Annotated in this window: 207 protein-coding genes, 1 tRNA gene, 1 pseudogene and 1 riboswitch (1 of these 210 cut by a window edge); of the genes and pseudogenes, 114 read left to right on the top strand and 95 right to left on the bottom strand. The window is 55.9% G+C overall.

Going from position 1 to position 230,686, the window contains the following annotated elements; translation table 11 throughout:
• The 5 genes from pal to pnuC form a co-directional block, all read left to right on the top strand.
• Nucleotides 1-265 carry the 3' portion of a peptidoglycan-associated lipoprotein Pal gene (gene pal, locus FOY96_RS15345; protein ID WP_003858578.1) on the top strand. It extends 257 nt beyond the left edge of the window, so only the last 265 of its 522 coding nucleotides appear in the window; its start codon lies beyond the left edge, outside the window; it ends in the stop codon at nt 263-265.
• 9 nt (nt 266-274) lie between these two features.
• A complete protein-coding gene (gene cpoB, locus FOY96_RS15340; RefSeq protein ID WP_029740420.1) occupies nt 275-1,069 on the top strand; it encodes a cell division protein CpoB in 795 nt (264 codons plus the stop codon).
• Between the two features lie 161 nt (nt 1,070-1,230).
• Nucleotides 1,231-1,306, top strand: a tRNA-Lys gene (locus FOY96_RS15335).
• Nucleotides 1,307-1,528: 222 nt separating this feature from the next.
• A complete protein-coding gene (nadA, locus tag FOY96_RS15330; protein ID WP_069303829.1) occupies nt 1,529-2,572 on the top strand; it encodes a quinolinate synthase NadA in 1,044 nt (347 codons plus the stop codon).
• A gap of 21 nt (nt 2,573-2,593) precedes the next feature.
• Complete coding sequence (gene pnuC / locus FOY96_RS15325) at nt 2,594-3,313, top strand: nicotinamide riboside transporter PnuC (protein WP_143347377.1); 720 nt, start codon at nt 2,594-2,596, stop codon at nt 3,311-3,313.
• On the opposite strand, the gene zitB is transcribed toward pnuC, so the two are convergent.
• Both zitB and FOY96_RS15315 read right to left on the bottom strand, forming a co-directional pair.
• Nucleotides 3,310-4,248 carry a CDF family zinc transporter ZitB gene (gene zitB / locus FOY96_RS15320; protein ID WP_033144958.1) on the bottom strand — a complete coding sequence of 313 codons (939 nt, stop codon included), beginning with the start codon at nt 4,246-4,248 and terminating at the stop codon, nt 3,310-3,312. The two genes, pnuC and zitB, sit on opposite strands and share 4 nt — an antisense overlap.
• Before the next feature lie 105 nt (nt 4,249-4,353).
• Nucleotides 4,354-4,734 carry a protein YbgS gene (locus FOY96_RS15315; protein WP_032661161.1) on the bottom strand — a complete coding sequence of 127 codons (381 nt, stop codon included), beginning with the start codon at nt 4,732-4,734 and terminating at the stop codon, nt 4,354-4,356.
• A 304-nt stretch (nt 4,735-5,038) separates the two neighbouring features.
• On the opposite strand from FOY96_RS15315, the gene aroG reads away from it, so the two are divergent.
• A complete protein-coding gene (aroG, locus tag FOY96_RS15310; protein WP_024908788.1) occupies nt 5,039-6,091 on the top strand; it encodes a 3-deoxy-7-phosphoheptulonate synthase AroG in 1,053 nt (350 codons plus the stop codon).
• Between the two features lie 61 nt (nt 6,092-6,152).
• Here aroG and gpmA read toward each other — a convergent pair whose 3' ends face one another.
• The 7 genes from gpmA to modE all read right to left on the bottom strand — a co-directional run bounded on the left by gpmA (nt 6,153) and on the right by modE (nt 13,901).
• The gene (gpmA, locus tag FOY96_RS15305; RefSeq protein WP_023310804.1) at nt 6,153-6,905 is read right to left on the bottom strand and encodes a 2,3-diphosphoglycerate-dependent phosphoglycerate mutase; all 753 of its coding nucleotides are present in this window, start codon (nt 6,903-6,905) and stop codon (nt 6,153-6,155) included.
• 206 nt (nt 6,906-7,111) lie between these two features.
• On the bottom strand, nt 7,112-8,152 hold the full coding sequence (gene galM, locus FOY96_RS15300; protein WP_143347376.1) for a galactose-1-epimerase: 1,041 nt from the start codon (nt 8,150-8,152) through the stop codon (nt 7,112-7,114).
• Complete coding sequence (galK, locus tag FOY96_RS15295; RefSeq protein WP_029739550.1) at nt 8,146-9,294, bottom strand: galactokinase; 1,149 nt, start codon at nt 9,292-9,294, stop codon at nt 8,146-8,148. The genes galM and galK overlap by 7 nt, the downstream gene beginning before the upstream one ends.
• A gap of 4 nt (nt 9,295-9,298) precedes the next feature.
• Nucleotides 9,299-10,345 (bottom strand): galactose-1-phosphate uridylyltransferase, encoded by a 1,047-nt coding sequence (galT, locus tag FOY96_RS15290; protein ID WP_143347375.1) that lies wholly within the window; start codon nt 10,343-10,345, stop codon nt 9,299-9,301.
• A 9-nt stretch (nt 10,346-10,354) separates the two neighbouring features.
• Nucleotides 10,355-11,371 (bottom strand): UDP-glucose 4-epimerase GalE, encoded by a 1,017-nt coding sequence (gene galE, locus FOY96_RS15285; protein WP_143347374.1) that lies wholly within the window; start codon nt 11,369-11,371, stop codon nt 10,355-10,357.
• 201 nt (nt 11,372-11,572) lie between these two features.
• On the bottom strand, nt 11,573-13,045 hold the full coding sequence (gene modF, locus FOY96_RS15280; protein WP_143347373.1) for a molybdate ABC transporter ATP-binding protein ModF: 1,473 nt from the start codon (nt 13,043-13,045) through the stop codon (nt 11,573-11,575).
• 67 nt (nt 13,046-13,112) lie between these two features.
• Entirely contained in the window at nt 13,113-13,901 is a 789-nt protein-coding gene (modE, locus tag FOY96_RS15275; protein WP_094934372.1) for a molybdenum-dependent transcriptional regulator, read from the bottom strand.
• Between the two features lie 127 nt (nt 13,902-14,028).
• Here modE and FOY96_RS15270 point away from each other — a divergent pair, with 127 nt between their 5' ends.
• From FOY96_RS15270 to modC, 4 genes are all read left to right on the top strand, one after another.
• Nucleotides 14,029-14,178 (top strand): AcrZ family multidrug efflux pump-associated protein, encoded by a 150-nt coding sequence (locus tag FOY96_RS15270; RefSeq protein ID WP_023310811.1) that lies wholly within the window; start codon nt 14,029-14,031, stop codon nt 14,176-14,178.
• A gap of 178 nt (nt 14,179-14,356) precedes the next feature.
• Nucleotides 14,357-15,130: a molybdate ABC transporter substrate-binding protein gene (gene modA / locus FOY96_RS15265; protein ID WP_087822196.1), complete on the top strand. Its 774-nt coding sequence runs from the start codon at nt 14,357-14,359 to the stop codon at nt 15,128-15,130.
• Nucleotides 15,130-15,819, top strand: coding sequence for a molybdate ABC transporter permease subunit (modB, locus tag FOY96_RS15260; RefSeq protein ID WP_033144966.1), 690 nt, complete (start codon nt 15,130-15,132; stop codon nt 15,817-15,819). Before modA ends, modB begins: the two co-directional genes overlap by 1 nt.
• 2 nt (nt 15,820-15,821) lie before the next feature.
• Complete coding sequence (modC, locus tag FOY96_RS15255; RefSeq protein WP_029742082.1) at nt 15,822-16,880, top strand: molybdenum ABC transporter ATP-binding protein ModC; 1,059 nt, start codon at nt 15,822-15,824, stop codon at nt 16,878-16,880.
• Here the strand turns inward: modC and FOY96_RS15250 are convergent, their stop codons facing one another.
• Complete coding sequence (locus FOY96_RS15250) at nt 16,881-17,699, bottom strand: pyridoxal phosphatase (RefSeq protein WP_143347372.1); 819 nt, start codon at nt 17,697-17,699, stop codon at nt 16,881-16,883.
• A gap of 140 nt (nt 17,700-17,839) precedes the next feature.
• On the opposite strand from FOY96_RS15250, the gene pgl reads away from it, so the two are divergent.
• Entirely contained in the window at nt 17,840-18,835 is a 996-nt protein-coding gene (gene pgl / locus FOY96_RS15245; protein ID WP_023292974.1) for a 6-phosphogluconolactonase, read from the top strand.
• A gap of 77 nt (nt 18,836-18,912) precedes the next feature.
• Here pgl and FOY96_RS15240 read toward each other — a convergent pair whose 3' ends face one another.
• Complete coding sequence (locus FOY96_RS15240) at nt 18,913-20,196, bottom strand: putative acyl-CoA thioester hydrolase (RefSeq protein ID WP_143347371.1); 1,284 nt, start codon at nt 20,194-20,196, stop codon at nt 18,913-18,915.
• Nucleotides 20,197-20,422: 226 nt separating this feature from the next.
• Here FOY96_RS15240 and hutI point away from each other — a divergent pair, with 226 nt between their 5' ends.
• The 5 genes from hutI (at nt 20,423) to hutH (ending at nt 26,668) form a co-directional block, all read left to right on the top strand.
• The gene (gene hutI / locus FOY96_RS15235; protein ID WP_143347370.1) at nt 20,423-21,646 is read left to right on the top strand and encodes an imidazolonepropionase; all 1,224 of its coding nucleotides are present in this window, start codon (nt 20,423-20,425) and stop codon (nt 21,644-21,646) included.
• The gene (hutG, locus tag FOY96_RS15230) at nt 21,643-22,581 is read left to right on the top strand and encodes a formimidoylglutamase (protein ID WP_143347369.1); all 939 of its coding nucleotides are present in this window, start codon (nt 21,643-21,645) and stop codon (nt 22,579-22,581) included. Before hutI ends, hutG begins: the two co-directional genes overlap by 4 nt.
• Before the next feature lie 19 nt (nt 22,582-22,600).
• Entirely contained in the window at nt 22,601-23,335 is a 735-nt protein-coding gene (locus FOY96_RS15225; RefSeq protein WP_023310841.1) for a histidine utilization repressor, read from the top strand.
• Between the two features lie 127 nt (nt 23,336-23,462).
• The gene (gene hutU / locus FOY96_RS15220; RefSeq protein WP_143347368.1) at nt 23,463-25,148 is read left to right on the top strand and encodes a urocanate hydratase; all 1,686 of its coding nucleotides are present in this window, start codon (nt 23,463-23,465) and stop codon (nt 25,146-25,148) included.
• The gene (hutH, locus tag FOY96_RS15215) at nt 25,148-26,668 is read left to right on the top strand and encodes a histidine ammonia-lyase (protein ID WP_143347367.1); all 1,521 of its coding nucleotides are present in this window, start codon (nt 25,148-25,150) and stop codon (nt 26,666-26,668) included. Before hutU ends, hutH begins: the two co-directional genes overlap by 1 nt.
• A gap of 98 nt (nt 26,669-26,766) precedes the next feature.
• On the opposite strand, the gene FOY96_RS15210 is transcribed toward hutH, so the two are convergent.
• Together FOY96_RS15210 and bioA are read right to left on the bottom strand one after the other, a co-directional pair.
• Entirely contained in the window at nt 26,767-27,243 is a 477-nt protein-coding gene (locus tag FOY96_RS15210; RefSeq protein WP_008501131.1) for a kinase inhibitor, read from the bottom strand.
• A 48-nt stretch (nt 27,244-27,291) separates the two neighbouring features.
• Nucleotides 27,292-28,581 carry an adenosylmethionine--8-amino-7-oxononanoate transaminase gene (gene bioA, locus FOY96_RS15205; protein WP_415270590.1) on the bottom strand — a complete coding sequence of 430 codons (1,290 nt, stop codon included), beginning with the start codon at nt 28,579-28,581 and terminating at the stop codon, nt 27,292-27,294.
• A gap of 86 nt (nt 28,582-28,667) precedes the next feature.
• Between bioA and bioB the strand changes: the two genes are divergently transcribed.
• Genes bioB through bioD form a run of 4 tightly spaced genes read left to right on the top strand, consistent with a single transcriptional unit; the run spans nt 28,668 to nt 32,295 of the window.
• The gene (bioB, locus tag FOY96_RS15200; RefSeq protein WP_033144975.1) at nt 28,668-29,708 is read left to right on the top strand and encodes a biotin synthase BioB; all 1,041 of its coding nucleotides are present in this window, start codon (nt 28,668-28,670) and stop codon (nt 29,706-29,708) included.
• Nucleotides 29,705-30,862: an 8-amino-7-oxononanoate synthase gene (gene bioF / locus FOY96_RS15195; RefSeq protein WP_143347365.1), complete on the top strand. Its 1,158-nt coding sequence runs from the start codon at nt 29,705-29,707 to the stop codon at nt 30,860-30,862. Before bioB ends, bioF begins: the two co-directional genes overlap by 4 nt.
• Nucleotides 30,846-31,601, top strand: a complete 756-nt coding sequence (gene bioC / locus FOY96_RS15190) for a malonyl-ACP O-methyltransferase BioC (RefSeq protein ID WP_094934364.1) — start codon at nt 30,846-30,848, stop codon at nt 31,599-31,601. Before bioF ends, bioC begins: the two co-directional genes overlap by 17 nt.
• Nucleotides 31,594-32,295, top strand: coding sequence for a dethiobiotin synthase (gene bioD, locus FOY96_RS15185; RefSeq protein WP_143347364.1), 702 nt, complete (start codon nt 31,594-31,596; stop codon nt 32,293-32,295). Before bioC ends, bioD begins: the two co-directional genes overlap by 8 nt.
• On the opposite strand, the gene FOY96_RS15180 is transcribed toward bioD, so the two are convergent.
• Nucleotides 32,258-32,980, bottom strand: a complete 723-nt coding sequence (locus FOY96_RS15180) for an ABC transporter ATP-binding protein (RefSeq protein ID WP_064672122.1) — start codon at nt 32,978-32,980, stop codon at nt 32,258-32,260. The genes bioD and FOY96_RS15180 overlap by 38 nt on opposite strands.
• A 752-nt stretch (nt 32,981-33,732) precedes the next feature.
• Between FOY96_RS15180 and uvrB the strand changes: the two genes are divergently transcribed.
• Nucleotides 33,733-35,748: an excinuclease ABC subunit UvrB gene (gene uvrB, locus FOY96_RS15175; RefSeq protein ID WP_029742168.1), complete on the top strand. Its 2,016-nt coding sequence runs from the start codon at nt 33,733-33,735 to the stop codon at nt 35,746-35,748.
• A 544-nt stretch (nt 35,749-36,292) separates the two neighbouring features.
• Here the strand turns inward: uvrB and yvcK are convergent.
• Nucleotides 36,293-37,201, bottom strand: coding sequence for a uridine diphosphate-N-acetylglucosamine-binding protein YvcK (gene yvcK, locus FOY96_RS15170; RefSeq protein WP_039261383.1), 909 nt, complete (start codon nt 37,199-37,201; stop codon nt 36,293-36,295).
• Nucleotides 37,202-37,426: 225 nt separating this feature from the next.
• Nucleotides 37,427-37,560: riboswitch (molybdenum cofactor riboswitch) on the top strand.
• Between yvcK and moaA the strand changes: the two genes are divergently transcribed.
• From moaA to FOY96_RS15135, 6 genes are all read left to right on the top strand, one after another.
• Nucleotides 37,548-38,537 carry a GTP 3',8-cyclase MoaA gene (moaA, locus tag FOY96_RS15160; RefSeq protein WP_143347363.1) on the top strand — a complete coding sequence of 330 codons (990 nt, stop codon included), beginning with the start codon at nt 37,548-37,550 and terminating at the stop codon, nt 38,535-38,537. It overlaps the preceding riboswitch by 13 nt.
• 24 nt (nt 38,538-38,561) lie before the next feature.
• Entirely contained in the window at nt 38,562-39,074 is a 513-nt protein-coding gene (moaB, locus tag FOY96_RS15155; protein ID WP_094934360.1) for a molybdenum cofactor biosynthesis protein B, read from the top strand.
• A 3-nt stretch (nt 39,075-39,077) separates the two neighbouring features.
• A complete protein-coding gene (gene moaC, locus FOY96_RS15150; protein ID WP_143347362.1) occupies nt 39,078-39,563 on the top strand; it encodes a cyclic pyranopterin monophosphate synthase MoaC in 486 nt (161 codons plus the stop codon).
• Nucleotides 39,556-39,801, top strand: a complete 246-nt coding sequence (gene moaD, locus FOY96_RS15145; RefSeq protein ID WP_023334974.1) for a molybdopterin synthase sulfur carrier subunit — start codon at nt 39,556-39,558, stop codon at nt 39,799-39,801. The genes moaC and moaD overlap by 8 nt, the downstream gene beginning before the upstream one ends.
• Before the next feature lies 1 nt (nt 39,802).
• Nucleotides 39,803-40,255, top strand: coding sequence for a molybdopterin synthase catalytic subunit MoaE (gene moaE / locus FOY96_RS15140; RefSeq protein ID WP_029742165.1), 453 nt, complete (start codon nt 39,803-39,805; stop codon nt 40,253-40,255).
• Nucleotides 40,256-40,319: 64 nt separating this feature from the next.
• Nucleotides 40,320-41,027 carry a Bax inhibitor-1/YccA family protein gene (locus tag FOY96_RS15135; protein WP_143347361.1) on the top strand — a complete coding sequence of 236 codons (708 nt, stop codon included), beginning with the start codon at nt 40,320-40,322 and terminating at the stop codon, nt 41,025-41,027.
• Nucleotides 41,028-41,127: 100 nt separating this feature from the next.
• Here FOY96_RS15135 and FOY96_RS15130 read toward each other — a convergent pair whose 3' ends face one another.
• From FOY96_RS15130 to FOY96_RS15120, 3 genes are read right to left on the bottom strand one after another with little or no spacing between them, the layout of a single operon-like run.
• Complete coding sequence (locus FOY96_RS15130; protein WP_033144983.1) at nt 41,128-42,090, bottom strand: lysylphosphatidylglycerol synthase domain-containing protein; 963 nt, start codon at nt 42,088-42,090, stop codon at nt 41,128-41,130.
• A complete protein-coding gene (gene clsB, locus FOY96_RS15125; protein ID WP_143347360.1) occupies nt 42,090-43,328 on the bottom strand; it encodes a cardiolipin synthase ClsB in 1,239 nt (412 codons plus the stop codon). The genes FOY96_RS15130 and clsB overlap by 1 nt, the downstream gene beginning before the upstream one ends.
• On the bottom strand, nt 43,325-44,086 hold the full coding sequence (locus tag FOY96_RS15120; RefSeq protein WP_023334979.1) for an endonuclease/exonuclease/phosphatase family protein: 762 nt from the start codon (nt 44,084-44,086) through the stop codon (nt 43,325-43,327). Before FOY96_RS15120 ends, clsB begins: the two co-directional genes overlap by 4 nt.
• 133 nt (nt 44,087-44,219) lie before the next feature.
• On the opposite strand from FOY96_RS15120, the gene FOY96_RS15115 reads away from it, so the two are divergent.
• Nucleotides 44,220-44,630 carry a YbhQ family protein gene (locus FOY96_RS15115; protein WP_014883088.1) on the top strand — a complete coding sequence of 137 codons (411 nt, stop codon included), beginning with the start codon at nt 44,220-44,222 and terminating at the stop codon, nt 44,628-44,630.
• On the opposite strand, the gene FOY96_RS15110 is transcribed toward FOY96_RS15115, so the two are convergent.
• From FOY96_RS15110 to cecR, 5 genes are read right to left on the bottom strand one after another with little or no spacing between them, the layout of a single operon-like run.
• Nucleotides 44,592-45,698, bottom strand: coding sequence for an ABC transporter permease (locus FOY96_RS15110; protein WP_143347359.1), 1,107 nt, complete (start codon nt 45,696-45,698; stop codon nt 44,592-44,594). The two genes, FOY96_RS15115 and FOY96_RS15110, sit on opposite strands and share 39 nt — an antisense overlap.
• Before the next feature lie 9 nt (nt 45,699-45,707).
• Nucleotides 45,708-46,841, bottom strand: coding sequence for an ABC transporter permease (locus tag FOY96_RS15105; protein ID WP_143347358.1), 1,134 nt, complete (start codon nt 46,839-46,841; stop codon nt 45,708-45,710).
• On the bottom strand, nt 46,831-48,570 hold the full coding sequence (locus FOY96_RS15100) for an ATP-binding cassette domain-containing protein (protein WP_064672130.1): 1,740 nt from the start codon (nt 48,568-48,570) through the stop codon (nt 46,831-46,833). Before FOY96_RS15100 ends, FOY96_RS15105 begins: the two co-directional genes overlap by 11 nt.
• On the bottom strand, nt 48,563-49,558 hold the full coding sequence (hlyD, locus tag FOY96_RS15095; protein ID WP_143347357.1) for a secretion protein HlyD: 996 nt from the start codon (nt 49,556-49,558) through the stop codon (nt 48,563-48,565). Before hlyD ends, FOY96_RS15100 begins: the two co-directional genes overlap by 8 nt.
• Nucleotides 49,555-50,232 (bottom strand): transcriptional regulator CecR, encoded by a 678-nt coding sequence (cecR, locus tag FOY96_RS15090; protein ID WP_039261402.1) that lies wholly within the window; start codon nt 50,230-50,232, stop codon nt 49,555-49,557. Before cecR ends, hlyD begins: the two co-directional genes overlap by 4 nt.
• 207 nt (nt 50,233-50,439) lie before the next feature.
• Between cecR and rhlE the strand changes: the two genes are divergently transcribed.
• The gene (rhlE, locus tag FOY96_RS15085) at nt 50,440-51,825 is read left to right on the top strand and encodes an ATP-dependent RNA helicase RhlE (RefSeq protein ID WP_033144989.1); all 1,386 of its coding nucleotides are present in this window, start codon (nt 50,440-50,442) and stop codon (nt 51,823-51,825) included.
• 97 nt (nt 51,826-51,922) lie between these two features.
• Nucleotides 51,923-54,100 (top strand): ATP-dependent DNA helicase DinG, encoded by a 2,178-nt coding sequence (gene dinG / locus FOY96_RS15080; RefSeq protein ID WP_143347356.1) that lies wholly within the window; start codon nt 51,923-51,925, stop codon nt 54,098-54,100.
• Here the strand turns inward: dinG and FOY96_RS15075 are convergent.
• The 5 genes from FOY96_RS15075 to FOY96_RS15055 all read right to left on the bottom strand — a co-directional run bounded on the left by FOY96_RS15075 (nt 54,087) and on the right by FOY96_RS15055 (nt 59,448).
• Nucleotides 54,087-54,590, bottom strand: coding sequence for a fimbrial protein (locus FOY96_RS15075; RefSeq protein WP_058841685.1), 504 nt, complete (start codon nt 54,588-54,590; stop codon nt 54,087-54,089). The two genes, dinG and FOY96_RS15075, sit on opposite strands and share 14 nt — an antisense overlap.
• Nucleotides 54,587-55,579 (bottom strand): fimbrial protein, encoded by a 993-nt coding sequence (locus FOY96_RS15070; protein WP_045887598.1) that lies wholly within the window; start codon nt 55,577-55,579, stop codon nt 54,587-54,589. The genes FOY96_RS15075 and FOY96_RS15070 overlap by 4 nt, the downstream gene beginning before the upstream one ends.
• A gap of 20 nt (nt 55,580-55,599) precedes the next feature.
• Entirely contained in the window at nt 55,600-58,143 is a 2,544-nt protein-coding gene (locus FOY96_RS15065; protein WP_143347355.1) for a fimbria/pilus outer membrane usher protein, read from the bottom strand.
• Nucleotides 58,144-58,168: 25 nt separating this feature from the next.
• Entirely contained in the window at nt 58,169-58,843 is a 675-nt protein-coding gene (locus FOY96_RS15060; RefSeq protein WP_143347354.1) for a fimbrial biogenesis chaperone, read from the bottom strand.
• 68 nt (nt 58,844-58,911) lie between these two features.
• On the bottom strand, nt 58,912-59,448 hold the full coding sequence (locus FOY96_RS15055; RefSeq protein WP_033144993.1) for a fimbrial protein: 537 nt from the start codon (nt 59,446-59,448) through the stop codon (nt 58,912-58,914).
• 266 nt (nt 59,449-59,714) lie between these two features.
• On the opposite strand from FOY96_RS15055, the gene ybiB reads away from it, so the two are divergent.
• On the top strand, nt 59,715-60,677 hold the full coding sequence (gene ybiB / locus FOY96_RS15050; protein ID WP_143347353.1) for a DNA-binding protein YbiB: 963 nt from the start codon (nt 59,715-59,717) through the stop codon (nt 60,675-60,677).
• Nucleotides 60,678-60,793: 116 nt separating this feature from the next.
• On the opposite strand, the gene ybiJ is transcribed toward ybiB, so the two are convergent.
• The 3 genes from ybiJ to mcbA all read right to left on the bottom strand — a co-directional run bounded on the left by ybiJ (nt 60,794) and on the right by mcbA (nt 61,995).
• A complete protein-coding gene (ybiJ, locus tag FOY96_RS15045) occupies nt 60,794-61,054 on the bottom strand; it encodes a DUF1471 family protein YbiJ (RefSeq protein WP_023310874.1) in 261 nt (86 codons plus the stop codon).
• A 285-nt stretch (nt 61,055-61,339) separates the two neighbouring features.
• Nucleotides 61,340-61,606 carry a DksA/TraR family C4-type zinc finger protein gene (locus tag FOY96_RS15040; protein WP_058841682.1) on the bottom strand — a complete coding sequence of 89 codons (267 nt, stop codon included), beginning with the start codon at nt 61,604-61,606 and terminating at the stop codon, nt 61,340-61,342.
• A gap of 122 nt (nt 61,607-61,728) precedes the next feature.
• On the bottom strand, nt 61,729-61,995 hold the full coding sequence (gene mcbA, locus FOY96_RS15035) for a DUF1471 family periplasmic protein McbA (RefSeq protein ID WP_032661263.1): 267 nt from the start codon (nt 61,993-61,995) through the stop codon (nt 61,729-61,731).
• Between the two features lie 243 nt (nt 61,996-62,238).
• On the opposite strand from mcbA, the gene rlmF reads away from it, so the two are divergent.
• Nucleotides 62,239-63,150 carry a 23S rRNA (adenine(1618)-N(6))-methyltransferase RlmF gene (rlmF, locus tag FOY96_RS15030; RefSeq protein WP_172620520.1) on the top strand — a complete coding sequence of 304 codons (912 nt, stop codon included), beginning with the start codon at nt 62,239-62,241 and terminating at the stop codon, nt 63,148-63,150.
• A 48-nt stretch (nt 63,151-63,198) separates the two neighbouring features.
• On the opposite strand, the gene ybiO is transcribed toward rlmF, so the two are convergent.
• The 6 genes from ybiO to rhtA form a co-directional block, all read right to left on the bottom strand.
• On the bottom strand, nt 63,199-65,412 hold the full coding sequence (ybiO, locus tag FOY96_RS15025; RefSeq protein WP_143347351.1) for a mechanosensitive channel protein: 2,214 nt from the start codon (nt 65,410-65,412) through the stop codon (nt 63,199-63,201).
• 124 nt (nt 65,413-65,536) lie between these two features.
• Entirely contained in the window at nt 65,537-66,259 is a 723-nt protein-coding gene (glnQ, locus tag FOY96_RS15020) for a glutamine ABC transporter ATP-binding protein GlnQ (protein ID WP_032641580.1), read from the bottom strand.
• On the bottom strand, nt 66,256-66,915 hold the full coding sequence (gene glnP / locus FOY96_RS15015; protein ID WP_003858462.1) for a glutamine ABC transporter permease GlnP: 660 nt from the start codon (nt 66,913-66,915) through the stop codon (nt 66,256-66,258). The genes glnQ and glnP overlap by 4 nt, the downstream gene beginning before the upstream one ends.
• A gap of 84 nt (nt 66,916-66,999) precedes the next feature.
• The gene (gene glnH / locus FOY96_RS15010) at nt 67,000-67,743 is read right to left on the bottom strand and encodes a glutamine ABC transporter substrate-binding protein GlnH (protein ID WP_023310880.1); all 744 of its coding nucleotides are present in this window, start codon (nt 67,741-67,743) and stop codon (nt 67,000-67,002) included.
• Nucleotides 67,744-68,105: 362 nt separating this feature from the next.
• The gene (dps, locus tag FOY96_RS15000; RefSeq protein ID WP_010428924.1) at nt 68,106-68,609 is read right to left on the bottom strand and encodes a DNA starvation/stationary phase protection protein Dps; all 504 of its coding nucleotides are present in this window, start codon (nt 68,607-68,609) and stop codon (nt 68,106-68,108) included.
• 298 nt (nt 68,610-68,907) lie between these two features.
• Nucleotides 68,908-69,795 carry a threonine/homoserine exporter RhtA gene (gene rhtA, locus FOY96_RS14995; RefSeq protein WP_023334998.1) on the bottom strand — a complete coding sequence of 296 codons (888 nt, stop codon included), beginning with the start codon at nt 69,793-69,795 and terminating at the stop codon, nt 68,908-68,910.
• 354 nt (nt 69,796-70,149) lie between these two features.
• Between rhtA and ompX the strand changes: the two genes are divergently transcribed.
• On the top strand, nt 70,150-70,668 hold the full coding sequence (ompX, locus tag FOY96_RS14990; protein ID WP_023310884.1) for an outer membrane protein OmpX: 519 nt from the start codon (nt 70,150-70,152) through the stop codon (nt 70,666-70,668).
• A 95-nt stretch (nt 70,669-70,763) separates the two neighbouring features.
• On the opposite strand, the gene FOY96_RS14985 is transcribed toward ompX, so the two are convergent.
• Both FOY96_RS14985 and mntS read right to left on the bottom strand, forming a co-directional pair.
• Complete coding sequence (locus tag FOY96_RS14985) at nt 70,764-72,347, bottom strand: phosphoethanolamine transferase (protein ID WP_143347350.1); 1,584 nt, start codon at nt 72,345-72,347, stop codon at nt 70,764-70,766.
• 283 nt (nt 72,348-72,630) lie between these two features.
• A complete protein-coding gene (gene mntS / locus FOY96_RS14980; protein WP_048979635.1) occupies nt 72,631-72,759 on the bottom strand; it encodes a manganase accumulation protein MntS in 129 nt (42 codons plus the stop codon).
• A gap of 183 nt (nt 72,760-72,942) precedes the next feature.
• Between mntS and mntR the strand changes: the two genes are divergently transcribed.
• The 9 genes from mntR to FOY96_RS14935 all read left to right on the top strand — a co-directional run bounded on the left by mntR (nt 72,943) and on the right by FOY96_RS14935 (nt 83,583).
• On the top strand, nt 72,943-73,416 hold the full coding sequence (gene mntR / locus FOY96_RS14975; protein ID WP_023310887.1) for a manganese-binding transcriptional regulator MntR: 474 nt from the start codon (nt 72,943-72,945) through the stop codon (nt 73,414-73,416).
• Nucleotides 73,413-74,522: an anion transporter gene (locus FOY96_RS14970; RefSeq protein ID WP_033145002.1), complete on the top strand. Its 1,110-nt coding sequence runs from the start codon at nt 73,413-73,415 to the stop codon at nt 74,520-74,522. The genes mntR and FOY96_RS14970 overlap by 4 nt, the downstream gene beginning before the upstream one ends.
• 101 nt (nt 74,523-74,623) lie before the next feature.
• Nucleotides 74,624-75,718: an HlyD family secretion protein gene (locus FOY96_RS14965; RefSeq protein WP_039261431.1), complete on the top strand. Its 1,095-nt coding sequence runs from the start codon at nt 74,624-74,626 to the stop codon at nt 75,716-75,718.
• A complete protein-coding gene (locus FOY96_RS14960) occupies nt 75,715-77,286 on the top strand; it encodes a DHA2 family efflux MFS transporter permease subunit (RefSeq protein WP_033145003.1) in 1,572 nt (523 codons plus the stop codon). Before FOY96_RS14965 ends, FOY96_RS14960 begins: the two co-directional genes overlap by 4 nt.
• Nucleotides 77,286-78,809, top strand: coding sequence for an efflux transporter outer membrane subunit (locus FOY96_RS14955; RefSeq protein ID WP_143347349.1), 1,524 nt, complete (start codon nt 77,286-77,288; stop codon nt 78,807-78,809). Before FOY96_RS14960 ends, FOY96_RS14955 begins: the two co-directional genes overlap by 1 nt.
• Before the next feature lie 102 nt (nt 78,810-78,911).
• Nucleotides 78,912-79,952 carry an aldo/keto reductase gene (locus FOY96_RS14950; protein ID WP_143347348.1) on the top strand — a complete coding sequence of 347 codons (1,041 nt, stop codon included), beginning with the start codon at nt 78,912-78,914 and terminating at the stop codon, nt 79,950-79,952.
• 148 nt (nt 79,953-80,100) lie between these two features.
• Nucleotides 80,101-81,477 carry a glycoside hydrolase family 1 protein gene (locus tag FOY96_RS14945; protein WP_045887588.1) on the top strand — a complete coding sequence of 459 codons (1,377 nt, stop codon included), beginning with the start codon at nt 80,101-80,103 and terminating at the stop codon, nt 81,475-81,477.
• A gap of 51 nt (nt 81,478-81,528) precedes the next feature.
• A complete protein-coding gene (locus FOY96_RS14940; RefSeq protein ID WP_143347347.1) occupies nt 81,529-82,851 on the top strand; it encodes a PTS sugar transporter subunit IIC in 1,323 nt (440 codons plus the stop codon).
• Between the two features lie 15 nt (nt 82,852-82,866).
• Nucleotides 82,867-83,583 carry a GntR family transcriptional regulator gene (locus FOY96_RS14935; RefSeq protein ID WP_039261436.1) on the top strand — a complete coding sequence of 239 codons (717 nt, stop codon included), beginning with the start codon at nt 82,867-82,869 and terminating at the stop codon, nt 83,581-83,583.
• 43 nt (nt 83,584-83,626) lie between these two features.
• Here FOY96_RS14935 and ldtB read toward each other — a convergent pair whose 3' ends face one another.
• Nucleotides 83,627-84,547, bottom strand: a complete 921-nt coding sequence (gene ldtB, locus FOY96_RS14930; protein WP_023310896.1) for a L,D-transpeptidase — start codon at nt 84,545-84,547, stop codon at nt 83,627-83,629.
• 662 nt (nt 84,548-85,209) lie between these two features.
• Between ldtB and FOY96_RS14925 the strand changes: the two genes are divergently transcribed.
• The 3 genes from FOY96_RS14925 to FOY96_RS14915 all read left to right on the top strand — a co-directional run bounded on the left by FOY96_RS14925 (nt 85,210) and on the right by FOY96_RS14915 (nt 88,688).
• On the top strand, nt 85,210-85,932 hold the full coding sequence (locus FOY96_RS14925; protein ID WP_143347346.1) for a YagK/YfjJ domain-containing protein: 723 nt from the start codon (nt 85,210-85,212) through the stop codon (nt 85,930-85,932).
• 804 nt (nt 85,933-86,736) lie between these two features.
• Entirely contained in the window at nt 86,737-88,095 is a 1,359-nt protein-coding gene (locus tag FOY96_RS14920) for a nucleotide-binding domain-containing protein (RefSeq protein ID WP_143347345.1), read from the top strand.
• 5 nt (nt 88,096-88,100) lie between these two features.
• Nucleotides 88,101-88,688, top strand: coding sequence for an SLATT domain-containing protein (locus FOY96_RS14915; RefSeq protein WP_143347344.1), 588 nt, complete (start codon nt 88,101-88,103; stop codon nt 88,686-88,688).
• A 220-nt stretch (nt 88,689-88,908) separates the two neighbouring features.
• On the opposite strand, the gene FOY96_RS14910 is transcribed toward FOY96_RS14915, so the two are convergent.
• Both FOY96_RS14910 and FOY96_RS14905 read right to left on the bottom strand, forming a co-directional pair.
• Nucleotides 88,909-89,355, bottom strand: coding sequence for a hypothetical protein (locus tag FOY96_RS14910; RefSeq protein WP_119174417.1), 447 nt, complete (start codon nt 89,353-89,355; stop codon nt 88,909-88,911).
• Between the two features lie 76 nt (nt 89,356-89,431).
• Complete coding sequence (locus FOY96_RS14905) at nt 89,432-90,046, bottom strand: recombinase family protein (RefSeq protein ID WP_143347343.1); 615 nt, start codon at nt 90,044-90,046, stop codon at nt 89,432-89,434.
• 356 nt (nt 90,047-90,402) lie between these two features.
• Between FOY96_RS14905 and FOY96_RS14900 the strand changes: the two genes are divergently transcribed.
• Complete coding sequence (locus FOY96_RS14900; protein ID WP_143347342.1) at nt 90,403-91,770, top strand: ApeA N-terminal domain 1-containing protein; 1,368 nt, start codon at nt 90,403-90,405, stop codon at nt 91,768-91,770.
• A 197-nt stretch (nt 91,771-91,967) separates the two neighbouring features.
• On the opposite strand, the gene FOY96_RS14895 is transcribed toward FOY96_RS14900, so the two are convergent.
• From FOY96_RS14895 to FOY96_RS14875, 4 genes are all read right to left on the bottom strand, one after another.
• Nucleotides 91,968-92,549, bottom strand: coding sequence for a hypothetical protein (locus FOY96_RS14895; RefSeq protein ID WP_086813121.1), 582 nt, complete (start codon nt 92,547-92,549; stop codon nt 91,968-91,970).
• Nucleotides 92,533-92,901, bottom strand: a complete 369-nt coding sequence (locus tag FOY96_RS14890) for a hypothetical protein (protein WP_143347341.1) — start codon at nt 92,899-92,901, stop codon at nt 92,533-92,535. Before FOY96_RS14890 ends, FOY96_RS14895 begins: the two co-directional genes overlap by 17 nt.
• Complete coding sequence (locus FOY96_RS14885) at nt 92,891-93,655, bottom strand: lysozyme inhibitor LprI family protein (protein WP_172620519.1); 765 nt, start codon at nt 93,653-93,655, stop codon at nt 92,891-92,893. Before FOY96_RS14885 ends, FOY96_RS14890 begins: the two co-directional genes overlap by 11 nt.
• 506 nt (nt 93,656-94,161) lie before the next feature.
• Entirely contained in the window at nt 94,162-95,649 is a 1,488-nt protein-coding gene (locus tag FOY96_RS14875; protein ID WP_143347339.1) for a recombinase family protein, read from the bottom strand.
• 34 nt (nt 95,650-95,683) lie between these two features.
• Between FOY96_RS14875 and FOY96_RS14870 the strand changes: the two genes are divergently transcribed.
• Complete coding sequence (locus FOY96_RS14870; RefSeq protein WP_112778324.1) at nt 95,684-97,279, top strand: ABC-F family ATPase; 1,596 nt, start codon at nt 95,684-95,686, stop codon at nt 97,277-97,279.
• A gap of 91 nt (nt 97,280-97,370) precedes the next feature.
• Here FOY96_RS14870 and FOY96_RS14865 read toward each other — a convergent pair whose 3' ends face one another.
• Nucleotides 97,371-99,734, bottom strand: coding sequence for a glycoside hydrolase family 31 protein (locus FOY96_RS14865; protein ID WP_143347338.1), 2,364 nt, complete (start codon nt 99,732-99,734; stop codon nt 97,371-97,373).
• Nucleotides 99,735-99,751: 17 nt separating this feature from the next.
• Nucleotides 99,752-101,053: an MFS transporter gene (locus tag FOY96_RS14860; RefSeq protein WP_143347337.1), complete on the bottom strand. Its 1,302-nt coding sequence runs from the start codon at nt 101,051-101,053 to the stop codon at nt 99,752-99,754.
• A gap of 288 nt (nt 101,054-101,341) precedes the next feature.
• Here FOY96_RS14860 and FOY96_RS14855 point away from each other — a divergent pair, with 288 nt between their 5' ends.
• On the top strand, nt 101,342-102,415 hold the full coding sequence (locus FOY96_RS14855; RefSeq protein WP_033145014.1) for a LacI family DNA-binding transcriptional regulator: 1,074 nt from the start codon (nt 101,342-101,344) through the stop codon (nt 102,413-102,415).
• On the opposite strand, the gene FOY96_RS14850 is transcribed toward FOY96_RS14855, so the two are convergent.
• The 4 genes from FOY96_RS14850 to FOY96_RS14835 all read right to left on the bottom strand — a co-directional run bounded on the left by FOY96_RS14850 (nt 102,412) and on the right by FOY96_RS14835 (nt 108,136).
• Nucleotides 102,412-103,668, bottom strand: coding sequence for a DUF1479 domain-containing protein (locus FOY96_RS14850; RefSeq protein ID WP_143347336.1), 1,257 nt, complete (start codon nt 103,666-103,668; stop codon nt 102,412-102,414). The two genes, FOY96_RS14855 and FOY96_RS14850, sit on opposite strands and share 4 nt — an antisense overlap.
• A gap of 149 nt (nt 103,669-103,817) precedes the next feature.
• The gene (locus tag FOY96_RS14845) at nt 103,818-104,633 is read right to left on the bottom strand and encodes a Cof-type HAD-IIB family hydrolase (RefSeq protein WP_143347335.1); all 816 of its coding nucleotides are present in this window, start codon (nt 104,631-104,633) and stop codon (nt 103,818-103,820) included.
• Nucleotides 104,634-104,799: 166 nt separating this feature from the next.
• Nucleotides 104,800-107,232, bottom strand: a complete 2,433-nt coding sequence (locus tag FOY96_RS14840) for a formate C-acetyltransferase/glycerol dehydratase family glycyl radical enzyme (protein WP_143347334.1) — start codon at nt 107,230-107,232, stop codon at nt 104,800-104,802.
• 4 nt (nt 107,233-107,236) lie between these two features.
• Nucleotides 107,237-108,136, bottom strand: coding sequence for a glycyl-radical enzyme activating protein (locus FOY96_RS14835; RefSeq protein ID WP_143347333.1), 900 nt, complete (start codon nt 108,134-108,136; stop codon nt 107,237-107,239).
• 128 nt (nt 108,137-108,264) lie between these two features.
• Between FOY96_RS14835 and fsa the strand changes: the two genes are divergently transcribed.
• Nucleotides 108,265-108,927 carry a fructose-6-phosphate aldolase gene (gene fsa / locus FOY96_RS14830; RefSeq protein WP_047061455.1) on the top strand — a complete coding sequence of 221 codons (663 nt, stop codon included), beginning with the start codon at nt 108,265-108,267 and terminating at the stop codon, nt 108,925-108,927.
• Between the two features lie 89 nt (nt 108,928-109,016).
• On the opposite strand, the gene moeB is transcribed toward fsa, so the two are convergent.
• A complete protein-coding gene (gene moeB / locus FOY96_RS14825; protein WP_143347332.1) occupies nt 109,017-109,769 on the bottom strand; it encodes a molybdopterin-synthase adenylyltransferase MoeB in 753 nt (250 codons plus the stop codon).
• Nucleotide 109,770: 1 nt separating this feature from the next.
• Nucleotides 109,771-111,003, bottom strand: coding sequence for a molybdopterin molybdotransferase MoeA (moeA, locus tag FOY96_RS14820; protein ID WP_143347331.1), 1,233 nt, complete (start codon nt 111,001-111,003; stop codon nt 109,771-109,773).
• Between the two features lie 188 nt (nt 111,004-111,191).
• Here moeA and iaaA point away from each other — a divergent pair, with 188 nt between their 5' ends.
• From iaaA to gsiD, 5 genes are read left to right on the top strand one after another with little or no spacing between them, the layout of a single operon-like run.
• The gene (iaaA, locus tag FOY96_RS14815) at nt 111,192-112,130 is read left to right on the top strand and encodes a beta-aspartyl-peptidase (RefSeq protein ID WP_143347782.1); all 939 of its coding nucleotides are present in this window, start codon (nt 111,192-111,194) and stop codon (nt 112,128-112,130) included.
• Nucleotides 112,131-112,141: 11 nt separating this feature from the next.
• Nucleotides 112,142-114,013: a glutathione ABC transporter ATP-binding protein GsiA gene (gene gsiA, locus FOY96_RS14810; protein ID WP_143347330.1), complete on the top strand. Its 1,872-nt coding sequence runs from the start codon at nt 112,142-112,144 to the stop codon at nt 114,011-114,013.
• Nucleotides 114,014-114,036: 23 nt separating this feature from the next.
• Nucleotides 114,037-115,575: a glutathione ABC transporter substrate-binding protein GsiB gene (gene gsiB, locus FOY96_RS14805; RefSeq protein ID WP_033145024.1), complete on the top strand. Its 1,539-nt coding sequence runs from the start codon at nt 114,037-114,039 to the stop codon at nt 115,573-115,575.
• Nucleotides 115,576-115,580: 5 nt separating this feature from the next.
• The gene (gene gsiC, locus FOY96_RS14800; RefSeq protein ID WP_023310911.1) at nt 115,581-116,501 is read left to right on the top strand and encodes a glutathione ABC transporter permease GsiC; all 921 of its coding nucleotides are present in this window, start codon (nt 115,581-115,583) and stop codon (nt 116,499-116,501) included.
• A 1-nt stretch (nt 116,502) separates the two neighbouring features.
• Nucleotides 116,503-117,414, top strand: coding sequence for a glutathione ABC transporter permease GsiD (gene gsiD, locus FOY96_RS14795; protein WP_024908682.1), 912 nt, complete (start codon nt 116,503-116,505; stop codon nt 117,412-117,414).
• 108 nt (nt 117,415-117,522) lie between these two features.
• Here gsiD and rimO read toward each other — a convergent pair whose 3' ends face one another.
• Nucleotides 117,523-118,848, bottom strand: coding sequence for a 30S ribosomal protein S12 methylthiotransferase RimO (rimO, locus tag FOY96_RS14790; RefSeq protein ID WP_143347329.1), 1,326 nt, complete (start codon nt 118,846-118,848; stop codon nt 117,523-117,525).
• A 216-nt stretch (nt 118,849-119,064) separates the two neighbouring features.
• Between rimO and bssR the strand changes: the two genes are divergently transcribed.
• Together bssR and FOY96_RS14780 are read left to right on the top strand one after the other, a co-directional pair.
• On the top strand, nt 119,065-119,448 hold the full coding sequence (gene bssR / locus FOY96_RS14785; protein ID WP_023310914.1) for a biofilm formation regulator BssR: 384 nt from the start codon (nt 119,065-119,067) through the stop codon (nt 119,446-119,448).
• A gap of 106 nt (nt 119,449-119,554) precedes the next feature.
• Nucleotides 119,555-120,673 carry a PQQ-dependent sugar dehydrogenase gene (locus tag FOY96_RS14780; protein ID WP_039261463.1) on the top strand — a complete coding sequence of 373 codons (1,119 nt, stop codon included), beginning with the start codon at nt 119,555-119,557 and terminating at the stop codon, nt 120,671-120,673.
• Here FOY96_RS14780 and FOY96_RS14775 read toward each other — a convergent pair whose 3' ends face one another.
• Nucleotides 120,674-121,300 (bottom strand): glutathione S-transferase family protein, encoded by a 627-nt coding sequence (locus FOY96_RS14775; protein WP_039261465.1) that lies wholly within the window; start codon nt 121,298-121,300, stop codon nt 120,674-120,676. It lies immediately after the preceding gene.
• A gap of 240 nt (nt 121,301-121,540) precedes the next feature.
• On the opposite strand from FOY96_RS14775, the gene dacC reads away from it, so the two are divergent.
• Nucleotides 121,541-122,746: a serine-type D-Ala-D-Ala carboxypeptidase gene (gene dacC, locus FOY96_RS14770; RefSeq protein WP_032661393.1), complete on the top strand. Its 1,206-nt coding sequence runs from the start codon at nt 121,541-121,543 to the stop codon at nt 122,744-122,746.
• A gap of 66 nt (nt 122,747-122,812) precedes the next feature.
• Here dacC and deoR read toward each other — a convergent pair whose 3' ends face one another.
• The 3 genes from deoR to FOY96_RS14755 form a co-directional block, all read right to left on the bottom strand.
• Complete coding sequence (deoR, locus tag FOY96_RS14765) at nt 122,813-123,571, bottom strand: DNA-binding transcriptional repressor DeoR (RefSeq protein ID WP_008503427.1); 759 nt, start codon at nt 123,569-123,571, stop codon at nt 122,813-122,815.
• Between the two features lie 67 nt (nt 123,572-123,638).
• Entirely contained in the window at nt 123,639-124,247 is a 609-nt protein-coding gene (gene ybjG / locus FOY96_RS14760) for an undecaprenyl-diphosphate phosphatase (RefSeq protein ID WP_029739928.1), read from the bottom strand.
• A 7-nt stretch (nt 124,248-124,254) separates the two neighbouring features.
• Nucleotides 124,255-124,983 carry a phosphatase PAP2 family protein gene (locus tag FOY96_RS14755; RefSeq protein WP_143347328.1) on the bottom strand — a complete coding sequence of 243 codons (729 nt, stop codon included), beginning with the start codon at nt 124,981-124,983 and terminating at the stop codon, nt 124,255-124,257.
• A gap of 168 nt (nt 124,984-125,151) precedes the next feature.
• On the opposite strand from FOY96_RS14755, the gene FOY96_RS14750 reads away from it, so the two are divergent.
• Entirely contained in the window at nt 125,152-126,384 is a 1,233-nt protein-coding gene (locus tag FOY96_RS14750; protein WP_143347327.1) for an MFS transporter, read from the top strand.
• Between the two features lie 67 nt (nt 126,385-126,451).
• On the opposite strand, the gene FOY96_RS14745 is transcribed toward FOY96_RS14750, so the two are convergent.
• Together FOY96_RS14745 and FOY96_RS14740 are read right to left on the bottom strand one after the other, a co-directional pair.
• Complete coding sequence (locus FOY96_RS14745; protein WP_048976811.1) at nt 126,452-127,264, bottom strand: Cof-type HAD-IIB family hydrolase; 813 nt, start codon at nt 127,262-127,264, stop codon at nt 126,452-126,454.
• On the bottom strand, nt 127,254-128,468 hold the full coding sequence (locus FOY96_RS14740) for an MFS transporter (protein WP_143347326.1): 1,215 nt from the start codon (nt 128,466-128,468) through the stop codon (nt 127,254-127,256). The genes FOY96_RS14745 and FOY96_RS14740 overlap by 11 nt, the downstream gene beginning before the upstream one ends.
• Nucleotides 128,469-128,549: 81 nt before the next feature.
• Here FOY96_RS14740 and FOY96_RS14735 point away from each other — a divergent pair, with 81 nt between their 5' ends.
• Nucleotides 128,550-129,101 carry a TetR/AcrR family transcriptional regulator gene (locus FOY96_RS14735; RefSeq protein ID WP_143347325.1) on the top strand — a complete coding sequence of 184 codons (552 nt, stop codon included), beginning with the start codon at nt 128,550-128,552 and terminating at the stop codon, nt 129,099-129,101.
• Here FOY96_RS14735 and FOY96_RS14730 read toward each other — a convergent pair.
• From FOY96_RS14730 to FOY96_RS14710, 5 genes are all read right to left on the bottom strand, one after another.
• Nucleotides 129,098-129,868, bottom strand: coding sequence for an SDR family NAD(P)-dependent oxidoreductase (locus tag FOY96_RS14730; RefSeq protein WP_143347324.1), 771 nt, complete (start codon nt 129,866-129,868; stop codon nt 129,098-129,100). The two genes, FOY96_RS14735 and FOY96_RS14730, sit on opposite strands and share 4 nt — an antisense overlap.
• 118 nt (nt 129,869-129,986) lie before the next feature.
• Nucleotides 129,987-130,418 carry a glutaredoxin-dependent arsenate reductase gene (arsC, locus tag FOY96_RS14725; RefSeq protein ID WP_058842143.1) on the bottom strand — a complete coding sequence of 144 codons (432 nt, stop codon included), beginning with the start codon at nt 130,416-130,418 and terminating at the stop codon, nt 129,987-129,989.
• Nucleotides 130,419-130,430: 12 nt separating this feature from the next.
• A complete protein-coding gene (locus tag FOY96_RS14720; protein ID WP_143347323.1) occupies nt 130,431-131,720 on the bottom strand; it encodes an arsenic transporter in 1,290 nt (429 codons plus the stop codon).
• A 40-nt stretch (nt 131,721-131,760) separates the two neighbouring features.
• On the bottom strand, nt 131,761-132,081 hold the full coding sequence (locus tag FOY96_RS14715) for a metalloregulator ArsR/SmtB family transcription factor (RefSeq protein ID WP_045142923.1): 321 nt from the start codon (nt 132,079-132,081) through the stop codon (nt 131,761-131,763).
• Nucleotides 132,082-132,335: 254 nt separating this feature from the next.
• The gene (locus FOY96_RS14710) at nt 132,336-134,021 is read right to left on the bottom strand and encodes an aspartate:alanine antiporter (protein WP_014169303.1); all 1,686 of its coding nucleotides are present in this window, start codon (nt 134,019-134,021) and stop codon (nt 132,336-132,338) included.
• A 273-nt stretch (nt 134,022-134,294) separates the two neighbouring features.
• Here FOY96_RS14710 and FOY96_RS14705 point away from each other — a divergent pair, with 273 nt between their 5' ends.
• Nucleotides 134,295-134,669, top strand: a complete 375-nt coding sequence (locus FOY96_RS14705) for an inner membrane protein YbjM (protein ID WP_033145040.1) — start codon at nt 134,295-134,297, stop codon at nt 134,667-134,669.
• 30 nt (nt 134,670-134,699) lie between these two features.
• Here FOY96_RS14705 and FOY96_RS14700 read toward each other — a convergent pair whose 3' ends face one another.
• A complete protein-coding gene (locus FOY96_RS14700; protein ID WP_006809455.1) occupies nt 134,700-134,969 on the bottom strand; it encodes a GrxA family glutaredoxin in 270 nt (89 codons plus the stop codon).
• A gap of 184 nt (nt 134,970-135,153) precedes the next feature.
• Here FOY96_RS14700 and nfsA point away from each other — a divergent pair, with 184 nt between their 5' ends.
• The 11 genes from nfsA to FOY96_RS14640 all read left to right on the top strand — a co-directional run bounded on the left by nfsA (nt 135,154) and on the right by FOY96_RS14640 (nt 145,875).
• On the top strand, nt 135,154-135,876 hold the full coding sequence (nfsA, locus tag FOY96_RS14695; protein WP_033145041.1) for a nitroreductase NfsA: 723 nt from the start codon (nt 135,154-135,156) through the stop codon (nt 135,874-135,876).
• 69 nt (nt 135,877-135,945) lie between these two features.
• Nucleotides 135,946-136,848, top strand: a complete 903-nt coding sequence (gene rimK / locus FOY96_RS14690) for a 30S ribosomal protein S6--L-glutamate ligase (RefSeq protein ID WP_143347322.1) — start codon at nt 135,946-135,948, stop codon at nt 136,846-136,848.
• Nucleotides 136,849-136,911: 63 nt separating this feature from the next.
• On the top strand, nt 136,912-137,388 hold the full coding sequence (locus tag FOY96_RS14685; protein WP_014169308.1) for a YbjN domain-containing protein: 477 nt from the start codon (nt 136,912-136,914) through the stop codon (nt 137,386-137,388).
• 351 nt (nt 137,389-137,739) lie between these two features.
• Nucleotides 137,740-138,852, top strand: a complete 1,113-nt coding sequence (gene potF, locus FOY96_RS14675) for a spermidine/putrescine ABC transporter substrate-binding protein PotF (RefSeq protein WP_023335062.1) — start codon at nt 137,740-137,742, stop codon at nt 138,850-138,852.
• 143 nt (nt 138,853-138,995) lie between these two features.
• Nucleotides 138,996-140,129, top strand: coding sequence for a putrescine ABC transporter ATP-binding subunit PotG (gene potG / locus FOY96_RS14670; protein WP_024907855.1), 1,134 nt, complete (start codon nt 138,996-138,998; stop codon nt 140,127-140,129).
• Nucleotides 140,130-140,139: 10 nt separating this feature from the next.
• Nucleotides 140,140-141,093 (top strand): putrescine ABC transporter permease PotH, encoded by a 954-nt coding sequence (gene potH / locus FOY96_RS14665; RefSeq protein WP_033145043.1) that lies wholly within the window; start codon nt 140,140-140,142, stop codon nt 141,091-141,093.
• The gene (gene potI, locus FOY96_RS14660) at nt 141,090-141,935 is read left to right on the top strand and encodes a putrescine ABC transporter permease PotI (RefSeq protein WP_029739447.1); all 846 of its coding nucleotides are present in this window, start codon (nt 141,090-141,092) and stop codon (nt 141,933-141,935) included. Before potH ends, potI begins: the two co-directional genes overlap by 4 nt.
• Before the next feature lie 65 nt (nt 141,936-142,000).
• Complete coding sequence (locus FOY96_RS14655) at nt 142,001-142,474, top strand: YbjO family protein (protein ID WP_023310935.1); 474 nt, start codon at nt 142,001-142,003, stop codon at nt 142,472-142,474.
• 40 nt (nt 142,475-142,514) lie between these two features.
• Nucleotides 142,515-143,642 carry a 23S rRNA (uracil(747)-C(5))-methyltransferase RlmC gene (rlmC, locus tag FOY96_RS14650; protein WP_143347321.1) on the top strand — a complete coding sequence of 376 codons (1,128 nt, stop codon included), beginning with the start codon at nt 142,515-142,517 and terminating at the stop codon, nt 143,640-143,642.
• Nucleotides 143,643-143,714: 72 nt separating this feature from the next.
• Nucleotides 143,715-144,422, top strand: coding sequence for a response regulator transcription factor (locus FOY96_RS14645; RefSeq protein WP_143347320.1), 708 nt, complete (start codon nt 143,715-143,717; stop codon nt 144,420-144,422).
• A complete protein-coding gene (locus FOY96_RS14640) occupies nt 144,406-145,875 on the top strand; it encodes a sensor histidine kinase (protein WP_143347319.1) in 1,470 nt (489 codons plus the stop codon). Before FOY96_RS14645 ends, FOY96_RS14640 begins: the two co-directional genes overlap by 17 nt.
• Before the next feature lie 80 nt (nt 145,876-145,955).
• Here the strand turns inward: FOY96_RS14640 and artJ are convergent, their stop codons facing one another.
• The 6 genes from artJ to FOY96_RS14610 all read right to left on the bottom strand — a co-directional run bounded on the left by artJ (nt 145,956) and on the right by FOY96_RS14610 (nt 150,476).
• Nucleotides 145,956-146,687: an arginine ABC transporter substrate-binding protein ArtJ gene (gene artJ, locus FOY96_RS14635; protein WP_143347318.1), complete on the bottom strand. Its 732-nt coding sequence runs from the start codon at nt 146,685-146,687 to the stop codon at nt 145,956-145,958.
• A gap of 173 nt (nt 146,688-146,860) precedes the next feature.
• Nucleotides 146,861-147,529: an arginine ABC transporter permease ArtM gene (artM, locus tag FOY96_RS14630; protein ID WP_023310940.1), complete on the bottom strand. Its 669-nt coding sequence runs from the start codon at nt 147,527-147,529 to the stop codon at nt 146,861-146,863.
• Nucleotides 147,529-148,245, bottom strand: coding sequence for an arginine ABC transporter permease ArtQ (artQ, locus tag FOY96_RS14625; protein WP_023310941.1), 717 nt, complete (start codon nt 148,243-148,245; stop codon nt 147,529-147,531). Before artQ ends, artM begins: the two co-directional genes overlap by 1 nt.
• A 6-nt stretch (nt 148,246-148,251) precedes the next feature.
• Nucleotides 148,252-148,983, bottom strand: a complete 732-nt coding sequence (gene artI, locus FOY96_RS14620) for an arginine ABC transporter substrate-binding protein ArtI (protein WP_033145049.1) — start codon at nt 148,981-148,983, stop codon at nt 148,252-148,254.
• A gap of 19 nt (nt 148,984-149,002) precedes the next feature.
• Complete coding sequence (artP, locus tag FOY96_RS14615; protein ID WP_023310942.1) at nt 149,003-149,731, bottom strand: arginine ABC transporter ATP-binding protein ArtP; 729 nt, start codon at nt 149,729-149,731, stop codon at nt 149,003-149,005.
• 226 nt (nt 149,732-149,957) lie between these two features.
• The gene (locus tag FOY96_RS14610; protein WP_045403666.1) at nt 149,958-150,476 is read right to left on the bottom strand and encodes a lipoprotein; all 519 of its coding nucleotides are present in this window, start codon (nt 150,474-150,476) and stop codon (nt 149,958-149,960) included.
• Nucleotides 150,477-150,573: 97 nt separating this feature from the next.
• On the opposite strand from FOY96_RS14610, the gene FOY96_RS14605 reads away from it, so the two are divergent.
• From FOY96_RS14605 to FOY96_RS14595, 3 genes are all read left to right on the top strand, one after another.
• The gene (locus FOY96_RS14605; protein WP_143347317.1) at nt 150,574-150,897 is read left to right on the top strand and encodes a heavy metal-binding domain-containing protein; all 324 of its coding nucleotides are present in this window, start codon (nt 150,574-150,576) and stop codon (nt 150,895-150,897) included.
• A complete protein-coding gene (locus FOY96_RS14600; RefSeq protein WP_143347316.1) occupies nt 150,894-151,724 on the top strand; it encodes an N-acetylmuramoyl-L-alanine amidase in 831 nt (276 codons plus the stop codon). Before FOY96_RS14605 ends, FOY96_RS14600 begins: the two co-directional genes overlap by 4 nt.
• Nucleotides 151,725-151,984: 260 nt before the next feature.
• Nucleotides 151,985-152,608 carry a helix-turn-helix domain-containing protein gene (locus tag FOY96_RS14595; RefSeq protein WP_058842134.1) on the top strand — a complete coding sequence of 208 codons (624 nt, stop codon included), beginning with the start codon at nt 151,985-151,987 and terminating at the stop codon, nt 152,606-152,608.
• An 18-nt stretch (nt 152,609-152,626) separates the two neighbouring features.
• Here the strand turns inward: FOY96_RS14595 and FOY96_RS14590 are convergent, their stop codons facing one another.
• Nucleotides 152,627-153,241, bottom strand: coding sequence for a hypothetical protein (locus tag FOY96_RS14590; protein WP_143347315.1), 615 nt, complete (start codon nt 153,239-153,241; stop codon nt 152,627-152,629).
• The gene (locus FOY96_RS14585) at nt 153,241-154,815 is read right to left on the bottom strand and encodes an ExeA family protein (protein ID WP_143347314.1); all 1,575 of its coding nucleotides are present in this window, start codon (nt 154,813-154,815) and stop codon (nt 153,241-153,243) included. The genes FOY96_RS14590 and FOY96_RS14585 overlap by 1 nt, the downstream gene beginning before the upstream one ends.
• A 300-nt stretch (nt 154,816-155,115) precedes the next feature.
• Here FOY96_RS14585 and gspC point away from each other — a divergent pair.
• The 15 genes and pseudogenes from gspC (at nt 155,116) to FOY96_RS14510 (ending at nt 171,510) form a co-directional block, all read left to right on the top strand.
• Nucleotides 155,116-155,846: pseudogene (gspC, locus tag FOY96_RS14580) on the top strand (type II secretion system protein GspC).
• Between the two features lie 13 nt (nt 155,847-155,859).
• Nucleotides 155,860-157,785, top strand: a complete 1,926-nt coding sequence (gene gspD / locus FOY96_RS14575; RefSeq protein WP_143347313.1) for a type II secretion system secretin GspD — start codon at nt 155,860-155,862, stop codon at nt 157,783-157,785.
• Nucleotides 157,786-157,797: 12 nt separating this feature from the next.
• Nucleotides 157,798-159,276, top strand: a complete 1,479-nt coding sequence (gspE, locus tag FOY96_RS14570) for a type II secretion system ATPase GspE (protein WP_143347312.1) — start codon at nt 157,798-157,800, stop codon at nt 159,274-159,276.
• A complete protein-coding gene (gspF, locus tag FOY96_RS14565; protein WP_058842131.1) occupies nt 159,276-160,484 on the top strand; it encodes a type II secretion system inner membrane protein GspF in 1,209 nt (402 codons plus the stop codon). The genes gspE and gspF overlap by 1 nt, the downstream gene beginning before the upstream one ends.
• Nucleotides 160,485-160,486: 2 nt before the next feature.
• A complete protein-coding gene (gene gspG, locus FOY96_RS14560; RefSeq protein ID WP_072210895.1) occupies nt 160,487-160,936 on the top strand; it encodes a type II secretion system major pseudopilin GspG in 450 nt (149 codons plus the stop codon).
• Nucleotides 160,936-161,421 carry a type II secretion system minor pseudopilin GspH gene (gene gspH / locus FOY96_RS14555; RefSeq protein ID WP_023310954.1) on the top strand — a complete coding sequence of 162 codons (486 nt, stop codon included), beginning with the start codon at nt 160,936-160,938 and terminating at the stop codon, nt 161,419-161,421. The genes gspG and gspH overlap by 1 nt, the downstream gene beginning before the upstream one ends.
• On the top strand, nt 161,414-161,797 hold the full coding sequence (gene gspI / locus FOY96_RS14550) for a type II secretion system minor pseudopilin GspI (protein ID WP_023310955.1): 384 nt from the start codon (nt 161,414-161,416) through the stop codon (nt 161,795-161,797). Before gspH ends, gspI begins: the two co-directional genes overlap by 8 nt.
• Nucleotides 161,790-162,470 carry a type II secretion system minor pseudopilin GspJ gene (gspJ, locus tag FOY96_RS14545; RefSeq protein ID WP_143347311.1) on the top strand — a complete coding sequence of 227 codons (681 nt, stop codon included), beginning with the start codon at nt 161,790-161,792 and terminating at the stop codon, nt 162,468-162,470. The genes gspI and gspJ overlap by 8 nt, the downstream gene beginning before the upstream one ends.
• A complete protein-coding gene (gspK, locus tag FOY96_RS14540) occupies nt 162,467-163,486 on the top strand; it encodes a type II secretion system minor pseudopilin GspK (protein ID WP_143347310.1) in 1,020 nt (339 codons plus the stop codon). Before gspJ ends, gspK begins: the two co-directional genes overlap by 4 nt.
• Nucleotides 163,487-163,501: 15 nt before the next feature.
• A complete protein-coding gene (gspL, locus tag FOY96_RS14535; protein ID WP_143347309.1) occupies nt 163,502-164,647 on the top strand; it encodes a type II secretion system protein GspL in 1,146 nt (381 codons plus the stop codon).
• A complete protein-coding gene (locus FOY96_RS14530) occupies nt 164,644-165,129 on the top strand; it encodes a type II secretion system protein M (RefSeq protein ID WP_033145062.1) in 486 nt (161 codons plus the stop codon). Before gspL ends, FOY96_RS14530 begins: the two co-directional genes overlap by 4 nt.
• A complete protein-coding gene (locus FOY96_RS14525) occupies nt 165,126-165,923 on the top strand; it encodes a prepilin peptidase (RefSeq protein WP_143347308.1) in 798 nt (265 codons plus the stop codon). Before FOY96_RS14530 ends, FOY96_RS14525 begins: the two co-directional genes overlap by 4 nt.
• A 257-nt stretch (nt 165,924-166,180) precedes the next feature.
• On the top strand, nt 166,181-168,946 hold the full coding sequence (locus FOY96_RS14520) for a glycosyl hydrolase family 18 protein (RefSeq protein WP_143347307.1): 2,766 nt from the start codon (nt 166,181-166,183) through the stop codon (nt 168,944-168,946).
• Between the two features lie 133 nt (nt 168,947-169,079).
• On the top strand, nt 169,080-169,532 hold the full coding sequence (gene iagB / locus FOY96_RS14515) for a type III secretion system invasion protein IagB (RefSeq protein WP_143347306.1): 453 nt from the start codon (nt 169,080-169,082) through the stop codon (nt 169,530-169,532).
• 142 nt (nt 169,533-169,674) lie between these two features.
• Nucleotides 169,675-171,510: a chitinase gene (locus FOY96_RS14510; RefSeq protein WP_033145065.1), complete on the top strand. Its 1,836-nt coding sequence runs from the start codon at nt 169,675-169,677 to the stop codon at nt 171,508-171,510.
• 77 nt (nt 171,511-171,587) lie between these two features.
• Here FOY96_RS14510 and FOY96_RS14505 read toward each other — a convergent pair whose 3' ends face one another.
• The 4 genes from FOY96_RS14505 to poxB all read right to left on the bottom strand — a co-directional run bounded on the left by FOY96_RS14505 (nt 171,588) and on the right by poxB (nt 176,899).
• Nucleotides 171,588-172,601 carry a 3-beta-hydroxysteroid dehydrogenase gene (locus FOY96_RS14505; protein ID WP_045354430.1) on the bottom strand — a complete coding sequence of 338 codons (1,014 nt, stop codon included), beginning with the start codon at nt 172,599-172,601 and terminating at the stop codon, nt 171,588-171,590.
• A 92-nt stretch (nt 172,602-172,693) separates the two neighbouring features.
• A complete protein-coding gene (locus tag FOY96_RS14500) occupies nt 172,694-174,130 on the bottom strand; it encodes an SDR family oxidoreductase (protein ID WP_033145066.1) in 1,437 nt (478 codons plus the stop codon).
• A gap of 10 nt (nt 174,131-174,140) precedes the next feature.
• Nucleotides 174,141-175,142, bottom strand: a complete 1,002-nt coding sequence (gene ltaE, locus FOY96_RS14495) for a low-specificity L-threonine aldolase (protein ID WP_143347305.1) — start codon at nt 175,140-175,142, stop codon at nt 174,141-174,143.
• Nucleotides 175,143-175,180: 38 nt separating this feature from the next.
• Nucleotides 175,181-176,899 carry a ubiquinone-dependent pyruvate dehydrogenase gene (gene poxB / locus FOY96_RS14490; RefSeq protein WP_143347304.1) on the bottom strand — a complete coding sequence of 573 codons (1,719 nt, stop codon included), beginning with the start codon at nt 176,897-176,899 and terminating at the stop codon, nt 175,181-175,183.
• A 151-nt stretch (nt 176,900-177,050) separates the two neighbouring features.
• Between poxB and FOY96_RS14485 the strand changes: the two genes are divergently transcribed.
• On the top strand, nt 177,051-177,485 hold the full coding sequence (locus tag FOY96_RS14485; protein ID WP_033145069.1) for a DoxX family protein: 435 nt from the start codon (nt 177,051-177,053) through the stop codon (nt 177,483-177,485).
• 90 nt (nt 177,486-177,575) lie between these two features.
• Here FOY96_RS14485 and hcr read toward each other — a convergent pair whose 3' ends face one another.
• The 4 genes from hcr to aqpZ form a co-directional block, all read right to left on the bottom strand.
• Nucleotides 177,576-178,544: an NADH oxidoreductase gene (gene hcr, locus FOY96_RS14480; RefSeq protein WP_143347303.1), complete on the bottom strand. Its 969-nt coding sequence runs from the start codon at nt 178,542-178,544 to the stop codon at nt 177,576-177,578.
• 10 nt (nt 178,545-178,554) lie between these two features.
• Nucleotides 178,555-180,207: a hydroxylamine reductase gene (gene hcp, locus FOY96_RS14475; RefSeq protein WP_143347302.1), complete on the bottom strand. Its 1,653-nt coding sequence runs from the start codon at nt 180,205-180,207 to the stop codon at nt 178,555-178,557.
• Nucleotides 180,208-180,351: 144 nt separating this feature from the next.
• Nucleotides 180,352-181,251: a LysO family transporter gene (locus tag FOY96_RS14470; protein ID WP_033145072.1), complete on the bottom strand. Its 900-nt coding sequence runs from the start codon at nt 181,249-181,251 to the stop codon at nt 180,352-180,354.
• Between the two features lie 181 nt (nt 181,252-181,432).
• Nucleotides 181,433-182,128 (bottom strand): aquaporin Z, encoded by a 696-nt coding sequence (gene aqpZ, locus FOY96_RS14465; protein WP_033145073.1) that lies wholly within the window; start codon nt 182,126-182,128, stop codon nt 181,433-181,435.
• A 372-nt stretch (nt 182,129-182,500) separates the two neighbouring features.
• Between aqpZ and FOY96_RS14460 the strand changes: the two genes are divergently transcribed.
• The gene (locus tag FOY96_RS14460; protein WP_143347301.1) at nt 182,501-184,159 is read left to right on the top strand and encodes an ATP-dependent endonuclease; all 1,659 of its coding nucleotides are present in this window, start codon (nt 182,501-182,503) and stop codon (nt 184,157-184,159) included.
• On the opposite strand, the gene FOY96_RS14455 is transcribed toward FOY96_RS14460, so the two are convergent.
• Complete coding sequence (locus tag FOY96_RS14455; RefSeq protein ID WP_143347300.1) at nt 184,156-185,112, bottom strand: VirK/YbjX family protein; 957 nt, start codon at nt 185,110-185,112, stop codon at nt 184,156-184,158. The two genes, FOY96_RS14460 and FOY96_RS14455, sit on opposite strands and share 4 nt — an antisense overlap.
• Before the next feature lie 159 nt (nt 185,113-185,271).
• On the opposite strand from FOY96_RS14455, the gene macA reads away from it, so the two are divergent.
• Both macA and macB read left to right on the top strand, forming a co-directional pair.
• A complete protein-coding gene (macA, locus tag FOY96_RS14450) occupies nt 185,272-186,387 on the top strand; it encodes a macrolide transporter subunit MacA (protein ID WP_045887634.1) in 1,116 nt (371 codons plus the stop codon).
• On the top strand, nt 186,384-188,324 hold the full coding sequence (gene macB, locus FOY96_RS14445; protein ID WP_143347299.1) for a macrolide ABC transporter ATP-binding protein/permease MacB: 1,941 nt from the start codon (nt 186,384-186,386) through the stop codon (nt 188,322-188,324). Before macA ends, macB begins: the two co-directional genes overlap by 4 nt.
• 70 nt (nt 188,325-188,394) lie before the next feature.
• Here the strand turns inward: macB and cspD are convergent, their stop codons facing one another.
• Nucleotides 188,395-188,616 carry a cold shock-like protein CspD gene (gene cspD / locus FOY96_RS14440; RefSeq protein WP_006809408.1) on the bottom strand — a complete coding sequence of 74 codons (222 nt, stop codon included), beginning with the start codon at nt 188,614-188,616 and terminating at the stop codon, nt 188,395-188,397.
• 267 nt (nt 188,617-188,883) lie between these two features.
• Here cspD and clpS point away from each other — a divergent pair, with 267 nt between their 5' ends.
• The 3 genes from clpS (at nt 188,884) to FOY96_RS14425 (ending at nt 192,446) form a co-directional block, all read left to right on the top strand.
• On the top strand, nt 188,884-189,204 hold the full coding sequence (gene clpS, locus FOY96_RS14435; protein WP_006174393.1) for an ATP-dependent Clp protease adapter ClpS: 321 nt from the start codon (nt 188,884-188,886) through the stop codon (nt 189,202-189,204).
• Nucleotides 189,205-189,231: 27 nt separating this feature from the next.
• Nucleotides 189,232-191,526: an ATP-dependent Clp protease ATP-binding subunit ClpA gene (gene clpA, locus FOY96_RS14430; protein WP_143347298.1), complete on the top strand. Its 2,295-nt coding sequence runs from the start codon at nt 189,232-189,234 to the stop codon at nt 191,524-191,526.
• A 467-nt stretch (nt 191,527-191,993) separates the two neighbouring features.
• Entirely contained in the window at nt 191,994-192,446 is a 453-nt protein-coding gene (locus tag FOY96_RS14425) for a hypothetical protein (protein WP_143347297.1), read from the top strand.
• Nucleotides 192,447-192,603: 157 nt separating this feature from the next.
• Here FOY96_RS14425 and FOY96_RS14420 read toward each other — a convergent pair whose 3' ends face one another.
• On the bottom strand, nt 192,604-193,869 hold the full coding sequence (locus FOY96_RS14420; RefSeq protein WP_143347296.1) for an IS1 family transposase: 1,266 nt from the start codon (nt 193,867-193,869) through the stop codon (nt 192,604-192,606).
• A gap of 131 nt (nt 193,870-194,000) precedes the next feature.
• Here FOY96_RS14420 and FOY96_RS14415 point away from each other — a divergent pair, with 131 nt between their 5' ends.
• Nucleotides 194,001-195,554, top strand: a complete 1,554-nt coding sequence (locus FOY96_RS14415; protein ID WP_143347295.1) for a bifunctional metallophosphatase/5'-nucleotidase — start codon at nt 194,001-194,003, stop codon at nt 195,552-195,554.
• Between the two features lie 22 nt (nt 195,555-195,576).
• Entirely contained in the window at nt 195,577-197,103 is a 1,527-nt protein-coding gene (locus FOY96_RS14410) for an aryl-sulfate sulfotransferase (protein ID WP_143347294.1), read from the top strand.
• Nucleotides 197,104-197,273: 170 nt separating this feature from the next.
• Here the strand turns inward: FOY96_RS14410 and infA are convergent, their stop codons facing one another.
• The 5 genes from infA to trxB all read right to left on the bottom strand — a co-directional run bounded on the left by infA (nt 197,274) and on the right by trxB (nt 203,097).
• Nucleotides 197,274-197,492: a translation initiation factor IF-1 gene (gene infA, locus FOY96_RS14405; RefSeq protein WP_002211347.1), complete on the bottom strand. Its 219-nt coding sequence runs from the start codon at nt 197,490-197,492 to the stop codon at nt 197,274-197,276.
• Between the two features lie 284 nt (nt 197,493-197,776).
• Nucleotides 197,777-198,481, bottom strand: a complete 705-nt coding sequence (aat, locus tag FOY96_RS14400; RefSeq protein WP_033145080.1) for a leucyl/phenylalanyl-tRNA--protein transferase — start codon at nt 198,479-198,481, stop codon at nt 197,777-197,779.
• A gap of 45 nt (nt 198,482-198,526) precedes the next feature.
• Complete coding sequence (gene cydC / locus FOY96_RS14395) at nt 198,527-200,248, bottom strand: heme ABC transporter ATP-binding protein/permease CydC (protein ID WP_023310979.1); 1,722 nt, start codon at nt 200,246-200,248, stop codon at nt 198,527-198,529.
• Nucleotides 200,248-202,014, bottom strand: a complete 1,767-nt coding sequence (gene cydD / locus FOY96_RS14390; protein ID WP_143347293.1) for a heme ABC transporter permease/ATP-binding protein CydD — start codon at nt 202,012-202,014, stop codon at nt 200,248-200,250. Before cydD ends, cydC begins: the two co-directional genes overlap by 1 nt.
• Nucleotides 202,015-202,128: 114 nt before the next feature.
• On the bottom strand, nt 202,129-203,097 hold the full coding sequence (gene trxB / locus FOY96_RS14385) for a thioredoxin-disulfide reductase (protein ID WP_143347292.1): 969 nt from the start codon (nt 203,095-203,097) through the stop codon (nt 202,129-202,131).
• Between the two features lie 544 nt (nt 203,098-203,641).
• On the opposite strand from trxB, the gene lrp reads away from it, so the two are divergent.
• The 10 genes from lrp (at nt 203,642) to FOY96_RS14330 (ending at nt 217,648) form a co-directional block, all read left to right on the top strand.
• Entirely contained in the window at nt 203,642-204,136 is a 495-nt protein-coding gene (lrp, locus tag FOY96_RS14375; RefSeq protein WP_000228469.1) for a leucine-responsive transcriptional regulator Lrp, read from the top strand.
• Nucleotides 204,137-204,271: 135 nt separating this feature from the next.
• Complete coding sequence (locus tag FOY96_RS14370; RefSeq protein ID WP_143347291.1) at nt 204,272-207,949, top strand: DNA translocase FtsK 4TM domain-containing protein; 3,678 nt, start codon at nt 204,272-204,274, stop codon at nt 207,947-207,949.
• A 128-nt stretch (nt 207,950-208,077) separates the two neighbouring features.
• Nucleotides 208,078-208,692 carry an outer membrane lipoprotein periplasmic chaperone LolA gene (lolA, locus tag FOY96_RS14365; RefSeq protein WP_023310983.1) on the top strand — a complete coding sequence of 205 codons (615 nt, stop codon included), beginning with the start codon at nt 208,078-208,080 and terminating at the stop codon, nt 208,690-208,692.
• Between the two features lie 9 nt (nt 208,693-208,701).
• The gene (rarA, locus tag FOY96_RS14360) at nt 208,702-210,045 is read left to right on the top strand and encodes a replication-associated recombination protein RarA (protein ID WP_033145084.1); all 1,344 of its coding nucleotides are present in this window, start codon (nt 208,702-208,704) and stop codon (nt 210,043-210,045) included.
• 92 nt (nt 210,046-210,137) lie between these two features.
• Nucleotides 210,138-211,430, top strand: a complete 1,293-nt coding sequence (gene serS / locus FOY96_RS14355) for a serine--tRNA ligase (RefSeq protein ID WP_143347290.1) — start codon at nt 210,138-210,140, stop codon at nt 211,428-211,430.
• Nucleotides 211,431-211,641: 211 nt separating this feature from the next.
• Nucleotides 211,642-214,086: a dimethylsulfoxide reductase subunit A gene (dmsA, locus tag FOY96_RS14350; protein ID WP_047061493.1), complete on the top strand. Its 2,445-nt coding sequence runs from the start codon at nt 211,642-211,644 to the stop codon at nt 214,084-214,086.
• 10 nt (nt 214,087-214,096) lie between these two features.
• The gene (locus tag FOY96_RS14345; RefSeq protein WP_047061494.1) at nt 214,097-214,714 is read left to right on the top strand and encodes a DMSO/selenate family reductase complex B subunit; all 618 of its coding nucleotides are present in this window, start codon (nt 214,097-214,099) and stop codon (nt 214,712-214,714) included.
• 1 nt (nt 214,715) lies between these two features.
• The gene (locus FOY96_RS14340; RefSeq protein WP_029739492.1) at nt 214,716-215,579 is read left to right on the top strand and encodes a dimethyl sulfoxide reductase anchor subunit family protein; all 864 of its coding nucleotides are present in this window, start codon (nt 214,716-214,718) and stop codon (nt 215,577-215,579) included.
• Between the two features lie 275 nt (nt 215,580-215,854).
• Complete coding sequence (locus tag FOY96_RS14335) at nt 215,855-217,003, top strand: MFS transporter (protein ID WP_143347289.1); 1,149 nt, start codon at nt 215,855-215,857, stop codon at nt 217,001-217,003.
• 123 nt (nt 217,004-217,126) lie between these two features.
• Nucleotides 217,127-217,648, top strand: coding sequence for an anti-virulence regulator CigR family protein (locus FOY96_RS14330; protein ID WP_023310990.1), 522 nt, complete (start codon nt 217,127-217,129; stop codon nt 217,646-217,648).
• 35 nt (nt 217,649-217,683) lie between these two features.
• Here FOY96_RS14330 and pflA read toward each other — a convergent pair whose 3' ends face one another.
• The 4 genes from pflA to ycaO all read right to left on the bottom strand — a co-directional run bounded on the left by pflA (nt 217,684) and on the right by ycaO (nt 223,987).
• The gene (gene pflA, locus FOY96_RS14325; protein WP_023310991.1) at nt 217,684-218,424 is read right to left on the bottom strand and encodes a pyruvate formate lyase 1-activating protein; all 741 of its coding nucleotides are present in this window, start codon (nt 218,422-218,424) and stop codon (nt 217,684-217,686) included.
• Nucleotides 218,425-218,628: 204 nt separating this feature from the next.
• Nucleotides 218,629-220,911, bottom strand: coding sequence for a formate C-acetyltransferase (gene pflB / locus FOY96_RS14320; protein ID WP_143347288.1), 2,283 nt, complete (start codon nt 220,909-220,911; stop codon nt 218,629-218,631).
• Nucleotides 220,912-220,962: 51 nt separating this feature from the next.
• Entirely contained in the window at nt 220,963-221,820 is an 858-nt protein-coding gene (gene focA / locus FOY96_RS14315; protein ID WP_008499974.1) for a formate transporter FocA, read from the bottom strand.
• A 406-nt stretch (nt 221,821-222,226) separates the two neighbouring features.
• Entirely contained in the window at nt 222,227-223,987 is a 1,761-nt protein-coding gene (gene ycaO, locus FOY96_RS14310; protein ID WP_087822270.1) for a 30S ribosomal protein S12 methylthiotransferase accessory factor YcaO, read from the bottom strand.
• Between the two features lie 127 nt (nt 223,988-224,114).
• Between ycaO and FOY96_RS14305 the strand changes: the two genes are divergently transcribed.
• The 6 genes from FOY96_RS14305 (at nt 224,115) to ihfB (ending at nt 230,523) form a co-directional block, all read left to right on the top strand.
• Nucleotides 224,115-224,807, top strand: coding sequence for a DUF421 domain-containing protein (locus tag FOY96_RS14305; protein ID WP_023310994.1), 693 nt, complete (start codon nt 224,115-224,117; stop codon nt 224,805-224,807).
• Nucleotides 224,808-224,969: 162 nt separating this feature from the next.
• Nucleotides 224,970-226,058, top strand: a complete 1,089-nt coding sequence (gene serC / locus FOY96_RS14300; protein WP_029739497.1) for a 3-phosphoserine/phosphohydroxythreonine transaminase — start codon at nt 224,970-224,972, stop codon at nt 226,056-226,058.
• A gap of 69 nt (nt 226,059-226,127) precedes the next feature.
• A complete protein-coding gene (gene aroA / locus FOY96_RS14295) occupies nt 226,128-227,411 on the top strand; it encodes a 3-phosphoshikimate 1-carboxyvinyltransferase (RefSeq protein ID WP_032658201.1) in 1,284 nt (427 codons plus the stop codon).
• A gap of 185 nt (nt 227,412-227,596) precedes the next feature.
• On the top strand, nt 227,597-228,280 hold the full coding sequence (gene cmk, locus FOY96_RS14290; RefSeq protein WP_013097305.1) for a (d)CMP kinase: 684 nt from the start codon (nt 227,597-227,599) through the stop codon (nt 228,278-228,280).
• A gap of 111 nt (nt 228,281-228,391) precedes the next feature.
• Complete coding sequence (gene rpsA / locus FOY96_RS14285) at nt 228,392-230,065, top strand: 30S ribosomal protein S1 (protein ID WP_008499966.1); 1,674 nt, start codon at nt 228,392-228,394, stop codon at nt 230,063-230,065.
• Nucleotides 230,066-230,235: 170 nt separating this feature from the next.
• Complete coding sequence (gene ihfB, locus FOY96_RS14280) at nt 230,236-230,523, top strand: integration host factor subunit beta (RefSeq protein WP_008499965.1); 288 nt, start codon at nt 230,236-230,238, stop codon at nt 230,521-230,523.
• The last annotated feature ends 163 nt before the right edge of the window (nt 230,524-230,686 follow it).

The raw sequence follows: 230,686 nt of genomic DNA, 5'->3' as shown, positions 1-230,686 counted from the left end.
GATGCTGGATGCTCACGCTAACTTCCTGCGTAGCAACCCATCTTACAAAGTCACCGTAGAAGGTCACGCGGACGAACGTGGTACTCCAGAGTACAACATCTCCCTGGGTGAACGTCGTGCTAACGCTGTTAAAATGTACCTGCAGGGTAAAGGCGTTTCTGCTGACCAGATCTCCATCGTTTCTTACGGTAAAGAAAAACCTGCAGTACTGGGTCACGACGAAGCGGCTTACTCCAAAAACCGTCGTGCCGTACTGGTTTACTAAGAGAATTGCATGAGCAGTAACTTCAGACATCATCTGTTGAGTCTGTCGTTACTGGTTGGAATAGCGGCCCCCTGGGCCGCTTTTGCTCAGGCACCAATCAGTAGTGTCGGCTCAGGCTCGGTAGAAGACCGGGTCACTCAACTCGAGCGTATTTCTAACGCTCACAGCCAGCTTTTAACCCAACTCCAGCAACAACTTTCTGATAACCAAAACGATATTGACTCTCTCCGCGGCCAGATTCAGGAAAGCCAGTATCAGTTGAACCAGGTTGTGGAACGTCAGAAGCAGATTTTGCTGCAGATAGATAGCCTGAGCAGCGGTGGTGCAGCAGCACAAGCACAGCCAGCCGCGGGCGATCAGACCGGTGCGGCGACATCAGCTCCGGCTGCGGATGCTTCTGCTTCAACAGGTGCGCCTGTACAGAGCGGTGACGCGAATACGGACTACAACGCGGCCATTGCCCTGGTGCAGGATCAATCTCGTCAGGATGACGCGCTTGCTGCGTTTCAGAACTTTGTTAAGAAATACCCTGATTCCACTTATCAGCCAAATGCGAATTACTGGCTTGGTCAGTTGAATTACAACAAGGGTAAAAAGGACGATGCGGCGTTTTATTTTGCCTCTGTGGTGAAAAATTACCCGAAATCGCCAAAAGCGCCTGATGCGATGTATAAAGTGGGCGTCATCATGCAGGACAAAGGCGACACTGCGAAAGCCAAAGCGGTTTACCAGCAGGTGGTCTCCAAATTCCCGGGTACCGAAGGTGCTAAGCAGGCGCAAAAACGTCTGAATTCGATGGGATGATTATCGCATGACCAGAAATCGCGTTATTTCTGGTCGTGCAGCATGATTCGTAAGCAGTTAAGTGATCTTCATCGAAATTTTTGTTGCGCTGAATTCTTAAATCAGTAATATATGCCGCCGTTGCCACGGGATATCAAACAACGTGAAAACAGCGTAAAAGTGGGTCGTTAGCTCAGTTGGTAGAGCAGTTGACTTTTAATCAATTGGTCGCAGGTTCGAATCCTGCACGACCCACCAGTGTAGAAAGGCGCCCTAAAGGCGCCTTTTTGCTATCTGCCGTCTGTGCAGGTCGGGCAAGGTGAAGCCGCCGGCCGACAAATGCTATCCGCACCTATTTCCGGTGACTTTTCCTCTCATATTCGCTATCTTGTTTAGTATACAAAACACAATTGCCATGCGTTTTGCTATGTCATGCAAAAGAAAGGCAATATTGTTAAGCCCGTAAAACGAGAAGCCATAATGAGTGTGATGTTTGATCCTGAAGCCGCAATCTATCCGTTTCCGCCAAAGCCTGTCCCGCTGAGCCAGGACGAAAAGCAATTCTACCGTGAGAAGATCAAACGTCTTCTCAAAGAACGAGATGCGGTGATGGTGGCCCATTACTACACCGACCCGGAAATTCAGCAGCTGGCGGAAGAGACCGGCGGCTGTATTTCTGACTCACTGGAGATGGCACGCTTCGGTGCAAAACATCCTGCTTCCACGCTGCTGGTTGCTGGCGTGCGTTTTATGGGCGAAACGGCAAAGATCCTGAGCCCTGAAAAAACCATTCTGATGCCGACGCTTAATGCGGAGTGTTCACTTGATCTCGGCTGCCCGATTGACGAATTCACGGCCTTCTGTGACGCCTACCCTGACCGGACCGTGGTGGTTTACGCCAACACCTCTGCGGCGGTAAAAGCGCGGGCAGACTGGGTTGTCACCTCCAGCATCGCCGTTGAGCTGATTGAACATCTGGATAGCCTGGGCGAGAAAATCATCTGGGCGCCTGACCGCCATCTTGGAAATTATGTCCAGAAGCAGACGGGGGCTGACGTTCTCTGCTGGCAGGGTGCCTGCATTGTGCACGACGAATTCAAAACTCAGGCGCTGGCGCGCATGAAGGCACTTTATCCTGACGCCGCGATTCTTGTTCACCCTGAATCACCGCAGTCGATTGTCGACATGGCGGACGCCGTGGGCTCAACCAGCCAGCTTATCAACGCGGCCAGAACGCTGCCTAACAGACAGCTCATCGTGGCAACCGATCGCGGTATCTTCTACAAGATGCAGCAGGCCGTGCCGGAGAAAGAGCTCCTTGAAGCGCCAACGGCGGGCGAGGGCGCAACGTGTCGCAGCTGTGCGCATTGTCCGTGGATGGCGATGAATGGCCTGAAGGCCATTGCCGAAGGGCTCGAGACGGGCGGGGCAGCACATGAAATCCATGTGGATGCCGCCCTGCGTGAAGGTGCGTTAATTCCGCTTAACCGCATGCTGGATTTTGCGGCTACACTACGTACTTAATTCAAAACGACCGGGGAAAAGATGGATTTTTTTAGCACGCAGAACATTCTGGTTCATATACCGATTGGTGCAGGTGGCTATGACCTGTCATGGATTGAGGCCGTTGGCACGCTGGCGGGATTACTCTGTATCTGGCTGGCAAGCCTGGAGAAGATCAGCAACTACGCGTTCGGGCTGATAAACGTTACGCTGTTTGCGATTATCTTCTTCCAGATCCAGCTGTACGCCAGTCTGCTTTTGCAGCTGTTCTTCTTCGCCGCCAATATTTACGGCTGGTACGCGTGGTCGCGTCAGAACAGCCAGCAGGAGGCAGAGCTGCAGATCCGCTGGCTGCCCTTGCCGAAAGCCATCGCCTGGTTTGTCGCCTGCATGGTCGCCATTGGTTTAATGACCGTCTATATCAACCCGGTGTTTGCGTTCCTGACCCGCGTTGCCGTTTCGGTCATGTCCGGTTTCGGCCTGAACGTGACGATGCCCGAGCTCCAGGCGGATGCCTTCCCGTTCTGGGATTCCTGCATGATGGTGCTGTCGATTGCGGCGATGATCCTGATGACCCGTAAATACGTTGAGAACTGGCTGCTGTGGGTCATCATCAACGTGATCAGCGTGGCGATCTTCGCCCTGCAGGGCGTCTATGCAATGTCGCTGGAATATCTGCTGCTGACCTTCATTGCGCTGAACGGCAGCCGGATGTGGATTAAGAGCGCGCGTGAGCGAGGTTCTCACGCGCTTTCCAGCTAGTGGTGATGCTGATGTGAATGTCCGGACTGCGCCTCGTTAAGGTGGCAGTCCGGCCCGTTACAGGGCTGATACTCCATCTGGATGGTGGCGTGGCCAATTTCGTAGTGATGTTCAAGAAAATGCTGGATGCGCTCAAGCAGCGCATCGTGGTCGTGAGGCGGGATCACCTGGACGTGCAGCGTCATGACCGGTTTTTCCCCCACCAGCCAGACGTGAACGTGATGAACGTTGCGCACTTCCGGGACTGAACGGCGCAGGTTGCGCTTTAGCTCGTCAATATCCATCGATGCCGGTGCCCCTTCAAGCAGTTCATTCACGCTCTCCTTCAGCAGCCGCCAGGCGCTGCGCAAGACCAGACACGACACCAGCACGGACAGAATAGGATCGACAGGCGTCCAGCCGGTGTAGAGGATCACCAGCGCGGCGACAATCGCCCCGACTGAGCCGAGCAAATCACCCAGAACATGCAGAGCCGCAGCGCGCACGTTGAGGTTCTTTTCCCCGCTGCCGCGGTGCAAAATCCAGAAGGCGAGGATATTCGCCAGCAGCCCCGCCACGGCAATCACCATCATTGTCGCCCCGGCGATCGGCTGCGGGTGTCTGAATCGCTGTACGGCCTCCCAGACGATAAGAACGGTAATGACCACCAGCGCAATAGCGTTAACAAACGCGGCGAGGGTTGTCAGCCTCAGCCAGCCGAAGGTATGGCGCGCATTGGGAGGACGACGCGCAAACTGCACCGCCAGCAGGGCGAAGAGCAGCGCTGCGGCATCGGTCAGCATGTGTCCGGCATCGGCCAGTAGCGCCAGAGAGCCGGAAATCAGGCCGCCAATGACCTCGATAATCATAAACGTTGCGGTAACGCCAAAGGCCAGCATCAGTCGTTTAGCGTTGTCGTTGCCGGGAGAGGGTGAATGGGAATGGGAGTGAGCCATGTCTGCTTTCCTGATGTGTTATTGTTTTTAGTGTAGCGTTTTTAATAGGTTACTCCAAAAAGAAAGGAGAGCCAGAGCTCTCCTTTTTCTTACCGAACACCCCCGTTACTGGGTGGTGCCATCGGTTTTGGTATTCGCATCGTTCCCTACTTTGTCATTAGGGTCAGGGCATTTGCCGTCCTTGCACATTGAGTTCTTATGAACCTCGTCCGAGCTCATATTGTCATGATTCATGGTGCCGGAACCGCTGCCGTTGGGATGCAGCATGGTGCCGCCGGTGTTGGTGTTGCCGGTATTAATCTGGCTGTTGTCGACATTATTCGGGGCGATATTCTGTTTCGCATCAGGTGCGGGCTGGCCTGCTGCCGCAGCGGCATTCGCATCACCGTTGCTGTCTGATGTGCCCGTTTCCGCGGCCAGGACGCTGCCGCTTGCCAGAGTAAGTGTGGCGGTCAGGAAGAGGGTTGCCAGTTTTGTCATTTTCATCATGGTGCTCCTGTTCTTGTCGTTACGCTGGATAACATTCTCCAACAGTGCATCTTTTTCTGAGGCGAAAGATTCCGCCTTACGGACTTACGTCAGTAGGGAATCGCGTTTAAGCGTGTAAAATTGGTTGTTACAGTTAAAAAGCTTAGGTTAGATCTCGTTTTTCGCTATTTTGTGGCGATTTTTAGGCGAATTCCAGGAATTATCTGCGTGAAGTGTAAAACCGTGTTTACACTTCCTGGTCGACAAGATAGATTGAAAGGATTGCTTTCATTACTAAAGATATGGCAGAGCTGGAAAGAAAATGAATTATCAGAACGACGATTTACGCATTAAAGAGATCAACGAGTTATTACCTCCTGTAGCGCTCCTTGAGAAATTCCCCGCCACTGAAAATGCCGCAAACACGGTTTCTCATGCTCGTAAAGCGATCCATAAGATCCTGAAAGGTAATGACGATCGTCTTCTGGTGGTGATTGGTCCGTGCTCCATTCACGATCCTGCAGCTGCGAAAGAGTACGCTGCCCGTCTGCTCACCCTCCGTGAAGAGCTGAAGGACGAGCTGGAAATCGTGATGCGCGTTTATTTTGAAAAACCGCGTACCACCGTGGGCTGGAAAGGGCTGATTAACGATCCGCATATGGATAACAGCTTCCAGATCAACGACGGCCTGCGCATTGCGCGCAAGCTGCTGCTGGAGATCAACGACAGCGGCCTGCCTGCGGCCGGTGAATTCCTCGACATGATTACGCCACAATATCTGGCAGACCTGATGAGCTGGGGCGCAATTGGTGCCCGCACAACCGAATCTCAGGTTCACCGTGAGCTGGCGTCCGGTCTTTCTTGCCCGGTAGGTTTCAAAAACGGCACTGACGGCACCATTAAGGTGGCTATCGACGCTATCAACGCAGCGGGTGCGCCGCACTGCTTCCTGTCCGTGACCAAATGGGGCCATTCCGCCATCGTTAACACCAGTGGTAACGGTGACTGCCATATCATTCTGCGCGGCGGTAAAGAGCCGAACTACAGCGCGAAACACGTGGCAGAAGTGAAGGTCGGGCTGGAAAAAGCCGGGCTGCCACCGCAGGTGATGATCGATTTCAGCCATGCCAACTCCAGCAAGCAGTTTAAAAAGCAGATGGAAGTAGGGGCAGACGTTTGCCAGCAGATTGCCGGCGGTGAGAAGGCGGTAATTGGGGTGATGATCGAAAGCCATCTGGTCGAAGGTAACCAGAACCTGGAAGGCAGCGAGCCGCTGGTGTATGGCAAAAGCGTCACCGATGCCTGCATTGGCTGGGACGATACCGATACCATCCTGCGTCAGCTGGCGAATGCGGTAAAAGCGCGCCGCGGCTGAATTTTCAGACACAAATAAAAAAGCGCGGAAGGCTCCGCGCTTTTTTTATGCCTTGCGAAAATTACTTCGCTTTACCCTGGTTCGCGACAGCCGCTGCTTTCGCCGCGATCTCTTCTGCGTTACCCAGATAGTAGTGTTTGATTGGCTTGAAGTTTTCGTCGAACTCATACACCAGCGGTACGCCAGTTGGGATGTTCAGTTCAAGGATTTCGTCTTCACCCATGTTGTCCAGGTATTTCACCAGCGCACGCAGGGAGTTACCGTGAGCAGCGATGATCACGCGCTCGCCGCTTTTCAGGCGTGGCAGAATGGTTTCGTTCCAGTAAGGCACAACGCGGTCGATGGTCAGCGCCAGGCTTTCGGTGGTTGGCAGCTCAGCGTCGGTCAGCTTCGCGTAACGCGGATCGTGGCCCGGGTAGCGCTCGTCATCTTTGGTCAGCTCTGGCGGGGTGATTGCGAAGCCGCGACGCCACTGTTTAACCTGCTCGTCGCCATATTTCTCAGCGGTTTCCGCTTTGTTCAGGCCCTGCAGCGCACCGTAGTGACGTTCGTTCAGTTTCCAGGACTTCTCAACCGGCAGCCAGGCCTGATCCAGTTCGTCCAGCACGTTCCACAGGGTGTGGATGGCACGTTTCAGCACAGAGGTGTAAGCAAAATCAAAGCTGAAGCCTTCTTCCTTCAGCAGTTTACCCGCTGCTTTTGCTTCGCTTACGCCTTTCTCAGACAGATCAACGTCGTACCAACCGGTAAAGCGGTTTTCGTTGTTCCACTGGCTTTCGCCGTGACGCACCAGGACCAGCTTAGTTATAGCCATCTCTTACTCCTCAAGCATTTTTAGAATGATAACAATTCTCATTATATTGCCGTGGCCGTGCCACCAGCAACGCTTAACCCTAACCATAGCGAAAATAGTCTCTGAGTGTAAGATGCTTGTGAATCCAGGGTTATGATTTTGTCTGCGATCGGCGCTATTTTCAGCAAGGCGTGCAGAAAAAAGCCCTCCGGAGGGAGGGCTGGATATTAATGTGGAATAAAATGATATTCCGTCACGCTCACGTACTCTTTACCCGGGCGCAGCACGCAGTCCGGCTGCGGCCATTCCGGATGGTTCGGGCTGTCCGGCAGGAACTCGCTCTCCAGCGCCAGGCCTTGCCAGTCGCTGTACTCATCATGTTCGCGCGCCGTCGTGCCGCCGAGGTAGTTGCCTGAGTAAAACTGCAGGGCAGGGGCAGTGGTATAAACCGTCATCTGCAGTTTCTCATCCGCAGACCAGACCTGCGCGGCAGGCTGTTTCACATCGCCTTTGGCCTGCAGCAGGAAAGCGTGGTCGTAGCCTTTCACCTTGCGCTGATCGTCATCACTCATGAAATCCTGGGCGATGGACTTCGCGCTGCGGAAGTCAAAGCTGGTGCCGCTCACGTCTTTAAGGCCCTGATACGGAATGCCCATCTCGTCAACCGGCAGATACGCATCCGCCAGGATCTGCAGCTTGTGCTCACGCACGTCGCACTGGTTACCGTCCAGATTAAAGTACGCGTGGTTGGTCAGGTTGACCGGACACGGCTTGTCGACCGTCGCACGGTATTCAATGGCGATACGGTTGTCGTCGGTCAGCGTAAAGCGCGCGGACGCGACAAGGTTCCCCGGGAAGCCCTGATCGCCATCAGGCGAATCCAGCGAGAACAGCACTTCGCCATCGTTTTGACGAACAATCTTCCAGCGGCGTTTATCAAACCCGTCCGGTCCGCCGTGCAGCTGGTTCTCACCCTGGCTTGGAAGCAGGGTGTACTGCACGCCGTCGAGTTCAAAACGGCTCTTCGCGATGCGGTTAGCATAGCGCCCGACGGACGCGCCCAGATAGGCGGACTGATTGACGTACTGCTCAGGCGAGGCGCAGCCGAGCAGTGTCTCGCGCACGCTGCCGTCCGGCATCGGTACGCGGGCAGAAAGAAGGGTTGCCCCCCAGTCCATCACCGTAACGACCATCCCCGCGCTGTTGCGCAGGGTTAACAGGCGATACGGCAGACCATCCGGTGCAAGGGTAGGTGTTTCGTTTAGCACTGTCCGGCTCCTTGTGATGCTTTACAAACATAGAAGGTTTCTTTGATACCCGTTTTTGCTTCGTACTGCTTCGCCACGGCATCCTGTACGGCAGGGACCAGCTCTTCTGGCACCAGCGCAACGATGCAGCCGCCAAAACCGCCGCCCGTCATGCGCACGCCGCCTTTGTCGCCAATGGTGGCTTTAACGATGTCCACCAGGGTGTCGATCTGCGGAACGGTGATTTCAAAATCATCGCGCATGGAGGCGTGAGATTCCGCCATCAGCTCACCCATGCGTTTCAGGTCACCTTTTGCCAGCGCGGACGCGGCTTCAACGGTACGGGCATTTTCCGTCAGCACGTGACGAACGCGTTTGGCGACAACCGGATCAAGCTCGTGCGCCACTTTGTTAAATTCATTGAGCGTCACGTCGCGCAGGGCAGGCTGCTGGAAGAAGCGGGCGCCGGTTTCGCACTGCTGGCGGCGGGTGTTGTATTCGCTGCCCACCAGCGTGCGCTTAAAGTTGCTGTTGACGATCACCACAGCCGCGCCTTTCGGCAGGGGAACGGCTTTGGTACCCAGCGAGCGGCAATCAATTAACAGGGCATGCTCTTTTTTGCCCAGTGCGGAGATCAGCTGGTCCATAATGCCGCAGTTGCAGCCCACGAACTGGTTTTCTGCTTCCTGACCGTTCAGGGCGATTTGCGCGCCATCCAGCGGCAGATGATAAAGCTGCTGGAACACGGTGCCAACGGCGACTTCCAGCGACGCAGAGGAGCTTAAGCCCGCACCCTGCGGCACGTTGCCGCTGATAACTAAATCGGCACCGCCAAAGTTCTTGTTACGCTTCTGAAGGTGTTTCACCACGCCGCGCACGTAGTTAGACCACTGCTGGCTGTCGTGCGTCACAATCGGGGCATCGAGGGAAAACTCGTCCGTTTCATTACCGTAATCCGCCGCAATCACGCGAACTTTACGGTCGTCGCGCTTCGCGCAGCTGATGACGGTCTGGTAATCGATGGCGCACGGCAGCACGAAACCGTCGTTATAGTCGGTGTGTTCACCGATCAGGTTAACGCGGCCTGGCGCCTGAATAACGTGGGTGGCAGGGTAGCCAAATTTCTCAGCAAACAGGGATTGTGTTTTATCTTTCAGACTCATTTTTTTAGACTCCTGATTCGCGATAGTGGACGTCGCTAACGGCACGCAGACGTTCTGCCGCCTGTTCCGCCGTCAGGTCACGCTGGGTTTCCGCCAGCATTTCATAGCCCACCATGAATTTACGCACCGTCGCAGAGCGCAGCAGCGGCGGATAGAAATGGGCGTGCAGCTGCCAGTGTTGATTCTCTTCGCCGTTAAACGGGGCGCCGTGCCAGCCCATGGAGTACGGGAAAGAGCACTGGAAGAGGTTGTCGTAACGGCTGGTCAGCTTTTTCAGCGCCAGGGCAAGGTCGTCGCGCTGCGCGTCGCTAAGATCGGTGATGCGCTGCACGTGCGCTTTCGGCAGCAGCAGCGTTTCAAACGGCCAGGCGGCCCAGTAGGGGACGACGGCCAGCCAGTGTTCGGTTTCCACCACGGAGCGGCTGCCGTCGGCAAGCTCGCGCTGGGTGTAGTCCACCAGCATCGGCGAACCGTTTTCCGCGAAATACGCTTTCTGCAGACGGTCTTCACGCTCGGCTTCGTTAGGCAGGAAGCTGTTCGCCCAGATCTGGCCGTGCGGGTGCGGGTTTGAGCAGCCCATGGCCGCGCCTTTGTTTTCGAACACCTGCACCCACGGATAGCGCTGCCCCAGCTCTGCGGTTTGCGCCTGCCAGGTGCTGACGACCTCTTTCAGCGCGTCCACGCTCAGCTCGGGCAGCGTTTTGCTGTGATCCGGCGAGAAGCAGATCACGCGGCTGGTTCCGCGCGCGCTTTCACAGCGCATCAGCGGATCGTGGCTTTCCGGCGCGTCCGGCGTGTCGGTCATCAGGGCGGCAAAATCGTTGGTGAACACGAAGGTGCCTTTGTAGTCCGGGTTTTTATCCCCGGTGACGCGCGTGTTGCCCGGACAGAGGAAGCAGTCCGGGTCGTGCTGTGGCAGCGTCTGTTTTGCAGGCGTCTCCTGCGCCCCCTGCCAGGGGCGCTTGGCGCGATGCGGAGAAACCAAAATCCATTGCCCGCTTAACGGGTTAAAACGACGATGCGGATGATCGACGGGATTAAATTGCGTCATGACGGATCCTTAGTCCGGATAGCCTTGCGGGTGGCGTGACTGCCAGTGCCAGGTATCCTGTGCCATTTCATCAAGCGTGCGCGTCACACGCCAGTTAAGCTCTTTGTCGGCTTTGGTGGCATCGGCCCAGTAAGCAGGCAGGTCGCCATCTCGACGCGGAGCGAAGTGGTAGTTCACCGGCTTACCGCAGGCTTTGCTGAAGGCGTTAACCACGTCCAGCACGCTGCTGCCGACCCCGGCGCCGAGGTTGTAAATATGCACGCCCGGTTTGTTGGCCAGCTGCTGCATGGCCGCAACGTGACCGTCGGCCAAATCCATCACGTGGATGTAGTCGCGCACGCCGGTGCCGTCTTCGGTCGGGTAGTCATTGCCAAAAATCGCCAGCGAGTCGCGGCGACCCACGGCAACCTGGGCGATATACGGCATCAGGTTGTTCGGGATACCCTGCGGATCTTCACCCATGTCTCCAGAAGGATGCGCGCCGACCGGGTTGAAGTAGCGCAGCAGCGCGATGCTCCACTCCGGCTGCGCTTTTTGCAGGTCGGTCAGGATCTGCTCTACCATCAGCTTGCTTTTGCCGTACGGGCTTTGCGGGGTACCGGTCGGGAAGCTTTCAACGTAAGGGATTTTGGGCTGATCGCCGTAGACGGTGGCGGAGGAGCTAAAGATGAAGTTTTTGACGTTGGCCGCACGCATGGCGGAGATGAGACGCAGGGTACCGTTGACGTTGTTGTCGTAATACTCGAGCGGCTTCGCAACGGATTCACCGACCGCTTTCAGACCCGCGAAGTGGATCACCGCTTCGATGGCATGGTCGTGAAGGATCTCGGTCATCAGCGCTTCGTTGCGGATGTCGCCTTCCACGAAAGTCGGTTGTTTACCGCCAAGGCGTTCAATCACCGGCAGCACGCTGCGCTTACTGTTGCACAGGTTGTCGAGGATGATGACGTCGTGACCGTTTCGCAGCAGTTGCACGCAGGTATGACTACCTATGTAACCGCTACCACCTGTTACCAGAACTCGCATATTTCGCTCCATTGGGCTTATGGTATGTAATAACCATAGCATAACAGAGACGCGAAAAGTGTGACATGGGATAAAATAGTGGAATCGTTTACACTCGTTTTCACACTCGCTTTTTTAATGACTGAGTGCATTCTAGATCAAAGAGATAGCGATGTATTGATGCAAGTTATCTGAAAAAGAGGAGGGCAGAGCCCTCCACGGTTAATCGACGTTGCTGAGAAGATAGCGATAACCCTCACCGTCCGGCACAAACTCCAGACGATGCGTGATGCAGGCGGGGGCATCTTCGGCATGATGTGAAACGAACAGCAGCTGCGTTTCACCTTCGCTAATCAGCACGTCCACAAAGCGGCGGATAAGCTGGCGATTCAGCGGATCGAGTCCCTGCAGCGGTTCGTCGAGGATCAGAAGCGTAGGGTGTTTCACCAGCGCGCGAACGATCAGGGCCAGACGCTGCTGCCCCCACGACAGACTATGAAACGGCGCGTCAGCGACCCGGTTGTCCATGCCCAGAATATCCAGCCACTGCTGGGCGAGCTTGTGCTGTTTGTCAGACACCGCCTGATAAATACCGATGGAATCAAAATACCCGGAAAGGATCGCGTTGCGTACCGTGGTACTGACCCGGTAATCCAGATGCAGGCTGCTGCTGACGTAGCCGATATGTTTTTTAATATCCCAGATGGTTTCGCCGCTGCCGCGACGCCGACCAAACAGCGTCAGATCGTTGCTATAGCCCTGCGGGTGATCGCCGGTTATCAGGCTCAGCAGCGTGGATTTTCCCGCGCCGTTAGGGCCGATAATCTGCCAGTGTTCGCCGGGATTGACCGTCCAGCTAAGACGGTTGAGGATCGGGCGATCGTCATAAGAGACCATCCCATCCCGCAGCACGATGCGCGGCTGGTGGGGATCGAGCGCATGGCGGGCCGAAGGGGCGTCAGGTTCCGGAAGCGTAATTCCGTCGAGTTGTTCACTGTGTGCGAGCTGGGCAATGAGCGCCTGCTTGAGCAGCGCTGTTTTTTCGCCGGTCTCGGTCAGGTTACAGTCGGCCAGTACGCCCGCGTGCTGAATAAAGTCCGGAATTTCATCGAAGCGGTTAAGCACCAAAACCAGGGTATATCCCTGCTGATTAAGCGACTCCAGCAGGGCCGCCAGCTGCGCACGGGACTGCACGTCAAGGCCGTCAAACGGTTCGTCGAGGATAAGCAGCTCGGGCTCGCTCATCAGCGCCTGGCAAAGCAGCGTTTTTCGCGTCTCGCCGGTAGAAAGGTATTTAAAGCGCCGATTCAGCAGGGCGGTGATGCCGAACCGTTCTGCCAGGCGCTGACAGCGGGCGGGATCTTTCACCTCATCCTGAATAATTTCCGCCGTCGTACGGCCGGTATCTTCTTCGCCAGGGCTGAGTAAATCAGTGTTATTGCGCTGCCACTCGTCGCTTACCAGCTTTTGCAATTGTTCAAATGACAGGCGCGTCAGGCGCGTAAAGTCGCCCTGGCATTCGCCCTTGAGGAGGGGGAGCTCGCCGGCCAGCGCGCGGGCCAGCGCGGATTTACCGCTGCCGTTAGTGCCGACAAACGCCCAGCTTTCACCCGCGCGTATCGTTAAATCAGCAATCGTCAGCGTTCGGGTATCGCTAAGACGAAACGTGCCTTGCGAAATATGCAATGATGACATGGTTTATCCCTGTTTTTGCAGCAACAGATATCAGGGATACGCACTGTCGGCGCGATTGTCAATGCGCTCAGCACAATGTGGCGATAATCACCCGGTCTGCGTTGAACCAGGCGGTAACGACAGTACCTTCTTCTAAACCGTCCGCTTCGCTAAGCGGTATCGTCGCGCAAAGCGGTTGCCCGTCTGCGAGGGTCATCAGCACTTCGCACTGCGCCTGGCCGCGTTCGATATGGCTAATAGCGCCCTGGAGCTGGTTATCGGCCGCCTTTGCGGCGTCGGGATCGCGCGTGATATTGACCCACGGCGCTTTCAGCAGCACCAGCACCTCTTTACCTTCATCGAGCTCAAGGCGCTCTGCGCTCTGCGCCGTTATTGCGGCCTTCAGACGGGTGGTGCCATCGGCAAGCAGGATCTCAATATGCTGCTGTACCTGCAGATTGTCGCGCGCCGTCACCGTACCAAACCACTGGTTGCGGGCGCTGGTTTGTAACGAGAAGCGGGAAATGGCGGCCAGCAAGCTGTCCAGCGGAACGTTATCGTCGTCGCTCAACACATCGAACGCCTTTTGCTGGATCTGGGCCAGCAGATCGTAAAGCTGAATAAGGCGCTGGCCATAACGCGTCACGATCGCACCGCCGCCGCCTTTGCCGCCCGTGGCTCTGTCCACCAGCGGGTGTTCGCTCAGGGTGTTCATTTCGTTGATGGCGTCCCAGGCACTTTTGTAGCTGATGCCCGCGTTTTTCGCCCCCTGGCTAATCGAGCCCGTTTGTTCTATTTGTTTAAGCAGGGCGATACGTCGCGGATCGGCGAAAAGCTTTTGCTGAAGTCGTAGAGTGAGAAGAATTTCGGCCTGCATAACAGTGTCCTGGCAAAAAGAGTATTGTGACCCAAATGGCGCAGGGCGCAAAGGGTACCGCACAAAAGGGGATGTTTTTCTCACTTGAAAGGGTAGAATGAGCCGTTCACAATATCTGGAGAAAACCATGTTAGAGTTGTTGAAAAGTCTGGTATTCGCCGTGATCATGGTACCAGTAGTGATGGCCATCATCCTCGGTGCCATCTACGGCCTGGGTGAAGTGTTCAACGTCTTTTCGAACATTGGTCACAAAGACCAGGCTAAAAAGCAGCATTGATTCCCCACAAAACGCCCGGCCAGTCCGGGCGTTTTGCTCTCAAGATTTTCCCGTCTACGCCGATATTATTTAACGCATCACACCGGTTTACCCCTTCAGCGTTACGATTAAACGCTGGGATCTCCCTGACGTAATCGTTATATTAAGATGTATATAACGCTACTCACAGGAGTTACAGATGGCACGTTCATGGATACGCCTTTTCGCAGGGGCAACGCTGACGCTTTCACTTACCGGACACGCGCTGGCGGACGAGGGTAAAATCACCGTCTTTGCCGCGGCGTCGCTGACCAACGCGCTGCAGGACATCGCGGCGGCGTATAAAAAAGAGAAAAACGTCGAGGTGGTCTCCTCTTTTGCCTCTTCCTCGACGCTGGCGCGCCAGATAGAAGCGGGCGCACCGGCGGATCTGTTCATCTCGGCTGACCAGAAGTGGATGGACTACGCGACGGAGAAGAAATCGATTGATGCCACAACCCGCGAAACGCTGCTGGGGAATAGCCTGGTTGTCGTGGCGCCAAAAGCCAGCGCGCAGGCGGACTTCACCATCAACAAAGAGACCCACTGGACGAGCCTGCTGAACGGTGGCCGTCTGGCCGTGGGCGACCCGGAGCACGTTCCGGCCGGGATTTATGCCAAAGAAGCGCTGCAAAAGCTGGGTGCATGGGAGACATTGTCACCGAAGCTGGCCCCGGCGGAAGACGTGCGCGGCGCGCTGGCGCTGGTAGAACGCAATGAAGCCCCGCTGGGCATTGTGTATGGCTCTGATGCCGTTGCCAGTAAAGGTGTAAAAGTGGTCGCAACGTTCCCGGAAGACTCCCACAAGAAAGTGGAATATCCTGTTGCGATTGTTGATGGACATAAAAATGCGGCCGTGACGGCCTTCCGCGATTACCTGAAAGGGCCGGAGGCGTCCGCAATCTTTAAACGTTATGGATTTACGACTCACTGATGATATTGACCGATCCTGAATGGCAGGCTGTTCTGCTGAGCCTAAAAGTCTCTTCCCTGGCGGTTGCGCTGAGCTTGCCCTTTGGGATCTTCTTTGCCTGGCTACTGGTTCGCTGTCAGTTTCCCGGCAAAACGCTGCTCGACAGCGTGCTGCATCTTCCGCTCGTTTTGCCGCCCGTGGTGGTCGGTTACCTGCTGCTGATTTCGATGGGGCGACGCGGTTTTATCGGCGAGAAGCTCTACGACTGGTTTGGGCTGACGTTTGCGTTTAGCTGGCGCGGTGCGGTACTGGCGGCGGCGGTGATGTCATTCCCGCTGATGGTGAGGGCGATCCGCCTCGCGCTGGAAGGCGTGGACATGAAGCTCGAACAGGCGGCCCGCACGCTGGGCGCAGGGCGCTGGCGCGTCTTTTTCACCATCACGCTTCCGCTCACGCTGCCGGGCATTATTGTCGGGACGGTGCTGGCCTTCGCCCGCTCGCTGGGCGAGTTTGGCGCGACGATCACGTTTGTGTCGAACATCCCCGGCGAGACGCGAACTATTCCGTCGGCAATGTATACCCTGATTCAAACGCCGGGCGGTGAAGGCGCGGCGGCGCGGCTGTGTATTATTTCAATTGTGCTGGCGCTGGTATCGCTGATGGTGTCTGAATGGCTGGCGCGGCTCAGCCGCGAGCGGATGGGGAAATAAGCATGCTGGAACTCCATTTCACCCAGACGCTGGGAAACCATACCCTGACGCTTAACGAGACGCTGCCGGCAAGCGGAATCACCGCTATCTTTGGCGTGTCGGGGGCGGGAAAAACGTCGCTGATTAATGCCATCAGCGGCCTGACCCGCCCGCAGTCAGGCCGTATTGTCCTGAATGACCGCGTCCTGAATGACGTGGAGAACAAAATTTACCTCTCGCCGGATAAACGCCGCATCGGCTATGTTTTCCAGGACGCGCGCCTGTTCCCGCACTACAGCGTGCGCGGCAACCTGCGTTACGGCATGGCGAAAAGCATGGCCGGGCAGTTTGACAAGCTGGTGACGCTTTTAGGCATTGAGCCTCTGCTCGACAGGCTGCCATCCTCACTCTCCGGCGGAGAAAAACAGCGTGTGGCCATTGGTCGCGCGTTGCTGACCGCCCCCGAGCTGCTGCTGCTCGACGAGCCGCTGGCCTCGCTCGATATACCGCGTAAACGCGAACTTCTGCCTTATCTGCAGCGCCTGACGCGCGAAATTAATATTCCGATGCTCTACGTCAGCCATTCGCTGGATGAGATCCTCCATCTGGCCGACAAGGTGCTGGTGCTGGAAGAGGGCAGCGTGAAGGCCTTCGGCAACCTGGAAGAGGTGTGGGGCAGCAGCGTAATGCACCCCTGGTTACCCCGGGAACAGCAGAGCAGCATCCTGAAAGTGAGCGTTCTGGAACATCACCCGCACTACGCGATGACCGCCCTGGCGCTGGGCGACCAGCATCTGTGGGTCAATAAGATCGACAAACCGCTACAGTCCGCGCTGCGAATTCGCATCCAGGCGTCGGACGTCTCGCTGGTGCTGCAGCCGCCGCTGCAAACCAGTATTCGAAATATTCTGCGCGCCAAAGTCGCGGAGTGTTTTGATGATAACGGGCAGGTGGAAGTGAAGCTTGAAGTCGGCAGCAGGACGCTCTGGGCGCGCATCAGCCCGTGGGCGAGGGATGAGTTAGGGATCAAACCCGGCCTGTGGCTTTACGCGCAAATTAAGAGCGTCTCGATTACCGCCTGATTACAGCAGGTGGGTATAAATGTACTGCGCGATGCTGTCGGTGGTGTTGTCGCCAATCACCACGTTGGCGCGGGCTTTTACCGCGTCGTCGGCATTGCCCATCGCCACGCCGGTACCGGCGGCTTCCAGCATGCTGATGTCGTTGTAGTTGTCGCCAAAGGCGATCACGTCACGCATCGACCCGCCCTGTGATTCCACATACTGCGTCAGGCGCTTGCCTTTGCTGTTGCCTTTGCGGGCAATATCCACCTGGTCATGCCAGGACCATTCGCACTCCAGACCCAGCGTTTGTTCCACGTGTTTTGCGAAGGTATTCAGTTTGGTGGTGTCTTCATCGGTCAGGGCGAATTTCCAGATAGCCTCAACGTCATGGGCTGCCTGACGCAGGGAGGAAACCTGGGTAAAGACCGGACGCTGCGCTTCAGGCAGGGACAACGCCCAGTTGCTGGTGCGCACCACGTGGCCTGTAGGGCGCTCGTACACCATCGCGTTATCCACGTACATCAGGCCGTGAACGGCATGCTCATCCAGCAGATCGATCAGCTGCAGCGCCTGGGGAACCGGTAGCGCGTCGGATTCTAAAACCTTTTTTGCCTGATAATCATACAAATAAGTGCCATTACAACAAATTGCAGGTGTATCTAACGCCAGTGCCTGATAAAAAGGGTGAATGGCAACGTGATGTCGACCCGTTACGATAAGGAGTTGATATCCCACTTCCTGCGCGCGTTTTAGCGCCTCAAGGGAGGAGGGGAGAAGGTTTTTTTGCGGCGTCAGTAAGGTACCGTCTAAATCCAGAGCAATCACACGCGAGGTCATCTGTTTTCCCGGGTTAATATTGAATTTACGTTTTGATGGGATGGTACACCGAGAGGCGAACGCTTCAAAACTCCTGTCGACAATTCAGCATTCACCGTCAAAAGTTAACTACTTTCATGCGCAGTGAGGAGTGAATATTCATGAAACAAACCGTTTATACCGCCAGTCCTGAAAGCCAGCAGATCCACGTCTGGCGTTTAAATACCGAAGGGACACTCACGCTGGTTCAGGTTGTTGATGTGCCAGGCCAGGTGCAACCGATGGTCATCAGCCCGGATAAACGTTTCTTGTACGTGGGTGTGCGCCCGGAGTTCCGCGTGCTGGCCTATCGCATTTCTCCGGACGATGGCGCGCTGACGTACACTGCCGAAGCCCCGTTGCCGGGCAGCCCAACCCATATCTCGACCGATCGTAAAGGCAACTTTGTCTTCAGCGGATCGTATAACGCGGGCTGCGTCAGCGTAACGCGTCTGGAAGATGGTATTCCGGTCGAAACCGTGGATGTGGTGGAAGGGCTTGAAGGCTGCCACTCGGCGAATATCTCTCCGGATAACCGCACGCTGTGGGTGCCTGCGCTGAAGCAGGATCGTATCTGCCTGTTCACCCTGAGCGACGATGGTCACCTGGTGGCGCAGAATCCTGCCGAAGTGACTACCGTTGAAGGCGCCGGTCCGCGTCATATGGTCTTCCATCCGAACCAGCAGTACGCCTACGTGGTCAATGAGTTGAACAGCTCTGTGGACGTATGGGAGCTGAAAGATCCAAACGGTCAGATTGAGTGCGTGCAGACGCTGGACATGATGCCGTCTGATTTCTCCGATACCCGCTGGGCGGCGGATATCCACATAACGCCAAATGGCCGCCATCTGTACGCCTGCGACCGTACCTCCAGCCTGATTACCGTGTTTAGCGTGTCTGAAGACGGCAGCGTGCTGGCGATTGAAGGGTTCCAGCCAACGGAAACCCAGCCGCGCGGCTTTAATATCGATCACAGCGGTAAATACCTGATTGCGGCGGGGCAGAAATCCCACCACATCGCGCTGTATGAAATTAAAGGCGAGCAGGGGCTGCTGGAAGAGAAAGGACGTTATGCCGTAGGCCAGGGGCCAATGTGGGTGGTGGTCAACGCTCACTAAGAGGCTAAAAACAAAAAACCTCGCGAATGCGAGGTTTTTTTATGCCCGGTAAACGCAGCGCCACCGGGCAAAACAGCTTACTGCTTCGGCTCAGCAACCACTTTGCTACCCAGACCGCGGTTGTTGTATTCCCACATGCGGTTGAAGTTAGCGTCGTTCAGGTTGCGCTGCACGTTCCCTTTATCATCCACCGTACCGGTATTGCCGGAGAATGGACGTTTGGAGATCGCGGCATCAGCCCACGGCTTCGCCATGTTGAAGCCTTCATTGATCACGCTGTCGCGGATCACGACCTGGCCGTTGGTCGCAGAGTCCACGTCCAGGGAGCGTCCCAGCTGCGCCACGCCGTCACCGGCAGCGTTAAAGCGGCTGTTCACGGCCAGGAAGCCGTAGAAGAGGTTAGACTGGGTTGCCGGAGCAAACACGTAACCTTCCTGCTGAGTGCGTGAGTTCACCACGCGGAAATCGGTATTATCAAACACCACCGCGCCGCGACCGGACACCAGATCCACGTCACCTTCAACGTAGCTGTTGGTCACCAGAGTACGGGTCAGGCGGTTATTCTGCAGGGTGTTCTGCACGCCGCTGTTGGTCACGAAGAAGGTGTTCTGACGGCCCAGAATGTTGACGTTATTAATCTGCACCTTATCGCCATCGCTACGCAGCGCAACGGCCTGGTGACTACCAGCATCAACGCTGTCGCCCAGGGTATTCTGAATGGTCAGGTTCTGCAGCTGCAGACCGTTATTCTGAGACCAGAATACCGCCGAGCACATCACGCCAATGGTGGCAGAACGCTTGCTCTGGCAATTATCAAACATATACCACGCCGGTTTGCCCGGCATATATTTACCGGCCGGGTTCACCAGGTGACGCCAGGTGTTGCTGTCGATTTCGGAATCAATCGCCAGGCCAATTTTTACGTCGATCGCTTTTTCGCCCAGACCGTAAAGCGTAATGCTGCCAGGGGCCGCCGGAACATATACGGTGCCTTCATATTCACCCGGCAGGATCGCGATGTACTGGCGAGACGCGCTGTGTTTAGTGATGGCAGCATCAACCGCAGCCTGAATAGAGGTATGCGTTACGCCCTGCGCACCCGCCGGGCCAACCATGAAGTCAGGCTGTTTAGGCAGGTTGATAGAAGACGGTGTCCACGGCGCAGCGTTAGGATCCATCGCCGAGAAGTAGTGCGCACGATCGAAGTTCTTCGCTTCATCAGCGGACAAAATCGGGCGGGAGGCGGTACCGGGCGCAACCTGCTCAGAAGGGCGCTGATCCGGTGGTGTTGAACTGCATGCGGATAAGGTCACGCCAAAGGCGAGTGCTAACGCCAGACGGGAAATCCTGGAAATGTTCAAGGTAGAGCTCCTGGGTATGCAAGTCTTAAACGGGATAGACGAAATAGCCTGCTTTTTTATACTAAGTTGAGCGAAACGGGAAGATAAAAAGGGTAAAAGTTGCATTTTTAGCCCCGGAGCGGCAGGTAGGTGATCACAAATAAATAACATTTTCCGTCAAGGCGGTTGACAGCAGACGGTGGATGCAAATAAATGTCTATACAACCTAAGACAAGTGGAATGCCCCATGCAGCAGATTCATCCCGACGATGTAATATGGCGAAATGCGCGACTGGCTACGATGGCGCCGGACGTACCTGCGTCTTATGGACTGAAAGAGCAACACGCTCTGGTCGTGCGCGGCCACACTATTCTGGCCGCGATCCCTGAATCTGACATTCCTTCCGGACACCGACACTGTGTCGATCTTCAGGGGCGTCTGGTCACGCCTGGCCTGATTGACTGCCATACCCACCTGGTATTTGGCGGCGACCGCGCGGCGGAGTGGGAGCAGCGCCTGAACGGCGTCTCTTATCAAACCATCAGCGCCCAGGGGGGCGGGATTAACGCGACCGTGACGGCGACGCGCAGCAGCTCAGCCGAAACCTTGCTGAAACTGGCGCAGCAGCGGCTCCAGCGTCTCATGAATGAAGGCGTGACGACCGTTGAAATCAAATCGGGATACGGGCTCAACGCCGAGGCCGAAGAGAAGATGCTGCAGGTTGCCCGCCAGTTGGGCCTCAATAATCCGATCGATATCAGCCCAACGCTGCTGGCGGCCCATGCGGTTCCGCCGGAATACCGGCAGGATCCGGATGCCTACCTCACGCTGGTCTGTGAGCAGATACTGCCCACGCTGTGGCAAAAAGAGTTATATGAAGCAGTCGACGTGTTTTGTGAAAACGTCGGCTTTACCCCGTCGCAAACCGAGCGACTCTTCAAGGCCGCCGCCGAGCTGGGTATCCCGGTGAAAGGGCATGTCGAGCAGCTGTCGAATCAGGGCGGCGCGGCGCTGGTCAGCCAGTATAAGGGCCTTTCCGCCGATCATATTGAGTATCTCGACGACGCAGGCGTTCAGGCGATGGCGGAAAGCGGCACGGTTGCCGTCCTGTTGCCGGGTGCGTTCTATTTTCTGCAGGAGCGCCAGCGTCCGCCGGTTGAACAGCTCAGAAAACAGGGCGTGCCGATGGCCGTCGCCACCGACTATAACCCCGGCACCAGCCCGTTTGCGAGCCTGCACCTGGCGATGAACATGGCCTGCGTCCAGTTTGGCCTGACCCCGGAAGAAGCCTGGGCTGGCGTCACGCGCCATGCCGCGCAGGCGCTGGGCCGTGGCGCAACCCACGGGCAGCTGCGGGCAGGGTTTGTCGCCGATTTTATCGTCTGGGATGCTCATCATCCGGTTGAGATGGTCTACGAGCCGGGACGCAATCCGCTGTATCAACGTATTTTCCGTGGGGAGGCAGTATGAGGTTATGGCGGCCCGTAGCCGAAACCGTCTGGCAGGGGCGCGATGACAGCGCCGAGGCCAGCAGTGCAAAGCGCATTTTCCAGACGATAAAGCAGCAGGGCCAGTTCACGCCGCTTTCATCCGGCATCGCGCTGATAGGCTTTGAATGTGATGAAGGGGTAAAACGCAATCAGGGCAGGCCCGGCGCCGTGCAGGCACCGGATATGCTGCGAAAGGCGCTGGCAAATATGGCAAGCCATCAGGGGCATGACCGGCTGACGGATATGGGCTCTGTGTACGTTGAAGGCGGCGAGCTGGAAGCGGCACAGCAGGCGTTAAGCGATGCCGTCACGGCCTGTCAGCAGTCCGGGATGCGCACGCTGGTGTTTGGCGGCGGGCACGAAACCGCGTGGGCGCACGGTCGCGGCGTGCTGGAGGCCTTCCCGAACGAGCGGGTTGTCATTATCAACCTTGATGCCCATCTCGATCTGCGCAAGGCCGACCGGGCCACATCCGGCACCCCGTTTCGCCAGCTGGCGCGCTACTGCGATGAGCGCGGGCGGGAATTTCACTACGCCTGCCTTGGCGTGAGCCGGGCGGCGAACACGCTGGCGCTGTGGGACGAGGCCGAACGCCTGAACGTCACGCTGGTGGAAGATCTCCATTTCAGGCGCGATGCGCTATCCGCCCTGGAAAGGGTGCTGGCGCAGGCCGATCGTATCTATCTGACGATCGATCTGGACGTCCTCCCCGCCAGCGAAATGCCTGCCGTGTCCGCACCGGCTGCGTTAGGCATACCGGCGCTGGATCTTCTCCCGGTTATCGAACAAATCTGCCGTAGCGGTAAGCTACAGGCCGCCGATCTGGTAGAGTTTAACCCGCAGTACGATCGGGACGGGCAGGGCGCTAAGCTAGCCGCCCGCCTGGCCTGGCAAATTGCTCACTGGTGGGCATAACACTATTCAAGGAGTCACGATGTTTTCACGCTCACCTCTGCCGCAGTCGAGCCCTCCCGCGCCTTTCTATGAAAAGGTGAAGCAGGCAATTAGCGAAAAAATCGCTACCGGCGTCTGGCGCCCGCACGATCGCATTCCTTCGGAGGCCGAGCTGGTAGCGCAGTTTGGTTTTAGCCGGATGACCGTCAACCGGGCGCTGCGCGAGCTGACCGACGAAGGGCTTCTGGTGCGCCTGCAGGGCGTGGGGACGTTTGTGGCGGAACCGAAAGGACAGTCGGCGCTGTTTGAAATCCGCAGCATTGCGGACGAGATAGCCGCGCGTAATCATCAGCACCGCTGCGAGGTGCTGGTGCTCGAAGAGACCCAGGCCAGCGCCGAGCAGGCCACAGAGCTTAACGTCAAGGAGGGAAGCCGCATTTTCCACTCCGTGATGGTGCATTTCGAAAACGACATTCCGGTGCAGATTGAAGATCGCTGCGTGAACGCTGAGCGGATACCGGACTATCTGAACCAGGATTACACCCAGACCACGCCGCACGCCTATCTCTCGCTCGTCGCACCGCTGACGGAAGGGGAGCACATTGTGGAGGCCGTGCGCGCCACGCCGCAGGAGTGCGAAAGGCTACGCATTAAAGAGCACGATCCGTGCCTGCTGATCCGCCGTCGAACCTGGTCCTCGTCGCACATTGTGTCGCATGCCCGGCTGCTTTTCCCGGGGAATCGCTACCGGCTGCAGGGCCACTTCATGTCATAAGTTTTATAAGCGTGATCGCTAACGCAATATAACAAAATTGTATCTTTTTTGTTAAATCTGACCTTGTGTGTGCTTGTCTATACAAGTATATCTAAATGCATCATCTGTCCCCTATGAGGAGCACACAATGTCGTCAGGTAAATACCGCCAGCAGGACGTCCGCGCCGCGCGCGGCACCATGCTTACCGCCAAAAGCTGGCTCACCGAAGCCCCGCTGCGCATGTTGATGAACAACCTCGACCCTGAGGTGGCGGAAAACCCCCACGAGCTGGTGGTCTACGGCGGCATTGGCCGCGCCGCGCGCAACTGGGAATGCTATGACGCAATTGTAAAATCCCTGACCGAACTCGAACACGACGAAACCCTGCTGGTACAGTCCGGCAAGCCGGTTGGCGTGTTCAAAACGCACAAAAACGCGCCGCGCGTGCTGATCGCTAACTCTAACCTCGTGCCGCACTGGGCGACGTGGGAACACTTCAACGAACTGGACGCGAAAGGGCTGGCGATGTATGGCCAGATGACCGCGGGGAGCTGGATCTACATCGGCAGCCAGGGGATCGTGCAGGGCACCTATGAGACCTTCGTGGAAGCCGGTCGCCAGCACTATAACGGCTCGCTGAAAGGCCGCTGGGTATTGACCGCGGGTCTCGGCGGGATGGGCGGCGCGCAGCCGCTGGCCGCCACGCTTGCCGGCGCATGCTCGCTCAACGTTGAGTGCCAGCAGAGCCGCATTGATTTCCGTCTGCGCACCCGCTACGTCGATGAGCAGGCAACCGATCTGGACGATGCGCTGGCGCGTATCAAAAAATACACCTCCGAAGGCAAAGCGGTGTCGATTGCCCTGTGCGGCAACGCGGCGGACATTCTCCCGCAGCTCGTCGCCCGAGGCGTACGTCCGGATCTGGTCACCGACCAGACCAGCGCCCATGACCCGCTGCACGGTTATCTGCCAAAAGGCTGGACGTGGGAAGAATATCAGCAAAAAGCGGAAACCGACCCGGAAGGCACGGTACTTGCTGCGAAACGATCCATGGCCGAGCACGTCTCCGCCATGCTGGCCTTCAGCCAAATGGGCATTCCGACCTTTGACTACGGCAACAACATCCGCCAGATGGCGAAAGAGATGGGCGTAAATAACGCGTTTGACTTCCCGGGCTTCGTTCCTGCCTATATTCGCCCGCTGTTCTGCCGCGGCATCGGTCCGTTCCGCTGGGTTGCCCTGTCCGGTGACCCGGAGGATATCTACAAAACCGACGCCAAAGTGAAGGAGATCGTCGCTGATGACGAACATCTTCACCACTGGCTGGACATGGCCCGCGAGCGCATTAACTTCCAGGGCCTGCCGGCGCGTATCTGCTGGGTAGGGCTGGAGTGGCGTCAAAAACTCGGCCTCGCCTTCAACGAAATGGTGCGCAGCGGTGAGGTTTCCGCGCCGATCGTCATCGGCCGCGACCACCTGGACTCCGGCTCCGTCGCCAGCCCGAACCGCGAAACCGAAGCCATGCGCGACGGCTCGGATGCGGTCTCCGACTGGCCGTTGCTGAACGCTCTGCTGAATACCGCCAGCGGCGCGACCTGGGTGTCGCTGCACCACGGCGGCGGCGTGGGGATGGGCTTCTCCCAGCATTCCGGGATGGTCATCGTCTGCGACGGAACCGATGAAGCCGCCGCGCGTATCGCTCGCGTGCTGCACAACGACCCGGCCACCGGCGTGATGCGTCACGCGGATGCGGGTTACGAAATTGCCATTGACTGTGCCAAAGAGCAGGGCCTTAACCTGCCGATGATCCCTGCCACACAAGGAAAGCATTAATGAACGCATTAACACTCACCCCCGGCTCGCTGACGCTCAAGCAGCTGCGTAACGTCTGGCGTAAACCGGTTACCCTTTCGCTGGATGAAAGCGCCCACGCCGCCATTAACGACAGCGTCGCCTGCGTCGAAGCCATCGTTGCCGAAGGGCGCACCGCTTACGGGATTAACACCGGATTTGGCCTGCTGGCGCAGACCCGCATCGCGACACACGATCTGGAAAACTTACAGCGTTCGCTGGTGCTGTCACATGCGGCGGGCGTGGGTCAGCCGCTGGATGATGAGATTGTCCGTCTGATGATGGTGCTCAAAATCAACAGCCTGGCCCGCGGCTTCTCCGGCATTCGCCTGAGCGTGATTCAGGCGCTGATGGCGCTGGTCAATGCGGAAGTCTATCCGTGGATCCCGGCAAAAGGCTCTGTTGGCGCATCCGGCGATCTTGCGCCGCTGGCGCACATGTCGCTGCTGCTGCTCGGCGAAGGCAAAGCGCGCTGGCAGGGCGAGTGGCTTCCTGCGAAGGAGGCGCTGAAAAAAGCCGGATTAACGCCAATTACGCTGGCGGCGAAAGAGGGGCTGGCGCTGCTGAACGGCACGCAGGCATCGACCGCTTTCGCGCTGCGCGGCCTCTTTGAAGCGGAAGATCTGTTTGCCTCGGCGGTGGTGTGCGGTGCGCTGACCACCGAAGCCGTGCTGGGCTCGCGTCGTCCGTTCGATGCCCGCATCCACGAGGTGCGCGGTCAGCGCGGGCAGATTGATGCCGCCGCGATGTACCGTCACGTGCTTACCGACACCAGCGAGATCGCGGATTCACACCACAACTGTGAAAAGGTGCAGGATCCGTATTCCCTGCGCTGCCAGCCGCAGGTGATGGGCGCGTGCCTGACGCAGCTGCGCCAGGCGGCAGAAGTGCTGCTGGTGGAGGCCAACGCGGTGTCCGATAACCCGCTGGTGTTCGCCCAGGAAAACGAGGTGGTTTCCGGGGGCAACTTCCACGCCGAGCCGGTGGCAATGGCGGCGGATAATATCGCCCTGGCGATTGCCGAAGTCGGCGCGTTGTCCGAGCGCCGCATCGCGCTGATGATGGATAAACATATGTCCCAGCTGCCGCCGTTCCTGGTGCGTAACGGCGGGGTCAACTCGGGCTTTATGATTGCCCAGGTGACCGCGGCGGCGCTGGCGAGCGAGAACAAAGCCCTGTCGCACCCGCACAGCGTGGACAGCCTGCCAACGTCAGCGAACCAGGAAGATCACGTTTCGATGGCGCCGGCTGCCGGGCGTCGTCTCTGGGAAATGGCCTCCAACACCCGCGGCGTGCTGGCGGTGGAGTGGCTGGCGGCATGTCAGGGTGTCGATCTGCGTGAAGGGTTAAAATCCAGCCCGCTGCTGGAGCAGGCGCGTCATGCGCTGCGCGAGCACGTATCGCACTACGATGACGACCGCTTCTTTGCGCCGGATATTGATAAGGCGATGCAGCTTCTGGAAGAGGGAAGCCTTGTAGGACTGCTACCTTCAGTGCTGTGATTTTTTGCCCTGACCCTCTCCCAAAGGGAGAGGGAATTGCCCGGTTTTCTCCCTCTCCCTGTGGGAGAGAGCCGGGGTGAGGGCATCAGCCCGCACTATTATGAATACATCGCCGTAATCGACGCGCTGCCCAGCGAATGGAAATGCACGTTAAACCCGACCATCGCGCCGCTCGCCCCTTCATCGACCTCAATCTTCTCCACATCCAGCGCGTGCACCGTGAAGATATAGCGGTGGGTTTCCCCTTTTGGCGGCGCCGCGCCGCCGTAGCCCGCTTTACCAAAGTCAGTGCGCGTCTGAATGGCGCCTTCAGGCAGGGCAACCAGGTCTGAACCGGAACCCTGCGGCAGGACGCGCGTGTCGGCAGGCAGGTTCGCCACAATCCAGTGCCACCAGCCGGAGCCGGTCGGCGCATCCGGGTCGTAGCAGGTCACGACAAAGCTTTTGGTTCCGGCCGGAACCTCGTCCCACGCCAGGTGCGGGGAGATGTTGTCTCCCTGATACCCCATGCCGTTGAATACGTGGCGTTCCGGCAGTTTTTCACCGTCGCGCAGATCTTTACTGATGATTTTCATACGGTTTACCCTCGTTGATCGCTCGTTCAGCAAGTGTAATGCATAGGGTTACATCGTGAAATGCGCCGGAATGTTAACGGCTGTTACAACCGCGTCGGTTAATTTACGCAGCTGCTCCGGCGTAATGCTGTACGGCGGCATCAGGTAGATAAGCTTGCCGAAGGGCCGTACCCACACGCCCTGGTTCACGAAGAAGCGCTGCAGCGCCGCCATATTCACCGGATGGGTGGTTTCAATCACGCCGATGGCGCCCAGCACGCGCACGTCTGCCACAAAATTCGCGCCCGAGGCGGCGCTCAGTTCATCTTTCAGCTGCGCCTCAATCGCCGCAACCTGCGTCTGCCACTCGCCGCTCTCCAGAATGGCGAGGCTTTCGCTTGCGACGGCGCAGGCCAGCGGGTTGCCCATAAACGTCGGGCCGTGCATAAAGCAGCCCGCCTCGCCGTCGCTGATGGTGTCGGCCACCTGGCGGGTCGTGAGCGTGGCGGAGAGCGTCATGGTGCCGCCGGTCAGCGCTTTACCCAGACACAGAATATCCGGCGCAATGCCTGCATGCTCGCAGGCAAACAGCCTGCCGGTGCGGCCAAAGCCGGTGGCGATCTCATCGGCAATCAGCAGAATGCCCTCGCGGTCGCACATCTTGCGAATACGCCTCAGCCATTCCGGATGGTACATCCGCATTCCGCCAGCGCCCTGCACAATCGGCTCCAGGATCACGGCTGCGATTTCATGGCGATGCGCCGCCATCAGCCGCGCGAAACCGACCATGTCCATCTCGTTCCACTCGCCGTCGAAACGGCTCTGCGGGGCAGGGGCGAACAGGTTTTCCGGCAGATAGCCCTTCCACAGGCTGTGCATGGAGTTGTCCGGATCGCACACCGACATCGCCCCGAAGGTATCCCCGTGATAACCGTTGCGGAAGGTGAGGAAGCGCTGGCGCGTTTCGCCCTTCGCATGCCAGTACTGCAGCGCCATTTTCATCGCCACTTCCACCGCCACGGAGCCGGAATCGGCCAGGAACACGCACTCCAGCGATTCAGGCGTCATCGCCACCAGACGACGGCATAAATCCACCGCGGGCTGATGGGTGATCCCGCCAAACATCACGTGCGACATCTGGTCAATCTGGGCCTTCATCGCCGCATTCAGGCGCGGGTGGTTGTACCCGTGAATGGCCGCCCACCACGAAGACATCCCGTCAACGAGCCGCTCGCCGCTGGCGAGGTGCAGCTCGCAGCCGTGGGCCAAGGCCACCGGATAGACGGGAAGAGGGCGGGTAGTGGAGGTGTAAGGGTGCCAGATATGCTGCTTGTCGAAGGCGAGATCGTCCTGGGTCATAATCGACTTGTAAACCATTTTGAAAAGTTTTAGGTTTACGAGTATAAACCGAACCGAAAATTAACAAAACCCTTTGGAGAAGCCCGATGGCTCACCACGCACGCTGGACGATGTCGCAAGTCACTGAATTATTCAACAAACCTTTCCTAGAGCTGATGTTCGAAGCCCAACAGGTGCATCGTCAGCACTTCGATCCGCGCCATGTTCAGGTCAGCACGCTGCTGTCGATCAAAACCGGTGCCTGTCCTGAAGACTGCAAATATTGCCCGCAGAGCGCGCGCTACAAAACCGGTCTCGAATCCGAACGGCTGATGGAGGTGGAGCAGGTGCTCGACTCGGCGCGCAAGGCGAAAAACGCCGGCTCTACCCGCTTCTGCATGGGCGCGGCGTGGAAGAACCCGCACGATCGCGACATGCCGTATCTGGAGCAGATGGTGAAGGGCGTGAAGGAGATGGGCCTCGAAGCCTGTATGACGCTCGGCACGCTGAACGAGGAGCAGGCGCAGCGCCTCTCTGCGGCGGGGCTGGACTACTACAACCATAACCTCGACACCTCGCCGGAGTTTTACGGCAACATCATCACCACGCGGACCTATCAGGAGCGTCTGGACACGCTGGATAAAGTGCGTGACGCGGGGATCAAGGTCTGCTCCGGCGGTATTGTCGGCTTAGGTGAGACGGTCAAAGACCGCGCGGGCCTGCTGCTGCAGCTGGCAAACCTGCCGACCCCGCCGGAAAGCGTGCCGATCAACATGCTGGTGAAGGTTAAGGGGACGCCGCTGGCGGATAACGACGACGTGGATGCGTTTGATTTTATTCGCACCATCGCGGTGGCGCGCATCATGATGCCGACCTCTTTCGTGCGCCTCTCTGCCGGTCGCGAGCAGATGAACGAGCAGACCCAGGCGATGTGCTTTATGGCCGGAGCCAACTCCATCTTCTACGGCTGCAAGCTGCTGACCACGCCGAACCCGGAAGAGGACAAAGACGTTCAGCTGTTCCGCAAGCTGGGGCTTAACCCGCATCAGACCGAAGTGCTGACGGGCGATAACGAGCAACAGCAGCAGCTGGAGCAGCAGATTTTCAACGCCGACACCGACCAGTTCTACAACGCGGCAGCCGTATGACCTGGCAGGCACGCATTAATACCGCGCTGGACGAACGCCGGGCGGCAGAGGCGTTTCGCGTTCGCAGGGTGGTGGAAAACGGCGCGGGCCGTTTTCTTACCCGCGAGGGGCGGCAGTTTTGTAATTTCTCCAGCAACGACTATCTCGGGCTGAGCCAGCATCCGGCCATCATCCGCGCCTGGCAGCAGGGTGCGGAGCGGTTTGGCGTGGGCAGCGGCGGCTCGGGACACGTCAGCGGATATACCACCGCGCATCAGGCGCTGGAAGAGGCGCTTGCCGACTGGCTCGGCTACCCGCGCGCGCTGCTGTTCATCTCCGGCTTTGCCGCCAACCAGGCGGTCATTACCGCCCTGATGGGAAAAGAGGACCGTATTGTCGCCGACCGCCTGAGCCACGCCTCGCTGCTGGAGGCGGCAAGTTTAAGCCCGGCGCAGCTGCGCCGCTTTGCCCATAACGATGCGGGGCAGCTCGCCGGGCTGCTGGATAAACCCTGCGACGGACAACAGCTGGCGGTTACGGAAGGGGTGTTCAGCATGGACGGCGACAGCGCGCCGCTTGCCGCGCTGCACGAGGCAGCAAAGCGGCAAAACGCCTGGCTGCTGGTCGACGATGCCCACGGCATTGGCGTAATGGGCGACGAAGGTCGCGGCAGCGCATACCAGCAAAACGTGAAGCCCGAGCTGCTGATCGTCACCTTCGGCAAAGGCTTTGGCGCCAGCGGCGCCGCCGTGCTGTGCAGCGAGTCCGTCGCCGACTATCTGCTGCAGTTTGCCCGACACCTGATCTACAGCACCAGCATGCCCCCGGCGCAGGCCGTGGCGCTGTCTGCGTCGCTGGCGGTGATCCGCAGCGCAGAAGGGGATGAACGTCGTCAGCGGCTGGCAGAGCATATCTCCCGCTTCCGCAAGGGGTTAGCGGCGCTGCCCTTCCACAGTCCCGATTCGCAAAGCGCCATCCAGCCGGTGATTGTCGGCGAAAACGGTCGCGCGCTGGCGCTGGCACAGGCGCTGCGCGAGCGCGGCATGTGGGTGACCGCCATTCGCCCGCCAACGGTCCCGCCGGGCACCGCGCGGCTGCGTTTAACCCTGACGGCGGCGCATGACGCTCGGGATATCCAGACGCTGCTGGAGGCGCTCAATGACGCCGGTGAATAAGCAGGCCGTTGCGGCGGCATTTGGCCGGGCCGCGCAGAGCTATTCGCAGCACGATGAGCTGCAGCGTCAGAGCGCGGAGGGGCTTCTGGCCGCGCTTGGCGACAACCGCTTTCCGCAGGTGCTGGACGCCGGCTGTGGTCCCGGCAGCAACAGCCGCTACTGGCGCGGGGCGGGAAGCCAGGTCACGGCTATCGACCTCTCGGACCAGATGCTCGACGAGGCGCGACAGCGGCAGGCAGCGGACCATTATCTGCTGGCGGATATCGAGGCGATCCCGCTGGCGGATGCGCAGTTCGATCTGGTCTGGAGTCATCTGGCGGTCCAGTGGTGCAGCAGCCTGCCGCAGGCCTTGCGCGAGCTTTATCGTGTGGCGCGACCGGGCGGGAAGGTGGCCTTTACCACCCTGCTGGAAAGCTCGCTGCCGGAGCTGAATCAGGCGTGGAAAGCGGTGGATGAGCAGCCTCACGCTAACCGCTTTTTATCGCATGAGCAGGTGATGCAGGCGCTGGCAGGCTGGCGTTACCGCAGCACGGTGCAGACCATCACCCTCAATTTTGGCGATGCGTTCAGCGCTATGCGTTCGCTGAAGGGCATCGGCGCCACGCACCTGCACGCCGGACGGGAGAAAAAACCGCTGACCCGGGGCCAGCTGCAGCGTCTGGAGCTGGCCTGGCCGCAGCAGCGGGGGCATTTCCCGCTCTCTTATCAACTTTTTCATGGGATTATCGAACGTGACTGAACGTTATTTTGTTACCGGCACGGATACGGAAGTGGGCAAAACGGTGGCCAGCTCGGCGCTGCTGCAGGCGGCACGACTGCTCGGAAAAAACACCGCCGGATATAAGCCCGTTGCTTCCGGCAGCGAGGTGACGGCGGAAGGATTACGCAACACCGACGCGCTGGCGCTCCAGCGTAACAGCACCCTTGAACTCGCCTATTCAGCGGTCAATCCGTACACCTTTGCCGAGCCGACCTCGCCGCACATCATCAGCGCTGACGAAGATCGTCCGATTGATTTCACCGTGCTGTCAGCCGGGTTACGGACGCTGGAAAGCCAGGCCGACTGGGTGCTGGTGGAAGGTGCGGGCGGCTGGTTTACGCCGCTTTCGGAGACGCAGACGTTTGCTGACTGGGTGCAGGCCGAGCAGCTTCCGGTCATTCTGGTCGTCGGCGTCAGGCTGGGCTGCATCAATCACGCCATGTTGACCGCGCAGGCCGTCCAGCAGGCCGGGCTGCGTCTGGCGGGCTGGATAGCCAACGACGTGGTTGCGCCGGGTAAACGACACCAGGAGTATCTGGCGACGCTCAGGCGCGTACTTCCCGCCCCGTGCCTCGGGGAAATTCCCTGGCTTGCTGACGGCGCGGAAAATGCCGACACCGGGCGTTATCTCGATCTCAGCGTCTTGCTTCCCGCGACATCCAGTGCGCGATAAGCTCGTCATCCAGTTCGTTAACGTGGCCCTGCGCCACGTTACGCCCGCGATAGAGCATGCAGAAACGGTCCGCAACCCGGCGGATAAACGACAGCTGCTGCTCCGCTAATAGCACCGTCATACCTAACTCCCGGTTTAAGCGCGCCAGCAGCTGCCCCAGCTTCTGGGCGAAGCTTTGTCCTGCGCCGTGCAGGGGCTCATCGAGGATCAGCAGGTGCGGACGGTTCACCAGCGCATTAGCCAGCGCCAGCTGATACTGATCGTCCGGAGAGAGCGTGTTCGCACGGGCCTGCCGCAATGCGTAGAGCGCCGGAAACAGGTCGTAAACGTCACTTTTCGCTTCCGGGTTGGGTTTCCCCATCGCCCGCATGGCGATATGCAGATTCTCCTCAATCGTTAGCTGGGAGAAGATCCGCCTGTCCTGCGGGACATAGCCTATCCCCGGTCCTGAACGCTGTTCTGGCGGCAGGTTAAGCAAATCGCGCGGCGGCGCGCCCGCCTCGTGCCAGATGATGCTGCCGCTTTCAACGGGCACTCTCCCGGCGATGCAATTCATGAGGGTGGTTTTCCCCATCCCCGGCAGGCCAACGACGCCTGTACACATCCCTTGCGGAAAATCCAAATTCACGTTCCATAGCGTATGTTGGCTTCCGTAAAACTGATTCACAGCACGCAGACTCAACATCTTTTTCTCCTTAAAAATGTGTGTAGGTGAGGCTCGTGTTTGAATCTGCAAAACCCCTGCCAGAAACCGAAAAGTGTTCAAAAAAACGGCTTTTTTAGGAATGAATCACCAGAAAGCGGTTTATAAAAAACCGGATTGCACAGCGACGGTGCTGGAGGTGGTGAGTTGTGGTGCAGAACCCAAAATGATGAAAATGTGAGCAAGATCCCATCGGTTGGTTATGAATGACGCAACTGTTAATCATCAAAAAATAGCTATAAAAATTTTTTACTACCGTCTCGTGGGAAAAACCGGGAATTTGCCGAGCGCCAGTCTGTATGGGCTGGAAGCAGTTATCCACTATTCCTGTGGATAACCATGTGCATTAGAGTTAGAAAACACGCGATAAGCGAGAGAAGACGCGGCTTACGCCCAAATTGGCGCGAAACGCGGCTTTAGAAAATATCGTTTATTATTTAATTGCTTAGATAAAAGCAATTCCCGTCATGAAAGTGTCACCCGTTGCCACAAAACTATCATTACCTGGCTTGACAAATGTTAAAAAAGAAAAAGTTCTGGGGATAACCTGACCTGACTGGTGTTTTATATTGTCACAGTCCAAATTTTGGCCGTTATCCCACTTATCATTCAGGCGCTATGCTAAATATCCTGACATGCCACTGGTTTTTCATCCAGTGTTTTTTACTGGCATTCCTGGCAACAACGAGTAAAATTACTCACCTGCCGCTTATAACGTCATCAGGTCGTCGCCCATGAGTAAACCGTTCAAATTGAATTCTGCTTTCCGTCCATCTGGCGATCAGCCTGAGGCGATCCGTCGTCTGGAGGAGGGGCTGGAAGACGGGCTGGCGCACCAGACGCTGCTGGGGGTAACCGGCTCGGGTAAAACGTTCACTATCGCCAACGTGATTGCGGATCTCCAGCGTCCAACGATGGTGTTGGCACCCAACAAAACCCTGGCCGCACAGCTTTACGGCGAGATGAAAGAGTTCTTCCCGGAAAACGCGGTGGAGTATTTCGTCTCCTACTACGATTACTACCAGCCTGAAGCCTACGTGCCGAGCTCTGACACCTTCATCGAGAAGGATGCCTCGGTGAACGAGCACATCGAGCAGATGCGTCTGTCGGCCACGAAGGCGCTTCTGGAGCGTCGCGATGTGGTCGTCGTCGCATCGGTTTCCGCGATCTACGGTCTGGGCGATCCGGATCTCTATCTCAAGATGATGCTGCATCTGACGCAGGGGATGATTATCGACCAGCGCGCCATCGTCCGCCGTCTGGCAGAGCTGCAGTACGCCCGTAACGATCAGGCGTTCCAGCGCGGCACCTTCCGCGTACGCGGGGAAGTGATCGACATCTTCCCGGCGGAATCGGACGATATGGCGCTGCGCGTCGAGCTGTTTGACGAAGAGGTTGAACGCCTGTCGCTCTTCGACCCGCTGACCGGACACGTTGAGTCAGTGATCCAGCGCTTTACCATCTACCCGAAAACGCACTACGTGACGCCGCGCGAGCGTATCGTGCAGGCGATGGAAGAGATCAAAGTGGAGCTGGCCGAGCGCCGTAAGGTGCTGCTGGCGAACAATAAGCTGCTGGAAGAGCAGCGCCTCAGCCAGCGCACCCAGTTCGACCTTGAGATGATGAACGAGCTCGGCTACTGCTCCGGCATTGAAAACTATTCGCGCTTCCTCTCCGGGCGCGGGCCGGGCGAGCCGCCGCCAACGCTGTTTGATTACCTGCCGGCAGACGGTTTGCTGGTGATCGACGAATCCCACGTCACGATCCCGCAGATCGGCGGGATGTACCGCGGTGACCGGGCGCGTAAAGAGACGCTGGTTGAGTACGGCTTCCGCCTGCCGTCGGCGCTGGATAACCGTCCGATGAAGTTTGAAGAGTTTGAGGCATTAGCGCCGCAAACCATTTACGTCTCGGCCACGCCGGGCAACTACGAGCTGGAGAAATCCGGTGAAGACGTTGTCGATCAGGTTGTGCGTCCGACCGGGTTGCTCGACCCAATTATTGAAGTTCGTCCAGTGGCTACGCAGGTGGACGATCTGCTCTCGGAAATCCGCGCCCGTTCCGCCATCAACGAGCGCGTGCTGGTGACCACGCTCACCAAGCGTATGGCGGAAGACCTCACTGAATATCTCGAAGAGCACGGCGAGAAGGTGCGCTATCTGCACTCGGATATCGACACCGTGGAGCGCATGGAGATTATCCGCGATCTGCGTCTGGGCGAGTTTGACGTGCTGGTGGGGATCAACCTGCTGCGAGAAGGTCTGGACATGCCGGAAGTCTCGCTGGTGGCAATTCTGGATGCGGACAAAGAGGGCTTCCTGCGTTCTGAACGCTCCCTGATCCAGACCATCGGCCGTGCGGCGCGTAACGTCAACGGTAAAGCGATTCTGTACGGTGACAAAATCACCCCGTCGATGGCGAAAGCGATTGGCGAAACGGAGCGCCGCCGCGAGAAACAGCAGCGTTACAACGAAGAGCACGGCATTACCCCGCAGGGGCTGAACAAGAAGGTGGTGGATATTCTGGCGCTGGGGCAGAACATTGCCAAAACCAAAGCGAAGGGTCGCGGCAAGGCGCGTTCAGTGGTGGAAGAAGACACCGTCGTGCTGACGCCGAAAGCGCTGCAGCAGAAAATCCACGAGCTGGAAGGGCAGATGATGCAGCACGCGCAGAATCTGGAGTTCGAAGAGGCGGCGCAGATCCGCGACCAGCTACATCAGCTGCGGGATCTTTTCATCGCGGCATCGTGAGTAAAGCGTTGTTTTCTCCCTCTCCCCGTGGGAGAGGGATCCCCAGTAATTTTTGAACAGAAGCAATAATGTTGTTTCAGAGCGATTGAAGGCTATCAGCGATGCTCTGGTCCGGCTGTAAATCGCTGAGGCGTTTCCTGCAGGCCGGGGCGAGGCGCAGGGATGCGCCGAGAGGGCGGGCTTTACAGGGACGTTACCTCCGCCCGTACCCGATAAGCCGAAAGGAATAAGCCGATGACAAAATTGCCGGGAGCAATTTTGGACAGCGCTTGCGCTGGCCCCGAAGGGGTGAGCCCCAGGGATGGGGCGAACAATCCGCGCAGCGGCGATTTACCGCCGGGAGCCCGGGTCGCCAGGGTGGTGGCGATTGAGCCACCCTGGCACGTTCACCGGTCATGTCGTTACAGAGTAGCAAGGAACATAAAGTGAACGGAATGACCACCAGAGTCGTATGTTCCCCCCTCACCCCAGCCCTCTCCCTCAAGGGAGAGGGGGTCGTCCGTGCGGGCATTATTATGAGGGCATCAGGCCGCACAAAACGAACCTAGCCCAGCGCCTGAATCGCCTTCTCCAGCGCCTCGCGCAGCAGGTGACGGTCATGGCGATATTTAATATCACTCGCTTCTAGCGGCTCCTGCACCACCAGACGATTGCCAATCCCTGACACATCCACTTTTGGGCCCACGACTACGCCGTCAATGATTTTCTTGCCGACGTAATGCTCCATTAATTCCAGTTTGTCCGCCAGCGACAGGCTCGCCGCCGCCGGGCTCAGCTCACGTCCCAGGTTACCGATGTAAACCATCGGGGCAGGAGTGCGGCGCAGCGCCTGCGCCAGCTCTTTTACCAGCAGAATGGGCATCAGGCTGGTGTAAAAACTGCCTGGGCCGATCAGGATAAGATCCGCTTCCCCGATGGCCTCCACCGCTTCTCGCGTGGCGGGCACGCTCGGATAGGTCATTAACTCCGTTGGCGGCAGGATGAGCTGGTCGATATTCACCTCGCCGTAAACTTCATGCCCTTCGGCGTCGATGGCCATCAAGTCTACCGGTTGTTCTGACATGGGGATCAGGAATGCGTCCACTTTGAGCAGATTACGGATTAAGTTGATGGCTTCCAGAGGCCGTACGCTCAGGTGATCGAGCGCCTTTAACATCAAATTTCCGAGGTTATGCCCGGAAAGTTCGCCATTACCGCCAAAACGGTACTCAAACATCGCCGACGCGACGCTCGGCTCGGTAATTAACTGGTTCAGGCAGTTGCGCATATCTCCCCAGGCAATGCCGCCTTCGGCACGTCGAATGCGCCCGGTTGAGCCGCCGTTGTCGGTGGTGGTCACTATCCCTGTCAGCCTTGAGCCGAGTGACGACAAAGAGGACATAACCCGGCCTAAGCCGTGTCCTCCGCCAAGAGCGACCACTCGGTCAAGATCCGCAAAAGTGCGATTGCGCATACGTATTCCTTATCACGTTCGATCGCGTAACAGTAACCTAACTACCCCTAAAAGACGATGCCTCACCCGATGCAAAATGACGTATATCAATGTGAAAATGCGGTTTTTAGGTATTCTGTAGCGAAAATGCAGGATCGATTCGCTATATAGATAATTATATAGCGAAAGGCGAGAATGGCGTCGTCAGAATTTCCGCGCTACTATCGCCCTAACCACGTTTTCAAAATTGAAAACATACACTCTAGCCCTTGTGCCTGTGTCGAAAGATATGGCGCTCTGGCCGTGGCGAATTTGCCACCAGGGTACAGAAAGAAATGACTGTGCCTCCCGATCTGGAAAGGTGTACATGGCTTCACAACTTACTGATGCTTTCGCGCGTAAGTTTTATTACTTACGTCTGTCGATTACCGATGTGTGCAACTTCCGTTGCACCTACTGCCTGCCCGATGGCTACAAACCGGGCAGCGTCACCAATAACGGCTTTCTCTCCGTGGATGAAGTGCGCCGCGTCACGCGCGCCTTCTCTGAACTCGGCACCGAAAAAGTGCGTCTGACCGGCGGCGAACCCTCCCTACGCCGCGATTTCCCCGACATCATCGCCGCCGTGCGTGAAAACGAACGTATCCGCCAGATTGCGGTGACCACCAACGGTTACCGCATGGCGCGTGACGTGGCGAACTGGCGCGATGCGGGGCTGACGGCGATCAACGTCAGCGTCGATAGCCTGGATGCCCGTCAGTTCCACGCCATTACCGGCCAGGATAAATTTCAGCAGGTCATGGACGGCATCGACGCGGCATTTGCGGCCGGGTTCGAGAAGGTCAAAGTCAACACAGTGCTGATGCGTGATGTGAACCATCACCAGCTCGATACCTTCCTGGGGTGGATCAAAACCCGCCCTATACAGCTGCGTTTTATCGAGCTGATGGAAACCGGCGAGGGCAGCGAGCTGTTTCGTCGCCATCACATCTCCGGCATGGTGCTGCGCGACGAGCTGCTGAAACGCGGCTGGATCCATCAAATCCGCCAGCGCAGCGACGGCCCGGCGCAGGTCTTCTGCCACTCGGATTACGAAGGTGAGATTGGGCTTATCATGCCCTATGAGAAAGACTTCTGCGCCAGCTGCAACCGCCTGCGCGTCTCCTCCGTTGGCAAGCTCCATCTTTGCCTGTTCGGCGACGGCGGCGTGGATCTCCGCGATCTGCTGGAAGACGATGCGCAGCAGGCCGCGCTTGAAGCACGTATTTCTGACGCGCTGACGCATAAAAAACAGACCCACTTCCTGCATCAGGGCAATACCGGTATTACTCAGAACCTGTCCTACATCGGCGGGTAATCAGGCTTAAGAAGGAACCAGAAGATGAGTCAGGTAAGCGCAGAATTTATCCCGACACGCATTGCTATCCTTACCGTTTCCGACCGCCGTGGCGAAGAGGATGATACCTCCGGCCACTGGCTGCGCGAGGCGGCCCATGACGCGGGGCATCACATCGTCGATAAAGCGATCGTGAAGGAGAACCGCTACGCCATTCGCGCTCAGGTTTCGCAGTGGATTGCGAGTGATGAGGTGCAGGTGGTGCTGATCGCCGGCGGCACCGGCTTTACCGCAGGCGATCAGGCCCCTGAAGCGCTGATCCCGCTGTTCGACCGCGAGGTAGAAGGCTTCGGCGAAGTGTTCCGCATGCTCTCCTTTGAAGAGATTGGTACCTCCACGCTCCAGTCGCGCGCCGTTGCCGGGGTGGCTAACAAAACCCTGATTTTCGCTATGCCGGGCTCGACCAAAGCCTGCCGCACCGCGTGGGAAAACATCATCGCCCCGCAGCTGGACGCCCGTACCCGTCCGTGTAATTTCCATCCCCATTTAAAGAAATAAGCTATGTCACAACTGACCCACATTAACGCCGCCGGCGAAGCGCATATGGTGGACGTCTCCGCCAAAGCGGAAACGGTGCGCGAGGCGCGCGCGGAAGCGTTCGTCACCATGCTGCCGGAAACCCTGGCGATGATTATCGACGGCAGTCATCACAAGGGCGACGTCTTTGCCACCGCCCGCATCGCCGGTATTCAGGCCGCCAAACGGACCTGGGAGCTCATTCCGCTGTGCCATCCGCTGATGCTGAGCAAGGTGGAAGTGAACCTGCAGGCGCAGCCGGAGCATAATCGCGTGCGCATTGAGTCACTCTGCCGCTTAACCGGCAAAACCGGCGTGGAGATGGAGGCGCTGACGTCGGCCTCAGTCGCCGCGCTGACCATCTACGACATGTGCAAAGCGGTGCAGAAAGATATGGTGATTGGCCCGGTTCGCCTGCTGGCAAAAAGCGGCGGCAAATCCGGTGATTTTAAGGTGGACAGCCATGATTAAGGTGCTCTTTTTTGCGCAGGTGCGCGAGCTGGTGAATACCGACAGCCTGACGCTGGATGCGTCCTTCGAAAACGTCGCGGCCCTGCGCGCGCATCTGGCGGCACAAAGCGACCGCTGGGCGCTGGCGCTGGACGAAGGCAAGCTGCTGGCCGCCGTTAACCAAACGCTGGTGGAGTTTACCCATCCGTTGAAGGAAGGCGATGAAGTGGCCTTCTTCCCGCCGGTAACGGGGGGCTAAGATGGCTGAAACCCGAATTCTGGTGAGCCCCGAGCGTTTTAACGTAGGGACAGAATACAGCTGGCTGGCGGAACGCGATGAAGACGGCGCGGTTGTCACCTTCACCGGCAAAGTGCGCAACCACAACCTCGGCGACAGCGTGAAGGCACTGACGCTGGAGCACTATCCGGGGATGACCGAGAAATCGCTGGCGGAGATTGTCGACGAGGCGCGAGGCCGCTGGCCACTTGGCCGCGTCACGGTTATTCACCGCATCGGCGAGATGTGGCCTGGCGAAGAGATTGTCTTCGTCGGGGTGACCAGCGCGCACCGCAGCAGCGCGTTTGCGGCAGGGGAGTTCATTATGGATTACCTCAAAACAAAAGCGCCGTTCTGGAAGCGCGAAGCCACGCCGGAAGGTGACCGCTGGGTAGAATCGCGCGACAGCGATAAACAAGCCGCCAGCCGTTGGTAGTCGGTTTACGTGGATGTGTTAATCTTAACGTGTGTGTCTACTTAATCTTAATCAGGAGTGAATCATGGACCGATTTCCGCGTTCCGATTCAATAGTACAGCAGACCCGTAGCGGCCTGCAGACGTATATGGCTCAGGTGTACGGCTGGATGACGGTTGGCCTGCTGCTTACCGCGTTCATCGCGTGGTATGCGGCGAACACGCCTGAACTGATGATGTTTATCTTCTCCAGCAAAATCACCTTCTTTGGGCTGATTATCGCGCAGCTGGCGCTGGTGTTTGTGCTTTCGGGTCTGGTGCAAAAGCTGAGTGCCGGAATGGCGACTACGCTGTTTATGCTCTATTCGGCGCTAACCGGGCTGACGCTTTCCAGTATCTTCATCGTTTACACCTACTCCTCCATCGCCAGCACCTTCGTGGTCACCGGCGGGATGTTCGGTGCGATGAGCCTGTACGGTTACACCACGAAGCGCGATCTGAGCGGTTTCGGCAGCATGCTGTTTATGGGGCTGATCGGGATTGTGCTGGCGTCGCTGGTAAACCTGTGGCTGAAGAGCGACGCGCTGATGTGGGCCGTGACCTACATCGGGGTGGTGATCTTCGTTGGGTTGACGGCGTATGACACCCAGAAGCTGAAAAACATCGGCGAGCAGATCGACGTACGCGACAGTTCAAACCTGCGCAAATACGCGATTCTGGGCGCGCTGACGCTGTATCTGGACTTCATCAACCTGTTCCTGATGCTGCTGCGGATTTTCGGCGACCGTCGCTAAGGTTGTTTTGCCGGGTGGCGGTCTGGTGCCCTCACCCTGACCCTCTCCCACGGGAGAGGGAACAAACACTAAAAACGGCAACAAGGTTGCCGTTTTGCTTTTATTTCGCTAACGCCTTCTCGTTCTTCGCTCTCAGCTTTTTCGCCCGACTCTCCAGCACCAGATAACACACCGTTGCCAGCGCCAGCGGCAAGAAGTAATACAGCATGCGGTACGCCAGCAGGGCGGCGATAATCGTTCCCTGAGAGACATGCTCCCCGGCCAGCAACGCGATAAACACAGCCTCCAGCACGCCGATCCCCGCCGGAATATGCACAATCACGCCCGCAATACTGCTCACCAGCAGCACGCCCAGCACGAAGAAGTAATTGACGTCCTCGCCAATCAGCAGCCAGATAATCGCCCCCATCGCCATCCAGTTGGCGCTGGAGACGGCCATCTGCAGCACCGCAAACTTCCACGAGGGCAGCACCAGCTTTTGCCCTTTAATGGTCATATGGCGGCGTCTGGCAAACGCGCAGGCCCACAGATAAACGGCGATAATCAGCAGCAGCACAATGCCCAGAATGCGCAGCGTGGCCTCATCGATATACCAGTGCGCGGGCAGCTGCACCACGCCGATGGTGAAGATCACCCCGCCGAGCAGAATATAGCCCAGCCAGTTGGTGGTGATGCTTAACGAGAAAATGCGCGTTATGGTCCCGCCCGGCAGGCCGAGCCGCGAGTAGAGGCGATAGCGCATGCCAATGCCGCCGACCCAGGTGCTCAGCGTCAGGTTGAAGGCGTAGCAGATAAACGACACCAGCATAACCTGACGTTTGGCCAGCTTGTGGCCGCAGTAAGCGCGGCCCAGCAGGTCATAGCAGCCGTACATCAGGTAGCTCACGATAACCAGCCCCACAGCGCCCAGCAGCACCATCCGGTTATAGTTGCGGATGACTTTCCACACCTCTTCCCAGTCAACTTTCTGCGCGTAGACCACCAGCAGAACCGCGACCGCAATAAAAAACAGCCAGGTCAGGATCTTTTTTGCCAGCCGCCAGCGCGGATGCGATTTCGACATCAGGGTTTGCCTCCGTCTTCCGCTTCAATACGGTCCTGGGTTTCCATTTCGGGTTGTACCGGCGGGTCCACCTGCGCAAGCTTAGGCGTATGCGCCGGCAGCCAGCCGACCATGGCCGGGAAATGACGCAGAAAGTGGAACACCACCACGCTGATGCCCAGGTTCCACCAGGTGCGTTTGGGAACCATGGATTCGTCCACGCGCACGCAGTCGTTAACGATCAGCGCCTGCAGGTTATCCCGCAGGGTCTGATTAAACTGGCGATCGTGAATGATCAGGTTAGCTTCGAGATTGAGCGATAAGCTCAGCGGATCGAGATTACTGGAACCCACGGTGGCCCAGTGATCGTCCATCAGCGCCACTTTGCCGTGCAGCGGTCGGCGGCGATATTCGTAGATCTGCACGCCGCCCTTCACCAGATAGTTATACAGCAGCCGCGCGCCGACTTTGACTATCGGCATATCCGGCTCGCCCTGCACAATCAGCTTCACGCGAACCCCGCGTCGGGCCGCATTGCGCATGGCGTGCAGCAGACGATAGCCGGGGAAAAAGTAGGCGTTAGCAATAATCACTTCGCGCTTCGCGTTGGCGAGCATCTTGAGATAATGACGTTCAATGTCGTCCCGGTGCTCGCCGTTATCCCGCCAGACGAAAAGGGCCTGCGCTTCGCCGGGCTTCCGGTTCTCTTCCGGGCGATGGCGGCGTCTCCACCAGCGGCGAACGGCCTCTTTACCCGGCAGGTTCTCCAGCTCAAACAGTAAGATGTCCTGCACCACCGGGCCTTCAATGCGAATAGCGTAGTCCTGCTTCGCCTCCGGGCCGTAGTCGGACATATGCTCAGCGGAGTAGTTAATGCCGCCGACAAACGCCACCGTCTCATCCACCACCACAATTTTGCGGTGCATCCGGCGGAAAAGATTGGTACGCATGCCGAACAGGCGAGGGCCGGGATCGTAGTAGCGGAACACCACGCCCGCGGAGGTCAATTCATTCACAAACGCATCGCTGAGATCCGGCGAGCCATAGCCATCAAGCAATACTTCAATTTTGACGCCGCGCCGGGCGGCGCGCAGCAGCACGCCGTGCAGCTGTTTGCCGACGTCGTCTTCGAACCAGATAAAGGTTTCGAGGATCACCTTCTGCTGTGCATGGTCAATCGCTTTAAACACGGCCGGATAATACTCGTCCCCGTTGACCAGCAGCGTGATTCGGTTGCCTTCCTGCCAGGAACATTTCATAGGTGGATCTCCGCGCTGAGCGGGGCATGGTCGGAAAGATGTCGCCAGTTAAGGAGCGCCAGGGCGGTCGGGCTGCTGGCGTGGGCATTTTTCACGTAGATGCGGTCAAGCCGAAGCAGCGGGAAACGGACCGGGAAAGTGCGAGCAGGCCTGCCGTTGGCGCGAGTAAAAATCTCTTCCAGCCCGGCATCTACTTTCAACGGATGGTTTGCCCGCTGTCGCCAGTCGTTGAAATCGCCCGCTACCACCACAGGTTCGCCTTCGGGAAGCGCGTTGGCCCATTCGGCCAGCATTTTCAGCTGCGCCTGACGATGGGCTTCGCGAAGGCCCAGGTGAACACAGCCGACATGGACAGGTCGCTCGAGGTCTGGCGGCGTAATGCGGCAGTAAAGCAGGCCGCGTTTTTCGCTTTCCCCGACGGAAACGTCGCGGTTTTCGTAATGTTCAATGGGGTAGCGGGACAGCACCGCGTTTCCGTGATGCCCTTCCGGATAGACCGCGTTGCGGCCATAGGCGTAGTCACTCCACATGGTGTCGGCCAGAAATTCATAGTGCGGCGTGTCGGGCCAGTTCTCAAAGTGGAGCGGATGCACTTCGTGTGCGCCCATCACCTCCTGCAGGCAGACAATATCCGCGCTGACGGTGCGTACCGCGTCGCGCAGCTCCGGTAAAATGAAGCGGCGGTTAAATGCTGTGAAGCCCTTATGAATGTTTATCGTCAGCACCTTAAGCGAGAAATGCTGCATTTTTTGAGTCATAAGCTCCTTCCTGAGTGACTATCCCAATGAAAATAAAGTGTAGTCGTCGTCACAAAAAGATGCGGCGTTACGGAATTTTCCGTAAAGTGCGGTAGTCTGATTAAGCAGAGAAAAATCCTTCAGGAGAGAAGCCATGAAGTGGCAACAACGTGTTCGTGTCGCAACTGGCCTGAGTTGCTGGCAGATAATGTTGCATTTACTGGTCGTGGCCGTACTGGTGATGGGCTGGATGAGCGGCACGCTGGTGCGTGTTGGCCTGGGGCTATGCGTCCTTTATGGCGTCACCGTGCTGTCGATGCTGTTCTTACAGCGCCACCATGAAGCGCGCTGGCGCGAGGTGGGTGATGTGCTTGAAGAGCTCACCACCACCTGGTATTTTGGCGCGGCGATGATTGTGCTTTGGCTGCTCTCGCGCGTGCTGCAAAACAACCTGCTGCTTGCCCTGGCGGGTCTGGCTATCCTCGCAGGGCCTGCGGTGGTCTCGCTGCTGACCAAAGAGAAAAAGCTACGCAATGTTGCGTCTAAACATCGCGTACGCCACTGAGCCCGTCGTGGCCGCTATGACCAGTAGCGGCCACAAACTTCCCCAGACAATATCCAGACTCGCATCCTTCAGATAGATTTGCTTGGTGATGTCCGTAAAGTGCCGAATCGGGTTTACCCACGTCAGGTCCTGTAGCCACACCGGCATGTTCTCGACGGGTGAAACATACCCCGAGAGCAAAATCGCGGGCATCATAAAGACGAACACCCCAATAAACGCCTGCTGCTGCGTCGAGCAGAGCGCCGAGATCAGCAGTCCAAACCCCACCAGCGACAGCCCGTAAATGACCATCGTGAAGTAAAACAGCGCCAGCGAACCGGCGAACGGGATCTGGTAGGCCCAAATTCCCACCCCCAGCACGATGGTGGCCTGAAACGTCGCGACGATCAGCGCCGGGACCGCTTTGCCGACGAAAATTTGCCAGGTGGCGAGCGGGGAGACCAGTAGCTGGTCCAGCGTGCCCTGTTCGCGCTCGCGGGCGACGGAAAGGGAAGTCACGATCATCACCCCGATAGTGGTGATCATGGCGATTAGCGACGGCACCACGAACCACTTGTAGTCCAGGTTCGGGTTGTACCAGTTACGCACCACCAGCTCGCTGTTGTTGGGCTTCGGTTTGCCCTTCATCAGCTCCTGCTGGTAATCCTTCACCACCTGCTGCAGGTAGTTGGCGGCTATCTGGGCGCTGTTGGAGTTACGCCCGTCGAGGATCAGCTGCATCGGCGCGGTCTGGAAGGTATCCAGATTGCGGGAGAAATCCGCCGGGAACCGCACCAGCAGCAGCGCTTTTTGCGTGTCGATGGTGGGCTGGATCTCCTGCGGGCTTTTCAGCAGCAGGATGTGGGTAAAGGCTTTTGCACGGGCAAAACGCTGCGTCAGCTCGACGGAATGTTTGCCGTTATCTTCGTTGTAAATGGCAATGGTGGCGTTGGTCACCTCAAGGGTGGCGGCAAACGGGAACAGTAAAACCTGGATCAGCACCGGCAAGACCAGAATGGCGCGGGTTTGCGGCTCGCGCAGCAGGGATTGCAGCTCTTTGCGTATCAACGTCCATAATCGGTGAAACATGTTCGCTCCTTAATCCAGTCGCCGTTTGGTTTTCATCCACGTCAACCCAATAAACATCGCCGCTGACGCCATTAAAAACAGCGTGTTGACGATCAGCACCACCGGAATATTCCCCGCCAGGAACAGGCTTTGCAGCGTGCTCACAAAGTAGCGAGCCGGAATAACATAGGTCACGGCGTGGATCACCGCAGGCATACTGTCTATCTGGAAGATAAACCCGGACAGCATAATCGACGGTAAAAAGGCGGCGTTGAGGGCCACCTGCGCGGCGTTGAACTGGTTGCGGGTGATGGTGGAGATGAGCAGCCCCATGCCCAGCGTGCTGAGTAAAAACAGGCTGGTGATAAAAAACAGCACCACCAGCGAGCCGCGATACGGCACGCCGAGGATAAAGACTGAGACAAGCATACAGAGCAGCATCGCCAGCATGCCGAGGAAATAGTAGGGGATGAGCTTGCACAGCAGCAGCTCGACGCGCGTCACTTCGGTAGAGAGCAGCGCCTCCATGGTCCCGCGCTCCCACTCGCGGGCGATCACCAGCGAGGTCAGGATCGCGCCAATCACCGTCATGATAATCGTCACCGCGCCCGGAATAATAAAGTGCTGGCTGATGGCGGCGGGGTTAAACCAGTAGCGCGTCTGCACGTCGATCAGCGGTTTAAATTCTTCACCCCGGTCCTCCGCGCGCTGCATCTGCCACAGCTGCCAGATCCCCTCCGCGTAGCCCTGTACAAAGTTGGCGGTGTTTGGCTCGCTGCCGTCGGTAATCACCTGGATCGGCGCGTCGGTATTTGCCCGCGCCATGTTGGCGGCGAAATCCACCGGAATGACGATCAGGCCGCGAATTTTCCCGGCCTGCATTTTCTGGATCAACTCCTGCCTGTTATCGCTGATGGTGGCGTCAATGTAGGGCGATCCGGTCATGGCGTGAGTAAAGTCCAGGGCATCCTCACTCTGCTGCTCCAGCAATATCCCGACCCGCAGCTTGCTGGAGTCCAGGTTAATGCCGTAGCCAAAAATAAACAGCAGCAGCAGGGGGATGACTACCGCAATCAGCCAGCTGCTGGGGTCACGCACGATCTGCCGCGTCTCTTTAATGCACAGCGCGCGCACCCTGCGCCAGGAAATGGCATTACTGCGCATGGGCATTCTCCTTATCCCAGTCGTGGATGAGGGTGATAAACGCCTGCTCCATGGTCGGATCCGGAACCTCATCGTCGGCGGCCTGGTTTTTCAGGTCGTCCGGGGTACCGTGGGCAATCAGCTTGCCGCGATACACCAGCCCGATGCGGTCGCAGTACTCCGCCTCGTCCATGAAGTGGGTGGTCACCATCACGGTCACGCCTTTTTCCACCATGCTGTTGATGTGCAGCCAGAACTCACGGCGGGTAATGGGGTCAACGCCTGATGTCGGCTCATCAAGAAACAGAATATCCGGCTCGTGCATCAGCGAGCAGGCCAGCGCCAGCCGCTGCTTAAAGCCGAGCGGCAGCTCGTCGGTGGCGTGGGAGGCAATGTTGGTTAAGGCGAAGGCGTCGCTCATGCGGCGGATTTTCTCGTTCTGTGCCCGCCCACGAAGGCCGTACACGCCGGAGAAAAAGCGCAGATTCTGCTCGACCGTCAGGTTGCCGTACAGGGAAAACTTCTGCGCCATATAGCCGAGATGCTGGCGCGCCTTGCCGGAGCTGACCTTAAGGTCCATATCCAGCACCAGCGCCTTGCCGGACGTCGGCACCAGCAGGCCGCACATCATCTTAAAGGTGGTCGATTTTCCCGCGCCGTTCGGTCCGAGCAGGCCAAAAATCTCCCCGCGCTTCACCGCAAAGTTGACGTTGTCGGTGGCGGCGAAATCCCCGAACTTTTTGGTGAGGGATTTGGCTTCAATCACCGTTTCGCCCGGCGTGCCTTCCACCGTATGCAGAATGGCGGCAAGCGGCGACTCTGAGGTACCCGCGCCGCCCAGCAGGTCGATAAACGCGTCCTCAAAGCGCGGCGCGGTCTCTTCCATCTCGATCTCAGGCATGCCGGGCGCCTGGCGAATATCGTCGACGGTGGCCTCTTTTTTGAGGATCACCCGTACCGAGCGGCCCTGGATCATCCCGTCGCTGACCTGCGGCAGCCTGAGCACCCGCTGCAGCAGCCTGCGGTTAGACTCCTGCGGGCTGTGCAGCAGGAAGCTGCGCCCGGCCATGCTCTGCGTCAGCGTCGTCGGCTCGCCCTGATAAAGCAGTTCGCCTTCGTTCATCAGCAGCACGTCCCGGCACTGTTCCGCTTCGTCGAGGTAGGAGGTGCTCCAGAGGATCAGCATTCCGTCGCCCGCCAGCTCGTGCACCATCTGCCACAGTTCGCGGCGCGAAATCGGGTCTACGCCGACGCCGGGCTCGTCCAGCAGCAGCACTTTCGGCTCGCCAACCAGCGTGCAGGCCAGCCCCAGCTTCTGCTTCATCCCGCCGGAGAGCTTGCCCGCCAGCCGGTCGGTGAACGGGCCGAGGGAGGTAAACTCCAGCAGGCGCGCGAAGGTTTTTTGCCGCGTTTCGCCGGTGACGCTGCGCAGGTCGGCGTACAGGTTCAGGTTTTCCATCACCGTCAGATCTTCATACAGGCCAAACTTCTGCGGCATATAGCCGAGCATGGCGTGAAGGGCTCCGTCATCCTCGATCGGGTCAAGACCGAGCACGCTGGCGCTTCCTTCATCCGGCTTGAGCAACCCCGCCAGCATCCGCATCAGCGTGGTTTTCCCCGCGCCGTCCGGACCGACCAGCCCGGTCACATAGCCTTTCCGGATGGTGCAGTTCAGCGGCGCGACGGCCGGTTTGTCCATTCCCGCGAAGCGTTTAACCAGATTGTTGAGCTGAATAACCGCGTCATTCATGTCGTTCCCCGTTGTTCACTTTTACGGTGACGGGCATGCCCTGACGCAGCGCGTCGTCCGCATCGGTCACGATGATGCGCAGGCGATACACGAGGTCGGTACGCAGGTCCGGTGTTTCAACGGTTTTCGGCGTGAATTCGGCAGTAGGGGAGACAAAGCCCACTTTGCCGTGATACGGCTTGTCCGGGCGGCCGTCGGTATAGAGCAGCAGCTCGCGGCCCGGCTGCATCTGGCCGAGATTAGGCTCATCAACGTAGGCGCGTACCCAGACCGGGCGGGTCAGGGAGAGCGTTAAGACGGCGCTGCCCGCGCTGAGCATGCTGCCCGGCTCCACGGCGCGGGTCATCAGCATGCCGTCAGACGGCGCGATTAAGGTGGTGTCGTGCAGATCCAGCTCTGCCTGAGCCAGCTGCGCCTGCGCCTGTTCAAGGCTGGCTTTCGCCTGGGCGATATCCTGCGGGCGGTTACCGGTGTGGTACTGGCTTAACTTATCCTGCGCGGACTTCAGCGTTGCCTGCGCCTGGTCGCGGGACGAGCGCGCATTTTCCAGATCGTTAGCGGAAATGGTGCGGCTTTTCCACAACCCCTGCTGGCGCGCGTAGAAGTTCTGCGCGTAGTCATAGGCGGCTTGCGCCTGCTTAACGGCAGCGGCGGCCTGGGCGATCTCTTCGTCGCGATAGCCTGCCAGCATCAGGTCATACTGCGCCTGGGCGACGGACACCCCCGCTTTGGCCTGCAGCAGCGCATTCTCATAGGGCGCTTTATCCAGCATCCCCAGCGTCTGCCCGCTTTTAATGGCATCGCCTTCGTCAACGCTCAGCGAGGCGAGACGACCGCCCACGCGGAAGCTCATGTTCACCGTACGAATATCCACGTTGCCGTACAGCGTCAGGCCTTTATCCTGATGGCTCTGATACCACAGCCATCCACCGACTCCGGCAGCAAGCAAAACAACAACCACCAGAATGATGGCGACAGGTTTTTTCATGACTTCAGGCTCCTTTGCGTTAAGCCTTGCAGGATCAGATCGACGTGACAGGCGATCACTTTGCTAATCTGCGCGGCTTTATCCTCATCAAATTGTGTCCAGCCGGTGCGTAACAGGATGGTTTCCCTGCCCAGACGGAAGGCAAGGATTTCACCCAGCAGGGCGTGGGTATGCAAAACTGTCTCGGTATCACTGGCGTCCCGACCGGTATAGGCGGCGATCAGCCGGGTCAGGTGCGAGTGCATTGGCTCAATCACCCGATCGTGTACCCGCTGGTAGGCGACGGTCGGGGAGAGCTGCTCCCGGGAGATAAACTTGCTCAGGTTGAGCGTATCGTCGTGCGTCAGCAGGCGGATCATATCGTGGCAGGCATTGAGAATAAGCTGGCGAACGGCGGCGCGATCGGGCGACGGCTGGCCGAGCAGCGCGGTGGCTTCCTCAACGTGCGGGTGAAACTGCGTGCCGATAAAATCGGCGATCCACTCGGCGCAGGCGAGGTATAAATCCTCTTTTGAGCCAAAATAGTAGGTAATCGCCGCAATGTTCTGCCCGGCCAGCGCGGCAATATCGCGGGTGGTGGCATGCAGCCCGTACTCACCAAACTGCGCCAGCGCGGCGGCGATAAGCTGATTTTTGGCCTGTTCACCTTTGGTTGTTGTGGGTGTCGTATTCATGGCGGCATTAAGAATTAATCAATCGATTGATTAAGATTATGCCTGATTCACGCTAACGTCGAGGGAACGCTGAGGGATATTTTATGCGCCACGTCACAAAAGCTGCTACACTCCGCTCCTTCGCGACATTGTGGTTTTTGTCCTCCCCTATTCGTTATATCTCCCTGAAAACTACACCTGTGATGGTCGGGGCGGTTCGGAGTTTTTATGTCTTTTGATTCCCTTGGCCTGAACCCGGAAATTCTGCGCGCGATCGCAGAGCAGGGCTACGTTGAGCCAACCCCAATCCAGCAGCAGGCGATCCCCGCCGTTCTGCAGGGCCGTGACCTGATGGCGAGCGCCCAGACCGGTACCGGCAAAACCGCGGGCTTTACCCTGCCGCTGCTGGAACTGCTGGTAAAAAACCAGCCGCACGCCAAAGGCCGTCGTCCTGTCCGCGCCCTGATCCTTACCCCAACCCGCGAGCTGGCGGCGCAGATTGGTGAGAACGTGCGTGACTATAGCCGCTATCTCAACATTCGTTCGCTGGTGGTTTTCGGCGGGGTAAGCATCAACCCGCAGATGATGAAGCTGCGCAGCGGCGTCGACGTTCTGGTTGCGACTCCAGGTCGCCTGCTGGATCTGGAGCACCAGAATGCGGTGAAGCTGGACCAGGTTGAAATTCTGGTGCTGGACGAAGCCGACCGCATGCTCGACATGGGCTTTATCCACGATATTCGTCGCGTGCTGGCCAAGCTGCCCGCGCGTCGTCAGAACCTGCTCTTCTCCGCGACCTTCTCCGACGAGATCAAGGCGCTGGCGGAAAAGCTGCTGCATAACCCGCTGGAAGTGGAAGTGGCGCGCCGCAACACCGCCTCCGAGCAGGTGACGCAGCACGTTCACTTTGTGGATAAAAAGCGCAAGCGGGAACTGCTCTCCCAGATGATCGGCCAGGGCAACTGGCAGCAGGTGCTGGTCTTTACCCGCACCAAGCACGGCGCCAACCACCTGGCGGAACAGCTGAACAAAGACGGCATTCGCAGTGCGGCGATCCACGGCAACAAGAGCCAGGGCGCGCGTACCCGTGCGCTGGCTGAGTTCAAATCCGGCGACATCCGCGTGCTGGTGGCGACCGACATCGCCGCCCGTGGCCTTGACATTGAAGAGCTGCCGCACGTGGTGAACTACGAGCTGCCAAACGTGCCGGAAGATTACGTTCACCGTATCGGCCGTACCGGCCGCGCGGCGGCAACCGGTGAAGCGCTCTCTCTGGTCTGCGTGGACGAGCACAAGCTGCTGCGCGACATCGAGCGCCTGCTGAAGAAAGAGATCCCGCGCATCGAAACCCCGGGTTACGAAGTGGATCCGTCGATCAAAGCCGAGCCGATTCAGAACGGTCGTCAGGGCGGCGGTGGACGTGGTCAGGGCGGCGGCGGTCGCGGTCAGCAGCCGCGTCGTGCCGAAGGCGGCGCGCCGAAATCATCCGGCAAACCGCCGCGTCGTAACAACGACAGCAAACCGGCGGGTGAAAACCCGTGGCGCAGCGGCGAAGGGAAACCGGCAGGAGAAGGGCAGCGTCGACGCCGCCCGCGCAAGCCTGCTAACCCGCAGTAATCTGGAAGCCCGGTCGTAAAGCCGGGCTTTTCTTTTTGCGGCAGCGAAGAGAAAGTGCCACAATAGTGGCTGTTTATACAGTATTTCAGGTTTTCCAATGGCTTTAACCGCTGCGCTCAAGGCGCAAATTGGCGCATGGTATAAGGCGCTACAGCAGCAGATCCCCGACTTTATCCCCCGAGCGCCGCAGCGGCAGATGATTGCTGACGTGGCAAAAACGCTCGCCGGGGACGACGGGCGACATCTGGCGATTGAAGCCCCAACCGGCGTCGGGAAAACCCTGTCGTATCTCATTCCCGGCATCGCGATTGCGCGGGAAGAGGACAAAACGCTGGTGGTCAGCACCGCCAACGTGGCGCTGCAGGACCAGATCTTCAGCAAAGATTTACCCCTGCTGCGCAAAATCATCCCCGAGCTGCGGTTTACGGCAGCCTTTGGGCGCGGGCGTTATGTATGCCCGCGCAACCTGGCGGCGCTGGCCAGCAGCGAGCCGAATCAGCAGGATCTGCTCGCGTTTCTGGATGACGAGCTAACGCCAAACAATAAGGCCGAGCAGGAGCAGTGTGCAAAACTCAAAGTCGAGCTCGACGGCTATAAGTGGGACGGCCTGCGGGATCACACCAGCCAGGCCATCAGCGACGACCTGTGGCGCAGGCTCAGCACCGACAAAGCGAGCTGCCTGAACCGCAACTGTCACTACTACCGCGAGTGCCCGTTCTTTGTCGCTCGGCGCGAGATTCAGGAGGCGGAAGTGGTTGTGGCAAACCACGCGCTGGTGATGGCGGCGCTGGAGAGCGAAGCGGTGCTGCCGGAGCCCAAAAACCTGCTGCTGGTGCTCGACGAAGGCCACCATCTGCCGGACGTGGCGCGGGATGCGCTGGAGATGAGCGCCGAAATCACCGCTCCGTGGTTCCGCCTGCAGCTGGATCTCTTCTGCAAGCTGGTAGCGACCTGCATGGAGCAGTTCCGCCCGAAAACCACGCCGCCGCTGGCGGTGCCGGAGCGGCTGAGCGACCACTGTGAAGAGGTCTATAGCCTCATTTCATCCCTGAACAACATCCTGAATCTTTATCTTCCGGCAACCCAGGAAGCCGAACACCGCTTTGCGATGGGTGAGCTACCGGAAGAGGTGATGGAGATCTGCCAGCAGCTGGCGAAACATCTGGAAAAGCTGCGCGGGCTGGCGGAGATGTTCTTAAACGATCTCAGCGAGAAAACCGGCTCGCATGACGTGGTGCGTCTGCACCGCGTTCTGCTGCAGATGAACCGCGCGCTGGGGATGTTCGAAGCGCAGAGCAAGCTCTGGCGGCTGGCCTCGATGGCGCAGGCGTCCGGCGCGCCGGTCACCAAATGGGCCACCCGCGAAGTGCGGGACGGGCAGGTGCACCTCTTTTTCCACTGCGTGGGCATCCGCGTGGCCGATCAGCTGGAAAAGCTGATCTGGCGCAGCGTGCCGCACGTGGTTGTCACCTCTGCCACGCTGCGTTCCCTGAACAGCTTCTCAAGGCTGCAGGAGATGAGCGGGCTAAAAGAGAAAGCGGGCGACCGTTTCGTGGCGCTGGACTCGCCGTTTAACCACTGCGAGCAGGGCAAGCTGGTCATTCCGCGCATGAAATTCGAGCCGCTCATCGACAACGAAGAGCAGCACATCGCGGAAATGGCGGCCTACTTCCGCGAGCAGGTCGAGAGTAAAAAGTACCCCGGTATGCTGGTGCTGTTTGCCAGCGGGCGGGCGATGCAGCGCTTCCTCGAACACGTCACCGATCTGCGTTTACTCCTGCTGGTGCAGGGGGATCAGCCGCGCTACCGGCTGGTGGAAACCCACCGTAAGCGCATTGATAACGGCGAGCGCAGCGTGCTGGTGGGGTTGCAGTCGTTTGCTGAAGGTCTGGATTTGAAAGGCGATTACCTGACGCAGGTGCATATCCATAAAATCGCCTTCCCACCCATCGACAGCCCGGTAGTGATCACCGAGGGGGAATGGTTGAAAAGCCTCAACCGCTATCCGTTTGAGGTACAGAGTTTGCCTGCGGCGTCGTTTAACCTGATTCAGCAGGTCGGGCGCTTGATTCGTAGCCACGGCTGCTGGGGCGAGGTGGTGATTTATGACAAACGTCTGCTCACCAAAAATTACGGCCAACGGCTCCTGAACGCGCTGCCGATCTTCCCGATCGAACAGCCGGAAGTGCCCGAGGTAAAAAAACCGCCGGTCAAACTGACTTCCGGGCGCAAGAAAAGCCTCCGTGCTAAGGGGCGCGGTCCTACTGGTAAATGAAGGTCACCTGCACCACGCTGCTGAACGTTCCTGCCGTGACCGGCAATGAGGTGGCGTAATAGCGGGCGGCCAGCGGGAAATCCGCCGTGTGATTGTCCTGGTTGATCAACACGCTGAAGCTGGCGTCCGGGGCAAGCGAGATCTGATCCTGCGGGTCGGCAAGCTCCAGCGCCAGTCCTTTCGCTGTTCCGGTGCTGGCGAATTTAGTCGGATGAATGCTGTCTGGCTGACCGTGAAAGGTGGCCGTGGCCAGCACGGAAGTGGTTGGGCATTTCGACAGGGTTAAGTCGAATGAATGCCATTGTCCGGTATCGCCCACATCCTTAAAATCGCCGGCATTCGCTTTGCCCAGATTGACCGTCAGGTTCTGGCTGGCGCTGTCTACCTGGCAGGCGTTGGCATAAATGTTTCCGCGAATATCGAGCTGAATCTCTTCCGCCAAGCTCTGGCTGGCGACTCCAAGGAGTAAAAGGGCTAATAAGGTTTTCATTTGTAGGCCACCGTAATGGTTGCGACGGCATTCGCCGTTCCGGGCGTTACCTCCGAGCTGGTTTGTTCGTAAGAGACGCTGAAGGGATATTGCGAGCGGATATTGGCATAGGCGGTAAAGGTATCCATGTATTGCCCGAAAACAGGTATCTGACCGTTAAAGAGCATTCTCACCCCCACGCCGGTCGCCACGCCGTTTTCCGGCGTTAATTTGATCACGCCAGGAAAATTCGTTTCATAGCCATTGGCGCTGGTGATCATCATTTCCGGCTGTACATCCTGATCGCAGAGCATGTCGATATTGAATACCGACTGGGAGACCAGGGTTCCCGGACCGGTAAAACGGCTCACCGGAAAATCCCCCAGCGTGACGGTCAGAGATTTGGGTGATACGGTGCAGGTGACTGCTTTAACCACCACGTTACCTGAGTAGGAGAGGGTGTTTGGATAACTCAAGCTTTCTACTTGCTCAACACCAAAGCCAAATTGTGTATTACTGGATGTGAGTGTACCGGCGGTTACCACCTCGCTGGTTTTCACCAGTTCCAGCGAGACGTCGAAGCTAAACGCAAATGAACCATCGCTACCGCTCGAATCAGACACCTGACCCACGGAAGACTTAGTTGTGCAGATTTGGTCTGCTGCTCCCATCACACGCTCCCCTTTACTGTTTCGGAGCGACACGCCGATCCCGGCAACACCCGACTCATAAACACCAGGGATATTGGGAGTCTCTCTACCCAGACCGTGGTAACAGGCAATGATCTGACGGCCTGCGTCTTCGGCTGTATAGCAGCCCCCCGCAATGTGAGCCGAACGTTCCGTTCCCGGGATGGTCTCTCCCACGGGAAGGCTGGTAGGCACTGAAATAGACGCTAACGATAGCAGCGCTGGTAAATTTGGTGAGACACAGTTGGCCTTTGCGTGCGGCATGAAGAGTGCTGCCGTCGCCAGAACTAAAAGTAAGAAAAACGATTTTGCTATCTGCATTCTGATCGGTCCGGTGTTAATCAGTGACACTGCGCGGCAGCGTTAATAATGTTGGTGTCATCCTTCTCTTGCGTCAGGGCGTAATCGGCGACGCAATGCTCGCTCGCCTCCTTGCCCCACGAAACGAAAAGGCGTCCTTGCTGCGGCAGTCCGGTGAGATACACCAGGCCGTCGTTACCGACGATAAATTCGCTGCTCTTGTCTTCCGTGGTGACCGTTGCGCCAAAGGGCAGCGGTTTGTCTTTCCAGGCCAGCGTCATTAAGACGCGGTTGCCCACGCGAGTATCGAAGCTGGCGCGAACTATCGCGCCGCGCGTTGGTGTCACCGTCTGCGAGGCGTGTGTCACGTCGGCATCGTCTGGCAGCGTCTCGGTATCCAGCGAAATTGGGTTGTGACGCCACGGAGTGACAAAGGGCACCAGCGTATAGCCGCGATAGTCCGTTTCCACGCCCGTCTGGTTGGCAACGTGCGTGCCGTGCGTTCCCGGCGCTTTAATCAGCACCACGGTTTCGCCCAAGGTCTGACCAAAGGTGACGCCGTCAGAGTGGGCGACGATGCCGCCCTGGATCCCGGCGTTCACGGTGTACTGATGGCTGTCCTGGCTTACGCCGCCGCGCACTTCACCGTAGGTGCCTTTGTAATCCGCATTCATACTGGTGGAGGTGTTGTTATTAGCGCTGTCCAGTCCCTGCTGAACGTTCCAGCTCAGCTTGTCTCCCTCCAGCGCGGTACCATTCAGGCCCAGGTTGTGGGTGGTGCCGTCTTTACCGTTGTTCAGGCTGTAGTTTGCCCAGGTGTTAGGCAGCCAGCGGTCGAGCGGAACCGACACGTTAAGGCCGATTTGTCGGTCATAGCTGATGGATTTACCGTCTTCGTCCGTGTCGTCGCTGTTTTTATTGATGCTGTAGCTCAGGCTATAGCTCACGCCGTGCCAGCTATTGTTGTAGTTAACGCTCAGGGAGGTCATATCCTGACGCTGGCTCCAGTAACTCTCTTTCACCAGGCTTAGCGTCACCGAACCCCACTTGTCGCCCAGCGTCTGGTCGACGGTGGCCTCCGCCCGTGCGCGGCGCTGCTGTGGAGCGGACCAGTCGTTTGCACTGGTCCAGGACTCCATGGTGTCCTGCAGGGTGTAAAAGCCTTTGCTGTTGTAGCGATAACCCGCCAGCGAAAAGTGAGTGCCGGTCGCGATAAAATTTTTGCTGTAGCGCAGACGAAGGGATTGCCCTTTGCTGGTTTTGCGCTTTTTCAGTAACGCTTTGGCGCGGGTAACGTCTACGGAGAACGCGCCGAGGTCTCCAACGTTTTTCCCTGCGCCGAGCGCAGCGGAGTGGTAATGCGAACTCTGCTGAGTACCGCCGTAAACGGTGACGCCGTGTGGCAGGCCATAGATGGCGCTGCCCTGGGCGAAAGGGGTCTTCTCAACCTCTTTATCATATGAACGGTAGCGCCCTGCAGCGACGCTGTACTTGAGGTGTTTTTCCCGCTGCAGCACCGGCACGGAGGCAAACGGCACCACGAAATGACTCTCGCTGCCGTCGGTCTCTTTTACCGTGACGTTCAGATCGCCGCTGCTGCCGGTGGGGTAGAGATCGTTAATCTCAAACGCGCCGGGGGCGACGGTGTTTTGGTAGATAACGTAGCCATTCTGGCGAACCACCACCTGGGCGTTACTGTGCGCCGTACCGCGTACCACCGGGGCATACCCGCGCTCGCTGTCCGGCAGCATGTCGCTTTCGGTAGCCAGCTGCGCGCCAGTGTAAGAGACACTGTCGAAAACGTCGGCCTGGGTGCTGCTCTGTCCCACGGTCAGCTCGCTCTTCAGCCCCACGATATCGCGCTGGGCATAGGTATAGACCGGGGTCAGCTTGCCGTCGCCCTGACCGCCATCCGAATTGTGGTTCCAGGTGCTGTAATTTCGCACGCGCCAGGCACCGGTGTTAAAACCGGGGCGCAGGTTAATAAACTGGCTGCTGTTGTCCGCTTTTCCATGCTGGCGGGCGTGGCTTTGGCTGGCGTTAACGCTATAGTTCAGGATGCCCGCGGTGATCCCTTCGTCATACTCTTTCGGATCGATGTAGCCGCGAGGCACCTGGCCCAGCGCCGACTGGGGAATACTCAGCAGTAGTTGCTGGTTTTTGATGCGGAAAGTCGCCGAGGCCGAAGGGATGGCGCTGAGATCCGCGCATTCCCCTTTTGCCGCCAGCTTTGGATAATCTTTGGTTTTGATGCCCAGATGCGTTAATTCATCCAGACTCAGGCATGGCTGCAGGGAATCATCTCCCTGCGCATCTTTTTGTAATGTAAAAAGGACGTCACGGGTGTCGATTTTATTGTTATTGACGAACATCGTGACCTGATATTTACCTGGCGCCTGACCGGGACCGTTTTCATAAACAGAGAGATCGGTCTTTGCCTGCTCTGGATTATCAATATCCAGCAGGGCAGGGTTAAAATAATCATTAGCGTGGGCCTGCAGCGCGCAGCATGTCACCGCTATCCCACAAAAAGTGGGCAGCATTTCACGCAGTCGACGTAATAGCGGCTTAGTTGTGCTGTACATGATTATCCAGGCGTTGAATAGAGTATTAACGAACGGATGCAGACCAGGTTTTACTGATGCTTCCGTAATCGTTAATGACCGACCAGCTTACGGTGTTACCGCTCATATTTGCCGGAAGGGCAAAGCGGGTAGAGGTATCTGGCACAGCCCAGGTAGCTTTTGCCACTTTTTGGCCGTTCAGCGTTACGCTCTGGAAATTCATATAGAAAGGCGTGGGGTTGTTTACCACCAGATCATTGCCTTCGCGGTGCCATTCTAGTTTATCAGCCACTGCTTCAGGTTTGCCTTTAATCGATGCAGGGCGATACAGCAATTTAATACGGGTATTAATGGCTATTTGTAATGTATTAACGCCCTCTTCATGGCTTGAAGAAGGAATGGCTTTAATATTTAACCAGTATAACGACTCGCGATCTTCTGGCATATTTCCGCCGGTGCGCACCACGCGCAGCACGTTATCTTCTTTAGCGTTCAGACGGAACAGAGGCGGGGTAATCAGAAATGGCGCTTTACCGCCTTTTTTCAAACCGGTATCCACCCAGGACTGTACCAGATAGTTAATATCATCCGGATTGGAAATCCCAATCGAAGACTCTTTGTTCTCTCCCTGATAAACCAGTCGGGTGCCATTAATAATCACACCTGCGTGGGCTGTTACTGCAGTCAGTAAAAGTGCGCTTAATAAATAACTGTGTCGCATAAATCTGTCTCAAAGAAAGAGGAGATATTAACCTTCGCGTGAAGGCGAATATCTCCTTATTGAACGTGTCAGTTATAAATAACTGTAAAAGTAGACGCTGAGTTAGCCTGGCCGGCAGTGATCGATGCCTGAGTCTGTATATAACGTGCGCCAAACTCCAGATTATTTACCGTCGTGCCAGCAGCTAAAGGATACTGCTTTGAAGGCGTATATAAACTGACGGGCTGTTCGGAAGAATCAACCAGCTGAATCGCCACGCCAGTTGCCGTCGTCGCACCCGGGGTCAAGGCCAGCGTGGTGTTATTATCCGCATCTGGCGTACCGCCGAAGTTGATGGCTGCAGATGTGACCGTTTCCGGGCAGTTTTTTAACTGAATATCAAATTTCGTTAAGGTGCTGGTAGAGCCTGCGCCGGTAAACGCTGTTTTGGAGACTTTGCCCAGCGCAACATTCAGCGGACTGCTTAAGCCATTAACCACCTGACAGGCGGAATCGATAATTTCACCTGTGAAGTTAATTTGCCCTTCACCGGTGGATGCTGCGAAAGAAGATGCAGAGCATCCCAAAGCGGCAGCAATGAATAAACCTAAAGTGACTTTTTTCATATTTAAACCTGTATGTTTCTCCTTTCGACCTTTGCATCCCGCATTATTCGAAGTTATGTCTCAACTACTCACCGCCGACTATTTAATCAGAAAATTCAGGCCGGGAAAGGTCCCGCGCGGCTTCCTAATAATCCAATTAATTCTTGCAAAATGATTTTTCTTACTAAAACAATTGATTATAAAAACCCGCAGGGTGGGCAAAAAAACTAACAGCGGAGTCATCATCAGGGCTATATTGTTGATAACCTGCTGTAAGGAGAAATGTCGTGGATTATCGTAAAATTATCAAAGAGGTAGGCAGAGGCAAAAACCACGCCCGCGATCTGGACCATGAAACCGCGCGTGCGCTTTACACCCGCATGCTGGAGGGCGACGTCCCCGACCTGGAGATGGGGGGCATTCTGATCGCGCTGCGTATCAAAGGCGAAGGTGAAGCGGAGATGCGTGGCTTCTATGATGCCATGCAGGCGCAAACGCTGCGCTTAACGCCGCCGGTGGCAAAACCGATGCCGATTGTGATCCCGAGCTATAACGGCGCGCGCAAGCAGGCAAATTTAACCCCGCTGCTCGCTATCCTGTTACACAAGATGGGGTTCCCGGTTGTGGTGCACGGCGTTAGCGAAGACCCCACCCGCGTGCTGACGGAGACCATTTTCGGGATGCTGGGCATCGAGCCAACGCGTCATGCCGGCCAGGCGCAGGCTAAGCTGGATGGTCATCAGCCTGTTTATATCCCGGTCGGCACGCTCTGCCCGCCGCTGGAAAAGCAGCTCGATATGCGCTGGCGCATGGGCGTGCGCAACAGCGCGCACACGCTGGCGAAACTGGCCACGCCGTTTGGTGAAGATGCCGCCCTGCGTCTTTCCAGCGTCTCGCACCCGGAATACGTGGCGCGCGTGGCGCAGTTCTTTGAGGCAATTGGCGCAAGGGCGTTACTGATGCACGGCACGGAGGGCGAGGTTTATGCGAACCCGCAGCGCTGCCCGCAGGTGATGCTGATTGATTCTGCAGGCACGCGCGCCATTCTTGAGCGCGGGGAAGAGAATACCGGTGTGATACTGCCTGAGGCAAAAGATCCGCATACTACAGCCCACTGGATTGAGCAGTGCCTTGCCGGAAATGTTCCTGTTCCGCATTCGATCAAGCTGCAGATGGCCTGCTGTTTGCTGGCTACCGGAGAAGTGGAATCCGTTCAGGCCGGGCTTGAACGCGTGGCGCAGGCGTTTTAGACAAAAAAAAGCCCGTCCAGTGGCGGACGGGCAAGCAAGGGTAACAACAACAGGGTCAATGAGGGTGGAGCAGCTCACCAGAGGGTATGGCGAGGGTACAGCATTCATTCAGTCGATTATTTGTAGATAACCGCGGTACCGCTCAGCTTGTTATTGCCGTTAGCGGAAGTAATGGTGTATCCGCTTGCACCGGCAGCAGCGGCTTTCTCAGCCAGTTTGGCTTCCAGACCGTCCAGCGTGGTGGCGCCATCAGCACTGACCACACCAACTTTGTTCATGTTCTGTGCCTGAGTAGAAGAGACAGGCTCTACGGCGAAAGCGCCGAAAGACAGAGCGGACAGGGCAACAGCAGCTACAGCATATTTGATGGTTTTCATAATTAATCTCTCGCAGGTGTTTCTGTTAAGGGGACGATGTTCCGTCGATGTGATAAGTATCACGGTTTTTTACGAGAGATAAAATCGAAGAGAATTGACGTGGTTGCTCAAAAAAATTGAATGACAAATAACTTATTGAATATTAATAAATTCAAAGTGCCGCTTTACACTTCTTGTGGATGCGCTTTACAGAAGCAATACGAAGGGCACGTTTTGCTACGCGTCTGGCTAAAAACCGTGAGCGTAAAGGAACGTGCGGGCTCGGTTAGCCTGGGTAAAGTAAAGTCAACGCAACTGGCTGTCTTTCGAACCTCTGCGATTATATCCTGAGTGCAATGATTTTTTTGAATCTTTATGCTGCTGACACGTAATGCAAAGCCGCACGCCGGGGATGGCTTTTCGACGCGCCTCCGGAATGGGTTCTCCGCATTCTTCGCATTCCGTTAAGCTTTCGCCGCGCGGAATTTCACCGCGGGCACGCGCAACCGCATCTTCAATTGTACTGTTGATCTGTTCGTTAACAGCGTCGTCATTTGCCCAGCCGGAAGCCATAGCGTCCTCCTGAAATCGGTTTAGGTTATATGGTTACTATGGGGTTAAAAAATGAACAATCAAGGCGAAGGGAGAAGAGAACTGCACCCGTTGGACAGATGCAGTCTTGCGGAAGAGACAGGTTATTTATAGATGGTCGCAGTGCCGTACATATGGTTATCTCCGCCAGCGGAGTTCACTACGAATCCTTTTGCACCTTCCTGACGGGCTTTTTCGGCGAGCTTAGCCTGCAGATCGTCAAGGTTACTGGCACGGCTTACCGAAACGGTGCCCGCAGGGCGTAGCTGGCTGGTGTCAGTACTCTGGGTCAGCGACTGGACGGCCATGGCAGAGAAGGACGCGGTCGCCAGGGCGGCTGCGATAACAGCAAGGGTCAGGTACTTTTTCATAATCACATCCTCATGAGGAAACAACAGGTGATTCCCTTTAAGTTTAGAAGCCTGACGAGTGTGACTTAGCGCAAATATTTGATGATGATCTGCTTATTTTTTGAACGATATAAATTGACAATTCGCTGACGGATCATAGACATAAAGGTGTTTGATTTATGGCTATTTTTTGAACGCCGCAGAGAAAGATTTACCGTTGGGCCAGCAAAGGGTATCTTACGCCGCTGTTTAAAGGAGAATGCCATGACTGCCCAAAAGCCGGGATTGCACCCGCGAAATCGCCACCGCAGCCGCTACGACATGAACGCGTTATGCCTGAGCTGCCCGCCGCTGCAGGACTATCTTGTTCAGACCCCAGCGGGTGAGCCTTCGGTCAACTTTGCCGACCCGCAGGCGGTTAAAATGCTGAACAAAGCCCTGCTGGCGCATTTTTACGGTGTGGCTCACTGGGATATTCCGGAAGGCTTTCTCTGTCCACCCGTGCCGGGCCGCGCGGATTACATTCATCACCTTGCCGACCTTCTTGCCGAAGGCAATGAGGGTGTCGTGCCTCAGCAGGCCACCATTCTGGATATTGGCACCGGGGCGAACCTGATTTACCCGCTGATCGGGGCGCATGAATATCAGTGGCGCTTTACCGGAAGCGAAATCGGTGACGAGGCTTTTGCCAGCGCCCAGGCGATTATCAGCGCTAACCCGGGATTAAGCCGCGCCATTCGCCTGCGTCGTCAGAAAGATGCAGGGTCGATCTTCAACGGCATTATTCACAAAAACGAAAGCTATGACGCTACGATGTGCAATCCGCCGTTCCATGATTCGGCGGCATCGGCCCGTGCGGGCAGCGAGCGCAAGCGCCGTAACCTCGGTCAGGCTGAAGATGCCGCGCTGAACTTCGGCGGACAGCAGCAGGAGCTCTGGTGCGACGGGGGCGAAGTGGCGTTTATCCTGCGCATGATTGCGGAAAGCAAACAGTTTGGCCGTCAGGTGAAGTGGTTCACGACGCTGGTTTCCCGCGGGGATAACCTGCCGCCGCTCTACCGCGCGCTGACCGAAGCGGGCGCCGTAAAAGTGGTGAAAAAAGAGATGGCGCAGGGCCAGAAACAGAGCCGCTTTATCGCCTGGACGTTTATGGAAAACAACAAACGTCGCAAATAGAACTCCGTCTTAGGCCGGGTAAGGCGAAGCCGCCCCCCGGCAACCAGGTTACAGCGTCGGCTCCTGCGGCGGGAGCGGCGATGCGGGCGGCGGCAATACCTGATAGGTCTGCACGGGCATCCGCACGTTCGCCAGATCGAAGTGTTTCTTCACCATGCTGTCGAGCGCAAAGCGCACCGTCCACTGCTTCAGCGGCTGGGTGGTGAACGACACGCGCAGGGTAAACGCCGTGTTCGTCAGCCCGACGATGCCGGCAAATGACGGTTCTCCGATCACCAGCCCGCGAATGTCCTCCATCTGCATCAGTTCTTCTACCGCATCGCGCAGCGCCTGCTTCGCTTTGTCCGCATCCTCGTGGCGATCCACATCATAGTTCGCTACAACGGAACCAATCCCGCGCACAAAGTTGGCGAAGGTGGTGATCGAAGACCAGGGGATGATGTGGTAGGCCCCGGTGTCCTGACGCACGCCGACGGAGCGTATGGACATCCTCTCTACCGTACCGGTTAACGGTCCGATGGTCACCAGATCGCCTGTGTTCATCCCGTTCTCAAACTGAATGAAGATGCCGGTAATAATATCCTTCACCAGCGTTTGTGAGCCGAAGGAGATGGCCAGCCCCAGGGCACCGGCACCCGCCAGCAGCGGGGCAATATTCACGCCGATTTCTGACAGCACGATCATGATGGTGATGGTGCTGATAATCACCGCCAGCGCGTTGCGGAACAGGGTGAGAAGCGTTCTTGCCCGGGCGCTGGGCAGGGGCCTGCCGTGAATATCCGACACCAGGCGGTTCTCAATAAGGCTCGCCAGCAGCGTCCAGCCGACGGCGGAGAAGAACAGGATCAGCGCGATGCGAATCAGGATGTCGACCGTTTTTTCACCCGCACCGTTGTGCAGCCAGTTCCAGAAATCAAACAGGCTCCACGCATTCAGAAGCAGCATAATCGCCACGCAGACGGTGAGAATGCGCGCCACTTTGAGCGATACCGACATCCAGCCGTTTACCCGTTTTTGCAGTTCCGGGTAATTACGCTGCACCTGCGGCGACAGGGTGATGGTTTTCGAGATCCATCGCGACAGCAGCCCCGACACAAAGGCCGCGATGCCGATAATGGCCAGGCTTTTGAACGTCGCCCCCATCATAAATTTCAGACTATTGCCCGGGTCAAACAGCGAGAAGAAGCACAGCACGATGAAGTAAGCGCTTGCCAGCCAGTGCCACACCAGGGCGAACGCGCGAATAAAGAGGCTAAAGAACGAGAGGGAGCGATCGGCCAGATTCAGCAGGCTTTGGGTAATGGTTTTTTTATTGTGGAAGATCAGATACAGCGACCAGACGGTAATGCAGATCATGATTAGGACGTTTGCCAGCGCGCCAAACTGGACGTTCACCTGGTTGGAGATGATCGGCACGGCAACCAGCAGGCCGTAGCCAATCAGCCCGCTGAGCACGCTCAGGCGCAGCGCCCAGTACTTCGCGCTCGCATCCCGAATGGAGAAGGGACGCAGCTCCGGCACGTGCGGACAAAAGAGTAACCGCAGCAGCGCCTTGAAGAACTCGATCAGGGCAAAGGCATTCAGGAAAAGCGACTGCTGGAAGGCGATGGTTTTGTTGCCTGCATTCAGCCTGTCGGCCAGCATCTGGCCTAAAAACAGCGTCAACGCCAGCAGCAGTAAATCGATGATAAACGCTGAGGCTATCATCAACGGCAGGTGCAGCCAGCTGCTTTTATGCTGATTCTTCCTGCGTCCCCATTGCCCCATTTTGCGGTAAAGCGGCCACGCGCACAGGCGCACCAGCCAGTAAAAAAGAAATACCGCACCCGCCAGCATCAGGAACTGCGTGGCGGCGGCGGTAAACGTTTGCGGGTTAAACGGCTTGTGCGGTGAGCCAATCAGGTTGCGGTACAGCTGAGCGAAGCGTGAGGAGAGCGCTTCCCCATAGTGGCGGCTCACGTCGGTGACGTTTTCCAGCACCGTTTTTTGCTCCTCAACCTGCGGCGGGGTGAGGGTTGGCACCGACTCCTGCGGCGGCGTGGCGGCGGCTTTGCGCAGCTGGCCAATGAGCTCCTGCCGGGAGGTGTCGTTTTCAAGGACGTCGGCAAGCGCACCGTAGGCGGCTTTTTTCTGTTCAACATCGGGTTCCGGAGGCGGCGTATTTTGCCGGGTCGCAGGGGTTCCGGTGGTGACACCGGGGATCGCGACGGCGAACGAAGGCGCACTAAACAGGCTAATCAACAGCAGCAGGATCCACGGCACGGCGTCCTCCGGTGAAAATGTCGAACAAAATGATAAGTATAGAAGTCGAGACGAGGAGGGGGATTTTTGGGAACAATCTGGCGTAAAAAAGCCGGGCAAGCCCGGCTTAGCGTAAAGCGATGGATCAGGAGACGTGCTGCAGGAACTCCTGCAAACGCTGGCTCGGCGGGTTCGCAATCAATTCCTGCGGGTTACCGTCTTCCGCGATACGGCCTTTATCAATAAAGATCAGGCGGGACGCCACTTTCTCGGCAAAGCCGATTTCGTGGGTTACGATAACCATCGTCATCCCTTCTTCCGCCAGATCCTGCATGACTTTGAGCACCTCGTGGCGCAGCTCCGGGTCGAGTGCGGACGTAGGCTCATCAAACAGCATCATTTTCGGTTTGACCGCCAGGGCGCGGGCAATCGCCACACGCTGCTGTTGACCCCCGGACAGCTCGGAAGGGAAGTGGTGCGCACGTTCTGCCAGGCCGACTTTCGCCAGCAGATCTTTTGCCAGCGCTTCCGCCGCCGCTTTGCTGGCACCGCGCACGCGCAGCGGGCCAAACATCACGTTTTCCAGCGCCGTGAGGTGCGGGAACAGGTAGAACTGCTGGAACACCATGCCCGCTTCCTGACGAATCAGACGGTCGTCCACTTTCGGGTCGTTTACCTTCAGGCCGTCGACGATCAGATCGCCGCTGGTGATCTCTTCCAGCTTGTTGATGCAGCGCAGCAGGGTGGATTTACCGGAGCCGGATGGCCCAATAATCACCACCACTTCACCCTGTTTGATGTTCAGATCGATATTGTGCAGCACCTGGGTTGGGCCAAAGTGCTTGGAAACGTTTTTAAATTCAATCACAGGATTTTCATCCTTCTTTCAAGACGACGCAGAACGAAGCTCAGAACCAGAGTAATGATCAGGTAGACAACGGCTACCGCACTCCAGATTTCCAGCGCGCGGAAGTTGCCAGCTATGATCTCCTGCCCCTGACGGGTCAGCTCTGCCACGCCGATAACAATGAACAGCGACGTATCTTTAATGCTGATGATCCACTGGTTACCGAGCGGCGGCAGCATGCGACGCAGCGCCAGCGGCAGAATAACGTGGCGGATCGTTTCGCGACGAGAAAGACCTAGCGCCAGACCGGCTTCACTGAAACCTTTATGAATCGACAGCACCGCACCGCGGGTGATTTCCGCAATGTAGGCGCCTGAGTTGATCATAATGGTGACGACGGCTGCGCTGAACGGGTCGATGCGCAGGTCGGTGAACGCCATAGGCAGGGCGAAGTAGATGAACATGACCTGCACGACAATTGGGGTGCCGCGGATCACTTCGATGAAAACAAGTGCGATGTGGTTTGCGATCCAGCCGCCGTAGGTGCGGGCGAAACCGGCGACAAGACCGATAATCAACCCACCAACCAGACCCAGGACCGAAATCCACAGGGTCATTTTAGCGCCTTCAAGCAAGAGTGGAATGGCAGGCCAGATGGCGCTCCAGTCAAACTGCATGATAATTTCCTGTTACTGTTACCGTGTTTCAAAAATAGCAGGGGCGAAAGGTCGCCCCCGAGTGAACGTCATTTTTACGTCTTATTATTTAGGCTCGGTACCGAACCATTTTTTGTAGATTTCGTTATAGGTGCCGTTCTCTTTCAGCGTTTTCAGCGCGCCGTTAACTTTCGTGCGCAGGTCGTCGCTGCCTTTCGGGAACGCGATACCGTACTGCTGTGCTTCCAGAGACTCGCCAACGGCTTTGAACTTGCCGTTACCGGCTGTCTTAATGAAGTACAGGATGTTAGGCGTGTCGTGCAGAACAGCGTCAGCACGGTTGGTGCCGAGTTCCATGTACGCGTTGTCGATGTTCGGGAACTGACGCAGGTCTTTGGTTTTGATATTTGCTTTCGCGTAATCAACAGAACCGGTGCCGCTCTTCACTGCCACCACTTTGCCGTCGAGATCTTTCACGCTTTTTACGTCGTTATTATCGGCTTTGACCATGACCAGCAGGCCGCTTTTGTAGTAGCCGTCAGAGAAGTCGATCGCTTTTTTACGTTCATCGGTAATGGTGATGCCTGCCAGCGCCAGATCAACGTTTTTGGTTTGCAGTGCCGGGATGATGCCGCTGAAGTCCATAGGCTTCAGGGTGTAATCCAGCTTGAGTTCTTTTGCGACAGCGGCCCACAGATCCACATCAAAACCAACGTATTTATCACCCTGTTTGAATTCAAACGGAACGAACGCCGTGTCGGTCGCCACAACCAGTTTGTCGGCAGCCTGAGAGGACACTGCAAAAGCCAGGGTAAGTGCAGCCAGTGAAACTTTTAATACAGACTTCATAGCATTTCCTTTTATATCCACGGGGCGATCCCCTGCGAGAACAGGTGGCACAATGAAAAAATCGTGCCAACTTTACAAGCTATTGTTTTGCAAAGGGGATGATGTCATGCATTGCACAATAAATGGGGCAATGAGGCTTTATTGCACCAAAGTGGAGCACCGTTTTGGTGCGCTTCGTTTGGCTCAACTGACGGGGAGATATTTAGCGTAAATTCTGACGAAAAAACAATCTTCCGTTAACGGTTGTGTGAGGTGATTATTACATTTCGTTCACTTTTGCAGGTGTGCAGACAAAAACTGTGCACCATAGATGTGCAAAACCCTCACCGGAGGGCGAGGGTTTGATAGAAAATTCGTATGAATTATTCGATGTTAGATTCGATAAACCACAGGAACTGGTCCAGGTCGCGGGAGGCGGCAGTGAAAATGTCTGCGGTATCTTCGTCTTTGGCTTCGCCGATCGCTTTGCGCACGTCATTGGCCACAATCGCGTAGCGGTCCGCCAGCTCTTTCAGGTGATCCTGAACGGTATGGATATCCAGCGGATAACTCTTCAGTGGCGTTTTGCTGTTGATCACCTGCGTGGTACCCAGCGCCACGCCGCCTAACTGAACGGCACGTTCAGCCATCGTATCGAGGTGGGTCACGAGTGCTGTGCGGAAGCCATCCAGCATTTCATGAACGGCAATAAAATTTGCACCGCGCATATTCCAGTGGGCCTGTTTGGTGATCAGCGAAAGATCGATGAACTGGATCACCTGGCGATTCAGCAACTCAATGGTCGCCTTTTTGTCGCTATCCGATACATCGTTACGGGTATAAAGCAGATTAGACGCTTTCGTTTTCACCAGTTTAGCGGTACTCATAATCTCATATCCTCTTGATGTTTATGTCCCAGGTAATTACGGAACTAAGTATAGCACCGGATTTTTTCTCTGCGGTTTGGCTGTGCCTATCGGTTTAATAGCGAGAAGTGGCTTGTGAATTTAATTCATTGAAATAAATGGGTATTTTTAAAATTGATACAGATCAATCTTAATTGCTGGATGGGGATGTAAACGCAGAGGGATATTTCGAAAATAGAACAAAGTGTGTAAGAAATTATAACGTCTGTCTTTCTGGCCTTTATTCTGCATGGCGTGGAAGCCATGCAGAATAAAGGCCTTAGCTGATATCCACTTTCTCAACTTTAGGTTCCGGGCGCATGGTGAGCGTCGAGCCCATTGATGCCGCGATAATCGAGCAGAGCGCCAGCGTCTGCGTCAATGTCAGGGTTTCGCCGAGAAATACCATTCCAGAAATGGCGGCTAGCGCAGGCTCCATGCTCATCAGGGTGCCAAATATGCGCGTCGGCAGACGCGTAAGAGCAATCATCTCCAGAGAGTAGGGGAGTGCGGTAGAAAGAATCGCGACCGCCAGCCCGATGGGCATGACGGACCATTGCCAGATAGATTCGGTCGCCTGCGCCATGCCGATAGGCACGAAGACGATGGCTGCGATCAGGGAACCTAACGCGACGGTCGCCGGACCGTGCTCTTCTCCTGCACGCTGGCCCGTAAGTATATAGACGGCCCAGCAGGCGCCAGCACCCAGCGCCAGGGCTGCGCCCGTCAGATCGATCTCAGCGACGCTCTGGCCCAGCGGCAGCAGGAACCATAAGCCCAGAACGGCTAATACGACCCAGATAAAATCGACCGGACGTCGCGAGGAGAAAAGCGCCACCGCCAGCGGGCCGGTAAACTCCAGCGCGACGGCGATCCCCAGCGGTATCGTCTGAATAGAGAGGTAGAACAGATAGTTCATTGCCCCGAGGGAAAGTCCATAAAACAGCAGGGGTAAACGCTGCTCCTTTTTGAAGCGCAGACGCCAGGGTTTGAAAATGACCACCAGTATCGCCGTGCCCAGCACGATACGCAGGGCAGTCACGCCTGGCGCACCAACCAGCGGGAAAAGTGATTTTGCCAGCGAAGCACCGCTTTGAATGGACAACATGGCAATGAGTATGACTGCCACCGGCAACCAGACCGACGACGTGCGGGATAACCCAGGCATCCTTTCTCCTGTCAGCTTATGTCAAATGAGGTAAAGGTTGCAGTGTAAAGGAAATAAGCGGCAACGGTTGAGGCGCTGTTGAAAAAAAACCGTGTCAAATCCGTAAAATGGTTAAGCGCTGGTGGATTTATCGCCTGATAGATTAGGAATAATCTGGATGAATGTAACGGCGCGTACGCGCAATATGCGCATTTAGTAGTGAAAATTGCATGTGATTTGAAAGAGATAGCTGATGCTGGAAACGTTCTGTTACAGGAAAGGTTTCATTAGACATCACGAATCACAAAGAGTTTCGCAAATTTTTTTGATATATTTAAAACTTACGGACTTACTTGAAGCACATTTGAGGTGGTTATGAAAAAAATTGCATGTCTTTCAGCACTGGCCGCTGTACTGGCTGTTTCCGCAGGTACCGCTGTAGCTGCTACTTCTACTGTTACTGGTGGTTACGCTCAGAGCGACTATCAGGGCGTGATGAACAAAGCTAACGGTTTCAACCTGAAGTATCGCTACGAGCAGGACAACAACCCACTGGGCGTGATCGGTTCTTTCACCTACACCGAGAAAGATCGTTCTGAAAACGGCGCATACAACAAAGGCCAGTACTACGGTATCACCGCTGGTCCAGCTTACCGTCTGAATGACTGGGCGAGCATCTACGGTGTTGTAGGTGTTGGCTACGGTAAATTCCAGCAGACTGAAAACCAGAGCGAAAGCCGCACTGCAAGCAACAGCGACTATGGCTTCTCCTATGGCGCAGGCCTGCAGTTCAACCCAATCCAGGACGTTGCTCTGGACTTCTCCTATGAGCAGAGCCGTATCCGCAACGTTGACGTTGGCACCTGGATCGCGGGCGTAGGTTACCGCTTCTAATCACTCCGGTGAGCTAATAAAAAATCCGCCCAATGTGGCGGATTTTTTTTTGTCTTTTCCCTCTCCCTGTGGGAGAGGGTGAGGACATCGGACCGCTACTTACTCTTAATATCGAAAATATCCGTACCCAGATGGTTGTAGTCAACTTTCTGTAACTTGAAGTTGGTAACGTACACTGGGGGAGCTTTCTTGTTAGAGACAAACGGGTAAGCCGTTTTTATCTGCTCGGCTGTAATCCCCGTCCACTGCGAGAAGAACTGCAGGAAATCATTAGCCGAACGGCGCGCTTTAATCACGCGATGCGTTTTATCGTCGCTCGACAGCACCATAAACGGCACCTGGAAGTTCTGCTGGAACTTGTCATCGTGCGCCAGATACTGCACCTCTTTACCACGCTCTTTAAACGCCAGTCCGTGATCCGAGAAATAGACCATGGAGAAGCTGTCGCCCGTATTGCGCAGCTGATCGTACAGCTTGCTCAGCAGCTCATCGGTTTGCGTCATGGTGTAGAGATAGCAAGAGGTCTCTTTGGACTGCACGAACTCCGCGTACTTCCCGCCGGTCCGATCGCAGGCCTGCGGGTGCGATCCCATCAGGTGCAGGACGATCAGCTGAGGCTGGGTGCGCGGAGTGGCGAAGACCTGTGCCGTCATTTTCAACAGCGCTTCGTCTTTGGTATTTTTGTCGGCTTCAAAGTCGCCGTTCTTCAGGAACTGCACTTCGTCGGCACGTTTGGCGATACTGGCGATGGCCGTATCGTATTCGCCAATTTGCCCCTGATTGGAGAACCACCAGGTCTGATAACCCGCGCGGTTTGCCAGGGTGACAAAATTATCCTGATACTGGGGTTTGCCGTCGACGACACGGTTTAGGGTCAGGCCGAGCGATTTCTGCGTCGAGCCGCTGGCCGCGACATAATCGGTAAACAGCGTGCCTTTAACCGAACTGGCAAACGGTGTGTTATCCCAGTGTCCGCCGAAGGCTCCCATTGCATCGCGACGTGCACTTTCGCCAATCACCACCACATAGGTGTGATATTTCGGCTTAACGGCCAGCACGTTCCAGGTGTCTTTCATATTGGAAAGCTCAGCCATGCGCGCCTGCTCGTCGAGAACCTCTTTATTATTGACAACGACGTCCTTCACGAAGCGGAAAACCGGATAGCCGATATTGGTGAGCCTGAGCTTACCGTCCCAGGGAATATTCTGGATGGGGGCGACAAACGCCACGGCAACGCTGAACACCAGACAGAGTATTTCGATCTTACCCCAGGATTTTTTCTCTCCCGGCTGACGGCGGATGGCGATGACGCCCAGCGCGAAGATAAAGATCCCGACCACGTAGCTGTACCACGGGAAGATCGTCAGGATCTCCGTTGACTCTTCCATATTGGTCGAGTGCAGCGCCAGCAGGGTATTAAAGTTTGGCGCGCCGTAAGCCTGGCCAAACGGGAAATAGAGTGCAGCGACCAGCGAGCAGATCCCGATTAACGCTTTTTGCACGCGCGGTGCGGATCGCCACAGCACATGCAGAACGCAGGTGAACGCCACCGCGTAGAGCAAACTAAAGGGATAACCCAGCGCAAAGTTAATCAGCAATGACTGCAAAAAGTAAAAACCCGTCCACGGGCTTAAGGCCCGGCTGCGGGTCACAACGGTATCTATCAGGGTTACATTCATAGGTCACTATCATGGATGAAAACGCCATGTGCTCACCCTGGCGTCAAGGGTCATAACCTGCCTGACAGTGCGTGGAGAGGGAATGAGGGTCCGCTTCAGCGAGCCGCAAATTGTGCAGGGCTGCAAGAAGATAGTGCGAGCGCTAAATAATATCAACAGTTGCTAAGCAGATGTTTTGCGAAGGGGACTGCAAATCCGTAAAAAAGATCGGGAATAAGGCGGCTGGAAGCCAGTTTACAGCGAGATTGTGACGGGAAAATGAAGCGGCGTACCGCAACGCCGCTTAGTGGGTAGGTTTGTCGTCCTGATGCGGTTTGGTGTTAAACATATCGCACAGCATGTTCAACAGCATTAAGCGCACTTTAAAGGGAGAGTGGGTAAACACGGTCATGCACCTCTTGAATTCGTTCATAAGACCTCCTGAGTTTTGATCCCTTCGATCCGTGAAGGGTGACTGCATTACATACAGATATAGCACAGGCTATATTGTATAGCTATGGCTATTTCGTTAATTTTTTGTGCTTGCGGAGCTATGGTTTACAATGTGCGCTCTCCAAACCGGGCGCTGGAAGCGTCACCCCACTGAGGAAGTACAATGAACCGTCGCGCAGGTCATCCGACAATGAGGAAAACGACGCAACTGGTGAATGTTGAAGAACATGTCGAAGGTTTTCGCCAGGTCCGTGAAGCGCACCGGCGTGAACTGATTGATGATTATGTTGAACTCATTTCCGATCTGATTCGTGAGGTCGGTGAAGCGCGCCAGGTCGATATGGCCGCCAGGCTGGGGGTTTCACAGCCAACTGTCGCTAAAATGTTAAAACGCCTGGCCTCCGTGGGCTTAATTGAAATGATCCCCTGGCGCGGTGTTTTTCTGACGCCGGAAGGGGAGAAACTCGCGCAGGAGAGCCGCGAGCGCCATCAGCTTGTCGAGAATTTTTTGCTGGTGCTGGGCGTCAGCCCGGAAATCGCCCGCCGGGATGCGGAAGGCATGGAACACCACGTCAGCGAAGAGACGCTGGTGAAGTTTCGCGAATTTACCCTTAAATATGGTCCCTCCGCTGAATGAAAATCCCCGGACTGCAGGCCCTGGCACGTGATCGTTTCTTCCATCTCTTATTAATCATTGGCGCAGCGTTAAGCCTCTTTGTGCCGTTTGCGCCACACGCCTGGCCCGCCGCAATTGACTGGCGCACCATCATTACACTGAGCGGCCTGATGATGCTCACCAAAGGGGTCGAGCTGAGCGGCTATTTTGACGTTCTGGGCCGTAAAATGGTGCGCCGCTTTGCCACCGAGCGCAGGCTGTCCCTGTTTATGGTGTTCTCCGCCGCGGTGCTGTCGACGTTTCTGACCAACGATGTGGCGCTGTTTATCATCGTACCCCTCACGCTCACGCTGCGTAAGCTTTGCGAGATCCCCGTCAGCCGGCTGATCATCTTTGAAGCGCTGGCCGTCAATGCGGGCTCGCTTCTGACGCCAATCGGCAACCCGCAAAATATCCTTCTGTGGGGACGGTCCGGGCTGTCGTTCGCCGCCTTTACCTGGCAGATGGCCCCTCTGGCGCTGGTGATGATGCTGTCGCTGATGGCGGTGTGCTGGTTTGCGTTTCCGGATAAAAAGCTGCAGTACCACAGCGGCACAACCGGCCCGCAGTGGCAGCCGCGCCTGGTGTGGAGCTGTCTCGGGTTATACATCGTCTTTCTGTTCGCGCTGGAGCTGAAGTATGAGCTGGCGGGCGTCCTGCTCGTTGCCGCGGGGTTTGTCGTCCTGGCGCGTCGCGTGCTGGTGAGCGTGGACTGGACGCTGCTGCTGGTCTTTATGGCGATGTTTATTGATGTGCATCTCCTTATCCAGCTTCCGGTGCTGCAAAACGTTCTGCACAGCGTCAGCACGCTGTCTCAGCCGGGACTGTGGCTGACGGCGATTGGCCTGTCGCAGTTTATCAGCAACGTACCGTCCACCATTCTGCTGCTCAACTATGTTCCGCCCGATACGCTTCTGGCCTGGGCGGTGAACATCGGCGGGTTTGGGCTGCTGCCCGGCTCGCTGGCAAACCTGATCGCTCTGCGCATGGCCAACGACCGTCGTATCTGGTGGCGTTTCCACGTCTGGTCGATTCCGATGCTGGTTTGGGCCGCGGCAATCGGTTTCGGAATATTCCTTCTCATATAGTGCGTAATTTGTCAGTTTTTCCTGGCAAACGTATAGCAACGTCCTAGCTTTAGTGAACGGCATAGTGTGATGCCGCTCACTGACAGGACCGTTGCTGAACTATGGCTGAAGATCAAAACCCGCCTGCTGACGAGCAGGACAAAAACAATAATGAGCGTAAGCGCCCGGGCAAGAAACCGTTAATTATCCTCGGCATTGTCGTGGTGGTGATGGTGGTCGTGGCGCTGGTCTGGTGGTTTTTAACCCGTAACGAAGAGACGACCGACGACGCCTTTACCGACGGCGATGTGGTGACGATTGCCCCCAAAACGGCGGGCTACGTTACCGAGCTGCGCGTGCGCGATAACCAGCGCGTGAAAAAGGGCGATCTACTGGTGGTTATCGATCCGCGTGACACCACCGCGCAGCGCGATCAGGCTCAGGCCCAGCTTGGGCTGGCTATCGCGCAACTGCATCAGGCTCAGGCGCAGCTGGCGCTTTCAAAAGTCCAGTATCCCGCCCAGCGTGACGAAGCCAAAGCGCAGGTGCTGAGAGCGCAGGCCGATCTGGCGAACGCGCAGGCAGAGTACCGTCGCCAGCGCGGCGTCGACCCGCGTGCGACCACCCAGCAAAGTATCGATTCCGCGAACGCACAGCTGCGCAGCGCACAGGCAGGGCTGGCCAGCGCTCAGGCGCAGCTGGAAGTGGCAGAACAGGTCCAGCTGCAAATCCGCCAGCAGGAAACCAACGTTGAAGCGCGCGAGCGTCAGGTCGATCAGGCTAAAGCGCAGCTGGAAACGGCCAACCTTAATCTCTCCTATACCGAAGTCCGCGCCCCGTTCGACGGCGTCGTCACCAAACGCAACGTACAGCCCGGTACGCTGGTGCAGGCGGGAACGGCGCTGTTCTCGCTGGTTTCCCCGAACGTGTGGGTGGTCGCGAACTTTAAAGAGTCGCAGCTCGAGCGCATGAAGCCGGGCGATAAGGTCACCGTGTCCGTCGACGCGTGGCCGGATATGGAGCTTGAAGGGCACGTAGACAGTATCCAGCAGGGCAGCGGCTCGCGCTTCTCCGCCTTCCCGGCAGAAAATGCCACCGGTAACTTTGTCAAAATTGTGCAGCGCGTGCCGGTCAAAATCGTGATTGATAAGGGCCTGGATCCAAACAAACCGCTGCCGCTGGGGCTGTCGGTTGCACCGAAGGTGACGGTGGAATGACGGATCACAGCCACGACAGCTGGAAACCCGCCAGCAATCCGTGGGCGGTGGCGATTGTCGTCACCCTGGCGGTATTCATGGAAATTCTGGACACCACCATCGTCAACGTGGCGCTCCCCCACGTGGCAGGCTCGCTCTCGTCCAGCTATGACGAATCCACCTGGGTGTTAACCAGCTATCTGGTCGCGAACGGCATCGTGCTGCCCATCTCAGCGTTTCTGAGCCGGGTGTTTGGCCGCAAGCAGTTCTTCCTGATTTGCATCGTCATGTTCACCGTCTGCTCGTTCCTGTGCGGGATTGCCACCGAGCTGTGGCAGATCATCCTGTTCCGCGTGATGCAGGGCTTTTTTGGCGGCGGGCTGCAGCCCACGCAGCAGTCGGTGCTGCTCGACTACTTCAAACCCGAAGACAGGGGCAAAGCGTTTGGTCTGTCCTCCATTGCGATTATCGTTGCGCCGGTGCTCGGCCCGACGCTGGGCGGCTGGATCACCGATAACTACTCCTGGCGCTGGGTGTTCTTTATCAACATTCCGGTGGGGATTGTGACGGTGCTGGCGATCTACCAGCTGCTGGAAGATCCGCCGTGGGAGAGTAAATCAAAAGAGAAGCTGACTATCGACTGGACGGGGATCGGCCTGATCGCGCTGGGGCTGGGCTGTCTGCAGGTGATGCTCGACCGGGGAGAAGATGAGGACTGGTTCTACTCGAACTTTATCCGCACCTTCGGCGTGTTGACGCTTGTCGGCATTATCGGCGCCATCTACTGGCTGGTGTATGCCAGAAAGCCGGTGGTGGATCTGCACTGCATGAAGGACCGCAACTTTGCCATCTCCAGCCTGCTGATGGCGGGGATGGCGATGATTTTGTACGGCAGCTCGGTGGTGATCCCGCAGCTGGCGCAGCAGGACCTGGGCTACACCGCTACCTGGTCCGGGCTGGTGCTGTCGCCCGGGGCGGTGCTGATTGTGTTAACCATTCCGCTGGTGCTGAAGCTGATGCCGGTGGTGCAGACGCGCTGGATTATCGCCTTTGGCTTTACCTGTCTGGCGGTGTCGTTCTTCTGGTCGCGAACGCTGACGCCGGATATCGACTTCGAAACGCTGGTGCTGTTTCGCAGCGCCCAGTCGATAGGGTTGGGGTTCCTGTTTGTGCCGCTCACGACGATTGCGTTTATCTCAATACCGAGGCGGCTGAATGCCGATGCGGCGGCGCTGTTTACCATGTTCCGCAACGTCGCGGGCTCGATTGGCATATCCCTTTCGACGGCGGCCATCACCGAACGCGCCCAGGCGCACAGCGCGCACCTTGCGTACCACGCCTCGCCGCTTAACGAGCAGTTCCAGCAGGCGATACGCGAAAGCGCCCAGGCGATCCAGAACTTCACCACCCAGGTGGGCGACCCCACCGGCATCGCCACCGGACGCATGTACCAGACCATGATCGAGCAGTCGCGCTTCCTGGCCTACATCGACGTCTTCACCATTCTGAGCGCGGTGGCCTTGTTACTGATTCCATTTTGTTTGTTGCTCTCGCCGGTTAAGAGCGAGGGGAGTGCAGGAGCACATTGATGATACACAGACGTTTACACCCCCTGATGATAATGATGCTGCTGGCGGGCTGCGCCGTTGGGCCTGACTACAAGCAGCCTGCGCCGCCCGCCGTTACGCACTGGAACTATAAGGGCGACAGCGCGGTGAAATCGCAAACTACTTCCGCTGCGACCAATCCGCGCTGGTGGAAGACCTTCGGCTCGACGCAGCTCGACAGCCTGGTTGAGCGCGCCATTGCCGGAAACCTGACGCTGCAGCAGACGGTGCTGCGCATCGCCGGGGCGCGAGAGCAGATTAATCAGGCGGGCGGGGCGTTTTATCCGTCGGTCAACGGCAATCTGCAGGCGACGCGCCAGCAGCTTGGCCTGGAAGGAGAGCTGAAATCCCACGGCGTGTATGACCAGGTGGATAGTATCGATCCCAACCTGAAGGGCGCGCTGGGGCCGCTGACGCAGCCGATTAACCTATACCAGGGCAGCTTCGACGCCCAGTGGGAAATCGACCTGTGGGGCAAGGTGCGTCGTCAGGTGGAAGCCGCCGAAGCGCAGCAGAAAGCGGCTATCGAGCAGCGTAACGACGCGCTGGTATCGCTGGAGGCCGAAGTGGCGCGCGCGTGGCTCCAGCTGCGCGGGGCGCAGAGCATTATCGCCACGCTGAACATCCAGATTAAAAGCGCGCAGCAGACGCTGGATCTCACCGAAAGCCGCCAGCGGGGCGGGCTGTCGCCGCAGATGGATGTGGAAAACGCCCGGGCGCAGTTAGGCAACCTTGAAGCACAGCTTCCGCAATATCAGGCGCAGGAGCGGCAGGCGATGAACGGCCTGGCGATCCTGCTCGGCAAGCCGCCAGGGGCGCTGGATGGCGAACTTCAGTCTGCGCAGCCGATGCCGGCGTTGCCGGATATCGTGCAGACCGGCATTCCGTCCACGCTGGCACGACGCCGTCCGGACGTGCGCGAAGCGGAGGCGAACCTTCATGCCGCCACGGCGCAAATCGGCGTCTCGGTGGCGGAGCTGTTCCCGAGCTTTACGCTCTCCGGGCAGTTTGGCCTGCGCAACAGCGAAACCAACTGGCTGACCGACTGGAGCAGCCACTTCTACAGCTTCGGCCCGCAGGTCTCCATTCCCATCTTCCAGGGCGGTCGACTGGTCTCCAGCGTCAAGGTGGCGCGCGCGCAGCAGGGGGCGGCGGTGCTGGACTATCGCCAGACGGTGCTGACCGCGCTCGGCGATGTCGAAAACGCGCTGGTGAGCTATCGCACCGACCAGCAGCGTGAAGCGGGTCTCGCAAAAACGATCGACGCCCTGCAAAACGCCTTTGATTTAGCGAGCGACAGCTACCGGCAGGGGATTGCCAGCTTTATCGACGTGCTGGACGCCCAGCGTCAGCTGGCGCAGGCCCAGCAGCAGCGCGCACAGGCGCAGGTGCAGAGCGCGCTCGATCTGGTGGCGCTCTACAAGGCCCTCGGCGGCGGCTGGGAGCCGTATCAGCAGGTGCAATTACCAGAATACAGCGTCTTTGGCGACGCCCCGCGCGGATAAATTCAGAGGATTGGGCAAGAAACGGACAGGAACACCACATTCGCGATGGCTGAGGGGCGGGTATAACTATCGGGTACCCAATCGACATGCGAGGAATAAGTTATGCGTTATCAAAAACTGGGCAACACCGGTCTGTTTGTTTCTGAACTGTGCCTCGGCACCATGACCTTCGGCGGTGAGGGCGGCATGTGGGGCAAGATTGGCCAGCTCCAGCAAAGTGAAGCCGAGCAGCTGGTGGGCCGCGCGCTGGATGCCGGGATCAACTTTATCGACACCGCGGACGTTTACTCGGAAGGACGCTCGGAGGAGATCACCGGTCAGGCGCTGAAAAACCTGAAGATCCCTCGCGAGAACGTGGTGGTCGCCACGAAAGTGTTCGGCGAAACGGGAACGGCAGGCGTGAACTCGCGCGGCAGCTCGCGCTATCACATCATCAGCAGCGTGAAGGAGAGCCTGCGCCGCCTGCAGCTCGATCATATCGATCTCTACCAGCTTCACGGCTTCGACCCCGCAACGCCGATTGAAGAGATGCTCTACGCGCTGGATAACCTGGTGCAGCACGGCCACGTGCGCTACATCGGCGTCTCGAACTGGGCGGCGTGGCAGATTGCCAAAGCGCTCGGTATTTCTGAACGTCTTGGGCTGGCGCGTTTCGCGTCGCTGCAGGCGTATTACACCATTGCCGGGCGCGATCTGGAGCGCGAGCTGGTACCGATGATGCAGAGCGAAGGCGTCGGGCTGATGGTCTGGAGCCCGCTGGCGGGCGGTCTGCTGAGCGGAAAATATGGCCGCGACGGTCAGAGCGAAGCCGGTGGTCGTCGTCTGGAGTTTGACTTCCCGCCGGTGAACAAAGAACGCGCCTTCGACTGCGTGGACGTGATGCGCACTATCGCCGAAAGCAAGGGCGCCTCCGTCGCGCAAATCGCGCTGGCCTGGCTGCTGCATCAGAAAGCGGTGACCAGCGTCATCATTGGGGCGAAACGCGTCGAACAGCTGGACGACAATATCGCCGCGACCGGGATCCGACTGAGCGAAGACGAACTCAAGCAGCTTGATGCGGTGAGCGCGCTGCCGCGCGAATACCCGGGCTGGATGCTGGAGCGGCAGGGGGAACATCGCCGCAATCAGCTCGCGCAACAATAACCTTCCTTGCCCCGGTAGTGCATCGCTAACCGGGGCTTTTTTTCCCGCATTGCTCACAAAAAACGATCCTCCTCTTTGCTCCCCATTTCATCTTCGCCTATATGACTAGTCATGAAATTTTAAATGACTAGTCATATAGGGAGAGAGCATGAACAATTCGCTGCCAGCCAATTTTTTATGGGGCAACTCGGTGTCCAGCATGCAGACGGAAGGGGCATGGAACGAGGGCGGGAAAGGGATGTCGGTTTACGACATTCGCGAAGCCGGGGAGAACGTCTCCGACTGGAAAGTCGCGACCGACTCCTACCACCGCTACCGGGAAGATTTCGACCTGATGCAGGATCTGGGCATGAACTGCTATCGCTTTCAGATCTCATGGAGCCGCGTCTGCCCGCAGGGCGACGGCGCGTTCAACGACGAGGGCATCGCGTTTTACGACCGCTTTATTGACGATCTGATCGCCCGCGGCATCGAACCGATGGTCTGCCTGTACCACTTCGATATGCCGCTGGCGCTGGCGCAGGAGTACAACGGCTTCAACGACCGCCGCGTGATGGAGGCCTTTATCCGCTACGGCAAAAAGATGATCGACTGCTATGGCGACCGCGTGAAGTACTGGCTGACCTTCAACGAGCAGAACATCTTCCATATGCCTGAAGCGTTCCGCATTTCCGGCTATATGCACGGTGAGAAAACCCTGCGCGAGCTGTACGAGCTGCAGCACCATACGATGGTGGCGCACATGGCGCTGACCGAATATCTGCATCAGACCAGACCGGGCCAGCTGATGGGCGGCATGCTGGCGCACCAGCTGATCTACCCGGCCACCTGCAAACCGCGCGATATCTTCTGCGCCCAGCAGTACGACGAATTCCTCAACCAGAACCTGCTACGCGTCTTCGCAGGGCAGGGCTACAGCCCCGCGGTTATGGCGGTGGTGGAGCAGGAGGGCTTTGGCGATATCTACCGCGCCGAGGATTTAGCGCTGCTGGCGCGGACTAAAAACGACTATATGGCCTTCAGCTACTACGCCAGCAAAACGCTGGACAGCGATGCGATCCCGGAAGGCACGCCGGTGAACTATTACCTGCTGCACGGCGAGAAAAACAATCCGTACCTGAAGGCCACCGAGTGGAACTGGCAGATCGATCCGCTGGGCTTTCGCACCATCATCACCCGCTACGCCAACGACTGGCGGATGCCGGTCTTCCCGATCGAAAACGGCATCGGGGTGATTGAGTCCTGGGACGGCGTCAATCCGATCGAGGACACCTACCGCATCGACTACCACCGGGCGCATATCAATGCCATGAAGGAGGCGATGTTCGAGGACGGGGCAGAGGTGATCGGCTACCTCGGCTGGGGGTTAATCGACATTCTCAGCTCCCAGGGCGACATGCGTAAGCGCTACGGCGTGGTCTATGTCAACCGTGAAAACCATGACCTGAAAGACCTGAAGCGCGTGCCGAAGAAGAGCTACGCGTGGTTAAAACAGGTTATCCATACCAACGGACGCGAGATGTAAGCCGTACGCTGCCGGGCCGTTTTTGTGACTGATTGATGGGAACTATCCGCTATGTCTGAAACAAAAATAACACCGCACATGCAGTCTTTTGTCGATAAATTTGTAGAGTTCTCGGCGCGCCTGGCTAATCAGGTGCACCTGCGCTCCCTGCGCGACGCTTTCGCCACGGTGATGCCGATTTTCATCCTCGCCGGTCTGGCGGTGCTGGTGAACAACGTGGTATTTCCGTGGATTTTTCACGGCGACACGCTCGCGCAGTTTAAGGTGTGGGGCGAGGCGATTATCAACGGCACGCTGAACATCGCCGCGCTGCTGCTTGCCCCGATGATTGCCTGGTCGCTGGCGCGCAACAAAGATTTCGACAATCCGGTCTCGGCAGTGGTTATCGCCGTCAGTAGCTTCATCATCATGATGCCGATGCGCCTGCAGATTACGCCCGTCGGCAGCGATGCCGCGGTGAACGTCACCCAGGTGCTGACGTTCACCAATATTGGCTCAACCGGGATTTTCGCCGGGGTGCTGATCGGGCTGCTCTCAACGGAACTGTTTATCGCCATTTCGCGCCTGAAGGCGCTGCACATTTCCCTCGGGGAAAACGTGCCTCCGGCGGTGAGCAAATCCTTTACCGCGCTGATCCCGACCATCCTCACGCTCTCTCTTTTCGCGGTGCTGGCGGCAGTGCTGGCAAACGTGCTGCACACGGACCTGATCCATCTTATTACCACCTTTATCCAGCAGCCGCTGCGGCTGATTAACACCAGCCTGCCGGGGACGATTTTCATCTACAGCTTCGGTAACTTCCTGTTCACGCTCGGTATTCATCAGTCAGTCGTTAACAGCGTGGTGCTGGAGCCGTTCCTGCTGATCAACACCAACGAGAACATGCTGGCCTTCGCCAACGGTCAGCCCATCCCGCATATCATCAACAACATCTTCGTGCCGACGTTTGGTATGGTGGGCGGCACGGGCAGCACGATCTCGCTGCTGATCGCCATCTTTATCTTCTCCCGACAAAAGTCGGCGAAGCAAGTGGCGCGTCTGTCGCTGGCGCCCGGTCTGTTCAACATCAACGAGCCGGTGATTTTTGGCCTGCCGATCGTGTTTAACCTGCCGCTGATGATCCCATTCGTGCTGCTGCCCGCCATCGGCATTTACTTCGCCTGGCTCTGTACCACGCTGGGGTTAATGTCGCGCTGCGTGGTGATGATCCCGTGGACCACGCCGCCCATTCTCAGCGCCTGGCTGGCCACGGCGGGTGACTGGCGGGCGGTGGTGGTGCAGTTGGCAATCATCGTATTTGGTGTATTCTTCTACCTGCCTTTCCTCAAGATTGCCGAGAGAGTGGCCTTGAAAAACAGCGGGATAGAAAACTAACTGAAAGGAAGAACGATGGCGGCGAAGTACATCACCATAGCGCGGGAAATTAAGAAACGCATTATCAGCCAGCAGTACGCCGCCAACGAACCCCTGCCGGACCAGTTTGCGCTGGCGGCGGAGTTCAACTCCAGCCGGATGACCATTCAGCAGGCGATGCGCCAGCTCATCGTCGAAGGTCTGGTCTATACCCGCCAGGGCCAGGGCACGTTCATCCGCAAAAACTTCCTTCAGCTCTCGCAGTGGGACCTCTCCGGCAGCGACTACTTTGGCGCGACCAAAACCTGGGCGCATCTGGGCACGGTGACCAGCCGGGTAGTGCATTTCGAGCTGCGCTTCCCGAACGAAAAAGAGCAGGCGTCGCTGATGATTAACGCCGATGCGCCGATCTATGACTTCATTCGACTCCGTCTGCTGAACGGCGAACCGATGTCGCTGGATTCCACGGTGATGCCGATGAATCTGGTGCCGGGCCTGACGAAAAACCATCTTGAAGGTTCAGTTTTCCAGTACGTGCAGGAGACGCTGGCGCTGAAAATTATGGGGTCGTATCGGGTGGTGCGGGCGCTTAAGCCCAACGCGCTGGACAGGGAGCATCTGGTCTGCGAGCAGACCGATCCCGTCCTGGAAGTGGAGCAGGTGATTTATCTGGAGGACGGCACGCCGCTGGAGTATGCCCACTGCCACTATCGGTACGACCACGGCGGGATCGTGATCGTGAATAACGGATAAAAAAAAAGCGGGCAACGAGGCCCGCTTTTTTAATGCTTCGCTATCAGTTCAAACGCACCGGCATACCGGAGCGGTTCTGCACGGCCTGGTCAACAATCGCCGTTTCTACGTCTGGCTGAGAAGTCACCGCCTGTACCGCGCTGTTCAGCGTAACAGGGACGATTTCGTTGTTGTTGATCTGGTCTTCGCTGGTGGACAGCGGGTTGTGCACTTCGATGTAGCGGCTGCCGTCTGGCTCAGAGGTCGCTTTCACCGGTTCGTTGATGAACTGCACGCGCGTACCGACCGGCACGTTTTCGAACAGGAATTTGATGTCGTCGTTACGCAGGCGCACGCAGCCGTGGCTTACGCGCAGGCCGATACCGAAGTTGGCGTTGGTACCGTGGATAGCGTACAGGCGGCCAATGTACAGCGCGTACAGACCCATTGGGTTATCCGGGCCTGCCGGTACAACGGCTGGCAGCGGTTCACCCGCAGCGATGTATTCCGCGTGCATTTTGGCAGTCGGCGTCCAGGTTGGGCCCGCTTTCTTACGCTCAACCTTGGTGGTCCAGTTCATCGGGGTGTCTTTACCCAGCTGGCCGATACCGATTGGCAGCACGATAACGGTGTTGGTGCCTTTCGGGTAGTAATACAGACGCATTTCGGCGCTGTTAATCACGATACCTTCATGAACGGTATCCGGCAGGATCAGCTGCTGAGGAATATTCAGCACGGTGCCCGCTTTCGGCAAATACGGGTCAACGCCCGGGTTCGCTTCCAGCATGTTAGACAGGCCCAGCTGGTACTGCGCAGCGAAATACTCCAGTGGCTGAGAGTTACCTTCTGGTACCGTCACAACCTGGTTCTGGCCTACCAGACGGCTACCGTCTGTTGGCAGGGGATACGTCACCGCAGACGCGGTCTTACAAAAACCTACTACGGCTAACGCCGCCGCTAAAAGCGTTGTTAATTTCATGTTCATGTTGTGCGAGGTATCTAAGCCATTCTGGCGATGAGTTGATAAGTCTGAATCTGTGATGGGAGCGCATTATATGTGCATTCCCGCTAACAGGGAATTCAGATGTGTACGAAATCACATTTTTTTCGATTTTGTTAAAGTTTAGTGGATTGCCGCAACACGGGATCTCAATTCGGAATTGTGGCATAATGCCGTGTTTATCACACTTTTCGCAGGAATCTCCCCGTGTTAGTTACCAGCAACGTCACCATGTAGTTTCAAAGGGGGGAATTAAGCGATGGGAGAGAGGTTTTTGTCTTCCTGCATACAATGGTCAGTCTTCGTTGTTTAAACATTTTAGTTTCATTGGGTCAAGAACCTCATACAGGTCCGGTGATTTTAGCCACTCTGCCAAAGATTATCGGATAGTCATCCAGCAAATCGGATACGCTGTTCAGTACGGATAAATTATAAATTGCATTTTTTTTCCTTGCTGTTATGATTAAATGTTTGATAAATATCTTCGTAAACTTTGTTCCGTAGTATTTCTCCCCTCGAAAACATCCCCAACGTCAGATACAAGGCGGCTTTGCGCTATCGCAAATGCCCTTATTTTACCGTGGTTTTAGGTAGTAACTATGTAGGAGGTGTGGTCTCTTTCTGAGTACAAAAAGGTTAGTTTAACAATGATGCAGCAATCTCAAGCGCTCTTCGAATCGTCGATCTTATCGACAACAAGTTTTCGTACCGTCTACCATGAACACGGACGTTACAAAACCATTAATGGCAACTCCTTTGTTCATGATGGTCATGAATACCGTATTAACACAAGAATCGGCTCTAGTGTTCGTCATGACATACTTATGTCAACAATCAACGAACTGAAAGCAATCCTGAAGCTCTACAGTCGAGTGTTCCTGACCCGTTTTGATCTCCACCTCCCTGAGTTCACTTCTGTTGAAGCTGGTAACAAATACATACGCAACCTGTTCAAACGATTACGTGACCGCCTGGAGTCTGGAAACAACGGTTTATTAGAACCTATCATCGATTTTGCTTACGGTTGGGTTTGCGAACAGGAAAAGGCTTCACAACCCCATTACCATTGCTGGATTGCACTTCCACATCGTTCGGTAAGATGGTTTGGAACGCCAGACAGAGGGATCGCTGGTATTATTACGGATATCTGGATGAAACTGACAGGTGGTAAAGCAACGCTGGTAAACTTGTCTAAAGCCACTAAAGACTATCCCGATCACTACGTCATTCATCGTGACGATCCTTCATCACTCGAAGGTCCGGTATTCTGGCTTTCTTACCTGGCAAAAGAACGCGGTAAAGCGCAAACAGGGAAGGGAACGCGCATGTACTCAACATCAAAATTGAGTAGCAAAGCACTGAATTCGTAAATATCACACAGGAAGCCCGTAGCACGTTTTTCTTTCCAGGGTATGCAATCGCATTACCCATATCATAAAAATCGCTTACGGCCTCGCTCAGAGCGTTTTAAGGCATGATTTGAACTTGGTTAACTTTATGCTTTGGTCAGATGCATGATAGTTCAACGATAATTGCATTGCTTATTGTATTGCTTATAGATACATATATAAATTCAGAATTCCGAGCGAAGCGAGGGACACGAACGAAGTGAGTGTCCAACTACATAACTACATTTTTAAATTTTTATATTTTATATATAGAGAAAAATGTAGTTTTTTGATTGCTTTTTAACCAGCATTCACTGTCCGTCTTCGCTTCGCTTGACGGAACTCGCTTCGCTCGCGGTCGTGTTTTTGGGTTGTTGGAACTTGCCCATCATTCTTGATGCATGTTCCTATTTCCTTTGATCGTAGGAAGACTCAATCCCACTTTTGGCTGGCTGAGACCTCTTCATATTGGCTTCCAGAAGTCGCTTACGAATATCTGTTGCAACCAGTCAGCCTAACTTTTACCTACCTTCCTTGCTCGGTCAAGACTTTCTTTAGTTCTCTCTGTAATGTTTATGTTATTGATATAATTAGTATTTTAATTGGGATTGTGTAATTGTGTGAAAAAGGATGAAAAACATACTTTTTGTATTAGCATTAGCCTCCGTATGCTTTCTAAAATGCAGGCTTCAAAAGTGCTTGATTTGACGAAAGTAATGAAAAGGTTTGATTACTAACGTTAGTACCAGCAGATTGTGTAACCTCTGGACAGTTAAGGATAATTAGATGCAAACAGCAGAGATGTTTCGTGTTTTCCTGGACAATTTGAAAATACCTGATGAACGAATGACGGCAATTGCAACACATTACAAAAATGCCACAAGAAGGCTTAATATACGGTTTCGGGAAACTGAAAACGGTTTCAATAATCGACTGAAGGTTGGTTCAGCAGGTCGTCGTACGGCGGTCAGCAAAACGTCAGATTTAGATATGCTGTACATTATGCCTTCAGGGTTGTGGGAGGCTTATCAAGAAGGATTGAATCCTCAACGACGTTTACTTCGTGATGTAAAAGATGCTTTAAAACAAACCTTTTCTCAGCAGGAAGTCAAGGTTGATCGATTAGTAGTGCAGATTGTTTTTGACTCTTTCCATATAGAGGTTCAACCAGTCTTTGCTGACGGAGAACATTTTAAATACCCTGATACGAAAGCTGACAATGGTAATGGTGGGTGGCGGGTAACTAAACCTCGTATGGAAATTACCGAAATGAGGAATTTCCGAAATAACAAAAGTCGTAATCTCCATAATCTTTGTCGCATGTTGCGAGCTTGGAAAAACAGAAATACAGTAGACATGGGAGGACTTCTTATTGACACGTTAGCATGGAGGTTCCTTAAACAAACCGATGATTATGATGAAACTGGAATGGTTAGTTATGGTTTCATGTGCCGTGACTTTTTTGATTTTTTGCAAAAAGAAGACGTTCATGAACACTATGCTGCAATAGGCAGTGGACAAAGGGTTAAGGTCTACAAAAATTTCCAGCGACAAGCAAAACGTGCCTTCAAGCTATGCACACAAGCGATTGACGCGTACGAGAACGGCTATACAAAGAAAAGTCATGAGCATTGGCGGGAAGTTTTCGGACTTACTTTTCCTAAAGCAGCAACGGAAATGCAAGACTCTCTGGGGCTGGAGTCAGCTAATTTCGTTAATGAATCATACTTTGCCCGCACATGGCGTAACACGGAAGAATTTACAGATGAAAAATTTGATGATGTCGATATTAGATATCCACTTGAAGTAAACTGTATTGTCAAAGAAAGTGGGTATAGGGAACGCTCGCTTAGAGCTTACCTTTCGGATATAGCTCGACCTTGGTTACCGCCTAATAGGACCTTATCATTCTCGATCAATCAAGCAAGTTTAGATCTGATTCCTGAACCTTATGACATATACTGGAAAGTATTGAATAGAGGTAAAGAGGCTGAAGGACGTGATGAAATTCGAGGCCAAATAATTTTAGGTCAAACTACCCATACTGAACATACAAAGTTCAGAGGTAGTCATAAGGTTTGGTGTTATATCGTTAAGAATCATATAGTAATTGCCCAGGCTACTATCGACATTCCAATTGAGTAAAAAACATGCTAAAAAATGACTTGCTGAATCATATTGCTTCTGCTGGATACAATGTTGGGTTCGGAGCAAAGAAAACTTTTGCAACATTTGACATTGTAAGTAAGCTCCCTGGCTGGATTGGCATAATATCACTCGCAGTATCTGTTCTTGGTCTTTACATGGATGAGATGAGTTCTAAGAATATTTCTGCCATTTTTATTATTCTGAGCATTGGTAGCCTATACATTAATTTCTATGATGGTGATAAAAGTAAATATGAAGAGGCGGGTAAAAGCCAAACTGATATCTTCAGAAAGATTGAACGACTGTATTACGATGCAAAATCAGAGAGCCAGCCAGATTCAGCAAAGTATATTCAGGAACTTGAAGTTCTGATGCAAGATTTTGATAATAGCACAATTACTAAACAAATTTGTGGTAGTAATTGGTATGCCCACTATAAATTTTACAGTGAATTGGAGAAGCGATGGATTGAGGAACAGTTATCCTTAACTTTTTGGAAAGATAAATTCCCAAATACATTAAAAATATTTTTGATTTTAATTTTAGGTATAATTGTTTTTTTGGTATGCCACAGGTTGAACTGGATTTGATGCATTCATAACCTAAGTTGAGAAGTAAAATTACGCATCAGATTACATGAATTTGTCAAAGTCAGGCTATTGACAAATTTTACAACAGTTTAGACTGAATATAGGAAAGTATTTGACTGTTGCTGGTTGACGAATGTGTTGCTGTTATCGAAATCGAGCATTGGTATGGATAAAATAAAGCCTCGCACTTCAGCGAGGCTTGTAATACACCGGTCGTTGTTTAAAGACCACCATGACGATTCGCATAGAACAAGAAATCATTGATATGCCGTTCTAAAGCTTTAATGAAATCATCATTCGACCAAGTAGTTGAACTATAAGATGCACCGTTTGTAGAGCTAAAAGTACGACCATCATCGTTTGTAGAAAATGTTGTTATCGAATAGCGACCATCAAATCGCTCAGTTTCTGATAATAAAAGTTCATGCTTCCCGCCATCTTTATACTTCATATTGAAGCTTATATGCCGTGCAGATGAAGAAATTTCAGCGTGGATTCCTCTTTCAAGTAGCCCATTTTTGTATGTTTCAACCTCTGGTACGAGAAATTCAATAATTTCTGATAAGCGTTCTCGTTCATGAATCAACGTTTCTTTTTCTTCAATCTGCTCTTGTTTTTGTCTGCCTATTTTTTCATCGATACTTTTGAAGAACGAGTTATCTGCCATGTGATATCCTTAATGGTAATATGAGCGTTTCCAAGTCAGGACATATGGGCAGAAAATACCGTTATCAAGTCCGTTTTTAACACAAAAGCTCTTTCTTGATTCGGTAAAAGGTGGCGCGGCTGATATCCGCCGCCTTCATGATGTGGGCTGGTTTAACGTTCTGTGCCAGCATTTCGCGAACAGTCTCACGGGCTTCCATATCTTTTTCTTTTCCCATATACAAACCTGCCTGTTTTGCTCTCTCGATCCCCTGTGCCTGGCGTTTACGGCGGGTCTCATAATCTTGTCGTGCCATTGTCGCAAGGATATCGATCAGCATTGCATTGACTGCCCTAAGAATGCCACTGGTAAGGTCGTTACCGGCCATTTCAACCATCTGCCAACTGGTCGGTAAGTCCATTGATACGATCACCAGCCCTTTACTGTTCAACGTAGCTTTGAGTTCAGCCCATTCTTCATGTTGAAGACGACTGAGACGGTCAATCGCTTCAATTAGAAGCAAATCTCCAGGCTGTGCTTCCGCAAGTAGGCGCATCAGTTCCATACGCTCCAGCTTCGCACCACTTGCATTCTCAATGTATTCTCCGGCTACTTGCCAGTTTTTGCTTTTCGCAAATTCGCGCAGGCTAACTAATGCACGATCAGCATGTTGGCCTTCGGTAGATGCACGGCAATAGATACGGACATTCATTATGAATTCTCTTTTGAATATTAAATGTATACCCATATGATACAGTGCGTGCTTTTGTTGTCAATAGAGTCCAATTTAACCCTATTGAGACTTTGTGTCATGGTCTTAATCAGGTATACCCTATTGATATCTTGTGATCATGAGCAACTTCTGTTTGAATCTTGGCTAAAATAGCCAATGGGATACAACATGAGCAAGATGATTCATAAAGTCTAATCAATATTGGGATGCTGTCTTCTGTGTGTAGTAGCGGGTTTATTCTCACTAAAACCATCATAGTGATGATCTTTACGTGCTATTGTTATAAACATAATCTAACGAGTTTAAAGTTTGATGCATGAACAGGATGAATGATTATGGATGAGATTGATTATTATACAGATAATGTCAATGAGTGTCTTACAGGGTATGTAACAATAGATGGAGGTAATTATGTTTCAGAATTGTCAATAGATGATGATGGAATAGAAATTCGATTGCTTGATTTTAATAGTAAAATGAATCGTGCATACTCAGAAGTTATGGCATTGAATTCAATTTTGTTTCAGAAAGGCACTCGCTATTATCTTTTGTTTGGTTTGGAATTACATGAAAGCTCTTTTATGAGAATGGGGGGTGATGGAAGATTCAATACTTATACATTCTCCGCTCAGGGTTTCTTATATTCAAAATCAAGGGTGAATACTAATTCTTTATTTACCAGTGTAAGCATTCATGGAGAAAATATAAAAAAATGGTCTGGCAGTACTCGTAAGTTAGATAAAATAATAGAATGTGGGCTTGGGTTTTCAAATAAATTACCTAATGATGATGATTGTGTTGAGTTTGAGAAAAATATAGACGGACTCGGAAAGATTGGATTGTATTATTCATATCGATACGGTGGCTTAAGTGGTTTGCATACAGTAGGAATGGACGTTGAACCTCATGTTACGGTTTCCTTTGAAAAGCCTGTTGGACTTGATAGGTTAATCGAAAACTATATTGATTTATATATGATATTAAGGTTCTTCATTGGTGGTTCGCTAATGATATCAAATATTAAAACTAATAGTGTTTCTAACTATGGGCGAGAAAACATTCAGATTTACATAAAAGAAAAAAAAGAAGATCATAAAACTATCAATACTGGCATGTTTTTAACCTATTCGACTATATATCACGATGACTCAGAGAAAAATTTTCCCGATTCTGTTTGGGAGGGATATTTTAATCCTGAAAACCACGAGATCAAAGAACTCGTTAAAAAATATGTGACTTACTCCATGGTTCACAGCAATGAAGAAAAGTTTCTTGGTTTTTATAGGATGATTGAATCCATGACGATAAGAAAATCATGTTATGTCGATGAAGCGTTATTATCAAAATTGTTGAATAGATCAAGGTGTTTATTAGCCAAGAAATTTCCAGGCGCACCACTTGGTGATTTCATTCGTGCGATAAAGAGAACAAATAAGAGTAAGCACAATACTGAAAGTTGCATCCATCATTTTATAAAAAGCCTTCCTGAATCGGTTGTTATTAAGTTAGATCTTAAAAAAATAAGTATCAATGAAGTATGTAAGTCGCGAAATCAAATTATACACCAGCCATTATTTTCAGAAACACCAAGCAAAATCTATAAACATATGCAGGCTACGGAGATACTTACAAAACTGGCACTATTGATTAGGCTTGGCGTTCCTATGCAAAAGATAGAAGAAATAATTTGTTATCATCGATAAGTGGTGAATATAGCCAATGAACACATACTCACTAAAATTAAGAGTTTTGATTCTGGGATTTTCTATTTTATACTAAAATTTTACAGGGTTGGCAGAGACTTCTTTTTAGCTGTTTGCAAAACTTATCTAGGGAGGAGTATATGCCACCTTCTATGAAGGTGGATTTCTACTATTTATAATATTAAACGACAAAAATGCTACTTATGACAAATTTCCCGATCATAAATTCCGCCATTTAAAGCCAGCATTTGCCTCTTCTTCTTTGAAACCATTTTTGTCATGATTTGCGAATCATCGAAGAAAATGCCCCCAAATGTTCCTGGTCGTGCATTCCAGCCAGAAATAATCACTGTATCGCCCACGTTTAATGCTGCTACAGTATTGTTATTGTATTCCGTATTTTCGAAAAAGAACTTCAAGCCTTCACTTGAATCAGGGATGTGTAACGTTACTAACGGATTTTTACTGAAGGTGGCTGCGCTAATCTTTTTTATTTTTCCTGTAACCATCAATCGGCACTTTTTGAAGTCATTTGTTGCTCTGAACTCATGTTCCTGAAATCGTGCATAAACTTCTTCGGTTGTATAGAGTCTTGGAAGTATATCGATTATAGATGGCTTTGTTGATTGTTCGTTTTGTTGTAAAGATGCTGAACCTCCGTTCGAGAAATGTATTGACTCAGATGTTCTGGCTTGGCTGGGTGTTATTGCTATTCCGTTCAATATATAAAGTCCGAAGAAGGCAACAATTTTCGTTGACTTTTTAAATTTTGAGATCATTTTGTTTCTCCATAACTTCTATCTTAACAATACGCTCTCCATTACGATATATTTTCAGCTTGTCAGGCGGGGACTTCACTGCATTACGGATTTCGTTCATTGTATCTTTCGATAACATATCGCAGCCTTCCATATACATAACCCTTCGGGTATCGGTATCTGGTATGTTAGTGAAGCTGCTACTGACCCATAAATCGGGTATTTCAATTCCATGTATCAGCTTCATATACACAACGATGAAAGCATCTGTCAGGTGAAACCGTCCAACCGTGTATTTTCCGGTATAGTTATTACCAGAAGACGAAGCTACCCAATCGTTTTTTAAAACCAAAGTCAGTGCATTATTTTTCATTTTCAGACTCCAGTTCACGAATACGATTGTTCGTCATGTCGATAAGGCATTTCTGCTCGTTATTGCAGTCGGATTTTTGTTTTATCCATTCTCTTTGAGAAGGGAGTAAGCGTTTTCGTGTTTCAGGGCTAAGGTTTTTCCAGACCAAATTTAGTCTATCATCGCTTGCTTCATAACTGTGTGTATCGACATTTGAGGTCGCTGTATTGTTTTTGGTGGCTTCACGGTTGTTATTATAGAAAATGGGTGCGCGAACTCCCTGAGCATAATCTTTAGCTGCTTTGTCCCACACTCCTTGACCATTGGCAGTCAGTATTTTCCTGAACTCTGTAGTGTTGAAACTGTAACTGCGGATCTCGCCATTGAAATCCATCTTCACGTTGACGGTGGTTGACTTCGAAATGCCTGTCAAGAAATCTCCAGCTTCTGAACCAAGTGAACAGACCAATTCCTTCTCATCGTCGTTATTCTTTGGGCGTAGTCCGTGCATCGTAAATCTGCCGTTATCAGTTGTAGCAGTGATATCTACCAGCGGCACGATCGATGATGATTGCTTTGCCATCGCGAAGCATATTCCCTTCAGATTTACATCCCTGTCCATCCCGAGAAACATCAGGGCTTTTTGGTCGCTGCTGGCGACACCTGCTGATTTTGCCTCTGGCAAGAAATAGACGGTATTAGACGCGGCAGTTATGCCTGAAATGAGAACAACGCCTGATGCCATGATTTTTAAGGTTTTTATAAGGATTGTCATTCTGGATACCTTCTTTCTTTCGCACTTAATCGGGGGGGATCACTCATCCCGCGAGTCTTGCTTGCGAGAAACACCACTCGAAGAATCATGATCTTACATTGATCTATAAAATCTATCAATAACGCAAAATTGATCTATAAAAACGATCGATTGACGTGGGTAGAAGAGGAGGGATGGGTACGAGGATGATTGTATTTTATGGTTTTTCAAAGGGTTAATATGCTTGATGCCAAGGTGGGGCGGGTGTTGCGGTTAGTCTTGTGTATTCCAGCTTGAGGGGATTTCATTCGACTTTTTACGGACTTTAGGGCAACCGTAGAAGTGGTTCGATAAGAAGCGATGCAGTGGAGTCAGTTTGTAGACATAATGAAAATGGTGTAATTTTGCCCCTTTGCTGTAAAACGCTCTGTATCGAGTTTTACGGGGTTTTTGTATTGAATGATGTTTGAGTCTGCTTTAATCGCTCTTGCAAGGTACAGAGCGATTCATGGCGATAGATACTCGTTTTAGCCCCAGGAGTTAACAAGATCTAATATTTCTTTAGTATCGGTAATGAAAGTAATATTTTCGCCATCCCAAAGGAAACTCTGAACGTGTTTGTTTCTGTACTGAACTTTTATTCTCCACTTTTTGCCTATGTTATAGACAATGATGTTTTTGATGATTCGTTTAAGCATCATATTCAGTTCTTGTGGCTCTTTGATATCCAGTAATAGTTTTAAGTTAAACGCCCGTTCTGAGATAATTATACTGTTCTGTTGTTTTATTTTTTCTTCAATTTCCTGTAGTTTATCTTCAAGGTTATTTATCGTTTGTATTACACTTGTCGGGATCTTAGACGCAGTAAGAAGCATATCATTTAGCTCCTGAATCTTCTTTTTTATTGTTTCCTGCTCTAACAGTAATGCCCCGTCAAAACTGGTATTTTTCTCAAGTTTGAGTTTTTTCATTATCCTGAAAAGAGCTATTTCTATATTTTTAAAATTCTTGGTTATGTTACATTTTCCATCTCTTGCATTAGCGCAAACATGGTATTGATATGTTTTTCCGGAAGCGACGTGAAATTTTCTGACAAGTGAGCCGCCGCATTCGTGCTTTAATATTCCGGCGAAGGCATTATGTTCAGATTTATATCCGGGTTTGTTTTGTTTCTGATCAGACTGTAAAAGCATGAATTCTTCTTTACTGATAACAGCAGGATAATAATCATCTATGATATCAAGAAGAATGACTTTGCGATCTTTAGTTGTCTCTGATGTTTGATATGCACCATAAAGTGCAACCGAATTTATTGTTTTTCCAACTGTTGTATGATTCCAGCCAGCAGAACGTAATGGTTTGTGACCTTCGTCATTTAAAACTTTAGCGATTTTATTTGTTCCAAATCCTTCACGTCGTAACTGAATGATTCTCCTGACCGTATCAACTTTGTCACTAAAAACAAATTTATCTTCTTTCCGCTTTAACCAGAAAGGCAGGATTTTGTTGATAACCTCACCGCTTAGCGCTCGTTGTCGCTGCTGACTTTTCGTTTCACGCAGGCGCTGCGATTTTTTTTCAGATTCTTTATGGGCAAGATCCGCAGCCAGAGCTATCCTGATGACACTCACAAGGTCATTGACGGATTCACGATTAAGTAATAAACCATCAACCAGTGAAGCGATAAAGACGTTGTGTTGCAGAATCGACTTAATTATCTGCTGAGTCACGTCAATGCCTCTGCGGCTCAGACGATCTAACGACTCAATGATGATGGTTGAACCCGGTTCAATCTGTCCTTTCTCGATTGCTTCGAGCATGTCGCCCAGCGATGGCCTGTTTCCCTCTTTGAATGCTGAGATTCCGAGGTCTTGAAAGTTCTTATCTGATAGAATCAAGCCATGCACGTGTGCGTACTGTTCTGCAAGCTCAGTTTGACGTCTTACGGAGTCACCTTGTTCTTGCTTCTTTGATGAGAACCTTATGTAAGAGTATGCTTTTCCGTTTTGTTTCATAAGTACCTCAGTAACTTACAAGAGAGTATCAATTTTGCTTCTTTGCAACAATATTACTATGCAGTTTGGCAGTAAGCCGCTGTTCGAAAACATTTCCGTCAAATTTGGCGGCGGCAACCGTTACGGCCTGATTGGTGCCAACGGTAGCGGAAAATCCACCTTTATGAAGATCCTCGGCGGTGACCTGGAGCCGACGCTCGGTAACGTATCGCTCGACCCTAACGAGCGTATCGGTAAGCTGCGTCAGGATCAGTTCGCCTTCGAAGAGTTCACCGTGCTCGACACCGTGATCATGGGGCATGGGGAACTGTGGGAAGTGAAGCAGGAGCGCGATCGCATCTACGCGCTGGCCGAAATGAGCGAAGAAGACGGCTATAAAGTGGCCGATCTGGAAACGCAGTACGGCGAGATGGACGGCTACTCTGCGGAAGCGCGCGCGGGCGAGCTGCTGCTGGGCGTAGGCATTCCGGTTGAACAGCATTACGGCCCGATGAGCGAAGTTGCGCCAGGCTGGAAGCTGCGCGTGCTGCTGGCACAGGCGCTGTTCTCTAACCCGGACATCCTGCTGCTCGACGAACCGACGAACAACCTGGACATCGACACCATCCGCTGGCTGGAGCAGACGCTGAACGATCGCGACAGCACCATGATCATCATCTCGCACGACCGTCACTTCCTGAACATGGTCTGTACGCACATGGCGGATCTGGACTACGGCGAGCTGCGCGTTTATCCGGGCAACTACGACGAGTACATGACGGCGGCTACCCAGGCGCGTGAACGTCTGCTGGCGGATAACGCCAAGAAGAAAGCGCAGATTGCTGACCTGCAGTCCTTCGTCAGCCGCTTTAGCGCCAACGCCTCTAAGTCGCGTCAGGCGACCTCGCGTGCCCGTCAGATCGACAAAATCAAGCTGGACGAAGTCAAAGCTTCCAGCCGTCAGAACCCGTTCATCCGCTTCGAGCAGGACAAGAAGCTGTTCCGTAACGCGCTGGAAGTGGAAGCCCTTGAAAAAGGCTTTGAGAACGGTCCGCTGTTTAAAAAATTCAACCTGCTGCTGGAAGTGGGCGAGAAGATTGCCATCCTCGGTGCCAACGGCGTGGGTAAATCCACCATGCTGAAAACCCTGGTCGGCGAACTGCAGCCGGATAACGGCACCGTGAAGTGGTCTGAAAACGCGCAGATTGGCTACTACGCGCAGGACCATGAATATGAGTTCGAAAACGACCTCACCGTCTTCGACTGGATGAGCCAGTGGAAGCAGGAAGGCGACGACGAGCAGGCGGTGCGCAGCATTCTGGGTCGTCTGCTGTTCAGCCAGGACGACATCAAAAAGCCGGCTAAGGTGCTCTCCGGTGGCGAGAAGGGACGCATGCTGTTCGGCAAGCTGATGATGGAAAAACCAAACATCCTGGTGATGGACGAACCGACTAACCACCTGGACATGGAATCTATCGAATCCCTGAACATGGCGCTGGAGATGTATCAGGGTACCCTGATCTTCGTCTCTCACGACCGTGAGTTCGTCAGCTCGCTGGCGACCCGCGTGATCGAAATTACGCCAGAGCGCGTGGTGGACTTCACCGGTAATTACGAAGATTACCTGCGCAGTAAAGGTATCGAGAACTAAAAAAAAGCCGGGTGGCGGCTTCGCCTTACCCGGCCTACGTTCTGTTCCCTCTCCCCGTGGGAGAGGGTTAGGGTGAGGGCATCAGGCCGCACTAGACCACCCACTCGCCCCCTTCGACCCCGTTCACCAGCAGCGTACGTTTTTCCCCTGCAGGCAGCGACACCTTAAGCGATTTCCACGCCGGACGATAATCCCCGCGCGCGTTGACCTTCAGGTTGATGGTTGCGCCGTCGCACACCATTTCCCACTCCACCCACAGCGCGTTGCCGTTCTGGTAGCCCCAGCTTTCGCCGTCGTCTTCAAACAGCATTCCGGTGGTCGTGCCGACGCCCTTCACCGGGAACAGCTTCAGTTCACGGGTCGTATCATTTTCGGCACTCACATGCGTGATGCGTTCGCTCAGCGGCAGACCGGCACCGGCGCGCACCAGCAGCGGCAGTTTTTCCAGCGGCGCGTCGAGGACGATTGACTGGCCGCCCGCATACCACGCGTGGGTGTAAAAATCATACCAGCCGGTGGTGTTATCCGGCAGCCAGACGCGGCGCTCGCGCTGCCCGGCTTCGACGACGCTGGCGACCAGCAGGTCGCGGCCCAGCAGGAAGTCATCGCACTCCTCAAACGTCTGCGCATCGTGTTCGTGGTCGAGGAAGGTCGGGCGCAGCATCGGCTCGTCGTCGGCGTGCGCCTGCCAGAGCAGGGTATAGAGGTACGGCAGCAGGCGGTAGCGCAGCTCAACCGCGCCGCGAATGGCTGGCGTGACGCCCGGGTACATCCACGGCTCGTTCACGGTGTGGTCATCGTTCCACGAGTGAATGGTAAAGCGCGGGTGCATCACGCCGTTCTGCACCCAGCGCACGAACAGCTCGGCGTCCGGTTTGTCGCCGGAGAAACCGCCGACGTCATGACCGACGTTGAACAGGCCGGACAGGCTCATGCCCAGCCCCATGCGGATGTTATAGCGCAGGGTGTCCCAGCTGGTGCGGTTGTCGCCGCTCCAGGTCTGAACGTAGCGCTGCATCCCGGCGCAGCCGGAGCGGGAGATGAGATACGGACGTTTTTCCGGCGCGAAACGCTGCTGCGCTTCCAGCGAGGCGCGCATCATCAGCAGCGGCATCACCGGGCGAATGTGCTTGATGGCGATCTCTTTGCCGAAGCCAAAGCAGCGCGCCTCCCCGTCCCACACTTCATATTCGTTGTTGTCGTTCCAGGTGGAGTCGATGCCCATCTCCAACAGCTGCGTGGTCACGCCGTTCTGCCACCACTGCACCGTCTGCGGGTTGGTAAAGTCGAGGTGCGAGCCTTCGTCATCCCAGAAGCTGGAACGTTCCGGTGCATCGGTTTCTGAATCGCGAATGAACAGACCGCTCTCCGCCACTTCGTTATAGCGCGGATGGTCCTGCAGCAGGCACGGCTTGATGTTTGCCGCCAGCTTCAGCCCAGCGTCGTGGAAGGCCTGGCTCATCACCTTCGGCTGCGGCACCTTGTCATAGTTCCAGTTAAATACGTAGCGCTTGCCGTTGATGGAGGTATAGCCGGAGGAGAGCTGGAACGAGTCGCACGGAATGGCGTGCTCTTCGCACAGGCGGATGAAGTTCATCAGCTGGTTTTGCGCGTCCGGCGCGTCGGTGTAGTGCATGGTAGAGCCGCTGTAGCCCAGGCTCCATTTCGGTCCGAACAGCGTTTTCCCGGTCAGGCGCACGAAGGCTTTGGTGACGTCCAGCACGCGCTTGCCGGTAAAAATGTAGTAATCGATATCGCCCGCTTCCGCCTGCCAGCGACGGTAGGCGGTGTGGTAGTTGTCGATTTCGTTACCCAGATCCAGCCAGCAGCTGCTCAGGTTGTCGTAGAACAGGCCGTAGCTGACGTCGTCGCGGCGGGCGATAGTGAACGGAATATGCTTGTAGAGCGGGTCGGTGCTGGCCGCGTTGTACCCCATTGCGTCGAGGTTGCGCATCTCATAGCGCTTGCCGTTGCGCTGCAGATCGCCCGCTTTTTCGCCCAGGCCGTAGAAACGCTCGTCCTTGCGGCGGCTGAGGTAGTGCGCCACGCCGTCGCCGTGGGCGTTCAGCAGGTAGGCGCTGGTTGGACGGTCGTTGGCCAGCGGCTGCCACTCGCCCGCCTCATTGCGGTAGTGCCACTCCAGCCACAGCGGCTGGTGGACCGTCACGCGCAGCTGTTCGGTTGCCACGGTGAGCGTCTCATCCTGCTGCGTCAGGGTCCAGGCCGGGCAGGAGAAACCGCTTATATCGTCACGACGGCGGCCTTCCCACGGCACGTCTTCTTCCGGCGCGATGCTCCAGGTGCGGTCCAGCGCCAGCTCGCCTTTGCGTTTAATCAGCACGCGGAACAGGTTCTCTTCCAGCACATACAGGCACAGGCGGTGCTGGTTATCGACCAGCAGTTCCAGATGGTTTGCCGACTGCGTATCTACGGTCCAGTTTTTCAGGGTTTTCATATGCAATACATCCACTATCAGGCGCGCTTGGCGCGACGTTCAGCAATAAATGCTACCAGGAAGACAGCGCCAATCAGGTCAAAGAAGCCCATGGCAATAAAGAGCGGGTTAAAGCCGATTTTGTCGGCGGTCACGCCGATTAACAGCGAGAACAGGAAGCTGGCGATCCACGCCGCCGAGCCGCGCATGCCGTTTACGGTCGCCATCTGGCCTTTGTCGAACGACTCAACGACCAGGGCGCTCAGCATGCAGGAGATGATCTGGTGCCCGAAGCCGCCGATGGAGATCAGCACGATGGTGATGTACGGGTCGCGGGTAATGGCCACGATGCCCAGCGAGATCATCAGGAACGCGCCCGTCACGGAGCTGGCAACGACCGAGTTAACGCGCGAGCAGCCGAACAGACGGGTATACAGACGCGTCAGGTAGCCGCTCGCCACGCTGCCGAGGTCGGCGGCGAGGAACGGAAGCCAGGCAAACATCGCAATCTGCTTCAGGTCCATGCCGTGCTCTTTGGCGAGGTAAAGCGGCACCCAGAAGCTCAGCACCGCCCAGGCCGGTTCCGCCATAAAGGCCGGGATGGCGATACCGTAGAAGCGTTTGTTTTTCGAGACGGTTTTCAGCGCGGTCAGGAAAGGCAGTTTCACCGCAGGCGGTTCGTTATCCTGCTTGATAAATGCCAGTTCGTCCTTGCCCAGGTTCGGGTGCTGCTCCGGGTTGTGGTAGAACGCCCACCACAGGATCACCCACAGCAGCGCCAGCACGCCGGTAAACATAAATGCGCCCTGCCAGCCGAACGACGCGTGAGCGAAATAGATGATGGGCGGGGCCAGCATCGCGCCGATGGAGAAGCCTACGCCCGCCCAGCCGGCGGCAACGGGTCGCTCTGATTTCGGGAACCATTCGCCGATGGTTTTGGCGTTCGCCGGGGTAGCGGCCGCCTCAGAGGCACCCATAAAGAAGCGCAGAATAGCGAGGTGCAGCCAGCTTCCGGCGCCCGCGTGGAAAATACACATCAGCGCCCAGATCCCGGCGCAGACCATAAAGCCAATCTTCAGGCCGATGACGTCAATCAGCCAGCCGCACAGGGGCTGGAAAATGGTATAGGCGATCTGGAACGCACCGACGATCCAGGAGTATTGCTCTGTGGTGATCCCGAGGCTCTCTTTCAGTTCCGGGGCGAGGATCCCGAGTGAGTTACGGGTGATGTAGTTAACGGTGACGCCAAGTAAGAACAGCACTAGCACGTACCAGCGCAGGTTCTTGATGACGCGACGGGTTTTGCTTGTCGCTACGGTGTTATTGATGTCCTGACTCATTTTACTCTCCACAAGACGGACGGTAAGGGGACGGAGGTTCAGGTGTCACACGGATTTTTATGCCTTTGATTTCTATCCGTTTAAAATGCTTAAGTTGGTATACAACTAGTATGGAAGCTGTGTGACAAGTTCACCTTAAGGAAGAAAATGAGTGGGCAAAAGTGGATTTTGTGCAAAATTTCTCATCACTGACGTAAACCCTCTGGCATGATGGCCTTTATGTCAGCTATTGCCTGACCAATACGCTATGAAAATTTTTTCATTTCGCAAATGGAGCCAGATCACAAAATGGACAAAAGGCTAAAAATCACCGAAATCGCGGCCCGGACGCAGCTCTCGATCAGCACCGTGTCGCGGGTGCTGGCGGGAAAAGCGAATACCAGTGAAAAAGCGCGCGCGAAGGTGCTGGCGTGCGCGCGGGAGCTGGGGGTGATGGACGGCATGGCGGCAGGGCGTCTGCTGCTTAACAGCCTGGTGGTTTTTGCCCCGCAGCGGGCGTTTGACGAGCGGTCCGACATCTTTTACTACCGCGTGATCCAGAGCGTGAGTAAAGGCCTGGCGTCCCACGATGTGCGTCTTCGCTACTGCGCGCTGGAGGAGAACGACAGCGACGCCCAGCTGTTTCTGGCACGCATGAACGAAGCGGACACCCAGGCGGCAATCCTTCTTGGCATCGACGATCCCCATATCCACGATCTGGCAGTGGACGTGGGTAAACCCTGCATGCTGATTAACTGCCGCGACCGGCACATGCGTCTGCCTGCCGTCGCGCCGGATCATCGCGCCATTGGCGAACGGGCGGCGGAATATCTGTTCGAAATGGGACATCGTGAGGTGATGAACGTGCTGTGCCTGCGCCGCTACACCATGGAGCTGCGCCTGGCGGGGATCCGCGACGCGTGGCAGTCTCACAACCTGAAATTCAACGATAAACGCGATCTGCTGGTGGTGCCCAGCTTCAGCGCGCGCGAAACGGAACAGATGGTCAGCAGCTGGCTCAGTGAAGTGCAGGGGAAGGATTTACCGACCGCGTTCCTGGTCGGCGGCGACTTTATGGCGGCGGGCACCATTAGCGCATTACAAAACCACGGCCTGCGCGTGCCGCAGGACGTGTCGGTGATGAGCATTGACGGCTTTAACCTGGCGGCGATTCAGGATGTTCCATTAACGGCGGTGCACGTTCCGCGCGATGAGCTGGGAACCGAAGCGGTATATATGCTCCAGCAGCGGCTGATGCGCCCGGACGCGCCGGTGGGAACATTGCTGCTAAACGGCACGCTGGCCGTGCGGGAATCGGTACGGCGGATACGTCAGGGGAAACGACGCACCGCCGTAGAGCGGGAAGGGCTGTACGACAGTTAAACCATGCCCAGCGCGCGCTTGCCGTGGATGTTGAGATCGTTCACGGTAAAGCGGTCCTGCCAGCTTTTTTCATAATCCTCGCGCGGGAAGTCTCCCGGTGACGCGCCGGTTTCCAGCGCTTCCTTGACCTTTTTCGCGTAGGCGAGGTTTTTCTCGCACATCGGCGCGGCAGGGATGTACATCACGTTGCCCCAGCCCTGCTGATTTTCCACCGGTGCCACGGAGTGAATCACATCGCAGTGCCACCACACGGAATCGCCCGCGTCGAGTGCCGGAATGCTGGTCAGCGCCTCGATCAGCAGCGGGTGCCATTTCTCTGAAACCGGCAGCACGCGCCCCGGCGCCACGCCGCACAGCTCGTCTTCCGGCACGTCGTCCAGCAGCGGCCGCAGCAGAATGTAGGCCATCGCTTCCGGGATTGGCACCACGTGCAGCAGCCCCTGACCTGGGATCATATCTGACAGCGCCGTCCAGCCCTGGAAGGTGCGGAACACCGAGCATTTAGTGGTGTTATCGACGGTGTACTCTTCCACTTCGGTACGGTGCGCGGCGTTCCACGGATCGTATTTCTCGACGTTGCCGTCAAACACGCGGGCGAACACCTGTTGATAAGCCGGAAGCAGCCAGCGCTCCAGCGCGCCGGAGTCGGTATGCGCGCCCAGTCCTTTCGAGGTGGTTCCTGGCGGACGGCGGCGGATACGGTCCGGGTAAATCACGCTCACGTCCGGGTCGAACCACTGCTTGCCTTTGCTCTCGAATGTCCACAAACGGTTCAGGAACGACTGCACCTGCGCCATCTCTTCGCTCTGGCGCGCCTGCATCTGCGCCTGAGACCAGTAAATCGGGTAAATCTCCGGACGAGAGGCCGTCAGGGTGCCGAAGAAGTTATCGCCCGGGCCTTTGTACACCTCGTCAAACTTGTTCAGATCGAGGTAGTCGAGCATCGACCGATCCCACGCCAGCGCCTGCTCGCGAGGGAAATGACCTTTAATCACCGCGCAGCCGCGGCGTTTAACGGCCTCGCGCTGTGCGTCGGTAATGGTGCCGTTTTTCACATCCGCAAACGGGATCACCGGCCAGACGGATTCGCCTTTGTTCTTAAGCGCGTTGATTTCCGCCACGCGGGTGGCAATTTTGTCGCTGAGCTTATTAAATACCGCCTGCACGTCGCCGATCTGCGCGCGCAGCTCACGTTTTAACTGACGGATTGCCGCTTTGTGATCCGCTGGCAAAGTTTCACTGGTAAAGGTCATAACTGCCTCGCATCTTTCATTCGAAAGTAAAAATGTCTACAAGCGATACTTTAAGTTAAAAATAAGTTAATGCAAGTTTAAAAACTTGACGCAAGCCACAGGTCGGAAAAAGAGTGAGAGGCCGGAGCGACGCTCCGGCGAGGAGAGGATCAGACGTCGAACGGGGAATGGTTGTCGAGCACGGCCTGGATGACGTTCAGCGCGCCCTGATGGTTGTTGTCGTCGGTGCCGTAGCGGCTGATTTCTTTGATGCTCGCTGCCGCGTTGCCCATCGCAAAGGAATATTTCACCAGCTTGAGCATCTCGGCATCGTTGCCGCTGTCGCCAATGGCCACGCACTCCTGCGGGGAGATTTTCCAGCGTTTCAGCAGACGGCTAATGCCGTTGGCCTTGTGCAGGCCGGGGATAATCAAATCCACAAATCCAAAGCCGCTGGTGACCGGCTTCATGATGCCGTCCAGGGAGACGTGCAGTTTATCCACCAGATTAGGGATATCGCTGTCCGGCAGGTTCAGGGAGAACTTAAACAGCACGTCGTCAATTTCGCGGTAATCGCTGATGCGCTTTAAGCGATGATAGTGCTTTGACATCAGCGCCACGAATTCTTCAGGAGCCTGGTCGCTGACCCAGGCGCTCTCCAGCCCGCAGGCCACGAAGTTTAGCCCTTTGTCTTTCAGCAGTTCGCCAATTACGATTTGCGATTCATGACGCGTCAGCTCGCCGTGGAAAATCTGTTCGCCGCGATCGAACACCAGCGCGCCGTTTTCCGCCACGAAGGAGATCCTGTCTTTCAGCGCCGGAAAGAAAGAGATGAGCTGGTAATACTGGTTGCCGCTGGCGACAACGAATTCAATGTCGCGGGCTTTAAGCTGTTCAAACTGTGCCTGGAAGCGGTCACGATCGTACTGCTTGGCATCATCAAGGAAAGTTCCGTCCATATCGGTGACGATAACTTTAACGGTCATACTGTGCTCCTGGGTCACTGCGTTTTGAAACATTCTAATAACAAGGTGACGGGGAGCACAAATTTAATTTCGAATGAAAGTCAGCAAGCCGGGTGGCGGCTTCGCCTTACCCGGCCTACGGGGAGACAATGTAGGCCCGGTAAGCGAAGCGCCACCGGGCGTTTTTTTACAGCGTGTGCTCAGTACGGGCGATAATATCGTCCTGCGCATCCGGCGACAGGGCGGTGAAGAACGCCGAGTAGCCCGCGACGCGCACCACCAGGTCACGATACTGGTCAGGATGTTTCTTCGCTTCCAGCAGCGTTTCGCGCGAGACGATGTTGTACTGGATATGCCAGCCTTTATGCACCTCGAAGAAGGTGCGCAGCAGCACCATCAGCTTTTGGCGATCGCTGTCGTTTTCCAGCGTCGACGGGTTCAGCTTCTGGTTCAGCAGCACGCCGCCGAGAATCGCCTCGGTAGGCAGTTTACCCACCGAGCCAATTACCGCCGTCGGGCCGAGGTGGTCCGTACCGGAAGCCGGGCTTGCCCCTTCCGCCAGCGGGGTATGCGCCTTACGTCCGTCCGGCGTGGCCATCGTTGCCGCGCCGAACGGCACGTTTGCGGAGATGGAAGAGGTGCCCGCGTAGTAGTTACCGCCAATCGGGCCGCGGCCGTGGCGAGGGTTGTGGTACTGCTTCAGCTCTTCGATGTAGGTCTGATAGGCGCGCGTCAGCAGCATGTCCACGCTGTCGTCGTCGTTGCCGTACTTCGGCGCGCCGTTGATCAGGCGCTGACGCAGCTGCTCGTGGGTCAGCCCGTCGAAGTCATCCGCCAGCGCCGCCGCCAGCTGCTGCTGACCAATAGTGCTCTGTTCGAACACCAGCTTCTTCACCGCAGCCAGGCTGTTGCCGAGGTTGGCGATGCCCACCTGCAGGCCGGAGACCCAGTCATACTTCGCGCCGCCCTGCTTGATGCTTTTCGCGCGCTCGATGCAGTCGTCCACCAGCGCCGAGCAGAGAATGTCGTGGACGTTCTCTTCCAGCATGGTATCCACCACGTACTCAATCTCGATAGATTTGCGGGTGTAGTAGCGGATCTGGCTGTCCCACGCCGCCATCACTTCGTCGAAGTTGTCGAAGTTACCGGCGGAGAGCGCTTTCTCCCGCGGCAGGAACACCTTGCCGCTGGTGGCGTCGCGCCCGCCTTCCAGCGCGGCCAGCATCACGCGGGCGAAGTTGATAAAGCTCATGCCGGTGCAGCGGTAGCCCCACTTGCCGCCCACCGCGGTTTCGATACAGCCGATGGCCGCGTAGTCGTAGGCGTCGTCTCGTTCAACGCCGAGCTTAATGAATTCCGGAATGACGATTTCATCGTTGTTGAACGCGGGCATCCCGAAGCCGCAGCGGATCACCTGCACGCAGGCGTCGAGGAAGTCGTTGCTCATGCCCGCGTGGTAGCGCACGCTCAGGTTCGGCTGGGTTGAGCGCAGGCGGCCGCAGGATTCCAGAATCGCGTAGGAGAGCGGGTTCACCGCGTCCATCGGCTCACCGTTGACCAGCTTCTGGCCGCCGATGGTGACGTTCTGGTACAGCGGGCTACCGGCGGAAGCCTTGGAGTGCGAGCCGGAGCGGATCTTGTTCACTTCCAGCAGCTTCAGCCAGCAGCTGTGCAGCAGCTCGATGGCGTGCTCGCGGTCGAGGCTCTGGTTCAGCTCAACGTCGCGGCGGTAGTACGGATAGAGATACTGGTCCATACGCGCGAAGGAGACGGAATGGCCGTTGGACTCAATCTGCAGGATCAGCTGGATGAAGTAGCACAGCTGCAGCGCCTGCCAGAAGGTTTTTGGCGGCTCGTGGGCAATCACGTCGCAGTTTTCCGCCATCGCCAGCAGCTCGTCGCGGCGGCTTTCGCGGGTTTCGGTGGACGCCATTTCACGCGCCAGATCGGCAAAGCGTTTGATGTGCAGGCTTACGGCTTCCAGCACGATATCGATCGCCTTCAGGAACTGATCGCCGTGCAGGTCTTCCAGCACCGTCAGGTTGATGCGCGTGCGGCGCTCGGCCACCTTAGCGCGCAGGCCGTCGAGGCCTTTCTCCAGCACCAGCGGGAAGTTAACGGCCAGGTGCGCGTCGCCGGAGGTCATGTTGCCTTCGGCTTTGATAATGCCGGTTTCCAGCAGGCCTTTCTGCTCGTCGGTGAACATGCCGTAGCAGCGGTCCTGCACCGTCTGGCCGCGCCACCACGGGCAGATGTCGTGCAGCACGCGCTTGTTCTCTTCGCTCACCGCAAAGCCCGCGCCCGGGCGGTCCGCCAGATCGTCGATCTCTTTCTCAATCCAGGAGACGGTGTATTCCGGGAAAATCGGCGCGGCGCGCACTTCGCTTGCCTGGTTACCGATAATCAGCTCGTCGTGTTTGATCCAGATGGTACGCTCGGCCAGGTGATGCGCCAGCGCCAGAGCGCGGCGTACCGGGATCGGCTTGTCCATGTGCTGCTGGTACATTTCGGTGTAATGCTGGGCGCGCTCGGTACAGACCGGCGGCTTAACGATATGCACCAGCGCCGTTTTGTGCGCCTTAATGCGCTCGCTGAGGGTGTTGAGATTCAGGGTCGTCATAGGTTTATCCTCGTAAGGTCGCGGTTAACCCTGTCTGGCAGGCGTATTGCTGCGCGAAGTCCAGCAGGGCAGGGTTATCCAGCGGTTTGTCAGGGGCAGAGTAAGGTTGGCCGAGCAGGGTGTATTTGTTCATGCCCAGCGTGTGATACGGCAGAAAATGAATATCGTCGACGCCGAGCTCGTCGGCGGCGAAGTTGGTAATGGCGGTGATGGACGCTTCGTCAGCATTAAAGCCTTGGATCAGCGGCACGCGGATGGTGATTTTTTTTCCGGCGACGGCAAGGCGTTTCAGGTTATCCAGGATCCGCTTAGCCGAACCGTCCGTCCACTGTTTGAACACCTCACCGTCGACGTGCTTCAGGTCGGCGAGGAACAGATCGACGTACGGTAATGACGGCTCGATGTAATGCCACGGCACGTGAAGGCAGGTTTCCACGGCGGTGTGGATCCCCTGTTCGTGGCTGGCTTTAAACAGGGCGTGCGCCAGCTCAGGGTTCATAAACGGCTCGCCGCCGGAGAGGGTGATCCCGCCGCCGCTGCGGTCGTAGAAGGGTTTATCGCGCAGTACGGTCGCCATGATCTCCTCGACCTGCTGTTCTTCACCGCAGACGGTCAGCGCCTGCGTCGGGCAGCAGTCACTAAGGGCGTTGAGCGTGGCTTCATCAAGCTTCTCCCGGTGGATAACCAGGCCATTCAGCGCGCGTTCGATACAGCCCGGTGCCGCCTGCTGGCACAGGTCACAGCCGTCCAGGCACAGGCGCGCATCAAACAGCACGTCCCGGCTGCGGGAGCGGCTTTCCGGGTTCTGGCACCAGCGACAGCCCAGCGAGCAGCCTTTCAGGAACACCACGGTTCGAATACCGGGGCCATCGTGGGTAGAGTAACGCTGAATATTGAAGATCATGATTTCGCCTCTCGAATTGCATATGAAGATTAAATTACTTTCGAATGAAAGTTATCTTGATGCAGGTCAACTACTGAGCAGGTTTTGTCGTGATAGGGTAAGTGCAGGCTAAATTTGAGGGTGACATCATGGAACTTTATCTCGACACATCTGACGTTGCGGCAGTCAAAAAGCTGGCGCGCATTTTCCCGCTGGCGGGCGTAACCACCAACCCAAGCATTGTTGCTGCAGGTAAAACGCCGCTGGACGTTTTGCTGCCAGCGCTGCACGACGCGCTGGGCGGCAAAGGCCGTCTTTTCGCCCAGGTGATGGCGACCACCGCTGAAGGGATGGTGGAGGACGCGCGCAAGCTGCGCGCCATCATTAACGACCTGGTAGTAAAAGTGCCGGTGACCGCCGAAGGGCTGGCGGCGATCAAGATGCTGAAAGCGGAAGGGATCCCGACGCTGGGTACGGCGGTTTACGGTGCTGCGCAGGGGATGCTCTCCGCGCTGGCGGGGGCGGAGTATGTAGCGCCTTACGTTAACCGCCTGGACGCGCAGGGCGGGGACGGGATCCAGACCGTGGTTGAACTGCAACAGCTGCTGACGCTGCACGCCCCGCAGTCAAAGGTGCTGGCCGCGAGCTTCAAAACGCCGCGTCAGGCGCTGGACTGCCTGCTGGCGGGCTGCGAGTCCATCACGCTGCCGCTGGACGTGGCGCAGCAGTTTATTACTTCTCCGGCCGTGGATGCGGCGATTGTGAAGTTTGAGCAGGACTGGCAGGGGGCGTTTGGACGGACGTCGATCTAACGGGTGCGGCCTGATGCCCTCACCCCAACCCTCTCCCACAGGGAGAGGGAGCAAACACTAAAACGGCAACCTGAAGGTTGCCGTTTGCTTTAACCTCCGCAAACCTCACACCCTGGGTTACGCATCAGCTTCATCTCGCGGAACTGGCAGGTCATCGCGTCATACATTACGATTTTCCCCGCGGCAGGTGTGCCGTAGCGCGCCAGCACTTTGATCGCTTCCATCGCCTGCAGCGAGCCAATCACGCCGACCAATGGCGCCATTACGCCCGCCTCAACGCAGGTCAGGGCGTTCTCGCCGAACAAGCGGCTCAGGCAGCGGTAGCAGGGTTCGCCTTCCCCGTACGTGAAGACGCTGATTTGCCCCTCCATGCGGATCGCCGCGCCGGAGACCAGCGGGATTTTGTGGGCAAAGCAGCCCGCGTTCAGCTGGTTACGGACCGTGACGTTATCGGTGCAGTCCAGCACCAGATCATGCTGCGCAATCTGCGCGGACAGCACGTCGTCATCCAGCATCGCGTCAATCAGGGTGAACTGAACGTTGGGGTTGATGCGCGCCAGCGCCGTGCGGGCAGAATCCACCTTCGGCTGTCCAACCGTCGCATCGCTGTGCAGCGTCTGGCGCTGGAGATTTGACACCGACACGGTATCAAAATCCAGCAGCGTCATCCTGCCCACGCCCGCCGCCGCAAGATACTGCGCGGCGGCGCAGCCCAGGCCGCCGAGCCCAACAACCAGCACGCTTGCTGCCTTAAGCGCTTCCTGACCTTCGAAATCAAACCCGCGCAGCACAATCTGGCGGTTGTAGCGCATTATCTCCGGGTCGCTCAGCTCCACCGTCATGTCAGCCTCCGAACAGGTGGTTAAAACGCTCGATCTCAACCCACTCGCCTGCTTCCACATTGCCGCGCTCGCGCTCCAGGACGATAAAGCAGTTGCCCTGGCTGAAGGAGCTGAAAATGTGTGAGCCCTGGTGCCCGGTGGTGCTCACTTCCAGCTCGCCGTCCGCGTTGCGCGCCAGGATGCCGCGCTGGAAATCGAGGCGGCCCGGCGATTTTTTCAGGCGCGTGGAAGCGCGCACGCGCTGGCGTTCCGGCAGCGGGCTGGCGCTGTTGCCGGAAAGCTTCGCCAGCAGCGGGATCACCAGCTGGTAGAAGGTGAGTGCCGCCGAGACCGGATTACCCGGCAGGCCGCAGAACCAGCTGTGCTGGAGTTTGCCAAAGGCGAACGGTTTTCCCGGCTTGATGGCCAGCTTCCAGAAGGCGATTTCACCCAGCTCTTCAAGGATGGTTTTGGTGTAATCCGCTTCGCCCACGGAGACGCCGCCGGAGCTGATGACCACGTCGGCTGCGTTATCCGCCTCGATAAACGCGGCTCGCAGTTTTTCCGGATCGTCAGGAATAATGCCGAGGTTAATCACCTCGCAGCCCAGCTGCTCCAGCATCAGGTGTACCGCCAGGCGGTTGGTGTCGTATATCTGACCGTCCTGCAGCGGCTGGCCCGGAAGCTGCAGCTCGTCGCCGGTGGAGAAAACGGCCACGCGCACTTTACGGATAACGTCGATTTCAGCCACGCCGAGCGACGCCAGCACCGGCAGCTCACCTGCCGTCAGCTTCTGCCCGGCAGAAAAGACCGTCGCGCCAAGCGTGATATCTTCGCCCGTGCGGCGGATGTTCTGGCCCGCTTTGACGTTCGCGGTAAAACGCACGCCGTCGTCGGTCTGTTCGGTCTCTTCCTGCATTACCACGGCGTCGCAGCTGGCCGGAACCGGCGCGCCGGTCATGATGCGCACGCAGGTGCCCGCAGGCCATTCACCGCTAAACGGCTGGCCCGCAAAGGCTTTACCCGCCACAGGCAGGGCATTACCCGTCTGGAGATCCGCCAGGCGTACCGCGTAACCGTCCATCGCGGAATTATCAAACCCCGGCACGTTAAGCGGAGAGACGATATCGCGCGCGGCAATACGGCCAAAACAGCGCACGAGGGGCAGCGTCTCAACGTCATGCAGCGGGGAAATTCGGTCAAGCATCTGCGTGAGTGCCGTCTCAAGCGGCATCAGTCCGGCGGTAAAATCCATGGTGGGCTCCTGCGGAGTAAAAACGAAAGCGGCCATTATGGCAGAAAAGTGCGGCTAACTGTATGACCCGATGGGTGTACGCTTTACATCACAGTTACGTCTTTCTATATTCAAAAATCATCTGAAGTTTCATCGACGATAATGATATTTATAGAAAAAGCCGCAAATCAGGCTAACGGGTGATGCGAATGGTTAATGCGGTAATCGCAATTCATGGTGGCGCCGGGGCAATCACCCGAGCACAGCTCAGTCCCGAGCAGGAAAAGCGCTATATCGACGCGCTGTACGCCATTGTGGAAACGGGTCAGAAAATGCTGAAAGCGGGCGAAAGCGCGCTGGACGTGGTCACCGAGGCGGTGCGCCTGCTGGAAGAGTGTCCGTTATTTAATGCAGGGATCGGTTCGGTCTTTACCCGGGATGAAACGCACGAGCTGGATGCCTGCGTGATGGACGGCGTCACCCTGAAAGCGGGCGCCGTGGCGGGCGTGAGTCATCTGCGCAATCCGGTGCTGGCGGCGCGTCTGGTGATGGAGGCGAGTCCGCACGTGCTGCTCACAGGGGCCGGGGCAGAGGCGTTTGCCTTCGGGCACGGAATGGAACCGGTATCGCCGGATCTGTTTTCCACGGAGGAGCGCTATCAGCAGCTGCTGGAGGCCCGTTCGGCGGGCATGACGCAGCTTGACCATACAGCGCCGCTTGATGAAACCACCAAAATGGGCACGGTCGGCGCGGTGGCGCTGGATAAGGCCGGAAACCTCGCGGCGGCGACCTCAACGGGCGGGATGACCAACAAGCTGCCCGGGCGCGTCGGCGATAGCCCGCTGCCTGGCGCCGGCTGCTACGCCAATAACGCGACGGCGGCGGTGTCGTGTACCGGAACCGGGGAAGTGTTTATTCGCGCCCTCGCGGCCTACGACATCACCGCGCTGATGGATTACGGCGGTTTAAGCCTCAGCGAAGCCTGCGAGCGCGTGGTGATGGAGAAACTGCCTGCCCTGGGCGGCGTCGGCGGGCTCATTGCGGTGGATCGTGAGGGCAACGTGGCTCTGCCGTTCAACAGCGAAGGTATGTACCGCGCCTGGGGTTATGCCGGTGATGAACCGAGCACGGGCATCTATCGTGAATAAGGGGGCAGCGCGTGCCGCACAGTGAAGAACTGGACAACCGCGAAGTGCTGGCTGTCCATCAGCTCAATATTGCGTTTCAGGAAGAGCGGCAGTTCATCCCCGCAGTACAGAATTTATCGTTCACGCTCAGGCGCGGCGAGACGCTGGCGATTGTTGGCGAGTCCGGATCCGGTAAATCGGTCACCGCGCTGGCGCTGATGCGCCTGCTGGAACAGACGGGCGGGCAAATCAGCAGCGAGAAAATGCTCCTGCGCCGCCGTAACCGTCAGGTCATTGATTTAAATGAGCTGAGCGGTTCGCAGATGCAGGGCGTGCGCGGGGCGGATATTGCGATGATCTTCCAGGAGCCGATGACCTCCCTGAACCCGGTTTTCCCGGTCGGGGAACAAATCGCCGAGTCCATCCGCCTGCATCAGGGGCTGAGCGGCGATGAAGCGCTCAACGAGGCCCGACGGATGCTGGAGCTGGTGCGCATCCCGGAGGCGCAGGCCATTCTGGGTCGGTACCCGCATCAGCTTTCCGGCGGCATGCGCCAGCGGGTGATGATTGCCATGGCGCTCTCCTGCCGTCCGGCGGTGCTGGTTGCCGATGAACCGACGACGGCGCTGGACGTGACGATTCAGGCGCAGATCCTGCAGCTCATCAAAGTGCTGCAGCAGGAGATGGAGATGGGGGTGATATTCATCACCCACGATATGGGCGTAGTCGCCGATATCGCCGATCGGGTGCTGGTGATGCACAAGGGCAGCGCGGTGGAAACCGGCCCGGTTGAGCAGATTTTTCACGCGCCCGTGCATCCTTACACCAAAGCGCTGCTGGCGGCGGTTCCGCGCCTGGGGGCGATGAACGGCAGCGATTTGCCGCGCCGCTTCCCGCTGATTTCTCTTGAGGCGTCTGAGCTACAGGAGGAGGAGCGCGAGCAGGACACCGTGGTGCCGGGTAAGCCCATTCTGGAAGTGCGCGATCTGGTCACCCGTTTTCCGCTGCGCAGCGGCGTACTGAACCGCGTTAAGCGCGAAGTGCACGCGGTGGAAAACGTCAGTTTCGATCTTTGGCCGGGCGAAACGCTGGCGCTGGTGGGGGAGTCCGGCTGCGGTAAATCCACCACCGGGCGCGCGTTGCTCCGTCTGGTGGAATCACAGGAAGGCAGCATTACCTTTAACGGCGAGCGCATTGATACCCTTCCGGACAGCAAGCTGCAGGCGGTGCGGCGGGATATTCAGTTTATTTTCCAGGACCCGTATGCCTCCCTCGATCCGCGCCATACGGTGGGGTATTCGATCATGGAGCCGCTGCGGGTACATAACCTGCTCGACGGCGAAGCGGCCCAGCGTCGCGTGGCCTGGCTGCTGGAGCGCGTCGGCCTGAAGCCGGAGCACGCATGGCGTTATCCGCACGAGTTTTCCGGCGGACAGCGGCAGCGTATCTGCATCGCCCGCGCGCTGGCGCTGAACCCGAAAGTGGTGATTGCCGATGAATCCGTCTCGGCGCTGGATGTCTCTATCCGGGCGCAAATCATCAACCTGCTGCTGGATTTACAGCGGGATATGGGCATCGCCTTCCTGTTTATCTCGCACGATATGGCGGTGGTCGAGCGCATCAGCCATCGCGTGGCGGTGATGTTTATGGGGCAGATCGTGGAGATTGGGCCGCGAAGGGCGGTGTTTGAAAACCCGCAGCACCCGTACACCCGCAAGCTTATCGCGGCGGTCCCGGTAGCCGATCCGGCGCATCGTCACGGCCAGCGCGTGCTGCTGCAGGATGAAATGCCGAGCAATATTCATAAACGCGGCGAGGCCGTGGAGCGCGTGACGCTGCGCGAGGTCGGGCCGGGTCATTTCGTCGCTCCCCCGCGTCAGGACAACGCTTTTTCGCGGTTATAACTTACAACAGGCAGGAGAACACAATGGTTACATTTGTAGCGCGTAGATGGTTGTTAGCCGCGAGCGTGACGGCAGCCCTGGCCGCTGCCCCCGCGTTCGCTGCCAAAGACGTGGTGGTCGCCGTCGGCTCCAATTTCACCACGCTCGATCCGTATGACGCCAACGACACGCTCTCTCAGGCGGTGGCGAAATCGTTCTATCAGGGCCTGTTTGGCCTCGATAAAGAGATGAAGCTCAAAAACGTGCTGGCGGAGGGGTATACCGTGTCCGACGACGGGCTGGTGTATACCATCAAACTCAGGACCGGCGTGAAGTTCCAGGACGGGACAGACTTCAATGCGGAGGCGGTGAAGGTTAACCTGGACCGCGCCAGCAATCCGGAAAATAGCCTCAAGCGCTATAACCTGTATAAAAATATCGCCAGCACCGAGGTGGTCGACCCGGCGACGGTCAAAATCACCCTGAAAGAGCCGTTCTCCGCGTTTATCAATATCCTGGCGCATCCGGCAACGGCGATGATTTCCCCTGCCGCGCTGAAAAAATACGGCAAGGAGATCGGCTTCCACCCTGTTGGCACCGGCCCTTACGAACTGCTCACCTGGAACCAGACCGATTTTGTGAAGGTGAAGAAATTCGCGGGATACTGGCAGCAGGGGCTGCCGAAGCTCGACACCATCACCTGGCGCCCGGTGGTGGACAACAACACCCGCGCGGCGATGCTGCAAACCGGCGAGGCGCAGTTTGCCTTCCCGATCCCCTATGAGCAGGCCGCCATTTTGCAGAAAAACAGCAAGCTGGAGCTGGTCGCCAGCCCGTCGATCATGCAGCGCTACATCAGCATGAACGTCACGCAAAAGCCGTTCGATAACCCGAAGGTGCGTGAAGCCATCAACTACGCCATTAACCGTCAGGCGCTGGTGAAGGTCGCTTTTGCCGGCTATGCCACCCCGGCCACCGGCGTGCTGCCGCCGGCGATCGCCTATGCGCAAAGCTATCAGCCGTGGCCGTACGATCCGGCTAAAGCGCGCGAGCTGCTGAAAGAGGCGGGCTTCCCGAACGGTTTCAGCACCACGCTGTGGTCCTCGCATAATCACAGTACCGCCCAGAAGGTGCTGCAATTTACCCAGCAGCAGCTGGCGCAGGTGGGGATCAAGGTACAGGTCACCGCAATGGATGCCGGACAGCGTGCGGCAGAAGTGGAGGGGAAAGGGCAGAAAGAGAGCGGCGTGCGGATGTTCTACACCGGCTGGACGGCCTCGACCGGTGAAGCCGACTGGGCGCTGTCGCCGCTGTTTGCCTCGCAAAACTGGCCGCCAACCCTGTTCAACACCGCGTTTTACAGCAACCCGCAGGTGGACAAAGACCTGGCCGATGCCCTGAAAACCACCAAACCGGAAGAGAAGGCGCGTCTCTATAAAGACGCGCAGGATATTATCTGGAAAGAGTCACCGTGGGTGCCGCTGGTGGTGGAGAAACTGGTGTCAGCCCATAACAAAGCGTTGACGGGGTTCTACATCATGCCGGACACGGGCTTTAGCTTTGACGATGCGGATTTAAAATAAACCTCATGCTGAATTATGTTTGTAAACGCCTGCTGGGGCTTATTCCGACGCTGCTGATTGTGGCGGTCCTGGTGTTTTTGTTTGTCCATATGCTGCCGGGCGATCCGGCGCGTCTGGTCGCCGGGCCTGAGGCGGATGCCACCGTTATTGACCTGGTGCGTAAGCAGCTTGGCCTCGACCAGCCGCTGTATATGCAGTTCATCCATTACATTTGCAACGTTCTGCAGGGCGATTTTGGTATCTCAATGGTGTCGCGCCGTCCGGTGTCGGAGGAGATTGCCAGCCGCTTTATGCCGACGTTCTGGTTAACGATAGCCAGCATGAGCTGGGCGGTCGTGTTCGGGCTTGGCGCCGGGATTATCGCGGCCGTCTGGCGCAACCGCTGGCCGGACAAGCTCGGCATGGCGCTGGCGGTGACCGGCATCTCCTTCCCGGCGTTCGCGCTGGGGATGCTGCTGATGCAGATCTTCTCCGTCGAACTGGGCTGGCTGCCGACCGTCGGGGCTGATACCTGGAAGCACTACATCCTGCCTTCCATGACGCTGGGGGCTGCCGTTTCGGCGGTAATGGCCCGCTTTACCCGCGCCTCGTTCGTTGACGTGCTGAGCGAAGATTATATTCGCACCGCGCGGGCGAAAGGGGTCAGCGAGAAGTGGGTCATTCTCAAGCACGGATTCCGCAATGCGATGATCCCGGTAGTGACGATGATGGGGCTGCAGTTTGGCTTTCTGCTCGGCGGCTCGATCGTCGTGGAAAAGGTCTTCAACTGGCCGGGGCTGGGACGCCTGCTTGTTGATTCCGTCGAGATGCGCGACTACCCGGTGATTCAGGCGGAAGTCCTGCTTTTCTCGCTGGAGTTTATTCTTATCAACTTAGTGGTGGACGTGCTCTACGCCGCCATTAACCCGGCCATCAGGTACAAGTAAGATGCGATTGTTGAACTGGCGACGTCAGGCCGTTTTAAACGCGATGCCGGGGCTAAAACCGGACCACGTCCGCACCCCGTGGTCTGAATTCTGGCGGCGTTTTCGCCGTCAGCCGGTCGCGATGACCGCGGGGCTGTTTGTGCTGCTGCTGATTGCGGTGGCGGTGATTGCGCCGTGGGTGGCGCCGTTTGATGCGGAAAACTATTTTGACTACGACCGTCTGAACGACGGACCGTCGATGCTTCACTGGTTCGGCGTGGACTCACTCGGGCGCGATATCTTTAGCCGCGTGCTGGTCGGGGCGCAGATCTCGCTTGCCGCCGGGGTGTTCGCGGTGCTGATTGGCGCGGCCATCGGTACCGTGCTGGGTCTCGTTGCCGGGTATTACGAAGGCTGGTGGGACCGCATCATCATGCGCATCTGCGACGTGCTGTTTGCTTTTCCCGGCATTCTGCTGGCGATTGCCGTGGTGGCGATCATGGGCAGCGGCATGGCGAACGTCATCATTGCGGTCGCGGTCTTTTCGATTCCGGCGTTCGCGCGGCTGGTGCGCGGCAATACGCTGGTGCTGAAACAGCAGACGTTTATCGAATCCGCGCGCAGCATGGGGGCCAGCGATGCCACCATCCTGTTCAGCCATATTCTGCCGGGTACGGTGTCGTCCATCGTGGTCTATTTCACCATGCGCATCGGCGTGTCGATTATTTCGGCGGCCAGCCTGTCGTTTCTGGGGCTAGGGGCGCAGCCTCCGACGCCGGAGTGGGGCGCGATGCTGAACGAGGCGAGGGCGGATATGGTGATTGCGCCACACGTGGCGATCTTCCCGAGTCTGGCTATTTTCCTGACCGTGCTGGCGTTTAATCTGCTGGGGGACGGGCTGCGCGACGCGCTGGATCCGAGGATTAAGGGGTAGGTTTATTGCCCCTCACCCTAACCCTCTCCCCGGAGGGGAGAGGGGACTGCTCGGTGCGGTTTTCCCCCTCGCCCCTTTGGGGAGAGGGCCGGGGTGAGGGGAATGTAATTAAACCCGGCTACCCCACAGGTCATACTCGTCCGCGTTTTCAACCTTCACGCGAATAATATCACCCGGCTTAACGTTGGTTTCGCCGTTCAGGTACACCGCGCCGTCGATCTCAGGGGCGTCCGCCATGCTGCGGCCAATCGCGCCTTCTTCGTCCACTTCGTCAACGATGACCATGATCTCGCGGCCCACTTTTTCCTGCAGACGCTCGGCAGAGATCTGCTGCTGCAGCTGCATGAAGCGGTTCCAGCGCTCTTCTTTCACCTCTTCCGGCACCTGGTCCGCCAGCTCGTTGGCAGTAGCGCCTTCAACCGGGCTGTACTTGAAGCAGCCTACGCGGTCCAGACGGGCTTCTTTCAGGAAGTCGAGCAGCATCTGGAAGTCTTCTTCGGTTTCACCCGGGAAGCCGACGATGAAGGTGGAGCGCAGGGTCAGATCCGGGCAGATCTCGCGCCACTGCTTGATGCGCGCCAGCTGGCGATCAACGGATCCAGGACGCTTCATCAGCTTCAGGATACGCGGGCTGGCGTGCTGCAGCGGGATATCCAGGTACGGCAGAATTTTGCCTTCCGCCATCAGCGGGATCACCTCGTCAACGTGCGGATACGGATAGACGTAGTGCAGACGCGTCCAGATACCGAGCTTCGACAACTGTTCGCACAGGCCGACCATGCTGGTTTTCACCGGCTCGCCGTTGTGGAAACCGGAGCGGTGTTTAACGTCCACGCCGTAAGCCGAGGTGTCCTGGGAGATGACCAGCAGCTCCTTCACGCCCGCGTCGGCCAGACGTTTAGCTTCCGCCAGCACTTCACCAATCGGACGGCTCACCAGATCGCCGCGCATGGACGGGATGATGCAGAAGGTGCAGCGATGGTTGCAGCCTTCGGAAATTTTTAAGTAAGCGTAGTGGCGCGGCGTCAGCTTCACGCCCTGCTCTGGCACCAGGCTCAGGAACGGGTTGTGCTTTGGTTTTGGCACGTAGTGATGAACATGTTCCAGCACCTGCTCGTAGCTGTGCGGGCCGGTGATCTCCAGCACCTTCGGGTGCACTTCGCGGATCTGGTCTTCTTTCGCGCCCAGACAGCCGGTAACAATCACTTTGCCGTTTTCCGTCAGGGCCTCACCGATGGCTTCCAGTGATTCCTGAACCGCGCTGTCGATAAAGCCGCAGGTGTTCACGATCACCATATCGGCGTTGTCGTAGCTTGGCACCACGTCATAGCCCTCGGTGCGCAGTTCGGTCAGGATGCGTTCGGAATCCACGAGGTTTTTCGGGCAGCCCAGGGAGACGAAGCCGATTTTCGGCTGGTGCGTAACATTGCTCATAGGTTAAAAATTCATCAATTATGGAGTTATCAGGGCGGGATTTTACAGCGTATCGCGGGGGATTTATACACTCTTTGCAAGGCGGATGCGCCGGGCAGACGTTGTAACATTGTAAATAATGTTAATCAGTTAATAAAAATTGATCCCAGGCATTAAACTGTACAAAAAATGTACTTATCCTGATTATGCACAATGGCTGACAGAGGAGGAAAGAGCATGACCGTTGACAGACTAAAACGCGATCTGCTTAACAAGCTGATCAACGCCCGAATCGACCTGGCCGCGTACCTGCAGTTGAGGAAGGCAAAAGGGTATATGTCAGTCAGCGAAAGCGAACATCTGCGTGATAACCTGTTTGAACTTTGCAATTTCATGCGTGAAAAAGCACCGACCCTGAAGGCGAAATACGGCGAAAGTGAGCTGATCGCCCTGCGCCGCGCCGCTGAGGTACTTTCCATCGCTGGGGTATGTTTGATGAACGGACGCCACGACTGCCCGAATTTTATCGCTGTTAACGCGGAGAAGCTTGAAAACTGCCTGACCACGCTCTCTCTATGCATCATGTGCCTGAACGAGCACGAGAAGCTTGAACAGCACTGACCCAGGGGGAGGCAACTCCCCCTTCTGATTAAGCTTTTGTAAAAGTGGTAACGCGCCCGGATGCAGTGGCTAACCTTTATGCCATATGCCGATAAAGGAGCGCGTTATGCCTCGATCCTCGCTAATTTCCCTGCCTGCGCTGTTCATTCCGTTTTCGCTTCTTGCTGCCCCAGAGGCGGTCAAGGTCGAGGTGCTGCAAAACAAACTCGATCATCCCTGGTCTCTGGCGTTTCTGCCGGACAATAAAGGCCTGCTGGTGACCCTGAAGGGCGGTCAGCTCAAACGCTGGCAGGCCGGAAAAGGGCTGTCCGATCCGATTGTCGGCGTGCCGAAGGTCTGGGCAAACGGTCAGGGAGGATTGCTGGACGTGGTCCTCGCCCCGGATTTTGAAAAATCACGCCGCATCTGGCTGAGCTTCGCCGAAGCCGGGAGTGACGGCAAGGCCGGAACGGCGGTGGGCTATGGCCGACTGAGCGACGATCTGACGCGCATTGAAGCCTTCCAGGTGGTGTTCCGCCAGATGCCGAAACTCTCCACCGGGAACCATTTTGGTGGGCGACTGGTGTTCGACGGCAAAGGCTCGCTCTTTATCGGACTAGGCGAGAATAACCAGCGTCCGACGGCGCAGGATCTGGATAAATTGCAGGGTAAAGTGGTGCGCCTCACCGAAGACGGAAAAGTGCCGCCGGATAACCCGTTTGTGAATACCCCCGGCGCGCGACCCGAAATCTGGTCTTACGGCATTCGCAACCCGCAGGGGATGGCGATGAATCCCTGGAGCGACGCGCTGTGGCTGAACGAGCACGGTCCGCGCGGCGGGGATGAGATCAACATCCCGGAGAAAGGAAAGAACTACGGCTGGCCGCTGGCGACGCACGGCATTAACTATAGCGGTCTGAAAATTCCGGAAGCCAAAGGCGAGCACGTTGAGGGAACCGAAAAACCGCTGTTCGTCTGGAAAGTGTCGCCCGCCGTGAGCGGTATGGCGTTTTACAACAGCGACGTCTTCCCGCAGTGGAAAAACAAGCTGTTTATCGGCGCGCTGAAGGAAAAGGACGTTATCGTGCTGAGCGTGGACGGCAATAAGGTCACGGAGGATGGGCGAATTCTCGGCGACCGGGATAAACGTATTCGCGATGTGCGGGTGGGGCCGGACGGCTATTTATACGTTCTGACCGACGAGACGGACGGGCAGCTGTTAAAAGTCAGCCCGTCCGGTGCGTAATCAGGTGACCGGGATCATTACCACGTTGCGGTACGCCGGGCGATCGCTCAGCTGTTTTAGCCAGCGCTCAAGGTGAGGGCGCGGCGTCCACTTCAGGCCGAGGTTGGTCAGATTCCAGACGAACGGCGCCACGGCAATATCGCCCACGCCGAACGCCTCACCGGAGAACCAGGCGTGCTTCGCCAGTTCATCATCCATCATCGCAAACAGGTTTTCACACGCATCCTGAGCGGCATGAATGGCAGGGTAGTCGCGCTCGGCTTCAGGGGTTCTGACTAACCCCATCAGGATCACGCGGTGGGTTGGCGATAGCGTCTGGTTCGCCCAGTCCATCCACTTTTCACCCTGGGCGCGACGGGCCGGGCTTTCCACCCACAGGCGGCCCTGACCGTACTGAGCGGCGAGGTAACGGACAATGGTGTTGGATTCCCAAAGCGTCGCGTCGGTTTCATCATCGCGCAGCAGCGGCACCAGGCCGTTCGGGTTCATGGCCAGATAGTCGGCCTCTTTGTTCACGCCGAACGACATGCCGGCCATGATTTGATTGAACGGTAAATCCAGCTCTTCGAGCGTCCAGAGCACTTTCTTAACGTTGGTCGAGTTGTTCCTGCCCCATAGCGTAATCATATTTACTCCTGATGAGATGTGAATCCGGGTCAGCTTTCGCCATGGTGAGATAAACCTAACAATTACGCAACAGAAGACAAAAAAATCGTCTGAATCAAAGCGTATCTGAATGTTATTGCATAAACTTTAATAACTTTACCCTCGTTGGGTTTCTTTAACCGTTTTAGTGCGCTATTACTCATCGCTTCTTGCGACACGGTGATGTGACGTAATTTTTGAATGGACACTCGGGTGGCATTTATGACGCGTAAAATGACTTCTCTGCGCAGCCTTGCGACAGGCTCTGCGCTCCTTTTCCTGTTTGCACCAACGCTCTACGCAGCTGAACAGGCTGCGCCCGAAGCGCCGCCTGTGGATGCGCGCGCCTGGATCCTGATGGACTACTCCAGCGGTAAAGTGCTGGCGGAAGGCAACGCGGATGAGAAACTCGATCCGGCAAGCCTGACCAAAATCATGACCAGCTATGTGGTCGGCCAGGCGTTGAAAGCGGGCAAGATCAAGCTGGACGATATGGTCACCATCGGGAAAGATGCCTGGGCGACCGGCAACCCGGCGCTGCGGGGCTCTTCGGTGATGTTCCTGAAGCCTGGGGATCAGGTCTCTGTTTCCGATCTGAACAAAGGGGTAATTATTCAGTCGGGAAATGATGCGTGCATCGCGCTGGCCGATTACGTTGCCGGCAGCCAGGATTCTTTCATTGGCTTGATGAATGGCTACGCGCAGAAACTGGGCTTAACCAACACCACGTTCAAAACGGTTCACGGTCTGGATTCGCCGGGACAGTTCAGTACCGCACGCGACATGGCGCTGCTGGGGAAAGCGCTGATCCACGACGTGCCGGATGAATACGCCATCCATAAAGAGAAAGAGTTTACCTTCAATAAAATCCGCCAGCCGAACCGCAACCGCCTGCTGTGGAGCAGTAATGTTAACGTGGACGGAATGAAGACCGGCACCACGGCGGGCGCGGGCTATAACCTGGTGGCCTCCGCGACCCAGGGCGACATGCGCCTGATTTCGGTGGTGCTGGGCACCAAAACCGACCGTATTCGCTTTAATGAGTCAGAAAAACTGCTGACCTGGGGCTTCCGCTTCTATGAAACCGTGACGCCGATTAAACCGGATGCCACGTTCGTCAGCCAGCGCGTCTGGTTTGGCGACAAGAGTGAAGTTAATCTCGGGGCGGGTGAAGGCGGCTCGGTGACCATTCCGCGCGGTCAGCTGAAAAACCTGAAGGCCAGCTATACCCTGACCGACCCGCAGCTTACGGCTCCGCTGAAAAAAGGCCAGGTGGTCGGGACGATTGATTTCCAGCTAAACGGTAAGTCGATTGAACAGCGTCCGCTGATTGTAATGGAAGCGGTGGAAGAGGGAGGCTTCTTCAGCCGGATGTGGGATTTCGTGATGATGAAATTCCACGGGTGGTTTGGCAGCTGGTTTAGCTAAACCTGATGGATTTTCTCCCTCTCCCTGTGGGAGAGGGGCGGGGTGTGGGCATCAGACCGCACCCCCTTAATACATTAACTTCACCTGCTGCGCCTTCGCGTGGGCCACGATCTCGTCGTCCGGGCGGCAGTCGCTGACGATGGCGTCAAACTGCGCCAGCTCACCCATTCTTGCCGAACGCACCTTGCCAAACTTGCTGTGATCGACCACCAGCACATGATACTGGGCCGCGCTTAACGCCCAGTGTTTCACCGGCAGCTCTTCCAGGTTAAAGCAGGTCGCACCCTGACGCACGTTGACGCCTGCGGCGGAATAAAACGCGATATCCGGGCAGAGATTGCTGAGCGTGTCCTGCAGGTTGAGCGGCTTAAAGATGGCGTTGCTGGCGTGAAACTCGCCGCCGCAGAGGATCACCCGGCACTCGGGTTTCTCCTGAAGCGCCAGAAAGGTGTTCAGGGAGTAGCACACGGCGGTAAAAGGGATGCTGCTGTCGATGGCTTCGATAATCCACGGCGTGGTGGTTCCGCAGTCAAAAAACAGCGTCTGGTGCGGCTGTACCAGTGAGGCCGCAAGCCGGGCGGCTTTGCGCTTCTCTTCCACCAGGCGCGTCTTCTGGTCGCTGATCAGATAATGGCTGGCGCTACGCGGCTCAAGCACAATATACCCGCCGAGCAGCACGACGGGCGCGCTTTCGCTGTTCAGATCCCGACGAATGGTCATCTCTGAGACGCCGAGGAGGTTGGCGGCTTCCTTAAGATGCAGCTTATCGCTGCGCTTCAGCGCCTGTAGCAGCTGAGCAATGCGGTCATCGCGACGTGTTTCCATAGTTCCTCGGGATAAAAAAGTGAACCCCCGCAGGGCGGGGGCTCAAGTGTAACCTGTCAGGTTGGGGTTAGTCACGTATCCAGCCTTTGCGGATCGGGATAGCGAAAATGGCGCGATAAAGCGAAGACAGCGTGCGGTAAAGCGCTTCGCCAAAGAGGCTCCACAGGATAGCCGCGCTCACGCAGCCAATCAGCCCCACCAGGAAACCGCCCACCATATCCAGCGGCCAGTGAACGCCCAGGTAAACGCGAGACCAGGCGATTGCCAGGGCCGCCACCATCAGGACAGCGCCGGACCACAGGCGATGCCAGAACAGGAAAGCCAGCGCGAAGGTAAAGATCACCGTTCCGTGATCGCTCGGGAACGAGTCATCCGGCGCGTGGTGCAGGAAGGTATAGCCGACATGATCGACAAAAGGACGATCGTGCGGGAAGGCGTGACCCAGAATGTAGCTCAGCAGTACGCTTACCCCGAGCGCCATCGCGACTTTAATCACCAGCTGGCGCTGCGCCTTCACCTGGCTGCGGGGACCCCACAGCCAGAGAATCGCAGCCAGTGCAGGCACGATACTGATCAGATCTTTTGCCAGAAAGGTGGCAAAATCGATCGTCCACTCAGGCGAGGCTGGCGTGGCGTTGATCAGATAAAACAGCTGATAATTCAGATTCTCTAACATAGCGTTATCACTCTTTAGCAAACCGGATGGAAATAAGTCCGTAGACCACCACCTGGGAAAACCAGACCCACCACCCGGCCCACAGGTTGTGAGAGAAAAAATGCGCCCCGCGCATGACCTGGCCGTAGCCCATCGCCAGACCTAACACCACGCCCAGCGCGACGAAGCACCAGGCGAGACGCGGACGCTCGCGCCAGAAGGCAAAAAACAGCCCCATCACCATAAAGCCGCTGGATGCATGACCGCCGGGAAAACAGCGCCCCGGACCGCTGTCAGCAGGGACGGCGCTGAACAGGGGATAAGACATAGCCTTACCGCCATATTCCACCAGATCCCACGGGCAGCTGTGATGGCTCACGCTTTTCAGCACGCCTACCACCAGCGCGCCAACGCCCATCAGTAGCGCCGCCGTCACCAGCCTTGCGTTGCGCTTGTAGGCGCCGTAAAACAGCGCTACGGCACCTGAGCCGATGGCGATGTACTTCGCCAGGCGGTGGTTCAGCAGATCCAGCAGGTGGTCCTTCTGCAGCGGAAAGCTCTGCGTTGCCGCGTCATACCAAAAGCCGGTGATCCATCTGTCGAGCGCTTCACTGCGCGATAGCCACGTAAAGACCACGGCAAGGGCAATCAGTACGAAAAGCTGATAACCATAAAAGCGGGTCGGCAAGCGGTAAAGTCGTTTTGTCTTATTTGTCTGTAAGTTAGACAATTCTGAACGGCTGGAGGTGAGTGCCATAATTTGGGATCGTTGACGAGTAATCGCACTATCATAAAAGTGTCAACTTAAGGAAACCTTAAACGAAGACGATATGTGCTTTATTTCTGTTTATCCTCGATAAATCACTATCTCGGGCTGCGGCATTTCATTAAACTCGTCGCGATTTTGTCATTATAAAGAGATTGCATGTTAAACCGTTCTTCTTCTGGTTCACGTCTGGGTCGTCAGGCGTTGCTTTTCCCTCTGTGTCTGGTGCTCTACGAATTCTCTACCTATATCGGCAACGATATGATCCAGCCCGGTATGCTGGCCGTTGTGGCGCAGTACAACGCGGGTATTGAGTGGGTGCCGACCTCCATGACCGCCTATCTGGCCGGCGGCATGTTTTTACAGTGGCTGTTAGGCCCGCTGTCGGATCGTATTGGCCGTCGTCCGGTGATGCTGACGGGCGTGGTGTGGTTTATCGTCACCTGTCTCGCCACGCTGCTGGCGCAAAACATTGAACAATTTACCCTGCTGCGCTTCCTGCAGGGGGTGAGCCTGTGCTTTATCGGCGCCGTGGGGTATGCCGCCATTCAGGAGTCGTTTGAAGAGGCGGTGTGTATCAAAATTACCGCGCTGATGGCGAACGTGGCGCTGATCGCCCCCTTACTCGGGCCGCTGGTGGGTGCCGCGTGGGTGCACGTTGCGCCGTGGGAAGGGATGTTTGTGCTCTTTGCGCTTCTCGCCGCCTTCGCGTTCTTTGGCCTGCACCGGGCGATGCCGGAAACGGCCACCCGCATCGGCGAGAAACTCTCGCTGAAAGAGCTGGGTCGGGATTATAAAGAAGTGCTGAAGAACGGCCGCTTTGTGGCGGGCGCGCTGGCGACCGGGTTCGTTAGCCTGCCGCTGCTGGCGTGGATCGCGCAGTCGCCGGTCATTATCATCAGCGGTGAAAAGCTCAGCAGCTACGAGTATGGCCTGCTGCAGGTGCCGATCTTTGGCGCGCTGATTATCGGGAACCTGGTGCTGGCACGCCTGACGTCACGCCGCACCGTGCGTTCACTGATTATCATGGGCGGCTGGCCGATTGCGGCAGGGCTGATTCTGGCTGCAGTGGCGACCGTCGCGTCATCCCACGCCTACCTGTGGATGACGGCGGGGCTCAGCCTCTATGCCTTCGGAATTGGCGTGGCCAACGCCGGGCTGGTACGCCTGACGCTGTTTGCCAGCGAGATGAGTAAAGGCACGGTGTCAGCGGCGATGGGAATGCTGCAGATGCTGATTTTTACCGTCGGTATTGAAGTGAGCAAGCATGCCTACGCGATGGGCGGCAACGGGCTGTTCAGCCTGTTTAACCTCGCCAACGGCGCGCTGTGGGTTGGCCTGATGGTGGTGTTCCTGAAAGATAAACTCGTCGGGAACGCCCTGCAACCATAATCTTTTTTCCCTCTCCCCTTTGGGGAGAGGGCCAGGGTGAGGGGCGAGGGCACCAGACCGCACGCTGTCAATTAAACGGTGCCTCCCCGTTCAACACCTTCTCAATCACGTTTAAAACGCCTTCATCGTTATTGTGCGGCGCTTCAAAACGCGCGGCCGCTTTAATATGCGGTCTGGCATTCGCCATCGCAAAGCTGAACCCGGACTGGCGCAGCATCTCCACGTCGTTGCCGCTGTCGCCGAAGGCCACCACTTCGCTATCGTCAATGCCCCAGCGCTTTTGCAGGATCCGCAGACCGTTAGCTTTGTGCACGCCGGGGATAATCAGATCGATACTGCCGTGACCGGTGGTGACGGGCACCATGATGTCGCTCAGCTTTTCATGCAGCAGCGCCTGAATTCGCGGAATTTCATCATCAGACACGTTAAGCCCGAACTTAAAGAAAATATCGTTCAGGTTATCGAAATCGCTGACCATTTCGAGGCGGTGGTAATACTTCGCCGCGATATCCTTAAAGCCCTCGTCATAGCATTTCAGCGTGTACGCGCTGCTTTTCCCGCAGGCGATAATCTCAATGCCCGGAACCTCGTTTAACACGTTCGCGACGGTCTCGAAATGGGCTTTCGGCAGTTCGCCGTTAAAGACGTCTTCACCTTCGCTCACGACCCAGCCGCCGTTTTCGGCGACGAACGCGATTTCATGCGCTATCTCCGGGAAAAAGGAGATCAGCTGGTAATACTGGTTGCCGCTGGCGACCACGAAGCGAATGCCTTGCGCCTTCATGCGGGCGTACTGCGCCAGAAAGCGCGGCCGATTATAGGTCTTGGCATCGCTCAGAAAAGTACCATCCATGTCGACGGCGATCAGTTTAACGCTCATATCCCTTCTCCAGTGTCGTTTGATTCGTTTCCGGCTTTGCCACCGCGCGCGCCACCAGCGCCGCGATGATGACCAACCCTAACACCACCAGCATGGCGCTGCGCAGCCCGTAGTGCTCGCCGAGGAAGCCGAGCAGCGGCGGCCCGACCAGGAAGGCGAGATAACCGGTAGTTGCCACCACGCTGACGCGCGTCGGGGCATCCGGGCCGGTGTCGCTGGCGGCGGAAATGGTCAGCGGGAAGCCAAGTGATGCCCCCAGTCCCCAGAGGATCACGGAAACGCCCGCAATCCAGTCCACGTCCACAAAGATGATCATCGCGATACCCAGGCCGCCCAGCAGGGCGCTGGCGCGCACCACCGCCACGCGGCTGTAGCGGTCGATAAACCAGCCGCCGGTGAAGCGCCCGACGGTCATCCCCAGCGTAAACCCGGCGTAAATCAGCGAGCCGGAGGTCGGGCTAAAGCCGTGACCGTCCACCATCAGCAGCGGCAGCCAGTCGTTGGCGGAACCTTCCGCGAACGCCATCGCCAGCACCACCACGCCGATCAGCATCAGCTGGAAGTCGCGGTAGAAGGGCAGTCCTTTTTCGGCCGAGTGATGTTCGTCAGCGGAGTTTTTACCGGTGCCGTCCGGGATGGCCCGGATACCGGTCAGGATCGGAATGATGCACACCAGCGCCGCCAGCAGGATATGCAGATTCGCGCTTACGCCGGTGGCCGTCAGCGCCATCCCCACGCCCGCACCGGCCAGCGTGCCGAGGCTGTAAAAACCGTGCATCATCGGCAGCACGGTTTTATTCATCTCACGTTCGACCGCCGCCCCTTCCACGTTGATGGCAACTTCCGCCGAACCGAAGCTGCCGCCAAATACCGTCAGGCCCAGGGCGAACAGCACCGGCGAGGCACACCACAGCGCCACGCTTAATATGCCCATCCCGAACACGGCAAAGCACATGGTGGTGCGGATCACCGCTCGCGTACCAAAGCGCTTTACCAGCCACGCGGAGCAGAGGATGCCGCTCATGGAGCCTATCGACAGGCCGAACAGCACGATGCCCATCTCGGCGGTAGAAACGGACAAAATATCGCGAATGGCGGGGGTGCGCGTGGCCCAGGAGGCCATCAGCAGGCCGGGAATAAAGAAGAACATAAACAGCGCCCACAGGCGTCGCTGTAGGGCTTTACGGGGAGAGGTCTGCGTCATTGGGGTAGCACCAGAAGTACAACAATAGCGACAACACTAGCAAGTTTGTGTACATTTGTACACAAACCACGTGAGGAATTTATGAGCAGACCACCGAACGATCCGAATCGCCGGGAGAAGATCCTGCAGGCAACGCTCGATACCATTGCCGAGCACGGCATTCACGCCGTCACGCACCGTAAAATCGCCACCTGCGCGGGCGTGCCGCTGGGGTCGATGACCTACTATTTCGACGGCATGGAGCCGCTGCTGGAGGAGGCCTTCACGTGGTTTACCCGGCAGATGTCGCAGCAGTACCGGGATTTCTTTGCGGGCGTCACCGGGCCGGAAATGGCGTGTGAATCCATCACCACGCTGATCCACAGCTCGCAGGTGACCACGCCGCACAACATGGCGCTGATGTATCAGCTCTACGCCTTTATGCACCGCAGCGCGGCGCTCAAAACGGTGATGCAGGACTGGATGAAAATGAGCCAGACCACGCTGGAGCAGTGGTTCGACCCGGTTACCACCCGCGCCCTGGACGCGTTTATCGAAGGGATGACGCTGCACTATGTCACCGACCGGGCGCCGTTAACCCGGGAGGAGGTCCGGGCGATGGTGGGGAGAATTGCGGGCGAGGGCGGCCGCTAGGTTGCGCCCGCGGTCATATTGACGGTGGTTCCCGTCATAGCGCCTGCCGCATCTGAGGCCAGAAACGTAATCGTGTCTGCCACCTGTGCCAGCGTCGGCAGGCGACGCGTCAGGGTGCTTTGCGCGGCACCGCTGAGAAACTGCTCAACCGTAATCCCCATCGCCTGCGCCCTGGCGGCGAAAATGGCTCCCACATACGAACCCGCCTGCACAGCGTCTGCTATCGCGTGCGAACGCACGCACAGTACGCGAATATTGTGTGTCCCCAGCTCCGCCGCCAGCGCCCGGGTCAAGGCTTCCGTTCCCGCGCAGCCGACGATATGCCCGAGGTGGCCCGCGATCGTCATGTTCGCGGCAGGCGCGACGACGGTAATAATGACTCCACCATGCTCGCCGCCCATGCGGGGCGACACGGCTTTCGCAATGTTAAAGTAGGCGGCCAGGAAGGGATCAAAACCCTGCCTGAACTCATCGAGCGTTAACGCCTCAAGGCGTTTGCCCTGATCGTGCATAAAGCCCGTGGCGTTGACGACGATATCAATGCGGGCAAGGTCGGGGAGCAGCGAGGACTCCTCGAGCGCATCGAAAACAAACGTGCTGGCAGACCCTCCGGCGGCGCGAATACGGCTGGCGACCTGCTCCAGCCTGGCGTGGTCGCGTGCGGCGAGGTACACATCCGCCCCTTCACGCGCCAGAGCGTGCGCCACTGAACTGCCGATGGCGCCGCTTCCGCCGAAGATAACGGCGGTTTTGTTCTTAAAGCCCATAGCTGCATACCCTCACCAGGATTAACCCTCAGAAGTATGTGCCGGGTTTCGGCTGATGCAACCCGGCCGGTGGGTGAGTTATGCGGCTGGAAGGCCTTACTGCGCCATTATCAACGGGTTACTTTGGCGAGATTTTTTTGCCGCTGGCGTCCACGACGGCTTCGCCATCCTCTTTCGTAAACGCCCCTTTCTGCGCATCCGGCAGGATGTCGAGGACGACTTCAGACGGGCGGCACAGGCGGGTACCCAGCGGCGTCACCACGATCGGACGGTTAATCAGGATCGGGTGCTGCAGCATAAAATCAATAAGCTGGTCGTCGGTGAACTTATCGTCGGCAAGGCCGAGCTGTTCATAGGGCTCCACGTTTTTACGCAGCAGATCCCGCACTGAAATGCCCATCTCGGCAATCAGGGTGGTCAGCTTATCGCGCGACGGCGGGGTTTCCAGATAAAGGATAATCTCTGGCTCCGTGCCGCTGTTGCGGATCATCTCCAGCGTGTTGCGCGAGGTTCCGCAGGCCGGGTTGTGATAAATGGTGATGTGGCTCATATCAGTGGCTCATTACAGTGTGAAGGAGAGACGTAGCGCCAGCGCGGCGAGCGTCACAAACAGGACCGGCAGCGTCATAACGATGCCCGTCCGGAAATAGTAGCCCCAGGTGATCGTCATGTTTTTCTGCGCCAGCACGTGGAGCCAGAGCAGGGTAGCGAGGCTGCCGATAGGCGTGATTTTCGGCCCCAGATCGCAGCCAATCACGTTGGCGTAAATCATCGCTTCTTTGATCAAACCTGTCGCCGTACTGCCCTCGATGGAGAGCGCGCCAATCAGCACGGTGGGCATATTGTTCATTATGGATGACAGAAACGCGGTGATGAACCCGGTTCCCAGCGTGGTGGCCCACAGCCCGTGTCCGGCCAGGCTATCCAGTACGCCTGTGAGAGAGTCCGTCAGCCCGGCATTGCGCAGGCCATACACCACCAGATACATCCCCAGCGAAAAGATAACGATCTGCCACGGCGCGGCGCGCAGCACTTTTCCGGTGTTTATCGCATGTCCGCGTTTTGCGACAGCGAATAAAATCAGCGCGCCGACGGTCGCGATGGCGCTGACCGGAATGCCGAGAGGTTCAAGCACAAAGAAACCGACGAGAAGCAGCAGCAGGACGATCCAGCCCGTTCTGAACGTCGGGAGGTCGTGAATGGCCCGCGCGGGCTCGCGGAGTTTTGCCAGGTCATATTCCGGGGGGACTTCCTTGCGAAAGAACAGATGCAGCATCACCAGCGTTGCGGCAATCGCGGCGATATCTACCGGGATCATCACCGAGGCGTATTCGCTGAACCCCAGCTTAAAGAAGTCTGCCGACACGATGTTGACCAGGTTGGACACAATCAGCGGCAGGCTGGCGGTATCGGCGATGAAGCCCGCCGCCATCACAAACGCCAGCGTGGCCTGCTTGCTGAACCCCAGCGCCAGCAGCATGGCGATCACGATAGGGGTCAGGATCAGCGCCGCACCGTCATTGGCAAACAGCGCCGCCACGGCTGCGCCCAGCAGCACGATATACGTAAACAGCAATCGCCCGCGACCGTTCCCCCAGCGGGCAACGTGCAGCGCCGCCCACTCGAAAAAGCCGGACTCATCCAGCAGCAGGCTGATGATGATGACGGCAATGAACGTTGCCGTGGCGTTCCAGACGATATTCCACACGACCGGAATATCGTTAATGTGAATCACGCCGCTGGCCAGCGCCAGTACGGCACCGATAGTCGCGCTCCAGCCGATACTGAGCCCTTTGGGCTGCCAGATGACCAGTACCAGCGTAAACAGAAAAATAGCCCCTGCCAGAAACATCTTCTACCCCGTTATATCTGTTTTTGTGAATGTGTTTTGCCTAGCACGAGCCTGAAAGTCGGTTTTTAAGCTTCATGCGCGTCTCTTCCCGCAGGCAGTTCCAGCTGTTGTCGATAACGGTTGCCGCCCATGCAGGCATGTTGGGAGACAAACGGTAATGGACCCATTTCCCCTCGCGACGGTCGATAACCAGCCCGGACTCGCGCAGCAACGCCATGTGGCGGGAGACCTTAGGCTGCGACTCGGTGGTTGCGGAGCAGAGATCGCAGACGCACAGCTCGCCCGCTTCGCGGAGCAGCATGACGATGGCGAGCCGCGTTTCGTCGGAGAGGGTTTTAAAGAGCTGGAGTGGGTGGAGCATGGGCGTTCCTGCAGGTGGAATGATTTATATATGTTTAATCATATATGTTTTGATTGCAGGATAGAAGCGGAGATGAGAGGTACGGGAATTTCAGGCAACAAAAAACCCATCAACCTTGAACCAAAACGGCGGGGTTGATGGGCTCCACAAATTGGGGACATCAAAGAAAAGCAGTGGCACTAGTTATGACTGCCCCCTGATAAAAAAGTTCTGCGCGTGACGAAAATAATTTTCCCCGCGCGCAAACTTAGGAGTTATCCGAGTCCGGGCCAGATGATGATGATCAGCGTACCCGCCAGGGTCAGCAGCACGTTAGCGATAGCGTACGTGCCCGCATACCCCAGCGCCGGGATGTTGCTGCGCGCGGTGTCGCTGATGATTTCCATGGCCGGCGCACAGGTACGTGCGCCCATCATCGCCCCGAACAGCAGGGCGCGGTTCATGCGCAGCACGTAGGCGCCGAACAGGAAGCAGATCACCACCGGCACCAGGCTGACGATAAGTCCGGAAACCAGCATCTGCCAGCCAACGGCGCCCAGGCTGTGGCCGATGCCGCTTCCCGCGCTTAAGCCGACGCCCGCCATAAACACCATCAGACCGAACTCTTTCACCATGTTCAGCGCGCCCTGCGGAATGTAGCCGAAGGTTGGGTGGTTGGCTCGCAGGAAGCCCAGCATGATCCCGGCAAACAGCAGCCCGGCGGCGTTACCGATGCCGAAGCTAAAGTTGCTGAACTGGAAGGTGATCATCCCGATCATCAGGCCAACGATAAAGAAGGCGCAGAAGGCCAGCAGGTCGGTGACCTGGCTGTGAATGGAGATAAAGCCGATGCGGTCGGCAACGGTTTTCACGCGACGCGCGTCGCCGCTGACCTGCAGAACGTCGCCTTTGTTGAGCACGACGTTATCGTCGATCGGCATCTCAATCTGGCTGCGGATCACGCGGTTGAGGAAGCAGCCGTGGTCGGTCAGCTTCAGCTGCGCCAGGCGGCGGCCCACGGCGTTATGGTTTTTCACCACGATCTCTTCGGTGACGATACGCATGTCGAGCAGATCGCGATCGAACACCTCTTTGCCGTTACGGAAGCTCGGGTCGAGACGGGCGTGGGCGTCCGGGTAACCCACCAGCGCGATGTCGTCGCCCATCTGCAGCACCGCGTCGCCGTCCGGGTTCGCCAGAATGCCGTTGCGGCGGATACGTTCGATATAGCAGCCCGTCTGGCGATAAATCCCCAGCTCGCGCAGGTTTTTGCCGTCAGCCCATGCCACCAGCTCTGGCCCAACGCGATAGGCGCGGATCACCGGGAGATAGACTTTACGTTTGGAATCGGTATCGAGACCGCGCTCGCGCGCGATTTGCTGGGCGCTGGTCTGCAGATCCTGGTGCTGAAGTTTTGGCAGGTAGCGCGCGCCGACGATCAGGCTCACCAGACCAATCAGATAGGTCAGGGCATAGCCCAGGCTCAGGTGGTCGAGGGCGGTAGAAAGCTGCGCGCCGGCCATGCCGGAATGGCGCAGGGTATCACCGGCACCCACGAGCACGGGGGTGGAGGTCATGGAGCCTGCCAGCATACCGGCCGTTAACCCGATATCCCAGCCAAACAGTTTACCCAGCCCTAACGCGATCAGCAGCGCGCTGCCAACCATCACCAGCGCCAGCATCAGATAATTTTTGCCGTCGCGGAAGAAAATTGAAAAAAAGTTCGGTCCCGCTTCCACGCCAACACAAAAAATAAACAGCATAAAGCCTAAGTTGAGCGCGTCCGTGTTAATGCTGAAGTGCTGCTGGCCTAATAATAAGGAGACGACTAAAACGCCAATGGAATTACCAAGTTGAACTGAACCCAGGCGCAATTTACCCAGGCAGAGGCCCAGCGCCAGTACCACAAATAATAACAGGATGTAATTCCCATTTAACAAGTCTGCGACGTTTATATTCACGGAGGCTAACTTCTTGTTTACCAGTAAGTTGTTGAATGAAAGGACTATTTGGGCTACTGTTTTCTGAGCCAGGGAACGTGTTCAACCCTCCCTGTTACCTAATTTATTCCCTAAAACATTAGCTGGCCGATAGTTTAATCGTATTAGCTACTGACAGCTACCTATTATCGCATCACCCTGTGCGTACTTTGGCAAGGATTGCCGCATTGCTTTATCTGACTGGGCGTCTACCCGACGAAGGTGTATTTGATAGAGATAAGTCAGGAGGATAGTTTGAACATTAAACGAAACTGGGCGGGGGTGATCAGCTGCTTTTTGCTGTTTACCGTCGTGTGCATGTCGCTCGCTTTTAATGTGAAGGGGGCATTCAGGGCTGCCGGACACCCGGAGCTGGGGCTGCTCTTTTTTACCCTGCCGGGAGCGGCAGCCAGTTTTCTTTCCCGTAAAGGGGAGGTGGTCAAGCCGCTTATTGGCGCAATGCTGGCGGCACCGCTGTGTCTGCTGCTGATGCGCATGCTGTATGTATCAACGCGAAGTTTCTGGCAGGAGATGGCGTGGTTGCTGAGCGGCGTCTTCTGGTGCGCCCTCGGCGCCCTGTGCTATTTGTTTGTGTGCAGCCTGATTAAGCATCGACGGCACCACAAATAAAAACGCCCTCCGGGTGAGGGCGTCTTCGCATTACTGGGCGGCAAACAGGCCCAGATGCTCTTTGGCGTAAGCTTCAAAGTCAGTGCAACCGCCGATGTGTTTCTGATCGAGGAAGATCTGCGGTACGGTTTCAACCGGCTTGCCGACGGTTTTTTCGAGATCCGCTTTGGTGATGCCTTCCGCGTGGATGTCCACGTAGCGGAAGTTGAAGTCATCGCGCTCTTCGGTCAGTTTCTCAGCCAGCTCTTTCGCGCGCACACAGTAAGGGCACCCTGGACGACCAAAAATTACTGCAAACATTTCTCTCTCCTCAAAAAACAAGCCTGACGGCGAATAGGACATATAGTGCCCGATAACCTGCCGCCATTAAAGAAGGTTTCGCCTGTCGCTTTGATACAGTAAGGCTATGTTTCGCCAATTACACCGCGCAAATCATTGCCTATACTGGCTGCCATACGGTTTAAGCAAGACAAAGAGAGACAAGATGACGCCAACCATAGACCTGCTCACATCCCACCGTTCCATTCGCCACTTCACCGACGAGCCGATTACCGAGGCGCAGCGCGAAGCGATTATTAACAGCGCCAGGGCGACCTCCAGCTCCAGCTTCCTGCAGTGCAGCTCGATTATCCGCATTACCGACCCGGCCATGCGTGAACAGCTGGTCGCGCTGACCGGCGGACAGAAGCATGTGGCCCAGGCCGCGGAGTTCTGGGTGTTCTGCGCCGACTTTAACCGCCACCTGCAGATCTGCCCTGAGGCCGAGCTGGGGCTGGCCGAACAGCTGCTGCTGGGCGTGGTGGATACCGCGCTGATGGCGCAAAACGCCTTTACGGCGGCGGAGTCGCTGGGATTAGGCGGTGTCTACATCGGTGGCCTGCGTAATAACATCGAAAGCGTGACCGAGCTGCTGAAGCTGCCAAAACACGTCCTGCCGCTGTTCGGCCTGTGCCTCGGCTGGCCGGCGGATAACCCGGATCTGAAGCCGCGCATTCCTGCCGCCATGCTGGTGCACGAAAACCACTACCAGCCGGTCGATCAGGACGTCCTGAATCAATATGATGAAGAGCTGGCGAACTACTACCTGACGCGCGGCAGCAATAACCGTCGGGATACCTGGACTGACCATATTCGTCGCACCATCATTAAAGAAAACCGCCCGTTTATTCTTGATTACCTGCACAAACAGGGATGGGCGACGCGATAGTCCATTCCGCCTGCGCCTGCCTGCGTATATGATATGCAGGCTTTTTCCATGTCTTCAGAGAGGTGCAGGGTGAAAATTGCCATATTGTCCCGGGATGGAACGCTCTATTCATGTAAGCGCCTGCGAGACGCGGCGGCGAAACGCGGGCATCAGGTTGAGATCCTCGACCCGATGTCCTGCTATATGAACATTGACCCGGCCGCCTCGTCGATTCACTACAAAGGCCGCAAGCTGCCGCACTTTGATGCCGTGATCCCGCGCATCGGCTCCCAGATCACCTATTACGGCACCGCCGCGTTGCGCCAGTTCGAGATGCTGGGCAGCTATCCGCTCAATGAATCCGTCGCCATTTCGCGCGCCCGCGACAAGCTGCGCTCGCTGCAGCTCCTCGCCCGTCAGGGGATCGATCTCCCCGTCACGGGGATTGCCCATTCACCTGACGACACCAGCGATCTCATCGACATGGTGGGCGGCGCGCCTTTGGTCATCAAACTGGTGGAAGGCACGCAGGGCATTGGCGTAGTGCTGGCGGAAACGCGTCAGGCGGCGGAGAGCGTGATTGACGCCTTTAGGGGCCTCAATGCCCACATCCTGGTGCAGGAGTACATCGAAGAGGCGAAAGGGCGCGATATTCGCTGCTTCGTGGTCGGCAATGAGGTGGTGGCAGCTATTGAGCGCCAGGCGAAAGAGGGCGATTTCCGCTCTAACCTTCACCGCGGCGGCGTGGCGCGGGTAGCTCATATTAGCGATCGCGAACGTGAAATTGCCGTAAAAGCGGCGCAAACCCTGGGGCTGGACGTGGCGGGCGTAGACCTTCTGCGCGCGACGCGCGGGCCGCTGGTCATGGAGGTGAACGCCTCGCCGGGGCTGGAAGGCGTAGAAAAAACCACAGGTGTCGATATTGCGGGTAAAATGATCGCATGGATCGAGCGTCATGCCACGCCAGGCTACTGTCTGAAAACGGGCGGTTAAATGGTATTGAACGCACTTTTTGCGTACCCTATGCACAGATTATATTGAAGAGGCTGCACAGCGATGGATTTACAGGTCGTACCTACACTGGATACGTTACGTCAATGGCTTGATGATGCCGGAATTACGTTCTTTGAATGCGATTCCTGCCAGGCGCTGCATCTGCCTCATATGCAGAATTTCGACGGCATTTTCGATGCCAAAATCGATCTCATTAACGACGTGATCCTTTTCTCCGCGCTGGCCGAAGTGAAGCCCTCCGCGCTGCTGGCGCTGGCCTCCGACCTGTCAGCGATCAACGCCAGTTCTTTGACGGTGAAAGCATTTCTCGACATACAGGATGATAATCTGCCAAAACTGGTCGTTTGCCAGTCTTTATTCTCCGGTGCCGGGCTGTCGTTCAAGCAGTTCTCCTGGTTTATGCGCTTGAGCGAAGAGCAAATTTCCATGGTCATGATGGAAGCCAATGCACACCATCTGCTGTATAGCGCGGAAGATGATGCAGAGAATAATGATGCATCTCCCAATTTTCTTCACTGAACCTGTCTGACTTTTGCGCAGTCGCTGCCATAGCGGCTGCATAAGGCCATTTTTTCTGCTGCTTTTAACCTTTCTTTAAAGAATTTTTCACCTCCCTGAAGGCCGTTTCGGCTTATCACGTAGACATAACCTGCATAAAAAATTGATAAAAGGCGTTTTTTCGTCTGGGCTATAGCCGGAGACACGGGCTACAGTTATTCTTGCGATGCTTAAAAAAGCGAGCGGAAGCTGCCGGGTAAAGAGGTTTCTTTTTATTTTGGGCAGAGCGACAAACTATGCATGATTATTGCATATCTTCAGATTGCACAGTTTTAGTTCGTTTGTTAACGAGCTTTCAGAAGGAATAAAGATATGATCGCCTTGAATAAAAAATGGTTATCGGGTCTGGTTGCGGGTGCTCTGATGGCCGTCTCTGCCGGCACGCTCGCTGCGGAACAAAAAACGCTGCACGTTTACAACTGGTCTGACTATATCGCGCCGGACACGGTGGCGAATTTTGAAAAAGAGACCGGCATTAAAGTGGTCTACGACGTATTCGATTCCAACGAAGTGCTGGAAGGAAAGCTGATGGCGGGCAGCACCGGGTTTGATCTCGTGGTGCCTTCCGCAAGCTTCCTCGAGCGCCAGCTGACGGCAGGCGTCTTCCAGCCGCTGGACAAGAGCAAGTTACCGAACTGGAAAAACCTCGATCCGGAAGTGCTGAAGCTGGTGGCGAAGCATGACCCGGACAACAAATACGCCATGCCTTACCTGTGGGCGACCACCGGTATCGGCTACAACGTGGATAAAGTCAAAGCGGTGCTGGGCCCGGACGTCAAGCTGGACAGCTGGGACGTGGTGCTGAAGCCGGAAAACCTTGAGAAGCTGAAAAGCTGCGGCGTCTCCTTCCTCGATGCGCCGGAAGAGATTTTCGCCACCGTGCTGAACTACCTGGGCAAAGACCCGAACAGCAGTAAAGCCGATGATTACACCGGCCCGGCGACCGATCTGCTGCTGAAGCTGCGTCCAAATATTCGTTACTTCCACTCGTCTCAGTACATCAATGACCTGGCGAACGGCGACATCTGCGTCGCGATCGGCTGGGCAGGGGACGTGTGGCAGGCGGCTAACCGCGCGAAAGAGGCGAAAAACGGCGTGAACGTCTCTTACTTCATTCCGAAAGAGGGGGCGCTGGCCTTCTTCGACGTCTTCGCGATGCCAGCTGATGCGAAGAACAAAGACGAAGCCTATCAGTTCCTCAACTACCTGATGCGTCCTGAGGTGATCGCCCACATCAGCGACCACGTTTACTACGCGAACGGTAACAAGGCCTCCGTGCCGCTGGTAAGCGAAGAAATCCGTAACAACCCGGCTATCTATCCACCGGCGGATGTGTTCGCCAAGCTCTTCACCCTGAAAGTTCAGGATCCAAAAATTGACCGCGTGCGTACCCGCGCGTGGACCAAGGTGAAAAGCGGTAAATAACGGCGTTGGGTATTGTTGCCCGGTGGCGCTGTCGCCTACCGGGCCTGTACAACCCGTAGGCCGGGCAAGCGTTAGCGCCGCCCGGCGATGCGCACCCTGACGGTGCGTTTGCACCAGTACTGATCTATGCCGGAGAACACCCCGTGAATGACGCGATCCCCCGCCCGCAGGCGAAAGTCCGTAAAGCGCTGACCCCGCTTCTTGAAATTCGTAACCTCACCAAATCTTTCGATGGCCAGCATGCCGTGGACGACGTCAGCCTGACTATCTATAAAGGCGAAATTTTTGCCCTCCTGGGAGCTTCTGGCTGCGGAAAATCGACCCTGCTGCGTATGCTGGCCGGTTTTGAACAGCCCACCGCCGGGCAAATCATGCTTGATGGCGTGGATCTCTCCAGCGTGCCGCCGTATCAGCGCCCGATTAACATGATGTTCCAGTCCTACGCGCTGTTCCCGCACATGACGGTGGAGCAGAACATCGCCTTTGGCCTGAAGCAGGACAAGCTGCCGAAGGCCGAAATTACCGCGCGCGTGGCCGAGATGCTGAGTCTGGTGCACATGCAAGAGTTTGCGAAGCGTAAGCCGCATCAGCTCTCCGGCGGCCAGCGCCAGCGCGTGGCCCTGGCCCGCAGTCTGGCAAAACGCCCGAAACTGCTGCTGCTCGACGAACCGATGGGCGCGCTGGATAAAAAACTGCGCGACCGTATGCAGCTCGAAGTGGTGGATATCCTCGAGCGCGTGGGGGTGACCTGCGTGATGGTCACCCACGACCAGGAAGAGGCGATGACCATGGCCGGGCGTATCGCGATCATGAACCGCGGGAAGTTCGTGCAGATTGGCGAGCCGGAAGAGATTTATGAGCACCCGACCACCCGCTACAGCGCGGAGTTCATCGGCTCGGTCAACGTTTTCGAAGGGCTGCTGAAAGATCGTCAGGAAGATGGCCTGGTCATCGAATCGCCGGGGCTGCAGCATCCGCTTAAGGTCGATCCGGATAACTCCGTGGTGGATAACGTGCCGGTCTACGTCGCGCTGCGTCCGGAGAAGATCATGCTCTGTGAGGATCCGCCTGCCGATGGCTATAACTTTGCCGTGGGCGAAGTGGTGCACATTGCCTACCTGGGCGATCTGTCTATCTACCACGTGCGGCTGAAAAGCGGGCAGATGCTCAGCGCGCAGCTACAGAACGAACATCGCTACCGCAAGGGGCAGCCAACATGGGGTGACGAAGTGCGCCTGTGCTGGGATGCTGACAGTTGCGTCGTGCTGACGGTATAAGGAGCGGCAAATGAGTGCACTTGAACCTCCAGCTCGCGCAGAAAAGCCGGGCGGTTTTGCCCAGTGGCTGACGCGCTTGCAGATGAACCACGGCCGCAAGCTGGTGATCGCCATGCCGTACGTGTGGCTGATCCTGCTGTTCCTGCTGCCGTTTCTGATTGTTTTCAAGATAAGCCTGGCGGAAATGGCGCGGGCGATCCCGCCCTATACCAACCTGCTGGACTGGGCCGACGGGCAGCTGACGCTGACGCTTAACCTCGGCAACTTCCTGCAGCTCACCGACGATCCGCTCTATTTCGAAGCCTATCTGCAGTCGCTGCAGGTGGCGGCGATCTCGACGCTCTGCTGTCTGGTGATGGGCTACCCGCTGGCGTGGGCGGTGGCGCACAGCAAGCCGTCGACGCGTAACATCCTGCTGCTGCTGGTGATCCTGCCGTCGTGGACCTCGTTCCTGATCCGCGTTTACGCCTGGATGGGGATCCTGAAAAACAACGGCGTGCTGAATAACTTTCTCATGTGGCTCGGGGTTATCGATCAGCCGCTGACGATCCTGCACACCAACCTCGCGGTCTATATCGGCATTGTGTACGCCTATCTGCCGTTCATGGTGCTGCCGATCTATACGGCGCTTACGCGCATTGATTACTCGCTGGTGGAAGCGTCGCTCGATCTCGGCGCCCGTCCGTTAAAAACCTTCTTCAGCGTGATTGTCCCGCTGACCAAAGGCGGCATTATCGCCGGGTCAATGCTGGTCTTTATCCCGGCGGTAGGGGAGTTTGTGATCCCGGAACTGCTCGGCGGCCCGGACAGCATCATGATTGGCCGCGTGCTGTGGCAGGAGTTCTTCAATAACCGCGACTGGCCGGTGGCCTCGGCGGTGGCGATCGTGATGCTCCTGCTGCTGATCGTGCCGATTATGTGGTTCCACAAGCATCAGCAGAAACAGATGGGAGATCACGGATGAACAACTTACCGGTAGTGCGCTCCCCGTGGCGAATTGCGATCCTCGTTATCGGCTTTACCTTCCTGTATGCGCCGATGCTGATGCTGGTGATCTACTCGTTCAACAGCTCTAAGCTGGTAACGGTCTGGGCGGGCTGGTCGACGCGCTGGTACAGCGAGCTGTTCCACGACGATGCGATGATGAGCGCGGTGGGGCTGAGTCTGACCATTGCTGCCCTTGCGGCGACAATGGCGTCGGTGCTGGGCACGATCGCCGCGCTGGTGATGGTGCGATTCGGGCGTTTTCGTGGCTCAAACGGGTTCGCGTTTATGATCACCGCGCCGCTGGTCATGCCGGACGTGATCACCGGTCTCGCGCTGCTGCTGCTGTTCGTGGCCCTGGCGCACGCCATCGGCTGGCCGGCGGATCGCGGCATGCTCACCATCTGGCTGGCGCACGTCACCTTCTGTACGGCCTACGTGGCGGTTGTGATCTCCTCGCGCATGCGCGAGCTGGATCGCTCCATTGAAGAGGCGGCGATGGATCTTGGCGCGACGCCGCTGAAGGTCTTTTTCATCATTACCCTGCCGATGATTATGCCGGCGGTGATCTCCGGCTGGCTGCTGGCGTTTACGCTGTCGCTGGACGATCTGGTTATCGCCAGCTTTGTCTCCGGACCGGGCGCGACGACGCTGCCTATGCTGGTCTTCTCCAGCGTGCGCATGGGGGTTAACCCGGAGATTAACGCCCTGGCTTCCATCATCCTCGGCGTGGTCGGAATTGTCGGATTTATCGCCTGGTATTTGATGGCGCGCGCGGAAAAACAGCGCGTGCGCGATATCCAGCGTGCAAGACGCGGCTGAAGGATTTAAAATTTCCAGTGAAGTGCCGCGCATGACGCGGCACTGTTTTTCAGGGAAGTAAAACATTGGGATTATTAAAAAAATCACGTACTACGCACGCGCGTCCTAACGTACCTGCACTGGTTCAGGTGGCGGCGCTCGCCATTATTATGATCCGCTGCCTGGACGTGCTGATGATTCTGAACACCCTGGGCGTTCGCGGCATCGGTGAATTCATTCACCGCAGCGTGCAGACGTGGAATCTGACGCTGGTCTTTTTGAGCAGCCTGGTGCTGGTGTTTATCGAGATCTACTGCGCGTTTTCGCTGGTCAAAGGGCGCAACTGGGCGCGCTGGGTCTATCTGCTGACGCAAATTACCGCTGCCAGCTATCTGTGGGCCGCCTCGCTGGGATACGGTTACCCGGAGCTGTTCAGCATTGCCGGGGAATCCAAACGCGAGATCCTGCGCGCGCTGTTTATGCAAAAACTTCCGGATATGCTGGTGCTCTGTCTACTCTTCGTTCCGGCCTCAAGCCGGCGGTTCTTCCGCCTGCAATAATGTGTATAATCGCAGCCCTCGTGATTCTTAAGGTTTTCATATGCAGTGCGCACTCTATGACGCCGGACGCTGCCGCTCCTGTCAGTGGATAGAACAGCCGGTTTCTCAACAACTCACCGCCAAAATGGCCGACCTGCAACAGCTGCTGGCAGCGCACGCGGTGGGCGAGTGGTGCGCACCCGTCAGCGGCCCGGAGCAGGGCTTTCGTAATAAAGCCAAAATGGTGGTCAGCGGCAGCGTTGAAAAACCGCTGCTGGGGATGCTGCACCGCGACGGCACGCCGGAAGACTTAACCGACTGCCCGCTGTATCCCGCCTCGTTTGAACCCGTCTTTGCCGCGCTGAAACCGTTTATCGCGCGTGCAGGGTTAACGCCTTACAGCGTCGCCCGCAGGCGCGGCGAGCTGAAATACCTTCTGCTGACGGAAAGCCAACTCGACGGGGGCATGATGCTGCGCTTCGTGCTGCGCTCGGAAGCCAAGCTGGAGCAGCTGCGCGCGGCGCTGCCGTGGCTGCAGGAACAGCTGCCGCAGCTGAAGGTCATTACGGCGAATATTCAGCCGGTGCATATGGCGATCATGGAAGGGGAGAAAGAGATTTTCTTCACCGACCAGCACGCGCTGGCCGAAAGCTTCAACGGCGTGCCGCTGTGGATCCGCCCGCAAAGCTTCTTCCAGACTAACCCAACCGTGGCTAGCAGCCTGTACGCCACCGCCCGCGACTGGGTTCGTGCGTTAAACATCCAGCATATGTGGGATCTCTTCTGCGGCGTGGGCGGCTTTGGCCTGCACTGCGCCACGCCAGAGATGCAGCTCACCGGAATAGAGATTTCTGCCGAAGCAATAGCCTGCGCGAAACAGTCCGCCGCCGGGCTGGGGTTAACGAATCTGCACTTCCAGGCGCTGGATTCCACGCAGTTTGCGACCGGCCAGGGCAACGTGCCGGAGCTGGTGCTGGTCAACCCGCCGCGTCGCGGCATCGGCAAGGCGCTGTGCGACTATCTGAGCCAGATGGCGCCCGAGTACATCGTCTATTCCAGCTGTAACGCCCAGACCATGGCGAAAGACATCGCCAGCCTGCCGGGCTACCGCATTGAACGCGTTCAGCTTTTCGATATGTTCCCGCATACCGCGCATTACGAAGTGCTGACGTTGCTCGTGAAATCTTAAACAAAATGTGAACTCTTCCCCCGCTCGAAATCAGGTAAGCTTACGTCATAAGAGATGAATAAAGGCTTACCCATGAAGCAGATCCTGCTGGCGGAAGACGACCACGATATCGCGGCGCTTCTGCGACTCAATTTAGAAGACGAAGGCTACGCCATCACCCACGAGCCCGACGGGGGCAAGGCCTTACTGCGTCTTGAAAAACAGCCGTGGGATGCGGTGATCCTCGACCTGATGCTGCCCAGCGTTGACGGTCTGGAGATTTGCCGCCGCATCCGTCAGATGACGCGCTACCTGCCGGTGATCATCATCAGCGCCCGCAGCAGCGAGACCGACCGCATTACCGGGCTGGAAACCGGCGCCGATGATTATCTGGCGAAGCCATTCTCGGTGCAGGAACTCATTGCGCGCATCAAAGCGCTGTTCCGCCGCCAGCAGGCGATGGGGCAGGCGCAAACCGACGGTCAAATTCAGGCCCACGGTCTGACCATCGATCCGCTGGCGCGCAGCGTGCTGCTTCACGGCCAGGTGGTGGATCTCACCCCGCGCGAATTCGAGCTGCTGTACTTCTTTGCCCGTCATCCTGGCGAGGTCTTTTCGCGTCTGGCGCTGCTGGAGCAGGTCTGGGGCTATCAGCACGAAGGCTATGAGCACACTGTTAACACCCATATCAACCGCCTGCGCATCAAGATTGAGAAGGACGCCGCCGAGCCGGAGATTATTCGCACCGTCTGGGGCAAGGGCTATAAATTTGCGGAGCCAAATCATGATGCGCCGCTTTAGCCTGGGCCAGCGACTGACGCTGCTGTTTATCCTGCTGATGATGCTCTGCGCCACCGTCGCCTGTGCGGTACAACTCTACACCAGTACGCAGTACGGCAACGCGATGGTGCAGCGGCTGTCGGGCGGGCTGGCACAGCAGATAGTCCTGCGTGAACCGATTCTGGACGCGCAGGGCAGGGTCGACCGAACGGCGCTCAAGCCGCTGTTCGATCGGCTGATGACCTTTAATCCGAGCGTTGAGCTGTACGTTGTCTCCCCGGACGGCGATATCCTGGCCGATGCCGCACCGCCGGGCCACATTCAGCGGCAAAAAATCGATCTGGCCCCGGTTCAGACCTTCCTGAGCGGTACCGCCATACCGGTTCTGGGCGACGACCCTCGCAGTCAAAATAAAAAGGTCTTTAGCGCCACGCCGCTGCGGCAGGACGGCGAGCTAAAAGGCTATCTGTACATTATTTTGCAGGGCGAAGAGTCAAACGCCCTGGCTGAAATGGCCTGGCACAAGGCGCTGTGGAGCACGGTGCTGTGGTCTTTGCTGTGGGTCGCGCTGTTTGGCCTGCTGGCAGGTTTACTGGTCTGGTACTGGGTCACGCGCCCGGTAAAACAGCTGACGGTGGAGGTCGCCGGGCTGGAGCAGGACAGCATCAGCGCTATCAGACAGCTGGCGGCGCAGCCGTTGGACGCGGCGGCCAAGGATGAAGTGGCGATCCTGCGCAACAGCTTTATCGAGCTGGCACGCAAAATCACCCGCCAGTGGGACCAGCTGGCCGACAGCGATCGCCAGCGCCGGGAGTTTATCGCCAATATTTCGCACGATCTCCGTACGCCGCTGACCTCGCTGCTGGGCTATCTGGAAACCCTGTCGCTAAAATCCGCCACGCTGACGCCGCAGGAGCACCAGCAGTATCTCGCCACCGCGCTGCGTCAGGGGCAAAAAGTCCGTCATCTATCGCAGCAGCTGTTCGAGCTGGCGCGCCTTGAGCACGGCGGCATTAAGCCGCAGCGCGAGCGTTTCGCGATGGGGGAGTTGATTTCCGACGTGGCGCAGAAGTTTGAGCTCACCGCCCGCACGCGCGAAGTGAATCTGCATATTGACGTGCCGGGACCGCTGCCGCTGATTAACGCCGATGTGTCGATGATCGAACGCGTGGTGACCAACCTGCTCGATAACGCGATGCGCCATACGCCATCTGGCGGGGAAATTCGTCTGGCGGTCTGGCAGGAGAATGAACGGCTTCAGGTCGAAGTGGCTGACAGCGGAACGGGCGTGGATGCCTCGCTGCGCGACGATCTGTTCCAGCGGCCATCGGCGTTGAACACCCAGGCATCGCGGGAGAATCGCGGCGGGCTGGGGCTGTTAATCGTGAAACGTATGCTGGAGCTGCACGGCGGTGGGATCAGGCTGATGGAGTCGGTGAGCGGGGCGCGGTTCAGGTTCTTTGTGCCACTGTGAGAGAGTGCCGGGTGGCGGCTTCGCCTTACCCGGCCTACAGACTACCACCCCCGTAGGCCGGGCCACCCGGCAAAAAAATCTTACTGCGGGAACCACTGCTCGCTGATTTTCTGGTACGTACCGTCAGCTTTAATCGCTTTCAGCGCGCCGTTCAGTTTTTCCAGCAGGGCCTTGTTATCCGGACGTACCGCGATGCCCAGACCCGTGCCGAAGTACTGCGGATCGGTCACTTTCTCGGTTGCGGTGCCCAGCTGCGGATTGGTTTTCAGCCATTCGTTCACCACGGCGGTATCGCCGAACACGCCGTCGATACGGCCATTTTTCAGGTCGATAATCGCGTTCTGGTAGCTGTCATAGGCCACGGTTTTCACTTCAGGATGTTTGTCCTGGAGGTATTTCTGGTGCGTGGTGCCGTTTTCCATCCCGATGCGTTTGCCTTTCAGCTGATCGAAAGAGGTATAGGCGCCTTTCTTCGCAATCACGACCGCCGAGTTGGCGTAGTACGGGTCGGTGAACGCAACCTGTTTGCTGCGCTCAGGCGTGATGTCCATCCCTGAGATCACCGCGTCGTATTTTTTGAATTTCAGCGACGGGATCAGGCTGTCGAAGGCATGGTTGGTAAAGGTGCAGTCGGCCTGCATTTGTTTGCACAGCGCTTTTGCCAGGTCAATGTCGAAACCCACGATCTGGTTGCTGGCATCCAGCGATTCAAACGGCGGATAGGTGGCGGACACGCCAAAATTGATTTTATCAGCTGCGGATACGCCAGCGGCGAAGGTGGCGAGTAATGTTGCCAGAACTAACTTTTTCATTGTAATGCTCCCGTCTGTCTTATTTATGCGCCGTGTCTGCGGCATGGATGTACAATGCCAGTTAATGAATTTGTATGCAATAAAAATGATTAAATATTGTGTTCATCATAAAAAAAAGCGGATAACCCATTAGGTTACCCGCTCCATAAATACCGTTTTATGCACTCGCGTAGTTAATTTCTGCGCTCAAACGCCAGCGCTTTACGCTCGATCAGGCGCATCATCAGCGTCAACAGGCCGTTAACCACCAGGTAAACCACGCCTGCCGCGCCGAACACCATCACGTCATAGGTGCGCCCGTACAGCAGCTGTCCGTGACCCATCACCTCCATCAGGGTGATGGTGTAGGCCAGAGAGGTACTTTTGAACACCAGCACCACTTCGTTGGAGTAAGAGGAAAGCGCGCGCTTAAAGGCGTACGGCAGCAGGATCGCCAGCGTGTCCTTCTTGCTCATGCCCAGCGCTCCGCAGGACTGCCATTGTCCTTCCGGAATGGCGCGGATCGCCCCGTAGAACAGCTGGGTGGTATAGGCCGCACTGTTCAGCGAAAGGGCAATCAGGGCACACAGCCACGGTTCAGAAAGCAGATGCCAGATAACCGGATACTCCTGCAGCGACGGGAACTGGCCCGGGCCGTAGTAAATCAGGAAGATCTGCACCAGCAGCGGCGTACCGGTAAACAGGGTGATGTAGCCGCGCACAATCCACACCAGCACCGGCGTTTTCAGCGTCAGGATGATGGTGAAGATAAGGGCCAGGATCAGCGCCACGATAATGGACGCCACGGTCAGCGTCAGGCTGGTGTGCAGCCCTTTCATCAGCTCGGGGAAATATTCAAGCATCAGCCTGGTCTCCGTTCAAAGCGCGTCGCACGCAGGTCAATACGCTTGAGGATGTACTGACTGAGCAACGTGATCACCAGGTAGATAGCCGCCGCCACAATGTACCAGGTAAAAGGCTCCTGGGTGCGGGTGGCGATGCTTTTGGTTTGCAGCATCAAATCGTTAACGCTGATCAGGCTCACCAGCGCGGTATCTTTCAGCAGCACCAGCCACTGGTTGCCGAGGCCCGGCAGGGCATGGCGCCACATCTGCGGCATGACCAGACGGAAGAAGATCGCTGATTTCGACAGACCTAACGCCTGACCCGACTCCCATTGACCCTGCGGCACGGCTTTCAGCGCACCGCGCAGGGTTTGCGACGCGTACGCGGAGTAGAGCAGGGAGAGGGCAATCACGCCGCACAGGAACGGGCTGACGTCGAAGTTTTCAATCTGCATCTGCACCGGGATCTGCGCAAAGCCAAGATTGATCGTAAAACCGTCCGACAGCGTCAGCAGCAGCTGTGAGGAGCCGAAATAGATAAACAGGACCACCAGAATTTCCGGAAGCCCACGCAGCACGGTGACCAGCGCGGAGCCTGTCCAGGCGACGGGGAACCATTTCGCGGATTCCCACACCGCAAAGAACATCGCCAGCACGAGGCCGATAATCAGTGCGCAAACGGCAAGGCCGACGGTCATCCCGGCGGCGCTTGCTAAAGGAAAAATTTCATTCATCAGGAATTACTTCTGGAACCATTTTTTGTAGATGGTTTCGTAGGTGCCGTCTTTCTTCACTTTTTCCAGCGCAGCGTTGAATTTCTGCTGCAGCTCAGTGTTGCCCTGACGAACGGCAATCCCCAGACCGGTACCGAAGTAATCCTTATCGGTCACTTTGTCGCCCACTGGCGCCAGTTTATCGTTGGCTTTCAGCCACTCGGTTACGACCGCGGTATCACCAAATACGCCGTCGATACGGCCATTTTGCAGATCCAGCTTCGCGTTCTGGTAGCTGTCATACGGAACGGTAGTGATTTCCGGATGTTTATCCATGATGAATTTCTGGTGCGTGGTGCCGTTCTGCACGCCAACTTTTTTGCCTTTCAGCTGATCGACAGAGGTGAATTTACCTTTTTGACCAATGAACAGGGCGGAGTTGTCGTAGTAAGGCGTAGAGAACAGAACCTGCTTTTCACGCTCCGGGGTGATGTCCATACCGGCCATCACGGCGTCGATACGGCGGAACTTCAGGCTTGGGATCAGGCTGTCGAACGCCTGGTTGCTGAAGGTACAGGTCGCGTCGATCTCTTTACACAGGGCGTTAGCCAGGTCCACGTCGAAGCCAACAATTTTGTTGTTCGCATCAATGGACTCAAACGGAGGGTAAGAGGCTTCCGTGGCGAAACGAATGGTCTGAGCTGCGGTAGCGGAAAGGGTAACGCCAGCAAGCAGCACGGCAAGTAATACTTTTTTCATTATATTTCCCCTGACACAATCAATGAGATAAATAGTTTTTGAAGGCATCGGTTTGCGGGTTCGCGAAGCAGCTCGCATCACCTTGCTCAACGATATACCCGTTTTCCATGTAGACCACACGGCTGGCGGTTTTACGCGCCACTTCCACTTCGTGGGTGACGATAACCTGAGTAATATTGGTTTCCGCCAGCTCGCGAATGATGCTGACGATCTGGGCGGTAATTTCCGGGTCCAGCGCCGCGGTCGGTTCATCAAACAGCAGTACCGCAGGCTCCATCATCAGCGCGCGGGCAATGGCTACGCGCTGCTGCTGACCACCGGAAAGGTGCAGCGGATAGCGGTCGCTGTAGGGCTTAAGGCGCAGACGATCCAGCAGCTTTTCAGCGCGCGCGATCGCCTGATCCTTGCTTAACCCCAGCACGCGGCACGGCGCTTCAATCAGGTTTTGCAGGACGGTCAGATGCGGCCAGAGATTGTATTGCTGGAAGACCATGCCGACGTTTTGACGCAGTTCGCGAATCGCTTTATCAGACGGCGTTTTAGCGAAGTCAAAATGGTTACCGGCAATTGCCAGCGTACCTGAACGGGGCATCTCAAGCAGATTAAGGACACGCAGAAGGGAGCTTTTGCCTGCACCGCTTGGGCCAAGCAAAACCAGCGTTTCGCCTTCCGGGCAGTTCAGCGTGATGTCAAACAGCGCCTGGTGTGCGCCGTAGAAGCAGTTAATGCCGTTTAGTTTAATACTCATCGGGGCAGTCTTTACTCATCCAGGCAATCTATAGCAATTGAGGCCGCAGATAGTACCGTTGACAGAATAGTTATGCAATATTTATGCGTTAAAAGTTAAATATAACCCGTGTTTCCTCTTAAACATAGCACAAAATAGCGAACGGTAAGGTCGGCGAGTATAAATGTCGGCATTCCGCATGAAATGCCGCACATTTTACGGGGGTTACCGGGTTGTATCGGCGGGTTTAGCGATTCTCAATCGACTGGCGCAGCGTGCCTGCCGGGGCATGAACGCTGCCGCCAACGTAGCGCACGTCGTCTACCGCCCAGCACTGTCCTTCACGGATCATCAGCACTTCATCCTGCCAGGTTTGGGTTCCCTGCGTCAGCTTCACGCGCAGCGGAATATTACGGGCATCGGTATTTGGGATGGTTGACGCGCTGGCTACTTCGGCGCTGTCCGGCAGCGTGGTGCGGCTGGAGAACGGATCGGATTTCAGCAATGTGTTGTGCTGAGGATCGCGGGTGGCGTCGTTAAGCAGTTTTGCCAGACCGTCGCTCAGATACGGGCGCAGGCCGGTGAGATCGTTGCTGCGGTGCTGAATGCGATAATCATAGAACTGCTGCGCCACGGCGTCCGGGCCGCCCTCAATGCAGGGGCCGCTGCGGGTACCGATATCCTTAAAGGCTGGCGTGACCGTGGTGGTACAGGCGCTGAGCACCAGCGCGCAGGGCACCAAAAGTGTTAAAGCAGAATAGCGCATGTTGATTTCCTTATTTATTAACTATCCTTTCAATCATAGCGTAACGAACCGATAATGCTGTGCCTAAGGCATTGAACGCTAAAGAAGGAGAGAAACCATGCAGTTTTCAACAACGCCAACCCTGGAAGGGCAGACAATAACCGAGTATTGCGGTGTGGTTACCGGCGAAGCCATTCTCGGCGCTAATATCTTCCGCGACTTTTTTGCCGGTATCCGCGATATCGTTGGCGGCCGCTCGGGCGCATACGAAAAAGAGCTGCGTAAAGCGCGCGAAATCGCCTTTAAAGAGCTTGGCGAGCAGGCGGAAGCCCTCGGCGCTGATGCGGTTGTGGGGATTGATATCGACTACGAAACGGTCGGGAAAGATGCCAGCATGCTGATGATGAGCGTAAGCGGTACGGCGGTGAAAACCCTCCGATGACGCGTTCGCTTGCCACGCTCCTGCTGGCGCTGCTGCTGGCAGGGTGTGCCACGGAAAAAGGGATTATCGACAAAGGCGCCTACGAGCTGGACACGCGTCATCAGGCGCAGGCGGCTTACCCGCGCATCAAGGTGCTGGTGATCCACTACACCGCAGATGACTTTGACAGCTCGCTGGCCACGCTGACGGATAAGAACGTCAGCTCCCACTATTTGATCCCGGCTAAACCCCCTGCTCCGGACGGTAAGCCCCGCATCTGGCAGCTGGTGCCTGAAAGCGAACTGGCCTGGCATGCGGGCATCAGCTTCTGGCGCGGCACCAACCGGATTAACGATACGTCTGTCGGCATTGAGCTGGAGAACCGCGGCTGGCAAAAAACGTCGGGCGTTAAGCATTTTACGCCGTTTGAGCCTGCGCAAATTGCGGCGCTGGTTCCGCTCGCCAAAGACATTATTACCCGCTACAACATCAGACCTGAAAACGTGGTGGCCCATTCGGACATCGCCCCGCAGCGCAAAGACGATCCCGGCCCGCTGTTCCCTTGGCGTGAGCTGGCGCAGCAGGGGATTGGTGCATGGCCCGACCCGGCGCGGGTGGCGTTTTACCTGAACGGCAAGCCGCGCGATGAGCTCGTGGAGCCGAAGGTGCTGCTCGATCTCCTGTCGCGCTACGGCTATGAGGTGACCGATAACATGACGAACGCGCAGCAGAAGCGCGTTATCGTCGCGTTTCAGATGCATTTTCGCCCGGCGCGCTGGGACGGCGTGGCCGATCGCGAAACGCTGGCTATCGCGGAGGCGCTGCTGGAGCGCTACGGGCAGGGGTAATCCTTCGGGTTACCCGACTTCACCTTTATAGGGTCTTCTTTTGGACTGATTTTTTAATCACATTCACGTCGTAAATGTTTTATAGTTTCCTCAGTCGAAATTACTCGCAAACGTGGTTGACAATATATCAGCACGACAAATAAGAAATACGGATGTTCTAACGGCTTAGCTTTACTTTACATTTGTTAAATGGACTACGCATTTATGCGCTGTGATTGCACACGTTCACCTTTTTCAATTTAATATTAATAGGTATAACAATGTTAAGTATCTACAGTAAAAATAGCCGTCCACAAGCAGAACTTGACGCCCTTATCGCGGCAACTGAAGGTTTTGAAGAAAGAACCTTACGCAAATGGCAGCGTATCAGTACCGATAACAACGAAGATATTCATTTTATCGTGAGCGGTGAAGTTGAATTCCGCCGCGAGTCGGATGAACTGTGTATGTTCACCTTACAGAATAAATGTATTTTTGGTCTCTCCTCTATTTATTACAACTCAACGCATATGTACGGCCTGGTTCGTGCCAATACCGTGGTGCGCACCATTAAAAAAGATGATTTTGTCCGTCTGATAAGCGAAAAAAACCTGTGGGAAGCCTTGAGTAAAGTCCTCTCCTGGTACGTTTGCCTGCTCAGCAAGCGTGACGAAGTGCTGGTGGCCCGCAGCGCGTACTCGATTGTTCGCGAGTTCTTGCTGGAAATTAACGAACTGATTGTGCACCATCAGCGCGATATCAATATTTATGACTATATTCAGGAATATACCAGCCTGGCCCGCAGTACCATTATTAAAATACTCGCCGACCTGAAAAAAGGTAATTATATTCAGGTTGAGAAAGGCCGCCTTATGTATTTATCAGCATTGCCGGAGAAATATTAATCGCTATTTATCTCCTTTTTAACTGAAAGGAGGGCTATGGTTCATTACATTATTTGCCTGCGTTCCTGCCGTGGATTCATCTACAGGAGGCGCGGGCATTTTCCCTTGCGAATAATCTTTTTCCTGCTCTTTTAACGCCTTCATCAATAATGCCTTGATCGCCCCGTCATCAACTGTCTGACCGGTATTATCCCGTTCGGGGATAGCAGAATGGCTCACTTCTGTCCCTGGCAGTGTATCCCGGGAAAGATTATTCGGCATTTCACCGTCGGGCGCCTGCTGCCAGTCGGCATCGCCGCTATCAATGGGCATCTCCTGCAGCGGCGGCATCTCTTTTGTTACCGGTTCTGGCTTTGGTTCAGGCTGCGGGAACGGTTTACTGACATAGACATAATGCATATCCGATAGCGTCGTTTCTGGCTTAACGGCGCTTGCTTTTATTGGCTCAGGTGCCGGATGGCGCAGATCCCAGTAGAGATGAGCATAGAGTCCCGCAGCGATCGTCATCACTATTCCCACCACCCAGAGCAGGGTGGCGCAGACCGCTTTTTTCAGCGAGGGGCGCCGGTAAGAAAACCAGACCGGTGCGTTCAGGGTATAGCTGCGCTGGGCAGCCAGAGTAATCGTCGACATTATGAATGTTTCTCCTGCGCGGTGGGGGTCGCAGATATATTTGCGGACTGAATAAGTACGCTTGGCGTAGTCCTGGTTTCACGCATTAACTGCATCAATGTATCTTCACCCGCAATCCCGTCCACATGCAGATGCATTTTCTGCTGAAACTCGCGGGTACGTTGCATCAGTTCGGCCGTCCACGCCTTTGTATGGGTTTCAGGTAGATTCAGCGCCAGGCTAAGCTGCTGATCCATCCAGCCCAGATCTTTGGCGCTGCTTTCGGCGCTCACGGCATCTTTCCCCTGCGGCGTAAGGCGGTGCAATTGGGTGTAATTGCCGGTCGCATGCTGGTTAAACCAGCTGCGGCTCACCTGCCAGGTGCGATTATTCATCAGCAGATCCAGCGAGTTATCATCTACTCTGGCCACCACGGCATAGTTCAGGTGATCGCCTGTTTTGATCTCGCCGATCCACGGGTAACCCTCTTTTGCCAGCTCCTCGACCGGAGCGCTGCCCTCCTTACACATCAGATTGACCTGCCCGGCGTTCTGGCAGAGCGCCTCTTCCATCGTGGCGTCATAACCCCACATGGTATAGAGCTGATGCATCGCATCGGGCTTATTCACCACTTCATTATCAATAACCGGCACCGCTGGGGCGTCGGTTTTTGGCGCCTGCGGTTTCCAGCTGGCCATCACGGGCAGCTGTACCGGCAGTCTGGCGGTAATGGTGGGCATCAATGTCCAGCCGCAGGCGGCAAACAGTACGGAGGCAAAAAGGCCCATAACGGCAAGGCGTTTGCCCTTCGGTTTCGCCGGCAGAACTTCTCCTGCAGCGAGGCGCAGATGGCGCGGCGATACCTGCGCTGAACGCTCGGTCCAGGCGGCTAGCATCGCAAGGTGCGCCAGCTCGTTGAGTTTACCTGTCTGTCCTTTGGTCAGAACATGCATCTTGCGCATGCGGGCCCGGGTGAACGGCGTTGCGTCGCTGCCATGTGCTTCACACTGGGCCTGAACATAGCTCAGGGACTCGCGGCAGGTGAGGGGCCGGAGCGTGTGATGCGTATGAAGAGATTCACGCAACCCGGACTGCTGGAGGGCGGCTTCCTGGTCGGCCGATCCCATCAGCACAACCGACAGAGGCACATCCAGCTCCTGCGCGCGGGTTAACAACATGGACAGTGCGTCATGGCAATTCGCTTTCATCGACTGAATATGCAAAATGACCAGCACTTTACGCGTGGTTTTGCGGGACACCATCTCGTCCTGCCACTGACGCAGCACGGCATCAATAGCCTGGATCCGGGTTTTGCTCTCTTTAGTGGTGGCGTTGAGTTTATAGAGCAGGCCGCTGGCGCTGAGTTTTGGGAAGGCGTTAATGGCAAGCAGCGTGCCTTCATGCTTTTTCAGCGCATCGCAAAACTGCGAGGCGAGATAGCTGTCGTCGCTAAAGAGCGCAGTGACGCCTGTTGTCTGGCACTTCTCTTTCAGCAAACCGAACACATCCTGATGATACGGAACAAAAAAATCACCTGACATCCGGGTGATAGCCCGGAAAGGCTGGGTAGTGAAATTAAAATGGCGCATATACATAGCGTATTACCGTCTCTTTGATTCATAGCAAGGAGCCGGAAAAGTAAAGGATATAGGCGGAAGGGGCAATTTGAATGCAGGATAAAAATATTCTGTCTGCGCCTCTATCATAGGTTTATTTAACGATCAATCTTTTTCTAAATTATTGTTAGCGGAAGTGTGAATGGGCGGGGGCGAGGAAACACATTAGTATTTACGCCACTCACTCATACAGCCCAGTGCTGTGAATTACTGACTGGCAGAAAGGCTCGTTAAAAAATGCGTATGTCATTTGTTACTCAATTGATTATGCCCTGCGTCATGTTTGTGCTGCTTATTTTCTGCGGCCAGCAAGGGTATATGGTTTATAAAGATTATAAAAAAGTGACGAACAGGTTATCTGATTCAAAAAAGAATATGCAAAAAAAAGTCACGATGAAAACCAGTTTGTACTTTTTTCGCCGGCGGTGATGCCAGCGAAACAGCCAGCGGCGGTGAAAAAGCCGCTCAGTGCGGAAATCGAAGGTATTCTCAGCAGCGATGAAGCCTGGCTGTCCTTTGCGGTGATAAAAACCCCCGCCGGACAAAAGAGCTATCGCGAGGGCGAAATGCTCGCCGGTTTTGACAATGCCTATATTGCCGAAATTCATCCTGATAATGTGGTGGTGAATTATGAAGGCGCGCCGCAGGTTATTTCACTTAAAAAACCAGACTATTTCAAAGGCGGCGTTGACAGCGCCCCGGTAACCAAATCGAAGAAAGATGCAGGGTTAGATAATCTGCATCTGGATGATTATCTGGTGTTAAAACCATTAATCGAAAAAGGCCAGCTGGAAGGCTACAACATTAATCCACGCAATGCGTCGCCTTTCTACAGCCATGCTGGCCTGGAAAAAGGTGATGTGGTGGTAAAAGTTGACGATGTGGATATGACTAAAGAGGCGCAGGCAAAAGAGATTGTTGCCCGCTGGTCAAAAATGAAAGAGGCGGATGTCGTTATTCGGCGTCACGCTCACCTTGAAAATATTCGGGTCAATGTTCTAAACAATTAATAAGTGTACAGACATGAAGAAATTTCCATGGGCGTGCGTAGCGCTGACCGCATTGTCGTTATATTCAGGTTCGCTGTTCGCGGCGAACTTTAGCGCCAGTTTTAAAAATACCGATGTCCGCGAATTTATCGATACCGTCGGGCGTAACCTCAATAAAACCATTCTGGTCGATCCTTCCGTTCAGGGAACGGTGTCGGTTCGCACCTACAACGTACTGACGGAAGATGAATATTACCAGTTCTTCCTGAGCGTGCTGGATCTCTATGGTCTGTCGGTGATTCCGATGGATAACGGGATGGTGAAAGTCGTGCGCTCTTCGGTGGCCCGCATGTCGGGCGCACCCATTGCCGACAGCAAAAACCCTGGCAAAGGCGACGAAGTCATCACCCGCGTGGTGCGGATGGAGAACGTTCCGGTACGTGAGCTGGCCCCCCTGTTGCGTCAGCTGAACGACGCCTCCGGCATCGGCAACGTGGTCCATTTTGAACCGTCAAACGTGCTGCTGTTAACCGGCAAAGCCTCGGTGGTTAACCGCCTGGTGGATCTGGTGCAGCGTGTGGACCAAAGCGGCGTCCAGCGCCGTGAAATCGTGCCACTGCGTTTTGCCTCGGCCAAAGAGCTTTCTGACATGTTGAACAACCTCAACAATGAAGAGCAGAAAGGGCAAAACGCCCCGCAGCTGGCGACCAAAGTGGTCGCCGACGATGAAACCAACAGCCTGGTGATCAGCGGCAGCCCGGACGCGCGTCAGCGCACCCGGACGCTGATCTCCCAGCTCGATCGCGAGCAGAACAACGAGGGCAACACCCGCGTCTTCTACCTGAAATACGCCAACGCCAGCAAAGTGGTGCCGGTGCTGACGGGGATCGGCGAGCAATTGAAGGATAAAGCGGGCGGTGGCAAGAGCAAAGCCGCGCCGATGGCAGGCGATCTGAATATTTCCGCCGACGAGTCTACCAATTCGCTGGTGATCACCGCCCAGCCAAACGTCATGAATTCACTGGAAAAAGTGATCGACAAGCTGGATATCCGCCGTCCGCAGGTGCTGGTGGAGGCGATCATCGCCGAAGTTCAGGACGGTAACGGTCTGGATCTGGGCGTGCAGTGGACCAGTAAACACGGTGGGGTTCAGTTTGGTTCGACCGGCCTGCCGATCAGCCAGATCAAGAAGTCAAAAGTCATTGGCAGCTATACGGGCCTGGCGACCGGTTTCTTTAACGGCGACTTTGGCGCGCTGATGACGGCGCTGTCCACTAACGGCAAAAACGACATTCTGTCGACGCCGAGCGTGGTGACGCTGGATAACAAAGAGGCGTCGTTCAACGTCGGTCAGGATGTTCCGGTCCTCTCCGGTTCGCAGACCACCAGCGGCGATAACGTCTTTAACTCGGTGGAACGTAAAACCGTCGGTACGAAGCTGAAAATCGTACCGCAGATCAACGATGGCGACATGATCCATCTGAAGATCGAGCAGGAAGTTTCCAGCGTGGATAACACCTCGACGGCCGATGCCAGCCTGGGCCCAACGTTCAACACCCGCACCATCAACAACGAAGTGATGGTCCACAGCGGGCAGACGGTGGTGCTGGGAGGGTTGATGGAAAACGTCACCAAACAGTCGGTCTCGAAAGTGCCGCTGTTGGGCGATATTCCGGTTGTGGGTCAGCTGTTCCGCTATACCTCCCAGGACAGCGCCAAACGTAACCTGATGGTGTTTATCCACACCACCGTACTGCGCGACGACGACAACTACGGCGCGGCGTCGAAAGAGAAATATGAGCAGATCCAGGCGCGTCAGCAGCAGCGTATGGAAGAGCACAAGCTGGGCATCGTAGAGAATGCGGATTCACCGATGCTGCCAGTCTATCCGTCCCAGAGCCATACCGCGCCGGTGAGCGCCAGTGCGCCGGTGTCGTCCCGCAACCCGTTTAAAGAATAAGGCGCAAGCGACATGACCGAGATGAGTAATGCGCTCTGTACCAGCACCTGGGCGAAAGAGAACGGGGTCCTGTTCTATAACGATGAGGTTTATATCCGCGAGGATGCGCAGGCGTATGCCCTGCTGGAGATGCGCCGCGTGCTGGGGCGCTCCTATGCCCCGACGATCCTGACGGCGGAAGCGTTTGACGAACTGCTGACCAACATCTGGCAGCAGAACAGCGGCGTCTCGCAGCAGCTGGTGGACGACATGGACGCCGATATTGACCTGATGGCGTTAACCGAGGAGATCCCTGACAACGAAGATCTGCTCGATAACGACGAGAACTCGCCGGTGATCCGCCTGATCAACGCCATTATGGGCGAAGCGGTGAAAGAGGGGGCCTCCGATATTCATATCGAGACCTTCGAGCGCACCCTGAGCATTCGTTTTCGCGTTGACGGCGTGCTGCGTCCGGTGCTGCAGCCGGCGCGCAAGCTCGCGCCGCTGCTGGTGTCGCGTATCAAAGTGATGTCCAGACTGGACATCGCCGAAAAACGTCTTCCCCAGGACGGTCGTATCTCGCTGCGCATTGGTCGTAAGGCCATTGACGTGCGTGTCTCCACTATTCCGTCTCAGTACGGCGAACGCGTGGTGATGCGTCTGCTGGACAAAAGCAACCTTAAGCCGGACATCAACAAGCTCGGTCTGATTGACGAAGAGCTGGTGAAGTTAAAGGGACTGATTGAACGTCCGCACGGCATCATCCTGGTGACCGGCCCGACCGGTTCGGGGAAAAGTACCACCCTGTACGCGCTGCTGTCGGCGCTTAACGGCCATGAACGCAACATTCTGACCGTGGAAGACCCGATCGAGTATGAACTGGAAGGGGTAGGGCAGACCCAGGTCAACCCGCGCGTGGACATGACCTTCGCGCGCGGACTGCGCGCCATTCTGCGCCAGGACCCGGACGTGGTGATGATCGGGGAAATTCGTGACGGGGAAACCGCGCAAATCGCGGTACAGGCCTCGCTCACCGGACACCTGGTGATGTCCACGCTGCACACCAACAGCGCTGCGGGCGCTATTACCCGTCTGCGTGATATGGGGCTGGAGTCATTTTTAATCGGTTCGTCGCTGCTTGGCGTCATTGCCCAGCGTCTGGTGCGTCGGCTGTGTCCGCACTGTCGCACGTCCAGTCCGCTGGATGACAATGAGAAAGCGCTGTTCACCTTTATGGAAACGCCGCCGAAAGCGATTTATCGCGCCGTGGGCTGTGAACAGTGTCGCCAGAGCGGCTACCAGGGACGCGCAGGCATCCATGAATTTCTGGTGGTCGACAGCGCCATGCGCCGTGCGATCCATGAAGACAAAGATGAGATGTCCATCGAAACGCAGCTTTTCAAAGAGGCCTACAGCCTGCGTGAAAACGGTCTGCTGAAGGTGATCTCAGGCGTGACCTCGCTGGAAGAGGTGATGCGCGTCACCGCCGAGCGCGGGGGGGATGCGTAATGGCCTGGTATGCGTGGTCCGCGACGGACGCCGCGGGGAAAACCCAGCGCGGCACCCTGCAGGCCGAAGGGCCAAAGCAGGTGCGCCAGATGCTGCGCGAACAGAAGCTGATGCCAGTGAACATTGCGCCGACCAGCGATCCGGCGGCGGGAAAAAACGCCCGTAAAGGGGCAAAACTGTCGATTCCGGTGCTGTCGATGTTTACCCGACAGCTCGCGACGCTGGTCAATGCCGCGCTGCCGCTGGAGAGTGCGCTGAAGGCGATTGCGAAGCAGACGGAAGATAAAACCCTGGCGGCGATGGTGACCGAGATCCGCGACAAGATTGTGGAAGGTCACACGCTGTTCGACGCCTTCAGCCAGTTTCCGCGCAGCTTCGACAAGCTCTACTGCACCCTGGTGATGGCCGGTGAAAAGACCGGTCATCTCGGTGGCGTGCTGGAAAAGCTCGCCGAGTACAACGAGCAGCGCCAGAAGATGAAAAGCAAGCTCACCCAGGCGATGGTCTACCCCATTACCCTGACGGTGGTGGCGATCGCGGTGATCTCCATTCTGCTGGTCGCCGTGGTGCCGCAGGTCATCGACCAGTTCACCCACATGAAACAAGAGCTGCCGATGACCACCCGCACGCTGATTGCGGTGAGCGACTTTTTACAGGCCTGGGGCATCGTTATCGCCAGCGGCCTGTTCGGGGCGTCGGCGAGCTTTAAATTTTGGATAAAAGTAGAAAAGAACCGATTTGTTTATCATCGGTGGCTGTTGCTAAAGTCACCGCTGAAAAAACTGGTCTGCGCCATCAATAGCGCGCGCTACATCCGTACGCTGAGTATTTTGCAGGCCAGCAGCGTTCCGCTGCTGGAAGGGATGTACATCGCGATGGACGGGATTGAAAACCTCTATGCCCGGCAGGTGCTTGAGCAGGCGGCGGACACCGTGCGCCAGGGGGCATCCCTCTACAACGCGCTGGAACAGGCGAGAATTTTTCCACCCACCATGCTCTACATGGTGGCCTCCGGGGAGGAGAGCGGCGAGCTGGGCTCGCTGATGGATCGTGCGGCGGAAAACCAGGAATCTGCATTACAGCATCGAATTACGTTAACGCTGTCGGTATTTGAACCGGCACTGGTAGTAACTATGGCGACCGTTGTTTTATTTATCGTTCTTTCAATATTACAACCGCTTCTTCAACTTAATAATATGGTGGGTTAATCATGTCTTTGAAAAAAAATAGCCTGAAGCGTCAGGCGGGGTTCACGCTGCTCGAATTAATGGTAGTTATCGTTATTCTCGGTGTGCTGGCCAGTATGGTTGTGCCTAATTTAATGGGCAATAAAGAAAAAGCCGATATTCAGAAAGCGACCAGCGATATTGTGGCGCTGGAAGGTTCGCTGGATATGTACAAACTCGACAACCATCGCTATCCGACCACCGAGCAGGGGTTGCAGGCGCTGGTGACCAAACCTGAAATTGCGCCTGTTCCGAAAGGCTACCGTGACGATGGCTATATTCGTCGCCTGCCGCAGGACCCATGGGGCAATGACTATATTCTGGTCAGCCCGGGTGAACATGGCGCTGTTGATATTTTCTCAGCCGGTCCGGATGCAGAAGCTAATACTGCCGACGATATCAGCAACTGGTCTTTTGATAAAAAAGCTAAGTAATGAATAAGCAACGTGGATTTACCCTGCTGGAAATTATCGTGGCGCTGGTGATATTCGCCCTGAGCGCCATGATGGTGGTCACTACCATTCCATCACGCAGCGGCGCAGATACATTTGGTCAGCAGCTAAAATCCCTCGTTGAATATGGTTCTGACCGTGCGGTAATGGACGGAAATATTGTCGGGCTGGTGATGACCTCGTCAGAATTTGAACTGGTGACGCAGGTTGTAAATAACGGCGAGCGCCACTGGGCACCGTTAAAGTCGGGGCGGATCGCCACCCGCGGCGAGTTTCCTGAGGAGATGCATGTCTCTCTCTCATCGCGAACGCTGGCGGCCACGCTGGACGATGAACCGCAAATCATTTTTTTGCCGGACGGCGAGCTTAGCCGCTTCACGCTCAGCCTCGAAAGCCTGGATAAAAAGCAGCGCTTTCACGTGACGTCACAGGGCTCTGTTCCCGTGGTGGTGGAAAACGATGACTAAACGCAAAACCAAAGAGCAGGGGATGACCCTGCTGGAAGTGATGGTGGCGCTGGTGATTTTCTCCACCGCGGCGCTGGCGCTGATGAACTCCGTCACCCTGAACGTGCGCTTTACCCACAGCCTGTCGGAAACGCTGCAGGCCGGATGGGTGGCGGAAAATCAACTGGCGCAAGCGCAACTGGCTCAGACCGACTTCCCGGACGCCGAGCAGGTGGGCACCGAAACCATGGGCGGACAAACCTGGACCTGGCATATCCAGCGGGTGAAAACCGCCGAAAATACCTTTGCCGATGAGGTACGGGTTTACAGCGAAGCAAGCGATGCGCAACCGGTGGTGGCGCTTCAGCTCGCCGAACCGGAGGTGGATCGTGAGTAAGGTGCAGCGTCAGCAGGGCTTTACCCTGCTGGAAATTATGATTGCGCTGGCCATCTTCGCGGTGATCAGCATTCTCGCCTGGCAAACGCTCGACGGCGCGATGCGCACCTCGACGGCCAGCGACGAGGCGGCGACAAAAGTGACGGCGCTTCAGCGCACGTACAACCTCCTCTCGCGTGACTTTTATCAGCAACAGGCGCGCGCGCCGCGCAACAGCGGCGAGGTGTTCGTCCAGCAGCAGAATGGTGTGGAAATGACAACCCTGAACGGCATCAGCGGCCAGGTGCAGCTGGAGCGGGTGCGCTGGACGCTAAAGGACAAGCGCCTGTGGCGCAACGTCTGGGCTGCTATCGACGGTCCTGCCAGCGCGCAGCCGGAAGAAGTGCCGATTCTGAGCGATGTGAAAGAGATGAAATGGCGCTTCTGGCACGAGGGCTGGCAGGAAAAATGGACCGACATCGCCCATCAGCCTGATGGCGTTGAGCTGAATCTGACCATGGAAAACGGCGAAACCTGGCGCTGGGTTTTTCTCACTCCCGGCGATATGCCTGAGATCCAGACCGCGCCAAAAGAGACGAATGCGGACCCGGCGCAGCCGGCAGCGGAGAATGCGGCCCAGCCCGTAACAACCCCGCAGCCCGATACGGCAGTCGATCCAGGAGTGAGTTCATGAGCGGCAAAACAGCGCGAAAAGAGCGTGGCGTGGCGCTGCTGGTGGTGCTGATCCTGCTGGTGATGATGTCCGCCCTGGCGGCGAAAATCAGTCAGCAGTTCTGCCGCCACCTGCAAAAAACGCATTATCAGGTCAGCCAGCAGACGCTGCGCTGGGCCATTGCCCGTCAACAGAAGGTACTGGAAAACGTGTTGCAGAAAGCGGCCAGTTCAGAAGGGGCGGGGCTGTCGCCGCAAGGTGACTGGGCACAGCCGCTGAAAACCCACGGGGATAATTACACCGTGGTGAGTCAGGTGGAGGATGCCCGGACCTGCTTTAACGTCAATAGTCTGCTGGGCGGTGACGCGGCGCCAGCGGCCCCGGCCGACCCAACTGCGCTGCCGGAAAAACCGGTCAAAGAGCAGATTATCGAACAGCTGCTGGCTGAAAGTGGCGTCGGTACGCTGGCGGCAGAAGAGATTTACCAGCAGCTGGTGGATTATCTTGACGCCGACGACGTGACGGCGAAACAGGGCCAGGAGGTCGACGCCTGGGCGAGCGTGACGCCCGCCCGCGGTCCGGCGAATCAAATGATGCGCACCATCAACGAAATCAGACTGCTGCCCGCCTTTCCGCAGGCTGCGTGGCCGAAGGCTGGCAAGCTGCTGTGCGCCTTGCCGGATACGGATGGCACCATAAATGTCAATACCTTAACACGCGAACAGGCGCCGCTGCTGGCGGCGGTTTTTACCGGCGTGCTAAACACGGACGACGCTGCCCGCCTGATCGATTCACGCCCGGAGGAGGGGTGGGCGTCGCTGGAGGCATTCAGCAAAGTGCTGGAGAGCAACTATCCGCAGACCAAAGATATCCTGGCGCAGATTCAGGACAGGGTTGCGGTCAACAGTCGCTATTTTCGGGTGGAAACCACCGGCAACACCGATGATTTAACGCTGCGCGTCGTCAGCCAGCTTCACGTTGACAGTGAGGCTGGCAAGGTCGTGACCTGGCAACGCCGCTACCGAATGGTTGAATAAGATAAGTAGATGATAATGAAAAAAGTGCTTTTTATTCGTCCCGACACCCGCGAGGACGGCAAAATCTGGTGGTGTGAATCCGGTAACGATCGGGTGGAATATCTGACGGGCTGGAGCGCACTGAGCGAACTTTCCTGCCACCCGCTTTCTCAGCAGGTGTGCCTGCTGTTGCCGGCGAGCGAGACGATCTTTCGTCATTTTACCCTGCCGAAAAAAGGACTTTCCGCCCAGACGGCGCAGTTCTCGTGGATGGCGGAAGAGACGCTGCTCGGCGAGGTAGATACGCTGCACTGGACGGTGCTGAACAAAAAGGGGGCGGAAGTGGATGCCGTGGCCATCGACGCTGAACGTCTGCGCCACTGGCTGGAGCTGTTCGCTCAGGCGGGGCTCGCGGTGGCCCAGGCGCTGCCGGATGCCTGGCTGCTGCCGGTGAGCGAAGGGGGCACGACGCTGGTGAGCCTGGAGGAGAGCTACTGGCTGCGTTTTTCCCCCGGCAGCGCTGGCGAAGCCGATACGGTCCTGCTGCCGCTGCTGTTGAGTAAATGCCGGGCGGGTGAGGTGTGCTGCTACGGCGATGCGCCGCAGGAGGTACAGGTGGATGAATGGCTGGCATGGCAGCATCCGCTGGTGCTGATCCAGCCCCAGTGGCAGGGCTGTCGTATCAACATGCTGCACGGGGAGTTTTCCGGGCGCAGCGCCAGCGGTCCGCGTTTTCGCCACGCGAAAAAGGCCCTCGCGGCGGCGGCGCTGCTTTGCGTCGGACTGCTGATCGGCCCCCGCGTTGGTATGGCGTGGATGCTCACGCATCAGCAAAACGAGATCCACCGGGAGATGACCACCGTAGCGCAGCACTATTTCCCGACCCTGCGCCAGACCAGCAACCTGAAATACTACGTCGGGCAAAATATCAGCAAGGCGAAGAAAGGGATCTTCCTGCAGCTCGAAGCGCTGAATCAAATCAGGCAGTCATTGCCGTCGCTGGAGATCAATAACGTGGAATATGACGAAACGCAAAATCAGCTGACGCTGAATGTGAAATCCATGGATAAACAGACCCTGCAGGATTTTGTCGCCCGCAGCGCCGAAACCTTTGAATTTACGATGCAGCCGATTTCCGGCGAGGCGCCTTATACCGCCATTATTACCGGGAGCTATAAATGAAAACGCAAATAGCCCAGTTAAAAAACCGCTGGCAACATTACAGTCCACGCGAGCGTAATTTATTTAAACTCTGCGGCGGGGCACTCTGCTGCGCGATGGTTTATTACGGCGCGATGATGCCGCTCGATACTCTCATCAAAAATAACGAGGCCGTGTTATTTAAGCAGAAGCAGACGCTGAACTGGATGCGCCAGGAAATTGATAAAAACCATCTCCAGTCCAGAATCGTCAATACCCCGAACCCGCGCAGCGTGGTGGAAGAAAGTGCCAAAGTCGTGCACGTCGCGTTGACAAACGTGCGTCAGGAAGAGCAGTCGCTGACCTTTGATGTCGAGCGCGTCAGCGTTTCTGCCCTGCAAAACTGGCTGCGTGAGATGAACGTCTCTTCCGGTATCCATCTGGAGAAACTCGCGTTGACGCCGGTGGATCGTCAGAGTGACGTGAAAGCGCACATTACGCTGAGCTGGGCGAAAAGCGCATGAACCCACTAATGCTGTTGCAGCAGGCGAATCTGCCGGGTCTGTGCGTCATGAGCGGAGCGCTGGGCGCGATCCTCGGCAGTTTCCTCGGCGTAGTGGCGGAGCGTATTCCGCCGCTGGTAATGGAAGAAGAGGGGGCAGGCAATCTGCTGTTTCCCGCCTCTCACTGCCCGGAATGCCACCACGCCCTGAGCGCGTGGGAAAATATTCCCATCATTAGCTGGTGTGCGCTGCGCGGCCGCTGCCGCCACTGCCATAGCGCGATTCCGCTGCGACTGCTGCTGGTGGAAGTATGTAGCGCTCTCTTCTTTGCCGCCAGCGCCGCGCTGGCGCCGTCGTTTTTGGTGCTGATCGCGCTGTGGGTGATGTGGAGTCTGCTGCTGCCGCTGGTGGTGATCGACGCGCGCCATATGCTGCTGCCGGACTGCCTGACCCAGCCGCTGCTGTGGACGGGGCTGATGTTCCATGCCCTGTTCCGTACGCTACCGCTGACCGATGCTATCTATGGCGCGGTGGCGGGATATCTGTCGCTCAGGCTGGTTTACTGGGCATTCCGCCTGCTGACCGGCCGGGAAGGATTAGGCTATGGTGATTTTAAGCTGCTGGCGGCGCTGGGCGCCTGGTGTGGCTGGCAAGCGTTGCCCTCTATTGTGCTGATCGCGGCGCTGGGGGGCATTATCATGCATTGCCTGTTAAAGCCCTTTGAGAATAAAAATAACCTTATTTCCTTTGGTCCATATATTGCATTTTCCGGGCTGGTTGTATTTATCGCGCAAATCCCACATCTCATTTTTTAAATAATGTAGTCAAGTTTTTTTTGAAATTTTTTCATCGGGGGAATGAAAGGCGAAAATAAATTCCCCGCTGTATTCTTCTCTACGCAATAAAACATTTGTCGAAGTTTATGAGTGGAGGAAGGTACAGCGCAATAATAAGCAGGTCTTTCGCGAACCAGAAACGTTCACGATTAATTTATCAGTAAATAACGTTTGTCCATGTTTAATGGAAAAGCATGGGTATTTAATTTCACAAATCGTATTATCAGGATCAAATAATGAAATTTCTGAAGCCTAAATATCTGGCACTCTTCGTTGCAGCGGCTGCAAGCCCGGTGTTCGCAGCCGTGCCAGGTAAAGCAACTATCGCCAGTGGTAATGATAAATTTGCCATTGTCGAAGTTGATCAGTCTGCTACTGCTTACAACAACCTCGTCAAAGTCCATGATGGCGCCGATGTTAAAGTGCAGTGGGATGTCTGGAGCGGCGCGGCGCCGACTTCAGCGAAAGTGTTGCTCGACGGCAAAACCGTCTGGACCGGTGCAGGCAGCATGTCCGGCACGGCAACATTTAAAGTGACCAAAGGCGGTCGCTATCAGGAAACGGTTGAACTCTGCAACGCCAGCGGGTGCAGCACCAGCGCCAGCAAACTGATTATCGTCGCGGATACCGACGGTAGCCATCTGCTGCCGCTTAACACCACCATGCAGGAAAATAATAAAACCCTCTCTAAGCATACCGATAAAGTGGTCGGTGCCTATTTCCCTGAGTGGGGCGTTTATGACCGTAAATTCCCGGTGGATAAAATCCCGGCAGCTAACCTTAACCACATTCTGTATGGCTTCATTCCAATCTGCGGCGGCGATGGCATCAACGACAGCCTGAAAACCATCGAAGGGGGTAACAGCTTCGAAGCGCTGAAGCGCGCCTGTGCGGGCCGTCAGGACTTCCAGGTGGCGATTCACGACCCGTGGGCCGCACTGCAGCAATCCCGGACTGGCCTCGACAGCTGGGACGAGCCCTATAAAGGCAACTTCGGCCAGCTGATGGCAATGAAGAAAGCCAATCCAGGGCTGAAAGTGCTGCCGTCTATCGGTGGCTGGACCCTCTCCGATCCGTTCTTCAAAATGCATGACAAAGCGATCCGCGATCGCTTCGTGGCTTCCGTGAAAGATTTCCTGAAAACCTGGAAATTCTTCGACGGCGTGGACATCGACTGGGAATTCCCGGGCGGCGGCGGTCAGAACGAAACGCTGGGCAACCCACAGCAGGATAAAGAGACGTATACCGCACTGATGCGCGAACTGCGCGCCATGATGAATGAACTGTCAGCCGAAACCGGCCGTACCTTTGAACTGACCTCAGCAATCGGTTCAGGCAGCGACAAAATTGAAGACGTTGATTACACCACTGCCCAGCAGTACATGGATCACATCTTCCTGATGAGCTACGACTTCTACGGCGGCTGGAGCAATACCGATCTGGGTCACCAGGCGGCACTGCGTGCGCCGGCGAACAAACCGGATACCAATTACACCACCGAAAACGGCGTCAATGCGCTGCTGGCGCAGGGTGTACAGCCCGGCAAAATTGTCGTGGGGACGGCCATGTATGGCCGCGGCTGGACCGGCGTTCACGGTTACAGCAATAACAACCCGTTCACCGGCACGGCAACGGGCATGGTGAAAGGGACCTGGGAACCGGGCGTGGTTGACTATCGTCAGATCGTTAACGAGTACAAAGGCAAAGCGGGCTGGGAATACAACTATGATGCTACCGCTGAAGCGCCGTATCTGTTTAACAAAACCACCGGCGATCTGATCACCTATGAAGATGCGCGTTCCGCAACGGCGAAAGGTCAGTATGTGCTGGCGAAAAACCTGGGCGGTCTGTTTGCCTGGTCGATCGACTCCGATACCGGAGACATTCTGAACGCGATGAATGAAAGCCTGACAGGCGGCGCTGCGCCGGTTGATCCGGTGGTGACCAACCATGCGCCGGTGGCGACTTCCGCTGACCAGAGCGTAACCGGTCCGGCGACGGTGACCCTGGATGGCTCGGCTTCTACCGATCCGGATGGCGATGCCATCACCTACAAGTGGACGCAGATCTCTGGCCCGTCGGTGACCCTCACCAACAGCACCAAAGCGAAAGCGACCTTCAACGTTGCCGCTGTCACCAGTAACCAGACTCTGGCGTTCCGCCTGACGGTCACTGATGCGAAAGGGTTGAGCAGCACCGCTGACGTCCAGGTCGTGAACAAAGCGCCGAAAGCAAACCAGGCGCCGGTCGTGAACCAGATGGAAGCCGTGACGCTGGAAGCGGGCCAGAGCTACTCTCTGCACGCTCAGGCTAACGATCCTGATGGCGACGCGCTGACCTACTCCTGGAGCGTTCCTGCGAATATGCAGGCGACAGGCGCAGACACCGCGAACCTGAACATCACCGCACCGGACGTGGACGCGGAATCAACGTACACGCTGACCGTGGTGGTAAGCGATGGCAAGTCCAGCGTACAGACTAACGTGCAGGTGACGGTAACGCCTAAAGCGGCGGAAACGCCGTCTGACGAAGGCAATACCCCTTCCGATGAAGGCAACACGCCGTCTGACGAAGGTAACACCCCATCCGATGAAGGCAACACGCCGTCTGACGAAGGTAACACCCCATCCGATGAAGGCAATACGCCGTCTGACGAAGGTTCTGCCACCAGTAGCTGCGATAAGCCTGTTGACGCCAACGCCAGCAAATACGCTGCCTGGAGTGCAAGCAAGGTTTACAACGCGGGCAATACCGTCAGCTTCGACAACCTGGTCTGGAAAGCAAAATACTGGACTCAGGGCAACCAGCCGGGCTTCGGTGTGGATGCATGGGAGCTGGTCAGTCAGGTGAAATTCAACTGGCGCTCCGACGTGGTCTATAACGGCGGCGACACCACTACCTACAACGGTTACTCCTACACCGCGAAATGGTGGACGAAGGGTGATAAACCCGGTAGCAGCGATGTATGGGTGAAAAAAGGCCCTGCGGCTGACTGCCAGTAAGTCATAGCCATAACGATGCGGGTAAGTAACTTGCCCGCCATCACGGTCCACGTCCCGAGACGGGCGTGGGCCGTAAATCAGGAAACAGCGCGATAAGCGCGTAAGGAGACAATGAAAAAGAGCCGGACTGAAAATGAAAACGTTATTTTTATTGTTGCTGATAATAAGCCATAGCGTCTTTGCCAACTGCTGGGATAAAGCCGCCAGTTATTACCATGTGGATCCTTATCTGTTGTATGCCATTGCTAATATTGAATCGGGAATGAATCCCAATGCGATTGGACAGAATAATGATGGAACGCGTGATGTCGGCCTGATGCAGATTAATAGTTCACATTTTTCCGAGCTGGAGCGAAAAGGCATTAATGAGTACCGGTTAATTACCGAGCCCTGCACCTCGATTATGGTTGGCGCATCGATATTATCCGGAATGATTAAAGTTTATGGCTATAACTGGGAGGCGGTCGGCGCCTATAACGCGGGTCTGAAAAAAGAGAATTACCCGCAGCGCATGGTCTATGCCCGTAAGGTCTGGAATAAATATCAGAAATTAAAACGTAGCACCCGTAATCGTTATTATTATTGATTTTTGTTTTTTGAAGAGTACCAACTGGTGTTCTTCATAAAACGAAAACTGCTCCCGGGTTTATTTATTAAATGATTAATAAATAAACCGCGAAACAAATTAACTTTTATATACCCTTTATATAATTAAGAGGACCATTGACATGAACAAAAGAACATTACTCAGTGTTCTTATTGCGGGCGCATGTGTTGCACCGTTTATGGCTCAGGCAACCCAGCTGCAGGCCAGCAGCGAACCTTACACCGTTAAGGCCAGCGATCTGCAGAAGAAAGAGCAGGAGTTGACCAACTTCCCGCTGATGGCTTCAGTGAAGTCAACCATCCGCACGCTGGACAACAGCCTGGTGGAACAAATTGAGCCGGGTAAATCGACAAACCCGGAAAACGTCAAGCGCGTGGAAGGGATTATCAAGGCCAGCGACTGGGAATATCTCTTCCCACTGCGTGCGCCGGAATATACCTACAGCAACTTCCTGAAAGCGGTCGGTAAATTCCCGGCATTGTGCCAGACCTATACCGATGGTCGTAACAGCGATGCCATCTGCCGTAAGTCTCTGGCAACCATGTTCGCGCACTTCGCGCAGGAAACTGGCGGCCACGAGTCCTGGCGTCCGGAAGCCGAGTGGCGTCAGGCGCTGGTTTACGTGCGTGAGATGGGCTGGAGCGAAGGTCAGAAGGGCGGCTATAACGGCGAATGTAACCCGGATGTCTGGCAGGGTCAGACCTGGCCGTGCGGTAAAGACAAAGATGGCGATTTCGTTAGCTACTTTGGTCGCGGTGCGAAACAGCTCTCCTATAACTACAACTACGGCCCGTTCTCTGAAGCGATGTACGGCGACGTCCGCGTACTGCTGGACAAACCTGAGCTGGTGGCGGACACTTGGCTGAACCTTGCTTCCGCGATCTTCTTCTTCGCCTACCCGCAGCCGCCAAAACCAAGCATGCTGCAGGTTATCGACGGCACCTGGCAGCCGAACGATCACGATAAGGCGAATGGTCTGGTTCCGGGCTTCGGCGTGACCACGCAGATCATCAACGGCGGCGTGGAGTGCGGTGGCCCGACTGAGATCGCCCAGTCTCAAAACCGTATCAAATACTACAAAGAGTTCGCCAACTACCTGAAGGTGCCTGTTCCGTCTAACGAAGTGCTGGGCTGCGCCAACATGAAGCAGTTCGACGAAGGCGGTGCCGGCGCGCTGAAGATCTACTGGGAACAGGACTGGGGATGGAGCGCGGATACCCCGTCAGGCCAGACTTACTCTTGCCAGCTGGTGGGTTACCAGACGCCATTCAGCGCCTTTAAAGAGGGTGACTACACCAAATGCGTGAAGCATTACTTCAACGTCAACGTGGTGGGTGAAGACGGCACTTCCGACGGCGGTAGCGTCACGCCAGCTCCGACCCCGACCCCGACCCCTGTCGACCCAACGGACGAAGGCAACACCACGCCGGTGCCGGACGATAACACCCCGGCTCCGGAAGATAATACGCCAGCGCCGGTAAACCATGCGCCGATAGCAAAAATCGCCGGTCCGGTGGGGGCGGTTGAAGCGGGTAAATCTGTTTCTCTGAATGCGTCTGGCTCGACCGACGAAGACGGTAACCACCTGACTTATACCTGGACGGCTCCGAACGGCCAGACCGTAAGCGGCGATGATAAAGCGATTATTACGTTCAATGCACCGGAAGTGGCGGCGGCGACGCAGTACCCGATCAACCTTACCGTCAGTGACGGCGAGCTGAGCAGCACTACCACCTATACGCTGAACGTACAGGCTAAGCAGACCAACGGCGGCCAGACCGGGACTTACCCGACCTGGACTTCCAAAACCAAATGGAAAGCAGGCGATATCGTTAACAACCGCGGCCAGCTGTTCCAGTGCAAACCTTATCCGTACAGCGGCTGGTGCAATAACGCGCCATCCTACTACGAGCCAGGTAAAGGGATTGCATGGCAGGACGCGTGGACTGCGCTGTAATCAGCAAAACAGCAAAATGACAAACGGCAACCTTCGGGTTGCCGTTTTTTTCTCATCGTAAAAATGCAGGACCCGATCTACCGATGCAACTTCCCGTGATCCCGCAGCCACGCCGCCGTGCGCGTAATCCCTTCATCCAGCGTCACGATCGGTTTGTACCCAAGCTCGTTCTCCGCCCGCGAAATATCCAGCGTGAAATCAAAGTTCAGCTTCGATACGCCGTAATGCGTCAGCGCAGGCTCTTTGGCCGATTTACTGCCAAAACGCTCCATGCTGCGGGCAATCATATCCAGCATTGGGTAAGGGACTGAACGGATGCGGCAGTCGATCTGCAGCTCGTCAATTAAACGCTGCACAATGCTGCGCAGCGTGCAGGGTTCGCCGTTCGTGATGTTGTAGGCGCGACCGGAGATCAGCTTATCGCAGTCCGGCTGGCTTGCCAGCCACATGGCGTGAACGGCGTTTTCGTAATAGGTCATATCCACCAGCGCATCGCCGCCGCGCGGCAGCAGCACGCTGCCGTAGTGGTGCATCATCTGCGCCAGGCGCGGAATAAACACTTTGTCGTGCGGCCCGAACAGGCTCTGCGGACGTAAGACCGTAAAACGGGTGTGCGGGTTCGACTGTGCCAGCAGGTCAATCACCTCTTCGCTGGCCGCCTTGCTGCGGGCAAACTCGCAGGCAAAGCGAGCCGGACGGAAATCTTCCTGCACGTCACGATGGTGGTGATAGTCGAAATAGAGTGAAGGTGACGAGATATGAATAAAGTTACGCACGCCCCAGGCAACGGCCCATTCGCCCAGACGGCGGGTTGCCCGCACGTTGGCTAGATCGAAGGCTTCCTGGGTACCCCACGGGGAGGTGAAGCTGGAGCAGTGCCACAGCGTGTCGATACCGGCGAGCATCACTTTCGCCTGAGAGGAGACCAGCTCCGTCAGGTCAGCATGGACGAACTCCGCGCCCATTTTTTGCAGCAGTTTTCCCATCGCTTCGTTGCGACCGGTAGCCCTGACGCTAATGCCCTTGTTGCGCAGAAATTCGACCGCATTTCGGCCTAAGCCGCTGGTCGCCCCGGTAACCAGTACCTTCATATCAATCCACTGTGTTGAAAAGAATTTCGTGCGCATTCTTTCGTGAATTACGGCGCTATGCAATGGGAAAGGTGAAAGAAAGAGAGTTTAATTTAGATCTTTTCCGTCTTTTGTTCTGCCCGTTGCGCAATCCGCTTTGCCATTCCGCGGAAGATAAACAGGTGGGCGGGGATCATCAACAGCCAGTAGAACAGACCCGGCATTCCGTGCGGATGCCACCAGGCGCGGACGTCCAGTTCACGACAATCGCCTTTGTCTTTCAGGGTAAAGCAGAGTCGGCCCAGCCCCGGGGCTTTCATACCGAACAGCAGCGCCAGCTGTTTTTCCGGCTCGACGATGATGACCTTCCAGCTGTCGACCGCGTCGCCCACCTCAAGATACGGGCGTGCCGGGCGGCCTTTTGCCAGCCTGTGCCCCACCAGCAGATCCATTGCTCCGCGCGTTTGCCACAGGATATTACCGAAGAAATAACCGTCTTTGCCGCCAATCTGGTTCACGACTTCCCACAGATCTGCAAGGCTGGCGGAAGTTTTCACCGTGCAGCCCGCCTGTTTCGGGTAATAGCCGTACTCCGGCCGCCAGCGGGCAAACGCCTGGGCGTCGTAGCCCCAGTCGCTGGAGTTCACCAGCTGCTCTTCCTCTTTCAGCGTATTGCGCACGGCATCATCAAAGCGGATCAGATCCTGGGGAATGAGTGCCCGCAGTTCGCGATCGTCCGCCAGTAAATCATGTTTGAGCCCCTGGATCAGCGCTTTGGCGGTCGTCGGCGGCACGGAGGTGATCACATTCAAAAACCACACCGAAATCCAGCGGGTTGGAAAGGGGATGGGGATCAGCCAGCGGCGGCGGCCGCTGACGCGCATGAAATGTTCGAACTGCTCCTGATAGCTCAGCACTTCAGGGCCTGCCGCCTCCAGCACGCGGTGTTGCTCCGCCGGGCGATCCAGCAGGGCCACCAGATAATGCAGTAAATTCTCCAGCGCAATCGGCGTGGTGCGCGAGCGTACCCAGCGCGGCGGCGTGAGTACGGGCAGGTTGTAAACCATATCGCGCATCACTTCGAAGGCGGCGGAGCCTGCGCCGACGATGATCCCGGCGCGCAGTTCGGTGACGGGGATATTCGCCCCGCGCAGGGTGTCAGCCGTCAGCTGGCGGGCGCGCAGGTGATCGGACTGCTCGTGTTCGGGCGCCTGGAGCGAGCTTAAAAAAATGACCTGCTTCACCGGGGTTTGCAGCAGGGCGTCGCGAACGTTCATCGCCACCTGCCGCTCGTGGGCGATAAAATCCCCGCCTTCGCCCATGCTGTGCACCAGGTAGTAAAGCGTGTCGACCCCTTCCAGCAGGGCGGGAAGTTCCTTCGGCCAGTTGAGGTCAACGCTGTGGCAGGTGACGCCAGGCAAACTGAGCTTTTGCAGGCGTTCGGTGTTGCGTGCCGCTGCCAGCACCTGGTGTCCCTGCTGGCTTAACGCCGCGGTGAGATGCTGACCGATGTACCCGCTGGCGCCGAGCACCAGAATTCGTTGCGGCACGTGATGCTCCTTATCGCTGTAAAAACGCCTGCCAGTGTTTCACCACGTCCGCCAGCTGTTCGCGGCTCACGTCGAGATGCATGACCAGGCGCACGACGGGTGAGGCGTTGATCAGCACGCCACGTGATTTCATAAATTCACCCAGCGCAGCGGCGCGGTCATCGCCCACGCGTACGAACAGCATGTTGGTGTCGTGGCGCATCACGTCGGCGCCAATCACGCGCAGCTGCGCCGCCATCCACGCGGCGTTGTCGTGATCGTCCTTCAGGCGCGCCACGTTATTTTTCAGGGCATATAGCCCGGCAGCCGCCAGAATACCCGCCTGACGCATGCCGCCGCCGGTCATTTTACGCCAGCGGTTGGCGCGCTTGATGTAGTCCGCGTCGCCCACAAGCAGAGAGCCCACCGGCGTGCCCAGGCCTTTAGAGAGGCAGATGGTGAACGAGTCGCAGTATTGCGCAATCTCCTTCAGCTCGCAGCCATACTCCACGACGGCGTTAAAGATGCGCGCGCCGTCCACGTGCAGGCCGAGCCTGCGCTCGCGGGTGAATTCCCACGCTGCTTTCAGGTATTCGCGCGGCAGGACTTTGCCGTTGTGGGTGTTTTCGAGGCTGAGCAGCCTGGTGCGGGCGAAGTGAATATCGTCAGCTTTGATTTTCGCCGCGACTTTATCGAGCGGCAGGGAGCCGTCCGGCGCGGCGTCAATCGGCTGCGGCTGAATGCTGCCGAGCACCGCCGCGCCGCCGGCTTCGTAGAGATAGTTATGCGCGCCCTGGCCGACGATATACTCTTCCCCGCGCTCGCAGTGGCTGAGCAGCGCCACCAGGTTAGCCTGCGTGCCGGTCGGCAGGAACAGCGCGGCCTCCTTGCCGCTCAGCTCTGCCGCGTAACGCTGCAGTTCGTTAACCGTTGGGTCATCGCCGTAGACGTCATCCCCGACCGGGGCGGCCATCATCTCTTCGAGCATGGCGCGGCTCGGGCGGGTTACGGTATCACTGCGTAAATCAATCATTTCACATCCCTTTATTTTAAGAGGTCATGCGAAATGTTTTACCTGAGCCAGTTGGTTTTTGCCAGTTCGATCACCTCGTCGCCGCGCCCGCTGATGATGGCGCGCAGCATATACAGGCTAAAGCCTTTGGCCTGTTCCAGCTTGATCTGCGGCGGGATCGCCAGCTCTTCTTTGGCGACGACGACATCCACCAGCACCGGACCGTCGATGGAAAATGCGCGCTGCAGGGCTTCGTCCACCTCTGAGGCTTTCTCCACGCGAATACCGGTGATGCCGCAGGCCTCGGCGATGCGTGCGAAGTTGGTGTCGTGCAGCTCGGTGCCGTCCGTGAGATAGCCTCCGGCCTTCATCTCCATCGCCACGAAGCCCAGCACGCTGTTGTTAAAGACCACGATTTTCAACGGGAGCTTCATCTGCACCACCGACAGGAAATCCCCCATCAGCATGCTGAACCCGCCGTCGCCGCACATCGCCACCACCTGACGCTCCGGGGCCGTCGCTTTTGCGCCCAGCGCCTGCGGCATGGCGTTGGCCATCGAGCCGTGGTTGAACGAGCCGAGCAGGCGACGCTTGCCGTTCATCTTCAGATAGCGTGCCGCCCAGACGGTTGGCGTGCCCACGTCGCAGGTAAAGATGGCGTCGTCGTCCGCGAAATGACTAATCTGCTGCGCCAGATACTGCGGGTGAATGGCTTTGTCGCTCGGTTTGGCGAGGTCGTCCAGCCCCTTGCGGGCGTCGCGATAGTCGCTCAGGGCCTTATCAAGGAACTTGCGGTCCGTTTTTTCTTCAAGCAGCGGCAGCAGGGCGGCAAGCGTGGATTTGATGTCGCCCACCAGCGCCATATCAACCTTGCTGTGCGCGCCGATGCTGGCCGGGTTGATATCAATCTGAATGATTTTCGCATCCGTCGGGTAGAACGCGCGATACGGGAATTGGGTGCCGAGCAGGATCAGCGTGTCGGCGTTCATCATGGTGTGGAAGCCGCTGGAGAAACCGATCAGACCGGTCATCCCCACATCAAAGGGGTTGTCGTACTCGACGTGCTCTTTGCCGCGCAGGGCGTGGACAATAGGGGCCTTAAGCTTACCGGCGAATTCAAGCAGCTCCTTGTGCGCGCCCGCGCAGCCGCTGCCGCACATCAGGGCGATATTGCTGGAGTAACGCAGCAGCTGAGCCAGCTTTTTCAGCTCCTCTTCCGCAGGCCTCACCACCGGCTGTGGGGCGTGATACCAGTGGATGCTGGCCCCTTCTGGCGCAGCCTTGAGGGCCACATCGCCCGGGATAACGACTACAGAAACGCCGCGGTTCAGCACGGCCTTGCGCATGGCGATCGCCAGCACCTGCGGGATCTGCTCCGGGGATGAAACCAGCTCGCAATAGTGGCTGCATTCACGGAACAGCTCCTGCGGATGCGTCTCCTGAAAATAGCCGCTGCCGATTTCGGAAGAGGGGATATGGGCGGCAATCGCCAGCACCGGCACGTGGTTACGGTGACAGTCAAAGAGGCCGTTGATCAGATGCAGGTTACCCGGCCCGCACGATCCGGCGCAGACGGCCAGTTCCCCCGTGATCTGCGCTTCAGCGCCTGCGGCGAAGGCGGCAACCTCTTCATGGCGGGTGGGCATCCATTCGATGGTCTTCATCTTGTTGAGGCTGTCGCTAAGTCCGTTCAGGGAATCGCCGGTTACGCCCCAGATACGTTTCACGCCAGCCTGTTCGAGCGTTTTCGCTATATATGCAGCCACGGTTTGTTTCATGGTTGTCCGTCTCCTTTTTGTGATATCGCTTACAAGCTTAGAAGAAAGTCTCCGTATTGCCCGTCGCATCCTCCCAATTAAAAGGTGCTTTTCATGCGCAATTATTCGGCATAATCTGGTGTTACCTCAGTAAAAACAGGAATTATTTCAAATGGTTAAATCATTGTTAATCGCTGTTAATGAAAAGCTATCGTGCGACGATCTTGGCAAACTCTTGTTACGACTTGCCGTCGGCGGGCTGATGCTTTTTCATGGTTTGCACAAGCTTTTTGGCGGCGTGGGCTTTATCAGCGGCATGCTGGTGGAAAAAGGGCTGCCGGGATTTATCGCCTACGGCGTGTTGGTTGGCGAAGTGGTGGCACCGATCCTGATTATTGTCGGGCTCTTTACGCGTCCGGCCGCGCTGGTGCTGGCCTTTACGATGATTGTGGCGTGGCTGATGGTGGGAATGGGGGAAACGCTCGCCCTCGATAAGGTAGGCGCATGGGCGATTGAAAGCCTGGTGTATTTCTTTATCGGCTCGCTGGCGGTCGCGTTTTTAGGGGCGGGGCGGTTTGCGCTGGGTAAAGCGCCCGCGTGGCGGTAGGGTTATTGTAGGTCGGGTAAACGCAGTGCCACCCGACAAAAAGCCCGGTGGCGCTGACGCTTACCGGGCCTACGATCGAACGTTTACCGTTTATGCGAGGACGAGATCGCCCTGTGGATGGCATGAGCATGCCAGCACGTAACCCTCGGCAATTTCCGCGTCCGACAGCGTCATGGTGCTGGTGACGGTGTACTCCCCGGAAACCACCTTCGTCTTACAGCAGCCGCACACGCCCGCACGACAGGCAGCCACTACCGGCACCTTGTTGCTTTCCAGCGCCTCCAGCAGCGTGGTCCCCACGCGGCCAAAGAAGGTCTGCGCAGGCTGCAGTTTGGTGAAGGTAATGCCGCTGGTTGCCGCTTCCGCCACCGGCGTGAAGAACTGCTCTTTGAAGAAGCGGGTCACGCCAAGCGCTTTCACCTCTTTCTCCACGATATCCATGTACGGCGCCGGGCCGCAGGTCATCACGGTGCGGTTCGCGATATCCGGTACGCTTTGCAGCAGCTCGCGGCTCAGGCGACCGGGCACAAAGCCGTGGGTCGCGTTGTGCTCCGCCACCAGCGTCACCGGATAATCACGCCATTCCCCGGCAAAAATCACATCTTCCGGGGAACGGACGCTGAAGATCGACTGCACATCGGCCTGCGGGCGATTTTTTGCCAGCCAGCGGCGCATCGACATAATCGGCGTTACGCCACAGCCCGCCGCCAGCAGCAGGAATTTATCGTCTGCTTTGTCGTCACAGGTGAATTCCCCCTGCGCGTCAGACAGCCAGATGTAATCCCCGCGCTTGACGTCCCGCGTCAGCCACTGCGAGCCCGCGCCGTCGTCAATGCGTCGGACGGTGAGCGTAATGTACTCGCTCACGCCCGGCGTGGAGGAGATCGTGTAGGCGCGCAGCGTGTCCGCCGAATTGCGAACGCTGACCAGCGCGTACTGGCCTGCACGGTACGGATAGTAGTCATGGCACAGCAGCGACAGCGTCCACACATCCGGCGTCTCCTGATGGATGTGATGAACCTGCATCCGCCACGGACATTGTGAGGTTGGCATGGTCATGAATAACTCCTTACGCGCTCAGCAGCTGTTTCATATCATCTTCAACGTTGGTCACGGAACGCAGGCCGAATTTCTCGTTCAGCACCGCCAGCAGGTCTGGCGTCAGGAAGCCAGGCGCGGTCGGGCCGGTCACGATGTTGGTGACGCCGAGAGAGAGCAGGGTCAGGAGGATGACAATCGCTTTCTGCTCGAACCATGACAGCACCAGCGACAGCGGCAGGTCGTTCACGCCGCAGCCCAGTTTCTCCGCCAGGGTGACCGCCAGAATGATGGCCGAGTAAGCATCGTTACACTGGCCCGCATCGATCAGGCGCGGCAGACCTTCGATGTCGCCAAAGTCCAGCTTGTTGAAACGGTATTTGCCGCATGCCAGGGTCAGGATCAGGCAGTCTTCCGGCACGCTGGTGGCGAAATCGGTGAAGTAGTTACGCTCGCCGCGCGCGCCGTCGCAGCCGCCGACGAGGAAGATGTGGCGCAGCTTTTCACGGCTGACGAGATCGATCAGCGAATCAGCGGCACCCAGCAGGGTTTCACGACCGAAGCCGACGGTAATAAGGTGCGGGATCTCGCTGTACGGGAAGCCTGCCATCTGCTGCGCCTGGGCGATAACCGGACCGAAATCGTCACCTTCAAGATGGCTCACGCCCGGCCAGCCAACGATGCTGCGGGTCCAGATGCGGTCATCGTACGCGCCGACGGTCGGGTCGATGATGCAGTTAGAGGTCATCACGATAGGGCCAGGGAAGCGGGCGAACTCCACCTGCTGGTTCTGCCAGCCGCTGCCGTAGTTACCGATGAGATGCTTAAATTTACGCAGCTCCGGGTAGCCGTGCGCCGGCAGCATTTCGCCGTGGGTATAAACGTTAACGCCGGTGCCTTCGGTTTGCTTCAGCAGGTTGTAGAGATCTTTCAGGTCGTGACCGGAAATCAGAATGCACTTGCCTTCGGTTGCCTTGACGTTGACCTGCGTCGGCGTCGGGTGGCCGTAGGTGCTGGTTTCACCGGCATCCAGAATGCTCATCACGCGGAAGTTCATCTGGCCGATTTCCATTGAGCACTCAAGCAGGGCGTTCATATCGGCAGGCCAGGTGCCCAGCCACGCCATGATTTTGTGGTACTGGGCATAAATCTCATTGTCGTACTGACCCAGAACGTGCGCGTGCTCCATATAGGCCGCAGCGCCTTTCAGGCCGTACAGGCACAGCAGGCGCAGGCCGAGAATGTTCTCGCCAATCGCCGCTTTGTCTTTATTCGGGGTGAATTCTGCCGCCTGACGCTGGAGGTCGCCCAAATCGTCGCTGACCAGCTGAAGTTCTGACATCGGGTTTTCCACGCGAGCGGAGGCATCCGCCTTCAGGCACTGGGCTTTCAGCGCCTCACGCAGGGCAATCGCTTCGCTGGCGTAGCCGACAATGCGCGGAGAGTCGAAGTTAACGTTGGTCAGCGTGGAGAAAAACGCGCGCGGGGCGAAGCTGTCGACGTAGTGGTCGACAATACCGTATTCGCGGGCTTTGAACGCCCATGCGGAAAGGCCTTGCAGAGCCGCAATCAGCAGGTCCTGCAGGTCAGATGTTTCTGCGGTTTTGCCGCACATACCCTGTGCGTAAGAGCAGCCATTGCCTGCCGGGGTACGGATGGTTTGTTCACATTGCACACAAAACATAATCACACCTGTTAAAGTTATATTTGATATACATGTTTAAGGTTATGCCTGTGCCAGAACGGAGAAAAGGGCTTTCTGCTACAAAATAGAGGGAGATTGATTTAGCGCAATTTTGGCGGCAGGAAACCTACCGCCAAAGAAGTATCAGGCAGAGAAGAAGGCCATCAGGACCGGAACCAGCAGGCTTAAAATAAAGCCGTGCACGATAGCCGCGGGAACCATCTCCAGACCTCCGGAGCGTTGTAGTACCGGCAGGGTAAAGTCCATCGACGTCGCGCCGCACAGACCCAGCGCGGTAGAACGACTGCGGCGAACCAGGCTCGGGATCAGCATGATGGCAATCAGCTCGCGCGCCAGATCGTTAAAGAAGGCGGCGCTGCCGATCACCGGTCCGAATGATTCGGTCAGCAGAATACCGGAGAGCGAATACCAGCCAAAACCGGATGCCATCGCCAGGCCGGTTTTCAGCGGCAGATCGAGAATAAAGGCGTTGATGACGCCCGCCACCATTGAACTGGCAACAACCATAACCGCAACCATCATTCCCCGACGGTTGAGGACAATTTGTTTCAGCGTCATGCCATTATTTCGCAGCTGAATACCGATCAGGAACAGCAGGAAGATCAGCGTATATTCACTTGCCTCAGTCGCGTGCTGTAAAAATGCCCAACCGGTCAGCCCAAGAAGAAAACCGAGCACCACGACGCCGCATAATTTTAATGATTCAAGCGCCATTGCAATTCGTGAAGGGAGTTTTTCCTGATGATGGTGATTTTTCCATGGAATAGTGCGTTCCAGCCACAGCAGCGCGGCAATATTGCACAGCAAAATAACCACCACGGTGACGACAGAATAATGGAGGATGGAGAGTAAATTCGCCGATAAGTTGTCCAGAAATGCCAGGCTAATCCCCATAAAGAAAAGAATAACGTAGACAATCCAGCTCAGGAATCGATTAATGAGCCTTAATGCGGATTCACGATGCAGCGGAATAAGATAGCCCACGATCAAGGGCAGCAAAATGATGAGGAGTCCTGAAAACATGAACAGCCGGTCCTTTTTGAATATCGGTTAAGCGCCAGTGACACTACCCAATAAAGGCTGTTCAGTAAAGCGGCAAAAGAAAGCCGGGCGGCGGCTACGCTTTACCCGGCTTGTGTCTACGTGGGGTGTGCGGCCTGAAGCCCTCACCCCGGAGCTCTCCCACGGGGAGAGGGAGGAAAGATTAATCGCGTTTTTCCAGCAGGGTGCGATACAGCACGCCACCCAGAATACCGCCGATAACTGGCATCACCCAGAACAGCCACAGCTGCTCAAGCGCCCAGCCGCCCTGGAAGATGGCGACGGCGGTACTGCGTGCCGGGTTAACGGAGGTGTTGGTGACCGGAATAGAAATCAGGTGGATAAGCGTCAGCGCCAGACCAATGGCAATCGGGGCAAAACCGGCTGGGGCGTGTTTGTCCGTTGCGCCGTGGATCACCAGCAGGAAGCCGGCGGTAAGCACGATTTCGATCACGATGGCAGACAGCATGGAGTAGCCGCCCGGAGAGTGTTCGCCAAAGCCGTTAGAGGCAAAGCCGCTGGCCGCCGCGTCGAAGCCGGCTTTACCGCTGGCAATCACGTACAGAACGCCCGCCGCGATAATACCGCCAACCACCTGCGCCACAATATAGCCAATCACGTCTTTCGCCGGGAAACGGCCGCCCGCCCATAAACCTAACGTTACTGCCGGGTTAAAATGACCGCCGGAAATATGTCCCACGGCAAACGCCATGGTTAATACGGTTAAACCAAACGCCAGCGCAACGCCGACAAAACCGATACCTAATTCCGGGAATGCTGCTGCCAGAACGGCGCTACCGCAGCCACCAAATACCAGCCAGAATGTACCAAAGCATTCTGCTGCCAATTTTCTAAACATAACCACCTCAAATAATTATCCGCACGCTTTCCCGCGTGCGGGATATATCGCCATAAAGGGATGACGACTCAAAGAGCCCGTATTTTAAAAACCAACAACACCCCTTCGCCACTTAAATAAATTCGATTAATTTGATTTAAGGCAATGTGATGTCAATCCTTGTTCAAACTGGAGGTAAATAGAGCATAGTCCAATTTGCGGGCGGTAGTATCTTGCGAGATGTGGGTTATTTCAAATGAAACCTGATGGATAAATTCTGAATTTTTCGTGCTTCCGCCAGGTTATGGAGGCGGATTGCAGTGTCAAGCCCGTCTGCATCCCGCTATACTGCTGATAACTTGAAGGAAAAAGTGATCATATCGCGGGGGATTTATGCTTCTCGAACGTGTGGAAATTGTCGGGTTTCGCGGTATTAACCGCCTGTCGCTGCAGCTGGAGCAAAACAACGTCCTGATCGGCGAGAACGCGTGGGGTAAGTCCAGCCTGCTGGATGCGTTGACGCTACTGCTTTCGCCCGAGGACGATCTGTATCACTTCGTCCGCGACGATTTCTGGTTCCCGCCCGGCGACGTGACGGGGCGCGAGAAGCACCTGCATATCATCCTGACGTTCCGCGAATCCGAACCCGGACGTCACCGCGTGCGTCGCTTCCGCCCGCTGTCACCCTGCTGGGTGCCGTGCGATGACGGTTTCAACCGGATTTTCTATCGGCTGGAAGGCGAGATGGCGGAGAACGAAGGGGTACTCACCCTGCGTGATTTTCTCGATGAGAAAGCCAACCCGATCCCACTGGACAATATCGACGATCTGGCCCGCCACCTGATCCGCCTGACGCCGGTATTACGCCTGCGCGATGCGCGCTTTATGCGGCGTATTCGTAACGGTACCGTACCCAATATGCCGGAAGTGGAAGTCACCGCCCGCGAGCTGGATTTTCTGGCCAGAGAGCTGGTGTCGCGTCCGCAGAATCTGACCGATGGCCAAATTCGTCAGGGGTTGTCCGCAATGGTGCAACTCCTTGAGCACTATTTTTCCGAGCAGGGCACGTCGGAATCGCGCCACCGTCTGATGCGCCGCCGCTCTCATGATGAGCAGCGAAGCTGGCGTTACCTCGACATCATTAACCGGATGATCGACCGGCCCGGCGGTCGCACCCATCGGGTGATTCTGTTGGGGCTGTTTTCAACGCTTCTGCAGGCCAAAGGCACCGTTCGTCTGGACCGGGACGCCCGGCCGCTGCTGCTGGTGGAAGACCCGGAAACGCGCCTGCATCCCATCATGCTCTCCGTGGCATGGCATCTGCTGAACCTGCTGCCGCTCCAGCGCATCACGACCACCAATTCCGGGGAATTATTATCGCTGACGCCGGTAGAACACGTCTGTCGCCTGGTGCGTGAATCCTCCCGCGTCTCCGCTTTCCGGCTTGGGCCGGGCGGTTTGAACGCGGAAGACGGGCGGCGCATCGCGTTTCATATTCGCTTTAACCGGGCGTCGTCGCTCTTTGCCCGCTGCTGGCTGCTGGTGGAGGGGGAGACGGAAACCTGGGTCATCAACGAACTGGCGCGCCAGTGCGGCCACCATTTTGATGCGGAAGGCATTAAGGTGATCGAATTCGCCCAGTCGGGATTAAAGCCGCTGATAAAATTTGCCCGCCGGATGGGGATCGAGTGGCACGTGCTGGTAGACGGTGATGAGGCGGGTAAAAAATATGCCTCGACCGTGCGGAGCCTGCTGAATAACGAGCGCGAGGAAGAGCGCGACCATTTAACCATGCTGCCCGCGATGGACATGGAACACTTTATGTATCGCCAGGGGTTCGACGACGTCTTCCACCGAATTGCCATGGTGCCGGTCGATGTCCCAATGAACATGCGGCGGGTGATCGCCAAAGCCATTCACCGTTCGTCAAAACCGGATTTAGCCATTGAAGTGGCGACGGAAGCGGGAAGGCGCGGCGTGGAGGCGGTACCGACCCTGCTGCGGAAAATGTTCTCCCGCGTGCTGTGGCTGGCACGCGGGAAAGCGGATTAGCGCTGGGTCGCCTGTTTCACCTGCTGAATCAGGCTATCCAGCAGTTCGTAGCGGCGGCGATATTCGGAACGTTTTTTGCTGGCAATCTCTTCCATCGGTTTACGCGGCATGACGAGCGGCAGCATAAAGTTACCGTTGTCCTGCTTTTCACCGCCGATGGAGATCCAGAAACTGTCGTAATCGGCCAGCAGTTTCCCCTCTTTTTTCTTGCGGTAGCGCCAGCTGCGATAAATGTGGGTAGCGTTACTGACGGCGACTATTTGCTCTACCGGGAACGCGGCGCCGAGCGTCATTGCGGCCTCGACCAGCAGACGTTTCGGGAACAGACCGTGGCAGGCTTTCGTCGCACCCTGGATCAGCTCGTGGGGAACATGCGCTTTTGCGCCCTGCAAACCGCCAATGAACAGCGTTGATTTTCCCTCAAACTGGCATAGCGTAAAGGTCATCTCCGCCAGCGCCGTATTTTGACTGTCACAGAAAACGAGGGTAGCTTCTCCCTCTTTATCCATAAACGCGTCGGCACACAGGCGGACGGTAAATTGCTGTTCATCTTTTCCGGTTAAGGTCAGCAGAGTCACGCCCTGCTTTGAAAGATAACCCTTTGTCAGCGTTGCCGGCAGCTGGCGACACATCATCTGATAGTGCCAGGACAGCGATTCCAGCGCACGCTGTCGATCCATATTGACCGTCAGCCACGGACGATGAAGGCGACACGGCAGCCCCGGCTGAACCTGGAGCATTTGCATCAGGTGCGGATGTTTCGCAAGATCAGACAGCAGGCGAGCGGTGCTGAGCGGTGTCGCCAGTGAACGCAGCATGAACTTACGTCGGTAGGCGGTTTTTTCCCATGCCAGCCCGGGTGCGATCTCACCAAAAGCCAGGTTTTTGAAGAGTTGCCAGCCGGTTTTTGGCTGCGGCAGGTTTGAAAGTGATGTATCGACGATAGAAGACATGGTAGATCCTGATCCTTTTGGAATATCGCTATTTCAACAGGGGAAATGTCAACGTCTCGTAAACAAATTAGGGCGATTTCGGAGAACAGGGGTTTCGTTGAGGAGTCGTTTAGATAGAATCAACATTTATAATTGCCAGAACATTTATTTGGAATATTTATGAACCTCAAGGGAAAACGCAGAACGCTGTTTCTGCTGCTGGCGGTCGCGGTTTTAGCCGGTGGGTACTGGCTATGGCAGGTGCTGAATGCGCCGGTGCCGCAGTATCAGACGCTGATTGTTCGCCCGGGCGAACTGCAGCAAAACGTCCTCGCGACGGGCAAGCTTGACGCGCTGCGCAAGGTTGACGTCGGCGCTCAGGTCAGCGGCCAGCTGAAAACGCTGTCGGTTGAGATTGGCGACAAGGTGAAAAAAGGCCAGCTGCTCGGCGTTATCGATCCTGAGCAGGCTGAGAACCAGATCCGCGAGGTGGAAGCCACGCTGATGGAGCTGCGCGCGCAGCGTGCGCAGGCGCTGGCAGAACGTAACCTGGCTCAGGTAACGCTGACCCGTCAGCAGGCGCTGGCCAAAACCCAGGCTATTTCGAAACAGGATTTAGATACTGCCACCACAGAACTGGCGGTGAAACAGGCGCAGATTGGCACGATTGACGCGCAGATCAAACGCAATCAGGCCTCGCTGGATACGGCAAAAACCAACCTCGACTACACCAAAATCGTCGCGCCGATGGCGGGCGAAGTCACCCAGATCACCACGCTGCAGGGCCAGACGGTGATTGCCGCGCAGCAGGCGCCAAACATTCTGACGCTGGCTGACATGAGCACCATGCTGGTCAAAGCCCAGGTCTCAGAGGCGGATGTTATCCATCTTAAGCCCGGACAAAACGCCTGGTTTACGGTGCTTGGCGACCCGCAGACGCGCTACGAAGGCGTGCTGAAAGACATTCTGCCGACGCCGGAAAAAGTTAACGACGCTATCTTCTACTATGCCCGCTTTGAGGTGCCAAACCCGCAGGGCGTGCTGCGTCTGGACATGACCGCACAGGTGCATATCCAGCTGACCGGCGTGAAGAACGTGCTGACCATTCCGCTCTCTGCGCTCGGCGAGTCCGCCGGGGAGAGCCGTTATAAAGTGAAAGTGCTGCGCAACGGCGAAACGCGCGAGCGCGAGGTCGTGATCGGCGCGCGCAACGACACCGACGTGGTGGTAGTGAAAGGTCTGGAAGAGGGCGAGGAGGTTGTTGTCAGCGAAAGCCTGCCCGGAGCCGCTAAATGAGGGCGCTGCTTGAGCTGAATAACATTCGTCGCAGCTATCCGTCAGGCGACGGTCCGGTGGAGGTGCTGAAGGGCATCTCCCTGCGCGTGGAAGCGGGCGAGATGGTGGCGATTGTCGGGGCATCGGGTTCCGGTAAATCGACGCTGATGAACATTCTCGGCTGTCTGGATAAACCGACCAGCGGTACCTATCGCGTGGCCGGGACGGATGTCTCCACGCTGGGCGGCGATGCGCTGGCGAAGCTGCGCCGGGAACATTTCGGCTTTATCTTCCAGCGTTACCATTTGCTTTCTCACCTGAATGCGGCGCAGAACGTGGAAGTGCCTGCGGTGTATGCGGGCGTCGAGCGGAAAAAGCGACTTGAGCGCGCGCAGATGCTGCTGACGCGTCTGGGGCTGGCGGAGCGGGTGGAGTACCAGCCCTCGCAGCTGTCCGGCGGCCAGCAGCAGCGCGTGAGTATTGCCCGTGCGCTGATGAACGGCGGGCAGGTGATCCTCGCGGATGAACCGACCGGGGCACTTGACAGCCATTCCGGCGAAGAGGTGATGGCGATCCTTCACCAGCTTCGCGATCAGGGCCACACTGTCATCATTGTTACCCACGATCCGCAGGTGGCGGCGCAGGCGGAACGCATTATTGAGATCCACGACGGCGAGCTGGTCAGCAACCCGCCGCCGCGTGAGTCCAGGGCTGCGGCGCCGAAAGAAGCGCTGCCGGCATCAACCGGCTGGGGGCAGTTCTCCAGCGGCTTTCGCGAAGCGCTGACCATGGCCTGGCTGGCGATGGCGGCCAATAAAATGCGTACCCTGTTGACGATGCTCGGCATCATTATCGGTATCGCCTCGGTGGTGTCGATTGTGGTGGTGGGCGACGCGGCGAAGCAGCTGGTGCTGGCCGATATTCGCGCCATCGGCACCAATACCATTGACGTCTATCCCGGCAAAGACTTTGGCGACGACGAGCCGCAGTATCAGCAGGCGCTGAAATACGACGATCTGGCGGCGATTCAGAAGCAGCCGTGGGTGAACTCCGCCACGCCTGCGGTTTCGCAGAACCTGCGTCTGCGCGTGGGCAATGTTGATGTGGCCGCCAGCGCTAACGGCGTGAGCGGAGACTACTTCAACGTCTACGGCATGACCTTCAGCGAAGGCGCCACCTTCAACGCCGAGCAGCTGGCGGGCAGGGCGCAGGTGGTGGTGCTGGACGCGAACTCGCGCAGGCAGCTTTTCCCAAACAAAGCCAACGTGGTTGGCGAAGTGATTCTGGTCGGCAACATGCCTGCCACGGTCATCGGCGTGGCGGAAGAAAAGCAGTCGATGTTTGGCAGCAGTAAGATCCTGCGCGTCTGGCTGCCCTACACCACCATCTCAGGGCGGATTATGGGGCAGTCCTGGCTCAACTCCATCACCGTACGCGTGAAGGAGGGCTACGACAGCGCGCTGGCCGAACAGCAGCTTGAACGGCTGTTAACCCTGCGCCACGGGAAGAAAGATTTCTTCACCTGGAATATGGACGGCCTCTTGAAAACGGCGGAAAAGACCACACGTACTCTTCAGCTGTTCCTCACGCTGGTGGCGGTGATTTCGCTGGTCGTCGGCGGCATCGGGGTGATGAATATCATGCTGGTGTCGGTCACCGAACGTACCCGGGAGATCGGCATTCGCATGGCGGTCGGCGCCCGGGCCAGCGACGTGCTGCAGCAGTTTTTGATTGAAGCGGTGCTGGTGTGTCTGGTTGGCGGGGCGATGGGTATTGCGCTCTCGATGATGATCGCGTTTGCGCTTCAGCTCTTTTTACCCGGCTGGGAGATTGGCTTCTCGCCGGTTGCCATTATTACCGCATTTTTGTGCTCGACCTTCACCGGCATTTTGTTTGGCTGGTTGCCCGCCCGCAACGCGGCGCGGCTGGATCCGGTGGACGCGCTGGCTCGGGAATAACCCGAAAATAAAAATGCCAGCCGATCGGGCTGGCATTTTGACTGCGGGATGTACACAATAAAACAGAGAGCTATGCAACCGTCTCTGCTTCAACGGGTACGATTAGGCTGGCATGATTGCCTTTTGGTCCCTGATGTACATCGAACCGGACGGACTGCCCGGCTTTGAGCGTTCTGTAACCATCCATCTGAATGGTGGAATAGTGAGCGAAGATATCCTCGCCGCCGCCTTCGGGGCAGATGAAGCCAAACCCTTTGGCGTTGTTGAACCACTTAACAGTACCCATTTCCATGCTTCGACATCCTTCGTAAATCTTATAAGTTAAGATGGAATGAACCGGTGGTGGAGTGGGGGCTGTTCAAAACCTCGCCATCTCACGCTTGTACAATTTAGAGAAACGAAAGAAGTCGTCAAGCGTTTGGCGCTGGAGATGGGACAATAATCAACCAAAGTTTGAAGCAGTTAACGCTATTGCAACAGTTTGTGACAGACATCGCGGATGACAGTAATAGATGATTGTTATCTAACATCTGAGGTAGATTCAAAGTGGTTATGCATAATGGGTAAGACCAACGATTGGCTGGATTTCGACCAGCTGGCGGAAGACAAAGTGCGCGACGCGCTAAAACCGCCATCTATGTATAAAGTTATGTTAATGAACGATGATTACACGCCGATGGAATTTGTTATTGACGTGCTACAAAAGTTCTTTTCTTATGATGTAGAACGTGCAACGCAACTGATGCTTACCGTTCATTATCGTGGCAAAGCTATCTGCGGCATCTTCACAGCCGAAGTGGCGGAAACCAAAGTGGCGATGGTGAACGACTATGCGAGGGAGAACGAGCATCCGTTGCTGTGTACGCTGGAAAAGGCCTGATAAGGCATAAAATTGGGGGAGGTGCCTATGCTCAATCAAGAACTGGAACTCAGTTTAAACATGGCTTTCGCCAGAGCGCGTGAGCACCGACATGAGTTTATGACCGTCGAGCATTTACTGCTCGCACTGCTTAGCAACCCATCTGCCCGCGAAGCGCTGGAAGCCTGCTCCGTGGATCTGGTGGCGCTACGTCAGGAACTCGAAGCCTTCATCGAACAAACCACACCGGTGCTGCCAGCCAGTGAAGAAGAGCGCGATACGCAGCCGACGCTCAGCTTCCAGCGCGTGCTGCAGCGCGCGGTATTCCACGTCCAGTCTTCCGGGCGTAGCGAAGTGACTGGCGCAAACGTCTTAGTCGCCATCTTCAGCGAGCAGGAGTCACAGGCTGCCTACCTGCTGCGCAAACACGAAGTCAGCCGCCTCGACGTGGTTAACTTTATTTCTCACGGAACGCGCAAAGACGAGCCTAACCAGGCATCGGATTCCAGCAATCAGGTCAATAACAATGAAGAGCAAGCAGGCGGGGAGGATCGTATGGAAAACTTCACCACCAACCTTAACCAGCTTGCTCGCGTTGGCGGTATCGACCCGCTGATTGGTCGCGATAAAGAGCTGGAGCGCGCGATCCAGGTGCTGTGCCGTCGCCGCAAGAACAACCCGCTGCTGGTGGGTGAGTCAGGCGTGGGTAAAACCGCGATTGCCGAAGGGCTTGCCTGGCGCATCGTGCAGGGCGACGTGCCGGAAGTGATTGCCGACTGCACCATCTACTCGCTGGATATCGGCTCGCTGCTGGCGGGCACCAAATACCGCGGTGATTTTGAAAAACGCTTCAAGGCGCTGTTGAAACAGCTGGAGCAGGACACCAACAGCATCCTGTTTATCGATGAGATCCACACCATCATCGGCGCAGGTGCGGCCTCCGGTGGCCAGGTGGATGCCGCGAACCTGATCAAACCGCTGCTCTCCAGCGGCAAGATCCGCGTGATTGGCTCCACGACCTACCAGGAGTTCAGCAACATCTTTGAGAAAGACCGTGCGCTGGCGCGTCGCTTCCAGAAAATCGACGTGACCGAGCCGTCCGTCGAGGAAACGGTGCAGATCATCAACGGCCTGAAGCCGAAGTATGAAGCGCACCACGACGTGCGTTACACCGCGAAAGCGGTACGTGCGGCGGTGGAGCTGGCGGTGAAATACATCAACGACCGTCATCTGCCGGATAAGGCTATTGACGTGATTGATGAGGCAGGGGCGCGTGCGCGCCTGATGCCGGCCAGCAAGCGTAAGAAAACCGTTAACGTGGCGGATATTGAATCCGTGGTGGCCCGCATCGCGCGTATCCCTGAGAAGAGCGTTTCTCAGAGCGACCGCGACACGCTGCGCACCCTCGGCAATCGCCTGAAAATGCTGGTCTTTGGTCAGGATAAAGCCATTGAGGCCTTAACCGAAGCAATCAAGATGGCCCGCGCCGGGCTGGGGCATGACCACAAGCCTGTCGGTTCCTTCCTGTTCGCTGGCCCGACCGGCGTAGGGAAAACCGAGGTGACGGTTCAGCTCTCCAAAGCGCTGGGCATTGAGCTGCTGCGCTTTGATATGTCCGAGTATATGGAGCGTCACACCGTCAGCCGTTTGATTGGTGCGCCTCCGGGCTACGTGGGCTTTGACCAGGGCGGCCTGCTCACCGACGCGGTGATCAAGCATCCGCACGCGGTCCTGCTGCTCGATGAAATCGAGAAAGCGCACCCGGACGTGTTCAACATCCTGCTGCAGGTGATGGACAACGGGACGCTGACCGACAACAACGGGCGCAAGGCGGACTTCCGCAACGTGGTGCTGGTGATGACCACCAACGCCGGGGTGCGTGAAACCGAGCGTAAATCCATTGGCCTGATCCACCAGGATAACAGCACCGATGCGATGGAGGAGATCAAGAAGATCTTCACGCCGGAGTTCCGTAACCGTCTGGACAACATTATCTGGTTCGATCACCTGTCTACCGAGGTGATCCATCAGGTTGTGGACAAGTTCATCGTCGAGCTGCAGGTTCAGCTGGATCAGAAAGGCGTGTCGCTGGAAGTGAGCCAGGAGGCCCGCAACTGGCTGGCCGAGAAAGGCTACGACCGTGCGATGGGTGCCCGTGCGATGGGTGCCCGTCCGATGGCGCGCGTGATTCAGGACAACCTGAAGAAACCGCTGGCGAACGAGCTGCTGTTTGGCTCGCTGGTGGACGGCGGTCAGGTGACCGTGGCGCTGGACCAGGCGAAGAACGAACTGACGTACGATTTCCAGAGTGCGGCGAAGCACAAGCCGGAAGCGGCTCACTGAGTTAAACGTTAATGTAAAAAACCGGGCATTTGCCCGGTTTTTTTATGCCTGCCAAGGTAAAAGCAAAACGACAACAGTGTTGTCGTTTTTAGTGTTTTCTCCCTCTCCCTGTGGGAGAGGGTTGGGGTGAGGGCATCAGGCCGCAGAGGAATTTTGCGAGGCGCTTTCCAGTTTCTTTCGAAGTCAGTTGCTGGATAAATCCACAGTAATAAAATGGCGGCGCACCTGCAAAATCAGGTGTCAGGATTGGCGTCCTGATTACACACATATGGAAAGATGTTGCTCACAGCAATGTCACTGGTTTCGTTCACTCTTTTGTTAGCTGCGGTATAATCCGTACCTTCAAATATGGTGGGCTGAACCGGGGCTTCTTTTGAAGCGCCGATTTTCCATATGGTCGGTACGCCAAACCGGTTCAGTCTGCCACCCGAAGTTGGCGTTTCTGGTGGTAGTTTTCAGCATCTAATATGGAAATTATGATTATGAAAAACCAGTCTATCTCCCAGCTTTATAGCGAACTCTCCCTCAACCCCGATCTCCCAACCCTTGCAGAGCGCTGCAAACTGCTCACTGAAATCCTCCTCGACTGCACATCACTCCCACAAACGCAGCCCGTCTGCCGCTGCCTGGGTGCGTATCTGGAAGAAATGAAAGCTGGCCTCACAGAATCAATGCGTGATTTTCAGGTGGTGGAATTTGAGGACGAAGCAGAACAACCGCGACAAAAAGAGTGGTTGCTGGAAGATACCGAAGCACAGTGTGATTACTGCCGGGCGTTAAACCACATACTGCTGGTATCGCATTTTGACCGCGATATGTTGCCGCACCTGACGGGACTGCTGCATGACATAACGCATTCGATGGCCGCAGATGTCGTTGCACCTCAAAGTGCAAAAACGGTAATTCACATTATTTCCTGACGTCGATCCGAGGCGTCGGGGGAGTTCCTCTGACGCCAAATGGATTAATCTTCGGAAAAGTGGGTGTTACAGGAAGAGGTTAATAACTTTTGATGACAATAAAAAATAGTGCAGTTCGCTTTCAGTTCGCTGCCGTACAGCTCGCGTTATGTAGCCCTTAACGGCCTGAATTTTCCTTTATCTGTTGGTTATAAATACAGCCAAGACCCACTAAATGCTGGCTCACTACCCGCGCCCCAAAGTTATGACACTGTAATGACCATGGATGGGATTTCAGCCAGACAGCAAATGCAGTGCAGGATGCAAGTGAAATCAACGCGGGCTCCGCTGTACTTTGCTGTCCGGTCAGCAGGCCAATCATCTTGCATATCTCGCCATTATCCCAACGCTGCCACACATTTTTCCACCATCCCATTTTCCAGCTACCAGTAAGGCAAAATGCTTTGTCAGAGAGGTTGGCGTTTTCAATATTTTCAGACACAAACCAAAGATCGGTTTTCCCAAGTCGGACTTCTGTTGACCAGGCAGTTATAGCCCCGCCGCGCAAAACGCACTCATGGGCGAGATAATGATCGGTTACACCCGGGAAGCGTCGTTTTAATCTCTGGAAATGACTGTGTATGGTAATGACAGGACGGACCATGCTTCCCCGATCGTTTCGCTTAAGCTCGGCACTACCGTACTGAATTTCATCAAATTGACTCCGTTTAAGAAATTGCATCTCTTGCTCCCGAATAAGATCGGTATCGCTCGACGGGAGTATCGAAGAAGGGAAAGACTTAGAACCCTGATATAGCAATGTATCACCTGCCTTCCAGTCGCAATAGTTGGTTGTTATTTGAATAATTTTGCCGGAGTCAGCATCGGCACTGATTACAACATACAGTTTCTGCCTCGCAGAATGACCCTGAAACGGTATAACCATTGTGGTCGTTGACACCCTTGTTAGCGCAGGGAGTGAAACATGCAGATCGTGCTCGAACCCGTTAACCGCGTGTGCAAGGACCCTTTGGTTTGTCGTTTCACCAGAGTGCACCCCTTGTTCGAGCTGGGAAAGAAGGGTGATATTTTTATTCAGGCCTACAGCATTGTCATAGTGTGGAGTAAATACATAACGGCAGGTGCAACATTGAAAGCGGGGTGTTCTGGCTTTTGTGTATCCATAGCGAATGACGTGCGCTGTAAAACAGCGGGGACAACCTTGTCCTGTATTTCCTAATTTTCGTTGCATGAATTGACTGAACCACTCGTCACATTCTTTTGTATTAAACAGTGGAGGAAGACTGCCACATTTTTGACATTCAAGTGCAGCGTAGCCCAGACGATAAACAGGAAAAACATAATCACTCGCATCTGGTATTCCGAGATTTGGACATGACCAGCTTTTACAAACATTGAGATCTATTTTTGGAGCGAATTCCATGGGCTTCACCAACTGATTCTGTTAGTCGTAAATTTTCGCGTCTCCCTTTTCCATATGTCGTGAGAAGGCTCACAAAATCTGTTTTTTGCTAATCGATAATGAAATTCTTTCTTTAATTCGAGAGTTAAAAAATGAAAAAAACAGTAATCGCGGTTTTATTACTATCGGGATATGCTTCGCTAAGTCCAGCGCAGGAAGTTACCGTCATTTATACCAATGACCTGCATGCACATGTTGAGCCCTATAAACTCCCTTATGTTGCAGAGGGTAAAAGAGCTGTTGGTGGCTTCGCAAATATTGCGACTTACGTCAAGCAAGAAAAGCAAAAGAATAAGGCTACTTTTTATTTCGATGCTGGAGATTACTTTACCGGTCCATACATTAGCAGCCTGACAAAAGGGCGGGCAATCATAGATATTATGAATACAATGTCATTTGATGCTGCGTCTGTCGGCAATCATGAGTTCGACCATGGTTGGGATAATACGCTGATACAGCTCAGCCAGGCTAAATTCCCGATACTGTTAGGTAACGTGTTTTATAAAAATAGTAATGTCCTTTTCTGGAATAAGCCGTATACAATCCTTGAAAAGGATGGCGTTAAAATTGGGGTCATTGGGTTGCATGGCGTGTTTGCTTTCGATGACACCGTTTCATCGTCAATGCGTCAGGGCATTGAAGCGCGTGACGAGGTGAAATATCTCCAGCGTTATCTGGATGAACTACGTGGAAAAGTAGATATAACCGTTGCACTCATGCATGAAGGTTTCCCTGCACGCCAGTCCAGTATCGGCAATACTGATGTCAAACGCGCCCTTGATAAGGATATCCAGACGGCGAAGCAGGTGAAAGGACTGGATATTCTGATTACCGGACATGCGCATGTTGGAACGCCGGAGCCGCTTAAAGTAGGTAACACGCTGGTGCTTTCGACTGACAGTGGTGGGATTGATATTGGTAAACTGGTCCTGGATGTGGATCTAAAAAAACATCACAACAAAATAAAAAGCTTCGAACTTAAGACCCTTTATGCTGATGAATGGAAACCCGATCCGGCAACTCAGAGTGTTATTGATAGCTGGAATAAAAAGCTCTCCGAAACGGTTCGCCAAAAAGTTGGAGAGACGCCTGTTACGCTTACGCGCGCCTACGGGGAATCATCTTCGCTGGGCAATTTATTTACCGATGCAATGCTTGCCGCTGCGCCTGATGCGCAACTGGCGCTCACTAATTCAGGTGGTCTGCGGGCTGATTTGAATGCCGGTCCGATAACCCTCGGCGATGTTATTAGCGCGTTCCCGTTTCCAAATGAGCTTACCGTAATGGATTTGAATGGGAAATCCTTACGAAATCTTATGGAGCATAGTGCGTCACTCACTAACGGTGTTTTGCAGATGTCGAAAGGACTGGAGATGCGCTACGACCAACATAAACCTGTCGGGCAACGCGTTGTGCTACTTACGCTTAATGGCAAGCCAATTGTAGACTCTGATACTTATCGCGTAGCGACAAATAGTTTCCTTGCCCCTGGTGGTGATGGCTTTACTGCATTCATTGATGGACAGAACAAACAGGTAAAAGGTGGATATAACCTTTCCAATGCGGTTATTGATTATCTGGTGAAAGGAAATAAGATCATTCCCCAACAGGTGAATGAGATGCGAGTAAAAGAAGTTACACAGTAATAATTAACAACAGGTGAATAATATGGCAATTACCTATCTTGGAATGGAACTCGCCCCTGCTAACAACCAGCTTGCGGTCTATCTGAAGTTTATAATTGATGAGGCGATAACATATTCCTATACGGTACTGGGAAGATCGACTAGCACGACAAGTTTAGACTTTACGTATTCTTCAAATGACATTGTCTCTTTACCTGAGATAAAAATCCCGGTTATTGGACTGTATGCAAACTACCTTAACCAGGTGCAGGTTGTCTTTAAAAACCTTAGCGGAGTGGAAATTTTTAATCAAACCATCCAGGTAAGCACACAGCAACAACTCTACCGCGATGGGACAATTTTCCATATCGATATTGAGCAAACGGATCCCGCTAACTTCACGACCGTATGGGGAAACAGTTGGTTAATGACTACCAATTGTGATGGCTACGACCGGAACGGCGATCTTCGCTGCTATTATGCTCAGCCCTACCGTAATCAGATGCTAAAAACGCATAATGGTTATTTCTATATCGGCAGTGATGAAGATGAACACTGGTATGGGCGACGCTTTTTCAAAATCGATATTTTGGGCAACGAGATTCTGGAGTTTGATTTACGTGACCGCGATGGTAACCGCTATGCTAACACCCACGATCTGATTTGGGATTCCGCCGATAATCTTTTCATGATTGGTAATGATAACCCGGACCGTTCGACCAATACGATGAGACAGGACGCATCAATTTTAAAATTTGATGAAAAGACAGGCGTGATGCTGTGGGCAAAAAATTATACCCGTGCATTTGATAATACTCAGATCCTGAATAATAGCCCCACAAACGATGCTCACCTTAACTCGCTTTCCTGGATCCCCGCAGGCGAGGCAAATGCTGAAGCGATTGTTGTCCATACTCGCTCTGCAGGCCTGACGTTTGGTATTTCTCCTGCCGACGGCAAGATATTATGGAGTATTAATACCGGGGGATTTAACAGTAATTTCGCAGCAGGACAGGGCGTTACGCAGATAGATACTTCCGGTATTGAGAGTTTTGAAAATGGCGCTCATACCGTATTCGTCACTAAAAATAGCGCTTTTGCTGGGTTAAGCAATGAGACTGAAGGAAAATTTGTTCTTTCGCTCTTTGATAATCGCTCCTGCGTTGATAATGAAGGCAATGCGGTTACTCGAGATATTACACGTGATTCAACGACTGATTCTTACAAAACCGATCCTGCGAGAGTCATGTTCTATGCTGTTGATCTCGTCGCCAATACAGCAACCCAGGCAGGTAGCATTATCCAGTTACCCTCCGATCGTGTTCCTCAGGTCACTGATTTTATGGGGGCAGCAATAGATTATGGTGACTACTATGGCATCTACACCAACCACGCACGCTCTTTCTTTATCAGCGATGCAACTGGCCATATTATTGCCACAATCTACGATCTGATTTGCTCGATGGATGGCTATCCAGAGTTCTCTGGTGAATGCTACCGGGCAAGGTTGTTTGCAAAAGACGAGCTTGATGCTTTGATAAATATAGGTTATCAGGTGGCAAACGGCTGATAGCATAGCCAGACACAGCCATTAAAAGGGCATTGCTGTCGAACAGACAGCCCTGACGCTGAATCGAACGGACAAATAATTGTTCAAATAATAGCCTGCAGCACAAAAAAGTAAGGCCGGGAAAATCCCGGCCTTAATTAATATTCATCTGCCATTACAGGCGAAAACAATTAGCGACTACGGAAGACAATGCGGCCTTTGCTCAGGTCGTACGGGGTCAGTTCAACAGTCACTTTGTCGCCCGTCAAAATGCGGATGTAGTTTTTGCGCATTTTACCGGAGATGTGCGCAGTTACCACGTGACCGTTTTCCAGCTCTACGCGAAACATGGTATTAGGCAACGTATCAAGTACGGTACCCTGCATTTCAATATTGTCTTCTTTGGCCATCTAATCCTCTGGGGTATCACTACCAAGTTTTGAACCGGCAAGATAATGCCGAAATTCATCAATTAAGTAAAGAATTGCGCGATTAAAACGCAGCAAAACAGTTTCGGCGCATTGCCCAAGCGTCACGGTACAACCGAACAGGAAGCGCATTCGTAAAGGGGAGACAACAGGATAAACGTCAGGACGTTATCTGAAGCGAGGGTCCCAAACGGCGGCGGGGCAACAGGCAGAAGCTACTCTGCGGCATAATTATAACACCCTCACAAAAAATATGCGGAAAACATTTAGGCATTGGGCATAAAGAGCGTTCTCGGTATCCAGAAGTCGCGCGGGAGCTTCTCCTGACGGCAGGTATCGAGATGTTCGATGTACTGGCGTCGCGGGATTTCAACAGCACCCAGCGAGGCCGTGTGCTCGTTGAGCACCTGACAATCGATCAGGCGTCCACCGCGCTGGGCAAACGCCTCGCAGAAGACCAGCAGTGCGGTTTTCGAGGCGTTAACGGCACGAGAGAACATCGACTCGCCGCAAAATAGCGTGCCTTGCGCCACGCCGTACATGCCGCCGACGAGCGCTCCGCCTTCCCACACCTCGATGGAGTGGGCATAGCCAAGCTCATGGAGCTGGTGGTAGGCGGTAATGATATCGCGGGTTATCCATGTCCCTTCATAGCGGTCTTCAGCGCAGCCTTCAATGACCTGACCAAAGGCGTGGTTGAGGGTGACGCGGTAGGGTGATTTCGCATGGAAACGCTTCATGCTGCGGCTCGCGTGAAACTGCGCTGGCCACAGCACGGCACGCGGATCGGGGGACCACCATAAAATCGGATCGCCGGGGGAAAACCAGGGGAAGATACCGCGCTGGTACGCCATTAATAGTCGAGCGGGACTGAGGTCACCGCCGAGGGCCAGCAGCCCGTTGGGCTCACGCAGCGCCCCTTCCGGAGAAGGGAACGCGATGTTATGACGAGAAAGCTGGACCAGGCGCATGACAGCAAAACTCCAGTACGCGAGTGAGGACGCTACAAATATAGTCTACAGACGCTGTTTAAACTGGTAGTAGCGACCCTGTTTCGCCAACAGCTCTGCGTGACTACCTTGCTCAATAATGTGTCCGTTGTCCATCACAATTATCCGATCAAAACTCGCCAGTCCGCGCAGGCGGTGTGTGACCATCAGCACGGTTTTGCCGGTCATGACATTCGCCAGCAAATCAAGGATTTGGCTCTCGGTGGTGGCATCCAGCCCCTCGGTGGGTTCGTCGAGCAGCATCAGCGGCGCATCGTGCAGCAGCGCGCGCGCAATTGCCAGACGGCGCAGTTCACCGCCGGACAGCTGACGGCCGCCTTCGCCCAGCCAGCTGTTAAGCCCGTCGTCCTCAAGCAGTTTTTGCAGCCCGACCTGCTCCAGCACGGCGCGAAGCGCATCATCAGAGGCCTCTGGCGCGGCCAGCAGCAGGTTATCGCGCAGGGTGGCGCTAAACAGATGCACGCGCTGCGGAACGACGCTCACCGTCTTGCGCAGGGCCTGCTCGCTGAAATCGGTCAGCAACGTGTTATTAAAACGAATATGGCCGCGCTGCGGATCCCAGGCGCGGGTCAGCAACTGCAGCAGCGTCGATTTACCGCAGCCGGTACGGCCGAGGATCGCCATCCGCTGACCTGCGTTAACAGAAAGGTTAATACCGTCCAGCGCGTTCTGCGCCTGTTTGTCATAGGCGAAGGTGACATCTTCAAGCGTCAGCGCGACCTGCTCTGGTACCGCGGTCTGCCCGGCACTGAACGTGACTTCAGGCTCCTGCTCGGCAATCTGCGTGATGCGCAGGGCAGAGGCGATCACCTGGCCCAGATGCTGGAAGGCGCCCGTCACCGGGGCCAGCGCCTCAAACGCCGCCAGCGCGCAGAAGACGAAAAGGGCAATAAGTGGACCCGGCTGTGAATTCCCCCCGACATCGCCGGAAGCCAGCCACAGCATGGCAATCACCGCCACGCCGCCGATTAACATCATCAGCGCCTGAGAAAAGGCCGTCAGCTCCGACTGGCGGCGCTGGGCCTCATGCCAGTTAAGCTCCGTACTTTCCATGCGGGCGCGATAGCGCTTGCTGGCGCCAAAAATCGTCAGCTCTGCCTGCCCCTGAAGCCAGGAGGTGAGCTGCTGGCGGTAGTCTCCGCGCAGGCGCGTCAGGTTTTCCCCGGTGGATTTCCCGGCGCGGTAAAACAGCGGCGGCAGAATGATGAGCGTCAGCAGCATGATCCCGCCCAGCGTCAGCGCAACGGAAACATCCAGAACAGACAGCCCCAGCGTGACCACCACAATCACCACAAACGCGCCCACGATCGGGGAAATCACGCGCAGGTAAAGGTGATCCAGCGTGTCGACATCCGCAACGACACGGTTAAGTAACTCACCCTGACGAAAACGCGCCAGCCCGGCAGGGGAGAGGGGCAGCAGTTTGCTGAAGGTGTAGATGCGCAGGTGCTGCAGCACGCGGAAAGTGGCGTCGTGGCTGACCAGGCGTTCGAAATAGCGACCGGCAGTCCGCGTGATGGCGGTACCGCGAACACCGGCAGCCGGGAGCATATAGTTGAAGCTGTATAAACCGGCAAAGCCCGCGACGGCCGAGGCCGACAGGAACCAGCCGGAAAGCGTGAGCAGGCCAATGCTGGCGAGCAGCGTGACAATCGCCAGCACAATCCCCAGCGTCAGCATCCATTTGTGGCGTTTATAGAGCGCAAGATAAGGCAGCAGAGCACGCATCAGATGTCCTCCTGACGGTTCGCCAGCAGGGCGGCAAACGGTCCCTGCACGGCAACGAGAGAGGCGTAATCGCCTTGCTCAACAATACGGCCGTTCTCCATGACCCAGATCTGGTCCCAGTCGGCAATCCCCTCCAGCTGATGGGTAACCATCAGGGTGGTTTGCTGCCGGGAGGCGGCGTTCAGGGCCTCCATTACGCGCTGTTCGCTGTGGGCGTCCAGGCTGGCGGCGGGCTCATCCAGCAGCATCAGCTGGCATGGGTTAAGCAGCGCGCGGGCAACGGCTACGCGCTGCGCCTGTCCGACTGACAGCCCGGCGGACTGATCGCCGACCACGGTATCTACCCCCTGCGGAAGCAGCGGCAGAAACTCGCTGACCCAGGCGCGGTCGAGCACCGATTGCAGTTCATCTTCACGCGCGTCCGGGCGCGCCAGCAGGACGTTTTCACGCAGCGTAGAGGCTGGAAGCTGCGGGTTTTGTCCGACCCAGCTGAGCTGTTTACGCCAGGCGTCTGGATCGAGGTTGCGCAGTTCGGTTTTGTTGATCCGCAGTGAACCCGTGTAGGCCATAAAGCCGGATAGCGCATTCAGCAGCGAGCTTTTACCGGAACCGCTGGTGCCGACGAGCACCACCCGTTGTCCGGCAGGTAAGGTAAAGTTCAGCGGACCCGCGAGCACTTTGCCTTCGGGTGACAGAATGGAAAAGTCCTGTGCTTCGATGGTCACGGGGTCTTTAGCATTCAGCGTCACGTCACCGCGCTCCGGGTGTGCCAGCGGCGTTTCCAGGAACGTTTTCAGGCTATCGGCTGCGCCAACCGCCTGCGCTTTGGCGTGATAGAAGGTCCCAAGATCGCGAAGCGGCTGGAAAAATTCCGGGGCCAGGATCAGCGCCAGGAAGCCGGCAGAAAGGGTCACCGCCGTGCCGTAATGGCCGAAATCCAGCGCGCCAAGGTAGGAGAAGCCAAAGTAGACCGCCACGAGGGCAATAGACAGCGAGGTAAAGAATTCCAGTACGCCGGAAGACAAGAAGGCGAGGCGTAGCACTTCCATGGTGCGCTGACGAAAGTCCTGCGATGCCCGGCGAATATTTTCGGTTTCCGCTTCACCGCGGCCAAAAATGCGTAACGTCTCCATGCCGCGCAGACGATCGAGGAAATGGCCGCTCAGGCGACCCAGTGCCAGGAAGTTACGGCGGTTGGCATCCGCTGCCCCCATGCCGACCAGCGCCATAAACAGCGGGATCAGCGGGGCGGTGCCCATCAGAATCAGCGCAGCCATCCAGTTCACCGGGAAGATGGCGATCGCGATCAGCAGCGGAACGAAGACGGCAAGGGCCATTTGCGGCAGATAGCGCGCATAGTAGTCGTGCATATCGTCAATCTGCTCAAGGATCAGCGTCGCCCAGCTACCGGCTGGTTTACCCTGGATCCACGCGGGCCCGGCTTCCTGAAGGCGATCCAGCACCTGACGGCGGATCTCGTAGCGGATGTGCTGTCCGGCGTGAAAACCGACGCGCTCACGCAGCCACACCACCCAGGCGCGCAGGATAAAAATCAGGATCAGGACAATAAAAGGCAGCAACAGCGCTTCGCGCGGGATGTTCTCCATGATCATGTGATTAAGAATGCGGGCCAGCAGCCATGCCTGGGCAACAATCAACAGACCGCTAACGAACCCCAGGAGACGGGAAATCGTAAGCCAGCGGCGGGAAATAACGCTTTGCTGTTTCAGCCAGCGTGTTAACTCTTGTTGACGGGTTTTTTCCATTGCGTACTTTGCAGGTGACGTTATTAGAAATTGGGCAGCGCAATGTTACAACGGGGAGACAATAAAGGCGACTTATCGCCGCCTTTATTTACGTTTGTTACTGACTTGTAAAGATTATTTACCTTGTTCAGCCAGTCCATCGAGGTAGCGTTCAGCGTCCAGCGCGGCCATACAGCCGGTGCCAGCGGAGGTAATCGCCTGACGATAAATATGGTCCATTACGTCGCCAGCCGCGAACACGCCCGGGATGCTGGTCTGGGTCGCGTTACCGTGAATGCCGGACTGCACTTTGATGTAGCCGTTTTCCAGCTCCAGCTGACCGTCGAAGATCGCGGTGTTCGGGCTGTGACCGATCGCCACGAAAAGACCCGCCACTTCAAGCGTTTCGACGTTATCGGTGTTCTGGGTATCACGGATACGCAGACCGGCAACGCCCATCTGGTCGCCCGTCACCTCTTCCAGGGTACGGTTGGTGTGCAGCACGATGTTGCCGCTGGCCACTTTATCCATCAGACGTTTGATCAGGATCTTCTCCGCGCGGAAGGTTTCGCGACGGTGGATCAGGTGCACTTCAGAGGCAATGTTCGCCAGGTAGAGCGCTTCTTCCACTGCGGTGTTGCCGCCGCCGATGACCGCGACTTTCTGATTACGGTAGAAGAAACCGTCACAGGTTGCGCAGGCAGAGACGCCGCGGCCTTTGAACGCTTCTTCAGATGGCAGACCGAGGTAACGGGCAGAGGCGCCGGTGGCGATGATCAGCGCGTCACAGGTGTATTCGCCGCTGTCGCCCGTCAGGCGGAACGGACGATTCTGCAGATCGACCTTATTGATGTGGTCGAACAGAATTTCAGTTTCGAATTTAGCGGCATGCGCGTGCATACGTTCCATCAGCAGCGGCCCGGTCAGGTCGTTCGGGTCCCCTGGCCAGTTTTCCACTTCGGTGGTGGTGGTCAGCTGACCGCCTTTTTCCATGCCGGTGATGAGTACCGGGTGCAGGTTAGCGCGTGCAGCATAGACCGCTGCGGTATATCCCGCAGGTCCAGAACCAAGGATTAGCAGCTTACTGTGTTTGGCCGTGCCCATGAGATCCCCATTGTTGTTGGCAGACATTTGGCTGGATTGTAGGGAATTTGTTGTCGTAAAAAAAGAGCGCAGCAATTTTGATATCAATCTGTGTAATAGCCACGAGCGATGAATGAGGCGCTATAACATCACGCTTTCGCCTGAAAACCGGTCGTTTGTAAGGCAATAAAATGAGGATTAATACCCTGCCGTAATGAATATCCGGCATGTTGTACTAAAAAACGATGTTTTGCTTTGACAATCCCCTGCGCTTTTGCGAAAACATTCAAGGAAGAAAAAAAACCGCGTTAACCGTATGCCGCATAGGCATGCACGTAAATGCCATTTTTACCGGGTCAGTGAAATCTACGCATGGCGTGGACAGACTCCATACGTGATGTCGGTGACTGCCTTCGGGCAACGGTCTTCTTACCAACAGAACCCGAATCCGCATCGCGTCTAATACAAAACCAGGCGATGTGATGACTAACGGGTACAGGCTCTGAACAGTGATGTGCACAGGGTCCAGGCAGGAGTAGGGAAGGAATACAGAGAGACAATAATAATGGTAGATAGCAAGAAGCGCCCTGGCAAAGATCTCGACCGTATCGATCGTAACATTCTTAATGAATTGCAAAAGGATGGGCGTATTTCCAACGTCGAGCTTTCAAAACGTGTGGGACTTTCCCCGACGCCGTGCCTTGAGCGTGTGCGCCGACTGGAAAGACAGGGTTTCATTCAGGGCTATACTGCTCTGCTGAACCCGCATTATCTGGATGCCTCACTTCTGGTATTTGTTGAGATTACTCTGAATCGTGGTGCGCCGGATGTGTTTGAGCAATTTAACGCCGCTGTACAAAAACTTGAAGAAATTCAAGAGTGTCATCTGGTGTCCGGTGATTTCGACTACCTGTTGAAAACCCGTGTGCCTGATATGTCCGCCTACCGTAAGCTGCTGGGGGAAACCCTGCTGCGTCTGCCAGGCGTGAACGACACCCGTACGTATGTGGTGATGGAAGAGGTCAAACAGAGCAATCGTCTGGTTATTAAGACGCGCTAACACGGAACAGGTGCAAAATCAGCGTAGTTTGATTACACTCCTGTTAATCCATACAGCAACAGTGCCGGGGAGTCCCGGCGCTGTTGTCCGTTTTAGCAAAAAGGCAGGATATGCCTGATACCTGGAGAGCCTTTTTTGAGCCAGGAATACACTGAAGACAAAGAAGTCACACTATCGAAGCTAAGCAGCGGACGTCGTCTCCTCGAGGCTTTGCTGATTGTTATTGCCCTTTTTGCCGTCTGGCTGATGGCAGCCTTACTCAGTTTCAACCCCTCAGATCCCAGCTGGTCACAAACTGCATGGCATGAGCCTATCCATAATTTAGGCGGTGTCCCCGGTGCCTGGCTTGCGGACACGCTGTTCTTCATTTTCGGTGTGATGGCCTACACCCTTCCCGTCATTATCATTGGCGGATGCTGGTTTGCGTGGCGTCATCGTCAGAACGATGATTACATCGACTATTTTGCCGTGTCGCTGCGCCTGATTGGCGCGCTGGCGCTGATCCTCACCTCGTGCGGGCTGGCGGCAATCAATGCGGATGATATCTGGTACTTCGCCTCTGGCGGAGTGATCGGCAGTTTACTCAGTTCTGCGCTGCAGCCGATGCTGCACAGCAGCGGCGGCACGCTGGCGCTGCTGTGCATCTGGGCGGCCGGGCTGACGCTGTTTACCGGCTGGTCCTGGGTGAGCATTGCTGAGAAGATCGGAAGTTTTATCCTCACCATTCTGACTTTCGCCAGCAACCGTACCCGCCGTGACGATACGTGGGTTGATGAAGACGAATACGAAGATGAAGAGGAAGATGACGCGCCTGTGCAGCGTCGCGAGTCTCGTCGTGCGCGTATTTTGCGCGGCGCGCTGGCGCGTCGTCAGCGTGTTGCAGAGAAATTTGCCAACCCGCTGGGGCGTAAAACCGATGCGGCGCTCTTCTCCGGTAAACGCATGGATGAAGACGAGCAGGTGGCGTATCGCGCTGCGGGTGTCGCCGTCGATCCTGACGATGTGCTCTTCTCCGGCAGCCGGGCCACTCCGGGTGACTTCGACGAATACGATCCGCTGTTAAATGGCCATTCGGTTACCGAGCCGGTTGCGGCCGCCGCAGCCGCGACGACCGCTGCGCAGGCGTATGCCGCGCCTGTCGACGCCGTGATGCCATCCGCGCCGGTTTCGCCGCCGGAATCCGTTATTCAGCAGCCTCAGGTTGACTGGCAGACTGCGCCAGGCGTTCACACGCCGGAGCCGGTTATCGCGCCTGAACCTGAAAGCTACATCCCTGTGCAGCAGGAGCAGTGGCAGCAGCCATATCAGCCGCCGCAGCCTGCATATGAACCGCAAGAGTCCCCGCACTATGAACAGCCTGTGGCCCAACCTTATCAGGAGTATGTGCCTGAACCGGTTGAACCTGTGCAGCCTTATGTAGAGCCGCAGCCTGAACCTGAAATCGTGGAAGAGGTAAAACCCTCTCGTCCGCCGATGTACTATTTTGAAGAAGTTGAAGAGCGTCGCGCGCGTGAACGCGAGCAGCTGGCGGCCTGGTACCAGCCTGTGCCTGAACCGGTGCAGGAGCCGGTGACGAAAGCGCCTTCTGTTTCCGTTCCACCGATCGACCCGACGCCTGCAGTCGCACCCGTAGCGGAAAGCGTGAAGCAGGCTACCGCGGCCGCTGCCGTGGCTGCACCTGTTTTTAGCCTGGCAACCAGTGGCGCGCCACGTCCTCAGGTGAAGGAGGGGATTGGTCCGCAACTGCCTCGCCCTAACCGCGTTCGCGTTCCAACCCGCCGTGAGCTTGCCTCTTATGGCATCAAGCTGCCTTCCCAGCGTATGGCGGAAGAGAAAGCGCGCGAGCCTGAGTACGAAGATGACGCCGATGAAATGCAGCAGGACGAGCTGGCCCGTCAGTTCGCCGCGCAGCAGAATCAGCGCTACGGTAATGAATACCAGCACGATGAACCTATGCTGGAAGACGAAGATGACGCGGCTGAAGCAGAACTGGCACGCCAGTTCGCCGCCACCCAGCAGCAGCGCTATTCCGGTGAACAACCGGCTGGTGCAAATCCGTTCTCGCTGTCTGATTTTGAATTCTCGCCGATGAAGGATCTGGTGGATGATGGCCCGAGCGAGCCTTTATTTACCCCGAGCGTGATGCCGGAAGCTGAGCCTGTGCGCCAGCAGCCGGCACCACAGGCCTACGCGCAGCCGCATCAACCTGTTCAGCAACCGCAGCAGCCACCACAGCCGCCGCAGTTCCAGCAGCCTGCGCCTCAGCCGCAGGAAAGTCTGATTCACCCGCTGCTGATGCGTAACGGTGACAGCCGTCCGCTGCAGCGTCCAAGCACTCCGCTGCCGTCGCTGGATCTGTTAACGCCTCCGCCGTCAGAAGTGGAGCCGGTCGATACCTTCGCGCTGGAGCAGATGGCGCGTCTGGTTGAAGCGCGTCTGGCTGACTTCCGCATCAAGGCGGACGTGGTGAACTACTCGCCGGGTCCTGTGATCACCCGTTTTGAACTGAACCTGGCGCCTGGCGTTAAAGCCGCGCGTATTTCCAACCTGTCCCGCGACCTGGCGCGTTCTCTCTCGACCGTTGCGGTGCGAGTGGTGGAAGTGATACCGGGCAAACCGTACGTTGGCCTTGAGCTGCCGAACAAGAAACGTCAGACCGTCTACCTGCGTGAAGTGCTGGATAACACCAAATTCCGCGATAACCCATCTCCGCTGACCGTGGTGCTGGGTAAAGATATCGCTGGCGATCCGGTAGTCGCGGATCTCGCCAAAATGCCTCACCTGCTGGTAGCAGGTACCACCGGTTCCGGTAAGTCTGTCGGTGTGAACGCCATGATCCTCAGCATGCTCTATAAAGCGCAGCCGGAAGATGTGCGTTTCATTATGATCGACCCGAAAATGCTCGAACTGTCGGTCTACGAAGGCATCCCGCATCTGCTGACCGAAGTGGTCACCGATATGAAGGACGCCGCCAACGCCCTGCGCTGGAGCGTCAACGAGATGGAACGCCGCTACAAGCTGATGTCTGCGTTGGGCGTGCGTAACCTGGCCGGGTATAACGAGAAAATTGCCCAGGCTGTGCGCATGGGGCGTCCGATCCCGGATCCTTACTGGAAGCCGGGTGACAGCATGGATGCTCAGCATCCGGTGCTGGAAAAACTGCCTTATATCGTCGTGCTGGTTGATGAATTCGCTGACCTTATGATGACCGTCGGTAAGAAAGTAGAAGAGTTGATTGCCCGTCTGGCGCAGAAAGCGCGTGCGGCCGGTATTCACCTTGTGCTGGCGACCCAGCGTCCTTCCGTGGACGTTATCACTGGTCTTATCAAAGCGAACATCCCGACGCGTATCGCCTTTACCGTATCCAGTAAAATTGACTCCCGTACCATTCTTGACCAGGGCGGCGCAGAGTCGCTGCTGGGTATGGGTGACATGCTCTATTCCGGCCCGAACTCCACCTCTCCGGTGCGTGTCCACGGTGCGTTCGTCCGCGATGAGGAAGTTCACGCCGTCGTGCAGGACTGGAAAGCGCGCGGTCGTCCGCAATACGTTGACGGTATTACCAGCGACACGGAAAGCGAAGGCGGCGGCGGTGGCTTCGACGGCGGCGAAGAGCTGGATCCGTTATTCGATCAGGCGGTTAACTTCGTTACCGAAAAACGCAAAGCGTCCATCTCAGGCGTGCAGCGTCAGTTCCGCATCGGCTATAACCGCGCAGCGCGCATCATCGAGCAGATGGAAGCGCAGGGCATTGTGAGCGAGCAGGGGCATAACGGTAACCGCGAGGTGCTGGCACCACCGCCGTTTGATTAACCTTCAGCGATTGCAAAGAAGGGTAAATCAGCCAAAATTAAGCATTTTCTTCTGTCGCCTGCCTTCGGGCAGGTCCAGAATAGAAGACGGAAACCCCATATCGGGAAGACGTATTTTAAGGAATAACAATGAAAAAAATCGCCATCGCCTGTGCATTACTCACCAGTTTTGTCGCCAGCAGCGTCTGGGCTGATGCGGCCAGCGACCTTAAAAGCCGACTGGATAAAGTAAGCAGCTTCCACGCCAGCTTCACGCAAAAAGTGACTGACGGCAGCGGTAACGCGGTGCAGGAAGGTCAGGGAGATTTGTGGGTAAAACGCCCGAATCTGTTCAACTGGCACATGACCCAGCCGGATGAAAGCATCCTGGTCTCTGACGGTAAAACCTTATGGTTCTTCAACCCGTTTGTTGAGCAGGCTACGGCCACCTGGCTGAAAGATGCCACCAGCAATACACCGTTTATGCTGATTGCCCGTAACCAGTCCAGCGACTGGCAGCAGTACAATATTAAACAGACGGGTGACGAGTTTGTCCTGACGCCGAAAGGCAGTAACGGCAACCTGAAGCAGTTCACCATTAACGTAAGCACCAACGGTACGATTAATCAGTTTGGCGCGGTTGAGCAGGACGATCAGCGCAGCAGCTACCAGCTCAAGTCTCAGCAAAACGGCGCCGTTGATGCATCGAAATTCACCTTTACCCCGCCGCAGGGCGTAACGGTGGACGACCAACGCAATAAGTAAGAGGCGTGAGTGGGCAATCTGTCGCTCGATTTTTCAGATAACGCGTTTCAACCTCTGGCCGCTCGTATGCGGCCAGAAAATTTAGCGCAGTACATCGGCCAGCAGCATCTGCTGGCTGCCGGTAAGCCATTGCCGCGCGCCATTGAGGCCGGGCATCTTCACTCCATGATCCTCTGGGGCCCCCCTGGCACCGGCAAGACCACGCTTGCAGAAGTGATCGCCCGCTATGCCAATGCGGACGTTGAACGTATTTCGGCGGTAACCTCTGGCGTGAAAGAGATCCGCGAGGCGATCGAGCGTGCGCGGCAGAACCGCAATGCCGGGCGGCGCACCATCCTCTTCGTGGACGAAGTCCACCGCTTCAACAAGAGCCAGCAGGATGCCTTCCTGCCGCATATTGAAGACGGCACGATCTTCTTCATCGGTGCGACCACCGAAAACCCATCGTTTGAACTGAACTCGGCGCTGCTTTCCCGCGCGCGCGTTTACCTGCTCAAATCGCTCACCACCGAGGATATCGAAAAGGTTCTCACCCAGGCGATGGACGACAAAGCGCGCGGCTACGGCGGGCAGGATATCGTTCTGCCTGACGACACGCGTCGTGCGATTGCCGAGCTGGTCAACGGTGATGCGCGGCGTGCGCTGAACACGCTGGAAATGATGGCCGATATGGCCGAAATCGACGATGCCGGGAAGCGGGTGCTGAAACCGGAACTGCTCACCGAGATTGCGGGGGAGCGCAGCGCGCGTTTCGATAACAAAGGCGACCGTTTTTACGACCTGATCTCGGCGCTGCATAAGTCCGTGCGCGGCAGCGCGCCGGATGCGGCGCTTTACTGGTACGCGCGCATTATCACTGCGGGCGGCGATCCTTTATATGTCGCGCGTCGCTGTCTGGCGATTGCGTCAGAAGATGTCGGCAATGCCGATCCTCGCGCCATGCAGGTTGCGCTGTCGGCCTGGGACTGCTTCACCCGCGTTGGACCTGCGGAAGGCGAACGTGCCATTGCGCAGGCGATTGTTTATCTGGCCTGCGCGCCGAAAAGCAATGCGGTTTATACCGCCTTTAAAGCGGCGATGTCCGACGCGCGTGAACGTCCGGACTACGATGTGCCGGTTCACCTGCGTAACGCGCCGACCAAACTGATGAAAGAGATGGGGTATGGGCAGGAGTATCGTTACGCTCATGATGAACCCAATGCCTACGCTGCCGGGGAGGAATATTTCCCGCAGGAGATGGCACAAACGCGCTATTATCACCCCACAAACAGAGGTCTTGAAGGCAAGATTGGTGAAAAGCTCACCTGGCTCGCCGGACAGGATCAAAATAGCCCTATAAAACGCTACCGTTAGTTCAATCGTTGCGGTAATGTTGGCAATGTATCCTTGTGGCCGCAGGCTGTGGTCACATTTTCCTATTTTAATTCGATAAGCACAGGATAAGCATGCTCGATCCCAATCTGCTGCGTAATGAGCCAGACGCAGTCGCTGAAAAACTGGCACGCCGGGGCTTTAAGCTGGATGTAGATAAGCTGCGCGCTCTCGAAGAGCGTCGTAAAGTTCTGCAGGTACAAACTGAAAATCTGCAGGCAGAGCGTAACTCTCGATCGAAATCCATCGGCCAGGCGAAAGCGCGCGGGGAAGATATTGAGCCATTACGCCTGGAAGTGAACAAACTGGGTGAAGAACTGGATCAGGCTAAAGCTGAGCTGGACGTTCTTCAGGCCGAGATTCGTGATATTGCCCTGGCTATCCCGAATATTCCTGACGACAGCGTGCCTGTCGGCAAAGATGAAAACGACAACGTTGAAGTGAAACGCTGGGGTACGCCTCGTGAGTTTGACTTCGAAGTGCGCGATCACGTGACGCTGGGCGAAATGCATGCGGGCCTGGACTTTGCGGCAGCGGTTAAGCTGACCGGCTCCCGTTTTGTGGTGATGAAAGGCCAGATTGCCCATCTGCACCGTGCGCTGGCGCAGTTCATGCTGGATCTGCACACCGAGCAGCATGGCTACAGCGAAACCTACGTGCCGTATCTGGTCAACCACGATACGCTGTACGGTACGGGCCAGCTGCCGAAATTTGCCGGCGATCTGTTCCATACCCGTCCGCTGGACGAGGAAGCAGACAGCAGCAACTACGCGCTGATCCCAACCGCTGAAGTGCCGCTGACTAACCTCGTGCGTGATGAGATCATCGATGAAGACGACCTGCCAATTAAGCTGACGGCACATTCACCGTGCTTCCGTTCTGAAGCAGGTTCTTACGGTCGCGACACGCGCGGTCTGATCCGTATGCACCAGTTCGACAAAGTTGAGATGGTGCAGATCGTCCGCCCTGAAGCGTCCATGGACGCGCTGGAAGAGATGACCGGCCACGCTGAGAAAGTGCTGGAGCTGCTGGGCCTGCCGTACCGTCGTATGGCCCTGTGCACCGGTGATATGGGCTTTGGCGCCTGCAAAACCTTCGATCTGGAAGTGTGGGTGCCTGCTCAGAACACCTATCGTGAGATCTCCTCCTGCTCTAACGTCTGGGATTTCCAGGCGCGTCGTATGCAGGCACGCTGCCGCAGCAAATCTGACAAGAAAACCCGCCTGGTGCATACCCTGAATGGTTCTGGTCTGGCTGTGGGCCGTACGCTGGTTGCCGTGCTGGAAAACTACCAGCAGGCAGACGGTCGTATTGAGATCCCTGAAGTGCTGCGTCCATACATGAAAGGCCAGCAGTACATCGGCTAATTCTTTGCCTCACAACAAAAAAGCGCCTTTGGGCGCTTTTTTTATGCCTCTGAATTGACACGACGCAATACCCCCTCCCTCTAAAGTAGTAATACTCCTCCGAATGAAAGTCAGCATAAAAAGCTGATTACGTAAAAAATCGTTGTATATAAAACTACATAGCGGTTTGCGCCGCCATTCTTTTCTTTGTGAGCAACCAAAGTGAGTCTCTATGAAAATCAACGCGCCTGAAGCATTAATGGCTGCCGAGGTCACTCGCCGTGGGTTGATGAAAACCACGGCAATAGGCGGCCTGGCCGTAGCCAGCAGCGCCTTCACGCTTCCTTTTACCCGACTGGCCTCAGCGGCTGATGCACTATCCCCAGCCTCAGCTCCGGAAAAAGTGGTGTGGAGTGCCTGTACCGTAAACTGCGGTAGCCGTTGTCCGCTGCGTATGCATGTGGTGGACGGCGAAATAAAATATGTCGAAACCGACAATACCGGGGACGATAACTATGAAGGGTTACATCAGGTTCGCGCCTGCTTGCGCGGCCGCTCCATGCGTCGTCGCGTGTATAATCCGGACCGCCTGAAATATCCGATGAAGCGCGTCGGTAAGCGTGGGGAAGGGAAGTTCGAGCGGATTAGCTGGGATGAAGCCTACGACATTATCGCCACCAATATGCAGCGCCTTATCAAAGAGTATGGCAACGAATCCATCTACCTGAACTACGGCACCGGGACGCTCGGCGGTACGCTGACCCGCTCCTGGCCACCGGGTAAAACGCTGGTGGCACGTCTGATGAACTGCTGCGGTGGTTATCTTAATCACTATGGTGACTACTCATCGGCGCAGATTGCTGCGGGCCTGAACTACACCTACGGCGGCTGGGCGGACGGCAACAGCCCGTCCGATATCGAAAACAGTAAGTTGGTCGTCCTGTTCGGTAACAACCCGGGCGAAACCCGCATGAGCGGCGGCGGGGTAACCTATTACCTCGAACAGGCCCGCGCCAAATCCAATGCCCGCATGATCATTATCGATCCGCGCTATACCGACACCGGCGCCGGACGTGAAGACGAGTGGATCCCAATCCGTCCGGGTACAGATGCAGCGCTGGTCTCGGCGCTTGCGTGGGTAATGATCACAGAAAACCTCGTCGATCAGCCTTTCCTGGATAAATACTGCGTCGGCTATGACGAGAAAACCCTGCCAGCCAGCGCGCCTGCTAACGGTCATTACAAAGCCTATATTCTCGGGCAGGGCAGCGACGGCGTGGCGAAAACGCCCGAGTGGGCGTCCACCATCACCGGTATTCCGCCCGAGCGTATCGTTCAGCTGGCGCGTGAGATTGGCTCGGCCAAACCGGCCTACATCAGCCAGGGCTGGGGACCGCAGCGCCATGCGAACGGCGAAATCGCGACTCGCGCCATCTCCATGCTCTCCATTCTGACCGGCAACGTCGGTATTCACGGCGGTAACACCGGCGCGCGTGAAGGCTCGTATGAAGTGCCGTTTGAACGTATGCCTACGCTGGATAACCCTGTTCAGACCAGCATCTCCATGTTTATGTGGACCGATGCGATCGAACGTGGTCCTGAAATGACCGCCCTGCGCGACGGCGTGCGCGGCAAGGACAAGCTGGACGTGCCGATCAAGATGATCTGGAACTATGCCGGTAACTGTCTCATCAACCAGCACTCCGAAATCAACCGCACCCATGAAATCCTGCAGGATGATAAGAAGTGCGAGATGATTGTGGTCATCGACTGCCACATGACCTCCTCGGCGAAATATGCCGATATCCTGCTGCCGGACTGCACGGCCTCTGAGCAGATGGATTTCGCGCTGGACGCCTCCTGCGGCAACATGTCCTATGTGATCTTTACCGACCAGGCGATTAAACCGCGCTTCGAGTGCAAAACCATTTATGAGATGACCTCTGAGCTGGCGAAACGTCTTGGCGTTGAGCAGCAGTTTACCGAGGGGCGTACTCAGGAAGGGTGGATGCGCCATCTGCATGAACTCTCCCGTAAGGCGGTCCCTGACCTGCCTGATTTCGATACCTTCCGTAAGCAGGGTATGTACAAACAGCGCGATCCGGAAGGGCACCACGTGGCGTACAAAGCGTTCCGTGAAGATCCGCAGGCGAACCCGCTGACCACGCCGTCGGGCAAAATCGAAATCTACTCAGAAGAGCTGGCAAAAATCGCGTCGACCTGGGAGCTGCCGGAAGGGGACGTTATCGATCCGCTGCCGATCTACACGCCAGGTTTCGAGAACTATAACGATCCGCTGACGGCGAAATTCCCGCTGCAGCTGACAGGTTTCCACTACAAAGCGCGCGTGCACTCCACCTACGGTAACGTCGACGTACTCAAGGCCGCCTGCCGTCAGGAGATGTGGATCAACCCGATGGATGCCAAAGCACGCGGCATCAGCAATGGCGATCGCGTGCGTATCTTCAACGGCCGCGGCGAGGTGCACATTGAGGCCAAAGTGACGCCGCGCATGATGCCAGGCGTGGTGGCGCTGGGGGAAGGGGCCTGGTACAACCCTGATGCCAACCGCATCGACCAGGCGGGCAGTATTAACGTGCTGACCACGCAGCGTCCGTCGCCGCTGGCGAAGGGCAACCCATCCCACACAAACCTTGTCCAGGTTGAAAAGGTTTAAGGAGTAGCCGATGACAACCCAGTATGGATTTTTTATCGATTCCAGCCGTTGCACCGGGTGCAAAACCTGCGAGCTGGCCTGTAAAGATTACAAAGACCTGACTCCTGACGTCAGCTTCCGCCGTATTTACGAATACGCCGGTGGCGACTGGCAGGAAGATAACGGCGTCTGGCATCAGAACGTCTTTGCCTATTACCTGTCGATTGCCTGTAACCATTGTGAAGATCCGGCCTGCACCAAGGTCTGCCCGAGTGGGGCGATGCACAAGCGTGAAGACGGTTTTGTGGTGGTGAACGAAGATGTCTGCATCGGCTGTCGGTACTGCCACATGGCGTGCCCGTACGGCGCGCCGCAGTACAACGCCGCCAAAGGTCATATGACCAAATGCGACGGTTGCCACACCCGCGTGGCGGACGGCAAAAAGCCGATTTGCGTCGAGTCCTGTCCGCTGCGCGCGCTGGACTTCGGCCCGATTGAAGAGCTGCGTCAAAAACACGGTCAGCTTGCCGCAGTGGCACCGCTGCCGTCTGCGCACTTCACGAAGCCGAGCATTGTGATTAAACCTAACGCCAACAGCCGTCCTACAGGTGACACCACCGGCTACCTGGCAAATCCGAAGGAGGTGTGAGATGGGAAGTGGATGGCATGAATGGCCGCTGATGATCTTCACGGTCTTTGGCCAGTGCGTGGCGGGCGGTTTCATTGTGCTCGCGCTGGCGCTGCTGAAGGGGAATCTCAACGCTGAACAGCAGCAGCGTTTAGTGTTGAGCATGTTTGGCCTGTGGGTGCTGATGGGGATTGGGTTTATCGCCTCTACGCTGCACCTGGGTTCGCCGATGCGCGCGTTTAACTCTCTGAACCGCGTGGGGGCCTCATCCCTCAGTAACGAGATTGCCAGCGGGGCAATTTTCTTTGCCGTCGGTGGGCTGGGCTGGCTGCTGGCCGCTTTGAAGAAATTGCCTGCGGGTCTGCGCAGCCTGTGGCTGATCGTGACCATGGTGCTGGGCGTGGTGTTCGTGTGGATGATGGTGCGCGTCTATAACACCATCGATACCGTTCCAACCTGGTACAGCGTCTGGACGCCGATGAGCTTCTTCCTGACGATGTTTATCGGCGGGCCGCTGCTGGGCTACCTGCTGCTGCGCGTGGCGGGCGTAGACGGGTGGGCAATGCGTTTGCTGCCGGCTGTTTCGCTGCTGGCGCTGGTGGTGAGTGCGATGGTCGCTCTGATGCAGGGGGCAGAACTGGCAACCATTCACAGCTCTATCCAGCAGGCTTCTGCCCTGGTGCCGGACTACGGTTCTCTGATGGCCTGGCGCATCGTTCTGCTGGTCGCGGCGTTGGTATTCTGGATCGCTCCTCAGCTTAAAGGTTATCAGCCCGCGCTGCCGCTGCTGTCACTGGCCTTTGTGCTGGTCCTGGCGGGTGAACTGATTGGCCGCGGTGTGTTCTACGGGTTGCATATGACCGTTGGTATGGCTATCGCCAGTTAACGTTGCATTGAGTTATATCAAGCCGGGCCTGAGTGCCCGGCTTTTTCTTTTTTCGATCATGAAATTTTTCGACTGTCGTTTTGTTTTAATTTCGCCCATTAATAAATAAAAACAGACACATAATTAATATCTATAGCAGGCGTGGCATTAGCAGGATAAGTTTTTTAAATCGACAGGGAACATATTGTGCGAGGCGGCTAAGTCAGTGGATTGACTTTGGTTTTGCCAGTGGCATGATGCGCACGAAATCTGAACTTCCTCACGGTTTTTAATCCATGACCACCTATACCCGGCCAGTGCTTCTGTTGCTTTGTGGCCTGCTTCTGTTGACCCTGGCGATCGCAGTGTTAAATACGCTCGTCCCGCTATGGCTCGCCCATGAAAACTTACCGACCTGGCAGGTGGGTATGGTCAGCTCGTCCTTTTTTACCGGGAACCTGCTGGGTACGCTAATGACCGGGAGCCTGATTAAGCGCTTTGGCTTTAATCGCAGCTATTATCTGGCTTCGCTGATTTTCGCCGCCGGGTGTGCCGGGCTGGGCCTGATGGTCGGCTTCTGGAGCTGGATGGCATGGCGCTTTATCGCAGGCGTAGGCTGCGCGATGATTTGGGTGGTGGTTGAAAGCGCGCTGATGTGCAGCGGCACCTCCCGCAACCGCGGACGCCTGCTGGCGGCCTATATGATGGTTTACTACGTCGGCACCGTGCTGGGTCAACTGATGGTCAGCAAGCTGCCAACCGATCTGATGAGCGTTCTGCCGTGGGTAACGGGCATGGTGCTCGCCGCGATCCTGCCGCTGCTCTTCACGCGCATTGTGAACCAGAACAGCGAGCATCAGGAATCGACCCACGTCTGGCCGATGCTCAGACTCCGTCAGGCGCGTCTGGGCGTTAACGGCTGCATTATCTCGGGGATTGTACTGGGCTCGCTCTATGGCCTGATGCCGCTCTATCTGAATCATCAGGGCGTCAGCGATTCTGGAATTGGCTTCTGGATGGCGGTGATGGTGAGTGCGGGGATCGTCGGGCAGTGGCCGATTGGCCGTCTGGCGGACCGCTTCGGTCGTCTGCTGGTGCTGCGCGTGCAGGTCTTTGTGGTCATTATGGGATGCCTTGCCATGCTCAGCAACGCCGCGATGGCGCCTGCGCTGTTTATTCTCGGGGCGGCTGGCTTTACGCTCTATCCGGTCGCGATGGCCTGGGCCTGTGAGAAAGTTGAACATCACCAGCTGGTAGCAATGAACCAGGCGCTGTTACTGAGCTATACCATCGGCAGCTTATTAGGCCCGACGTTTACCGCGATGCTGATGCAGAATTACTCTGATAACTTATTGTTTATCATGATCGCCAGCGTGTCGTTTATTTATCTCTTGATGCTGCTGCGCAAAGCAGGCGAGCATCCAACGCCTGTGGCACATGCCTGATTAAATAAAAGCCTGTCGATGACAGGCTTTTTTGTCCCGGTCACAACTAAGAGTTTTACTTATTGTTTGTTTATTGCGCCAGGCGATAATTCATGTGAGTCCTACCACTATAAGGCAGCAATCATGTCTATTCGTCGTTTTTCCACTACCGCACTTGCCGTAGTGTTGTCTTTAACGTTTGCAACGGCTCCGGTCATGGCTAATCCTGGAAACGGGAATGGCGGTGGTCACGGAAACGGTGGCGGGCAAGGTAATGGCGGTAATCATGGTAACGGAAATTCTGGTAACCATGGCAATAAGCAAAATAACGGTCAGGATAACCCTGGAAAATCGGATAAAAGCTTTAAAAGCAGTAAAGATGTCGGTAACGATGTCGACGCTCGCGTGAGCTTCGATCATGCCCGCCATCTGGCGCTGAATTATGGCCTAACGGGCTATGACTCTCTGCCTCCGGGTATCGCGAAAAACCTGGCGCGCGGTAAACCGTTGCCTCCGGGCATTGCGAAGAAAACCGTGCCGGCCTCAATGCTGGGTCAGCTTCCTTCCTACCCTGGCTATGAATGGCGCGTGGTCGGAGACGACCTGGTCTTAATTGCGCTGAGTACAGCCATTGTGACCTCCGTTATTAACGGCGTCTTTAAATAGAATATAAAAAAGCCCGGTTTTCACCGGGCTTTTCTTTAATACATCACCTTGTGGCCGTACTGTTCAAGAATACCTTTGACGCGTTCCATCGTCTCTTTTTTTGGCGGCTTCACGCCATCAAGTTTGTACTCTTCGCCCATCGCCACCCATTTATGTTTACCCAGCTCGTGATAGGGGAGAAGCTCGATTTTTTCGACGTTGCCCATGTCGCGGGTAAATTCCCCCAGGCGGTGCGCGGAGTCGTCGTCATCTGACCAGCCGGGAACCACCACGTAGCGGATCCAGGTTTTGATGCCTTTATCGGCAATGTATTTGGCGAATTCCAGCGTGCGGTGGTTTGAGACGCCAACGAGGTTCTGGTGGATCTCATCGTTCATCTGTTTAAGATCGAGCATCACCAGATCGGTCACTTCAAGCAGCTCGTCGATAACCGGATCGTAGCGGCGCACAAAGCCGTTGGTGTCGAGACAGGTATGAATGCCTTCTTTATGGCAGGCGCGGAACCAGTCGCGGACAAATTCGGCCTGCAGAATGGCTTCACCGCCGGATGCGGTGACGCCGCCGCCGGACGCGTTCATAAAGTGGCGGTAGGTCACCACCTCTTTCATCAAGTCTTCAACGGTCACTTCTTTACCGCCGTGCGTATCCCAGGTGTCACGGTTATGGCAGTACAGGCAGCGCATCAGGCAGCCCTGGAAAAAGGTGATAAAGCGGATACCCGGGCCATCGACGGTGCCACAGGATTCAAAGGAGTGAATGCGACCAATAATTGACATTGCGGTGATATCTCCAGCATCGGCCCGTCCGGGGCCTGAGTATGCACAGCTCAAAGCCGGCTGTGTTGAAGTCTGTTTTGGCTGATATCCATAGAGTATAGATAGCGGACAAAAGAGACTGAGGTGGAGAGGGTGCTAAAAAGGCCCCACTGACGTGGAGCCTTTATTGTACGCTTTTTAACGCGTGATTTCAGTCAATTCCAGTTACATGGACTGAGTGAAAGTACGGGTGATAACGTCCTGCTGCTGTTCTTTAGTCAGGGAGTTAAAACGTACTGCGTAGCCAGATACGCGGATGGTCAGCTGAGGATATTTCTCAGGGTGTTCCATCGCGTCGAGCAGCATTTCACGGTTCATGATGTTCACGTTCAGGTGCTGACCACCTTCGATGGACGCTTCGTGGTGGAAGTAACCATCCATCAGACCCGCGAGGTTAGTTTTACGCACTTCGTCGTCTTTACCCAGCGCGTTTGGCACGATAGAGAAGGTATAAGAGATACCATCTTTCGCGTAAGCAAACGGCAGTTTAGCAACGGAGGTCAGAGAGGCAACCGCACCTTTCTGGTCACGACCGTGCATTGGGTTAGCACCTGGGCCAAATGGCGCGCCAGCACGACGACCGTCTGGGGTGTTACCGGTTTTCTTACCATACACAACGTTAGAGGTGATGGTCAGAACAGACTGAGTCGGGATAGCGTTACGGTAAGTAGTCAGTTTCTGAATTTTCTTCATGAAACGTTCTACCAGGTCAACCGCCATGTCATCAACGCGAGAGTCGTTGTTACCAAACTGCGGATACTCACCTTCGATTTCGAAGTCTACAGCCAGGCCGTCTTCGTCACGAATTGGTTTAACTTTCGCATATTTGATTGCAGACAGGGAGTCAGCAGCAACGGACAGACCAGCGATACCACACGCCATGGTGCGGATAACGTCACGGTCGTGCAGCGCCATCAGAGAGGCTTCGTAGCTGTACTTGTCGTGCATGTAGTGGATTACGTTCAGCGCAGTGACATACTGTTTAGCCAGCCAGTCCATGAAGTGATCCATACGTTCCATCACTTCGTCGAAGTTCAGAACGTCGCCTTTGATCGGCTCAGACTTAGGACCAACCTGCATTTTCAGTTTTTCATCAACGCCGCCGTTGATTGCGTACAGCATGGTTTTCGCCAGGTTTGCACGCGCACCGAAGAACTGCATTTGTTTACCAACAACCATTGGGCTTACGCAGCAAGCGATAGCGTAATCGTCGTTGTTGAAGTCCGGACGCATCAGGTCATCGTTCTCGTACTGCAGAGAAGAGGTATCGATGGACACTTTAGCGGCGAATTTCTTGAAGTTCAGAGGCAGTTTTTCAGACCACAGAACGGTGATGTTCGGCTCCGGAGAAGGACCCATGGTGTAAAGGGTGTTCAGGAAGCGGAAGCTGTTTTTGGTTACCAGAGTACGGCCGTCAACGCCCATACCACCGATTGATTCTGTTGCCCAGATTGGGTCACCAGAGAACAGCTCATCGTATTCAGGAGTACGCAGGAAGCGAACCATACGCAGTTTCATGACCAGGTGGTCAATCATTTCCTGAGCGTCTTGCTCGGTGATTTTGCCTGCTTTGATGTCGCGTTCGATGTACGCATCCAGGAAGGTGGATACGCGACCGAAGGACATTGCTGCACCGTTCTGAGACTTAACAGCGGCCAGGTAGCCGAAGTAGGTCCACTGGATAGCTTCCTGAGCGTTGGTAGCCGGACCAGAGATATCGCAGCCATATTTTGCTGCCATCTCTTTGATCTGACCCAGCGCGCGGTGCTGTTCAGCGATTTCTTCACGCAGACGGATAGTCGCTTCCAGGTTTACGCCGTTTTCCAGATCGGACTGCAGGGAAACAAACTGCGCGTACTTGTCTTTCATCAGGAAGTCGATACCGTACAGCGCAACGCGACGGTAGTCACCGATGATACGGCCACGGCCATACGCATCTGGCAGACCAGTCAGAACGCCAGATTTACGGCAGTTCAGAATGTCTTTGGTGTAAACATCGAATACGCCCTGGTTGTGGGTTTTGCGGTATTCGGTGAAGATTTTTTTCAGCATTGGGTCCAGCTCGCGGTTATACGCTTTGCAGGAACCTTCAACCATTTTGATACCACCGAACGGGATGATTGCGCGTTTCAGTGGTGCTTCAGTCTGCAGACCAACGATTTTCTCAAGGGCTTTGTTGATGTAGCCAGCATCGTGAGAAGTGATGGTGGAAGCAACGGAGGTGTCAAAATCAACTGGCGCGTGAGTGCGGTTTTCCAGTTTAACGCCTTCCATTACGCTGTCCCACAGCTTGGTGGTCGCGTCAGTTGCGCCAGCCAGGAAGGATTCGTCACCTTCATACGGGGTATAGTTTTTCTGAATGAAGTCACGTACGTTTACTTCATTCTGCCAGTCACCTTTCGCAAAACCTTCCCAGGCTGTGGCTAACTTTTCATTAAGCTCGGACATGTAACACCTACCTTCTTAAGTGGATTTTTTATTTACTGCCTGAGAAAACCATCAATGATGATCGTCGCCACGCAGGTAAATGACCCAGTATGTCAACCCAACTAACAGACCCCCACCGATAATGTTCCCGATAGTGACAGGGATCAGGTTATCAGTAATGAAATTCATAATAGTCAGGTGAGAGAAACTTTCCGGGGATGAACCAACTGCGGTCCAGAACTCCGGGCTTGCAAAGTCGCGGATGACAATGCCCATTGGGATCATGAACATATTCGCGATACTGTGCTCAAAGCCGCTGGCAACAAACATCGCAACCGGCAGAACCATAATTAAGGCTTTGTCCATCAGGCTACGACCCGAGTAGCTCATCCATACAGCCAGGCAGACCATCAGGTTAGCGAGGATGCCGAGAGCAACGGCTTCGATAAATGTGTGGTGCATTTTGTGGTCGGCGGTTTGCAGGACGTTAAGGCCCCAGCCACCGTTGGCGGTCATGTACTCGCCAGAAAGCCACATCAACAAAACAAAGAGCAGACAGCCAACCAGGTTACCCACGTAGACGTTAAGCCAGTTGCGTGCCAGCTGACCCCAGGTAATTCTTCCGCTGGCCTTTGCCACGACAATCAGCACCGTTGAGGTGAAGAGGTCGGCGCCGCAGATGACGCAGAGAATCAGACCCAGTGAGAAGCAAATGCCGCCAATCAGTTTGGCCATGCCGAAAGGCATTCCGGCAGTACCGGTGGTGGCGGTGATGTAGAAGACGAAAGCGATAGAGATGAACACACCAGCCGTGATCGCCAGATAGAACGTCTTCATCGGGTGTTTCGTTGCTTTATAGACACCCGCTTCTTCGGCAACTTTGGCCATCGCAGCAGGGAGTAAAAGATCAAAAGGGTTGTCAGCTTTCACACTAACTCTCTCTTTATTAAGTCGGCGACGAGATACTAACAAAGCATTATAGAAGAGAAATTGATATAGATCATATCTCGCCTGGCTTATAGGCCCGCAGTGTGTATGGTTTTACAGCAAATGCGGAGTAAGTATTTGATTATCCGTATAAAAATAAATTTTAAAAGTTATGAAAAGAGTTGAATTTTTTCGTTCAGCCACCTCTGACACAGTTAATTAATATGGAGTATTTACCATAAAAAGTAACAGTAAAGCCTAGGTAAATATTATTATATTTACCCATGTTTAACTTTATTATTACAATCAACAGTCATTGCCGAAGAAAATAAAAAACGGGGCAATGAAATTGCCCCGTAATATAGCCCAGACGATTGAATACGCCTACAGCTGGTAATGTTATGTGCGCTTATTTTGACCAGTAAGCGGCTTTTGCTTTCTGCAGTTTTTCGTAGGCCTTCAGCAGCGACTGATGCGCCGGGAAGGCTTTCAGATCGCTATCAACAGCCTGCAGGCCATAGAACGGCTCTTCGCCGCTCAGGGCTGCACTGGCTGCTTCTACGGCCTCAGCTCCGTACATCCGCACGAAAGCATTCAGGTATTGCAGCGGCTCGCGATCCTCTTCCTGGGCCAGCAGCAGCAGGGTTTGCAGGCAGCGGTAATAATTGGTGCGCTCGGCAGAGAAGACCGACTGGTTGAATTCCATGGTCCACTCGGTCCAGGCCAGGGCCTGATCCAAATCGCCACCCGCCAGGGCCAGCATCGCTTTCAGCTCACCGATGCGCAGGGTATACCAGCCGTTGTCTTTACCGGTCGCCAGGCCCAGCAGTTCGCGTACGCGGGTAAAGTCATCGTGGCCTTCTTCGTCCAGCTGGGCGATCAGGTTCAGATAATCTTCTTTCTCCCACTCGCTGCCCGGCAGAGCCAGCAGCGTTTCGCGCAGGTGCGCGCCCATGCTGTTATTGGCCAGCCACAGATCTTCAGCCGGGTAGATGTCGGACATGCCCGGAACGATAATGCGGCACGCGTAGACGCCAAGATGTTCGTAGTCGGCAATGTAGACTTCCCGATCTTCCGCGTTGAAGATGGCCATCAGCGTGGCGAACTCTTCTTCCGTGGTCCCGGCAAAGCTCCAGTCCACGAACGGATAGTCGGCGTCCTGCTTGAACATATCCCAGGAAATTAAACCGCTGGAGTCGATGAAATGGGTTTCAAGGTTGGTATGCTCGGCCACTTCTTCATCGTCAAACGTTGGCGGGGTGAAGACGTCGAGATCTTTCAGGCTACGGCCCTGCAGCAGCTCGGTAACGGTACGCTCCAGCGCCACGCCGAAGTCAGGGTGCGCGCCGAATGAGGCGAAGCAGGTACCGTTGGTCGGGTTAAACAGCACGACGCAGATAACCGGATACTTACCGCCCAGCGAGCCGTCATAGGCAAAGATTGGGAAACCTTCGGCTTCCAGCTTGGCGATGGACTCCACTACGCCCGGGTAGCGCGCCAGCACGTCTGCCGGAATTTCAGGCAGGCTGATGGATTCGGCAATAATGCGGTTTTTGATGTGACGCTCGAAGACTTCAGACAGACCCTGCACGCGCGCTTCATTGCGGGTGTTACCGGCGGACATGCCGTTGGATACATACAGGTTGCCGACGATGTTCATCGGGATATAGACGGTCTGCTCGTCAGACTGACGGGTAAAGGGCAGGGCGCAAATACCGCGATCGTCGTTTCCGGACTGCAGATCGATCAGCATGCTGGCGGTCAGTTCGCTGTCTGGATCGTAGAAGGCACGCAGGCGCGCGTCGAGAATACCTTCCGGCAGCTCGTCATCTTCGGTCAGCGGGAACCATTTTTCATTTGGATAGTGAACGAACGGGCCGTTAGCGATGGTTTCGCCCAGCCAGAAGTCAGCGAAGAAATAGTTGGTGGACAGACGCTCAAAATACTCACCCAGCGCAGAGGCCAGTGCCGCTTTTTTTGTCGCGCCTTTACCGTTGGTAAAGCACAGGGCACAGTCTTTATCGCGAATATGCACGGACCAGACGTGAGGTACCGGATTGAGCCAGGAGGCTTCTTCGATGTTAAAACCCAGGTCGGTCAGTTTCTGTTGGAAGCGAGCGATGGAATCTTCCAGAGCGGCGTCTTTGCCGGGGATAAACGTTTGAGTCATGGCGTTCACTTTTATCGTACGTAAAGCGCGCAATGATACGGGTTTTGCGTGACGGGTGCTATCTTCGGCGAAAATAAAAGGCTGGGCTATGCTTAGTGGCAGTAACTGACTGTTAAGGCATAGAAAAATGAAAGCATTTGATCTCCAGCGGATGGCGTTTGATAAAGTTCCTCCTGAATTTCTGGGCGAAGTGGCGCTGCGCAGCCTGTATACCTTCGTCCTCGTCTTCCTGTTTCTTAAAATCACCGGCCGCCGAGGCGTGCGGCAGATGTCGCTCTTTGAGGTGTTGATCATCCTGACGCTGGGCTCGGCGGCGGGTGACGTCGCCTTTTATGACGACGTGCCGATGGTGCCGGTGTTTATCGTTTTTGTCTCACTGGCGCTACTTTACCGTCTTGTCATGTGGCTGATGTCGAAAAGCGAAAAGCTGGAAGATCTGCTTGAAGGGAAGCCGGTCGTTATCGTCGAGGACGGACAGCTGGCCTGGGAAAATGTACAAAGCGCCAATATGACCGAGTTTGAGTTCTTTATGGAGCTTCGCCTGAACAGCGTTGAACAGCTCGGGCAGGTGCGTCTGGCGATCATGGAAACCAACGGGCAGATCAGCGTCTATTACTATTCTGACGACGAGGTGAAGCCGGGACTGTGTATCCTGCCGGATATGCTCATTGAGCGTTTCAGAACCGTACCGGAATCAGGCGAGTATGCTTGCGTAAGATGTAGCCATGTTGTCGCGATGCAGCCGGGGGATCGTCAATTATGCCCCCGCTGTGCAAATCCGGAATGGACGAAGGTTAGCCGGGCCAAACGCATCACCTGACAGCCATTTTGTCGGTTTTGTCCTGGCGAGGCGGCAGATTGTTTTGTGTGACGCGGGGCACATTTCGCGGGTCATAAGTTTTAGACATTGCGGCGCGTGTCACTGAATGATAAAACCGATATCCACAGTTATAACTTATGGCTTTTAGCGTGGTGAGGGGAAATGGCTCAAGTCTTTAATTTCAGTTCAGGTCCGGCAATGTTACCGGCAGACGTGCTTAAACAGGCTCAACAGGAACTCTGTGACTGGAACGGTCTCGGTACGTCGGTGATGGAAATCAGCCACCGTGGTAAAGAGTTTATTCAGGTGGCGGAAGAGGCAGAAAAGGATTTTCGCGATCTGCTGAATATTCCCTCGAACTACAAAGTATTGTTCTGTCACGGCGGTGGACGCGGCCAGTTTGCAGGCGTTCCGCTGAATATTCTCGGTGATAAAACGACGGCTGACTACGTTGACGCAGGTTACTGGGCGGCAAGCGCGGTTAAAGAAGCGCATAAATACTGCACGCCGAATGTTATCGACGCCAAAGTGACCGTTGACGGTCTGCGCGCCGTGAAGCCAATGAGCGAGTGGCAGCTTTCCGATAACGCAGCGTATCTGCACTACTGCCCGAACGAAACCATTGACGGGATTGCCATCGACGAGACGCCAAACTTCGGTAGCGATGTCGTGGTTGCCGCCGACTTCTCCTCCACCATTCTGTCTGCGCCAATTGATGTCAGCCGCTACGGCGTTATCTATGCGGGCGCGCAGAAAAATATCGGCCCGGCCGGTTTGACTATCGTCGTTGTGCGTGAAGACCTGCTGGGTAAAGCACATAAATCCTGTCCTTCGATTCTCGATTACACCGTGCTGAACGATAACGATTCGATGTTCAACACCCCACCAACGTTTGCCTGGTATCTCTCCGGCCTGGTCTTCAAATGGCTGAAGCAAAACGGCGGCGTGGCGCAGATGGACAAGGTCAATCAGCAGAAAGCTGAACTGCTGTATGGCGTGATCGACAAGAGCGATTTCTACCGCAACGATGTGGCGAAAGCGAACCGTTCCCGCATGAACGTGCCGTTCCAGTTGGCGGACAGCAGCCTGGACAAAGTATTCCTGGAAGAGTCCTTCGCGGCAGGTCTGCATGCGCTCAAAGGTCACCGTGTCGTTGGCGGCATGCGTGCCTCCATCTATAACGCGATGCCGCTGGAAGGCGTTAAAGCCCTGACGGATTTCATGATCGACTTCGAACGTCGTCACGGTTAATTTGCTGTTTTTCACCCCCGCAGCGTCCCTGCGGGGTTTTTATTATGTTGAGTTGAGAGTTTAGTTTTCATGGAATCCCTGACGTTACAACCTATCGCGCGGGTAGATGGCACCATTAATCTGCCTGGTTCAAAAAGTGTCTCGAACCGCGCTTTGCTGCTGGCAGCTCTGGCAAACGGCACCACCGTCCTCACAAACCTGCTGGACAGCGATGACGTGCGCCATATGCTCAATGCGCTGAAAGCGTTGGGCGTTCATTACACTCTCTCCGACGATCGTACCCGCTGCGAAGTGACCGGCAACGGCGGCGCGCTGCGTTCGGGCGAAGAGCTTGAGCTGTTTCTGGGCAACGCGGGTACCGCGATGCGCCCGCTGGCGGCGGCCCTGTGCCTGGGGAGCAACAACATCGTGCTGACCGGCGAGCCGCGCATGAAGGAGCGTCCGATTGGTCACCTGGTGGACGCCCTGCGTCAGGGCGGCGCGCAGATTGAGTATCTGGAGCAGGAAAACTATCCGCCACTGCGTCTGCGCGGCGGTTTTACCGGCGGTCACGTCGAGGTTGACGGCAGCGTTTCCAGCCAGTTCCTGACGGCACTGCTGATGACCGCGCCGCTGGCACCGCAGGATACGGTTATCACCATTAAAGGTGAGCTGGTCTCCAAACCGTACATTGATATCACGCTGCACCTGATGAAAACCTTCGGCGTTGAGGTGGAAAATCAGTCTTATCAGCGCTTCGTGGTGCGCGGGGCGCAGCAGTACCAGTCTCCGGGCAACTACCTGGTTGAAGGGGATGCGTCATCCGCGTCTTACTTCCTGGCTGCGGGGGCGATTAAAGGCGGCACGGTAAAAGTGACCGGTATTGGCCGTAACAGCGTGCAGGGCGACATCCGTTTTGCGGACGTGCTGGAAAAAATGGGTGCCATTGTCACCTGGGGCGATGACTTCATCTCCTGTACCCACGGCGAGCTGAACGCCATCGACATGGACATGAACCATATCCCGGATGCGGCGATGACCATTGCCACGGCGGCGCTGTTTGCCAAAGGCACGACCACGCTGCGTAATATCTACAACTGGCGCGTAAAAGAGACGGACCGCCTGTTCGCAATGGCGACAGAGCTGCGAAAAGTCGGTGCCGAGGTGGAAGAGGGCGAAGACTACATTCGCGTGACCCCTCCGGCAAAACTGCAGTTTGCGGAAATCGGCACCTACAACGATCACCGCATGGCGATGTGCTTCTCGCTGGTGGCGCTGTCAGACACGCCTGTCACCATTCTTGATCCGAAATGTACCGCGAAAACCTTCCCGGACTACTTCGAACAGCTGGCACGCATTAGCACGCTGGCCTGATAACGCCTTGCCGCATCGCCCGATGCGGCATTTGCTTACGCTTCATTACGAACACCTCCGCTCATTTCTTCTACACTCTGCTTCAATCATTCCGTAATTTGCACGCAAAGGTAACAGTTGCGCACGTTGGCGCGTATAATGCGCGGCGTTCATGTAAACGGTATGCCTTATTTAAGGAGAAAAAGATGACGGCAGTTGCCCCGGTAATCACCATTGATGGGCCGAGTGGCGCAGGGAAAGGTACTCTGTGCAAAGCGATGGCGGAAGCATTGCAATGGCATCTTTTAGATTCGGGAGCAATCTATCGCGTGCTGGCGCTGGCCGCGCTGCATCACCATGTGGATGTCGCGTCTGAAGAAGCGCTGGTTCCGCTGGCTGCGCATCTGGATGTGCGTTTCGTATCGACCGATGGCAACCTGGAAGTCATCCTTGAAGGGGAAGACGTGAGCGGCGAAATCCGTACGCAGGAAGTAGCTAATGCGGCCTCTCAGGTCGCGGCGTTCCCGCGCGTTCGCGAGGCGCTGTTACGTCGTCAGCGCGCGTTCCGTGAAGCCCCGGGTCTGATCGCTGACGGACGCGATATGGGAACCGTGGTATTCCCTGATGCACCTGTGAAAATTTTCCTCGACGCCTCTTCGGAAGAACGTGCTCAACGCCGCATGCTTCAGTTGCAGGAAAAGGGGTTTAGTGTTAACTTTGATCGCCTTTTATCCGAGATAAAAGAGCGCGATGACCGCGATCGTAACCGCGCCGTCGCCCCACTTGTTCCTGCAGAAGATGCATTAGTTCTGGATTCAACCAGTTTAACTATTGAGCAAGTGATTGAAAAAGCGCTACAATATGCGCGCCAAAAACTGGCACTCGCGTAATCGCGACCGATTTAGCAGTACCCCCGCTGCAAGGGATTGACGGCGGGTATGTGAAACAACCCCATCCGGCACGGAGCCAGGTGGACGTTAATATTAACCTGAAGATTAAACATGACTGAATCTTTTGCTCAACTGTTTGAAGAATCCTTAAAAGAAATCGAAACCCGCCCGGGTTCCATCGTTCGCGGTGTTGTTGTTGCTATCGACAAAGACGTAGTACTGGTTGACGCCGGTCTGAAATCTGAGTCCGCCATTCCGGCAGAGCAGTTCAAAAACGCCCAGGGCGAGCTGGAAATCCAGGTAGGTGACGAAGTTGACGTTGCTCTGGACGCAGTAGAAGACGGCTTCGGTGAAACCCTGCTTTCTCGTGAGAAAGCTAAACGTCACGAAGCATGGATCACGCTGGAAAAAGCTTACGAAGAAGCTGAAACTGTGGTCGGTGTTATCAACGGCAAAGTTAAAGGTGGCTTCACTGTTGAGCTGAATGGTATTCGTGCGTTCCTGCCAGGTTCTCTGGTAGACGTTCGTCCAGTTCGTGACACTCTGCACCTGGAAGGCAAAGAGCTTGAATTCAAAGTAATCAAGCTGGACCAGAAGCGTAACAACGTTGTTGTTTCCCGTCGTGCCGTTATCGAATCCGAAAACAGCGCAGAACGCGATCAGCTGCTGGAAAACCTGCAGGAAGGCATGGAAGTCAAAGGTATCGTTAAGAACCTCACTGACTACGGCGCATTCGTTGACCTGGGCGGCGTTGATGGCCTGCTGCACATCACCGACATGGCGTGGAAACGCGTTAAGCACCCAAGCGAAATCGTGAACGTGGGCGACGAAATCACTGTTAAAGTGCTGAAGTTCGACCGCGAGCGTACTCGTGTATCCCTCGGCCTGAAACAGCTGGGCGAAGATCCATGGGTAGCTATCGCTAAGCGTTACCCAGAAGGTACTAAACTGACTGGTCGCGTAACCAACCTGACTGACTACGGCTGCTTCGTTGAAATCGAAGAAGGCGTTGAAGGCCTGGTGCACGTTTCCGAAATGGACTGGACCAACAAAAACATCCACCCATCCAAAGTTGTTAACGTTGGTGATGTAGTGGAAGTGATGGTTCTGGATATCGACGAAGAACGTCGTCGTATCTCCCTGGGCCTGAAACAGTGCAAAAACAACCCATGGCAGCAGTTCGCGGAAACCCACAACAAGGGCGACCGTGTTGAAGGTAAAATCAAGTCTATCACTGACTTCGGTATCTTCATCGGCCTGGACGGCGGCATCGATGGCCTGGTTCACCTGTCTGACATCTCCTGGAACGTTGCAGGCGAAGAAGCAGTTCGTGAATACAAAAAAGGCGACGAAATCGCTGCAGTTGTTCTGCAGGTTGACGCAGAGCGTGAGCGTATCTCCCTGGGCGTTAAACAGCTCGCAGAAGATCCGTTCAACAACTGGGTTGCACTGAACAAGAAAGGCGCAATCGTAAACGGTAAAGTGACTGCAGTTGACGCTAAAGGCGCAACCGTAGAACTGGCTGACGGCGTTGAAGGTTACCTGCGCGCTTCTGAAGCTTCACGTGACCGCGTTGAAGATGCCACTCTGGTTCTGAACGTAGGCGACGACGTTGAAGCTAAGTTCACCGGTGTTGACCGTAAGAACCGTGCAATCAGCCTGTCTGTTCGTGCTAAAGACGAAGCTGATGAGAAAGATGCAATCGCAACTGTTAACAAACAGGAAGATGCAAACTTCTCTAACAACGCAATGGCTGAAGCTTTCAAAGCAGCTAAAGGCGAGTAATATCAGGTTCTCAGCATCATTTGCGCTGTAACGCATTTACAGCGTGAAGGATGAGGAGCAAACTTGACAGATTGCAGGATTCGTCCTGTAATCAATAACAAAGGGCGGCTACGGCCGCCCTTGTTTAATGAGCTGTTCAGCTAATTGGTTTGAAAGGAACCGGAGGAATCATGACCAAGTCAGAATTGATTGAAAGACTTGCCAGTCAGCAACCGCATATCCCTGCCAAGGCAGTGGAAGATGCCGTAAAAGAGATGCTGGAGCATATGGCCTCCACTCTTGCCCAGGGCGAGCGCATTGAAATCCGCGGTTTCGGTAGTTTTTCTCTGCACTATCGTGCTCCACGTACCGGGCGTAACCCGAAAACTGGCGATAAAGTCGAGCTGGAAGGTAAGTACGTTCCACACTTTAAGCCGGGTAAAGAACTGCGCGATCGCGCCAATATTTACGGTAACTGAGTTTAGCCAGTCGGTTAAACTGGGTTCGAAAGAAAGCACCTGCGGGTGCTTTTTTTGTCTCTGTCGCTTTCATTCTGAAGATACCCCGCATTTTCCGTTTCGTTTTCTGCAAACCGATAAAAACAGCACAGCGCGCGCTGTAAAACGCATTCTTACCATCTGA

Source organism: Enterobacter asburiae, from assembly GCF_007035645.1.
GTDB classification, from domain to species: domain Bacteria; phylum Pseudomonadota; class Gammaproteobacteria; order Enterobacterales; family Enterobacteriaceae; genus Enterobacter; species Enterobacter asburiae_B.
This window is presented reverse-complemented; position numbering and strand designations above follow the sequence as displayed.

Excerpts from the sequence above, each read along its gene's own strand:
- cpoB (WP_029740420.1), top strand. The coding sequence starts at position 275 with ATGAGCAGTAACTTCAGACATCATCTGTTGAGTCTGTCGTTACTGGTT.
- nadA (WP_069303829.1), top strand. The coding sequence starts at position 1,529 with ATGAGTGTGATGTTTGATCCTGAAGCCGCAATCTATCCGTTTCCGCCA.
- pnuC (WP_143347377.1), top strand. The coding sequence starts at position 2,594 with ATGGATTTTTTTAGCACGCAGAACATTCTGGTTCATATACCGATTGGT.
- zitB (WP_033144958.1), bottom strand. The coding sequence starts at position 4,248 with ATGGCTCACTCCCATTCCCATTCACCCTCTCCCGGCAACGACAACGCT.
- FOY96_RS15315 (WP_032661161.1), bottom strand. The coding sequence starts at position 4,734 with ATGAAAATGACAAAACTGGCAACCCTCTTCCTGACCGCCACACTTACT.
- aroG (WP_024908788.1), top strand. The coding sequence starts at position 5,039 with ATGAATTATCAGAACGACGATTTACGCATTAAAGAGATCAACGAGTTA.
- gpmA (WP_023310804.1), bottom strand. The coding sequence starts at position 6,905 with ATGGCTATAACTAAGCTGGTCCTGGTGCGTCACGGCGAAAGCCAGTGG.
- galK (WP_029739550.1), bottom strand. The coding sequence starts at position 9,294 with ATGAGTCTGAAAGATAAAACACAATCCCTGTTTGCTGAGAAATTTGGC.
- galT (WP_143347375.1), bottom strand. The coding sequence starts at position 10,345 with ATGACGCAATTTAATCCCGTCGATCATCCGCATCGTCGTTTTAACCCG.
- galE (WP_143347374.1), bottom strand. The coding sequence starts at position 11,371 with ATGCGAGTTCTGGTAACAGGTGGTAGCGGTTACATAGGTAGTCATACC.
- modF (WP_143347373.1), bottom strand. The coding sequence starts at position 13,045 with ATGTCATCATTGCATATTTCGCAAGGCACGTTTCGTCTTAGCGATACC.
- modE (WP_094934372.1), bottom strand. The coding sequence starts at position 13,901 with ATGCAGGCCGAAATTCTTCTCACTCTACGACTTCAGCAAAAGCTTTTC.
- FOY96_RS15270 (WP_023310811.1), top strand. The coding sequence starts at position 14,029 with ATGTTAGAGTTGTTGAAAAGTCTGGTATTCGCCGTGATCATGGTACCA.
- modA (WP_087822196.1), top strand. The coding sequence starts at position 14,357 with ATGGCACGTTCATGGATACGCCTTTTCGCAGGGGCAACGCTGACGCTT.
- modB (WP_033144966.1), top strand. The coding sequence starts at position 15,130 with ATGATATTGACCGATCCTGAATGGCAGGCTGTTCTGCTGAGCCTAAAA.
- modC (WP_029742082.1), top strand. The coding sequence starts at position 15,822 with ATGCTGGAACTCCATTTCACCCAGACGCTGGGAAACCATACCCTGACG.
- FOY96_RS15250 (WP_143347372.1), bottom strand. The coding sequence starts at position 17,699 with ATGACCTCGCGTGTGATTGCTCTGGATTTAGACGGTACCTTACTGACG.
- pgl (WP_023292974.1), top strand. The coding sequence starts at position 17,840 with ATGAAACAAACCGTTTATACCGCCAGTCCTGAAAGCCAGCAGATCCAC.
- hutI (WP_143347370.1), top strand. The coding sequence starts at position 20,423 with ATGCAGCAGATTCATCCCGACGATGTAATATGGCGAAATGCGCGACTG.
- hutG (WP_143347369.1), top strand. The coding sequence starts at position 21,643 with ATGAGGTTATGGCGGCCCGTAGCCGAAACCGTCTGGCAGGGGCGCGAT.
- FOY96_RS15225 (WP_023310841.1), top strand. The coding sequence starts at position 22,601 with ATGTTTTCACGCTCACCTCTGCCGCAGTCGAGCCCTCCCGCGCCTTTC.
- hutU (WP_143347368.1), top strand. The coding sequence starts at position 23,463 with ATGTCGTCAGGTAAATACCGCCAGCAGGACGTCCGCGCCGCGCGCGGC.
- hutH (WP_143347367.1), top strand. The coding sequence starts at position 25,148 with ATGAACGCATTAACACTCACCCCCGGCTCGCTGACGCTCAAGCAGCTG.
- FOY96_RS15210 (WP_008501131.1), bottom strand. The coding sequence starts at position 27,243 with ATGAAAATCATCAGTAAAGATCTGCGCGACGGTGAAAAACTGCCGGAA.
- bioA (WP_415270590.1), bottom strand. The coding sequence starts at position 28,581 with ATGACCCAGGACGATCTCGCCTTCGACAAGCAGCATATCTGGCACCCT.
- bioB (WP_033144975.1), top strand. The coding sequence starts at position 28,668 with ATGGCTCACCACGCACGCTGGACGATGTCGCAAGTCACTGAATTATTC.
- bioF (WP_143347365.1), top strand. The coding sequence starts at position 29,705 with ATGACCTGGCAGGCACGCATTAATACCGCGCTGGACGAACGCCGGGCG.
- bioC (WP_094934364.1), top strand. The coding sequence starts at position 30,846 with ATGACGCCGGTGAATAAGCAGGCCGTTGCGGCGGCATTTGGCCGGGCC.
- FOY96_RS15180 (WP_064672122.1), bottom strand. The coding sequence starts at position 32,980 with ATGTTGAGTCTGCGTGCTGTGAATCAGTTTTACGGAAGCCAACATACG.
- uvrB (WP_029742168.1), top strand. The coding sequence starts at position 33,733 with ATGAGTAAACCGTTCAAATTGAATTCTGCTTTCCGTCCATCTGGCGAT.
- yvcK (WP_039261383.1), bottom strand. The coding sequence starts at position 37,201 with ATGCGCAATCGCACTTTTGCGGATCTTGACCGAGTGGTCGCTCTTGGC.
- moaA (WP_143347363.1), top strand. The coding sequence starts at position 37,548 with ATGGCTTCACAACTTACTGATGCTTTCGCGCGTAAGTTTTATTACTTA.
- moaB (WP_094934360.1), top strand. The coding sequence starts at position 38,562 with ATGAGTCAGGTAAGCGCAGAATTTATCCCGACACGCATTGCTATCCTT.
- moaC (WP_143347362.1), top strand. The coding sequence starts at position 39,078 with ATGTCACAACTGACCCACATTAACGCCGCCGGCGAAGCGCATATGGTG.
- moaD (WP_023334974.1), top strand. The coding sequence starts at position 39,556 with ATGATTAAGGTGCTCTTTTTTGCGCAGGTGCGCGAGCTGGTGAATACC.
- moaE (WP_029742165.1), top strand. The coding sequence starts at position 39,803 with ATGGCTGAAACCCGAATTCTGGTGAGCCCCGAGCGTTTTAACGTAGGG.
- FOY96_RS15135 (WP_143347361.1), top strand. The coding sequence starts at position 40,320 with ATGGACCGATTTCCGCGTTCCGATTCAATAGTACAGCAGACCCGTAGC.
- FOY96_RS15130 (WP_033144983.1), bottom strand. The coding sequence starts at position 42,090 with ATGTCGAAATCGCATCCGCGCTGGCGGCTGGCAAAAAAGATCCTGACC.
- clsB (WP_143347360.1), bottom strand. The coding sequence starts at position 43,328 with ATGAAATGTTCCTGGCAGGAAGGCAACCGAATCACGCTGCTGGTCAAC.
- FOY96_RS15120 (WP_023334979.1), bottom strand. The coding sequence starts at position 44,086 with ATGACTCAAAAAATGCAGCATTTCTCGCTTAAGGTGCTGACGATAAAC.
- FOY96_RS15115 (WP_014883088.1), top strand. The coding sequence starts at position 44,220 with ATGAAGTGGCAACAACGTGTTCGTGTCGCAACTGGCCTGAGTTGCTGG.
- FOY96_RS15110 (WP_143347359.1), bottom strand. The coding sequence starts at position 45,698 with ATGTTTCACCGATTATGGACGTTGATACGCAAAGAGCTGCAATCCCTG.
- FOY96_RS15105 (WP_143347358.1), bottom strand. The coding sequence starts at position 46,841 with ATGCGCAGTAATGCCATTTCCTGGCGCAGGGTGCGCGCGCTGTGCATT.
- FOY96_RS15100 (WP_064672130.1), bottom strand. The coding sequence starts at position 48,570 with ATGAATGACGCGGTTATTCAGCTCAACAATCTGGTTAAACGCTTCGCG.
- hlyD (WP_143347357.1), bottom strand. The coding sequence starts at position 49,558 with ATGAAAAAACCTGTCGCCATCATTCTGGTGGTTGTTGTTTTGCTTGCT.
- cecR (WP_039261402.1), bottom strand. The coding sequence starts at position 50,232 with ATGAATACGACACCCACAACAACCAAAGGTGAACAGGCCAAAAATCAG.
- rhlE (WP_033144989.1), top strand. The coding sequence starts at position 50,440 with ATGTCTTTTGATTCCCTTGGCCTGAACCCGGAAATTCTGCGCGCGATC.
- dinG (WP_143347356.1), top strand. The coding sequence starts at position 51,923 with ATGGCTTTAACCGCTGCGCTCAAGGCGCAAATTGGCGCATGGTATAAG.
- FOY96_RS15075 (WP_058841685.1), bottom strand. The coding sequence starts at position 54,590 with ATGAAAACCTTATTAGCCCTTTTACTCCTTGGAGTCGCCAGCCAGAGC.
- FOY96_RS15070 (WP_045887598.1), bottom strand. The coding sequence starts at position 55,579 with ATGCAGATAGCAAAATCGTTTTTCTTACTTTTAGTTCTGGCGACGGCA.
- FOY96_RS15065 (WP_143347355.1), bottom strand. The coding sequence starts at position 58,143 with ATGTACAGCACAACTAAGCCGCTATTACGTCGACTGCGTGAAATGCTG.
- FOY96_RS15060 (WP_143347354.1), bottom strand. The coding sequence starts at position 58,843 with ATGCGACACAGTTATTTATTAAGCGCACTTTTACTGACTGCAGTAACA.
- FOY96_RS15055 (WP_033144993.1), bottom strand. The coding sequence starts at position 59,448 with ATGAAAAAAGTCACTTTAGGTTTATTCATTGCTGCCGCTTTGGGATGC.
- ybiJ (WP_023310874.1), bottom strand. The coding sequence starts at position 61,054 with ATGAAAACCATCAAATATGCTGTAGCTGCTGTTGCCCTGTCCGCTCTG.
- FOY96_RS15040 (WP_058841682.1), bottom strand. The coding sequence starts at position 61,606 with ATGGCTTCCGGCTGGGCAAATGACGACGCTGTTAACGAACAGATCAAC.
- mcbA (WP_032661263.1), bottom strand. The coding sequence starts at position 61,995 with ATGAAAAAGTACCTGACCCTTGCTGTTATCGCAGCCGCCCTGGCGACC.
- rlmF (WP_172620520.1), top strand. The coding sequence starts at position 62,239 with ATGACTGCCCAAAAGCCGGGATTGCACCCGCGAAATCGCCACCGCAGC.
- glnP (WP_003858462.1), bottom strand. The coding sequence starts at position 66,915 with ATGCAGTTTGACTGGAGCGCCATCTGGCCTGCCATTCCACTCTTGCTT.
- glnH (WP_023310880.1), bottom strand. The coding sequence starts at position 67,743 with ATGAAGTCTGTATTAAAAGTTTCACTGGCTGCACTTACCCTGGCTTTT.
- dps (WP_010428924.1), bottom strand. The coding sequence starts at position 68,609 with ATGAGTACCGCTAAACTGGTGAAAACGAAAGCGTCTAATCTGCTTTAT.
- rhtA (WP_023334998.1), bottom strand. The coding sequence starts at position 69,795 with ATGCCTGGGTTATCCCGCACGTCGTCGGTCTGGTTGCCGGTGGCAGTC.
- ompX (WP_023310884.1), top strand. The coding sequence starts at position 70,150 with ATGAAAAAAATTGCATGTCTTTCAGCACTGGCCGCTGTACTGGCTGTT.
- FOY96_RS14985 (WP_143347350.1), bottom strand. The coding sequence starts at position 72,347 with ATGAATGTAACCCTGATAGATACCGTTGTGACCCGCAGCCGGGCCTTA.
- mntS (WP_048979635.1), bottom strand. The coding sequence starts at position 72,759 with ATGAACGAATTCAAGAGGTGCATGACCGTGTTTACCCACTCTCCCTTT.
- mntR (WP_023310887.1), top strand. The coding sequence starts at position 72,943 with ATGAACCGTCGCGCAGGTCATCCGACAATGAGGAAAACGACGCAACTG.
- FOY96_RS14970 (WP_033145002.1), top strand. The coding sequence starts at position 73,413 with ATGAAAATCCCCGGACTGCAGGCCCTGGCACGTGATCGTTTCTTCCAT.
- FOY96_RS14965 (WP_039261431.1), top strand. The coding sequence starts at position 74,624 with ATGGCTGAAGATCAAAACCCGCCTGCTGACGAGCAGGACAAAAACAAT.
- FOY96_RS14960 (WP_033145003.1), top strand. The coding sequence starts at position 75,715 with ATGACGGATCACAGCCACGACAGCTGGAAACCCGCCAGCAATCCGTGG.
- FOY96_RS14955 (WP_143347349.1), top strand. The coding sequence starts at position 77,286 with ATGATACACAGACGTTTACACCCCCTGATGATAATGATGCTGCTGGCG.
- FOY96_RS14950 (WP_143347348.1), top strand. The coding sequence starts at position 78,912 with ATGCGTTATCAAAAACTGGGCAACACCGGTCTGTTTGTTTCTGAACTG.
- FOY96_RS14945 (WP_045887588.1), top strand. The coding sequence starts at position 80,101 with ATGAACAATTCGCTGCCAGCCAATTTTTTATGGGGCAACTCGGTGTCC.
- FOY96_RS14940 (WP_143347347.1), top strand. The coding sequence starts at position 81,529 with ATGTCTGAAACAAAAATAACACCGCACATGCAGTCTTTTGTCGATAAA.
- FOY96_RS14935 (WP_039261436.1), top strand. The coding sequence starts at position 82,867 with ATGGCGGCGAAGTACATCACCATAGCGCGGGAAATTAAGAAACGCATT.
- ldtB (WP_023310896.1), bottom strand. The coding sequence starts at position 84,547 with ATGAACATGAAATTAACAACGCTTTTAGCGGCGGCGTTAGCCGTAGTA.
- FOY96_RS14925 (WP_143347346.1), top strand. The coding sequence starts at position 85,210 with ATGATGCAGCAATCTCAAGCGCTCTTCGAATCGTCGATCTTATCGACA.
- FOY96_RS14920 (WP_143347345.1), top strand. The coding sequence starts at position 86,737 with ATGCAAACAGCAGAGATGTTTCGTGTTTTCCTGGACAATTTGAAAATA.
- FOY96_RS14915 (WP_143347344.1), top strand. The coding sequence starts at position 88,101 with ATGCTAAAAAATGACTTGCTGAATCATATTGCTTCTGCTGGATACAAT.
- FOY96_RS14910 (WP_119174417.1), bottom strand. The coding sequence starts at position 89,355 with ATGGCAGATAACTCGTTCTTCAAAAGTATCGATGAAAAAATAGGCAGA.
- FOY96_RS14905 (WP_143347343.1), bottom strand. The coding sequence starts at position 90,046 with ATGAATGTCCGTATCTATTGCCGTGCATCTACCGAAGGCCAACATGCT.
- FOY96_RS14900 (WP_143347342.1), top strand. The coding sequence starts at position 90,403 with ATGGATGAGATTGATTATTATACAGATAATGTCAATGAGTGTCTTACA.
- FOY96_RS14895 (WP_086813121.1), bottom strand. The coding sequence starts at position 92,549 with ATGATCTCAAAATTTAAAAAGTCAACGAAAATTGTTGCCTTCTTCGGA.
- FOY96_RS14890 (WP_143347341.1), bottom strand. The coding sequence starts at position 92,901 with ATGAAAAATAATGCACTGACTTTGGTTTTAAAAAACGATTGGGTAGCT.
- FOY96_RS14885 (WP_172620519.1), bottom strand. The coding sequence starts at position 93,655 with ATGACAATCCTTATAAAAACCTTAAAAATCATGGCATCAGGCGTTGTT.
- FOY96_RS14875 (WP_143347339.1), bottom strand. The coding sequence starts at position 95,649 with ATGAAACAAAACGGAAAAGCATACTCTTACATAAGGTTCTCATCAAAG.
- FOY96_RS14865 (WP_143347338.1), bottom strand. The coding sequence starts at position 99,734 with ATGAAAACCCTGAAAAACTGGACCGTAGATACGCAGTCGGCAAACCAT.
- FOY96_RS14860 (WP_143347337.1), bottom strand. The coding sequence starts at position 101,053 with ATGAGTCAGGACATCAATAACACCGTAGCGACAAGCAAAACCCGTCGC.
- FOY96_RS14855 (WP_033145014.1), top strand. The coding sequence starts at position 101,342 with ATGGACAAAAGGCTAAAAATCACCGAAATCGCGGCCCGGACGCAGCTC.
- FOY96_RS14850 (WP_143347336.1), bottom strand. The coding sequence starts at position 103,668 with ATGACCTTTACCAGTGAAACTTTGCCAGCGGATCACAAAGCGGCAATC.
- FOY96_RS14845 (WP_143347335.1), bottom strand. The coding sequence starts at position 104,633 with ATGACCGTTAAAGTTATCGTCACCGATATGGACGGAACTTTCCTTGAT.
- FOY96_RS14840 (WP_143347334.1), bottom strand. The coding sequence starts at position 107,232 with ATGACGACCCTGAATCTCAACACCCTCAGCGAGCGCATTAAGGCGCAC.
- FOY96_RS14835 (WP_143347333.1), bottom strand. The coding sequence starts at position 108,136 with ATGATCTTCAATATTCAGCGTTACTCTACCCACGATGGCCCCGGTATT.
- fsa (WP_047061455.1), top strand. The coding sequence starts at position 108,265 with ATGGAACTTTATCTCGACACATCTGACGTTGCGGCAGTCAAAAAGCTG.
- moeB (WP_143347332.1), bottom strand. The coding sequence starts at position 109,769 with ATGACGGTGGAGCTGAGCGACCCGGAGATAATGCGCTACAACCGCCAG.
- moeA (WP_143347331.1), bottom strand. The coding sequence starts at position 111,003 with ATGGATTTTACCGCCGGACTGATGCCGCTTGAGACGGCACTCACGCAG.
- iaaA (WP_143347782.1), top strand. The coding sequence starts at position 111,192 with ATGGTTAATGCGGTAATCGCAATTCATGGTGGCGCCGGGGCAATCACC.
- gsiB (WP_033145024.1), top strand. The coding sequence starts at position 114,037 with ATGGTTACATTTGTAGCGCGTAGATGGTTGTTAGCCGCGAGCGTGACG.
- gsiC (WP_023310911.1), top strand. The coding sequence starts at position 115,581 with ATGCTGAATTATGTTTGTAAACGCCTGCTGGGGCTTATTCCGACGCTG.
- gsiD (WP_024908682.1), top strand. The coding sequence starts at position 116,503 with ATGCGATTGTTGAACTGGCGACGTCAGGCCGTTTTAAACGCGATGCCG.
- rimO (WP_143347329.1), bottom strand. The coding sequence starts at position 118,848 with ATGAGCAATGTTACGCACCAGCCGAAAATCGGCTTCGTCTCCCTGGGC.
- bssR (WP_023310914.1), top strand. The coding sequence starts at position 119,065 with ATGACCGTTGACAGACTAAAACGCGATCTGCTTAACAAGCTGATCAAC.
- FOY96_RS14780 (WP_039261463.1), top strand. The coding sequence starts at position 119,555 with ATGCCTCGATCCTCGCTAATTTCCCTGCCTGCGCTGTTCATTCCGTTT.
- FOY96_RS14775 (WP_039261465.1), bottom strand. The coding sequence starts at position 121,300 with ATGATTACGCTATGGGGCAGGAACAACTCGACCAACGTTAAGAAAGTG.
- dacC (WP_032661393.1), top strand. The coding sequence starts at position 121,541 with ATGACGCGTAAAATGACTTCTCTGCGCAGCCTTGCGACAGGCTCTGCG.
- deoR (WP_008503427.1), bottom strand. The coding sequence starts at position 123,571 with ATGGAAACACGTCGCGATGACCGCATTGCTCAGCTGCTACAGGCGCTG.
- ybjG (WP_029739928.1), bottom strand. The coding sequence starts at position 124,247 with ATGTTAGAGAATCTGAATTATCAGCTGTTTTATCTGATCAACGCCACG.
- FOY96_RS14755 (WP_143347328.1), bottom strand. The coding sequence starts at position 124,983 with ATGGCACTCACCTCCAGCCGTTCAGAATTGTCTAACTTACAGACAAAT.
- FOY96_RS14750 (WP_143347327.1), top strand. The coding sequence starts at position 125,152 with ATGTTAAACCGTTCTTCTTCTGGTTCACGTCTGGGTCGTCAGGCGTTG.
- FOY96_RS14745 (WP_048976811.1), bottom strand. The coding sequence starts at position 127,264 with ATGAGCGTTAAACTGATCGCCGTCGACATGGATGGTACTTTTCTGAGC.
- FOY96_RS14740 (WP_143347326.1), bottom strand. The coding sequence starts at position 128,468 with ATGACGCAGACCTCTCCCCGTAAAGCCCTACAGCGACGCCTGTGGGCG.
- FOY96_RS14735 (WP_143347325.1), top strand. The coding sequence starts at position 128,550 with ATGAGCAGACCACCGAACGATCCGAATCGCCGGGAGAAGATCCTGCAG.
- FOY96_RS14730 (WP_143347324.1), bottom strand. The coding sequence starts at position 129,868 with ATGGGCTTTAAGAACAAAACCGCCGTTATCTTCGGCGGAAGCGGCGCC.
- arsC (WP_058842143.1), bottom strand. The coding sequence starts at position 130,418 with ATGAGCCACATCACCATTTATCACAACCCGGCCTGCGGAACCTCGCGC.
- FOY96_RS14720 (WP_143347323.1), bottom strand. The coding sequence starts at position 131,720 with ATGTTTCTGGCAGGGGCTATTTTTCTGTTTACGCTGGTACTGGTCATC.
- FOY96_RS14715 (WP_045142923.1), bottom strand. The coding sequence starts at position 132,081 with ATGCTCCACCCACTCCAGCTCTTTAAAACCCTCTCCGACGAAACGCGG.
- FOY96_RS14700 (WP_006809455.1), bottom strand. The coding sequence starts at position 134,969 with ATGTTTGCAGTAATTTTTGGTCGTCCAGGGTGCCCTTACTGTGTGCGC.
- nfsA (WP_033145041.1), top strand. The coding sequence starts at position 135,154 with ATGACGCCAACCATAGACCTGCTCACATCCCACCGTTCCATTCGCCAC.
- FOY96_RS14685 (WP_014169308.1), top strand. The coding sequence starts at position 136,912 with ATGGATTTACAGGTCGTACCTACACTGGATACGTTACGTCAATGGCTT.
- potF (WP_023335062.1), top strand. The coding sequence starts at position 137,740 with ATGATCGCCTTGAATAAAAAATGGTTATCGGGTCTGGTTGCGGGTGCT.
- potH (WP_033145043.1), top strand. The coding sequence starts at position 140,140 with ATGAGTGCACTTGAACCTCCAGCTCGCGCAGAAAAGCCGGGCGGTTTT.
- potI (WP_029739447.1), top strand. The coding sequence starts at position 141,090 with ATGAACAACTTACCGGTAGTGCGCTCCCCGTGGCGAATTGCGATCCTC.
- rlmC (WP_143347321.1), top strand. The coding sequence starts at position 142,515 with ATGCAGTGCGCACTCTATGACGCCGGACGCTGCCGCTCCTGTCAGTGG.
- FOY96_RS14645 (WP_143347320.1), top strand. The coding sequence starts at position 143,715 with ATGAAGCAGATCCTGCTGGCGGAAGACGACCACGATATCGCGGCGCTT.
- FOY96_RS14640 (WP_143347319.1), top strand. The coding sequence starts at position 144,406 with ATGATGCGCCGCTTTAGCCTGGGCCAGCGACTGACGCTGCTGTTTATC.
- artJ (WP_143347318.1), bottom strand. The coding sequence starts at position 146,687 with ATGAAAAAGTTAGTTCTGGCAACATTACTCGCCACCTTCGCCGCTGGC.
- artM (WP_023310940.1), bottom strand. The coding sequence starts at position 147,529 with ATGCTTGAATATTTCCCCGAGCTGATGAAAGGGCTGCACACCAGCCTG.
- artQ (WP_023310941.1), bottom strand. The coding sequence starts at position 148,245 with ATGAATGAAATTTTTCCTTTAGCAAGCGCCGCCGGGATGACCGTCGGC.
- artI (WP_033145049.1), bottom strand. The coding sequence starts at position 148,983 with ATGAAAAAAGTATTACTTGCCGTGCTGCTTGCTGGCGTTACCCTTTCC.
- artP (WP_023310942.1), bottom strand. The coding sequence starts at position 149,731 with ATGAGTATTAAACTAAACGGCATTAACTGCTTCTACGGCGCACACCAG.
- FOY96_RS14610 (WP_045403666.1), bottom strand. The coding sequence starts at position 150,476 with ATGCGCTATTCTGCTTTAACACTTTTGGTGCCCTGCGCGCTGGTGCTC.
- FOY96_RS14605 (WP_143347317.1), top strand. The coding sequence starts at position 150,574 with ATGCAGTTTTCAACAACGCCAACCCTGGAAGGGCAGACAATAACCGAG.
- FOY96_RS14600 (WP_143347316.1), top strand. The coding sequence starts at position 150,894 with ATGACGCGTTCGCTTGCCACGCTCCTGCTGGCGCTGCTGCTGGCAGGG.
- FOY96_RS14595 (WP_058842134.1), top strand. The coding sequence starts at position 151,985 with ATGTTAAGTATCTACAGTAAAAATAGCCGTCCACAAGCAGAACTTGAC.
- FOY96_RS14590 (WP_143347315.1), bottom strand. The coding sequence starts at position 153,241 with ATGTCGACGATTACTCTGGCTGCCCAGCGCAGCTATACCCTGAACGCA.
- FOY96_RS14585 (WP_143347314.1), bottom strand. The coding sequence starts at position 154,815 with ATGTATATGCGCCATTTTAATTTCACTACCCAGCCTTTCCGGGCTATC.
- gspD (WP_143347313.1), top strand. The coding sequence starts at position 155,860 with ATGAAGAAATTTCCATGGGCGTGCGTAGCGCTGACCGCATTGTCGTTA.
- gspE (WP_143347312.1), top strand. The coding sequence starts at position 157,798 with ATGACCGAGATGAGTAATGCGCTCTGTACCAGCACCTGGGCGAAAGAG.
- gspF (WP_058842131.1), top strand. The coding sequence starts at position 159,276 with ATGGCCTGGTATGCGTGGTCCGCGACGGACGCCGCGGGGAAAACCCAG.
- gspG (WP_072210895.1), top strand. The coding sequence starts at position 160,487 with ATGTCTTTGAAAAAAAATAGCCTGAAGCGTCAGGCGGGGTTCACGCTG.
- gspH (WP_023310954.1), top strand. The coding sequence starts at position 160,936 with ATGAATAAGCAACGTGGATTTACCCTGCTGGAAATTATCGTGGCGCTG.
- gspI (WP_023310955.1), top strand. The coding sequence starts at position 161,414 with ATGACTAAACGCAAAACCAAAGAGCAGGGGATGACCCTGCTGGAAGTG.
- gspK (WP_143347310.1), top strand. The coding sequence starts at position 162,467 with ATGAGCGGCAAAACAGCGCGAAAAGAGCGTGGCGTGGCGCTGCTGGTG.
- gspL (WP_143347309.1), top strand. The coding sequence starts at position 163,502 with ATGAAAAAAGTGCTTTTTATTCGTCCCGACACCCGCGAGGACGGCAAA.
- FOY96_RS14530 (WP_033145062.1), top strand. The coding sequence starts at position 164,644 with ATGAAAACGCAAATAGCCCAGTTAAAAAACCGCTGGCAACATTACAGT.
- FOY96_RS14525 (WP_143347308.1), top strand. The coding sequence starts at position 165,126 with ATGAACCCACTAATGCTGTTGCAGCAGGCGAATCTGCCGGGTCTGTGC.
- FOY96_RS14520 (WP_143347307.1), top strand. The coding sequence starts at position 166,181 with ATGAAATTTCTGAAGCCTAAATATCTGGCACTCTTCGTTGCAGCGGCT.
- iagB (WP_143347306.1), top strand. The coding sequence starts at position 169,080 with ATGAAAACGTTATTTTTATTGTTGCTGATAATAAGCCATAGCGTCTTT.
- FOY96_RS14510 (WP_033145065.1), top strand. The coding sequence starts at position 169,675 with ATGAACAAAAGAACATTACTCAGTGTTCTTATTGCGGGCGCATGTGTT.
- FOY96_RS14505 (WP_045354430.1), bottom strand. The coding sequence starts at position 172,601 with ATGAAGGTACTGGTTACCGGGGCGACCAGCGGCTTAGGCCGAAATGCG.
- ltaE (WP_143347305.1), bottom strand. The coding sequence starts at position 175,142 with ATGATTGATTTACGCAGTGATACCGTAACCCGCCCGAGCCGCGCCATG.
- poxB (WP_143347304.1), bottom strand. The coding sequence starts at position 176,899 with ATGAAACAAACCGTGGCTGCATATATAGCGAAAACGCTCGAACAGGCT.
- FOY96_RS14485 (WP_033145069.1), top strand. The coding sequence starts at position 177,051 with ATGGTTAAATCATTGTTAATCGCTGTTAATGAAAAGCTATCGTGCGAC.
- hcr (WP_143347303.1), bottom strand. The coding sequence starts at position 178,544 with ATGACCATGCCAACCTCACAATGTCCGTGGCGGATGCAGGTTCATCAC.
- hcp (WP_143347302.1), bottom strand. The coding sequence starts at position 180,207 with ATGTTTTGTGTGCAATGTGAACAAACCATCCGTACCCCGGCAGGCAAT.
- FOY96_RS14470 (WP_033145072.1), bottom strand. The coding sequence starts at position 181,251 with ATGTTTTCAGGACTCCTCATCATTTTGCTGCCCTTGATCGTGGGCTAT.
- aqpZ (WP_033145073.1), bottom strand. The coding sequence starts at position 182,128 with ATGTTTAGAAAATTGGCAGCAGAATGCTTTGGTACATTCTGGCTGGTA.
- FOY96_RS14460 (WP_143347301.1), top strand. The coding sequence starts at position 182,501 with ATGCTTCTCGAACGTGTGGAAATTGTCGGGTTTCGCGGTATTAACCGC.
- FOY96_RS14455 (WP_143347300.1), bottom strand. The coding sequence starts at position 185,112 with ATGTCTTCTATCGTCGATACATCACTTTCAAACCTGCCGCAGCCAAAA.
- macA (WP_045887634.1), top strand. The coding sequence starts at position 185,272 with ATGAACCTCAAGGGAAAACGCAGAACGCTGTTTCTGCTGCTGGCGGTC.
- macB (WP_143347299.1), top strand. The coding sequence starts at position 186,384 with ATGAGGGCGCTGCTTGAGCTGAATAACATTCGTCGCAGCTATCCGTCA.
- cspD (WP_006809408.1), bottom strand. The coding sequence starts at position 188,616 with ATGGAAATGGGTACTGTTAAGTGGTTCAACAACGCCAAAGGGTTTGGC.
- clpS (WP_006174393.1), top strand. The coding sequence starts at position 188,884 with ATGGGTAAGACCAACGATTGGCTGGATTTCGACCAGCTGGCGGAAGAC.
- clpA (WP_143347298.1), top strand. The coding sequence starts at position 189,232 with ATGCTCAATCAAGAACTGGAACTCAGTTTAAACATGGCTTTCGCCAGA.
- FOY96_RS14425 (WP_143347297.1), top strand. The coding sequence starts at position 191,994 with ATGGAAATTATGATTATGAAAAACCAGTCTATCTCCCAGCTTTATAGC.
- FOY96_RS14420 (WP_143347296.1), bottom strand. The coding sequence starts at position 193,869 with ATGGAATTCGCTCCAAAAATAGATCTCAATGTTTGTAAAAGCTGGTCA.
- FOY96_RS14415 (WP_143347295.1), top strand. The coding sequence starts at position 194,001 with ATGAAAAAAACAGTAATCGCGGTTTTATTACTATCGGGATATGCTTCG.
- FOY96_RS14410 (WP_143347294.1), top strand. The coding sequence starts at position 195,577 with ATGGCAATTACCTATCTTGGAATGGAACTCGCCCCTGCTAACAACCAG.
- infA (WP_002211347.1), bottom strand. The coding sequence starts at position 197,492 with ATGGCCAAAGAAGACAATATTGAAATGCAGGGTACCGTACTTGATACG.
- aat (WP_033145080.1), bottom strand. The coding sequence starts at position 198,481 with ATGCGCCTGGTCCAGCTTTCTCGTCATAACATCGCGTTCCCTTCTCCG.
- cydC (WP_023310979.1), bottom strand. The coding sequence starts at position 200,248 with ATGCGTGCTCTGCTGCCTTATCTTGCGCTCTATAAACGCCACAAATGG.
- cydD (WP_143347293.1), bottom strand. The coding sequence starts at position 202,014 with ATGGAAAAAACCCGTCAACAAGAGTTAACACGCTGGCTGAAACAGCAA.
- trxB (WP_143347292.1), bottom strand. The coding sequence starts at position 203,097 with ATGGGCACGGCCAAACACAGTAAGCTGCTAATCCTTGGTTCTGGACCT.
- lrp (WP_000228469.1), top strand. The coding sequence starts at position 203,642 with ATGGTAGATAGCAAGAAGCGCCCTGGCAAAGATCTCGACCGTATCGAT.
- lolA (WP_023310983.1), top strand. The coding sequence starts at position 208,078 with ATGAAAAAAATCGCCATCGCCTGTGCATTACTCACCAGTTTTGTCGCC.
- serS (WP_143347290.1), top strand. The coding sequence starts at position 210,138 with ATGCTCGATCCCAATCTGCTGCGTAATGAGCCAGACGCAGTCGCTGAA.
- dmsA (WP_047061493.1), top strand. The coding sequence starts at position 211,642 with ATGAAAATCAACGCGCCTGAAGCATTAATGGCTGCCGAGGTCACTCGC.
- FOY96_RS14345 (WP_047061494.1), top strand. The coding sequence starts at position 214,097 with ATGACAACCCAGTATGGATTTTTTATCGATTCCAGCCGTTGCACCGGG.
- FOY96_RS14340 (WP_029739492.1), top strand. The coding sequence starts at position 214,716 with ATGGGAAGTGGATGGCATGAATGGCCGCTGATGATCTTCACGGTCTTT.
- FOY96_RS14335 (WP_143347289.1), top strand. The coding sequence starts at position 215,855 with ATGACCACCTATACCCGGCCAGTGCTTCTGTTGCTTTGTGGCCTGCTT.
- FOY96_RS14330 (WP_023310990.1), top strand. The coding sequence starts at position 217,127 with ATGTCTATTCGTCGTTTTTCCACTACCGCACTTGCCGTAGTGTTGTCT.
- pflA (WP_023310991.1), bottom strand. The coding sequence starts at position 218,424 with ATGTCAATTATTGGTCGCATTCACTCCTTTGAATCCTGTGGCACCGTC.
- pflB (WP_143347288.1), bottom strand. The coding sequence starts at position 220,911 with ATGTCCGAGCTTAATGAAAAGTTAGCCACAGCCTGGGAAGGTTTTGCG.
- ycaO (WP_087822270.1), bottom strand. The coding sequence starts at position 223,987 with ATGACTCAAACGTTTATCCCCGGCAAAGACGCCGCTCTGGAAGATTCC.
- FOY96_RS14305 (WP_023310994.1), top strand. The coding sequence starts at position 224,115 with ATGAAAGCATTTGATCTCCAGCGGATGGCGTTTGATAAAGTTCCTCCT.
- serC (WP_029739497.1), top strand. The coding sequence starts at position 224,970 with ATGGCTCAAGTCTTTAATTTCAGTTCAGGTCCGGCAATGTTACCGGCA.
- aroA (WP_032658201.1), top strand. The coding sequence starts at position 226,128 with ATGGAATCCCTGACGTTACAACCTATCGCGCGGGTAGATGGCACCATT.
- cmk (WP_013097305.1), top strand. The coding sequence starts at position 227,597 with ATGACGGCAGTTGCCCCGGTAATCACCATTGATGGGCCGAGTGGCGCA.
- rpsA (WP_008499966.1), top strand. The coding sequence starts at position 228,392 with ATGACTGAATCTTTTGCTCAACTGTTTGAAGAATCCTTAAAAGAAATC.
- ihfB (WP_008499965.1), top strand. The coding sequence starts at position 230,236 with ATGACCAAGTCAGAATTGATTGAAAGACTTGCCAGTCAGCAACCGCAT.